Source organism: Sphingobium sp. V4, from assembly GCF_029590555.1.
Classification (GTDB): Bacteria; Pseudomonadota; Alphaproteobacteria; order Sphingomonadales; family Sphingomonadaceae; genus Sphingobium.
In genome coordinates, this window is the sequence record NZ_CP081001.1 from 772,517 (window position 1) to 993,823 (window position 221,307).

Consider the following 221,307-nt stretch of genomic DNA (forward strand, 5'->3'; position numbering starts at 1 on the left):
CGTGCCGTCCGCCGAAGGGTTGCGCTGCCGATCGCGCGCGTCCTGACGGTTTTTCGTGTCGCCATTCTGGTCTTCTGCCGGCGCCTGCTGGCCTTTGGCAAGCTGGCCCGTGATGACGCGCGCACCGGCTTTCAGGTCGCCGCCGGTGATGACTGTGCGCGATCCGTCGCTGGCGCCCACGATCACCTGTACCGCCTTGGGTTTGCCGTCCTCGCCCAAGACATAGACAGTCTGGCTGCTGCCCGCGCCGAAGCTGACCTGGCGGTTGGCGCCGCCCCGTCGCATCCGGCCGGGGCCGGGCAGCACGCTGGTGATGCCGCCGCCTTGTGCTTGGCTACTCGGCTTGAAGCGCAGCGCGCTGTTCGGGACGAGCAGCACGTCATTCAGTTCCTGCGTCACGATGTCGGCTGTCGCGGTCATGCCGGGGCGCAGCGTTTCGTCCTTGTTGTCGACCGACAGCACGGCCGTGTAGGCGACCACGGTGCCGCTGGTGCTGGTCGTGGTGGTGCTGGACGAGGAGGAGGAACTGCTGCTCGATGCATTCGACCCGACATTGACCCGTGTGACCTTCGCGGGGAAGGTGCGGCCGGGGAAGGCATCGACGGCGAAATTGGCGGTCTGGCCTTCCTTTACCTGTCCGACATCGGCTTCGTCCACCGACACCTCGACTTCCATCTGGGTGAGATCTTCTGCCAGTGTGAAGAGTACGGGTGCGTTGAGCGACGCCGCGACGGTCTGGCCCGGCTCGATGTCGCGGGATAGCACCACGCCGTTTACGGGCGACACGATCTGCGCGATCGACAGGTTGGTCTGTGCGGTCGACAGTTGCGCGCGCGACACGTTCACCTGCGCCTGCGCCGATCGCAGATTGGCGATCGCGCCCTGATAGTCGGCGCGGGCCGAATCCAGTTCGGTTTTCGCCGGCACGCGGCCGCCCGACAGCCTGAAGACATTTTCCTGCCGGTCGAGCGTCGCCTTCGCCAGAGCGACCTGCGCCTGCGCCTGCGCGACGCTCGCCTGGCTCGACGCGACCTGCGCCCGGTTCTGGTTCACCGTGTCGACCAGCCGGCGGGTGTCGAGTTCGGCCAGCCGCTGGCCGCGCGTGACCCGGTCGTTCACGTCGACGAACACCTGCGTGATCTTGCCCGACTGTTCGGAACCGACATCGACCTGGTTGATCGGCTTGAGGTTGCCGGTGGCGGAAACGGTGACGGTCAGGTCACCCTTGCGCACCTCGCGCGTCGCATAATCGGGCTGGTCGTCGCCGGAAAAGCGCCAGGCGAGCAGCAGGATGACGATCAACAACAGCGCGGCGACGCCGCCCCGGACTGCCCATTTGCGCCACGGCTTCTGCGGCTTGGCGCCCAGAAACTCGTCCAGATCCTGATCCTTGGTCACGTCATTGCTCATTGGGGCGGTTTTCCATGCTCTGCCAGCCGCCGCCCAGCGCGTTGTAGAGCTGGGCGATGGCGAGGATCTCATCGGATTGCGCGGAAGCAAGGCTGTTGCGCGCGTTCAAAAGGGTGGATTCGCTGGTCAACAGCGTCTGGAAGTCGGTCAGCCCGGCCTGATACTGGCTGCGCGCCAGGATTGCGGCATTGTTCGAAGCTTCGAGGGCGGTGGCAAAGGCGGTCTTGCGCGCGCGGGCGCTCGACAGGGAAGCCATGGCATTCTCGACATCCTCCAGCGCAGTGAGGACGCTTTGCTTGTAGGCGGCGAAGGCGGCGTCGGTCGCCGCCTTTTGCGAGCGGACCTGCGAAGCGAGGCGGCCGCCATCAAATATGGTCTGCGCCACGTTGGCGAAGACGCCGCCGGTAATCAGGCTGAACAGGTCGCTGAAAGCGTTGGACGTGGTGCCGATGTTGCCGCTGATGCCGAGCGACGGGTACAGCTGCGCCTGCGCCACGCCGATCTGCGCGGTCGCGGCGGCCAGCGCGCGCTCGGCCCCGCGCACGTCCGGCCGCTGGCGTAGCGTGTCGGCGGGTATGCCGGTCGCGATGTCGGTCGACGCGATGGGGATCGGGGCAGGGGCTTGCAGCGCGCGGGTCGCTTCGCCCGGCGCTTGGCCGGTCAGCACGGCGATGCGGTTGAGGCTGCTCGTCAGGCTCGCTTCCAGTTGCGGGATGCTGGCGCTGGTCTGGGCCAGTTGCGCCCTGGCCTGCTGCTCGTCCAGTGAGGAGACGAGGCCGGCTTGTAACCGCCAGTTGGCGATGCTGTAATTATTCTGCTGGATCGCCTGCGTCTCCCGCGCGACCTTCAACTGCTCCTGCGCGAGCCGCACCTGCACATAATTGGTGACGAGTTCGGATATGATCGTCATCCGCACGGCGGCCAGGTCGTAGCCCGACGCGCTGAGGTCGGCGCGCGCCGCCTCCGCCGTGCGAGACAGTTCGCCGAACAGATCGATCTGCCAGCTGGCATTGGCGCCGACCGAATAGCTGCTGGACCAGTTGCTGGAACCCAGGCTGATGACGTTGCCACTGCTGTCGGTACGCGTGCCGCCAGCCTGGCTGCGATAATTCTTGCCGCCGCTGGCTGATCCGCTGACCTGTGGCAGGAAGCTGGCATTGGCCTGGCGCAGGTTTTCGCGCGCTTGGCGGAGGCGCGCCTGCGCCTGCACTATATCCAGATTGCCGGTGATCGCGCGGTCGATCAGGCTGCTGAGCGTAGGATCATTCAGGCGCGTCCACCATCGGGCGAGATCTGCGTCGTTCAACGCCGCGCCATCGCCTTGGCTATAGGCGGCGGGCACCCCCAGCGCGGCCGTCTGCGGAGCGCGATAATCGGGTCCGGCGGCGCAGGCGGACAGCATCAGGGCCGTCCCGCTGATCCAGGTTATGCGATATCGCACCTTTTCCTTGCACTCCGTCATCGTTAAAGGGGCCGCCACGCGCCGCCCCCATACGGGACGGCGGACGTCCATGCCCTGCCTGCCGCAGGGATATGTACGTCTCAATGACATTTATGTCTCAAAGTGTAACGGTTTTGGATTTCAGCGCTTTTTGGCCGGGCGCTTTGGCTGGGAGTTGATGATGCGGGCATTTGTTTTTCCGGGGCAGGGCAGCCAGTCGGTGGGCATGGGCAGGGTGCTGGCCGACGCCAGCCCGGCGGCAAGGGAGCTGTTTCAGGAGGTCGATGACGCCCTGTCGCAAAATTTGTTCCGCCTCATGGTAGAAGGGCCGGAAAGCGACCTGACCCTGACTGAAAACGCTCAGCCGGCGATCATGGCCAATGCCATCGCGACCTTGCGGGTAATGCAGAAGGAAGCCGGCTTCTCGCTGGCCGACAAGGGCGATTATGTCGCCGGGCACAGTCTGGGCGAATATAGCGCACTCTGCGCTGTCGATGCGTTCGACATCGGCACCACCGCACGCCTTCTGAAACTGCGTGGCCAGGCGATGCAGGCCGCCGTGCCGGTGGGCGAGGGTGCGATGGCGGCGCTGCTCGGTGCCGACATCGAAAAGGCGCAGGCACTGGCCGACGCCGCAGCCGAAGGCGAAGTCTGCACCGTCGCGAATGACAACGATCCCTCGCAGGTCGTGATTTCCGGCCATCGCGGCGCGATTGAGCGCGCGGTAGCGCTGGTCAAGGACCATGGCATCAAGCGCGGCGTCCTGCTGCCGGTGTCCGCGCCCTTCCACTGTCCGCTGATGCAGCCCGCTGCCCAAGCGATGGAGGAGGCTCTGGCCAAGGCCGCCATCAGCGCGCCGCTGTTGCCGGTCTATGCCAACGTCCTCGCCGCGCCGATCGCCGATCCCGAAGAGATCAAGATGCGTCTGGTCGAGCAGGTGACGGGGCGCGTGCGTTGGCGTGAATCGGTCGCGGCGATGTGGGATGCGGGTGTCACCGAATTCGTCGAAGTCGGCGGCAAGGTGCTTGGCCCGATGATCAAGCGCATCGCGCCCGACGCCACCGTCCGCAGCATCGTGACGATGGACGATATCGAGGCCGCGCTGGCGGCGTTCTGACTGGATAAGGAATATAATATGTTCGACCTCACAGGAATGACCGCGCTGGTGACCGGCGCCTCGGGTGGCATCGGTTCGTCGATCGCCAAGGCACTTGCAGCGCGCGGCGCGAGGCTCGCCCTGTCGGGCAGCAATGAGGACAAGCTCAAGGCTTTCGCGGCCGATCTGGGCGGCGACCACAAGACGATCGTCTGCAACCTGTCCGACCCGGCCTCGGTCGATGCGCTGGTGCCGCAGGCGGTGGAAGCGCTGGGCGGCAAGATCGACATCCTCGTCAACAATGCCGGCATCACGCGAGACAACCTGATCCTTCGCATGAAGGATGAGGAATGGAGCCAGGTCATCCAGGTCAATCTGGAAGCCGCCTTCCGCCTCGTCCGCGCCGCCGCCAAGCCGATGATGAAGGCGCGTTTCGGCCGCATCATCTCCATCACGTCGGTGGTCGGCGTGACCGGCAATCCCGGCCAGGCCAATTATTGCGCGTCGAAGGCGGGCATCATCGGCATGTCCAAATCGCTGGGCCAGGAACTGGCGAGCCGCGGCATCACCGTCAACTGCGTCGCGCCCGGCTTCATCCGCTCGGCCATGACCGATGCGCTCAATGATGCGCAGAAGGGTGCGATCCTGGCGAAGATCCCGGCCGGCGACCTGGGCGACGGTGACGATATCGGCGCGGCGGTCGTCTATCTGGCGAGCCGCGAGGCCGGCTACGTCACCGGTCAGACGCTTCACGTCAATGGCGGCATGGCGATGATCTGATCCCTCGCTTCGAGCGGGTCCGGAGGGACTTACGGACTCGCTCGAAGCGCCTGGAAGGCGGGGCTATGCCTCCATTCCCTCCAGAGCGGTGAAGCGCTGCGACCAGAGCGCGCCGTAGACCGCCATCCATTGCACCACCGGCGCCAGCCCCTTGGACCGTGCGGAATAATAGGTTTCGCGGCCCGCCCGGCGGGCTGTCACGAGCTTCGCTCGCTTGAGCTTGCCCAGGTGGCGGGACACCATGGGTTGGGATACGCCCGCCACTGCCGTCAGGGCATGGACGCTTTGTTCGCCTTCACGCACGAGATATTCCAGCAGGGCGCGGCGCGTGCCGTCCGACAAGGCCTTGAACTGCGCGTCGATGCTGGATCCGCGCTCATCTTGCAATATTTCGGTCATGGTTACGTCATAACCAGATGGTTATGAGTGGGGCAAGCCTTGCTGCGCTGGAACGCCTTGCAGCATCGTTAACCAAAAAAAGTCAGCCACTCCAGAGGGCTGAGTCTTTTGAGTTACACCGCGTCATCTTGAGTCCGCGCGCACTCGCCTGACTCAACATCTTGTGGGTCCTCCTTTCGTTCTCGCTTTCGCGCCTTGCGACTCGCCTTGAATCCGCGAGTCCCCTACACTTGACGGCGGACTCCGGAGGACTCATCGGTGCGTCTCAAGATAGAAGGGGGTTCAGCATTTATGGGTGTCATGACACGCGTCGCATCGCCGCGGCGGAAGAAGGTGATCGAATCGGTCGAGATCGAGGCCGATCGCCTGCTGCGTGGCGACTGCATCGCGCAGATGGCCTCGTTGCCTGACAATTGCATCGACATGATCTTTGCGGACCCGCCCTATAATCTCCAACTAGGTGGCGACCTGTTCCGGCCCGAAGGCGGGCGCGTTGATGCAGTCGACAATGACTGGGACAAGTTCGACACGCTGGGCGCCTATGACCGCTTCACCAAGGCGTGGATGCGGGAGGCACGCCGCATCCTGAAGCCGAACGGCACGATCTGGGTTATTGGCAGCTATCACAATATCTTCCGCGTCGGCGCGGCGTTGCAGGATGAAGGCTTCTGGATCCTCAACGACATCATCTGGCGCAAGGCTAATCCGATGCCCAATTTCAAGGGCACGCGCTTCACCAACGCGCATGAGACGCTGATCTGGGCCAGTCAGGGCGAGGACGCCAAATATACGTTCAACTACAAGGCGATGAAGACGCTAAACGACGAGTTGCAGATGCGCTCCGACTGGGTGCTGCCGATCTGTAGCGGGCAGGAGCGGTTGAAGCGCAACGGCACCAAGGCGCATCCGACCCAGAAGCCGGAATCGCTGCTCTATCGCGTGATGCTGTCCTGCACCAAGCCGGGCGACGTGGTGCTCGATCCCTTCTTCGGCACCGGAACGACCGGCGCGGTCGCCAAGCGCCTCGGCCGCAAGTGGATCGGCATCGAGCGCGAGGAAAGCTATATCGAGGTCGCGCTGGAGCGCATTGCCGACGCGCTGCCGCTGGACGAATCCGCGCTCACCATCATGCAGAGCGCCAAGAGCCAGCCCAAGGTCGCCTTCGGCACCTTGGTCGAGACCGGCTATCTCAAGCCTGGCGCGATCCTGACCGACGCCAAGCGCCGCTGGCAGGCGCAGGTGCGCGCTGACGGATCGCTCGCCGTGGGAACGGACACCGGCTCCATCCACAAGATGGGCGCCACATTGCAGGGTGCGCCCAGCTGCAACGGCTGGACCTTCTGGCATTATGAAGCGGAATCAGGCCTCAAACCCATCGACGCACTGCGCCAGACTTATCTGCTCGCCAACGAACCCTGATTAAGAAGGCCTAACTCCGTTCGGGCTGAGCCTGTCGAAGCCCAGCACTTTCTTTTTGAAAGAAAAGCCGTTGGCTTCGCCGACCTTCGGTTCGACAGGCTCAGGGCGAACGGAACCGGAAAAATGACCCTTTCGACCATCCCCGCCGATGCGCGCCTCTATCTCAAGCCGACCTGGTATGTGCCGACCCCGATCGGCCTGAACGATGGCGCGGCGGCGCGGATGGGCAATGGGCTGATCTGGTTCCAGGCCTATGAACTGACTGCGCTCCGTGGCGCGCAGCGTATCGCGCGGGTTACGATTCCGGTCGCCGACTTTGCCGATGCGATCATCGCCTTGCCAGACAGGCTGGCCCAGCGCGCGCAGGCGCTCGCCGCCAATGTCTCCGCCCAGCGCCCGCCGCTCGCCCTTGGCGATCGCACGATCCGCTTCGACGCGCCGCAGGTGATGGCGATCCTCAACATCACGCCTGACAGCTTTTCCGACGGCGGCAAGCATATGGCCGATCCGCAAGGCGCCGCGGATGCCGGCTTCGCCATGGCGGCGGCCGGTGCGGCGCTGATCGACATCGGCGGCGAATCCACCCGGCCCAAGGCGCCTCTCCTCTGGGAAGGGGACGAGATTGCCCGCATCGTGCCGGTGGTGGAGCGGCTCGCTGCTTCCGGCGTCGCCATGTCGATCGACACGCGCAAGGCTGCGGTGATGGAGGCGGCTCTGGCCGCCGGCGCGCATGTCATCAACGATGTGAGCGCGCTGCTGCATGATCCCCGCGCCATGGAAGTGGCTGTCGCGGCGGGTTGCCCGGTGATCCTGATGCACGCTCCCTCGGCCGGTGACGACCCGCACGACAATCCTGCCGGCTATGGCGATGTCGTCGCCGACGTCTACGACTATCTGGAGGCGCGGATCGCCGCCTGCCTCGACGCAGGCATCCCGCGCGAAAAGATCATGGTCGATCCAGGCCTCGGCTTCGGCAAGAGCCTGACCGACAATCTGGCGCTGGTGAACGGGCTCGCGACCTTCCAGGCGCTGGGCGTGCCCTTGCTGTTCGCGGGTAGTCGCAAACGGCTCATCGGTGCGCTCTCCAACGAAGCGCCTGCGCCTGAACGGCTGGGTGGATCGGTGGCGCTCGCCTTCCGCGCGGCCCAGCTTGGAGCGCAGATGGTGCGCGTCCATGACGTTAAGGAGAGCGTGCAGGCGCTGCACCTCTGGCGCGGTCTGGCGGATGCGGGATTGAGTGTGATTTAGTCGCGGGTATTATTTTACCCGTCAGGAAAGCCGCCCATCTCTTGACTTCTGGCGCTTCCGCCGTCATTAGCGCCCCACTTCCGGGCGTCGGCAACGGCGTCCGGTTTCATTTTTTCTTTCTGGAGTATTGGCACCATGAAGGCGCTGATGAAGACCACCAAGCCGGCAACCCCGGCAACGGTCGAAAAGAAGTGGATCCTGATCGACGCCGAAGGCCTCGTCGTGGGTCGTCTCGCTTCGACCGTAGCGAATATCCTGCGCGGCAAGCACAAGACCAGCTTCACCCCCCACGTCGATTGCGGTGACAATGTCATCATCATCAACGCCGGCAAGGTGAAGTTCACGGGCCGCAAGCTGACCGACAAGGTCTATTACAAGCATACCGGCTATGCCGGCGGCATCAAGGAAACCACTCCCCAGAAGATCCTGGAAGGTCGTTTCCCCGAGCGCGTCCTGGAAAAGGCCGTCGAGCGCATGATCCCCCGTGGTCCGCTGGGCCGCCAGCAGATGCGCAACCTGCGCATCTTCGCCGGCGCCGAGCACGCCCATGAAGCCCAGAACCCCGAAGTGCTCGACTTCGCGTCGCGCAACCGCAAGAACAAGGTGGGTGCATAATGTCCGATAACCGCCAGTCTCTGTCCGACCTCGCGGCGATCGCCGCCAACGCTCCCGTCGCCGCTGCGCCGGTCGCCGTCGAAGGCGAAGCGCCCGCCGCTCCGGTTCAGCCCTCGGCGCCGCTGCGTCCGCAGGAAATCGACAGCCTCGGCCGCGCCTACGCCACCGGCCGCCGCAAGGACGCCGTCGCCCGCGTGTGGGTCAAGCCCGGCACCGGCAAGATCACGGTCAATGGCCGCGATCAGGAAGTCTATTTCGCCCGCCCGACTCTGCGTCTGGTCATCAACCAGCCCTTCGGCGTGACCGAGCGTGAAGGCCAGTATGACGTGATCGCCACCGTCAAGGGCGGCGGTCTGTCGGGCCAGGCCGGTGCGGTCAAGCACGGCATCGCCCAGGCTCTGTCGAAGTATGAGCCGGCGCTGCGCAGCGCGGTCAAGGCCGAAGGCTTCCTGACCCGCGACAGCCGCGTCGTCGAGCGTAAGAAGTACGGCAAGGCGAAGGCCCGCCGCAGCTTCCAGTTCTCGAAGCGCTAATACACTTCGCGATAGGCGTATTTGGAGAAGGGGCTGGTTTTCCGGCCCCTTTTTCGTTGCCTGGATCAGACCGGGGCAGGTTATCGCTTTGGGCTTTCCACGTGAATATGGGTGGGCCGGGCGGGGCCGGGACCATCGAGGCTATTCTATTGCGGTAATAGGAAATTGGTGGCGAAGCTCAGCAACCGATGCTCCCTGTCCCAGCGGAGCATGATGTCGAGCAACATGTAGCGCCGCTGGCAACATTGTTCGACAAAGGCCGTCCGCCCCGCCGCTCTGGCAAGGGGTGAACGCCCGTGCGGCTCGCGCGGCGAGGGATAACTCGTTGCGTCTGCGTTCCGGCGGCAACCTTTGCTCCTGATGGTTGGTTGATCCTCCAACTGCAACCACAGGAGATGTTTCATGGGTGAACTGACCGACAAGGTGAAGGCGGCGGGCAACAAGGCTGCGGGCAGCGTCAAGGAAGCCGTGGGCCGCAATAACAACGACCCGAATCTGGAAGCCGAAGGAAAGGCGCAGAAGGCCAAGGGCACGGCGCAGGACATTGCCGGTTCGGTCAAGGGCGCACTCGGCGACAAGATCTGATGTGAGTCCTCGGACGTGAAGAAGGCCTCGCCCCGAAAGGTGCGGGGCCTTTTTTGCATGGTTGGCCTTCAAATATGCACGGGCAGTGAAGGCGCGGGGTCAAGCCTCCTTCGACAGGTAATCGCGGACATCCCTCCGCAGTTCGCCCGCGCAGAGGTAAAGCGCGATGACATTGGGAATCGCCATCAGGAAGAAACTGCTATCGACGATGCCGACCACCCGGCCCAGGTCGATCGCAGCGGCCGGGGGCAGGGCGACGACATAGAGGATCTTGTAGGTCCACTGCGCCCTTGGCCCATTGCCGAACAGATAGCCCCAGGCCTGCAAGCCGTAAAAGCCCCAGGCGACCAAGGTTGAATAGGCGAAGAGGAACACCACCACCGCCAGTAGCCAGGGGAACCAAGGCGACACTTTCGCAAAAGCGGCCGAGGTAATGGCGATGCCTTCCAGTCCCGTATTCCACGTTCCCGCAACCACCAGCGCCAAGCCGCCGAACGCGCAGACGATCATCGTGCCGAGCAGCGGCTCCAGCAGCGCGACCAGGCCTTCCGACACCGGATGCTTCGCCCGCGCCAGGCTGTGCGCCATCACCGCCGATCCCACGCCCGCCTCGCTGGCGAACACCGCGCGTCGCATCCCGGCGACGAAAGCGCCGATCGCACCGCCCGTTGCCGCATCGCCGCTCCAAGCCCCATTCCAGATCAGCGTGAGTGCTGCCGGTATCTCGCCGGCGTTCAGGACCAGGATCGCCGCCACCCCCAGCAGATAGACCGCGACCTTGAGCGGGGTCAGTCGCTTGGCCACCTCGCCCAGCCATGCGGCCCCGCCCAGCGTCACCAGCGCGACGGCTCCGGCCAGGAAGACACCATAGGCCCAACCGTTGGTCAGGCCCGTCACGACCTTCACCTGAGCGAAGCTCTGGTTCACCTGGACCATCGGGATCGCTCCGAATAGGGCGAAGAAGGCATAAGCGCCGCCAAGCGCCAGCCCGATCTTCGGCCATCCCCGCGCCGCGCCGACGGCTTTCAGCACATACATCGGCCCGCCATGGACATGGCCCTGTGCGTCGAAGACGCGATATTTGAGGCCCAGCGTCACCTCCGCCATTTTCACCGTCATGGCGAACCAGCCGATGATGAACATCCACAATATCGCACCGGGACCGCCCATGGTCAGCGCAACCGCGACGCCGGCGATATTGCCAAGGCCGATCGTACCCGACAGGGCAGTGGAGAGCGCCGCCCATTGACTGACATCGCCCTTCGCTTCGCCCTCATGGGGCTGGGTCCGCAGGATTCGGATCGCCCGTCCGACCTGCGTTACATTGGGGAAACCCAGCCACAGGGTGAAGAACAACATCGGCAGCGCCAGGTAAAGCACGATCAGTTCAATCTGTGCGCCAAGGAGCGGCACCTTGAAAAAGATGGCGTTCGACAGGCCGTCGACAAAGGCGTTGAAATTTTCCATCACTCGCCGATGCCGCCCGACGGGTGGAATGTCGATCAAAGATTGCTATGGGCCTATGAGGATAGACTCTTCCGGCCCCAAGCGGCGAGGCACATGTGAGCAGGCAATATTTCGGCACCGACGGCATTCGCGGCCGCACCAACCAATGGCCGATGACGGCAGAACTGGCAATGAAGGTCGGCATGGCCGCCGGAACCCATTTCCAGCGCGGCAGCCACCGCCACCGCGTCGTGATCGGCAAGGATACACGGCTGTCAGGTTATATGGTGGAGAATGCGCTGGTCGCCGGCTTTACCGCCGTCGGCATGGATGTGGTGCAGTTCGGGCCGATCCCGACGCCCGCCGTAGCGCTCCTTGCCCATTCGATGCGCGCGGACTTGGGCGTCATGATATCGGCCAGCCACAATCCCTATTTCGACAATGGTATCAAGCTGTTCGGCCCGGATGGCTACAAGCTGTCGGACGAGGATGAGCTGAAGATCGAGGCGCTGCTGGGACAGGATATCGCGCTCGCTGCGTCCAAGGATATCGGTCGCGCCCGCCGCGTCGAGGACGCGCGTGGCCGCTATATCCATGCGGTAAAGTCCAGCTTCCCGGCGGACCTGCGCCTTGATGGCCTGAAGATCGTTGTGGATTGCGCGAATGGCGCGGCCTATCAGGTCGCACCCTCGGCCCTGTGGGAACTGGGCGCCACCGTCGTCGCGATCGGCGTCACGCCCAACGGCACCAACATCAATGACGGCTGCGGATCGACCGCGCCACTGCTGTTGCAGGAAACCGTCGTCTCATCGGGCGCGGATATCGGCATTGCGCTGGACGGCGACGCCGATCGGCTGATCGTGGTGGACGAACAGGGCAAGATCGTCGATGGCGACCAGATCATGGCGCTGATCGCCGCCAATTTCGCGCGCGATGGCACGCTGCGCGGCGGCGGCCTCGTGGCGACGATCATGTCGAATCTGGGCCTGGAGCGCTTCCTGTCGGACAAGGGTATCGCGCTGGAGCGCACCAAGGTGGGCGACCGCTATGTGCTGGAACGGATGCGCGACGGCGGTTTCAATGTCGGCGGCGAGCAGTCGGGCCACATGATCCTGTCGGACTATGCCACCACCGGGGACGGCACGGTCGCGGCCTTGCAGGTGCTGGCGGCACTGGTCCGCTCCGGTAAGCCGGCGAGCGAGACGCTGCACCAGTTCGACCCGGTGCCGCAATTGCTCAAGAATGTCCGCTTCTCCGGCGGCAAGCCGCTGGAGCATGAAGATGTGAAGCGCGTCATCGCCCAAGCTGAGGCCGAACTGGATGGCTCGGGGCGGCTGGTCATTCGCCCGTCCGGCACCGAACCGGTGATCCGCGTCATGGCCGAGGGCGACCGCGAGGAGCAAGTGCGCGACGTGGTCGAACGGATCTGCGCTGCGGTTGAGAAGGCGGCGGCCTGATGCTGGACATGCGCCCCGACTGCGAACGCTGCGGTGCGGACCTGCCCGCCGATGAGCCCGGCGCGTTCATCTGTTCCTTCGAATGCACCTTCTGCGCGCCCTGCGCCGAGGCGCTGGACGACCGCTGCCCCAATTGCGGCGGCGAGTTGATGGACCGCCCGACCCGCACCGGGGCAGCGCTTGCGAACAACCCCGCGTCCACGGAGCGTAAATTCCAGCCATGAGCCCGGCACGTATCCTTATCATCGCCGGCTCCGACAGCGGGGGCGGCGCGGGCGTCCAGGCTGACCTCAAGACCGTGACCCTGCTGGGTGGGTTCGGCATGACCGCCATCACCGCGATCACCGCGCAGAACACTCTGGGCGTGCAGGGCGTTCATCCGGTTCCCACCGATATGGTGCTGGCGCAGATGGAAAGCTGCATCGGCGACATCGGCGTCGACGCGGTCAAGATAGGCATGATCGGATCGGCGCAGACGGCCGCCGCCTTAGCCGAGCGCCTGGCCAAGCTGGACAATGTCCCGATCGTCTTCGATCCCGTCATGGTCGCGACCAGCGGGTCGCTGCTGGCGGACGATGCGACCGTCGCCGCCTTCGAACAACTGATGCGGATCGCCACCGTCATCACGCCCAATGTACCGGAATTGCAGGCATTGACCGGCACGACGATCAGCGATCTCGACGGGTTGGAGGCCGCTGCACAGATGCTGCGCGATCGAACCGGGGCGGTCATCCTCGCCAAGGGTGGACATCTGCAGCAGCAGGCACAGGATGATCGGCCGTTGATCCACGATCTGCTCGTTGATGAGGACATGGTCGCCGAATATTCGGTTGAACGGATCGACACGCGCAACAGCCATGGCACAGGTTGCACATTGGCTAGCGCCGTGGCGACCGGACTGGGCGGCGGCCTCTCGCTGGCGGATGCGGTCGACCGGGCAGAAGCGTTTGTTGCGGCCGCGCTGGCTGCCGCGCCCGGGCTGGGGCAGGGGCATGGCCCGATGGGACATGCATTGGGCATGACGCCTTTCTATCACCTGCTCGCCGCAAGGGATGGCAACGGGTGGGACGCCGCCGCATTCGCTGCGCGCTATTCCGACCATGCCTGACTTCGCGCACGAACGGCGGTATCACCCCGGCCTCGTAGCCGGCGTCGACGAGGCGGGTCGGGGACCGCTGGCGGGACCGGTGGTCGCTGCCGCCGTCATCCTGCGTGCGGAAGATTGTCCGGACGGTCTGAACGACAGCAAACAGTTGAGCGCGACGAAGCGCGCCGCGCTGGAAGCCGAAATCAAGGCGCGCGCCCTCTGCTGGGGCGTGGGGCTCGCCAGCGTCGCCGAAATCGACGAGATCAACATCCTCTGGGCGACGATGCTGGCCATGACCCGCGCGGTCGAGGCGCTGAGCCATGACTGCGCCCATGTGCTGGTGGACGGCAATCGTTGCCCGCAATGGCGCTGGGCCTCGACCGCGATCGTGGCGGGCGACGCCAAAAGCCTGTCGATTGCGGCCGCGTCTATCCTCGCCAAGGAAGAACGCGACCGGATGATGATTGCGGCGGCGGCCGAGCATCCGCACTATGGCTGGGAAACCAACAAGGGCTATGGCAGCGCCAGGCATCTGGCGGCGCTGCGCGAGCATGGCCCGACCCCGCTCCACCGCCGCAGCTTTGCGCCGGTGGCGCAGCTCACCCTGCTCTGATCCCTGTCCCAGGCCGGGACCGCCACGCCTGACCGTGCGGACAGGCTGGCTTTGGCGCGGATCATGGTTAAGAAAGGCTTATGCACAAGCCTTTGCTATCCGTCCTCGCATCCCTGTTCGCGCTGGCGCCGCCGGCTCAGGCGGCCGTGGAGACGGAGATTGCGCTGGCGCCGGGCGGTTATCGCTGGCTGGAGCAAGGGGGGGGGGACGGTCCGCTCTACATGGTCATCAGCATCGAGAAGCAGCGGGTCCATGTCTATAGCGGCGATCGACTGATCGGCGCGGCCAGCGTGTCGACGGGCATGAAGGGGCATCGCACCCCGACCGGCGACTATCCGATCCTGCAAAAGCGCCAATGGCACCGCTCCAACCTCTACAGCAATGCGCCCATGCCCTTCATGCAGCGGCTGACCTGGGACGGGATCGCGCTCCACGCGGGGCATAATCCTGGCTATCCCGCCAGCCATGGTTGCATCCGCCTGCCCTATGCCTTCGCGCGGCAATTGTTCGCGCTGACGAAGATCGGCACTTTGGTCGAGGTGACACAGGCGCGACTCAGCGCCGCGCTGAAGTTCGACCCGCTGGTGCTGGGCGATCCCGGCAGCACGGTGGTGAGTTTCGGTCCGGCAACCGGGCGACCTCCCGTCCTGCCACCGTCCGACGCCGAGGAGGATGGCGTGCCGATGCTGGACATCGACCCCGCCATCTTCAAGCCGCGCCTGCGGCGATAGGCATTTCAAAGCCGTTCAGCTCGACGGCATCTCCCGCCATTCGCCGGGCTGCAAACCCTCGATGCTCCAGTCGCCGATGCGCCAGCGCACCAGCCGCAACGTCGGATGCCCGACCGCTGCGGTCATCCGGCGCACCTGCCGGTTGCGGCCTTCACGGATAGTCAGGCTGATCCAGCAATCCGGCACCGTCTTGCGAAAGCGCACCGGCGGATCGCGCGGCCAGAGCGCCGGATCGTCGATCCGCTCCGCGCGGGCGGGCAAGGTCGGACCATCCTTCAGCGTCACGCCCTTGCGCAGCCGATCGAGCGTCTCTTCCTGCACATCCCCCTCCACCTGAACGAGATAGGTCTTGGGGGTCTTGAACCGGGGATCGGCGATCCGCGCCTGCAACCGACCATCGTCGGTCAGCAGCATCAGTCCCTCGCTGTCCAGGTCGAGCCGCCCGGCGGGGTAGACGCCGGGCACATCGATATAGTTGGACAGCGTCAGCCGATCCGCGCCCATGCTGCGGTCGGTGAACTGGCTTAGAGCGTTGAACGGCTTGTTGAACAGGATCAGCCTGGCCATGGCGTCAATCCTCCTCCTCCTCATCATCATCAACCATCAGGCTGCCCTGATTGACCAGCGCCGCCAGCAATTCCATCGCATCGGCCAGCGACGGGTCGAGGACGACATGATCCTGCGCGCATATCCGCTGCGCCAACGCCGCTGCGCCGCCGCTACACGGGAAGGTCGCGCCGTCCGCGAACAGAAGCAGGCCTTCCTCCTGACGCAGGAAAGCAAAGCGGCTCGCCGGATTGCGCAGCAGGATCGCGCCCTCGCTGGCCAGTGCCTGCAACTCGGCGACTGTTACAGGCTCCTCAGGCCGCCAGTCGGCGTCAGCATATTTGGGCGTGCTGCTATGCTGGCCGAACCAGTGGGCGAAGGCGTCCCGGTCCAGCAACCGTTCGACCGTCATCGCGTGCAGCCGGTCGATGGCAGATGGCGCGATCTCGCCCGGATTGACGGCGGCGCTGAGGTCGGGATCGGCATAACGGTCATCCTCCGCCATTCCATCGACCAGATGCTCGACCCATTCCATCAACAGGTCGGGGCGGGATGGGGCGCGAAAGCCGATCGAATAGGTCATGCAGTCGTCGCCCACGGCCACGCCGTCATGGGCGAAGCCGGGCGGGACATAAAGAATGTCGCCCGGTTCCAGTAGCCAATCGTCCGTCGCCGCGAAATCGGCGAGCAGGCGAAGATCATCATGCGGACGCAGCGGCGTGGTATCGTCGCACCGGCCGCCCACGCGCCAGCGGCGCTGGCCCAGTCCCTGGATCAGGAACACGTCATACTGGTCGAAATGTGGCCCGACGCCACCGCCGTCGCTGGCATAGCTGACCATCACATCGTCAATGCGCCAGTTGGGAATGAAGCGGAAAGGCGCGAGCAGGCCCGCGACATCGGGCGCATAATGGTCGACCGCCTGTACCAGCAACGTCCAGGGCGCCGCGCCAAGGCCGCCGAAACGATCCTCGGAAAAGGGACCATGTTCCAGCGCCCAACTCTCGCCCGACTGAACGATCAGACGCGATTCCACCCCGTCATCACACGCCAGGCCTGCCAGTTCGTCCGGTTCCAGCGGGTTGTGCCACGCCTTCCACGGATTGCGGATCAGCAACGGCTTTTTCTGCCAATAATCGCGCAGGAAGAGGTCGATGTCGAAATCTGAAAGCTGCATGGATACTCGCTGCACGGGGGAGAGGGTCTTGCGTCGCACGGCATTGCCGCCCGGTGGGGGGGCTGTCAAAGACGACACCATAGCACAGAAAAGCGGCCGACCCGTCACCGGATCGGCCGCCTCGCTGAATCCCCGCTCAGCGTTGGCGATCAGGCCGCCTGCGCCGCATCCTCGCTGGCTGGCAGGCGGATCAGGTAGTCGAAGGCGGAAAGCGCCGCCGTCGAACCGGCTCCCATGGCGATCACGATCTGCTTGTACGGCACGGTCGTGCAGTCGCCCGCAGCGAAGATGCCCGGCTGGCTCGTTTCGCCACGCGCGTCGATCTCGATCTCGCCACGGGTCGACAGGGCGATACTGTCCTTCAGCCATTCGGTGTTGGGCACCAGGCCGATCTGGACGAAAATGCCCTCCAGTTCGATGTCATGGTCGTTGCCATGATTGCGATCCTTGTAGGACAGGCCCGTCACCCGCTCCCCATTGCCTTCCACCTTGGTCGTCAGCGCCGACGTGATGATCTTGACGTTGGGCAGGCTGGCCAATTTCCGCTGCAACACGGCATCGGCGCGCAACTGGCTATCATATTCGATCAGCGTCACATGCGCGACGATGCCCGCCAGATCGATCGCTGCTTCGACGCCGCTGTTGCCGCCGCCGATCACCGCCACGCGCTTGCCCTTGAACAGCGGGCCATCGCAGTGCGGGCAGTAGGCGACGCCCTTGTTGCGATATTCTTCTTCGCCCGGCACGCCCATCTGCCTCCAGCGGGCGCCGGTGGACAGGATGATGGTGCGGCCCTTCAGCGACGCGCCATTTTCCAGCACGACCTCATGATAGCCGCCCTCGTTCTTGGCAGGGATCAGCTTCGCGGCCTTCTGGAGGTTCATGATCTCGACGTCATAATCCTTCACATGGGCTTCGAGAGCGGAGGCCAGCTTCGGACCTTCGGTGCGCGATACCGATATGAAATTCTCGATATCCATCGTGTCGAGCACCTGGCCGCCGAACCGCTCCGCCGCGACGCCCGTGCGGATGCCCTTGCGCGCCGAATAGATTGCCGCCGCCGCGCCGGCAGGGCCGCCGCCGATGACCAGCACTTCGAAGGGATCCTGCGCCTTGATCTTCTCCGCAGCGCGCGCTTCGGCGCCGCTGTCGATCTTGGCAACGATCTGCTCCAGTTCCATGCGGCCCTGACCGAAGGGTTCGCCATTGAGGAAGATGGTGGGAACCGCCATCACCTTGCGCGCGTCGACTTCGTCCTTGAATAGTCCGCCGTCTATCGCGACGTGGCTGATCCGGGGATTGAGGACGCTCATCAGATTGAGCGCCTGCACCACGTCGGGGCAATTCTGGCATGACAGCGAGAAATAGGTTTCGAAGGCGAAATCGCCGTCCAGATCCTTCACCTGCTGGATCAGATCCTGCGCCGCCTTGGAGGGGTGCCCGCCGACCTGGAGCAGCGCCAGCACAAGCGAAGTGAACTCATGGCCCATCGGAATGCCGGCGAAGGTCACGCCGATGTCGGTGCCCGCGCGGCGGATCATGAAGCTGGGCTTGCGCTTGTCGTGGCCGGCCAGGATCAACGATACCTTGTCCGACAGTTCGGCGATCTCGTTCAGCAGGCCTTCCAGTTCGCGCGACTTGGCGCCGTCATCCAGCGATGCCACCAACTCGATGGGCCGCGTGATGTTCGCCATATAGGCCTTGAGCTGGCCCTTGAGATTTGCGTCCAACATCTTGTGTATCTCCATGGGTTGGGCGCGCCGATCCGGGGCGCACGACCATCTCGTCGCCGGGACGGTGCGACCCGAAGGCCCGGCGTTCAAGATAGCGATGAATTTCGGGATAAAAACCCTGCCGGGCCAGGGAGCCTATGCTCGACCCGGTCCGGCAGGTGCCTTTGCAGGTCTTTAGATCTTGCCGACGAGGTCAAGCGAGGGAGCGAGGGTTTCCGCGCCTTCTTCCCACTTGGCCGGGCAGACTTCACCGGGGTGGCTGGCCCAATACTGCAGCGCCTTCACCTTGCGGAGCAGTTCGGCTGCGTTACGGCCCACGCCCTCTGGGGTGATTTCGACCAGCTGGATTACGCCTTCGGGGTCGAGCACGAAGGTGCCACGGTCGGCCAGGCCGACGCCCTCGCGCAGAACGTCGAACTGGGTCGACAGCGCATGGTTCTGGTCACCCAGCATATAATAGTTGATCTTGCCGATCGCCGGCGAGGTGTCGTGCCAGGCCTTGTGGCAGAAGTGCGTGTCGGTCGAGACCGAATAGACTTCCACGCCCATGCCCTGGAGGGTCGGGTAGATGTCGGCCAGGTCTTCCAGTTCGGTCGGGCAGACGAAGGTGAAGTCGGCCGGGTAGAAGAAGAAGACGGCCCACTTGCCCTTCACGTCGGCATCCGTGACGTCGACAAACTTGCCCTGCTTGTAGGCAGTGGCCTTGAAGGGCTTCAGGGGGGTGTTGATGAGAGCCATAGGCTGTCCTTTTCCTCACGGTGAATGTTGCGATTGCGAAGACCCATGTAGGGATGCCGTCGATTCGGGGGAAATTGCTTTTCTCGGATGCGTTAAGTGAGAAAAACGATCACCGCCTAGATGTTTGATCGACAGCCTGAGCCTATCGGTCGAGCAGGCGGGCCATTGCATCCTCCACCATGACCTGCGCCTCTTCCGGAGAAAAGGTGGACCGATCAAGGCAGAGTTCAAGCCATAGCCCGTCCACGAGCGCGGTCAGGCTGATCGCGGCGATTCGCGTCTCCGCGGGACTGAGGGCGGGGCACGCGGCCCGAAGCAGATCCTCTAACTGGTCGCGCGTTCCGCCATAGACTTCCGCATGGATGATCGCGATGTTGGGATCGGACTTGACCAGGCTCCAGAAGGCGATCCAGGTCGCAAGGAGGTCAGGATCGAGTATCGGATCGCGAAAATTGGCCTGAAGACAGGCCCGCAGCCGGTCGCGCGGGTCGTCCCCCGCCGCTTCGATCGCAGCGTCCAGTGCGGCCGATACCTTCGTGCCGACATCCACATAGGTGGCAAGAATGAGCGCGTCGACACCATCGAAATAATGGGTGAGCAGTCCCGACGAGACACCTGCACGGGCACAGATGGCGCGCACGGATGTTCCGCCCACGCCTTTTTCGGCAAGGCAACGCGCCGTCGCCTCGATCAGCGCCTGTCGCCGCACGTCCGGCGCCTCGCGCACGAAGCGCGCCCTCGGCCGAACCACCGTTTTGCCTTTCCCCCTGGTTGCGTTCATCGTCCTTCCCCTTGGGCTAGACCTTTGGCCGCAGACGGCGCGGCTGGCAAGCTGTCGTCTGGGAAAGAGGGATCGAACCCCCAGCTTATCGGTTCGATGCCGTGATCGACAAAGGAGATTATGGATGATGCGCTTTTCTTCGTCCGCACCCTATATGGTCGGTATGTCCATCTTGCTGCTGTTGGCGGGGTGCGCCAAGTCGACCGATGACGGCAATGCGTCGAACAATGCTGCAATGGTCGAGGCCATCGACGATGTCGATGCGCTTGGCGCCGTCGGCAGCGACGTGGCCAGGCTACCCACCGACGATTGGGTCGGTCGCTGGACGGGGCCGGAAGGGCTCTTCCTGGACATTCAGCCGTCACCTGACGGGAAACCGGGGCATTATGCGATCGCGAACCGGGACAATCTCGACCGACAGGATGACTATGATGGGGTGGCGGACGGATCGACGATCCGCTTTGTGCGCGACGGCAAGGATCTCGCAATCCGTCAGGGCAAGGGCGACGAGACGGGGCTGAAATATCTCGCCGGCAAGCAGGAGTGCCTTATCGTCGTGGCGGGACAGGAAGGCTACTGCCGTTAGGCACGCGCCATCCGGCGCGACGATGAAGCGGCAGGCGCATCTGGTCGAACAGCATGGCGCGCCGCGCGGTCAGCGCCAGAACGGCGATCGCGGCAATCAGGTTGACTGGAATATGCGTCCATTCCGAGACCGCCCTGCCATAAAGCGGCGCGATCCAGGCATAGGCAAGCCAGGAGGGTTCCCAGCGCAGCGTTGCGCGTTTGCCCATGTCCGCCACCAGGAAGGCGATGGCCACGCCCAGCAGCACATGGTCATAGTCCAGCACATAGGGCGTGCATAGCAGAGCGGCGCTCAGAGCCGCCGCGCCGCGCAGCTCCATCGATCCGCGTCGGGCGATCAGCGCGGCCGTGACGATCGCGATCGCGGTGACGACAGCTTGCACCGCGTAGGCGAAGGGAATGGAGCCGCCCCATTGGCGAATCGTTGCGAAAGGGCTCTGGATCTTCTCCCAGCCGGTCGCGCCTGCCTCGATGATGATATGGCGGGTCAGGGGAAGGGAATCGATGAAGGCCTGCCAGACCGGCCAACCCCAGATTGCCAGAGTCAGTAGGCAGAGCGCCGCGACTGTCAGTCCGGCTGATACGAAGGCGCGAATATTGCCGCGCGCCATCAGCAGCACTGGGATCAGTACCGCGAACTGCGGCTTGTAGACGAGGGCGCCCAGCAGCATTCCCGCGATCCAGGGGCGGCGGTCGAGCAGCATCATACCGCCGCCCAGCAATGTGGCGGTCAGAAACGCATTCTGTCCGTGGCCAAGGCACACGAGAACCACCGGCGCGCCCAGCGCGATCAGCAGCGCGTCGCGTTCCAGCGGGAGGATGCGCCGTACCAGCCACAGCGCCATCGCCAGCGTCGCCCCCTGCCAGACGAACAGCGCGGCGACATAGGGCAATTGGGCGAGCAAGGTCGCAAGGATCAGGAAGGGCGGCGGATAGTGCCACCCATAGAATGGAATGGACGGGTCCTTGTGGACCTGCTTCTGCACTTCGTGATGGGTCGGCCAATCCCACGCCAGAGGCGCCTGACCGTGATCGGCCATCCAGCCAGCCGTCCAGACGTTCGAGAAATCGGTGCCGAGCGGGCGACCCAGCGAATCCACCGTGCCATGGGCGGTTCCGACCAGATAAAGCAGCGCCCCCAGGGTCGCGACGACCACGCACATCGCAGCGATGCGCGCGCGCGCGCGGGTCACGATCCGGTCGGTGGCAGAGGGCACGATCATGCTGATGGCGTAGCGCTAGCGGCTGAAATTTCGGTAAATGGCCCGTTAGTCGCTATTGCGCGTCGCTTTTTGTTGCCGTCATCTTGCTATCACCCAACGAAGGGGCTTGGCGGCCTTCCCTCTTGCCTCTATCGGGGCTTGGCTCTAGGGCATTGCCTTAACGGTTATTCAGAACCACCAACGATACCCAGTAAGAAGGACCACTCATGAGTGAGACCGCGGATCGCGTAAAGAAAATCGTCGTCGAGCATCTGGGCGTCGAAGCCGAGAAGGTGACCGAGGATGCAAGCTTCATCGACGATCTGGGCGCAGACAGCCTGGACATCGTCGAGCTGGTGATGGCGTTCGAAGAAGAGTTCGGCGTCGAAATCCCTGACGATGCGGCCGAGAAGATCGCCACCGTCAAGGATGCGATCGACTATATCGACAGCAAGCAGTAAGGCATAACGCGGCCTGATCCCGTGGGGGAAGGGCCGCCCTTACGATCATGAGACGGCTCCTCCTGTCCGGTGATCCCGGAGCGTGGGGAGCCTTTTCGTATCTGGCGCGCCGTTCACAAGCGCGTTTCAAGTGGCTACATGGGCGGCATAAAGTCCATCGGTAATTTCGGAGCTAGGATATGCGTCGTGTCGTCGTAACCGGCCTTGGCATGGTGAGCCCGCTGGGCGGAAATGTCGAAACCAGCTGGAAGAATATCATCGCGTCCAAATCGGGTGCGGCCACGATCCAGCGGTTCGATGCCAGCGAATATAAGTGCCGCATCGCCTGCGAAGTGAAGCCGGCCGATCACGAATATGGCTATGATGCTTCGCTGGACGTGGACCACAAGATCCAGCGTCAGGTCGATCCCTTCATCGTCTACGGTATCTCGGCCGCCAGCGAAGCGCTGCGCGACGCTGGCCTCGACAATATGTCGGAAGAAGAACGGCTGCGCGCTGGTTGCTCGATCGGTTCGGGTATCGGCGGCCTGCCGGGCATCGAGAGCGAATCCCTGGTGCTGGCTAACAAAGGGCCGAGCCGCGTCTCGCCGCACTTCGTTCACGGCCGTCTCATCAACCTGATTTCCGGCCAGGTTTCGATCAAATATGGTCTGATGGGGCCTAACCATGCGGTCGTCACTGCCTGCTCGACCGGCGCCCATTCGATCGGCGACGCCGCGCGGATGATCGCGATGGACGATGCCGACGTCATGCTGGCGGGCGGCGCGGAAAGCGCGATCTGCCCGATCGGCATCGCGGGCTTCGCCCAGGCGCGCGCGCTCTCCACCGGCTTCAACGACACTCCCGAAAAGGCGTCGCGTCCCTATGACGTCAACCGCGACGGCTTCGTCATGGGCGAAGGCGCGGGCGTGGTCGTGCTGGAGGAATATGAGCACGCCAAGAAGCGCGGCGCGAAAATCTATGCCGAAGTGATCGGCTACGGCCTGTCGGGCGACGCCTATCACGTCACGGCCCCCCATCCGGAGGGCAGTGGCGGTTTCCGCTCGATGCAGATGGCGCTCAAGAAGTCGGGCCTCAGCCTTGAGGACATCGACTATGTGAACGCTCATGGTACGTCGACCCCGCTGGGCGACGAACTGGAACTGGGCGCGGTCAAGCGGCTGTTCGGCGACAACCTGTCCACCATGTCGATGTCGTCCACCAAATCGGCGATCGGCCATCTGCTGGGCGGCGCTGGCGCGGTGGAGAGCATCTTCTGCATTCTCGCCATGCGCGACCAGATCGTGCCGCCGACGCTCAACCTCGATGAACCGAGCGAAAGCTGCAAGGGCGTGGACCTGGTCCCGCATGTCGCCAAGGAGCGCAAGGTGCGCGCGGTGCTGAACAACTCGTTCGGTTTCGGCGGCACCAACGCCTCGCTCATCATGAAGGCCATCTGAGGATCGGCGAAAGCAGCCCTCGACGGGGATATCTTAACGAAAATCCTCCTCTGAAAGGGGAGGGGGACGGCCGCCGAAGGCGGTGGTGGAGGGGGATCGCCTTCTCGATAGGATGCCCCCTTCCGTCAGCACTTCGTGCTGCCACCTCCCTTACAGGGGGAAGATTTATGGGGCGGCCACCGAATGAACTTTTCTGTCTGTGTGGTAGGCTGACCTGACGATGGCTCGACGTTACAAAAACAATCCCACAGGCCGCCTCGCGGGCATCATCCTGCTGATCGGGCTTGCCGTCGCGGCTTTCGTCGCCTTTCGCTTCGTCCATGGCTGGACGGAGCAGGGGCCGGCTGAACAGGAGATCAGCATTACCGTGCCGGAGGGGGCGAGCCTGTCCGAGGCTGCGGTGCTGCTGAAACAGGCTGGCGCAGTCCGATCCGCCGATGCCTTTCTGACCCGAGCAAAAGTCTTCGGCGGCGGCGAATCGATCAAGGCGGGTGAATTCGTTATCCCTGCCGGCGCCAGCAACAGCGACATCCTCTCCATCCTTCAGGGTGGCAAGACGCTAACCCGCCTCATCACCATACCGGAGGGAATGCCCTCCATACTGGTCTATGAGCGGCTGATGGCGAACGATCAACTGACCGGCGACATCCAGGTGCCCGATGAAGGCAGCGTGATGCCCGACAGCTATGCCTTCGACAGGGGAGAGTCGCGTGCGGCTGTCCTCAAGCGGATGCAGGGCGCTATGGACAAGGCGCTCGCTCAGCTCTGGGCCGAACGCGCGCCCGACACGATCGCCCGATCTCCGCGCGAGGCGATCATCCTTGCCAGCATTGTGGAGAAGGAGACCGGTGTCCCGTCCGAACGGCCAATGGTTGCTGGGGTCTACAGCAATCGTCTGCGCAAGAATATGATGCTCCAGGCGGACCCGACGATCATCTATCCCATCACAAAGGGCAAGCCCCTCGGGCGCCGTATCCGCAAATCGGAAATCGCGGCCGTCAACGACTATAACACCTATGCCATGGTCGGCCTGCCAAAGGGGCCGATCGCCAATCCCGGCCGGCTTTCGATTCTCGCCGTGCTGCATCCGGCAAAGACCAACGCGCTCTATTTCGTGGCGGACGGAAAGGGTGGCCACATCTTCGCCGACACCTATCAGCAGCATAATGAAAATGTGCGCAAATGGTTCGAAATCCGCCGAGCGCGCGGCGAACTTTGACCTCTAGCGCAGCATGCCCTTGGCGACCAGCGACCGCGAATAGAAGAGCTGAAAGACGGCGATCAGGATGACAAGGGTCGGGAAGCCGGCCGCAGCCAGCAGTCCCTTCTCGGCGATCAGGTCGGTTGCGCCCAGCGTGTAGCCAAACTGCACCAGAACGGCGACCAGCGAAGCGAGAAAGAGGGTGGCCGCGAGAGCCTTTTTCATGAGCAGCGATATGGCGCCCAGCGTGCCCGCTCCTACGGCGAGAGCATAAACCGCCCACAGCCAGGCCGGCATGGCGGCGAAGGCGCGAGCGGCCGCGGGATCGGTCTTGGCGATTTCGGCCGGATCGAGCCCATATTGCATGAACAAGGCGGCAACGCCCATCAGGTTCCACAGCAATAGCAGGACGCCGACGATCGACCCGGTGCGCGATGCAGGCATGATGTTCCCTCCCCAGGAAAGGCACCCGGCGCTTGCCGGGCCGCCTTAGCGGCATCATACAGTTTTTAACGTCGTCAGGATAGCAGGATGGTGATTTTGGGTGGAGAGTATCGGGAGAAGGCGGCTGGACAGACTGCCCCCGCGCCGATCATCGTCACCGCCCTGATGGGCGCGACTGATTTTGCTTGGGCGGACGGTTTGCGCCGCACATATTTTCCCCCGGACCGCAATTGGCTGCCCGCCCATCTCACACTTTTTCATCATTTGCCCCCGACAATTCTCGCGGAATTGTCGGGGCGATTGAAGCAGCTTTGCGCCGGCGCTGCACCTCCAGCGTGGTTGACGGAGGTGATGCTGCTCGGGCGGGGCGTTGCCTATCGCGTGGAAAGTCCGGTGCTGCTTGCAATGCGGGAACAACTGGCGGACGCCTTTGCCGGGTTGTTGACGCCGCAGGATCAGGCCCGGCCACGCCTGCATATCACCGTCCAGAACAAGGTCACGCCGGCGGAGGCGAAGGCGCTGGCCGCCCGGCTTCGCGGGGATTTCCGCGTCCGCCCGCTTGCGATCGCCGGCCTCGCCGCCTGGCATTATCGCGGCGGGCCTTGGGAACTGGCGATGAAGGCGATGTTCAGGGGCAAGTCCTGAACGCGGACCGGTCAGGTCAGGCTAGTCCGACCTCCTTGAGCGGCACGCTGGCATCGGCCAGCTGCCCGACGTCGAGCGCAGCCCCGGACAGGACATGCGCGCGGCCCTGGACATAATCCTTGACCGCATTGACGCAGTCCAGCGCGATCACCTTGCCGCCTTTCAGATACACGACCGAGAAGCTGCGATTGGCGGGATCCCCGCGCAAAATGGTCTGGTCGAAGCCGGTCGACAGGCCGACGGTCTGGAGCTTCAGGTCATATTGGTTCGACCAGAACCAGGGTACGGCGTCATAGGCTTCTTCCTTGCCCAGGATATGCGCTACGGCCACCTTCGCCTGATCATTGGCGTTCTGCACCGATTCCAGTCGCATCTGGGCGCCGCCGGCGAAGCGGTTGGCGTGCGAGGCGCAATCGCCCACCGCATAGATATCGGGCAGGGACGTGCGGCAATATTCATCGACATCGACCCCGTTGCCGCCTGCCGCCCCGGCCGCGATCAGCGGTCCGGTCTCGGGTATGATGCCGATGCCGACGATTACCATGTCGGTCGCGATCCGCTCGCCGTCCTGCATCAGCACGGCCGTCGCCTTGCCGTCCGTCACCTCGATGCAGTCCATCTTCGCGCCGGTGCGCAGGTCGACGCCATGAGCGCGATGCTCCGCCTCGTAGAAGCGCGACAGTTCCTCGCCCGCGACGCGCGCCAGCACCCGGTCGAGCGCTTCGAGCAGCACGACGGTCTTGCCGAACTTGGAGAGGACGGCGGCAGCCTCCAATCCGATATAGCCGCCGCCGATGATGGTGACATGGTGGATCAAGTCGATCTTCGCCATCATCGCATCGACATCGGCGCGGCGGCGCACCGCATGGACATTGATCGCGTCCGCGCCATTGCAGGTCAGAGTCCGGGGGCTGCCGCCGGTGCACCAGATCAGCTTGCCATAACCGATCTCCTCGTCGCCTGCGGTCACGAACTTGCCTACGGGATCGACGCTCTTCACCCGCTTGCCCAGCAGCATGTCGATCTTGCGCTCGTCCCAGAAGGACGCTGGGCGGATCAGAATACGGTCGAAGCTCTTGTCGCCGGCGAAATATTCCTTGGACAGCGGCGGACGCTCATAGGGCGGATCCTTCTCGTCGCCGATCATGGCGACCGTGCCGTCGAAGCCTTGCTGTCGCAGCGAAATTGCCGCCTGCGCGCCCGCATGGCCGGCCCCCACGATCAGAATGTCATAATAGCTCATCCGCCCGATATCCTCTTCGCGATGCCCCGTTTGCGCCGCTGATTGGCGCGCTTTTCCGGGGGACGCAAGAAGGATGTTGAAGGATCGCGTGTTAATCATGGTAGCGGAGGAGGGACTTGAACCCCCGACACGCGGATTATGATTCCGCTGCTCTAACCAGCTGAGCTACTCCGCCCCATGGGCCTCGCCGGGCGCTTCGCCCTGCGGTGAGGCGGCGCTATACGCAGGCAATGCAGGGCGGTCAACGGGGCGCGTGAAAAATTTGGCGCCCCTGCCCTCGCGGCTGCTTGCCGCGTGCAGAAACGAAGGGGCGCGCGCTTTTCCGCCAACATGGCAAAGCTGCGGTAAAGCTTTTTCCATCCCGACATTTTTGGCTTGCAATCGCCACGGGGCGGCGCACTAATATTGCAATGCACAACCGGCCGCCCGGCCGAGGGAGGATCGACAACTTGCCCTTCCATGAAATGTTTGAACCCGATGGTTCGATACGCCCCTGTTACGACGAAGTGCAGAAGTGGGTGGAACGAACGGGCATCGCCGGGCTCAATCGCCGCATGGATGAGGCCGAGGCGATCTTCCGCCGCATCGGCATTACCTTCGCCGTCTATGGCGAGGGCGGCGATCCCGAACGGCTCATTCCCTTCGACCTCCTGCCCCGCATCTTCACCGCGCAGGAATGGCGCATCCTCGACAAGGGCATCCGGCAGCGGGCGCGGGCGCTCAACGCTTTCCTGCATGACGTCTATCATCGGGGCGAGATCGTGAAGGCCGGCATCATGCCGGCCGACATCATCTACAAGAACAGCGCCTATCTCGCCGAAATGGCGGACTTCTCGCCACCGGGGAAGGTGTACAGCCATATCGTGGGCATCGACATCGTCCGCACTGGCCCCGGCAGTTTCGAGGTTCTGGAGGATAATTGCCGCACGCCCTCCGGCGTCTCCTACATGCTGGAAAATCGCGAGATCATGACGCGCATGTTCCCCGAACTGTTCGCGCAGGGGGTGGTGGCGCCGGTTGACGACTATCCCGCCGAATTGCTGAAAAGCCTCAAGGAGGTCGCGCCGCCTGCGTGCAAGGGCGACCCGGTGGTCGTGGTCCTCACCCCCGGCTCGCTCAACAGCGCCTATTATGAGCATAGTTTCCTTGCCGACCTGATGGGGGTCGAACTGGTCGAGCCGGCCGACCTGTTCGTCGACGATGACCGGGTGTGGATGAAGACCACGCTTGGGCCCAAGGCGGTCGACGTCATCTATCGTCGCATCGACGATGAATATATCGATCCGCTCGTCTTTCGGCCCGACAGCCTGCTGGGCGTGCCCGGCATTTTCAACGTCTATCGCAATGGCGGTGTGACGCTCGCGTCGGCGCCCGGATCGGGCATCGCCGACGACAAGGCGGTCTATATCTATGTGCCCGAGATGATCCGCTTCTATCTGGGCGAAAAGCCGATCCTCGACAACATCCAGACCTGGCAGTGCGGCAAGCCAGACGAACTGGCCTATGTGCTGGAAAATCTCCACGAACTGGTGGCCAAGGAAGTCCATGGATCGGGCGGTTACGGGATGTTGATCGGCCCCAAATCGACCAAGGACGAAGTTGCCGCCTATGCCGCGCGGATCAAGGCCAATCCCGGCGAGTTCATCGCCCAGCCGACGTTGGACCTGTCGACCGTGCCGACGCTGGGGCCGGCGGCCGTGGTCGGTCGCCACGCCGATTTCCGTCCCTATTGCCTGGTGGGCAAGCAGATCCGCCTGGTTCCGGGCGGCCTGACCCGCGTTGCCCTGACCGAAGGGTCGCTGGTGGTCAATTCCAGCCAGGGTGGCGGAGTCAAGGATACCTGGGTGTTGCAGGATTGATGCGCGCGCTCTCTCACCCCTTTCATCGTCATTCCCGCGCTGGCGGGAACCCATCTCCCGCCATTGCGCCAGGCGGAAGGAGCGGGACATCTGTCCCTCCCGCCGCAGGGATGACGGAAATCGAGGCAATCCCATGCTGAGCCGGACCGCCGAAAATCTGTTCTGGATGGCGCGCTACATGGAGCGCGCCGAAGCCACAGCGCGGCTGCTGACCATGGGACAGCGCATGGCGATATTGCCGGGCGCGCATCATCGTGACGAATGGCGATCGGTGGTGCGCGCGACGGGATCGGGACATCAATTCCCGGAGGGCGCGATCGTGACGGAGAGCGACGCGGTATCGTTCCTGATGCTCGACGCAGACAACCCCAGCTCGATCCGCTCCTGCCTCCTGAAGGCGCGGGCCAACGCCAAGTCGGCGCGGACGATGCTGACCCAGGATATGTGGGAGGCATTGAATGAAGGCTGGCGAAAGCTGGACAGCTATGATGTCAGTGAAGCGCGGCAGCAGCTCCCGGCACTGATCGACTGGGTCAAGACCCGCGTCATGACCTTCCGCGGCGCCGCCCATTCCGGCCAGCTCCGCAACGAAGGGCATGATTTCCTGCGCACCGGTTCCGCGCTGGAGCGGGCGCAGATGACGCTGCGCCTGCTCGACGTCAAATATTATGTGTTGTTGCCCGAAACCGAAGTGATCGGCGGAAATCGCGACCATTATCAATGGACGTCGGTACTGTACGCCCTGTCTGGCGCGCGCGCCTATCACCATGTCTATGGCGGGACTTATACACCTTGGCAGATCACCGACTTCCTGATGCTAAACCGCCTGTTCCCGCGCAGCGTCGCCTATTGCTATGACCAGCTGGCCTATCGGCTCAATCGTCTCGCCGGCTGGCACGATGCGCGCGGGGCCTGCCATGACACGGTGCAGGAACTGGTCGCGGGTCTGGAAAGCCAGGACAGCGGAGAGATTTTCCGGCGCGGCCTGCACGAAACTGTGCAGAACGGCTTGATGATGACCAATCGACTGGGCGCCGAGATCGCCCAAACCTATCATTTCGGCTGAGGAGGGAAGGGGAAGTCGGGCCATGAAGCTGCTCGTCCGCCACCAGACGATCTATCGCTATGCTTCGTCGGCGGGGCGGGTGGCCATGCGGCTGAAGCTGATGCCGGTCGATACGCCGACGCAGAAAGTGCTGGAATGGCAGGTCAGCGTCAATGACCAGCCGCTGACCGGCTTCCGCCCCAACAGCTATGGCGAGAAGGAAGCGATCTGGATCCGCCATGATCGGCTCGACAATGCGGTGATCGTGGCGGAGGGGCTGGTGGAGACGCGCGAAAGCCATGGCGTCGTTGGGCATCTGCGCAGTCGCGTCGATTCGCGCTATTTCCTGCGCGATACGCGCCTAACTCGTGCGTCCGAGGGGATCGTGGCGATGGCGCGCGACGTGCCGAAGGAAGATGGGCCGCTTGCGACGCTCCATGCCTTGTCGGCCGCAGTCAGCGATGCGGTGCAGTATCGCGCTGGTGTCACCACGTCCGAGACGACTGCCGCCGAAGCCTTCGCGCTGGGTGCCGGCGTGTGTCAGGATCATGCCCAGATATTCATATCGGCGGCGCGTTCGATTGGCATCGCCGCCCGCTATGTCTCGGGCTACCTGCTTGCCGGGGATGGAGACTTGCTGCATGAGACCCATGGCTGGGCGGAAGCCTTTGTTCCAGCGCTCGGCTGGATCGGTTTCGATCCCTCGAACCGCGTCTGTGTAACCGAACATTATGTGCGCGTGGCAAGCGGCCTGGATGCGGACGAGGCCGCGCCAATCCGTGGCTCGGTCACGGTGGCGGGCGATATATGGATTGACGCCGATGTCCGGATCGCGCAGGCGGAGGACGGAGTCGAGGAACGGCAGTTGCAGAAGCAACAGCAGCAAAGCACCCCGCCACCCGACTCGACGGGTTGAAACAAGCGATCGCGAGTCGGATGCAATATTCATCGATCGCGACAGACAGATTGCAGGAGGCCGGGGGGCCGTGACTTATTGTGTGGCCGTGCGTGTGGACCAGGGACTGGTCATGCTGTCCGATACCCGCACCAATGCGGGTATGGACAATATCGCGCGCTTCCGAAAGAGCTTCACCTATCATGTCCCTGGTGAGCGCGCGATCACGCTGATGTGTTCGGGCAATCTGTCCATCACCCAGGGGGTGAAGGCGGTGCTGAGCAAGGCGATCAAGGAATCCCGTCTAGACCCGGATGTCGAAACCATCTGCAATTGCGACTCGATGCACCGCGTGGCCCAGATCGTGGGCGAGGCGATGCAGAAGATGCAGCAACGCTATCGGGAGAATATCGAGATGGGCGGCTCCGGCTCCAGCGCCTCGATCATGGTCGCTGGCCAGCGCAAGGGCGGAAAGCCACGCCTTTACCTGATCTATTCGGCCGGCAATTTCATCGAGGCGACCGAAGATACGCCCTTCTTCCAGATCGGTGAGCATAAATATGGCAAGCCGATCCTGGATCGCATCATCAAGCGGGAGACGACGCTGGAGGATGCGACCAAGGCGGTGCTGGTGTCGATGGATTCGACCTTGCGCTCCAACCTGTCTGTCGGGATGCCGCTCGACCTGACGGTGATCGAGCGCGACAAGTTCGACTTTCGCGTTCGCACGCGCATCGAAGCGGACAATGAGGAATTCGCGATGATTTCCCAGAGCTGGAGTGCGGCATTGCGCAAGGGATTTGAGGATCTGCCGAACGTTCTCGACTGAGTTGAGCCGCGAGTAGCCGCTTATCTCCTCTCAAAAGCAAAAAGCCCCGGAATGCTCCGGGGCTTTTTGCTTTTTCCTTTGCTCCGATCAGGCCGTGGCGAGTCGGGCCATCTTTTCCAGCCGACCGCCCGCAATGCGCATCATCGCCTTTTGCAGCTTCTCGAACGCGCGGACCTCGATCTGACGAACGCGCTCGCGGCTGACGCCATAAACCTGGGAGAGTTCCTCCAGCGTCTTGGGTTCCTCGGCGAGGCGGCGTTCGGCAAGGATGTGCTTCTCGCGATCATTGAGGTCGTCCATCGCCTCGACCAGCATATCATGGCGCATCACGCGCTCCTGCTCGTCGGCGACTCGTTCATCCTGCAACGGATCGGAGTCGGCCAGCCAGTCCTGCCACTGTCCCTCGCCATCCTCGCGCATGGGCACGTTCAGCGACGTGTCGCCGCCCATCGCCATGCGCCGGTTCATCGAGATCACGTCTTCCTCGGTAACGCCCAGGTCGGTCGCGATCTTGGTAACGTCCTCGGGGCGCAGGTCGCCATCCTCGAACGCCTCGATATTGTTCTTCATCCGGCGCAGGTTGAAGAAAAGCTTCTTCTGCGCAGCGGTGGTGCCCATCTTCACAAGGCTCCACGACCGCAGGATGAATTCCTGGATCGACGCACGAATCCACCACATGGCATAGGTCGCCAGGCGGAAGCCGCGATCGGCCTCGAACTTCTTTACGCCCTGCATCAGGCCGATATTGCCTTCGCTGATGAGTTCGCTGACCGGCAGGCCGTAGCCGCGATAGCCCATGGCGATCTTGGCGACCAGGCGCAGGTGCGACGTCACGAGCTGCGCCGCGGCCTCAGGATCCTGATGCTCTTCATAACGCTTCGCCAGCATATATTCCTGCTCAGGGGTGAGCAGCGGAAACTTGCGAATTTCCGACAGATAGCGGTTGAGGCTGGCTTCACCGCCCAGCGCCGGAACCGCGGGGACATTGCTCTTGGCCATGTCTTCACCTTTCCCTTTCATTGCGCGGCGGGACCCAGAAGAGGCGTCACAGGCGCCGTCGCAAAACTTGTCAAATCCTATACGTGAAGCTCGCTTAACAGTTCCTGCATGTCGGCTGGCAACACACTTTGAAACAGAAGGGGCTTGTCCGTTACCGGATGTATGAACCCCAGTGTTTTGGCGTGCAATGCCTGCCTTTTGAAACCCAGCGTTTCCAGTATTGATTTGAAACCTTTTCTTTCTCTACCGTAAACGGGGTCGCCGATCAAGGGGTGCCCAAGATGCGCCATGTGAACGCGAACCTGATGGGTGCGGCCGGTTTCCAGCCTGCATTCCACCATCGTCGCGCCCCTTAGACGCATTATAGTACGATAATGGGTGACGGCGTGTTTGCCGCGCCCTTCCCGATGAACCGCCATCTTCTTTCGATCGGCGTCGGATCGGCCGATCCAACTGTCGACCGTGCCACTGCCCGGCGTCGGAACACCGTAGACGATGGCGGCATAGAGCCTGTCGATACTGTGGTCCTTGAATTGGCGGGCCAATCCTTCATGCGCCCTGTCGGTCTTTGCAACGACCAGCAGGCCGGAAGTATCCTTGTCGATGCGATGAACTATGCCAGGGCGCGCCACGCCCCCGATGCCGGAGAGCCGGCCGGCGCAATGATGGAGCAGGGCGTTGACCAGCGTTCCGTCCAGATTGCCGGCGGCGGGATGGACGACGAGGCCGGCAGGCTTGTCCACCACGATCAGATCGGCATCCTCATGGACGATCACCAGCGGAATATCCTGCGCCACCGTATCGAGCGGCGTCGGCGGCGGCAGGGTAATGGTGAAGAACTGTCCGGCGACGACCTTGGTCGATGCGCTGATCTTCACGGCCTGGGGGCCGTGCACCTGTCCGTCGCCAATCAGAGTCTTGAGCCGTTCTCGCGAGAGATCGGGAAGCAGGTCCGCGAGCGCACGATCCAGGCGCAGCCCGTGCTGGGCGTCGCCGATAGCCGCTTCGATGATGGAATCCCCCGGAACCATGGGGTAGGGATGTAGGAATGATGGTTGCGATATCAAGGGGGCTGCTGGAACAAATCGTGGCCCTGGGCAGGTCGAGCCGGGATGAGGTGTGCGGCTTGCTGTTCGGTCGGGCGGGAACGATAGAGGGGTTCCAGCCGGCGGCCAATGTCGCGCCCGACCCGGCGCGGCATTTCGAACTTGACCCGGCTATATTGATCGCAGCGCATCGGTCGGCCCGGACAGGTGGTCCTGCCATCGTCGGCCATTATCATTCGCACCCTTCGGGTGTCGCCATTCCTTCGGTGACCGATGTCGCCTGCGCGTCGCCGGACGGCAGCCTCTGGCTGATCCTGGGCAGTGAAAAGGCCCGACTCTGGCGGGCTCGGCCGGGTACGATAGTTAATGTTCAATTTGTAGAGGTGATGCTCGACATAAGGTGATCGAAAGGCGGCGAGCCGGGCTTGCATCGGGGGGCGCGGGGGCGCATTAGCCGGATACAGCCTTCCTTTTCCCCCTTTAATTCGGCGATCCCATCCGCATGAACAATCCGACCGACAGCATCGAATTTGCCAGCCTGCTCTGTTCGCGCCTGTGCCATGACCTGCTGAGCCCAGTCGGCGCGCTCAATAATGGGCTTGAACTGATGGCGGACGAGAATGACCCGGAAATGCGCGAGCGTTGCCTGGAACTGCTGGGTGACAGTGCGCGGACGTCGGCGAACAAGCTGAAATTCTTCCGCCTGGCTTTCGGCTCGGCGGGCGGCTTCGGCGATGCGGTGCCGCCGCATGAAGCGCGCGTCGCTATCGAGGGCATGTTCGCAGGCGCGGGTCGGGTGAAGGTCGGCTGGATCGTCGAGGAACAGATGCTCGGCAAGCTGCCCGCCAAGATATTGCTGAACCTGGCGCTGATCGCGGGCGACGCGCTGGTGCGCGGCGGCCAGCTGGACATCGGCGTCGAATGTCGGCCGGGCGTGACCGAGATCGTCGTTCGGGCCGAAGGGCCGAAGGTCGTGCTAGACCCGGATCTGCGTGCCGCGCTGGCGGGCACCTTGCCGATCGAGGGGCTGGCGTCGCGCACGGCGGCCGCCTGGATGGTCCGGCAGCTGGTGGCGAGCGCGGGGGGCGACATCGTCCTGTCGCCGCCGGGTGAGCCGGTGCTGTTGTTCGGGGCGTCGATCCCGGGCTGATCCTGCCGGATGGTGCGTCTGTCGCGCGGTCGGAAGAGCCGAGCGCCGTCGTTGCCGCGACACCCGTCGTAAGACTGACCTGTCAATGACCGGCTGACGCCTGCTCCATCTCGACTCCGATCGTGGCGACCACCTGCGCTGCGGGAAGTGCACGAGCGAGTGATACCCCCTGTCCGGCCCAATGCGCGCCATAACCGCTTTCGCCATGCGTCCTCGCCAATTGGTTGAGCGCCTTTCCTGCATCATAGGCGATGGGATAATCGGGTGGAGGTCGTGCGGTGTCGGCACCCCAGCGGGTGAAGCGGTTGGCCAGGCAGCGGGCGGGGCGGCCGGAAATGGCGCGCGTCATGACCGTATGTGCGGTGGGGCTGAACAGTGCGGCCCGATAGGCGGCGTCGGCGCTGCTTTCCGGGCAGCCGATGAACGCCGTGCCGAGCTGCGCCGCAACTGCGCCGAGATCGAGCGCCGCACATACGCCTCGTCCGTCCATGATGCCGCCCGCTGCAATGACCGGTAATCCCGCCTGCTCGACCAGCAGCCGAGTGAGCGCCATGACGCCCAGCCGGTCGTCCGGCGCATCGGGATCGAAGGTGCCGCGGTGGCCGCCAGCTTCGAATCCCTGCGCGACCAGCATGTCCACCCCTGCGGCGCGCGCCGCAAGCGCTTCGGCCAGGCTGGTGACGCTGGCGAGCAGGATGCAGCCGGCGGCCTTGAGTGTCGCGATCCGCCACGGCTGAGGCAGGCCGAAATGGAAGCTGACGACGGCGGGGCGGGTTGCGGTTAGCATGGCGAGCATCGCGTCGTCCTCCGCGAAGCTGCGATATATTTCACGCAACGATGCCGGCGAGTTGCCGCCGAACTGGCCGAAGAGCGGTTCGAGCGCGACCAGCCACTGCGCTTCAATATCCGGTCGGGACCGTGCCGGAGAATGTACGAAAAGGTTGACGTTGAAAGGGCGGTCCGTGCGATCGCGGACTGCGGCGATCATCTCGCGTGCAGTCGCCGCATCGACCGCGCCTACGGCGATGGAACCGAGGCCGCCGGCGTTGCTGACTGCGGCGGCCATGGCGGGCGTCGAAACACCCGCCATCGGCGCCTGGATGATTGGCCAGGAAAGGCCGAGCGAGTCGAGCGGGTTCATGGCGTCAATGTGGAACGTGCCGCCTGCCGCCGCAATCGCCTCTCCATGGAAAAAGGCCCGGCCGCTTGCGCGACCGGGCCTCTTCCACAGCTCCCGAGAAAGGGTTCAGGCGCTGTAATACATGTCGAATTCGACCGGCGAAGGCGCCATTTCCCAGCGATACACTTCGGGCCACTTCAGTTCGATATAGGCATCGATCTGATCCTTGGTGAAGACGTCGCCCTTCAGCAGGAACTCATAGTCGGCTTCGAGGCTGTTCAGGGCTTCACGCAGCGAACCGCAGACGGTCGGCACCTGGCTCAGCTCTTCGGGCGGCAGGTCGTAGAGATTCTTGTCCATCGCGGCGCCCGGATGGATCTTGTTCTCGATGCCGTCGAGGCCCGCCATCAGCAGCGCGGCGTAGCAGAGATAGGGGTTGGCCATCGCGTCCGGGAAGCGGAACTCCACGCGCTTCGCCTTGGCGCCCGCGCCGTAGGGAATACGGCAGGAAGCCGAGCGGTTGCGCGCCGAATAGGCCAGCAGAACGGGGGCTTCGAAGCCCGGCACCAGGCGCTTGTAGCTGTTGGTGGTCGGGTTGGTGAAGGCGTTCAGGGCCTTGGCGTGCTTGATGACGCCGCCGATGAAGTAGAGGCAGGTGTCCGACAGACCGGCATAGCCATCACCGGCGAAGAGCGGCTTGCCGCCTTCCCAGATCGACATGTGGGTGTGCATGCCCGAACCATTGTCCTGCGCGATCGGCTTCGGCATGAAGGTCGCGGTCTTGCCATAGGCCTGGGCAACCATCTGCACGACATATTTGTAGATCTGCATACGGTCGGCGGTCTGGACCAGCGTGCCGAAGGTCAGGCCCAGTTCGTGCTGGGCAGCGGCGACTTCATGGTGATGCTTGTCGCAGGGCAGGCCCATTTCGAGCATGGTCGAAACCATTTCGGCGCGGATGTCGGTGCAGGGATCGACCGGAGCGACGGGGAAATAGCCGCCCTTGGCGCGCGGGCGGTGGCCCAGGTTGCCGCCTTCATATTCCTTGCCGGTGTTGGTCGGCAGTTCGATGTCGTCGATCTTGAAGTAGCTCTGCGAATAGTCATTCTCGAAGCGCACATCGTCGAACATGAAGAATTCGGCTTCCGGACCGACGTAGATGGTGTCGCCAAAACCGGCCGACTTGACGAAGGCCTCGGCGCGCTTCGCGCAGGAGCGCGGGTCGCGGCTGTAAAGTTCGCCGGTGTCGGGTTCGACAATGTCGCAGAAGATGATCAGCATCGGGGTGGCGCTGAACGGATCGACGTAAACGGCGTCGAGGTCGGGCTTGAGGATCATGTCCGATTCGTTGATCGCCTTCCAGCCTTCGATCGACGAACCGTCGAACATCAGGCCCTGGGTCAGCTCATCTTCGCCAAGCACGCTGGAAACCATGGTCAGGTGCTGCCACTTGCCCTTGGGATCGGTGAAGCGGACATCGACCCACTCGATCTCCTTTTCCTCGATCATCTTCAGGATGTCTTTTGGCGTGTTGGCCATGTGCTATTGCCCTTCTTTCAGAAATACCCCCCCGAAGGGGTTGTGGATGCCAAAATGCCTGCCGATCGACGGACGACAGGAGAAAACGGATCAGATGGCGTCGCTGTCGCGCTCTCCGGTCCGGATGCGTACCGCGCCCTCGACGTTCGAAATGAAGATCTTGCCATCGCCGATGCGGCCGGTCTGTGCCGCGGCGCAGATGGCTTCGACCACGCGGTCGGCGAGGCTGTCGTCCACGACGACCTCCAGCTTCACCTTGGGCAGGAAGTCGACGACATATTCGGCGCCGCGATACAGCTCGGTATGACCTTTCTGCCGACCGAAACCCTTGGCTTCGGTGACGGTGATGCCAGAAACGCCGACTTCGTGCAGCGCTTCCTTCACCTCATCCAGCTTGAACGGTTTGATGATCGCTTCGATCTTCTTCATCACTCTAGTCCCAACCCATGACGCACGCTGCCAAGCGGGCGATCGCCCGCGTAGTTCATCCTCAAGCGACGATCTCCATGCCCCCCGAAAGGCACGCGTCGTCTCTCTTGGCAATCAATTACCGTGCCAAATGGCGAATCGCTAGGACTGCTTTCGGCGATGCAGCAATCTTTGTCCATATTGCCCGGAATCCGGGCAATTTCATGTCCAATTGCCTGTTTTTTGGGCAGCGTTTTGAGGCTCAGGCGCCATAGGGTGGGCAGTCGAGGCCTGCCGGGCTTTTGGTGAAGATCTCACAGCCGGTTTCGGTGATTCCGATGCTATGTTCGAACTGGGCGGAAAGCGTGCGGTCGCGCGTCACCGCCGTCCAGCCATCGTCCAGCATCTTCACGCCGGGCTTGCCGATGTTGATCATCGGTTCGATGGTGAAGAACATGCCGGGCTTCAGCTCGGGGCCAGTCCCGGGGCGGCCGATATGGACGACCTCAGGGCTGTCGTGGAAGACGCGGCCCAGGCCATGACCGCAGAAATCGCGGACGACGCCATAGCGGTGCTTTTCCGCGTGGCGCTGTACGGCATGGCCGATGTCGCCCAGATGATTGCCGGGCTTCGCCTGCTCGATGCCCAGCATCAGGCATTCATAGGTGACTTCAACCAGCCGGCGCGCCTTGATCGAGGCTTCGCCGGCGATGTACATGCGGCTGGTGTCGCCGTGCCAGCCATCGACCTGCGGCGTCACGTCGATGTTGAGGATGTCACCATCCCTGAGTCTATAATCGCCCGGAATGCCGTGGCAGATGACATTGTTGAGGCTGATGCAGCAGCTGTGGGTATAGCCCCGATAGCCCAGCGTGGCGGGCACGCCGCCGCCCTCGAGCGTCATGCGGCGGACGATGTCGTCCAGTTCGCCGGTGGTCACGCCGGGCACCACATGGGGCGCCAGCGCATCGAGGATTTCGGCGGCGAGGCGCCCGGCCTTGCGCATCCCGGCGAAACCGGTTTCGTCATACAGCTTGATCGCGGTCGAGCGGGAGATCGGCGCATCCGCCGTCATCGTCATATATTCGGTCATGATGCGATTATAGGCGCTTGGCGGGCATAATGCGAGAGGGACGCTAGGCATGGGCGGCGCCACGGGCTATGGACCCTGCATGGCCGATCCGACCCGCACATGGACCGCAGCGCTGATCGTGATCGGCGACGAGATTCTCTCAGGCCGCACACAGGACAAGAATGTGTCGCAGATCGCGACCTGGCTGAATGTCCAGGGCATCCGGCTGCGCGAGGTGCGGGTCGTGGCCGATGACGAGGGGGCGATCGTCGAAGCGGTGAACGCGTTACGGGCACGGAACGACTATCTCTTCACCACCGGCGGCATCGGGCCGACTCATGACGACATCACCGTCGATGCGATCGCGGCGGCGCTGGGCGTGGAGGTGGAAGTCCATGAGGGCGCAAGGTCGGTCCTGTCGGCCTATTATGCGACGCGTGGCGGGCTGACCGAAGCGCGGTTGCGCATGGCGCGGGTGCCCGCGGGAGCCAGCCTGATCGAGAATCGAATGTCAGGGGCGCCGGGCATCCGCTACGGCAATATCTTCATCATGGCGGGCGTGCCCCATATCACTGCGGGGATGCTGGAGAGCCTGACCGGCACGCTGGAGGGCGGATTGCCCCTGCTGTCGGCGACGATCGGCTGCTGGGTTGCGGAAAGCGAGATCGCAGATCTGCTCGCCGCCACCGAGCGCGCGCATGAAGGCTGCCAGATCGGTAGCTACCCCTTTTTCCGAGAAGGGCGCACCGGAGCGAATTTCGTGGTGCGTTCGACCAGCCAGGTCACGCTCGACGCCTGCGTCGCGGCGCTTTCCGCAGCGCTGGAACAGGGCGGATGGACAGTCTATCCGGGCGGGATCTGAGGTCTGTCAGCGCGTTCGCGGCGTTGCGAGCGCTGACAGCACGCCACGCAGGGTACGCACCTCCAGATGGTTCCAGCCCGGCTTGGTCAGCAGGTTGCGCAACGTCCTTTTGGTCGCGGGCGCGCGGTCGGGCGGGAAGAAATAGCCGGCATTGTCCAGCAGCGTCTCGAACTGGACGATCATGCCCTCCAGTTCCACCTGCGGTGCCGGTTCGAGCAGGTCGGTGACGGTGGGCTGTTCCAACTGGGCCTGTTTCGACCATTCATAGGCGCACAGGATTACCGCCTGGGCGAGGTTGAGCGAACCGAACTCCGGATTGATCGGCACGGTCAGGATCTTGCGCGCGAGCGCGACATCGTCGGTTTCCAGGCCCGATCGTTCGGGTCCGAAGACGAAGGCGCTGCGGCCTTGCGCCGCATGAATCTCACGCGCGGCCTCTTCGGGTGTGACCACTGGCTTGGTGACGCCGCGCTTGCGCACGGTGGTGGCATAGACATGGGCGCAGTCCGCTACGGCGTCGGCCAGCGTCGCATGGACCTGGGCGCCGTCCAGCACCACATCGGCCCCCGCAGCGGCCGGGCCGGCGTCGGGATTGGGCCAGCCGTCGCGGGGGGAAACGAGCCGCATCTCGGTCAAACCGAAATTCAGCATCGCGCGCGCGGCCTTGCCGATATTCTCGCCCAGTTGCGGGCGGACTAGGACGATCACGGGGGGCTTGTTCATAGCGTTCACTCCCGCCCGACTTCCTTCACGGTTCCTGCAAATTCCTCGAAATCCCGCGCGTCGGTGAAGTCCTTGTAGACGCTGGCGAAGCGGATATAGGCTACGCTGTCGAGGCGCTTCAGCCCCTCCATCACCATTTCGCCGATGGCGCGGGCGGGGACCTCGCCATCGCCGCTGGTTTCCAGCTGGCGCTGGATGCCGGAGATCAGCTTTTCGATGCGGCTGGGATCAATCGGCCGCTTGCGGCAGGCGATGCCGATCGATCGGGCCAGCTTGTCGCGGTCGAAGGCTTCCTTGCGCCCCTCGCTCTTCACGACCCAGATGTCACGCAACTGGATACGCTCGAATGTGGTGAAGCGCGCCCCGCAGGCTTCGCACTGGCGGCGACGGCGGATGGCGGCACCATCCTCCGTCGGCCGGCTGTCCTTCACCTGACTGTCTTCATGGGCGCAGAAGGGGCAGCGCAAGCGGGCTTACCCTTCGTAGATGGGGAAGCGGGCGCAAAGCGCAGTGACGCGTTCGCGGACATTGGCTTCCACGGCGGCATCGCCATGTTCGCCCTTATCGCGCAAACCTTCCAGCACGTCGGCGATCATGTCGCCGATCGCCTCGAACTCCGCCACGCCGAAGCCGCGGGTGGTGCCGGCGGGCGATCCGACGCGGATGCCGCTGGTCTTGGTCGGGGGCAGCGGGTCGCCCGGCACGCCATTCTTGTTGCAGGTGATGAAGCTACGCTCCAGCGCCTCGTCGGCATCCTTGCCCGAAATGCCGTAGGGGCGCAGGTCGATCAGCGCCAGATGGGTGTCGGTGCCGCCCGAGATCACGGCCAGGCCGCGCTGCTCCAGCTTGCTGGCAAGCGCCTTGGCATTGTTGACGATCGCCTGTGCGTAGGTCTTGAACTCGGGCTGGAGCGCCTCGCCGAAGGCCACCGCCTTGGCGGCGATGACGTGCATCAGCGGGCCGCCCTGAAGGCCGGGGAAGATGGCCGAGTTGATCTTCTTCGCGATCGCCTCGTCATCCGTCATGATCATGCCGCCGCGCGGGCCGCGCAGGGTCTTGTGCGTGGTGGTGGTGACGACATGGGCGTGGCCGAAGGGCGAGGGGTGGGCACCGCCCGCCACCAGGCCCGCGAAATGCGCCATGTCGACCATCAACAGCGCGCCGACCTTGTCCGCGATCGCGCGGAAGCGGGCGAAGTCGATCTGGCGCGGGTAGGCGCTGCCGCCCGCAATGATGAGCTTGGGGCTACATTCGATCGCCTGCGCCTCGACCGCGTCATAGTCGATCAGGTGGGTGTCTTCGCGCACGCCATATTGCACGGCGTTGAACCATTTGCCGGACATGCTGGGCTTCGACCCATGGGTCAGGTGGCCGCCGGCATCCAGCGACAGGCCCATGATCGTCTCGCCGGGCTTGACCAGCGCCAGCATCACGCCGCCATTGGCCTGTGCGCCCGAGTGCGGCTGGACGTTGACGAAGTTGCAGCCGAACAGCTGCTTGGCGCGGTCGATGGCGAGCTGTTCGACGACGTCGGACGGAGCGCAGCCCTGATAATAGCGCTTGCCCGGATAGCCCTCGGCATATTTGTTGGTGAAGACGCTACCCTGCGCTTCCAGCACCGCCTTGGACACGATGTTTTCCGACGCGATCAGTTCGATCTGGTTCTGCTCGCGCTTCAGTTCCTGCTGGACGCCGCCGAACACGGCGGGATCCGCATCGGCCAGGCCGCGCGTGAAATAGCCTTCCGAACGGATGTCCGACAAAGCAGGCTGGGTCAGGGTGTCGGTGCTCATCTCAAGTCCTTTCAGAGCGCGGGCTGGGATAGTTTCTCGACACGGCCGGCATGGCGACCGCCGCCGAACTCGGTGTTGATAAAGGCGGAGACGCACGCCTTGGCCATGTCCTCACCTGTCAGACGAGCGCCGAGCGCCAAGACATTGGCGTCGTTATGCTCGCGCGACAGCGCAGCCGACAGCGGTTCGCTTACCAGTGCACAGCGGCACGCCGGATTGCGGTTGACCGCGATCGAGATGCCGATGCCCGACCCGCAGAGCGCGATGCCGCGCTCGGCCGCGCCCGATGCGACGGCCGCCGCGAGCTTGTAACCAAAATCGGGGTAATCGACTCGGTCGGCGTTGGCCGGTCCCAGGTCGTCGACTTCATGCCCTTCCTCGCGCAGCCATTGGGCGAGTTCCGCCTTCAGGTCGACGGCGGCATGATCGGATGCGATGGCGATTTTCATGTGAGAAGCGTCCCTTCACCGGCAAGGGTGATTCGTTTCTGCGCGCCTCATAGGGGCAAGGAACGCCAATTGCCACAGTCCAGCTTGGTCCCTATGGCATCCTGCATGGCTGGCACGATCTTATCCATCCTCATGCTCGCGGGCGCGCTGCTGACCGGCGGCGGCATTTACACGCTCCTGAAGAGGCGCGACCGGAAGCGCGGGGTGCTGATGATCCTTGCGGGGCTGGTGATGTTCGCCAATGTCGCCATTACCGCGATACCGGGGCCGGATCTGCCGGTGCTGGAACAGCGATAGGCCTCAGTGCCAGCGACGCGAGCAAGTCCGTCTGGGTGATAAGGCCCTGCAACCGATGGTCGGCATCGACCACGATGGCCGCGCGGCGGGTGCCGCTGCTCAGCGGGCCGATCAGGCGGGCTACCGGCGTGTCGGCATGGACCAGCAAGGGGCGGCGGGCGATGTCGCCGGCTTGCGCGCCCTCCTGGCCCAGATCGAGAGCGCCGATGATGCCCTGGACGCGCCCGGCATCGTCCAGCACGGGCAGCGAGAGAAGGCCGCGCTCCTGCATAAGGATGCGGACCTGTCCGATCGGCTCCTGCGCGGCGACATGGATCACGTCGCGCGACATGATTTCGGCGCAGGGCACCGTGCCGTGCAGCCGCTCGGCGGCGCGCAATTCGGCGTCGGCGAAAAGCTGGCGCAGGTCGGCCTCATCCACGTCCAGCGTGTCGCCGTAGTCCTGCATCGCATCGGCGAGATCCTGTCCCGACGGCCCAGCGCGCAGCATCGGTGCCGGGTCACTCGTGCCATGGGGCGCGGGCGTCCTGGGCGCGACATGGGGATAATTATGACCGGCCAGCCGGTGGAAGAGGATGGCGACGGTCAGCAGCAATAGTGTGTTCACGCCGACGGGCACCAGCGCGAACATATAGCTGCCCGCTGCGCCCTTCGCACCCAAGACGGCCGACAGGGCCACCGCGCCGCCGGGCGGGTGGAGGCAGCGCAGCAGCGACATGATTGCGATCGCCGCGCCAACCGCCAGCGCGGCGGCCAGCGTGGGGTCGGCGATGGCCTTGGCCACGGCGATGCCGACCAGGGCGGAAATGACATTGCCGCCAAGCACTGGCCACGGCTGGGCGAGGGGGCTGGCGGGCACGGCGAACAGCAACACGGCGGACGCGCCCATCGGCGCGACCAGCAGCGGGTGGGCAAGGCCATTGCCCAGCATCAGCCCGCAAAGCAGGCCGGTGATGGCGATGCCGCCGATCGCGCCGCTCGCGGCCTTCAGCCGATCGAGAAGGCCTGGGCCGGGCGGAGCAGGGACGAAGGCGCTGTAATAGCGGCTCCAGATCAGGCGGACGTCTTTTTCGGGGGCGTCGGACATGGGTGCTGCGCTAACTGCGCGAACCCGCCCGGCCAAGCGCGAAAATCCTCGTCCCGTTCAAGCCGACCTATCGCCCGGTCATCGCCCGCGCATTGGCCAGGAAAGTGCGACCGATGCGGATTTCGCCGCCGTCGGCCAGCGCGGCGAACCACACACCGCTGCCATCGTGGCGCAACCGGGCGATATGATCGCGGCGGACGATGTGCGAGCGATGCAGCCGGACGAACTGCTGCGGATCGAGCCGCTCCTCCAGCGAACTGATCGTCTGGTGCAGCAGATAGCTGTGCTGGCCGACATGCAGGCGCATATAGTCGCGCTCCGCCTCGATCCGGTCGATCTGGTCGGTGGCGATGCGGATCAGTTCCGAACGGTGCGGCACCCAGAATTCCTCGGCCCATTCGGGCTGCGGTTCGCTGGAGACGGCGGCGGTGTCGGGCAACTGGTTGCGCAACGCGACCTCCACCCGGTCGATCGCGCGGGTCAGCCGGTCGTGCGCGACGGGCTTGAGCATATAGTCGACCGCTGCCAGGTCGAATGCTTCGACCGCGAAGCCTTCGAAGGCGGTGACGAAGATCACAGCCGGGCGGATACCGAGCCGCCCCACGGCGCGCGCTACGCCGATGCCGTCGAGCAGCGGCATGGCGATGTCGAGCATGACCAGATCGGGCTTCAGTCCCTCGATCAGGCGCAACGCCGCCTCGCCATCGGTGGCGGTGCCGACCAGCGCGATGCGTGGTTCGCGGGCGCAGAGCATCTGGAGGCGCTCGATCGCGAGCGGCTCGTCATCGACGATCATGGTGCGGATGGACATGGGCGGTCAGCAACCCCGGCGGATGATGGGTAGGGTAAGGAGGACGGAAAAGCCGCCCGCCTCGCGCGGACCATAAACGATGCGGCCCCGATCGCCAAAGCGCGCAGTGAGCCGGTCCCGCACATTGGCGAGGCCGATGCCGCTGCCGCGATCCGCCGCGCTTGGCGGGTTGGGTCCGTTGTCGGTGACGTTGATGTGCATCAGGTCGCCGTCCTCGCGCGCGGTGATGCGGATCTCCACCGGACTGGACGTGCGGGAGACGCCATATTTGATCGCATTTTCCACCACCGGCTGAAGGATAAGGCCGGGGACGCAGGCGCTCAGCAAGGATGGCGGGATGTCGATGACGGTGGTGAGCCGTTCGGGAAAGCGCACCGCCTCGATATCCAGATAGAGTTTCTGGAGATGCACTTCCTCTTCCAGCGGGACATCGTCCAGCGGATCGCCGGTCAGGCTGGTGCGGTAGAAGTTGGATAGCGACATGATCATCTGCTCGGCCTCGTCCGGGCGGTTGCGCATGACGAGCGTCGACAGCGAATTGAGCGTGTTGAACAGGAAATGCGGGTTCACCTGATAGCGCAGCGATCGTAGCTCGGCCTGCTGCGCCGCCTGCTCCAGCCGGGCGGCGCGACGCTCGGTGCTCCGCGCTTGGGCGGCGTAGGACAGCGCGAGATAGAGGCCGGCCCAGGCCGAAAGAAAGAAGAAGCGGCTGATCGCATCCTCGACGATGCTGATAAGCGCGTAATTTTCCTCCGCCGCCTTTTTCTGCATGTCCGCGTCGGAAAAGAGGGTGACGGGATCATAGACATTGAACATGAAATAGTTGGCGCTCGCCATGGCGAGCGCGAAGGGGACGGCGAGCGAGAAGGCGGCGATCACCCGCACGCCGAGCGGTCGCTGGTCGAAGCGGCGCAGGACCAGGTAGAGAATCCAGGTGACGATGATGCCGATGATCGCCACGACCATGCGCCGCGCCGCCAGTTCCATCTGGGCGTCGAACCCGATGACGACGGCGCGCAGGCTGACGATGAGCGTGTAGAACAGCCAGAAACCCAGGATGGAATAGAGCGCGATCGCGGGGGAGACGCCGCGTTCACCATCTTCGGAAGTCACTATCATGATTCCTGTCTAACCGCCTGCGCGGCGCTTGTCGCCCCGTCTGCCGGTAGCTGGTCGAACCGCTCCGCATGTTGGTCGAACGGCCAGGGCGGAACCGGCCTGACGTCCGTCCGTTGATCGGGTGCGCCATTTCCATGGCGTGGCAGGAGAGACCGATGAACGACAAGACCGACATCCGCCCGCACAGCCGTGAGGAAGCCGGCGACGAACGGGAGACCGACCGGCAGGACCATGCCGTCAGCCGGGAGGAGAAGCTGGAAGAAGGTCTCAAGGATTCGATGGACGCATCCGACCCGCCATCGACGACCAAGCCGGGCGATCATGGCGATCCGGTGCCCTCGTCGGGCTACACGCCACGGGATTGATGGCTCCAGCGTGCAAATCATGCTAATTTGCCAAGGCGGAAGAGCGAAATGGCCGCCGCACGAGAGAGGAGCGACACATCCATGCCCACATCCTGCACCCCCGCCGTCGAACGCATCGCTCGCGTGCTTGCCGGGCGCCAGTTAAGCCTGAACGGCGAGGGCAGCGATCCCCATGCGGCCGGGGCCGTCGATGCGGCCTGGCGCAACCATGTGGACGACGCGTATGCCATCCTTCACACCTTGCGCGAACCTGATGCCCAGATGGCGCAGGCCGGTGATGTCGCCGTATGGCGCAGCATGATCGGTGCTGTGCTCGACCGGCGAACCGGGGCGTAAGGGTTTCTCTAACCATTTCAGGGCATCGGGATGCGGACCGGAGGTCCTCCCCATGCCTAATGCCTATTACAGCATCCACTTCGATCACGACTTCGGCCTGATGGATGTCGCCTGGCATCGCTATTTTTCGGCAAAGGATGTCGGTCCCTATGCCGAGGCCTGCAAGGCTCGATTCGGGGCCGAAGGTTTCCAGCCCGGCTATTTGCTGCGCATGGACATGAGCGACAGCGCGGTCCAGCCGCAAGACGCACTGGCCATGTTCCGCACGCATTTTGATGGATTTCCGCGCGCTCGCCGGATCGCCGTTGTCACGTCGAGCGCTATCGCCCGGTTGCAGGTCCGGCGCGAGATGACGCAGTCCTATCTCCGGATTTTCGACAGCACTGACGCCGCGTTGGCATGGCTGACGGAAGACAGGTGCGTCCCGGCCTGATTTCTGTCATCATCCTGTCGCACAAAGGATGATTTTCATGTTGCGCTGCACAAAGAAATCTGGTCCGTTGTGAACGACGGTGGAACAGGCGCTTAAGCCTTCAGTAACCATGATGAGCGCATGTTCTGTCGCACGACTTGAAGTCGGAGGGCAAGGATATGGGCACGAGTGCAAGACCGGCGGATGGGGCTGTCACCCTGGCGGAGTTGCGTGAATTCGCAAGCTTCCCGTCCGCTACCCAACGCTATATCCGCAGATCGCTGGACATCGGGCTGCATCGCCGCGACGCGATGAAGCTGTGGTCGCGCGACATGGTGGAGGAGGCCTCGATTCGGGCGCAGGCGCGGATTTACGGCCGGCTCGACGAGATCAAGGCGCGGGTGCCCGACGACAGCGGCCTGGAGCAGGTGGAGCCGTTCATGGCGCCGCTCGTGACCATTTCCGCCTTCGACCTGGGGCAGGACCGTCTTGGCAGTTTCTCCGCCTATCGCTTCCTCTATGAACGCTTGCTGGGCGCCGGTGCGCGGCCTTGGTTGCCGGGCGCCTTCTGCGCGGCGGCGAGCCTGCCGCATCTCCATCCCGACAAGCGTCGCGCGCTGCTCCAATCGATCAGCGAGGCAGCGGCGACGGCGGTCGGCTGGTCCAACCGCGAGCCGACCTTCTATCCTGAATGGGTCGAGAAGGTCGACATGAGCAAGGCGAACTGAACCGCAAGCCCATTCTCCGCGGGGGAGGATGGCCGGCAAAAAGGGGCGCGATGGCATCAGGCCGATCGCGCCCCTTTGCATGGGTGGGGCGGGCATGAAAAACGGGGCTGCCCGGTCGGGCGGCCCCTTCATGACCCGCTCGAACTCACATTTCAGCGGATGGGCGAGTCGGGCGACAGGCGCATGTCGAGATAATTGTCGACCGACTTCATCAGTTGATCGAGTTCATGCTCGAAGAAATGGTTTGCGCCCCGGATTTCGTCATGATGGATGGTGATGCCCTTCTGGGTGCGCAGCTTGTCGACCAGCTTCTGGACCGCGCTTGCCGTCACCACCTCGTCCGCCGTGCCCTGCACGATGATGCCCGACGAGGGGCAGGGGGCGAGGAAGGAGAAGTCATACATGTTGGCAGGCGGCGCGACCGAGATGAAGCCCCGGATTTCCGGGCGACGCATCAGCAACTGCATTCCGATCCATGCGCCAAAGGAGAAGCCGGCGATCCAGGTGGTCTGCGCTTCGGGATGGAAGCTCTGCACCCAATCGAGCGCGGCGGCGGCATCGCTGAGTTCGCCGATGCCATTGTCGAACGTGCCCTGGCTGCGACCTACGCCCCGGAAGTTGAAGCGCAGCACGGCAAAGCCCCGCTTCACGAAGGTCTTGTAGAGCGCCTGGGTGATGCGGTCGTTCATCGTGCCGCCGCCCTGCGGATGCGGGTGCAGGATCATGGCGACCGGCGCACGCGGGCGGGGCGGGGGGCTGAAACGGCCTTCGAGGCGGCCTTCGGGTCCGGGGAAAATGACGTCGGGCATGGCACCTGTTATGGTTCTGGGCCGCCCACTCCAGACGAGGAGGCAAGCGGCTAATGGGTCCGGATCGCGCGCGTCATGCGATGCCTGGGGCAAGGCGCTGGCGCCGCGCGGCAATCCGCCTATATAGAAGCCGCCGCCATTTCCGCAATCAATGAGTAATGCCCGCTTGGCCGCCGACCGTCTTTATCTGGATCATGCCGCGACCACCCCGATGCTGCCCGCTGCGCGCGCGGCGATGGCGACGGCGATGGAGGATTGGGCCAACCCGTCCAGCCCCCATGCCGACGGCCGCGCCGCGCGCGCGGCGCTGGAGGAGGCGCGCGCCCGGATCGCCGTGGCGCTGGGCTGGAGCGGGCATGTGATCTTCACGTCCGGCGCGACCGAGGCGATCGCCATCGCGCTGACGCGGGTGAGGGCGGCGCGGGTCGTCACGTCGCCGGTCGAGCATGACGCCGTACTGCGCGTGACGAAGGGCGCCGATCGGCTGCCGGTAACGTCTGATGGGTGTGTCTGCCTGACTTCCGATCGGGTATTGCGATCGGACGAACGAATCCTTCTCGCCGTCCAGCACGTCAATAACGAAACCGGCGTGATCCAGCCGCTCGACCGGATCGAGCGCGATGGGGCGATCCTGTTTGCCGATTGCGCCCAGAGCGCGGGCAAGCTGTCGCTGCCGGATGCCGACATGATCGCTGTCAGCGCCCACAAGTTCGGCGGCCCGCCCGGCATCGGCGCGCTGCTGATCCGCGACCTTGCCCTGATCGAGCCGAGCGGCGGTCAGGAGCAGGGCTATCGTCCGGGTACCGAAAATCTCCCCGCGATCCTTGCCATGGCCGCGGCGCTGGACTCGCGCGGCGACTGGCTGGCCAAGGCGGCGGAACTGCGCGCCCGGTTGGACGCGGGGATCGAGGCGGCGGGCGGCGTGATCGTCGCGCGGGACGCGCCGCGTATCCCCGCCATCGCCAGCTACCGGATGCCGGGCTTGTCCGCCCGCGCGCAACTGATCCAGTTCGATCTCAGGGGCATTTCGGTGTCGGCGGGCAGCGCCTGTTCGTCCGGATCGCTCAAGACCAGCCATGTGCTGGGCGCAATGGGCTGGGACGAGGCGGCGGCGTCCGAAGTGGTGCGCGTGAGCTTCGGCCCGCAAACGTCCGACAGCGACATGGACAGTTTCCTCGCCGTCTGGACAGCCATGGCGGAAAGAGCGGCTGGACAGTTAAAGATATGATATATCTTGATTATCAGGCTACGACGCCGCTCGCGCCGGAGGCGTTTGACGCGATGGTGCCGCTGCTGCGCGACCAGTTCGCCAATCCGCACAGCGCTCATCGCCCGGGTCGCGCCGCCGCCGCGCAGGTGGAGGTCGCGCGCGAGGAGATCGGCAAGCTGCTGCCCTCGGGGGGGCGAACCCTCTTCACCTCCGGCGCGACCGAGGCGCTCAACATCGCGATCCAGGGCGCGCCGGCGGGCGCCATCGTTACGATCGCGACCGAACATGCCGCCGTGCTCGACACGGCGGACGCCATGCGCCGGGCCGGCCGTGACGTGACCGTCCTGCCGGTCGGCCCGGACGGCATCGTCGATCCGGACGCTGCACGGGAAGCAATCGTTCCAGGTGTCGCACTCGTTGTCGCGATGCTGGTCAACAACGAGATCGGCGTGATCCAGCCGGTCGAGATGCTGGCGACCATGGCGCATGAGGCTGGCGCGTTGTTCCTGTGCGATGCGGTGCAGGGCTATGGCCGGGTTCCGATCCCGCAGGGCTGCGACATGGTCGCGATCAGTGCACACAAGATTCACGGCCCCAAAGGCGTAGGTGCGCTCTGGCTGCGCGACGGGGTGAAGCCCGCGCCGCTCATTCATGGTGGCGGGCAGGAAGGGGGGCTGCGGTCCGGCACGCTCTCCCCGGCGCTCTGCGCGGGCTTCGGGGTCGCCGCGCGGCTGATGCGAGAGCGGGCGGACATGGATCGCGTGCATGTCGAAAAGCTGGCGGCTGCGGCCCGCAGTCTGTTCGATGATTGGACGCTGAACGGTAGCATGGCGCAGCGCTACGCCGGCAATCTCAACCTGCGGCGCGAGGGCATTGATGGCGCGCGGCTGTTGTCCCATTGCCGCAATGTTGCTTTTTCGTTGGGAAGTGCTTGCGCAAGCGGGTCCGGGCGGCCTAGCCATGTGCTGCGCGCGCTGGGGCTGACGGATGGCCAGGCGCGCGGATCGGTTCGGATCGGCTTCGGCCGCTACACGACGCCGGCGGAACTGGAGAGGGCTGCAACAGTGTTGAATGAAGCGGCAGCCGCACAAGCGGCGCCGTGACAAGGGAGCGTCGCACCAATGACCAGGGTCACCTTTATCAGCGCTGACGGCGAGCGGCGGCAGGAGGTCGACGCGCCTGCCGGATCGCTGCTGCTGGACATTGCGCAGGCCGCCGGCCAGCCGCTGGAAGGAAGCTGCGAGGGACAGATGGCCTGCTCGACCTGCCATGTCATCGTCGATGCCGAGGATTTCGTCCGTCTGCCCCGCGCCAGCGAGGATGAGGAGGATATGCTCGACCTGGCCGCCGCCGCGACGCGCACCAGTCGCTTGTCCTGCCAGATAGTGCTGGACGCCGGAATGGAGCGACTGACCGTCCGCATCCCGAACGAATCCAATAATATGCAGGGCATGTGATCCGATCCATGAAGAGGCTGACCCTTCTGGCCGCCCTGGCGCTGATCGCCGTTCCCGGTCAGGCTGCCGACCGGAAGAAGGCGCCCGCCAGAGAGCCGGTTCCGACTGGGCGGCTCGATTCACTGATGCCGGTCGCGCCGCGTTATCTGGTGCCGCAATCGGCGCTGACATCCCTTCGCAATCCCGCCGAGATCGAGAAGGAAACCGGCGGACGGCTGGGGGTCGCGCTGGTCGACAGGAGCGGGGCGCTGCTGCTTGGCTTCAACCGCGACGAGCGTTTCGCCCTCTGTTCGACCTTCAAGGGGCCGCTGGCCGCTGCCGTGCTTCTGGGCGCGGAAGCCGGCAAGTTCGGGCTGGAGGGGGAGATATCCTTCGGCAAGGACGATATTCTCGATTACGCCCCGGTCGTGAAGAAGAACCGCAAGCGCGGCCGCATGAGCATGGGCGAACTGGCGCAGGCGGCGGTGGAGGTGAGCGACAACAGCGCGGCCAATCTGTTGCTGCCGATGCTGGGCGGCCCGCCGGGCCTCACCGCCTTCATGCGCGCCCATGGCGACCGCGTGACCCGGCTCGACCGCAACGAGCCCGCTCTCAACGAGAATGCCGAGGGGGACGAGCGCGACACGACGTCTCCCGCAGCGATGGCGGGGCTGATGGGGCGGCTTTTCTTCCGGGACATGAAGCCGGAGAGCGTCGACAGGCTGCGCGCCTGGTTCAACGCGAGTAGCACCGGCGACCATCGCATCAAGGCGGGCCTGCCCGAAGGGTGGATGTCGGGTAGCAAGACCGGCACATGTGGCACCGCCTATAATGACGTGGCGCTGGTCAAGTCTGCGGCGGGCGACGAATATATCCTGGCCATCTATCTGGACCGGCCCACGGTCGATGCGGGCAAGGCGGAGGCGGCCATCGCCGAAACCGCGCGCGCGGCGCTCGATTTCGTCAGCAAGGCACAGAAGAGCGGGCTGGAGTAAGCGGGCCGATCTCTCCCTGCCATGGTGGCGAGAAGGTGAACCCCTTGCCAAGCCCGCCTCACTTCGCCATATGCCGGCGCGGGAGTCGGGCGGGCGTGACCGTTGCGAACCTGGTCAGGTCCTGACGGAAGCAGCCACAGTGATTTCGTCACGGGTCGTTCCGGCTCCCACCCTCCAGTCATCATCCATCTTCGACAATGGCCGTCCGAGCGGCTAGGACAGAGGCATGTCCGATTCCCCGCAGCCCTATCGCGTCCTCGCGCGCAAATATCGACCGCGCAGCTTTCATGAGCTGATCGGCCAGGACGCGATGGTCCAGACGCTGGGCAATGCGATCAAGCGCGGGCGGCTGGCCCATGCCTTTCTGATGACGGGCGTGCGCGGGGTGGGCAAGACTTCCACCGCGCGACTGATTGCCAAGGCGCTCAATTGCATAGGGCCGGACGGGCAGGGCGGTCCGACCATCGACCCCTGCGGCCTGTGCGAACCCTGCCTGGCGATCGCCGAAGGCCGCCATATCGACGTGGTGGAGATGGACGCCGCCAGCCATACCGGCGTTGACGACGTGCGCGAGATCATCGAGGCGGTGCGCTATGCCGCCGTGTCGGCGCGCTACAAGATCTACATCATCGACGAAGTCCACATGCTCTCCAAAAACGCCTTCAACGCGTTGCTGAAGACGCTGGAGGAGCCGCCCGCCCATGTAAAATTCCTGTTCGCCACGACCGAGGTTAACAAGGTGCCGGTGACGGTGTTGTCGCGCTGCCAGCGCTTCGACCTGCGCAGAATCCCGGCCGAACTGCTGGCCGGCCATTTCGCCCATGTGGTGGAAGCGGAGAATGTGGCGGCCGAGCCCGATGCGCTGGCGCTGATCGCGCAGGCAGCGGAAGGTTCCGCCCGCGACGGCCTGTCCATATTGGACCAGGCGATTGCGCACGCCGAGATGGGGGAAGGGGCGCCGCTCGTCACCGCCGCCCAGGTGCGCGACATGCTGGGCCTGTCCGATCGCGGGTCCGTGCGCCGCCTCCTCGGCCTGCTGCTGGAAGATGATACGGGCGCTCTGCTGGGCGCTGTCCGCGACCAATATGCGCTGGGCGTCGAGCCGCTGGCCCAGATGCGCGGTCTGCTGGAGTTGGTTCATGCCGTGACCCTGGTGAAGGCCGGGCGCGACATTGGCAGCCCCGGCCAGTCGGCCGAAGAACGTGAAGCCTTGTCGGATTGGGCGTCGCAGCTCGGTTTCGCGCCGCTGCATCGGCTCTGGCAATTGCTGCTCAAGGGGCATGACGAGGTAGCGAGCGCGATCCTGCCGATCGAAAGCTGCGAAATGGCGCTGCTGCGCGTCATGCACGCGGCGACCATGCCCGATCCGAGCGAGATTGCGCGGATGCTGCGCGAGGGCGGCCCGGTGGCGGCTCCGGCCGCAGCCAATGGTGCATCCGCTGCGTCTTCGTCCGCGCCCGCGGCGCGCCTGCCAGCCACCTTTGTCGACCTGATCGAAGCCTTCTGGCAGCGGGGCAAGGGGCAACTGGCACAGGAACTTCATGATTGCGTGGGCGTCGTGCGCTATGCGCCGCCCCAGTTCGACTATCGCCCGACGTCGCAACTGCCCGCCGATTTCATGGCGCGCCTGCTGCCGGCGTTGCGCGAAGTCACCGGTACCCCTTGGCAGGTGGCGCAGAATGACGGGGCGGCCGAGCCGACCTTGCTGGAACAGGAGCAGCGCAAGGCGGCGGACGCCCGCGCCGAGATATTGGAAACCCCGGTGGTCAAGGCGGCGATGGCCGCCTTCCCCGATGCCGAGCTGGATGACAGGCTCGAACAATGGAGTGCTGAAGCATGAAGGACTTGAACGAAATCCTGGGCATGGCGAGCCGTGTTCAGGAAGAATTGCAACGGGCGCAGGACAATCTCGACAAGCTGGAGGTCGAGGGTGCGGCCGGCGGTGGCCTGGTCAAGGTGCGCGCTTCGGCCAAGGGCCGGATCATGGGCGTAACGATCGACGAGAGCCTGCTCGCACCTTCGGAAAAGCAGATGCTGGAGGATCTGGTCGCCGCCGCGTTCAACGACGCCCGGAAGAAGGCTGATGAGGTGTCCAGCGCTGAAATGGGCAAGATGACCGCGGGCCTCCCGCTGCCTCCCGGCTTCAAGCTGCCTTTTTGATCGGAAATGGCGGCTGTACGATCACTCGCGGTTCATTGTTGCTATGATATGACCAGTGCTGATTGATTGACGCGACGGGCATCCCCATAAAGGCGATGAACGCATGGATGGGCTACAGGCTGGCCCCGGAGAGTGAATGACTACGCAATATCCCCTTCTGCCGCTGCGCGACATCGTCGTCTTCCCGCAGATGATCGTCCCGCTCTTCGTGGGCCGCGACAAGAGCGTTGCGGCGCTCGAAGCAGCGATGGAAGGCAATAAGGAAATCTTCCTCGTCTCGCAGCTCGACCCTGCCGAGGATGATCCGGGCCGCGACTCGCTCTATGACACGGGCGTCGTCGCCGTCGTGCTCCAGCTGCTCAAGCTGCCCGACGGCACCGTCCGCGTGCTGGTGGAAGGCAAGCACCGCGGCCAGCTGCAACAGATGGATGCGCGCGAGACCTATCTCGTCGCCGATGTCGCGACGGTCGAGGAGATCGTAGCCGAAGGGCCGGAGGCGGCTGCGCTGATGCGCTCGGTCGCCGAGCAGTTCGAGAATTACGCGAAGCTCAACAAGAAGCTGCCGGCCGAGACGCCGGTCCAGCTGCGCGAGATTGAGGATGCCGGGCGCCTGGCAGATGCCGTCGCTGCCAACATCAACGTGAAGGTCTCCGACAAGCAGTCGCTGCTGGTCGAGGCCGATCCGGTCAAGCGGCTGGAGATGGTCTTCGCCTTCATGGAGGGCGAACTGGGCGTACTCCAGGTCGAGAAGAAGATTCGCGGCCGCGTGAAGCGGCAGATGGAGAAGACCCAGCGCGAATATTATCTGAACGAGCAGCTGAAGGCGATCCAGCGCGAACTGGGCAATGGCGAGGGTGAGGAAGGCGATGAGCTTGCTGAACTGACCGAAAAGATCGCCAAGACCAAGCTGAGCAAGGAAGCACGGGCGAAAGCGACTGCGGAGCTGAAGAAGCTCAAGGGTATGCAGCCCATGTCGGCTGAAGCAACGGTCGTGCGCAACTATCTCGATGTGCTGCTCGGTTTGCCCTGGGGCAAGAAGGGCAAGGTCAAGACCGATCTCAAGAAGGCGCAGGCGATCCTCGACGAGGATCATTTCGCGCTGGAGAAGGTCAAGGATCGGATCATCGAATATCTGGCCGTACAGGCGCGCACCAACAAGCTGAAGGGGCCGATCCTGTGCCTCGTCGGCCCTCCGGGCGTCGGCAAGACGTCATTGGGCCGCTCGATCGCCAAGGCGACCGGACGCGAGTTCGTGCGGCAGTCGCTGGGTGGCGTGCGGGACGAGGCCGAGATCCGCGGCCACCGCCGGACCTATATCGGCTCGCTGCCGGGCAAGATCGTGTCGAACCTGAAAAAGGCGGGGACGATGAACCCGCTCTTCCTGCTCGACGAGATCGACAAGCTGGGCCAGGATTTCCGGGGCGACCCCGCATCCGCGCTGCTCGAAGTGCTGGACCCCGAACAGAATAGCAAGTTCCAGGATCATTATCTGGAAATCGATGTCGATCTCTCGGACATCATGTTCGTAACGACGGCCAACTCCCTGAATTTGCCGCAGCCCTTGCTGGACCGCATGGAGATCATCCGGCTCGAAGGCTATACCGAGGACGAGAAGGTCGAGATCGCCGAGCGGCATCTTCTGCCCAAGCAGATCGACGCCCACGGCCTCAAGGACGGTGAAGTGACCGTGACCGAACCGGCGATCCGCGACCTAATCCGCTATTATACGCGGGAGGCTGGCGTTCGCACGCTGGAGCGCGAGATGGCGCGTCTCGCCCGCAAGGCGCTGCGCAAGATTCTGGAAGGCGAATATGACAAGGTCGTCATCACGCCCGAAAACCTGGCCGACTATGCCGGCGTGCGGAAGTTCCGCCATGGCGTAGGCGAGGAGGAGCACCAGATTGGCGCGGTGACGGGCCTTGCCTGGACCGAGGTCGGCGGCGAACTGCTGACTATCGAGGCGGTCACGGTGCCCGGCAAGGGCGCGATCAAGACCACCGGCAAGCTCGGCGAAGTGATGACCGAATCGGTGCAGGCCGCTTTCTCCTATGTGCGGGCGCGATCGCCCGGCTATGGCATCAAGCCCAGCCTCTTCAACCGCAAGGACATCCATATCCATCTGCCCGAAGGCGCGGTGCCCAAGGACGGTCCTTCGGCCGGCATCGGCATGGTGACGACGATCGTGTCGACCCTGACCGGCATCCCCGTCCACAAGGATGTGGCGATGACCGGCGAGGTGACCCTGCGCGGTCGCGTGCTGCCGATCGGCGGTCTCAAGGAAAAGCTGCTGGCGGCCCTGCGCGGCGGCATCAAGACAGTGCTGATCCCGCAAGAAAACGAGAAAGACCTAGCGGAAATTCCGGCCAACATCCGCGAGGGTCTGGAGATCGTTCCGGTGTCCCATGTGGATGAGGTGCTGGCCCGCGCGCTCGTCTCGAAACCGGAGGCGATCGCCTGGACCGAGGAGGATGACCTCGCCGCGCAGCCTTCGGCGCCTGCCGGCCGTGATAGCGATCCCACGCTTCGGCACTGATCTGGTATAAATGGCGGAACTCCTTGGCTTTGGGCTGATATGCGCGACACAGTGCAAAATTGGTTCAGAGCAGGGAGGTTCGTCGCTTTCCCTTTGACAGGCGCTTGAATCCGCGCCTTATTGCCGCGCCTACGCCGCGATTCCTAAACTAACCAACAGCACAAGGGGGTTCCCAAGGCATGAACAAGCAGGATCTGATCAGCGCGGTTGCTGAAAGCAGCGGCCTCAGCAAGAATGACGCGACCAAGGCGGTCGAGGGCGTGTTCGACGCCATTACCGGCGCTCTGAAGAAGGGCGACGAAGTGCGCCTGGTCGGTTTCGGTACTTTCTCGGTTTCGCAGCGCAAGGCTTCCACCGGTCGCAATCCGCGTACCGGCGAAACGATGACCATCAAGGCTTCGGCCCAGCCGAAGTTCAAGGCTGGCAAGGGTCTGAAGGACTCGGTCAACTAAGGGTTTCGCGTCTGCCTCGCGCAGACGCTCGCTCTGACCAAATTACCGGCGTCGCGGTCGGAAGTTTTCAGGAGAGTGACGCGGCCTTGAGGGGATCACCCGACGGGCGCGGAGTGCCGAAAGGAAGGGGTGAAGGCGTCAGCGCGCCTTCGCCCCTTTTTTCATGGCGCGCAGCCTCGACGCGCGGGCTAGGGGGCGATAGGGAAAGCGATATGCGCTTCTTGACCAGAATGGCATGGGCAGTCCCGGCTCTGGCGCTTGCGGCCTGTGCCGGGGGCGATTTCCGCCCCGTCAGCGACAGCCCCGTGCGGATCGGGCCGCCCTATACGGTGCGGGGCGTCACCTATGTGCCGACCGCCGATCCTGGCTATGACATGCTCGGCTACGCCAGCTGGTATGGTTCGGAATCGGGCAATCGCACCGCCAATGGCGAAAGGTTCCGGGCCAGGTGGATCACCGCCGCGCATGTCAGCCTGCCTTTGCCGAGCTATGTCGAGGTGACGTCGCTGGAAACCGGGCGGACCATCCTGGTCCGGATCAATGATCGCGGCCCTTTTGCCGGGCGCGGACGGATCATCGACCTGTCGCGCGGGGCGGCGGAGCAACTGGGGATACGCGCGCTGGGCCATGCGGCGGTGCGGGTGCGGGTGGTCGATCCGGCGGAAAAGGATCGCGCCCGCTTGCGCAAGGGCAAGCCGGCGCGGGAGCGCCCCGGCCTTCCGGCGGGTGCGCTTGCCAATCTGCGCGCGCAGCTTCGGGATGCGGGGCGCTGACAGAAATTGCACGTCGGTGATTTTGTTCGCTTGACGGGTGGGGATGGGCCGCATATGTGGCCCTTCTCGCGGGGCCGATGGCCCCCATGGCGATCGTAGCTCAGTTGGTTAGAGCGCTGGTTTGTGGTACCAGAGGTCGCGGGTTCGGATCCCGTCGATCGCCCCATTTTCTCCCTTGTATCGAGAAGATGACGCGCATGTGAGCGAAGGCTTGCAGGCGCGTTTCCCGTTCGTCGCGCCAACGAAAAAGGGCGCCCCTTGCGGGACGCCCTCCGTCATTGCGCCATGGCGCAAGCGATCAGAAGCCGGCTTTGATCATGCCGCCGATGACACGCGGCTCGTTGATCATGCCGGTCAGATTGTTGAAATCGATCGCGCTGACCGCCCGGATCTGGTTGGTGATGTTGCGGGCGAAGGCCGCGACCTCATAGCCATGGTCAGACTTGTAGCCGATCTTGAGGCCGCCCTCGATCAGGGAGCGTCCCCGGAACTCGGCCGCCGAATAGAGGAAATAGTTCACGCTGCTGCGATAGGCCCAGTCAGTATAGGCGAACACTTCGCCCGTGCCCACGGGGATGCCGTAGCGCAGCGTTGCATTGGCGATATAGCGCGGCGCCTGGGGCAGGTCGTTGCCGTCCAGATAGCTGTAGGTCGTGCCGCCGTCGACGAAGGTGCGGCCCGTCGGCGTGCACATGCCCGACCCGCAGATCGCCACGAAAGCGGCATCGTCGCGAATTTCGGTGAAGTTGTAGCTGCCGCCCACGGTCAACGTCAGATTGGGGATCGGCTGAGCCTCGACATTCGCCTCGACGCCGTAGCCCACCGCCTTGTTGACGTTGATGAGGCGCGCCGAATTCCCGGCGCCGCCCACGGCCGTCAGTTGCAGGTCGTCCGTGTTCCAGTAATAGGCCGACAGGTCGAAGCGCAGGCTGTTGCCGATCGCGCCCTTGACGCCGCCCTCATAGGAGAGGGTCGTCTGCTTCCTGGCGACCGACGGCACGCTGAAGAAGGTAACGCGATCCTGGATCGCCGGACCCTGATAGCCGGTCGCGACGCGGGCATAAAGGTTGACGTCCGGACTGACCGCATAGGTGGCGCTGACGTCCCAGGACAGGTTCTTGCCGCGCGCGGTATTGCTGAGCGGCAGGTCGACGGCGATCAGTTGGCTGGCGATGCTGCTTGCGGCCAGCGCCGGGTCGAGCGTGATCGTGTCGCGCTTGTTGTCGCGAGAATAGCGCAGACCGCCGCGGAGCGTCAGCGCGGGCGTCACACGCGCCTCGCCGGACGCGAACAGGCCGATATTCTCGTTGGTGTTGTTGTGCAGGATATTGCTGACCCGCGCGCCTGCCAGATCATAGGCATATTCGCTGTACTTCAGGCGCTGATGGAAGAAATACGTGCCCGCCTGCAAACGGATGCCGTTCATGTCATCGGTTGCGAAGCGGAATTCCTGGCTGAATTCCTCCGGCCGGGTAATGCCGCCGGTGTTGGAATCGAAGGTTCCGACGCCAAGGTTGCCGAAAGTGCAGCCGGTATAGGGATAGCAGCCGCCGCCATCGATATCCCCGGTGCTCTCGACCCGCGCCTTTTCAAAGCCTGTCGTGGAGAAGAAGGTGCCGACGCCGTCCAGATGGACCTGCATACGCAGATTGCCGCCGCCCTGCTTCATCGACTGGCTGGTATAGCCGTCCAGGTTCACATGATCCTTGTCGAAGCCGTCGACGAAATGATTGCTGCCCGGCTGGAAGATATTGGCGCGGAACACCCGGGGGCTGCCGTCGAGGTCACGATAATGGCCGCTCAGCACCGCCTTGAAGTCGCCCGATTCATAAGCGATCTGGAGGCGTCCGGCGATGTCGCGATAACCTTCCAGTTCCGCGTTGGCATTGCCGCCCTGATTGTCGTTCTTCACCCAGTCGTCGCGGCGCTGGAGCAGGCCGGACAGTCGGAAGCTGAGACCATCGGCGATCGGGCCGCTGATCGCGCCCTCCGCATTGACGGTATTGTAAGTTGCCCAGGACGCGCTCGCATAGCCGGTATAATGGTCGGTCGGCGCGGCCGAGGTCAGTTTGACCACGCCCGCCGGGGTATTGCGGCCGAACAGCGTGCCCTGTGGTCCGCGCAGCACTTCGACGCTGGCCAGGTCGAACACCGGAAAGCTTTTCAGCATCGGATTTTCCAGCGCGACATCGTCATAGACGACCGATACCGGCTGGGCCGCGTTCGGATCGAAATCGGTGTTGCCCAGACCGCGGATGTAGAAGCGCGGGAAGGTGCGGCCGAACGAGCTTTCGATCTGAAGGCTGGGCGTGCGCGCCGACAGGAAGCGGATGTCGAGGCCGCTGCTGTTGAGCGCGTCCAGCTTTTCGCCGCCGATCGCGGTGACGGCGACGGGCACGTCCTTGGCATTTTCCTCGCGGCGCGAAGCGGTTACGACGATTTCGCCGAGCCCCTGTTCGGCGGCCGCCGCAGGATCGGTCTGGGCATGAGCGGCGCCGATGGGCGCCAGGGCAGCGGCAAGCGAAATCGCAAGCGCGCCGCGCGATATGGTGGTGAAGATCGGCAATGATGACATGGTGAGGCCCCTTTTAACCCTGGCCTTGCATCCCGCTCCCTGCGGAGTCCCGTGTTCGGGTTGTGCGCGCGACGCTATGCGCGCTTGCTGCGGGGGGCAAGGAAGCACGACGCTAATCTGTCGCAAATATGCAACGATCCTGACAGAAAGTGACATGTCGGCACCCGGTCCCCGGCCGGGAGGCCCGCCGTAAAAAGGCTTCGCAGCGCGCGTTCCGCCCTCTATATCCCCGCCATGGACGATGCGCGCGACAGGGGACTGACCCTCAATCCGAAATATGACCGCGACGGGCTGATCACGGCCGTCGTGACCGATGACGCCAGCGGCGACGTGTTGATGGTCGCGCATATGAATGCAAAGGCCCTGGCGCTGACGGTCGAGACGGGCCTCGCTCATTTCTGGTCGCGCAGCCGGCAGGCGTTGTGGAAGAAGGGCGAGACGTCCGGGCATATGCTCCAGGTGCGCGACCTTCGCATAGATTGCGATCAGGATGCGGTGTGGGTGAAGGCGGTGCCGGCCGGACCGACCTGCCACACCGGCGCGCGGTCCTGCTTCTTTCGCCGGGTCGGGCCGGAGGGTCTCAGCAGCGTCGATGCGGCGGACTAGCCTGGCGCTCCTCATCCTGTTGGCGGCCTGCCAGCGACCTCCGGAGCGCGGTGATGCCGGCCCGGATGGCGGGCGCGCGTCCGTCTCCGGCCTGGAGCGGGCGGCGATCGAGGCCGGCGCCATCGCCGACGCCAGCAGGATTTCGCCGGTGGGCCTGTTCCAGCGCGCCCATGAGGCCGGACGCGACTCGCTCTGCGTCATTCCCGGTCAGGACGGGCAGTTCCGCTTCGGGCTGGAAGCGGTGTTCGGCGAGGAGCCCAGTTGTCGTGGCCATGGCACCGCGCGCCGGACCGGTGACAAGCTGATCTTGAGCTTCAGGGGCGGGGACCGCTGCATCATCGTCGCCCAATATGATGGCGATCAGGTTGCCTTGCCCGGTGTGGTCGACATGGCCTGCGCGGACCTGTGCGAAGGGCGCGGCTCGCTGGAAGGCGTCAGCTTCCCGCGCGTCGCCAATGACGCCGCCAGCGCCCTGCGAGCGCGCGATCGCGGCAACACGCCGCTCTGCGATAGCTAATAGCCGATATAGCGGCCCGGGCGATGATTCACGACCAGTACGGCATTCATCGCGGCGGCTGACAGGATCGAAAGGCCGAACCGGTCGGGGCTGAGCAGCGGGAGCGATAGCAGCAGGATGACCATGTCGCAGAGCATCTGCGTGCGCCCGGCATTCCAGCCGCGAGACTTTTGCAGGATCAACGCGACCACGCCGACGCCGCCAACGCCTGCGCCATGGCGGGCGATGGCAAGAATGCCGAACCCGATGATCGATCCGCCGAACAGGGCGGCGAAGAGCGGGCTGACGCTGGCGATCTGCATCGCCCAAGGCATGGCCAGCCCCAGTGCCATGATCGCGATGTTGGTGGCCAGCGTCTTGACGCCGAAGGCTGGTCCCATGGTCCTGCCCGCTACCAGGAAGAAGGGGATGTTGATGAGGATGAACAGCGCGGCGGGCGACCAGGCAATGATATAGGACAGGAGCAGCGCGATGCCGGCGATCCCGCCCGTCACCAGGCTTGCTTCCTTCAACAGCATGATGCCCATGGCGATGAAGGCGCAGCCGATCGCGATGGCATAGCCATCCTCGGCCAGGCTGTGGGGACGGGCAGAGGGTGTCTGTGAAGGCACGACAGGAGGCATTGGCGGAGTCCGTGAAGCGGGAACGCCCCGGCCATCCTCTTGTTATTTTGTTACGTGCGCTAATAACAACATTACGAGCTTCTGGAAAGAGGCTCAGCCCCCGGTATCGACCTGCGCCGGCCCGAAGGCGTCGATCGCCTGGAACAACCGGGTCAGCGCCTCGCGCTCCTCCGCGTCGATCTCCGGCCGCCACACTTCGAACAGCAGTACGACGCGCGTTTCGCCGCTGCGGTTCCAGGCTTCATGCTCGATGCTGTCGTCGAACAGCAGCATCTTGCCCTTGCGCCACGCCCTTGTTTCGGCGCCGACCCGCAGTGCGCAATCGTCCGGCGCCAGCAACGGCAGGTGGCAGATGAGGCGGGTATTGAGCAGCCCATGATGCGGCTGGATATGGGTGCCGGGCCTGAGCAACGACCAGAGCGCCATGGGAGAACGGCCGCCGATCACCGGTATCGGCGCATGGGCTAGCGCCGCCATCACCGATGGGCAGCGTCGGGCATTTTCCTCTACCGGCGCGCCGCCCTGCCAGAAATAGAGCGCCCCCCAGCTAGGATCGTCGCGCAGCGGATTATTGGGCGCGGGACGGCCGGCGGATGTCTGGACATAGGGGGCGAACTCGGCGTCCTGCGCGCGCACCGCCTCCAGTTCCCGGACGATGGCGTCGGTCATCGCTTCCATCGGGGCGACCCAGCCGAACTCTTCCCGCTCGTAGAAGGCGCGCTGGGGCAGGCCGGGGAAATAGAACATGCTCGGTTGCTGGAGGTAGAGGTCGCGCTTGCCCAGCAGTAGATCGGTGGCGTGGGCGATCCGCGGCAGGGGCGGCAGGTCGCGGATCGCTGTGGTCAGGTGATCCTCGAACCGCCGGCTCGACTGGGCCAGGCTGGCCTGAGCCTGTCGCAGCAGGGGCTGAATCGGGGGCGGCGCGCCAGTCGCGGCGGCCTGCGCCAGGGCGGCGCGGAACCAGCTGATCGATCCCCGTTCGTCGCCACGGCGCAGCATGTTCTGGCCCATCGCGAGCAGCGCGGGGAGGTTGCGCATGTCGCCGTCGAGGATGCGCCGCAACGCGTCCGCTTCGCCGTCCAGATCGCCGCTGCGGTTGCACGCCTGTGCCAGCAGCATCGCCGGCGGGTCCGCCATCTCGCGCAAAGTCGCCAGCGCCACCGGCGCATCGCCGCGGCGCAGGGCAGCCACTGCCGCGTCGGCCAGCATCGTCTCTCTTGCCTGATCGTTCATGCCCCTGCCTTATCCGGCGCCGCGGCGGCGCGAAAGCGGCTTATTCGGCGGCAGCGGGTATCATGGCGCCGTTCCGCCGCTCCAGCGCAATGGCGAGGAGGAAGACGGCCAGCCCGCCCAGCGCCAGCGCGCTGCCGATCCAGCCGGTCGACACCAGCCCGTAGCCGGCAGCGATCGACAGGCCGCCCAACCATGGTCCGATCGCATTGGCGACATTGAAGGCGCTGTGATGGAGCGCGGCGGCGAGCGTCTGCGCGTCCCCGGCGACATCCATCAGTCGGGCCTGCAAGGGCGTGCCCAGGCCGCCGCCGATGCCGATCAGGAAGACGATCAGGCTGAGCGTCCAGATATTGCCGGCCATCAGCGGAAACAGGGCCAGCGACGCCGCGCTCCACAACAGCACGCCGATGACGGTGCGGCTCTGCGCGCGATCGGCCAGCCAGGCTGCGGCCAGATTGCCCAGCGTCATGCCGATGCCGAAGATGATGAGGATCAGCGGCACGTAGCTTTCGGGAACACGCGTCACTTCGATCATGGTCGAGGCGACATAGGTGTAGACGGCGAACATGCCGCCGAAGCCGATCGCGCCGGTCAGCAAGGTCAGCCAGACCTGCGACTTGCCCAGCGCGGTCAATTCGCGCATCGGGCTGGCCTTGGGATCGCCCGCATCGCGCGGCGCATAGAGTCCGACCAAAGTCACCGTCGCTACCGCCAGAGCGGCGACCACGAAAAAGCCCGATCGCCAGCCCAGCACCTGCCCCATCCAGTTAGCCACCGGCACGCCCAGCACGGTGGCGACGGTCAGGCCGGACATGACCTTGGCCATCGCCAGCGTCCTCTTTTCGATCGGCACCAGGCTGGCGGCAACCAGCGCCGCGACGCCAAAATAGGCGCCATGCGGAACGCCGGACAGAAAACGGAACAACAGCATCCAGGAATAGCTGGGCGACAGTGCCGAAAGCGCATTGGCGACGGCGAACATCGCCATCAGGCCGATCAGCAGTGTCCGGCGCGGCAACCGCGCGGCGAAGGCGGCAATCACCGGCGCGCCCGCAACCACTCCCAGCGCATAGGCGCTGATCGCATGACCGGCGGTCGGCACGTCGATGCCCAGGTCACGCGCGAAGAAAGGCAGCAGGCTCATCGCCGCGAATTCGGTCGTGCCGATCGCGAAGGCGCCGACCGAGAGGGCGAACAGGACAAGCGCGGGATGCGCGTTCCGGGGCTGGACACCCATGGCAAGCTCCATGCTGCAATGCAAAATATGCGGAAGTTCCGCAGATGGGCCGCATGACAACGTTGGTCAACCCTGCATTCGTATGAGATTCCTGCAAGTGCGTTCGCGCGCTATGCAACCGGAAGGGTTTCGCACTCGCGGGCGGATCGGCTATAGCGCTCCGATTATGACAGGGGACGATGGCAACCGGGCGCGCGCCGCCGCGCTGGCGGGAACCGGAGCGGTGCTGCTCTCGCTCTTTTCGATGAGTCTGGGCGCTGCTTTTGCCAAGACATTGTTCCCGCTGGTCGGCGCCCATGGTGCCGCGGGGCTGCGCATCGGACTTGCCGCGATTCTGCTCTTGCTCTTTCGCCGTCCCTGGGGTCGGCCCATTCCCCGCGAAGCGCGCTGGCCGCTGATCGCTTATGGCGCCACTCTGGGTCTGATGAACCTTCTGATCTATCAGGCTTTCGCGCGCATTCCACTGGGTATCGCCATCGCGATCGAAGTGACCGGCCCGCTGGCGATCGTCCTGTTCGGATCGCGCCGGCCTCGCGATTTTCTCTGGCTTGGCGCGGCAGTGACCGGGCTTCTGCTGTTGCTGCCCTTGCGAACAGATGCGCCGCTCGATCCGCTGGGTGTCGGCTTCGCCTGCGGCGCGGCGGTCTGCTGGGCTCTGTATATCCTGACCGGCAAGCGCGTCTCTGGGGCGCTGGGCGGCGACGCGGTCGCCTGGGGGATGCTGGTTGCCGCGATCCTCGTCATGCCGGTCGGCCTGGTCCATGCAGGCGCGGGGTTGCTTTCCCCCTGGGTGCTGATGGTCGCCCTCGCCGTCGCCCTGCTGTCGAGCGCCTTGCCCTATTCGCTGGAGATGGAGGCGATGCGCCGTTTGTCTGCGCCGGTATTCGGCCTGCTGTTGAGTTCGGCGCCGGCCGTGGGCGCGCTTGCGGGCTTCATCGTCCTGGGCGAGCGGCTGACGCCCTTGCAGTGGGCCGCTATCGTCTGCGTAATGGCTGCTTCGGCGGGCAGCGCTCTGACCGCCGGGCACAAGCCGGTGATCGAGGATGCGCCGCAATAGAGGTGCGGGCGGTTCGAGGCGGCTGGGCGACCGATCATGCTTGTATCGATAAGGATCTGATAGCCAAATCCGGCCATGAAGCCACCTGCTCCGATGCCGGTGCGTCCGGTCTGTCAGTTTGCGGCGGGTAAGATATCCATTGCTTCTCAGGGCATGAATGTCAGTCATATCGGCGCGATTTGGCGCATCTTCGATGTCGATGATTTGATGGCGACCCTCGAGGCCGCAACGACAAGGGCCACCTCAAAGACCGGCAAGCGGCGCGGCCAGCGCAGCGATGTAGGGTTCGTTATCGACGACAAGGGACGGCGCATCATCGACATTGACGATGGCAATTGCGGAAGTTCGGAACAAGCTACAGGAACGTAAGTCTGGCCGTGGTCATACCCCACATCTGCGGACATGGTTCGCGCAAAAGTGGAGGCGGGAACCATCGAGCTTGACGCGCATCATCAACCCTATTTCCAAGGCGAGACATTGGTGGCTTTCAACCGTAGAAATTGAGCGCAGGCTACACATAGCCGCACATGCCGGCCATTTTCTGGCTCACACGGGAGTAGCTAAGTAATTGGAAAATGGCGCACCCAAGAGGATTCGAACCTCTGGCCTTTGCCTTCGGAGGGCAACGCTCTATCCAGCTGAGCTATGGGTGCGTGACGCGGGTCAGAAGGGGCGGTTAGCAAAGTCCATCGGACTGCGCCAGCACCAAAATCATCTGACGATGATCTTATTTCGCAGCCTTTTCCATCGGCTGGAATTTGCCCAGCCCGCAACTGGCTCCGGGCTGCAAACCAGGGCCGGCGTTCCACAGGACCGTGATGATATCGACCGAACAGAGCTGGGACAGGCTGGTTCGGTAGGAAAAGCGCTTTTCGAAGCCCAGACTGGGGCAGCTGCTCGGCAGCGTGTTGCGATAGATTTTGCGGCTGTTCATGACGAAGTCGATCGTCCGGTCGTCGCGCACATTGGTGGACCGGATCGAGCGGATCGGGATGCAGTTGGTGGCTTCGCCCTTGGCTACATAGGGATCGGGCGCGTCCTTGGCGACGGCCGGCGCGACACTGAGGGTCAAGGCAACGCCCAAGGCCAGGCGGGCCGGGGTGCGGACAGACATGATTTCTCTCCTCATGATATGCCGACTCGACGACATGGAGCGCCAAATTCCGTATCGTCCCTAACATGGTGCGGCTGAACCGGGCGATAACGGAGGGGCTTCAGGCCGTCTTGGGAGCGGGAGTCTTGGTCTTGTAGCGGCACAGGTCCGCAACGATACAGCGCCAGCATTCGGGGCGGCGCGCCTTGCACACATAGCGGCCGTGCAGGATGAGCCAGTGATGGGCGTCGCGGCGGAACGGTCCCGGTACGCGCTTGTCCAGCTTCTGCTCGACGGTCAGCACCGTCTTGCCCGGCGCCAGACCGGTTCGGTTGCCGACGCGGAAGATATGGGTATCGACCGCGAACGCCTCCTGTCCGAAGGCGGTGTTGACCACGACATTGGCGGTCTTGCGCCCGACGCCGGGCAGGGTGGTCAGCGTGTCGCGATCCTGTGGTACCTCGCCGGCGAAATCCCGCACCAGTATCTCGGACAAGGCGATGACATTTTTCGCCTTTGCGTTGAACAGGCCGATCGTCTTGATGTGCTGCTTGAGGCCTTCTTCGCCCAGATCGACCATCTGCTGCGGCGTTTCGACTTCCCGGAACAGCGCGCGCGTCGCCTTGTTGACGCCGACATCGGTGGCTTGCGCGGACAGCACGACCGCGACGAGCAACTGATAGTCGTTGCCATATTCGAGCTCGGTGCGCGGGGCGGGGTTGGCCTCCGCCAGGCGGCTGAAAAAATCGAATATCTGGGCCTTGTTCATGCGCGTCAGAGGCCCAGCACGCCCTTCATATCGTATCTGCCCGCGTCCTGAGCCGCCAGCCATTGTGCACCCTTGATCGCGCCACGGGCAAAAATAGTCCGGTTTTCCGCGCGATGGCCGAGTTCGATCCGTTCGCCTTCGGTCGCGAAGATCAACTGATGGTCGCCTGCGACGGATCCGCCGCGCAGCGCCGCAAAGCCGATCGCGCCCTTCGCGCGCGCGCCGGTGATGCCGTCGCGACCTCGCTCGCTCTTTTCGGAAAGGTTGATACCACGGCCGCGTGCTGCGGCTTCGCCCAGCAGCAGGGCCGTGCCTGACGGCGCGTCCACCTTGTGCCGGTGGTGCATTTCGACAATCTCGATGTCCCAGTCGTCGCCAAGGCCGGCTGCCGCCTTCTCCACGAGCGCCGCCAGCAAATTGACACCCAGCGATGTATTGCCGGTCTGGAGCACCGGAATGATCCTGGCCGCCTCGTCAATCAGCGCATGGTGAACCGGCTCCAGCCCCGTCGTGCCGACCAGGATAGGCTTCCGCGCCGCGATGCAGGCGTCGAGATGGGCGGAGAGCGCGCCCGGAACAGAGAAGTCGATGAGCACGTCGCTTGCTTGGGCGAGCGCCAGGGGATCGGCGGAGATGGCGACACCCGGCGCGATTTCGCCGCTTCCGTCACGACCCGTGCCGCCCGCTATACCCATGCCGGCGTCTGCCGCGACGCTTGCGATGGCTCGGCCCATGCGGCCGGCGGCTCCGAATATCCCGATGTTGGTCATGATGCTGGCTATCCCAATATGATGGCGGGCGCGATGCCAGAGCAGCACGGCTTTGTCATCCCCGCAGGGGCGCAACCGTCAGCGTTCGGTGAGGCGCGGCATCAATTCGACGAAATTGCAGGGCCGGAAACGGCTGTCGAGCTGGGAAACGAGAATGCCGTCCCAAGCGTCCTTTACCGCGCCGGTCGAACCGGGCAGGGCGAAGATATAAGTGCCGCGCGCGACGCAGGCGGTGGCGCGGGACTGGATCGTCGACGTGCCGATGTTCTGATAGCTGAGCCAGCGGAACAGCTCGCCGAAACCGGGGATCTCCTTGTCCTGCACCTGGGCCAGCGCTTCGGGAGTCACGTCGCGGCCGGTCACGCCGGTGCCGCCGGTGGTCAGAATGACGTCGATCTGCGGATCGTCGATCCAGGCGTGCAGCTGGGCGACGATGGCGGGCTTGTCGTCTCTTTCGATATGGCGCGCGGCGAGAATATGACCCGCGCCTTCGAGCCGCTCGACCAGTGCATCACCGGAACGATCCTCGGCCAGGCCGCGCGTATCGGAAACGGTGAGGAGCGCGATCCGGACGGGAAGAAAGGTCCGGCTTTCATCGATGGGCATCAGTCGGAGCCGCCACCCATGGAGGCGCGGCCGTCGGCCTTGCTCAGGCGCACCAGCTTCACGCCCTTTGCATTGGGAAAGGTCGGCCACAAGCCCTGTGCCATGCCGGTCAGGCAGTCCGCGCTGCCCTTTGCCTGGATCTGGTACATCCAGTAATTGCGCATGACGATGTTCACATAAGCGCGGGTTTCATAATAGGGCAGCGACTCCATGAAGAGCAGCGGGTCGCCCTTGTCCTTGACCTGGCTATTCCAGCGTTCGACAGGCAGTGGCCCGGCATTATAGGCCGCCATTACCTTGGGCAGCAGGCCGCCAGTGGCGCTCATGTCGCGCAAGGCCTCCAGATAGCGCTGGCCAAATTCCATGTTGGTCGACGGTACGAACAATTGCGCCGCCGACGCCAGGCCCATGTCGCTGCCGGTACCGGGGCGAACCTGCATCAGGCCGCGAGCACCCGCACTGCTGACGACATCGGTGCGGAAGCCCGATTCCTGAAGCGTATGGGCAAAGATCAGTGAAGGATCGACGCGCCAGCCGCCATCGGGCCGCCAGTCGGGCGCGGGGAAGCGGGCGAAACGGCCCGGCTGGGTTCCGGCCGGCCCGTTATGGGCGAGATAGAGTTGGGTCGCGGGCAGGTTGAGCGCGCTGGCGAGCCGCAGCAATGCGTCATATTGCTCGCTTCCACCGATCTTCGCCTGATAACGCAGAAGTTCGTCGGCCTTGCCATTTTCACCGATCGCCGAGAGGGCGATGGCGGCGCGAGCATTGGGACTGTCCTTCAGCTTCTGCCATTCCAGCGCGCCGAAGCGGCTCGCCACGGGCGCGCCACCCAGCGGCAGCCCCAATGATTCCTTGGCGAGCAGGCCGTAGAAAGTCTCATCGGAACGCGCGGCAAGCTTCAGGTAATTCGAGACTTTGTCCGCTTCGCCGCAAACCATATAGGCCCGCGACGCCCAATAGGCGCCCGCCGAGCGCATGTCGGCATCCGTGGCCAACGCGGCGACATTGGCAAAGGCCGGCGCAGCCGCGCGGCAATCATTCTGGCGCCAGGATGCAAGTCCCGTCGTCCAATGCGCCTGGACCGTCCAGTCGCCTCCGGCTCGGGCGTCCAGCGCCCGGGCCGCCATTCGGCGGGCATTGGCGTCGTCATTTTCGATATAATAGGCCCAGGCGACGCGCTGGCGCACTTCGGTCAGGCCTTCGGGCGTCAGGCCCGCTTCGCCGGCGGCAAGCAGTCCTTCGGCACCGATCGGATCGTCATTCTTGACATAGGTCTGTATCTGCCCGGCCAGCGTCTGGGCGAGCACATCCGTCCTGGTGGCCGCGACATATTGGCGACGCGGGGCCGAGCCTAGCCAGACCATCTTCTGGATCTGCGGCAGGCTGGGCAGCATCGTCGCGCCACGTTTCTGCGCGAGGCGGGACAACTGGTCGGCCTTGGGCAGCCAGGGCGCCCTGTTGACTAGGTCCAGCAGGTCGAACAGTTCGACCCTGGGCGAATTGCGGGCCAGATAGAGTTCGGCGAGCGCGACGGAACGCATGGCATCCTGCGTGTCGAGCGTCTGGATCATCGCCCTGGCATCGGCCCATTTTTCCGCGCGCAGTGCAGCGAAGACGGCATTGTAGCGCGCCTTGTCGCCGTCGCTCAGGTCGAGCGGAGAGGCGTCTGACTTGAGGCTGGGCAGGGCCGGCAATGTTTCGGCGGTCTCGGCGGCGGCCTGGGTGACGGCAGCGGTTCCCATGGCCAGCATGGCCAGCATGGACAAGCGGGTCGCGGCACGAATCACGGACGGTCTTCCTCGATCAGGCTTTGCAGGGCGCGCCAGCATTCAGCCTTCGCCGCGGGCTGGTTGAGCAGCAGGCGCGGATGGAATGTGGCGACGGCGGGAAGGATGCCGCCATCATGATTAAAATTACGTAAACTATTCGTCGATGCCTGACCGTCTGTAGGCAATAATGCGCGTATCGTCCTGTCCCCCAGGAGCAGAAGCCGGCGAGGGCGGGCAAGATGGACATGGGTACGCATCCGCGCTGCGGCATTGGCCAGATCGGCCGCTTCCACCATGCCGCCGGGAGGGCGAGCAAAAAACAGAGAGGCGATATAGGTCCGCGAACGGTCCAGGCCGATCGCGCCGAGCATGGCGTCGAACAGTGCGCCGGCCCGGTCCACCAGCAAGGTGCCCGCATCAAGATCAGCGGGATCGGGCATGTCGGTAATGACCATCAACGGCGTGTCGGCGGCGCCGGCGGGATAGATGGGTCGCGACGGCCAGCGACGTTCGGGATGCCCCGATTCGGATTCCAGCCACAGATGAAAGGCTTGGAGGTCGCGGGCCTTGGCCTGCGGCGCGATGTCGGTCATCGGGGAAGGCTGGAACGTCGAAACGGCCGGAGGGGCAGGGCGCAGCCAATGATGCGGCACCTCCGCTACGGCGCTCTCCACGCCGGCCAACTGCCACCACGCCATATAGGCGTCGGCGGCCAGTGCCGCATTGTCCTGCACTAATCCCCGCATCGCAAACAACTAGGGCCAGAGGTTGACGATCGGGTCAAGCTGCTTCATCGCCTTCGATGGCAAAGTGTTGGAGTAATGCGGCGGTTGGAAACACAGGGTGCAGCCTGCTGATCGCCAGGAGGAGGGATGAATGAGCGAACGGGAATCGATGCCTTATGACATCGTTATTGTGGGTGGGGGACCGGCTGGGCTGTCGGCGGCGATCCGGCTGAAGCAGCTGGCCAACGAAGCCGGTCAGGAACTCGCGGTGTGTGTGTTGGAGAAGGGGTCGGAGATAGGCGCCCACATCCTGTCCGGCGCGGTGATCGATCCCAAGGCGCTGGATGAATTGCTGCCCGACTGGCGCGACATGGGCTGCTCGCTGGCAGACGTGCCCGTTACCGACAACCAGCATTGGTGGCTGACCAAGGGCGGCAAGATGTCCATGCCGCACATCGTGACGCCAGGCTGGATGCACAACAAGGGCACCTACACCGGGTCGCTGGGCAATCTGTGCCGCTGGCTGGCAGAGCAGGCCGAAGGGCTGGGCGTCGAAATCTTCCCCGGCTTTGCCGCTGCGGAAATCCTCTATAATGAGGACGGCAGCGTGAAGGGCGTGGCCACAGGCGACATGGGTATTGGTCGCGATGGCGAGCGAAAGCCGGATTATCAGCCGGGTCTCGAACTCCATGCCAAATACACGTTTTTCGCCGAAGGCGCGCGCGGCCACCTGACCAAGATATTGAAGCGCCAGTTCGCGCTCGACGCGGATTGCGAGCCGCAGGTCTATGGCATCGGCATGAAGGAATTGTGGGACGTCGATCCTGCCAAGCACCAGCCAGGTCTGGTGATCCACAGTCAGGGCTGGCCGCTGACCGACGCCTATGGCGGCGGCTTTCTCTATCACCAGGCCAACGGGCAGGTTGCGCTCGGCTTCGTCGTCGGGCTGGGCTATCGCAACCCGCATCTTTATCCGTTCGAGGAATTTCAGCGCTGGAAGCAGCATCCGGAAATCCGCCGGTTCCTGGAAGGGGGGCGTCGCGTCTCCTACGGCGCGCGCGTCATCAACGAGGGCGGCTGGCAGTCCATCCCCAAGCTCGTATTCCCCGGTGGCGCCCTGATCGGTTGTTCGGCGGGCTTCGTGAACGTGCCGCGCATCAAGGGCACGCACACGGCGATGAAGTCGGGCATGTTGGCCGCCGAGGCGGCGTTCGAGGCGATTTTGGACGAACGCTCGCGCGACGTGCTGCATGATTATGAAGATCGGGTGCGTTCCAGTTGGATCGCGACCGAACTGCAACTGGTGAAGAATGCCGAGCCGCTGCTGGCGAAGTTCGGCAACACGATCGGCACCCTTCTGGCCGGCATCGACATGTGGATGCGGACGCTCAAGATCGGACTGCCCTTCACGATGAAGCACAAGCCCGATAACGAGAAGATCTGGCGCCAGGAACAGTGCGAGAAGATCGTCTATCCCAAGCCCGATGGCATAATCAGCTTCGATCGGTTGTCGTCGGTGTTCCTGTCGAACACCAATCATGAGGAGGACCAGCCGGTCCATCTTCAGTTGAAGGACCCATCGATTCCGATCGGCTACAATCTTCCCCTTTATGACGAGCCGGCACAGCGTTACTGTCCTGCGGGCGTCTACGAAGTGGTGGGTCAGGATGAGGGCGAGCCCCGCTTCCAGATCAACGCGCAGAATTGCGTCCACTGCAAGACGTGCGACATCAAGGATCCGACCCAGAATATCAACTGGGTCGTTCCGGAAGGCGGCGGAGGACCAAATTATCCCAATATGTAAGCGCCTGATCCCGATCCTGATGCTGACGATCCCGGCTGCGGCCGGGGCGTCGGTCGATCCCGGCAGCGCGCTGCACGCCTATGCGCGCGCGCGACTGGCCGACGGGAATGGCGCGCTTGGAAGCGCCGTGGCCAATTATCGCGCCGCACTCGCTCTCGATCCCGGCAGCGCGGAGATTGCGCGGCGCTCCTACGCCCAGGCGCTGGAGAGCGGGGATCAGGCGCTGGCGATGCGTTCGGCGGTCCTGCTCGACGCGCAGGGCATGTTGCCGCGCGACGGCGCCCTGTTGCGGATCAGTGATGCGCTGGTTCGGAAGGACTGGGTGGGCGCCCGGCTCTTGCTCGACCGGATCGTGGAAGAGGGCAATTTCGCCTTTCTCGCGCCGATCGTCCGTAGCTGGATCTCGCTGGGCGAGGGACATTATGCCGCGCCCGTCATTGAGGGCAAGGAGCAGTTCGCGACGCTCGCCCAGCGTTATCTGGATGAGCATATGGCGCTCCAGGCGATCGGGCGTGATGACCTCGCGGCAGCCTTGCCAGCGATCCGCCGGGCGATCGGTCTGCGCGTCAGCGACGGGGCGATGCTGCGCCTGGGTTTTGCACGCCAATTGGCGGCGCGGGGCGCAAAGGCGGAGGCACTGGCCCTGTTGCCCGCCGATGACGCGAATTTCGCATTGGCGCGGGCCGATATCGCGCGAGGCAAAGGCAGCAAGGGGCGAAAGGCGCTGTTGACCCCGGCTCAGGGCTTTGCGCGGCTTCTTACGCGGCTGGCTGCGGATATCGCTTCGGATGATGCCGGCCTCGTGCTGGCCGTGCGTCTCGCGCGCATTGCGACATTTGCGGACCCGCACGACCCTGAAGCCCATATCGTTGCGGCCAGGCTGCTGACGGCCGCAGGCTATCCCGCCTTTGCGGCTCCCGAAGCCGCCAATGTTTCGGCCAGGGGCTGGTATGCCGGGCTGGCGCAGGCCGAACTGGTCGGTGCGATGGCGGGCACAGGGGACCGCGATGGCGCGATCACGCTCGCAAGGACGCTGGTCGCCGAGCCAGGGGCAGACCCAGAACGCCATGTCCGCCTCGGTCGCCTGCTGGCTGACGCGAGGGATTTCGCCGGGGCGGCAGCGGCGTTCAAGGCGGCGCAGGCCGGTTATCCGCAGGATTCCGTGCCGTGGACATTGCTCCTTTTCGAAGGCAGCGCGCTGGAGCAGGGCAAGCGTTGGGACGAGGCGCGGGTCGTGCTGGAACGCGCGGCCAGGATCGCTCCGCACGAGCCGGTTATCCTCAACTATCTGGGTTATGCGCAGATCGAGCGGCGGCAGAATGTCGAGCAGGCGCTCTTGCTGCTCAAGCGGGCGAGCGCGCTCAAGCCGCAGGACGCATCGATCACGGATTCGCTTGGCTGGGCGCAATTTGTGACCGGGGATGTGCGGGCGGCCGTGCCGGTGCTGGAGCGTGCGGCGGCGGGCGCGCCCGACGATCCGACGATCAACGAGCATCTGGGTGATGCGCTATGGACCGCCGGGCGACGTTATGAGGCGCGCTACGCCTGGAACGCTGCGGCCGTCTATGCCGAAGGGGATGTCGCGGCGCGGCTGGCGGCGAAAAGCGAGGAAGGATTGAAGCCCGAATATGCCGCACCCTGACGTTGAGGCGGACGCCGAAACGCTTGCCGAGACCGCCCATGCCAAAGTGAATGTCGCGCTGCATGTGCGCGCGCGGCGCGACGATGGCTATCATGCGTTGGAAAGCCTGTTCGTCTTCGCCGAGCATGGCGACCGGGTGGAGGGACAGGCCAGGGACGATGGCGCCATCGATTTTCAGGTCGACGGGCCGTTCGGCGCCGGACTGGACGCGGGGCCGGGCAATCTCGTGATACGCGCTGCACGGGCGCTGCAATCCTATCTGGGCGAGCAGCGCGGGGCGACGATCCGGCTGACCAAGATTCTGCCGGTGGCGTCGGGGATCGGTGGCGGATCGGCCGATGCGGCGGCGACGCTGCGCTTGCTGGCGCGGCTGTGGGACGTGCGGATCGAAATTGAGGAACTGTCCGGACTGGCGCTCGACCTTGGGTCGGACGTGCCCGCTTGCCTCGCGAGCGTGACGCAACTGGTGACGGGACGTGGCGAGCATGTGGCGCGGCATCACGTCGATGGGCTGGAGGGCCTGTCGATGCTGCTGGTCAATCCGGGAATCGGCGTTTCGACCACCAGCATCTTTGCCGGGTGGGATCGGGTGGACCGGGGCGCGCTGGACGCCGGCAGTCTTGATGCGTTGATAAAGGCAGGCCGCAATGATCTGGAACGGCCGGCCATTGCGGTCGCGCCAGCGATCGCGGAGGTGTTGGCAGTGCTTGGCCGTGCGCCTGGCGTGCTACTGACACGCATGTCGGGATCGGGCGCGACCTGCTTCGCGCTGTTCGACGATGAGGCGGCCAGGACGGAGGCGGCGGATGCCATCCGCTCGCAATATCCCCGATGGTGGGTGATGGAAACGAGGATCAAGGGGGCATGAGCGAAGCCTTCACCCGGATCGACGGCGGGGATCTGGACCTGCTGATCGTCGCCGATCATGCCTCAGCGCATGTGCCGGGCGACATCCACCTAGGCATCGGCCCGGCGCTGCTCGAGGCGCATATTGCCATCGACATCGGCGTGGCGGAGGTCAGCGGACTGCTGGCGGCGCAACTGGGTTGCACGGCCATATTGGGCGCTGTGTCTCGGCTGGTGATCGACCTCAATCGCGAAGAGGACGCGCCGGGCCTGCTGCCGGTCATGAGTGACGGCCATGCCATTCCCGGCAATCGCGACGCCGACCTGCCGGAGCGCATGTTGCGTTTCCATCATCCTTATCATCATCAGCTCGGGCGGATATTGGATGAGATGACGTCGCCGTTCATCCTCTCCGTCCACAGCTTCACGCCGCGGCTGGCGAGCGATCCGGAGCAGGAGCGCCCCTGGGACATCGGGATACTCTATAATCAGGACGATCGCGCGGCCCGGATCGCCATTCCGCTGCTGGAGGCGGCGGGGCTGAAGGTGGGCGACCAACTGCCCTATTCGGGACAGCTGCTCAACGCGACGATGAACCGTCATGCCGAGGCCAATGGCATTCCCTATCTGGGTATCGAGATGCGGCAGGATCTGGTGAGCGACGCTGCCGGACAGAGGCGCTTTGCAGAGATAATCGGGCCGATCGCGCTGGACTGTCGGAGCAGGCTGGCGTGACGCGGGGCGTGATCGCGGCGGCCGCATTGCTGGCGCTGACCGGGTGCAACGGGGATGCGGCCAAGACGGGGAGTAATGGCTCTGCCGCACAGGCCGAAGCGCTGCCGGTCGATGACGGCAAGGCGGATTGCATCACCGGCGATGCGGAACAATGGGCGCGGGACTGCCTGATCGAGCGAAACGGCCATATCTTGACGATCCGCCATCCCGATGGCGGCTTCCGTCGTTTCCGGTTGCTCGCTGACGGACGCGGGCTGGAAGCGGCCGATGGGGCGGAGCGGGCCAGTGTGCAGATCAGCGGACGGCGCCAGATCGAGGTGGCGACGGGCGGCGAGCGCTATCGCCTGCCCGCGCAGATTGCCGGGCAATGACCGGCTGGGCGATCCTGACGGCGGCGCAGATGCGTGCAGCGGAACAGGCCGCCTTTGACGCCGGGGTCGACGAATATAGCCTGATGGAAACGGCGGGCGCGGCGGCGGCAGAAATCATCTGGCGAGCGGGGCACAGGCGCGACGCGCTGGTTCTGTGCGGGCCGGGCAATAATGGCGGCGATGGCTTCGTCATAGCGCGGTTGTTGCGGGCACGCGGCGTGGCTGTGCGGGTCGCGGCATTGGGCGAAAGCTGGACGGTATCGAGCCAGCGGGCGCGCGCAGCCTGGGGTGGGCCGGTCGAGGATATGATGAGCGCCGCGCCGGCGACGCAACTGATCGACGCGCTTTTCGGTACGGGGCTGACGCGTGGCCTGGACGCGACGGTTGCATCCCGTCTCTGCGCGCTGGCGGAGGCAGCCGTTCTGACCCATGCCGTAGACCTGCCAAGCGGGGTGGAGACGGACAGCGGCGCGCTATTGTCGGCAGTGCCGATTTTCGGCATCTGTATAGCGCTGGGTGCATATAAGTCCGCGCATCTGCTGCATCCGGCGGCAGGGCGGATACAGCGCCTGATCCTGGCAGACATAGGCATTGCGGTGCCCGGCGTCATGCAGCGGCTTGCGCCACCGCTGCTGGAGGCGCCGGTCGCGCAGGCGCATAAATATAATCGAGGGCTGGTGGCCGTGGTCGGTGGCGGGATGGCCGGCGCGAGCCTGCTCGCCAGCATCGCCGCCGCGCATTCAGGGGCCGGAACGGTGCGGCGTTTCGCCGCGGATCGGCCGGTGGCGGGACCGCACGCGATCGTCAGCCGGCAGACTGAACGGCCCGAGGCCATTGCCGATGCGCTGGCGGATGAGCGGATCAACGTCGTGCTGGTCGGGCCTGGCCTCGGCCTGGAGGCGGACGGACGAGCGCGGCTGGATGCCGCGCTGGATGCCGGTCATCCCATGGTGCTGGACGCCGACGCGCTGACCCTGTTGGGCGAGCAAGGCGCGCGCGCCATTCCGGCTGGTGCGATCCTGACCCCGCATGAAGGCGAGTTTCAGCGCTTGTTCGGCGACCTGCCCGGCAGCAAGATCGACCGTGCGCTCGCGGCAGCGCAGGCGTCGGGGGCGATCGTCGTCTACAAGGGCGCGGACAGCGTGATCGCTGCGCCCGACGGGAGGGTGGCCGTGGCCAGCGGGGCATCGCCCTGGCTTTCGACCGCCGGAACCGGCGACGTGCTTGCGGGGCTGGCCGCCGGAAGGCTCGCCGTTACGGGTGATTCCTTTCGCGCGGCGTGCGAGGCGGTGTGGCTGCATGGCGATGCGGCGCGGCGGGCCGGGCCGGCCTTCGTCGCGGATGATTTGCTTGGAACGCTGCCAGCGGCTATCGCCGCGCGATTGTGACCGACACCGAAACAGACATCATCATCCGCGTCGCCGCCAAGGGCGACGGCGTCACCGCCGATGGCCGGCACTTCCCTCTGACCGCGCCGGGCGATCGGGTCGCTCCCGATGGAAGTGTCGTCTTCGGTGTCCATCATGCGGTGCCGCCCTGCGACCATTTCCCGGCCTGCGGCGGTTGTCAGCTCCAGCATCTGGACGAGGCGAGCTATGCCGAATTCGTCACGGCGCGGGTGACAGGCGCGCTGGACGGGCAGGGCGTGACGCCGGGCGCGGTGCTGCCGGCCCATATTTCGCCGCCGATGACGCGGCGGCGCGCATCGCTGCGCGCGGCGCGGGCGGGCAGGCGGATCACCATCGGCTTTGCGGAGGAGGGCAGCCACAAGCTGATAGACTTGCAGATGTGCGCGGTCCTCGATCCCAGGCTGTTCGGGCTGCTGCCGCCCTTGCGGGAACTGCTCGGGCTGATCGTGCCGGACAAGCGGGCGGCGCATGTCCGCATGTCGCTGACTGATCAGGGTGTCGACCTGTTGCTGGAGGGCGTGAAAGTCGCGGGGCTGGCGGCGGATGAGGCGCTGGGCGATTTTGCGCGCGAGCATGGCCTGGCCAGGTTGGCCATCGACGAAGGCGACGGGCCGCAGACACGCTGGGAGCCGGAGGCGGTGACGGTCAGCTTCGGCGGGGTGCCGGTCAGCTTTCCGCCTTTCTCCTTCCTTCAGGCCACGCCGGATGGCGAGGCGGCGCTGGTCGGCGCAGTGCGCGATGCGCTACCGGAGACGGGTGCGGTCGCCGATCTCTTCTGCGGGCTTGGTACATTCGCTCTGGCATTGGGCGAGACGCGGCCGGTCTATGCGGCCGAGGGTGCGCGGGACGTCCTGTTGTCGCTCAAGCTCGGCGCGGCGCGGGCGCGGCGGCGGCTGGTGGCCGACCATCGCGACCTGTTCCGTCGACCGCTGACGCCGGAGGAATTGAACCGCTTTGCCGCCGTCGTGCTCGATCCACCGCGCGCGGGCGCGCGCGAACAAGTGCTGCAACTGGCGCAGTCGGCTGTGCCGCTGATCGCTTATGTGTCCTGCAATCCTGCCAGTTTTGCGCGGGATGCGGCGCATCTGGTGGCGGCGGGCTACGTCCTTGAGAGCGTCAAGCCGGTTGGCCAGTTCCGCTGGACCACTCATGTCGAACTGGTCGGCATCTTCCGGCGATAAAAAATCCCTCGCCGCAAAGGAGGCGGCGAGGGATGGAAATCATTTTGCGGGGCGGGTCAGCCCAGCTTGATGACGGTTGCGCGACGGCGCGGCTGGACGGTCTCGGCATAGAGGCTGGCCATCGGCTCATCCCCCACCTCGATCGTCGATTCCGACGTGAAGCCGTTGAAACCGGTACGCATTGCCGCGCCATAGGCGCCGAGCATTCCGATTTCGATATAGTCGCCCGCCTTCACGTCCGCAGGAAGCATGAAGGGGCCGACCATATGGTCCATGTCGTCGCAGGTCGGGCCGTAGAAGGAGAAGCCTTCCAGCTCTTCTTCGCTGTCATCCTCGCGCAGCAGGGCCACGGGGAAGCGCCAGCCGATATGCGCGGCATCGAACAACGCGCCATAGGCGCCGTCGTTGATGTAGAGTTCGGTGCCGCGACGGCGCTCCACCCGCACGATGATCGAGCTATATTCGGCCGACAGCGCGCGGCCGGGTTCACACCACAGTTCCGACGAATAGCTGACCGGCAGGCTTTCGAAGCCGCGATGGATCGCCTCGAAATAATTTTCGAGCGCCACCGGCTCCATGCCCGGATAGATGGAAGGGAAGCCGCCGCCGACATCGATGATGTCGACCGTGACCGCCGCATCGACGATCGCGGCGCGCACGCGCTCGATCGCATCACTATAGGCCTGCGGCGACATGGCCTGGCTTCCGACGTGGAAACAGATGCCCAGCGCATCGGCGGCCTGGCGGGTCGCCATCAGCAGTTCGCGGGTTTCGCCCAGTTCGACGCCGAACTTCGACGCGAGGCTGAGTTCCGAATGTTCGGATGACACGCGCAGGCGGACGCACAGTTCCAGATCGGTCGCATCGCCGGTCGCGCGCATGATCTTTTCCAGCTCGTCGATCGTGTCGAGCGAGAAGGTTCGCACGCCATGGACGTGGTAGGCTTCAGCGATCGCTTCCTCGGCCTTGACCGGGTGCATGAAGCAGAGCTTCGCCTTGTCGCCTGCGACATCGGCCAGCGTTTCGGCCACCAAGCGCACTTCAGCGATCGAGGCCACATCGAAATGCGTGATGCCCGATGCAAAGAGCGTGCGGATCAGGTCGGGAGACGGATTCGCCTTGACCGCATAGAGCGATCGGCCCGGAAACTTCTCAACGAAGAAACGGGCGGCCCGAGCCGCGGCTTCGGGACGAATCAGCGTTACCGGTGCTGCCGGTGTGAGGGCGGTCGCTACCCCCAGCGCGCTATGATGCTTGTGCAACTCAAGGGACCTCCAGTGTAGTTCAGGGCGAAAAGCTGCCTTGCGGTGGAAGTCCCATGGGGCAGCGGACGGCCGATATATGCGGAGGGGTCCCCCCTGTAAAGCGCATATGAAAATTTTGTTGCGCGGCCCGCTACGAAATGTGCGTTACGAGAGACGGGTCTTGAAATCGGTATAGGAAAAGGCCCGGATTTCCTTGAGTTCGTCGGTTTCCGAGTTCCATAACCAGATGGCGGGCAGGGGTACCCCATTGAATGTATTGGTCTTCACCATGGAATAGTGCGCCTGGTCGAGGAAGGCGATACGCGCGCCCGGTTCCGCGCCGCCGGGGACTCGATAGTCGCCGATGATGTCGCCCGCCAAGCAGGAGGGGCCACCGAGTCGAGTGACCGGTCCCTCTTCCGGCTCATGGAGCATGGCGGGGCGATAGGGCGCCTCGATCACGTCGGGCATGTGGCAGGTGGCGCTGATGTCGGTGATGGCGACGGGCATCCCGTTTTCGATCACGTCGAGGATTTCGCCCACCAAGATGCCAGCGTCGAGCGCCATTGCCTCGCCGGGTTCGATATAGAGGGCAAGACCGGTCTGCGCCTTGATCCTTGTCAGGAAGGCGATGAGATCGTCGATCTGGTAGTCGGCGCGGGTGACATGGTGGCCGCCGCCGAAGTTGAGCCATTTGAGGCCCGCGACATGAGGCATGATATGGCCCTCAATCGCCGCCCAGGTGCGTTCCAGCGGCAGGAAATCCTGCTCGCACAGATTATGGACATGCAGGCCGTCGACGCCCTCCAGATGTTCGGGGCGCAATTGGTCGACCGGGAAGCCCAAGCGGCTGTGCGGTTGCGACGGGTCATATTTAGGCACTTCCCCCTCCGGGTGGAGCGGGTTGAGGCGCAGGCCGATGTCGAAGTTCACACCGTCGCTGCGCGCTGCGTCGATGACGGGTTTGAGTCGCGCGATCTGGCCGGGGCTGTTGAAGATGACATGGTCTGATATTTTGAGGATTTCGGCCAGGTCGTCGGGCTTGTAGGCGGCGCAATAGGTCGCGACTTCGCCCTGATATTCCTCGCGCCCCAGGCGTGCTTCATAGATGCCCGACGCGCAGACGCCGTCGAGATATTCCCCCAGCACGCCCCCAAGCGACCACATGGAAAAGGCCTTGAGCGCACCGAGCACCTTAACCCCTGCTCGGTCGCCGATGTCGCGCAGGACCGCAAGGTTCCGCCGCACCGCCGCCTCGTCCACCACGAAGGCGGGCGAGGGAACGCGGTAGAGGTCGAATCGGGCGAAGGCGGCAGGATCGCCGGCGCGGGTTTCCATAACAACATACTCCGTCACCCCGGCAAAGGCCGGGGTCTCAGGCGAGAGGGCACGGCGTCGCCGCATGAGATCCCAGCCTTCGCTGGGGTGACGATCCCGCGCGGGATCGTCAGAGCGCGAGCGGCGCTTAAAAATCCAGCGGCGCGTCGAGTTCCTTCACCTGCCAGGGCAGGCCATGCTTGTTGAGCATGTCCATGAAGGGATCGGGATCGAACTGTTCGATATTGAACACGCCGCCTTCTCCATTTGCGCCCTTCCAGGCGCCCGTCAGCATCAGCGCGGCGCCGATCATCGCGGGCACGCCGGTGGTGTAGCTGACCGCCTGGTTGCCGGTTTCTGCATAGGCTTCCTCATGGTCGCAGACCTGGTAGACATAGACGGTCTTCTGCTGGCCGTCCTTTTCGCCGGTGGCGATGTCGCCGATATTGGTCTTGCCCTTGGTGGTCGAACCCAGGCTCGACGGTTCGGGCAGGACCGCTTTCAGGAACTGGAGCGGGATGATCTCCTGCCCGTTATAGATGACCGGGTCGATCCGGGTCATGCCGACATTCTGGAGCACTTCCAGATGTTTGAGATAGGCGTCGCCGAAGGTCATCCAGAAGCGGATGCGCTTGATCTCGGGATAGAATTTGGCAAGCGACTCCAGTTCCTCATGATACATGAGGTACATGTTCTTCGGTCCGACCTGATCGAAGTCGAATTCCTGCTTGTGGCTGAGCGCCGGGCCTTCGACCCATTGTCCATCGGCCCAGTGGCGCGACGGCGCGGTCACTTCGCGGATGTTGATTTCCGGGTTGAAGTTGGTGGCGAAATGCTGGCCATGGTCGCCGCCATTGCAATCGAGAATGTCGAGCGTGTCGATCCGGTCGAGCAGGTGCTTCTTGATGTAGCTGGCGAAAACGCTGGTGACGCCGGGGTCGAAGCCTGATCCGAGCAGCGCCATGATGCCGGCTTCCTTGAAGCGCTCCTGATAGGCCCATTGCCAGCTATATTCGAACTTCGCGGTGTCGCGCGGCTCGTAATTGGCGGTGTCGAGATAGTCGGTCCGGGTCGCGAGGCAGGCGTCCATGATCGCCAGATCCTGATAGGGCAGGGCCAGGTTCACGACGAGCTTGGGCTGGATCTTCTCGATCAGCGCGATCGTCTCTGCGACATTGTCGGCATCGACCTGCGCCACGTCGATGGTGACACCGGTGCGCGCCTTCACCGATTCGGCGACCTTCTCACAACTGACGATCCGGCGACTGGCGAGCGTGATATGGCTGAAAATATCCGGATTCATCGCCATCTTGTGGACCGCGACAGACCCGACGCCGCCTGCGCCGATGACCAGAACCTTGCTCAATTGCGTCTCCATAAATCGACCGCGCGACCCCGCGCGAAAGCGCCCATATAGGGGCTGCCCGTGACAGCGCAAAGTCAGATGCGCGCGCAGCGCCTTGGCCCCTGTCTTTTGGGGCAGCCATGCATCCACGCGGCCGCCCGCGCGTAGTGGCGGTGTCCCCGGATCAGGGGATAGAGAATATCGGGAAGGAAGCCTCCATGAAGAAGTCCCATCTGTCGTTGGCGCTGGCGAGCGCGCTGTTGACCGTCAGTGGCACGGCCTATGCCAATCATCATGAAAAGAACCCGATGGTGGGCGGCGCGGCGATGTACCCGACCAAGGATATCGTCGACAACGCCGTCAATTCGAAAGACCACACGACGCTGGTTGCTGCGGTCAAGGCGGCAGGTCTGGTCGATACGCTGAAGGGCGCCGGTCCGTTCACCGTCTTCGCGCCGACAAATGCCGCCTTCGCTAAGCTTCCGGCCGGAACGGTGGACACGCTGCTGAAGCCAGAGAACAAGGCGACCCTGACCGGCATCCTTACCTATCATGTGGTGCCCGGCAAGCTGAGCGCCGCCGACCTCATCGCACAGGCCAAGGCCGGCGGAGGCAAGGCGACGCTGACCACGGTGCAGGGAGAACCGCTGACCGCCTGGGTCGAAGGATCGTCGGTCTATCTGCAGGATGCCAAGGGCGGAAAGTCAAAGGTCACGATCGCCGACGTCAACCAGTCGAACGGCGTGATCCATGTCATCGACACTGTGCTGATGCCCTGACCGTCGCTCGCTGACATGGAAGAAACGGCCGGTCGGGTAAGCGGGCCGGCCGTTTCGCATGTCAGAAGCTGGCCCCATCGACCTTCGTGATCGTGAGCGCGTCGATGTCGACCGAGGGCACACAGCGGAGGTTGATGGCGCGCATCGGACCGTCGGGCGACTTGCCGAGGGCGAAAGCTTCCGTCCCGCAGGTCCTGCAGAACTGATGCGTGATATTGTGCCGGTAGAAAAGATAGTCGGTGAGATGATCCGCGCCGCTGTCCAGCGTAAACTGGTCGGCGGGGACGAAGGTCAGGACAAAGCCCTTGCGGCTGCAATGGGAGCAGTTGCAGGTCATGCCCTCGTCGGGAGCATTGGCCGCGACGCTGAACGTGACGGCGCCGCAATGGCAGCTTCCTGTATAGACCATGTCCGTTCTCCTTTTGATCTTTATGCGTCAGCTCACCAGCTGCTTCAACCCCTCGACCGTATCGGCCTCATGCGCGGGCTTGTCCTTGCGGATGCGGGCGATGCGGGGGAAGCGCATGGCGAGGCCTGATTTGTGGCGCTTGCTGTCGTGGATGCTGTCGAACGCAACTTCCAGCACGAGCGACTTTTCGACCTCCCGCACCGGGCCGAAGCGGTTGAGGGTGTTCTGGCGGACGAAGCGGTCGAGCCATTTGAGTTCCTCGTCGGTGAAGCCGCTATAGGCCTTGCCCACCGGCTGCAATTCGCCATCTTCGGTCCAGCAGCCGAACGTATAGTCCGAATAGAAGGAGGAGCGTTTGCCGTGGCCGCGCTGGGCGTACATCATGACGCAGTCGGCGGTCAGGGGGTCGCGTTTCCATTTATACCAGAGCGCCGCCTTGCGCCCGGCGACATAGGGGCTGTCACGGCGCTTGAGCATGACCCCCTCGATCGCGGCGTCGCGGGCGCCGGCGCGGATGTCGGCCAGAGCATCGAAATCCGGCGCGTCGATGATGGCGGAGAGATCGAAACGATCCGGCGGAAGCTGGGGCATATAGGCTTCGAGCCGGGCGCGCCGTTGGTGCCAGGGGAGGGCGCGCAGGTCGGTGTCGCGTTCGATCAGCAGATCATAGAGGCGGACGAAGGCGGGATAGTCGTCCATCATCTTCGCGCTGACCGCCTTGCGGCCGAGCCTTTGTTGCAGGGCGTTGAAGCTGGCGGCTTCCCCGCCCTGAAACGCGCCCTTCACCAGCAGTTCGCCGTCCAGCACGGCATGGCCGGTGAAGGCCGCCGCGATCTCCGGGAAGCTGCCTGAAATATCGTCGCCCGCGCGGCTGTAGAGGCGGGTTTCGCCACCCGTACCGACGATCTGGATGCGGATGCCGTCCCATTTCCATTCGGCGGCATAGTCAGCGAGATCGACGCTCTCGGCCTCCAGCGGGTGGGCGAGCATGAAGGGACGGAAATAGGGCGTGCCTTCCGGATCCGGCCGGCCGCTGCGCCCTTCGGCCCAGTCGAACAGCGCGGCATAGGGCGGGGCGAGGGCATGCCAGACCTGTTCGACATCATCGACGTCAAGGCCGAAGCCCTGGGCGAAGCCGGTCTTGGCGAGGCGGGCGGAAATGCCCACCCGAAGCCCGCCGGTGGCGAGTTTCAGCAGCGCGAAGCGGCCCGAGGCGTCGAGATGGTCCATCATCTGCGCCAGCGCATCGGGTGCGGCGGCGCGGCTGACGCCGTGCAGGCGCTCGATCACGGCCGAGAGGCTGAGCGACCCGTCATCCAGTTCGGCGGGTTGGTCCTCTCTCTTCGGCCAGAGCAGGGCGACGGTTTCGGCAAGGTCGCCGACATAGTCGCGGCTCATTTCATAAAGGACCGGATCGGTGCGGGCGCGGATCATCTCGCCGATGGCGGAGGATTTGACGGCTTTGAGGTCGAGATTGCCGGTCAGCGCCGCCAGCGCCCAGCCCCGGTCGGGATCGGGCGCGTCGCGCATATAGGCGGCGATCAGGTCCAGCTTGCCGTTGCGCGAACGAGTGTAGACCAGGCCGTCGAGGAGTTGAGAGAAGGCGCGCATCACCTACCTCCGTTCGTTTCGAGCGCAGTCGAGAAACGCTGTAACCGCCCTATCCGCTTCTCGACTGCGCTCGAAACGAACGGATGCTGTGCGTTTGTCCATCAGCCTTCATCCTCGTCTTCGCGCCCCACCAGCGCCAGCGCGCGGGCGCGGATCTGGTGGGTCATGCACCAGTGGAGCAGCGCCTCCTCGCGCCCATGGGTGATCCAGGTTTCGGCCGGCGCGACTTCGCGTATCGTGTCGGTCAATTCGTCCCAGTCGGCATGGTCGGAAATGACGAGGGGCAGTTCTACATTCTTCTGCCGCGCGCGCTGGCGCACCCGCATCCAGCCGGACGCCATCGCGGTGATGGGATCGGGCAGGCGGCGGCTCCAGCGATCGTTGAGCGCGGAGGGTGGGGAGACGACGATGTGGCCGCGCATCTCCTTTGCGGGCACGCCCGTCGCGGGACGCAGGTCGCCCAGTTCGACACCGAAGTCCGCATAGAGGGCGCACATCCGCTCCAGTGCGCCATGGATATAGATGGCATCATGATGACCGCGCGCCCTGAGTTCGCAGATCACCCGCTGCGCCTTGCCCAGCGCGTAGGCGCCGACCAGCACGCAGCGATCGGGGTGGGCATGGAGCGCGGCGAGCAGCCGGTCCATTTCGCTGCCGGTGTCGGGATGGCGGAAGACGGGGAGGCCGAAGGTCGCCTCCGTCACGAAGATGTCGCAGGGCACCGGCTCGAAGGGCAGGCAGGTGGGATCGGGCCGGCGTTTGTAATCGCCGGTCACGACCACCCGCTCGCCCGCATGTTCGAGCCATATCTGAGCAGACCCCAGCACATGGCCGGCGGGGACGTAGCGGATCGTTACCCCGCCCATCCGGATATCCTCGCCATAGCCCACCGCCGTGCCGCTGGCGGTGCCGTAGCGCAGTGCCATGATCGACAGCGTCTCGCGGGTCGCCCAGACATGGCCGTGGCCGCCGCGCGCATGATCGGCATGGCCGTGCGTCACCAGCGCCCGTTCCCGCGGCAGCGACGGATCGATCCACGCATCGGCGGGGCGGACATAGATGCCGGTCGGGTGGGGTTCGATCCAGTGGGCCATCGGCCATACAAGATGGGAGAGGGCGTCCCGGTTCCGCAAGGGCGTTTCCCAAAAGACAGTCATCGCCCCGTAACCGGCAAGTCATGCGGACGACATGCCATTGCCCTATCGGCCCCGGACCGACCCGGCAGCGAGGAGTGCAGCCATGGCAGCCACAGCCGACCAGAATGGCCATCAGAAAATCACCGACGCGGTGCATCGCCATCGCCACCTGTCGAAGCAGGGCTTGCTGGAGCGCGCCTTCACCTTCGCCTTTCGCGGCCTGGTCTATGCGCAAATCTGGGAAGACCCGGCGGTGGACATGGAGGCGCTGGCGATCACGCCCGACAGCCATGTGGTGACGATCGCATCGGGCGGCTGCAACGTCCTGTCCTACCCGACCGCCGATCCGGCGAAGATCACGGCGGTTGACCTCAACACCGCGCATATCGCGCTCAACAAGCTCAAGCTGGCGGCGGCGCGGACCTTGCCCGACCATGGCGCCTTCCACCGTTTCTTCGCGCAGGCGGACAGCAAGGAAAATGTCGCCGCCTATCGCGAGATCGTCGCGCCGCATCTGGACGAAGCGACGCGGCGCTACTGGGAAGGGCGCGACCTGATCGGGCGACGGCGCATCGGTGGTTTCGCACGCGGCATCTACAAGCATGGTCTGCTCGGCCGCTTCATCGGCGCGGCGCATCTGCTGGCGCGGGTGCATGGGGTGAACCCCAGGCGGATGCTGGATGCCCGGAGCATCGAGGAGCAGCGCATGATCTTCGAGCGCGAACTGGCGCCGATCTTCGACAAGGGCTTCGTGCGCTGGCTGACCAGCCAGCCAGCCTCGCTGTTCGGCCTGGGCATCCCGCCGGCCCAGTTCGAGGCGCTGGCCGGGGACGAGCGGATGGACAATGTGCTCAAGGCCCGGCTGAAGAAGCTGGCCTGCGACTTCGACCTCAAGGACAATTATTTCGCGGTGCAGGCCTTTGGGCGGGGTTATGCCGCCAAAAACGGGCAAGCCGAGGGGCCGTTACCGCCCTATCTCCAGGCGGCGAACCATGATGCGGTGCGGATGCGGGCAAGCCGTGTCGACGTGCGGCACATCAATTTCACCGATTTCCTCGCCGGCCAGCCGGCCGCCTCCTGCGACCGCTACATCCTGCTCGACGCGCAGGACTGGATGGACGACGAGCAGCTGAATGCGCTCTGGGCGCAGATCACGCGGACGGCCAGGCCGGGCGCGCGGGTGCTGTTCCGCACCGCCGGGGAGCCGAGCATATTGCCGGGCCGGGTGATCGACGAGGTGCTCAGCCGCTGGGATTACAGGGCCGAGGCGTCGCGCGATTATACTGCGCGCGACCGGTCCGCCATCTATGGCGGGGTCCATCTCTATGTGCTGAAGGGCGAGCGATGAGCCACGGCCAGTTGATGGACGGGGTCTATCGCTACCAGCGTCATATCTATGACCTGACCCGCAAATATTATCTGCTGGGGCGCGACGGACTGATCGCCGATCTCGATCCGCCGGCGGGCGGGGCTGTGCTGGAGATTGGCTGCGGCACCGGGCGCAACCTGATCGCGGTGGGCAAGGCTTGGCCCAACGCGCGGCTCTATGGCGTCGATATCAGCGAGACGATGCTGGAGACGGCGCGGGCTTCGGTGACGAAGGCGGGCATGGGCGAACGGGTCGTACTGGCGCGGGGCGATGCCTGCGGTTTCGACGCGGCGGCGCTGTTTGGCCGGGCGCGGTTCGAGCGGGTCTTCATCAGCTATGCGCTGTCGATGATCCCGGAATGGGAGATGGCACTGGCGCAGGCTGCGCGTTGCGTCGCGCCGGGCGGTCGGCTGGAGATCGTCGATTTCGGCCAACAGGACCGGTTGCCGGCACTGTGGCGCCGGGCGCTGTTCGGTTGGCTGGAACGTTTCCATGTGTCGCCGAGGCGCGACCTAAAGCCGGCAATCGAGCGGATCGCCCAGGACATGGGCGGCTTTCCGCACAGCCGGACGCTCTATCGCGGCTATGCGGTGAGGGGCGGCGTGATCCGCGTTTGAGCCGCCCCTAGGCCGCCTGACGTTCCGCCTTTTCCAGGTCCAGCCGGTCCCAGATTTCGACCAGCGCGGATACCAGGTCGCGCATCATCGCTTCGGTGTGGGCCGGTCCCGGCGTGAAGCGCAGGCGTTCGGTGCCGCGGGGAACGGTGGGGTAGTTGATAGGTTGCACATAGGCGCCATATTCGGCGAGCAATATGTCGCTGATCCGCTTGGCCTTGACCGGGTCGCCTACCATCAGCGGCACGATATGCGTGACGGAGTTCATGACCGGCAGGCCCGCTTCGGCCATCAGACGCTTCAGGAGCGCGGCAGAGGCCTGCTGGCCTTCGCGTTCCTCACTCGACCCCTTGAGGTGGCGCACGCTCGCCAGCACGCCCGCGACCAGCACGGGGGAGAGCGAGGTGGTAAAGATGAAGCCGGGCGCATAACTGCGGATTACGTCGATGATCATCTGGTCGGCGGCGATATAGCCACCCATGACGCCGAACGCCTTGCCCAGCGTGCCTTCGATGATGGTCAGGCGGCCGGCCACCTCGTCCCGTTCGGAGATGCCGCCGCCGCGCGCGCCATACATGCCCACGGCATGGACTTCGTCGAGATAGGTCAGTGCGTTATATTCATCGGCAAGGTCGCAGATTTCGGCGATCGGCGCGACGTCGCCGTCCATCGAATAGACGCTTTCGAAGGCGATCAGCTTGGGGGCCTCGGGGTCTTCGGCGGCGAGCAGTTCGCGCAGATGGTCGACGTCATTGTGGCGGAAGACGCGCTTCTCGCAACCCGAATTGCGTATGCCCGCGATCATCGAGGCATGGTTCAACTCGTCGGAAAAGATGATGCAGCCCGGCAGCAGCTTGGCGAGGGTGGAAAGGGTCGCCTCATTCGAGACATAGCCCGACGTGAAAAGCAGCGCCCCTTCCTTGCCGTGCAGGTCGGCGAGTTCTGCCTCCAGGTCGACATGATAATGGGTGTTGCCGCCGATATTGCGGGTGCCGCCCGAACCGGCGCCGACATCGTGCAGCGCTTCCTCCATGGCGGCGACGACCTTGGGATGCTGGCCCATGGCAAGATAGTCGTTGGAGCACCATACGGTGATCGGCTTGGGACCGTTATGGCCGTGAAAGCAGCGGGCGTTGGGATAGGAGCCGCGATTACGCAGGATATCGATGAACACCCGATAGCGGCCTTCCTCATGGAGGCGGTCGATCGCTTGCGAAAAGATATGTTTGTAGTTCACTACGCCTGTCTTCCCGTTTCCTCGCGCGCTGTCTTTCGTCGCGGCGCCATCCTCTGCCTCTAGCGCCGCATTTACCTGCGCGGCCCTTCCATTACCAGCGATAACCGCTCGCAACGTTAGGGAGAAATACCTATCACTGTGATAGACGCGCTTGGCCATTGGACAAATGGCCCATGCCTTTCAAAGCGGGTCGTTCAAAGCGCGTCGATGCGGTCGAGGCCATAGGCTGCGAGCGCCGGGCGAAGCGCGTCCACCCTCTGGTCCACGCGGGTGAAGACCGCGATGCCGGGCGCCGGAGTGTCGGGCCAGGGCTGGCCCTGCGTCAGAAAGCGGATGCGGCGGGCGATGCCATCGCCACCATGGACGAACCCCATGGGATGGGGCGCGGCGGCGGCCAGTTCCTGCTCCACCAGCGGAAAATGGGTGCAGGCGAGGACGACCATGTCCATCCGGTCGCCGCCCGGCTGCTCGATCAGGCCGGCGAGCGCGTCGCGGGCGACCTGCGGGTCGAGCGGCTCGCCGCGCAGCTTGGATTCGGCCAGTTGCACCAGCGCGGCGGAGCCGTGGCGCAGTACGGTGCAGTCCGCGCCATGTTCGGCGGCGAGGCGATCCACATAGGGCTGGCGCACGGTGGCGTCGGTGCCGAGCACGCCGAAGACGCGGCTTCTGGAGAGCAGGGCGGCGGGCTTGATCGCCGGGACGGTGCCGACCACGGGAATGTCGAGCGCGGCGCGGACATGCTGGAGCGCGATGGTCGAGGCGGTGTTGCAGGCGATGACGGCGAGGCGGGGCCGGTAGCGCTCGACCAGCCGTCCGAGCAGGGCGGGGACGCGCGCTGCGATCTCCGCCTCGCTCTTGGTGCCATAGGGAAAGCCGGCGCTGTCGGCGGCATAGACGATCGGCGCTGTCGGCAGCGCGGCCCTGGCGGGAGCGAGGATGGAAAGCCCGCCGACGCCGGAATCGAAGAAGAGGATGGGAGCGTCTGGTGCGACCGTCATGGCCGCTGTCTTGTCGGGCCGGGCGGCGCTGTCAAGGCGCTCGGCCCCGCCCGGGCTCCAGCCGACAGCGAGACAGGGCGAAGTCGACAACGAAATGGACAGTTGTGAGCGTTTGTCACATTGATGATTCCAAGGACATAATTGTGCCAAGAAGTGCATAAGAATCATTTATCGCCGGATGCTGCGGACGGGGTCGTTCATTCCGGCATTGCCCATGGCGTCCGCCACGCTATGGTCGCGCGCAACTTCTATCGGCTGACATCATGACACCTCCCTGGCTTCTTCCCGCTTTCGTCCTGGTGCTGGGCTATCTGCTCGGTTCCGTCCCCTTCGGCCTGATCCTGACCCGCGTTACCGGCGCGGGCGACCTGCGGCAGATCGGATCGGGCAATATCGGCGCGACCAATGTGCTGCGTACCGGACGCAAGGGGCTTGCCGCCGCGACCTTGCTGCTCGACCTGCTGAAGGGTGCGGCGGCGGTGCTGATCGGCGCGGCACTGGTCGATGGCGGCGGGCCGATGGCGGGGGCGATGGCGTTTATCGGCCATTGCTATCCGGTGTGGCTGCGCTTTGCCGGGGGCAAGGGCGTTGCGACGATGATGGGGGTGGTGACGGCGCTGCACTGGCCCGCCGGCTGCATCTTCGCCGCCGTGTGGCTGGGCGCGCTGTTCGGGACGAAATGGTCGTCGGTCGGGGGCATGGCGGCGGCGGTCAGCGCGCCGATCGCGATGTGGGCCTTCGGGAGGCTCGACCTGGTACCGGTGGCGCTGGCGCTCGCCCTGATCGTGCTGTGGCGGCACCGCGCCAATATCGCCCGGCTGATGAAGGGTGAGGAACCCAAGGTCGGCAAGTCCAAGTCGCCATCTTCCGCCGAATGAGCGAGCGGGAGCGGTTCGATCGGCTGCGGCTCATCCGCTCCCCCCGGATCGGTCCGGTCAGCTATCGGCAATTGCTCGCCCGGTTCGGGACGGCGGGGGAGGCGTTGCGCGCCATCCCTCATCTGGCCGAGCGCGGCGGTGGCCGGGCGAGCGTCGCCGATGCGGGTGCGGTGGAGCGGGAGATCGGCGCGACGCGGGCGCTGGGCGCGCGCTACCTGCTGATGGGCGATGCCGACTATCCCGCGTTGCTGGACCAGATGGAGGGCGCGCCGCCCGCGCTGATCGTGCGGGGCGATGTCGCTCTGGCCGGGCGGCCGTGCGTGGCGATGGTCGGCGCGCGCAATGCTTCGGCGGCGGCTTGCCGGTTCGCACGCGCCTTGGCGCAGGATCTGGGACAGCGCGGCGCGGTGGTGGTGTCGGGGCTGGCGCGCGGCATCGATACGGAGGCGCATCGCGGGTCGATCGACAGCGGGACGATCGGCGTCATCGCCAGCGGCATCGACATCGTCTTTCCGCCGGAGAACCGGGATTTGCAGGGGCAGGTGGCCGAAAGCGGCCTGCTCGTCACCGAACATCCGCCCGGCGTCCAGCCGCTGGCGCGGCATTTCCCGGCGCGCAACCGCATCATCGCTGGCCTGGCGCTGGGGACGGTGGTGGTCGAGGCCGCGCCCAAGTCCGGATCGCTCATCACCGCGCGACTGGCCGGTGAGGCAGGGCGCGAGGTGATGGCGGTGCCGGGATCGCCAATCGATCCGCGTGCGCAAGGGTGCAACAGCCTGATCCGCGAGGGCGCGACGCTGGTGCAGAATGGGGCCGACGTGATGGAGGCGATCGGCGGTTTCGATCCGCGCATGGTGCGACAGGGCAGTTTCGACTTTATCGGCGAGCCGGTGTCGAGCGACGTGGCGGAACAGGATCGGGCGGCGGTCGTCGGGCTGCTGGGGCCGGCGCCGGTGCCGGTGGACGAGATCATCCGCCTGTCGGGCCTGTCGCCGGCCGTGGTGCAGACGGTATTGCTGGAACTGGAGCTTGCCGACCGGCTGGCGCGCCATGCCGGCGGGAGGGTGGCCCAGTCGTGATCGCCGGGCAAAAGCCATGATCCGGTTCGATCGTCACATGCGCTCCCTCGCCATCACCCTTGCCTTCCTGGCAGGCTATGTCGATGCGCTCGGCTTTCTCACGACCTCGGGCTTCTTCGTTTCGTTCATGAGCGGCAATTCGACGCGGCTGGCCGTCGGCATCGCGGGTGCGCGGAGCGATGCGATGGCGGCGGGCATCCTCATTCTCTGCTTCGTCGCCGGGGTCTGCGCCGGCGCGATCGTGGGCGCCGCTGCGGGCCGACGCCAAAGCGCGGCCATATTGCTGCTGGTGGCGGCGATGCTTGCCGCGGCCGCGCTGCTGATCCGGCATCCGCCGCTCTGGACGGCCGGGTTGCTGGCCCTGGCCATGGGCGCGGAAAACACCATATTCGAGAGGGAAGGCCAGGCACCGCTGGGGCTGACCTATATGACGGGCAGTCTGGTGCGGATCGGCCTGGGGCTGGCGGGCGTCGTGACCGGCAGGCGGCATCCCGGCTGGGGCGGCTATGCGCTTTTGTGGCTCGGCCTGGTCGCGGGGGCGGTGACGGGCGCGTCGCTGTTTCCGTTACTGCGTCAGGACGCAATGTGGATGGGGAGCGGCGCTGCGCTGCTGTTGGCGTTCCTGACGGAGTTGGCGCGTCGCGCGCAGCAGAACGCTTGACGCCCTCCTCCACCCCCCTACACACTCGCGCGTATACGTGAGAGATTTCCAAATCGGGGCCTGAATGCAGCTTGTCATCGTCGAATCGCCGGCCAAGGCGAAGACCATCGAGAAATATCTGGGTGGGGATTTTCACGTCCTCGCCAGCTATGGCCATATTCGCGACCTGCCGCCCAAGGACGGGTCGGTGGACCCCGATAACGGCTTTGCCATGTCGTGGGAAAATTATGGCGACAAGGGCAAGCAGTTGAAAGCCATCGCCGACGAGGCGAAGAAGGCGACGCGATTGATCCTGGCGACTGACCCTGATCGCGAAGGGGAGGCGATCAGCTGGCATGTGCAGGAGGTGCTGCGCGCCAAGAAGGCGCTGCCCCAGACGGTCGACCGGGTGACGTTCAACGCGATCACCAAGGCGGCGGTGCTGGACGCGATGGCCAAGCCGCGCGCGCTGGACGAGGATCTGATCGACGCCTATCGGGCGCGCCGGGCGCTCGACTATCTGGTGGGCTTCACTTTGTCGCCGGTGCTGTGGCGCAAACTGCCCGGCGCCAAGTCGGCTGGGCGCGTGCAGTCGGTCGCGCTGCGCCTGGTGGTGGAGCGCGAGCGCGAGATCGAAAGCTTCGTGCCGCAGGAATATTGGTCGGTCGCGGCCGAGATGGAGCAGGGCGGGCAGGGTTTCACCGCGCGGCTCGTCCGCTGGAAGGGCGAGAAGATCGACCGCCTGACCATCGGCAAGGAAGGCGACGCCATGGCCGCGAAGGCGGACGTCGAGGCCGGGCGCTTCACCGTCGACAAGGTCGAGACCAAGCCGGTCAGCCGCAATCCGCCCGCGCCGTTTACCACCTCGACGCTGCAACAGGAGGCCGCGCGCAAGCTGGGCTTTTCCGCCAGCCACACGATGCGGATCGCGCAGCAGCTGTATGAAGACGGCGCGATCACCTATATGCGTACCGACGGTGTGCAGATGGACGGCAGTGCCATTTCCGCCGCGCGCAAGGCGATCGCGGAGCGCTATGACGGCGGCTATCTGCCCGAAAAGCCGCGCCAGTATCAGACCAAGGCCAAGAATGCGCAGGAAGCGCACGAAGCGATCCGGCCGACCGAGTTCAGCCGCGACAAGGTGGGGTCGGGCGATCATGCGCGCCTCTACGACCTGATCTTCAAGCGGGCGCTGGCGAGCCAGATGGCGTCGGCACGGCTGGAGCGGACGGTGATCGATCTGGTCGACGGATCGGGCAGCCATATGCTGCGCGCGACCGGACAGGTGGTGATCTTCCCCGGCTTTCTCGCCCTGTACGAGGAAGGTCGCGACGACAGCGACGATGATGATTCCAAGCTGCTGCCGCGCATGAGCGATGGCGATGCGCCGGCCAAGAAGAATGTCACGGCCGAACAGCATTTCACCCAGCCGCCGCCGCGCTTTTCGGAAGCGTCGCTGGTGAAGCGGCTGGAGGAACTGGGGATCGGGCGTCCGTCCACATACGCCTCGACGCTTCAGGTGCTCAAGGACCGCGACTATGTGCGGATCGAGAAGAACCGCTTTTTCGCGGAGGAAAGCGGACGGCTGGTGACGGCCTTCCTCGAACGCTTCTTCGAGCGCTATGTGTCCTACGACTTCACGGCGGGACTTGAGGACGAACTGGACGAGATTTCCGGCGGCCGCGCCCAGTGGCAGGAAGTGCTGGAAGCCTTCTGGAAGGACTTCAAGCCCAAGACCGCAGAGGTGATGGAGCAAAAGCCGAGCGACATCACCGCAGCGCTCGACAAATTCCTGGAGCCGATGCTGTTCCCGCCCAAGGCCGACGGGAGCAATCCGCGCGCCTGTCCGTTGTGCGGCGACGGGCAGCTTTCCCTGCGCGGCGGGCGGTTCGGGGCGTTCATCGCCTGCTCCAACTATCCCGAATGCAAATATACCCGCAAGTTCGGCCAGCCGGGCGGCAAGGATGGCGAGGATACGGGTCCGGAGATATTGGGCCAGCATCCCGAGACGGGGCAGGACATCGTCAAGAAGTCCGGCCGCTTTGGCCCCTATATCGAGATGGGCGAGGGCAAGGAAGCCAAGCGCGGATCGATCCCGCGCGACCTGCCCGATGGGGAGATGACCCTGGACTGGGCGGTGAAGCTGCTCAGCCTGCCGCGCGAGGTGGGGCTGCACCCGGAGACGGGGAAACCCATCGTCGCCAATATCGGGCGGTTCGGGCCTTATCTGCTGCATGACGGCAAATATGGGCGACTGTCGAGCACGGCCGAGATTTTCGAGGTCGGGATGAACAGCGCGGTGGTGAAGCTGGCCGAGGCGGCGACGCGGGGCGGCCGTTCGTCGGGCGGGCGCGAGCCGCTCAAGGTGCTGGGCGCGCATCCGCGCACCGAGGCCGAGATCAAGCTGATGGAGGGCCGCTATGGCGCCTATGTCACCGACGGCACGACCAATGCGACGCTGCCCAAGACGGTCGACAAGGACCAGTTGACGCTGGAGGAAGCCGCCCAACTGATCGACGCCCGCGCGGCGGCGGCCCCGGCGAAGAAGGGCGCGAAGAAAAAGGCCGCGCCCAAGAAGGCGGCGGCCAAGAAGGATGGGGTGGCGAAGAAGCCCGCCGCGAAGAAGGCGCCCGCGAAGAAGAAGGCGGCGGCGGAGTAGCCGGCCGTCCGTTCGTCCTGAGCTTGTCGAAGGACTCCCCTTTTCTTCAAAGAGAAGAACGGGGATTCGACAGGCTCAGCCGAGCGGGACGTTTGGTTCCGACCAGTTAGGGGGTTTCCCTACTCCACCCAGTCCAGGCCGATGTCGCGGTAGATGAAGCGGTCGTCTTCCCAGTCTTCCTTCACCTTGACGTGGAGGTAGAGGTGGACCTTGACGCCGAGAAGCTGGGCAAGCTCCGCCCGTGCTTTCGACCCGATTTCCTTGAGGCGCTGGCCGCCCTTGCCCAGAACGATGGCGCGCTGGGTCGGGCGGGCGACCAGGATCTGCTGGTGGATTTCGACCGATCCGTCGTCGCGTTCCTTATATTGTTCGGTATCGACCGCGGCGGCGTAGGGTAGTTCGGCGTGCAGCTGGTGATACAGCTGCTCGCGGGTGATTTCGGCCGCCAGCATCCGGTCGGTGGCGTCGGACACCTGGTCCTCGGGGAAGTGCCATGGTCCTTGCGGCATGGCGCTGGCGAAGGCGGTCTTCAGTTCGGCAAGGCCATCGCCGGTCTGGGCGGAGATGAAGAAGGTCTCCTCGAAGCCGATCCGCTCGTAGAGCTTCTGGGTGTGGACCAGCAGCTTTTCCTTGATGGCGATGTCGACCTTGTTGAGGATCAGCCATTTGCGTTCGGGGCGATGGACCAGCGCCTCGACGATCGGCTCCATCTTGGGGCCGAGGCCCGCCTTGCCGTCGACGATGAGGGCGATGAGGTCGGCGCCCTGCGCGCCGCCCCAGGCGGCCTGCACCATGGCACGGTCTAGCCTGCGCTTGGGCGCGAAGATGCCGGGGGTGTCGACCAGCACCAGCTGTGCGTCGCCTTCGATCGCGACGCCCATGACGCGGGTGCGGGTGGTCTGCGCCTTGGGACTGGTGATCGCCACCTTCTGCCCCACCAGCGCGTTCACCAGCGTCGATTTGCCCGCATTGGGGGCGCCCACGATGGCGACGACGCCGCAGCGCTGGGTTTCGAGATGTTCTGTCAAATATAACTCCGTTCGCGCTGAGCCTGCCGAAGCGCCTTACTTTTCTTTGGTCGATCGCGCCAAGCTGGAGATCAACGTCCAATCCTCACGGATCAGAGCCAGCTTTTTGGCCCGGCTCCAGCCCTTCATCCGCCGTTCGGCCTCAAGCACCTCCATACGCGTGCCGAACGATTGCGACCAGACCAGTTTTACCGGCCGGCGCGTTTGGGTGTAGCCAGGGATTTCGCCGCTCTCATGCTGGGCGATGCGGGTTTCGAGATGGTCGGTATGCCCGACGTAGAAACTGCGGTCCGCGCAATGGAGCATGTAGGTCCGGAAGGGCATGTCCGCAGTTCAAACTTTCAATGGAACCGTTCGGACTGAGCTTGTCGAAGCCTTCCTCTATTTTCAAGAAGTAGAGCCCTTCGACAGGCTCAGGGCGAACGGGTTGAGAGGGTTTCCCGTCAACCCGCCAGCTTTTCCAGCAGCGCTTTCGCCGCCGCCGTTTCGGCTTCCTGTTTGGACGCGCCGGTCGCGCTGGCCTCGCCTGCGCCCTTGATCGAGACGGTCACGGTGAAGCGCAGGGCGTGTTGCGGGCCGGAACGGTCGGTCAGGACATATTCGGGGGGCTTGCGCTTGTTGGCGGCGGCCCATTCCTGGAGATAGGATTTGGGGTGGCGGGGCGCGCTGGTCTGGGTGTCGACGCGGTCGCCCCAGAGGCGGCGGACGAGCGCGCGGGCTTCCTCCAGGCCGCCTTCCAGATAGAGCGCGCCGATCAGCGCCTCCATCACGTCGCCCAGCACATTGTCGCTGTCCGCCGCGCCATCGTCGCGCGCCTGCTTGCCCAGGATCAGATGTTTGGGCACGCCGGCGGCGCGGGCGATCTCCGCGCAGGTTTCGCCGGACACCAGGGCATTGTAGCGCCGGGAGAGCTTGCCTTCCGGCTCGGCGGTGAAACGTTCATACACCCATTCGCCGATCAGCAGGCCAAGGATGCGGTCGCCCAGGAATTCCAGCCGCTCATAGTTGAGCGCCTTGGCGCTGCCATGGGTCAGCGCCTGTTCGAACGCGGCCCGATTCTTCGGGGCGCGGCCGATCAGTTCCTTGAGCCAGCCGTCAGTGTCCGGCTTGCTCAAAAGCCTTCTCCGATCCGGCTCCAGCGTGCGGCGGTGAACCAAGTCCAGGGGAGCAGCCAGCTGGCGCTGCCGTCGGTCGAGAAGACCGAGATCATGGCCTTGCCAACGAGATTCTGTTCGGGGACGAGGCCGATACCGCCACCCTCGACCGCGGGGAAGCGGCTGTCGGCGCTGCGATCGCGATTGTCGCCCATCATGAAGAGATGGCCCTGCGGCACCAGCACAGTGTCGCGATCGTCGGCCGCGCCGTCGGGCACCAGGTCGAGGACGTTATAGCTCTTGCCGCCGGGCAGGGTCTCGCGGAACTGCGGATAGCGGCACTGGTTGCCGCCGCCGGGCGCCGCTTCCTCGAAATCGGGGCGGTAGCAGGGGGAGGCGGCGCCTTCCTTGGCCGCGGCGTCCTCCATATTGGGCGTGACCGGGATGACGAGGTCGGCGACCTTCTGCTTCGGGATCGCCTGGCCGTTCAGATAGACGGTGCCGCCGCGCACCGCGACCATGTCGCCGGGCAGGCCGATGACGCGCTTGATATAGTCGTTCTTCTGGTTCGGCGGCGCCTTGAAGACTACCACGTCGCCGCGTTCGGGCGTGGAGGCGAGGATGCGGCCGGGGATCAGCGGGATCGAGAAGGGCAGCGAATAGCGCGAATAGCCATAGGGCCATTTGGCGACCAGCAGATAATCGCCGATCAGCAGGCGCGGCTGCATCGATTCCGACGGGATGTTGAAGGGCGAGACGATGAAGCTGCGCAGGATGAAGACGAACAGCCCCAGCTTGGCGAGAAACCAGAGGAAATCCCGCGTTTCGGATTTGGCAGTCATGGATGCTCGTCTTTTCCTTCGCTCTGCCCCGAAAAAGGGCCGTGGCGGCTTTTGCGGTGTCGGAATGGCCGCGTCAAGCACGCCGGGTGGTGCATTGCACGCCGGACCCGTTTAAGCAGAGACAGAATCGACCGGTGCAGCGTCGATCTCGACCAACGTCATAAGAGGATCATTAGCATGACCAGCCCTGCACTGGCGGCCATCGCCGCGCTTCCGCAAGCCGAACTCAAGTCCATCTTCGCCACCGACCCCGATCGCCTGTCGAAGCTGGTGCTGTCCCAGGGGCCGATCCGGTTCGACTGGTCCAAGACCCATCTGACCGACGATCTGCTGGCGGGCTTCCTGAAGCTGGCCGAGGAGCAGGGCTTCGCCGCGCAGCGCGACGCGCTGTTCGCCGGCGAGGCGGTGAACAACACCGAGGGCCGCGCCGCCGAACATCCCGCCGAGCGGGGCGAGGGCAATGCGCAGAGCGTCGCGCAGGCCAAGGCGCTGCACAGCCGGATGCGCGCGCTGATCGACGCGATCGAGGCCGGGGCGCTGGGCGAGATCCGCCATATCCTGCATATCGGCATCGGCGGGTCGGCGCTTGGCCCCGACCTCATCATCGATGCGCTGGACGGCGACGGCATCCGCTATGACGTGGCGATCGTGTCCAACGTGGATGGCACCGCGCTGGAACGGGCGATGGACAGTTTCGACCCGGAATATACGCTGATCGCGATCGCATCCAAGACCTTCACCACCAGCGAGACGATGCTGAACGCGGCGAGCGCGATCAACTGGATGGTCGAGGGCGGGGTCGACGATCCCTATGGCCGGGTGATCGCGCTGACCGCATCGCCCGAAAAGGCGATGGAATGGGGCGTCGACGAAACGCGCATCCTGCCCTTTGCGGAGTCGGTGGGCGGGCGCTATTCGCTCTGGTCCTCTATCGGTTTCCCCGCCGCGCTGTCGCTGGGCTGGGACGCGTTCGAGAGCCTGCTGGAAGGCGCGGCGGCGATGGATCGCCATTTCCGGCTGTCGCCCCCGACCGAGAATGCGCCGCTGATCGCGGCTTTCGTCGATCAATATTATGCACGGGTGCTGGGGTGCCAGACGCGGGCGCTGTTCGCCTATGACGAGCGGCTGAAGCTGCTGCCATCCTATCTTCAGCAACTGGAGATGGAGAGCAACGGCAAGAGCGTGAAGCGCGACGGCACGCCGGTCGACGGCCCGACCGCGCCGATCACCTGGGGCGGGGTGGGCACCGACGCGCAGCACGCGGTGTTCCAGTTGCTGCACCAGGGGACGATCCTGACGCCGGTCGAATTCATCGCTTCGATCGAGCCGGGGCACAGCCTGGACCCGGCGCATCATCGCGCGCTGCTGGTCAACTGCTTCGCGCAGGGCGCGGCGCTGATGCGGGGCAAGGACAATGACGCCGATCCCGCGCGCGCCTATCCAGGCAACCGGCCATCGACGACGATCCTGATCGACGATGTGACGCCCGAGGCGCTGGGCGCGCTGATCGCTTTCTACGAGCATCGCACCTTTGCCAATGCGGTGCTGATGGGGATCAATCCGTTCGACCAGTTCGGCGTGGAGCTGGGCAAGGAGATCGCCAAGTCGATCGAGGCCAACGGGCCGACCGGCTTCGACCCGTCGACCATGGCGCTGATCGACCTGGCCCTGGGCGGGGAGTGACCTGAAATCGGGGTGGGGAAGGAGCGCGTTGCGCTTCCTGTGATCGAGAGGTTGCAGGAAGCGCCGCGCATTCGCGCCCACGCCCTGCCCCCTACCCGAGAGCGACGGGGGTGGAAAAAATCCCATTTGTAACTGACCGTTCCAGCCGCCATATCCCGCGTCACCCAATCGGAGGCGAGGCATGAGCGAATTTGACTACGACCTTTTCGTCATCGGCGCAGGGTCCGGCGGCGTGCGCGCGTCGCGGATCGCGGCGGCGCACGGCGCGAAGGTCGCGGTGGCGGAGGAATATCGGGTCGGGGGCACCTGTGTCATCCGCGGCTGCGTGCCCAAGAAACTGCTCATCTATGGCGCCCATTTCGCCGAGGATCTGAAGGACGCGCGCCGGTTCGGGTGGAACGTGCCCGACTGCGGCTTTGAATGGACGACGCTGCGCGACAATGTGCTGGCCGAGGTCGACCGGCTGGAAGGGCTCTACAAGAACACGCTCGACAGCCACAAGGTGGAGCTGATCCCCGAACGCGCGACCATCACGGGGCCGCATGGCGTCAAGCTGGCCAGCGGACGGGAAGTGACGGCAAAGACCATTCTGGTCGCGACCGGCGCCTGGCCGCTGATCCCGGAGGTGGAGGGCGCGGAGCATGGCATCAGCTCCAACGAAGTGTTCCATCTGGACGAATGTCCGAAGCGGATCGTGATCGTCGGCGGCGGCTATATCGCCAATGAATTCGCCGGCATCTTCCACCAGCTGGGCAGCCATGTGACGATGGTCAACCGGGGCAGCGACCTGCTGCGCGGCTATGACGCGCAGATCCGCGACCGGCTGCTCCAGATCTCCATGACCAAGGGGATCAATTTCCGTTTCAACGCGAAGATGGAGCGGATCGAGAAGAATGACGACGGCACGCTCTGCGTCCGATTCAAGGACGGCGATCCGGTCGCGGCCGATGTCGTGCTGTTCGCTACCGGGCGCAAGCCGCTGACCGAGGGGCTGGGGCTGGAGACGGCCGGGGTCGAGCTGGACGAGAAGGGCGCGATCAGGGTCGACGACTATAGCCAGACCAGTTGCGCGAGCATTTATGCGGTGGGCGACGTCACCGACCGGCTGCAACTCACCCCCGTCGCCATTCGCGAGGGCCATGCCTTTGCCGATACCGTCTTCGGGAACAACCGGCGCAAGGTCGATTATGGCTGCGTGCCGTCCGCCGTGTTCAGTCACCCGCCGCTCGCGGGCGTCGGCATGACCGAGGCGGAGGCGCGCAACAAGCTGGGCACGGTCAAGATCTACACGTCGGATTTCCGGCCGATGAAGAATGTGCTGGCGGGGCGCGACGAGCGGGCGCTCTACAAGATGGTCGTGGACGCGACGACGGACAAGGTAGTCGGGTTGCACATGATCGGGCCGGACGCGCCGGAGATATTGCAGGCGGCTGCCATCGCGGTGAAGGCGGGCCTGACCAAGCAGGATTTCGACGACACCGTCGCGCTGCATCCCAGCATGGCGGAGGAACTGGTGCTGTTGAAATAGGGCCGTGTCTCGAGTCCGGTTCGGCCCTTCGAGTCCCTTGTTTCCAGAAGAAGGAAAGCCCTTCGACAGGCTCAGGGCGAACGGGGTGGCGAGGTCATCCCTTTGAAGCGAACGTCACCACCAGCGCGTCGCGCCAGGCGGGTTGCGCGGGGTCGAGCGGGTGGATTTCGGTGACGCCGTGGAGGATGCGGTGGTCGTCGATCAGCATCGTGTCGGCAGGATCGGTCAGGGTGAATTCGCCGAGCGGCGCGCCGTCGGGCGCGCCGATGCGGGTGACGCCTTCGCGGACGTTGCGGCGCTCGACCAGCATCACCATCACCCGGTCGACCCCGTCGCGGTGCATCCCTTCGGGCGTGGGGCGGCCCGTTTCGCCGGGGCGGGCCTCGATGCGGAACTGGTGGAGTTCGACGAGCCAGTCGCCCTTTGCGGCAGGATCGAAGCTGTCGGCGCACCAGCCCAGAATCGCCTGGCAGGCGGGCATGGCGACGGTGGCCTGATCGACCGGATCGAACCAGCGCTGCACGTCGCCGTTCAGGGGATTATAGTCGCGGCTCTGATAATGGGGCTGATGCGGCTGGCGGACATAATGGCCGGCCCGGAGCGCGAAGGTGGCGTGGCGGCGGCGGCGGTAGCGGCCGCCATCGGCCATATAGAGATCGGGGCCAAGATCGTCCCAGGTCCGGGCGAAGCCGCGCCAGTCCGCTTCGCCGATGCCGAGCCGCGCCAGCATCTGCGCGCCGGGGAGCCGGGCATAGCCGTCCCGCGCCAGGGCTTCGTCCATGCGGGAAAGGCTGTCCGTGTCGCTCATCTCACCATCCTAGTCGGTGGAGGAGACGAGCGACAGGGCCAGTTTCCGCAGGGCGGATCGGATGGTCGTGCCGAAGCCTCTTACGCGATCGTCGGGATCATGCCGCCTTCGACCCGGAGCGCCGCGCCGTTGGTGGCGGCGGCGAGCGGGCTGGCAAGATAGGCGACCATGGCGCCCACCTCGTCCGCCTCGATCAGCCGCTTGATGAGCGAGAGTGGACGGAGGCGGGTGAAGAATTCGGCCTCGCGGTCCGCTTCGGGCGCGTCCTTGTCATCCACCACCGAGCGGATGAAGTCGACGATCCCCTCCGACCGGGTCGGGCCGGGCAGCACTGAATTGACGGTGACGCCGGTGCCGCGCGTATGTTCGGCAAGCCCCCGCGAGATGGCGAGCTGGGCCGACTTGGTCATGCCGTAGTGGATCATCTCGGCGGGCGGGAGCAGCCCGCTTTCGCTGGCGATGAAGAGGATGCGGCCCCAGTTACGCTCCAGCATCCGTGGGAAATAATGGCGCGAGAGGCGGGCGCCGCTGACGACATTGACTTCGAACAGATGATGCCAGTCTTCGTCGTTGATGTCGGCGAAGTCCTTGGCTTCGTAGATGCCCAGATTGTTGACGAGGATGTCGGTGTCCGGAACGGCGGCGATCAGCGTGGCGGCACCCTGCGCCGTGGCAGGATCGGCGAGCACGGGATTGACGCTGCCGCCGATCTCCTGCGCGGCGGCCTCCAGCTTGGCCTGGTTGCGGCCGGTGATGGTGACGGCGACGCCCTCCTGCGCGAGGCGGCGGGCGATGGCGAGGCCGATGCCGGCGGTCGATCCGGTGACGATGGCGCTCTTGCCGGCGAGTTTCAGGTCCATGGGCTTCCTCCAAAAAAACGGACAGCGAACTGGACACCAGATAGATATTCGACGATTGATGATTAGACCGCATCGCATCACTTCAGAAGTGAATCAAAATCATGGATAACCGGTTCGGCGACATCGAGACGTTCCTGATGGTGGCGGGAGAGGGCAGCTTTGCCGCCGCGGCCAAGGCGCTGCGGTTGACGCCATCGGCGGTCAGCCGGTCGATCGCGCGGCTGGAGCAGCGGCTGGGCGTCGCGCTGGTGCGGCGCACGACGCGGGCGCTGGCGCTGACGCGCGAGGGGCAGGCCTATCATGACCGGATGACGGTGCTGATCTGCGACATGATGGATGTGGAGGCGGGGCTGGGCGAGGACCGGAACCAGCCGCGCGGGCTGTTGCGGATCAACGCCTCGCCCTCCTTCGGCGTCGAATGCCTGATCCCGCTGCTGCCGCGCTTCGCCGCTCTGCATCCGGCCGTGACGGTGGACCTGAGCCTGTCGGACACCATCGTCGACCTGGTCGAGGCCCGCGCGGACATCGCCATCCGCATCGGCCCGCTGCGCGACACGAGGCTGCGGGCGAAGAAGCTGGGGCACAGCCGCATGGCGCTGGTCGCCAGCCCCGACTATCTGGCGCGGCGCGGGACGCCGCAGACGCCGGACGAACTGGAGGGGCATGACTGCCTGCGCTTCAGTTTCCGCCGCTCGGTCGATGGCTGGCCGTTCCGCATCGGCAAGCGGGTGGTGCAGCGGCCGGTACAGGGGCGCTATTTCGGCAATTCGGGCGAGGTGGTGCGGCAGATGGCGGTGGCCGGCTGCGGCATTGCCCGGCATGGCTATTTTCATGTCGCCAGCGATCTGAAGGCCGGGCGGCTGGTGGAAGTGCTGGCCGACTATAATCCGGGCGACGGAGAGGATATTCATGCCCTTTATGCAGCGGAAGATCGGTCGGCGGCGCGGGTGCGCGCATTCCTGGACTTTCTGGACGAGGCGGTGGTGATCGGCCAGTGACGGGCAGGCGTGACGGGCAGGCGTGACGCGCGGGAGTGACGCACCGGGGGAGTGAGGGCGCGCTGCGGATTTTCGCTTGCACATCGTTGAACCTGCGGCGGACAGATTGTCCGTCCGCCCGTTTCAGAGGTGCCCGATGCTCGATCGCCGTTCCTTCCTTGGCAGCGCGGCTGCCGCTTCGCTGGCGCAGCCGGTCGGCGCGCAGGCGCTGGCGACGGTGCCGCTGCCGCCCGCCGATCTCCATGACCGGGACGAGGCGGGCTATTGGAAGGCGCTGCGGGCGCAATTCCTGATCCCCGCCGATGTCGTGAACCTGAATGTCGGCACCGTCGGCTCCTCCCCGCGCCCCGTGCTCAAGGCGATATTCGACGGCTTCGCGCAGACCGAGCAGATGACGCAGGAAGGATCGGAGGATTATCCGATCTGGGGCTATGGGGCGTGGGAAGAGTATCGCCGGCCCTTCGCCGCCTTCATGGGCGCGCGGGTCGAGCAGATGGCGATCCTGCGCAACTGCACCGAGGCGAACAGTTATGTCGCCAATGGTTTCGACATGAAGCCGGGTGACGAGGTGTTGATGAGCGACGAGGAACATGGGTCAGGCGAAATGCCGTGGATGCTGCGCCAGCGCCGCTATGGCGTGGTGGTCAGGAAATTCGCCATGCCCAGGCCGCCCAGGGATGCGGCCGAGATACTGAACCGCATCAACGACGCGATCACGCCCAGGACGCGGATCATCTTCGTCAGCCATATCAGCACCGCGACCGGCGTGGTGCTGCCCGCGAAGGAGATTGCAGCGCTCGCCCGGTCGAAGGGGATCCTGTCGGCCTTCGACGGCGCCCATGCGCCGGGGATGATCCAGGTCGACCTCAACGACATGGGATGCGACATCTACACCGGGTCGATGCACAAATGGCTGTTCGCGACCAAGGGCACGGGTTTCCTCTATCTGCGCGACAGGGGCGTGATGGACCGGGTGTGGAACACGGTCGCGACGGGCGGATATGACGATCCCGCGCGCATGGCCGACCGCTACATGCAGATCGGGTCGTCCTGCATTCCCACATTGATGGGGCTGAACGCGGCCGTCGCTTTCGCCGAGGGCATCGGCATGGATCGGATCGAGGCGCGCAACCGGATGCTGGCCGACTATATCCATGGCGAGATGATGAAGCGGGGCGCGGAAAGCTGGACCTCGCCCGACCCGGCGTTGCGCGGAGCGATAGCGACGGTCAATGTGCCGCCGATCCAGCGGATGGAATTGCAGGACTGGCTATGGACCAACCACAAGGTCCGCATCCGCGGCGGCGCGCCCAGCAAGCTGCGGCTGGCGACGCCCTGGTTCCTGAGCAAGGCGGACATCGACAGGTTCCTGGGGCTGTTCGACGAATTTCGGAAGGCGAAGGGGGCTTAGCCTCTTCAGGTCCGCTCCCCGAGAGGGGGAACGCGGTCGCATCGCCCCCGCCGCAATTGCACCGCCGCTCACTTTGTTCTATGGGCCGCGCTGACAGCCCCGGCACCCGTGATCCTTTCCGATTCGCGTTTGCCGGGGCGCATTGTTTTTGAGAAAAAGACAGGAACGCGCATGGCCCGTCGCCGCCAGATCTACGAAGGCAAGGCAAAGATCCTTTACGAAGGCCCGGAACCGGGTACGATCATCCAGTATTTCAAGGATGACGCGACCGCCTTCAACGCGCAGAAGAAGGGCACGATTTCCGGCAAGGGCGTGCTCAACAACCGCATTTCCGAGCATATCTTCACCCTGCTCGGCCAGATCGGCGTGCCGACCCACTTCATCCGCCGCCTCAACATGCGCGAGCAGCTGGTCCGCCAGGTCGAGATCGTGCCGATCGAGGTGGTGGTGCGCAACGTGGCCGCCGGATCGCTCAGCAAGAAGCTGGGTATCGAGGAAGGCACGCAGCTGCCCCGCACTCTGATCGAATATTGCTACAAGGACGATGCGCTGGGCGACCCGCTGGTGTCCGAGGAGCATATCGCCTGCTTCGGCTGGGCGACGCAGGACGAGATGCACGACATCGCCGACATGGCGATCCGCATCAACGATTTCATGTGCGGCCTTTTCGCCGGCATCGGCATCCGCCTGGTCGATTTCAAGCTGGAGTTCGGCCGCCTCTATGACGGCGATTACAGCCGCGTCATCCTGGCCGACGAGATCAGCCCCGACGGGTGCCGCCTGTGGGACATGGCGACCAACGAGAAGCTGGACAAGGATCGGTTCCGCCGCGACCTGGGCGGCGAAGTGGAAGCCTATCAGGAAGTGGCGCGCCGCCTGGGCCTGCTGCCCGAGGGGCTGGACACCACCGTCCTCGACCTCGACACCCATCGCAAGAAGCGCGAGAAGGACTGAGATGAAAGGGCCGGCTGCATAAGCCGGCCTTTTTTCATGCCATCAGCGCATCCGCGACCAGCTTCAGGCCGAGCAGGATCATCAGCGCATAAATGAGGGTGTAGAAACGCGCCGGATCGACCCGGCGGACCAGCGCCACCCCCGCGAAGGTCGCAGCCATCGCCACCGGGACGAGCATCGCCGTCGCCGTCAGATTGGCGGTGGTGAACTGGCCGAGCGCGGCATAGGCGGGCAGCTTCATCCAGTTCATCACGGCGAAGGCCAGCGCAGTGGTGCCGACCAGCATGTCGCGGGGGAGCTTTTTGGGCAGCACCCACATCTGGAAGGGGGGCGAACCGGCATGGGCGATCTGGCTGGTGAAGCCGCTGCCGATGCCGAACAGGAAGCCGACCCAGCCGGGCGAGTCGGACGGCAGCACCACCGCCTGGCCCCGCTCGACCCAGAGGCGTTGCAGGCCGAACAGCACGGAAATCGCACCGAGCACGCCCAGAACCGCGATTTCGGAAACCTGGCTGGCGAACAGCCAGCCAAGGCCGATGCCAACCGCGGCGCCGGGCAGCATGACCTTGAGGATCTGGCCGTCCCAGCTGTGGCGATAGGCCCAGACGCTGACCGCATCCTGGAGGATCAGGATCGGCAGCAGGATCGCGGCCCCGCGCACCGGATCGACGCCCAGCGCCATGACCGGCATGGCGAGCGCGCCGACCCCCGCAAAGCCGCCCTTGGCGAGGCCGGAGATGATGACGGCGATGATGGCGCAGGCGAGGTAGAGATAGTCCGGGTGCATGGGGACCGCTTAGGGGAAGTGCGGGTGCATGGGAATGGCTGGCTTGGGGGGAAAGCGGGCGCTCGGATTTTGAGCGGGAGTGCCGGCAAACAGGCGGAAATCATCTGTCATGCCGGGCATCTCAGGGCGAGGCACGCAGCATTTGGTCGGCGGCGCTTGTCTGAACCTCTCTCGCCATCGCCTGAGACCCCAGCCTTCGCTGGGGTGACGATAATATGGGATGGCGGCTTTCGAGTGGCGTCGCCCGCACTTAACTGTCGGCATCTGCTCGCTTCCAGCCATGCGGCGCGGTCAGCGGTTGGCGCGGTAGCCGACCATCAGGCCGAAGCTGAAGGTGGCGAGGAGGGCGAGCTGGACCTTGCCCTGGGGATCGTCATAGCCGACGATGTCCTGGCCCCAGGCGAACAGCCCCACAAACATAGCGAGCGCGAGACCCGACATGGCACCCCGACCTTCCCCCGATCCGACCCCGTAACAATAGCGCCATGGTCGCTAATAAAAGGATAATGGCTTGCCTCCGCGCGCAGCCGCGCCTAGGGGGTGCGGCATCGCCGTTTCCCCGCGCATGAAGCGCGGCATTTGTCGATTCCAGGGAGTCCGCACGCCATGAAAGCCCGCATCTTCGTCACCCTCAAGGGCGGTGTCCTCGATCCCCAGGGCAAGGCGATCCATCATGCCCTGGAAGGGCTGGGCTTTGGCGGGGTCAACGACGTGCGCGCGGGCAAGCTGATCGAGCTGGACCTGGCCGACGGCACCAGCGACGAGGATATCGACGCCATGTGCCGCAAGCTGCTGGCCAATACGGTGATCGAGAATTATCGCATCGAGAAGGTCGCCTAAGCCATGAAAAGCGCCGTCATCGTCTTTCCGGGCAGCAATTGCGACCGCGACCTGGCGGTGGCGTTCGAGGCTGCGACCGGTAGCAAGCCCGCCATGATCTGGCACCGCGACACCGACCTGCCGGGTGACATCGACCTGATCGGCGTGCCGGGCGGATTTTCCTATGGCGACTATCTGCGGTCCGGCGCGATGGCCGCCCGTTCGCCGGTGATGCAGGCGGTGGCGAGGGCGGCCGAGCGTGGCGCCTATGTGCTGGGGATCTGCAACGGATTCCAGGTGCTGACCGAAAGCGGCCTGCTGCCCGGCGCGCTGCTGCGCAATGCCGGCGGCCATTTCGTCTGCCGCGACGTCGCGCTGACGGTTGAGAATGCGCAGAGCGCGTTCACCAGCCGCTATGCGGCGGGCGAGGCGATCCGTTTCCCGGTCGCGCATCATGACGGCAATTATTTCGCCGACGACGCCACGCTCGACCGGCTGGAGGGCGAAGGCCGGGTCGCGCTGCGCTATGCCGAAAGCGTCAACGGATCGGCCCGCAACATTGCCGGCATCCTGAACGACGCCGGCAATGTGCTGGGCATGATGCCCCACCCCGAGCGCGTGATCGAGCCGGCGCATGGCTCGACCGACGGCCAGCGGCTGTTCACCGGCCTGGTCGAGGGGCTGCTCGCGCGGGCCTGATCGCCGGCCGCGTCAGTGGCGGAAGAAGAGAGTCACCGACGCGACATGGTTGACGCGGGTGTTGCCGGCCCGCTGGTTGATGAGCTGGTTGAGATAGCCGACCTCCAGCGTTGACGCGCCGGGCAGGCCGATTTCCGCGCCGGCGAAGCTGCGCAGCTGATCGAAGCCGCTGCGCGCGCCCCAGTCCGTGTCGTTCAATGCGGCGAAACCTTCCGCATAGACGAGCGCGTTCACCGCGTCGCTGCCGGCCTTGAGCGGCTTTTCGTAGCGGATCATTTCACGCAGCCGCCAGCCCATGTCGTCGCCGTCCGAGCGCCAGCGCTGTTCGAGCCGCGTGCGCGAGGAGAGTTCGCCGCCCCAGGGCTTGCCGAGCGTCCAGCTGACCTGCTGGAAACTGCGTTCCTCATTCACGTCCTTGCCGCCTTCGGTCGGCACGACGATATGGGCGAAACCCTGGTAGAGGGTGAGCGACGGCGAGAATTTCCAGCCGAGCGCGCCGCGGAACAGCGCCTGGTCGACGCGCGAGACGCCGTCGCCGATGCGCGGCTGGACTTCGGCGAAATAGACCAGCTCGTCCTTCACCGATCCCATGGCGGTAAGATTGAGCCAGAATTGCTCATCCTCGCTGGTCGCGGCCACGGCCGGGGCGGACAGCAGGGCGAGGCAGGCGGACGGGAGGATGGCGGACAGGCTCGAAAACAGGCGGCGCATGGGGTTCCTTGACAGGGCAGTGGAGGGACAGCCGACATGGGACTGTCCCTCCATCATAGAGGCCATGCTGTTTCCGCCCTGTTTCCCGATCGTTTTTTCTGTCGGGCCGGCCTGTGTCAGGTGATGACGCTGGGCCGGTCCATGCCGGTGAAACCGCGGATGTCCGCCACTTCCTGCGCCGCCGCGATCAGGGGCGCGAGGGCATCGGCGGTGTCCATGCCGAGATCGCCGTCCGGGCCGACATAGCGTTCGATATAGACGCGCAACGTCGCGCCCTCGGTGCCGGTCCCCGACAGGCGAAAGACCACGCGCGATCCGTCCTCGAACAGGATGCGGACGCCCTGGTTGCGGCTGACGGACTGGTCGGTGGGGTCGGTATAGGCGAAATCATCGGCGCTCTTCACGATGCCGCCGCTGTTGGCGGTGCCGGGCAGGCGGTCGAGCTTGTCGCGCAGCGTGGCCATCAAGGCGTCGGCGCGGTCCTTGGCGATGGCCTCATAATCATGGCGGGCATAGTAATTGCGGCCATAGGTCGCCCAATGTTCGGCCATGATCTGCGCGACGCCCTGCCGGCGGACGGCGAGGATGTTGAGCCAGAGCAGCACGGCCCAGATGCCGTCCTTTTCGCGCACATGGTCGGAACCGGTACCCGCGCTTTCCTCGCCGCAGATGGTGGCCATGCCGGCATCGAGCAGGTTGCCGAAGAATTTCCAGCCGGTGGGCGTTTCATAGAGGGGAATGCCGAGCCGTTCGGCCACCCGGTCGGCCGCGCCGCTGGTCGGCATGGAGCGGGCGATGCCCTTCAGGCCCCGCGCATAGCCGGGCGCGAGATGGGCGTTGGCCGCCAGCACCGCCAGCGAGTCCGAGGGTGTCACATAGCAATGGCGGCCGATGATGAGGTTGCGGTCGCCATCGCCGTCCGACGCTGCACCGAAATCGGGCGCGTCGGGGGCCATCAGCCGATCATGGAGCGCCTTTGCGTGGACGAGATTGGGATCGGGATGATGATGGCCGAAATCGGGGAGCGGCGTGCCGTTCATCACCGTGCCGGCGGGCGCGCCGAGGCGCTGCTCGAAAATCTCTACCGCATAGGGACCGGTGACGGCGCTCATGCTGTCGAAGGCGAGGGTAAAGCCGTCCGCGATCAGCGCGCGGATGGCAGCGAAGTCGAACAGGCTTTCCATGAGGTCGGCATAGAGAGCGACCGGATCGACCACTTCGACGGTCATGTCGCCGAGCCGGCTGGAGCCGATGCTGTCGATATCGACATCGGCGGCGTCGAGAATCTGGTAGCTGTCGATCGTCAGCGTGCGGGCGTTGATCGCGTCCGTCACCTTTTCGGGCGCCGGGCCGCCATTGCCGATATTATATTTGATGCCGAAATCCTCGTCCGGGCCGCCGGGATTGTGGCTGGCCGAGAGCACGAGGCCGCCGAACGCGCCCGACGCGCGAATGAGGTGCGAGGCGGCGGGGGTGGAGAGAATGCCGCCCCGGCCCACCAGCACCCGGCCGAAGCCGTTGGCGGCTGCCATCTTCAGCACCGTCTGGATGACTTCGCGGTTGAGATAACGGCCGTCGCCGCCCACCACCAGTGTCTGGCCCGCGAACCCCTCCAGGCTGTCGAACACCGACTGGACGAAATTTTCCGCATAATGGGGCTGGGCGAAGACCCGCACCTTCTTGCGCAGGCCGGAGGTGCCAGGCTTCTGGTCGGTGAAGGGGGTGGTGGTTACGGTCTGGATCACTCCGGCATCCTTTTGAGAAAACGTGTCGGTTGAAATCTCACAGCACCCGGACGGGCGCTATATCGCAGTGCAGCATGTTCAGCGCTTTTGTGCAAACCAGATGACATGGCGCGGCCCCTTGCCATTGTCGCGGGCACGCACGGCGACCTCCTCCACGAGGAAGCCGGCGCTGCGCAGGCGGCGGGTGAAGGCATCGTCGGAGCCGGCGGACCAGACGGCAAGGATGCCGCCGGGCTTCAATGCCGTGCGCGCGGCCTCCAGTCCCTTGCCATTGTAGAGCCGGTCATTGGCGGCGGCGGTGAGGCCGTCGGGGCCATTGTCGACGTCGAGCAGGATCGCGTCATAGCTGCCATGGCCTGCGGCGATCACGTTGACGACATCGTCGAGGACAAGGCGCACGCGCGGGTCGTCGAGGCAGCCGGCGGCAAGGTCCGTCATCGGACCGCGCGCCCATTCGATGATTTCGGGCACCAGTTCGGCGACCGTGATCTGCGCGGATGCGTCGAGCGCGCCCAGCGCCGCGCGCAGGGTGAATCCCATGCCATAGCCGCCGATCAGCAGATGCGGCGCGGTGCGCCCCTTCAGCCGCTCGATCGTCATGAGCGCGAGCTGCTTTTCCGAGCCGCTCATCCGGCTGCTCATCAATTCATTGCGGTCGAGGACGATCATATAGTCGCCGCCACGCCGGTAGAGTTTCAGTTCCTGCCCACCCGGCACGGCGGCGGACCCCAGATATTCGCGCGGCGTCATACGGCCCCTTCTTACATAAACGATCGGCCTGTGGCGCATGGCAGCTTGGCTTCCGTCGCGCAAATGCTACAGGCGGTCGCGCGCGTCGGTCGCCACATGGCCGATCCGTCCGGCGGATGCTATCGGCCCGCCGACCGCGACCCGAATCTGGACAGGCAGCCTTCTTCCCCATGCGCTATTTTCTCGACACCGAATTCAACGGCTTTGGCGGGACGCTGATCAGCGTGGCGCTGGTGCCCGAGGACGGGGACCAGGAACTCTATTTTTCGCTGCCCCTGCCGGACCAGATCGAGACATGGGTGTCGGCCAACGTCATCCCCTATCTGCGCCATGTGCCGCCGGGGATCGACCATGAACTGGGGCGCGAGGAAGGCGCCGACATGGTCGCCGCCTATCTGGCGGGCGATTCCGATCCCGTCATCATCGCCGACTGGCCCGAGGATCTGGCTCATTTCTGCGCTCTGCTGGTGAAGGGGCCGGGGCAGATGGCCGGGGTCGATTTCGGCTTGCGGCTGGAACTGATCAACGCGGCGGGATTCAGCGCGGCGGCGAACAGCCGGGTGCCGCACAACGCCCTGCACGACGCGCGGGCGCTGCGCGATTTCTACATGGCCTATCGGGCGGACTGACGGCGGCCGATCCGGCTGCGTTCCAGCCACCAGAGCAGGGCGCTGGCGGCGAGCCATGCCAGCAGCCAAGGCCAGGCGGGGCCGTGGCGGGGTTCGTCCGAACCCGGTGCCGGGGCGTTGCCGCGCAGCATGAGCGTGGCGGCGCGGTCGCGGGTAGCGCGCATCGCTGGCAGGGCCTGGGCGGGTTGGACGTGGAAGGGGACGGCGCCGTCCTTGCCGCGCAGGACGTGCCAGCCGGCGCTTTCCGGCCAGAAGGCGGCGCAGCCGTTCACCGGGATCAGCCGCGCGTGGCTGCCATCGGGGCGGTCGACCTGCGCGTTTCCGGCAAGGCCGCATAGCGCCATGCGCTCGCCTGCCCAATGGATGCCGTCGATCATTGCGGGCGCGGGCGCGGGGCGGGCGACCGCGCCGAGCAGGCTGCGCCACCATAGATCATGGAGCGGCTGGTGCCCGGTGAGGATGAGCGCATAGCTGTCGATGCCGGTAAAAAGCGCGATCCGCCCCGTCCCGAGCGCGCGCCATGCGGCGAGCGGGGCGCCGCCGGCGTCCCGAAGCAGCGGAACGGCGTCGCGGCCAGTGGGCGCAGCGGCGAGGCGGGTGACTTCGGGGAGCAATTCGTCGGGGAACGCCATGTCTTCGGGGCGGTCGGCATAGGCTATGCCCTGCCGGGTGCGGGCTATGGTGGCGGCGGGCGGCTTGGGCAAGGCGAGCGGGGCGAGGTCGTTACCGCCCTGGAGCGCGAAGCCCAGCGCTTGCCACTGGCTGCGGGTCGCACCGTCGAGCGGGCCGCCGGCGCGCAGGATGAGGCCGAGGCCGTCGCGCACCGCGCCGAGCAGGGCGTTGCGCGCGCCGCCCATTGCGGCCCAGCTGCGATCGTCGATCAGCACGGCGTCGAAGCCGCGCAGACTGGCGCCGTCGATCGAGACGGGGACGTCGCCGAGCTGGACGCCGCCGCCCGCGCTCATTTGGCTGGTGACGGCGAAGCCCGCGTCGGTCGCCCAGCGGCGCAGATATTTGACTTCCGGTCCGGGCGCGCCGGCGAGGATCAGCAGGCGCGGCCGGGCGCTGTCCTGCGTGAGGACGGGGACGCTGGCCTGTTCGACCATCCAGCCGTCGTCGCGCACGCGCAGGGTGAAGTCGGCGGCGCCGGCGCTGCGGGCGGTGCCGGTGAGAGTGACATGGCCGTCGCGGTCGGGCGTGGCGCTGTCGGTCACGCGGCCGGCTGGGTCGAGCAATTGGACGGTGGCCTCGGGCAGGCCGGCGAGCGTCGCGCCGGTGGTGAAGGTCGCGCCCGGTGCGGTCGACGCAGGTGGGGAGAGGTGGATGATGCCCCTGGGCGGCGGGGGCGGATCGAAGCGGAGGGCGACCGTGCGTGCGGCTTCGATGTCGCGGGGCGTCAATCCCCGACCGACGATCTCGATCGTGCCAGCGGCGGGGTGGCGGCGCAGCGCGGTGGCGAGGTCGGGCGCGGCTTCGCCGAGGATAGCGCCTGCCTCGGGCAGGACGATGAGGGGCGCGCCGGCGGCGGCGAGGCGCGGCGTTCCGGCGGTGGCGATGCGCAGGGCGCCGCTGCCGCCGCTGGTGGCGGGTGGGAAAAGCGCGAAAAAGAGCAGCCCGGCGCAGACCGGCTGGAGCAGCAGGAGCAGCGCCAGGCGGAGGGGCGATCCCTGCTCGACCGCCGCCCGGTGCCAGAGGGTCAGGCGGATCGCGGCCAGCAGGACGGCGAGGGCAAGGATGGCGGCGACGATCGCCGGCATGGGCATGGGCGTGGTCATGATCCGCCTCCCCCGATCGCGCGGAGATAGCGGGTGCCGGGGCCGTCGGCCGGGCGGCGGCGGGCAGGCTGGCCGAGCGGGCGTTCCATCGCGGTCCAGAGCTGAGCGCGGAGCTTCGCGCGGCAGGAGGCGCAGGCGGGGTCGCGGCGCACGGCGTCGATCACGCCGCTGAGCGCCAGCGCATCGGGCAGGCGGGCGGTGTTGGCGCGGACCCAGGCGTCCAGCGGTCCGAGATTGATCGGTCCCCAAATCGCGTCCGGTCCGGCGCCCAGCGCGCGCCAGGCAGCGGCGGCGGGGCCATCCTGCCGTTCGACGGGGGTAAGTTCCAGCTGGCGGCTGGCCAGCCCCTCACGCTTGCCGGTCATGCGGCGGCCCGCGTCGATCGGCGGCAGTTCTGGCCCGACGCGCGAGAGGAAGATGCGGGTCGCCTGCTGCACCTCCTTGATGAAGCGCAGCGCCCGGTAGGCAAAGGGCAGCGCGGCGTCGGGATGGCCGGTCTTGAGCTCCCGTTCGGACTGCCACATTTCGTCCACCGCCTGCTTCAGGATGGCGCGGGTTTCGGGATCGAGGCTGGAGGCGGGGCTTTCGTCGTGCGGATGGCCGAATTCGGCGAGCACATCCTCCTTCTCGCCGAAGACATTGGGCGACGATGGCGGCGGGCCATGGTCGTGCCCGTCATTGTCGCTGTGCGCCTCCGCATCCGAGGTGGGGAGTTCGGGCTGGCCTTCGCTTTCGCCGCCGAGAAACTGGCTGTAGCGGCCGCGCAATATCTGCTGGTCGCCGCCGATCGCGGCGGAGCGGGCGAGGTAGCGGTCGGGCGCGAGGGCGCGCCGTTGCTTGAGCAGCTTTTCGATGTCGATGATGATCTGGCGCTGGCTGCGGAAATAGGCGGGCAGGGTGGTGTTGACCATGCCGGTGAGGCCGCTGCTTTCGGGTTGTTTCGGGGACGGCCAGCGCAGGATGAGGCTGGGGCCGCGCGCTTCCTGCGGCGACGGGCTGCGATTGTCGCGGATGATGAGTTGCACGACCATGTCGCCGCCCGCGGCAAAGCCGAAGCTGGCGAAGTCGAGGCGCGGGGCGAAGCGGCGGTCGCGGGCCGGGCCTGTGCCGCCGACGGGGATTTCGCGTTCGGAAAAGCTGACATTTTCGCCCTCCCCGATCGCCAGCGTCACGCGCAGCCGGGCGGTGGTGGCGACGCCATAATCGTCGGTGGCGGCAAAGGCCGGGGACCAGCCGTGCTGGCCGGGCCTGACCAGGGTGAGGCTGTCGGTCAGGGCCTTCACCTGCGGCGGGGCGTCGGCGACGGCGTCGATCCGGTGCAGCGGCGGGGTGGGGCCGCGCCCGGCGGCGGGATCGACGCGGTAGAGGAAGGCGGCGTCGGCGGTGCGGCTGGCGATCCAGTTGGCGCCGTCACGGCGCAGCGCGAGGGGCTGGCCGCCGAGCATGAGCAGCCGGGGCGCGGTCGCCTGCGGATCGAAGCGGAGCGTCCATTCGAGGCGCGATCCCTGCGGCACGCGGGCGTCGAGCGTGGCGGAGTCGCGGACCGGCAGGCCGGTATAGGCGGTGGGGAGAATGCGCAGATTCTGGGCGACGAGGCGGGGGATGCCGGGGCGGGCGGGCAGGCCTTCGCTGCTGGGGGCGAGAGCGGGCGGGCCTTCACCGGCGCGGGGCCAGAGCAGGGCGGCGGCGATCAGCGCGGCGGCGGTGAGGCCGAGGATCAGGAGCGTGCGCGTCGACCAGGGGGGAACGAGGTCTTGGGGGCCGCCCTGGTCGAGCCGGGCGGCGATGCGGCGGCGCTGGAGCGACTGGAGCCGGGAGAGGGGCGCGTCGCCGCCGAAGAGGAGGGCGCTGCTGTCCTCAAGGTCCGGGCGCGCGGCGTCGAGACTGCGGACCAGCCAGGGCAGGTCGTGGAGCGCGGCGCGCTGCCGGGCGATGAGGAGGGCGATGCCGATGCCGAGCAGCGCGGCAGCGGTGGCCGCGATCGGGCCGAAGAAGCGCCAGCCGATCGCCGTGGCGGCGAGCAGCGGCGGCAACGCCAGCGCCAGCGTGTCGGCGACGCGGCGACGGCGAGCGGGCGCGATCCACTGGACGAACAGGTCGCTCATGGCGCGATGCTCCGGCTGCGGCGGGTGGCGAGCCAGCGTTCGGCGAGGAGCAGCAGGGCGACCAGGACGGCGAGCATGGGACGGAGCGGCCGGGGCGGCTGGTCGGGGGCGCGGCCGCCCGTGAGCGGGGCATAGTCGGCGGCGGCGACGCGGGAGGGAGTCGGCTGCGCGGTGATGAGCGCGCGGAGACGGGTCGGGAAATCGGCCTCCAGCAGGAGCGGGATCTGCGATGCGACGAGGGGACGGGTCAGGCGGATCAGACGGCCCTTGCCCATGGGCCGGGCGTGGGCCAGCACCTGGCCCTGATCGTCGCGCCAGATGGGGACGGTTTCGCCCGGCGGCATCCGCATGTCGGCGGCGAGGATCGCCTGTCCGCCGCCGTCGACCCATCGGGTGACGGCGTCGGGCAGGGTGCCGCTGCTCATCCAGAAGAGCGGCTGGTCGATGGGCGGCATTGGGGCGGTGAGCGGGCCGCTGTCGAGGGCGGCTGGCTTGCCGGGCGGTTGCCATGACTGGGCGGCGGCCAGGAGATAGAGCAGGCCGCCGGCATGGGCGGTGTCGGCCCTGATGGCGATGCGCGGCGCCGGAATCGGTGCTGTCCGGGGCGCGGGCATGGCGCCGGGCTGAACTTGCCATGTCACCCTGCGCGAGAGGCGGAGGCGGTCGGCGTCGGCACCTTCGATGATCGTGGGCGTGACGATAGTCAGCGGCGTGTTGGCCGGGAGTTCGGCGTCGAGCTGGCGGACGAGGCTGGCGATGGCCAGCGGGCCTGTCGGTGGGGCTTGGTCGATGTTCGGGAAGCCGGGCGCCAGCCAGTGGGCGCGGGCATCGCCGATGCGGGCGGGATCGACCCGCGCGCCGGGGATCACCGCGACATAGGGGCCCTCGTCACCAGCGCCCAGCAGGACGGGCTGGGCCAGCCACAGCGCGACGAGCGCCAGCAGCGCGAGGCGGAGCAGCAGCAGCGGCCATTCGTCGAAGCGCAGGCGCGAGCGCGGCTTCGGCCGCGCGCGCAGCCAGCGCAGGGCGGCGAAGTCGGTCGGCTGCTGCTCGCTTTTCCGCGCGATATGGATGATGAGCGGCACCAGCAGGGCCGCGAGCGCGGCCAGCGCGGCGGGGAACAACAGGCCCATGCTCATTGATATTCCGCTGCGCCATGGGCCGCGAACAGGCGGCGGAGGGGCAGGTCGACGGGCTCGTCCAGAATATGCGACGCATGGCGGATGCCGATCGCGTCGAGCCGGGCGTGGAGCGTGTCGCGCGCCTGCGCGAAGCGGGCGAGGAATTCGGCGCGCAGGGCTGCGCCATCGGCCAGCAGTTCCTCGCCGGTTTCGGGATCGCGGAAGCGATAGCCGCCGTCGAAGGGGAAATCCCGTTCCGCGACGGTCAGCATCTCGACCACCAATGTCTCGCGCCCGGCGGCGGCCAGCTTTTCCGCCAGCGCGACCGCGCCTTCGTCGAAACAGTCGCTGAGCAGGATGACGAGGTCGTGCGCGCCGATCCGTTCCCAGACCGGGCCTAGCTGGCTTTCCGGGGCGAAGCCGCGTGCCGCGTGGACGTTCAGCAGTTCCAGCAGCAGCCGGTCGCGCTGGCGCAGGCCGGTGGCAGGGGGCAGCAAAGCAAGGCCTGCGTCGCCCAGCGCCATGAAACCGAAGCGGTCGCCCTGCTTCATCGCCAGTTCGGCGATGGCGGCGGCGATCGCTTTTGCCGCGTCGAGGCGGCTGTAATCGGGGCGGGTGGGGTCGCACTGGCCCATGGAGGCGCTGGCGTCGATCAATATCCAGACAGCGACGGGACTTTCGCGCTCGGCCTCCCGCACGAAGAATTTGTCGGAGCGGGCGTAGAGCTTCCAGTCGATCTGGCGCAGTTCGTCGCCGGGTTCATAGGCGCGATATTGCGCGAATTCGAGGCCCGCGCCCCGGCTGTGGCTCTGGTGCAGGCCAATGCCATGCGACCCCACCGCCCGGCGCGTGACGAGGCGCAGGCCGCGAAGGCGGCTGCGCACGTCGGGGGGGAGGAGGTCGGCCATGGCGGAAGGATCAGGCGAGCGGGACGGCGCGGACCAGGGCGGCGACCACGTCATCGGCGCTGCGGCCTTCCGCCTCGGCAGCGAAGGAGAGGAGCAGGCGGTGGCGCATGACCGGGACGGCGAGCGCGGCGATATCCTCGCGCGTGGCGGCGAGGCGGCCGTGGAGCAGGGCGCGCGCCTTGGACGCCAGGATCAGCGACTGGCCGGCGCGGGGACCGGCGCCCCATTTCACATATTTGCGGATGTCGTCCGGCGCGCCCTCGCCGGGGCGGCTGGCGCGGACGATGCGCGTCACCCAGTCGAGCAGGTCGTCGCTGAAATGCACGTCGCGCACGAGGGTCTGGAGCGCCAGCACTTCCTCCCCCTGCATCACGGCCGGGACGGCGGCGGGCTTGGAGCCGGTGGTCTGGGCGAGGATGGCGCGCTCCTCCGCCTCGGTCGGGTAATCGACGCGGATGTGGAGGAGGAAGCGGTCGAGCTGGGCTTCGGGCAGGGGGTAGGTGCCGGCCTGCTCCAGCGGATTCTGCGTCGCCAGCACGAAGAAGGGTTTGGGAAGGACATGGGTGACGCCCGCATAGCTGACGGTCTTTTCCTGCATCGCCTCCAGCAGCGCCGCCTGCGTCTTGGGCGGGGTGCGGTTGAGTTCGTCGGCCAGCAGCAGGTTGGTGAAGACCGGCCCTTGCTGGAACCGGAAGCTGCGATGGCCGGTGCCATGATCCTCCTCCAGCAGTTCGGTGCCGAGAATGTCGCTGGGCATCAGGTCGGGCGTGAACTGGACGCGGCGGAAGTCGAGCTTGAGCGCTTCGCCCAGCGAGCGGACGAGGAGCGTCTTGCCGAGGCCGGGCACACCTTCGAGCAGGCAATGGCCGCCGGCGAGGAGGCCGATCAGCAGTTGCTCCACGACTTCGCCCTGCCCGACGATCGCCTGGCCGATCGCGGCGCGCAATTGGGTCAGCGCGCCAAGGCGGGTCTGGATGTCGGCTTCGGTGAGGTCGGTCATGTCATGTCCCTTGCTGGACGAAAGGCGGAAAAAGGCGAGCGGGGGGCATCACACCGACAGCGCGTACATCACGATATTGACCGCGAACCTGGTATTATCCTCGGCCAGGAAGCGCTTGTTGCGCCAGTCATAGTCCCACTCGCAGCCATAATCCTTGTTGCTGTAGAGAATGCCCAGCCGCCCGTTCACCTCTATCCCCTTGAGATAGTCATGGACGAGATCGTCGCCCCAGCCGTTGAGTTCGAGGCCCGTGTTGGGCGGGCCGTCGAACTTGAAGAAGCTGCGGTAGAGGCCGTGGCTTTTCGGCAGTTCCTTCAACGCCTTCGGCCCGAAAATCCTGGCCATCTGCGCCTCGAACGAGCGGGCGAAGAGGCCGTCTATGTCATGGTTGCAATCGTCCACCATGACGAAGCCACCATTGCGGACATAGCGTTCGAAATTGCGGCGCTCTGCGGGCGAAAATTCCACCAGCTTGTGCCCGGCCAGATAGCAGAAGGGCGCGGTGAGCATCCTGGGGTCCGCCAGCGGGACGACATGCTCCTTCGGGTCGACGCGCAGGGTCGTGTAGTCGATCAGCGCGGTGATGACGTTGGACGGCGTGCGCTGGTCCACGTCCCAGTCGCCACTGTCGTAGCGCAGGCGCGTGAACCAGAAGTCGTAGCCCCCGGCAGCAGCAAGCGGGCGGGCCAGCAAGGTGCTGGCCAGGCCGCCTGCCATCAACCGGAGGAACTCGCTGCGGGTCATGGGAGACGAGATGGAGCAGCCACGACCACGACACACCCACCGTCATTCCCATAAGGGCGGGAAGCCATCTCCTGACCTTTCGCAAGGGAATAGCGCGGGAGATGGATCCCCGCTTTCGCGGGGATGACGGAAGAGAATAGTGGCCGGGGCAGGATCACACCGCGTCGGAGAGCGAGGTGAAGGTGAAGTCGCGCAGCTTCATCGGCGGGACGACGATGTTCATCGACACTTCGTCCGGCGGCACGCGGACCGGACGGCCCAGTTCCTCGACATTGTTGAGCATAATGACCGGGCTTTCGTTGAACCGGAAGTTCTTGATGGGATATTTGATCTGCCCGTTTTCGACATAGAAAGTGCCATCGCGGGTCAGGCCCGTCAGCAGCACCGTCTGCGGGTCGACCATGCGGATATACCAGGTGCGGGTGACGAGCACGCCGCGCTCGGTGGAGCGGACGAGGTCGGCGGTCGACTTGGTGCCGCCCGTCATCAGGATATTGCCCATCTGGCCGGCGGCGGGCTTGCCCTGCTTTTGCGCCCAGTAGCGGCTATAGTTGAGGTTCACGACCTTGCCGTCCTTCACCATGTCCATGCGCTGGCGGGCAAGGCCGTCCTCGTCCCACGGCTCGCACGGCGCGACCGGGTCCCAGGGGTCGGTGTAGAAATTGACCTGCGGGCCGAACACCTGTTCGCCCAGCTTGTTGCCGCCGCCCTTCTTGGACAGGAAGCTGCGGCCTTCGTCGGCTTCGCGCGCGCCGAAGAAGTAGAACATGAAGCCGATCAGGCCGGCGGCCGCCATGGGTTCCAGGATCACCGTATATTTGCCCGGCTCCAGCGCCTTGGCTTCGGACGAGGCCGACGCCTTGCGCATCGCGATCTGGATGTCGCTGTCGACCTTGAAGCGAGTGGCGTCCTGCGTGTCGGTGCCGACCCAGCCGGACCCGCGCCCGTCCTCGGTCCGGACGGTGCAGGTATAGTCGAGCACGGTCGAGCGCTGATAGCCGAAATTGCCCTTGCTGTTGGCGATGGCCTTGAAGCTCTGGCCATCTTCCAGATAGCCGGCCGCGATCAGCTTCTGCGCCTTGCAGGCATTGATCGAGGTGGCGGCGACCTGCGCGCGATAGGCGGGCGTGATGTCGGCGGTGGCCTGCGCGAAGGTCGGGCTGGGCTTGTAGGCCTGCTTTTCGACCGCCGGCATGAATTCCGGATTGTCCGGCGCCAGTTGCGCCAGCGTTTCGGCCCGGCGGACGACACGTTCCAGTGCGGCGTCGTCGAACTGGTTGATGGTCGCGGTGCCGACCTTCTTGCCATAGGCGACCTGCACGGCCAGCTCGATGTCGTCGGTCTGGCCGGCGGTGGACACATTGTTGCGGGCGAAGCGGATATTGCCCTGGATCTTGCCGGTCAGTGTGGCGGTGCATTCGTCGGCCTTGGACAGGGCGACGACCCTGGTCAGGATGGCCTTGGCCTGCGCTTCGGTAAGGATGCTCATTTATTCTCTCCCGTGAGCGTCAGCCGAGCGAACGCGCGGTGTTGATGACGTTGATGCCGTTGAAACGCGCGGTCGAGGAACCGTGCGATACGGCGGAGACCTGCGCGGGCTGGCCCTTGCCGTCGAAGAAGGAGCCGCCGAGGCGATAGTCGCTGGCGTCGCAGACGCCGACGCAGGCGTTCCAGAATTCCGGCGTGCGGATCTGGTAGGCGACGTCCTCGATCTGCTGGGTGATCTTGCCGTTCTTGATCTCGTAGAAGAGCTGGCCGCCGAACTGGGCGTTGTAGCGCTGCTGGTCGATCGAGAAGCTGCCGTCGCCGATGATGTAGATGCCGTCCTCGACACCCGCGATCATGTCCGCGACGCTCTTCTTCGCCTTGCCCGGTTCAAGGGAGACGTTGGCCATGCGCTGGAACTGGACGTTGGACCAGCTGTCGGCATAGGCGCAGCCGTCCGATTCCTTCTTGCCCTCGATATGGGCCTGGTCCCGGATCGCCTGATAGCCGACGAGCTTGCCGTCGCGGATCAGATCCCACTTCTTGGTCTTGATGCCTTCATCGTCATAGGCGACCGCGCCAAGGCTGCCCGGCTGGGTCTTGTCGGCGACGATGTTTACTTGCTGGCTACCATATTGGAACCGGCTTTCCAGCTTGTCCATGGTGGCGAAGCTGGTGCCGGCATAATTGGCTTCGTAGCCCAGCACGCGATCCAGTTCGAGCGGATGGCCGACCGATTCGTGGATGGTGAGCCAGGTGTGCGACGGGTCGAGCACGAGGTCGTACTTGCCCGGCTTGACCGAGGGGGCCTTGATCTTCGCCTGCGCCTGCCTGGCGGCGGCGATCGCGTCCTCCTTCATGTCGTAGCTGTTGCCATAGACGGTGACGCCGTTGGGCAGGACGGTCTTGCCCGATGCGGCGCCGTCCAGATATTCGAAGCCAAGACCCATCGGGGCGGACAGGCCCTCGCGCGTGCGGAACTTGCCGCTGGCCTTGTCGACGGCGGTGACTTCCATCGGCGCCCAGATGCGGTGAACATCCTGGTCGATATAGCTGCCGTCGGTGCTGGCAAAATATTTCTGCTCATTCACCAGGAACAGGATCGAGCGGATGAAGCTGGCGCCGGCATCCATGGCGGCGGCGTTGACGCTGGTCAGCAGTTCGACCTTGTCCTTGATCGGCACGGCCATGCTGTTCTTGACGATCGGCGTCTTCCAGCTGATTTCGCCCACGCCCTTCGTCGGGGCGAGCTGGACCGGTGCGGTCTGGGCCGGGGCGTTCGCCCTGGCGATGGCGACGGCCTGTTGCGCGGCCTTCGCCACGGCGTCGGTGGTCATCTCGTTGGTGGCGGCGAAGCCCCAGGCGCCGTTGGCCAGCACGCGGATGCCGACGCCGGACGATTCGGTGTTGACGATATTTTCGACATTGCGTTCGCGGGTGATGACGAACTGGCGCAGGTAACGGCCGACGCGCACGTCGCAATAGCTGGCGCCGGCGCTTTTGGCGGCGTTCATCGCGGCGTCGGCCAGCGCCTTCTTCACCGCCACGTCGATGGCGCTGGTCAGCTCCTCGGCGGCAATGGCCTTGCCGAACATGGCGGGCAGGACGAGGCCGCCCACGCCCATGGCCCCGAAGGCCAGAAAATCGCGTCTATGCAAGATGTGTCTCCCACCTGCCAAAGCCCGCATGATGCGGGTCGGATTGAGCCTGATATGCGATCGGTGGCACTATCGGCTTGATATGGCGGATCATTGCCGCCGGGGCGGGCGGGGTCAAACATCTTTTACGAATGTGCAGCATGTCGTTCCCAGGCTTTCGACAGATGACATCTGTCGAAAAACATTGGCCATGCGCGTCGTGCGGACATGTGAAATCGGCGGGCCTGGCATTGTGCCAACCCGCTGATAAATCGCTTTATTTCATGTGAAGAATGTGGTCGGGGAAAGAGGATTCGAACCTCCGGCCCCTGCCTCCCGAAGGCAACGCCTAGCGCCGTATGGCGCGGAAATCCTCACTTGGGCCGCGATAACCGCGCGGATCAGAGCAAGAACGAATCGGGCGACAGGCCGATTCTCACCGGAGCCACACCGGAACAGAAAAGCGCGCAAACGCTGGGCTTCTGCACTTGCGCCCAGCCGCGCGTCGGCGGTGCGGCATGAGCGATCTCACGAACCTTATCAGCGCGGCCGTGACCGCCAAGATGACGCCCGACTTCATCGAAAAGGAGGTGAACAGTCGCGTTGAAAAGCTGATTGTCGAGAGCGTCGACCGCGCACTGCGCTCGTACAGCGACACCGGCAAGATGATCGAGAAGGCCGTCGAGGACGCGCTGCGCGTCGATCGTCTGGACTTGCCGACATATGGCAGCGTCGTCACCGGCATGCTGAAAAAACAGATCGATGCGCGCGTGTCTGACCTGGTAGCGGGGCGGCTGTCTCAGGACATGGACGAACTGCTCAGCTTGGCACCGAAGGAGATCAAGCTGTCAGAAATCGCCGATGGCATGCGCGAGCGCTATAAGGGCCGACACGATTATGCATACGGCCCGATCATCAGCGTTGTAATCGATGAATCTGAGACGATCAGCGGCTATTATCGTATCGGGCTTGATGAAGATGAGGCGGAGAGGCGCACCGTCCAAGCATGCTCGTATGAGATCGCGATCGACAAGGACGGCAAGATCTATTCAGCAACGCTGGAAGGTCGAAACCTAAAAGACACTTCCCGCCTCGGTCGCAACTGGGGCATGGATCAGCTGATCCGGGGCTGGTACGCCTGCGGCACCAAGATCATCGTCGATGAAGACGCGGTTGTCACTTCTGAGGGTGACTACTGATGAAGGCGCTCACCCTCTGGCAACCGTGGGCCTCTCTGATCGTCGTCGGCGCGAAGCCGTTCGAGTTTCGCGGCTGGAAGGCTCCGCGCTCCCTGATCGGCCAGCGCATCGTCATCCATGCGGCGGCAAGGCCAATGCGCGCGAGCGAGATCCGTGACATCGTCGACCATCTGAAATTCGGTGGCGCGAACGCGGCGGCGACCTGCCTGCATGTGGACGCGGCGCTCAAGCTGCTGATGCCGCTCTATCACTTCAAGAAGCCGGTCGGCCTTCCGCTGTCGGCTGGCCTTGGCACCGCCATCCTTGGCGAGCCGCGCAACGGCATCGAGATCGCGGTGCAGGAGTTCGGCTTTCCCCAGGAGGCGGAGGACGAGCTGCCCGGCCTGCCCGGCTTTGACAGCGATCGGAGCGAGCACGCCAACTGGGGCTGGCCGATGCTGGACATCGAGAAGTGGGACCAGCCCCAGCCGATGCGCGGCGCGCAGGGCCTGTGGAATTGGCCGGACGCTGCTAAATTTGCGGAGAAACTATGATGGCCCTGCTGAATAAGCCGTCGCTGATGCAGCGCGAGTGCGACGAATGGAACAAGCGCTATCCGATCGGGCAGGCCGTCGTCGTCCGTCTCGACAGCGGCGAGGATCTCCATACGAAGACGAGCACCGAGGCGCAGCTGCTGTCCGGACACTCCGCCGTCATTTGGCTGGACGGGATCAGTGGTTGCTACCTGCTTGGCCGGGTGAAGCCTGTAACGGAGGAGCCGGCATGACCGACAGTGTCCTGAAATTCGCGACCACGATGCCGCTGTCCCGCATCAGGCAGGACGACAACCCCCGCCGCTACTTCAATCAGGAGAAGCACGCCGAACTGGTGGCATCGATCCGCCTTCGCGGCATCATCCAGCCGCTGCTGATCCGGCCGGTTCCCGACGTAGAAGGCGAATACAGCATCGTCGCAGGTGGCCGTCGCTACAAGGCCGCCGCGGAGGCCCTCGGTTCGGACGCTGACGTGCCGGTCCTCATCCGTGAGATGACCGACGAAGAGGCGCTCGAAGCGGCGATCGACGAGAACGACAACCGTGAGGATGCTTCAGAGACGGAGCAGGCGGACGCCGCTGTCCGCGTCCTTGCTGCCTGTCAGGGCGATCGTGCCGAGGCGGCGCGGCGGCTGGCGTGGTCGCCGGCGAAGCTTGACCGTCGTCTGGCACTTGCCAACCTCGCCGACCCGGTGAAAGTAGCTCTCGACGAACGCCGGATCAAGGTCGGCCATGCCGAGCTGCTGGCGGCGGTACCAGCCGACAAGCAGGAGAAGGCGCTCGACACGATCCTGATCAACGACCTGGGCGTCGCCAAGACGCGTGAGCTGCTGATGCGCGTGACACAGTCCCTTGCCGGCGCGCAGTTCGACAAGGCTGAGTGCACGACCTGTCCGTTCAACTCCGCTTCCCAGCGCGCCCTATTCGCCACGCACGTCGACGACGGCTATTGCACGAACCCCGGTTGCTTCCAGCTGAAGACGGAAGCGGAGGCCGCGGCGGTGGCCAAGGCCGAGGGCAAGCCCGAGAAGGTCGCCAAGGACACCGACACCCCGTCCGGCAGTGAGGTCGCAGCCCCCGCGGCAGCGCCTTCGGCAGCGCCAACTGCTGCCGTGACGAAACCGGCCAAGGTTGCGCCCCCCGCCAAACCGGCGCCGAAGGCGACCGTCACTACCGACAGCATCGCGCGCCGCGTTTCGACACAGCGAGAGGCCGCGTGGAAGGCTGCGCTCATCAAGGCAGTCGAAGGCGATCCCGATATCGCAGCGGCTTTCGATGCAACCTTGCGAGATGTGTGGAAGGTTGATCGATTTTTCCTGGCGTGCCTCAACAAGGATGAGCTCAAGTTCATCGCGCAGGAATGCGGGCTCGTCGATCACATGGGCGCGAAGGCGTTCGCCAAGCTCCTCGACGCGCCGCTCAACAAGATCGTCGACGGCATGCTGAACGCCACCGGCTTCAGCTGGGCCGGCCGCTTGCCCAGCGCGATCACGCTCAACGGCAAATACAGCCCGCCTCCCGCCGCCCCCGCATTTTCCGAGAAGGACTGATCCCGATGCTGATTACCAGCCTGTTGCCGCTGCTGTCCCGCTATTCGCTCGGCCTCGACCTCGTTGCCAGTCCGGACGGTGCCGTCACCATGACCATCATGCCCCGGAAGGCGGAAGGCTCCAGTCACAAGCCCGAGGGAGGAGAGGTCCGGCCGATCTCGATCACGGCCACAGCCGCCGAAATCGACGCCGAGCTTGCGAAGGGGGAGGCCGGCGCCTTGGGTCAGCTCATTGCGGCGCGCAAGGCGCTGGGCGACCAGCTCGCGGAACAGCGCGAGGCGGCCGAAACCGCGAAAAAGGCCGTGCCTAAGCCCAAGCCGGCACCGGCCAAGGCCGCGCCGCCGGCGGCTCCGAGGGCCGAGGCGCCCGCCGCGCCGCCAGCAGAGCCTGCGCCGGGTGAACCGGCCAGCCTATGGGACTGACCCACACCAGTTTTCAACGACCATCTGCCGGGAGGCACCAATGCAAATCAACCATCTGACCCGCGTCTATCGCTATGACGGGATCGATCTTCCGATCCCGCCGCACCTCGCCAGCGATCCCCAAGGCCTGCGGGCCTACCACGCGTCGCTCTATCCCGCGATCCTCAACGCCGAGGCCGTCGATGCCGGCGTGTCGGGCACCAACCATGTCACCGAGTACCGGCGGGCCGTCGGCACCAAGGGCTGACATGCCACCGAAGAGCGCGGCCATCCCGGCCGCCCCCCGGAAAACCCTTCTCGAATGGATCGAGCATGATGGCGACCAAACCGATTTTACCAAACCCCTCTGTAGCGACCAGGACAAAGCCCTCTATGCGCGCATCCTCGTCCCGAACGAGGGCAGGGCGCACGAGCCGCTCCAGCCGCCCCATGGGCTTGCTCTCGCGCCCCTCGGCTGACCTGGCAGGCCGTGCGGTCGGCATATCGCCCGATGTGCCGGCGATGTTCGACGTGTCCCTCGCCGCGCATCACAAGCTGATCGGCCGCTGGGTTGAGACTATTGCCCCGTGCGATCGCCCCTGCACCCGGCATGAGGCGCGGGCGCGGATCGAGCGCACATTCAATGATGCCGTGCTCGACATCCTCAAGCCGTTCGACATGGCCGAACTGCGCGCTGTCGTCCTGCAGGGCGACGACACGCTGCCGCCCGCGCTCGTGCTGATCTGCGACAGCCTAGGCCAATTAGATCTTGGATGGATCGAAAAGAGTAATGTCCTGCGGCAAACGCTCTTCGCTAACGTCGCGCCGCTCGGCTGGCGTGCTGCCGCCTACAAGGAATTGGTCGGTACGCTGAACATCGCGCTACCGGTCTTCCACTTCGACGATTTGCTGACCGAGCTTTCGATGTACCATTGGGAAGGCGAGGAGACCGACGAAGGCGCGCGGCACGCGCTGGTCGAGTTGTTCGGGCAGGATCCCAAAGAGATCGACGAGGATATGTTGCCATCGGCGATCAGAGCCCGCCGGCCGGATTGGATGCTGGCCGAGAATGCCGCGCCCTTGAAGAACATGCCCCTCGCGCTCGCCGACAAAATACGCGCGTTGCGCAAGGCCTATGCGGCCGTGGAGGCACTGGGCGACGATCGCGGTGCGTGGCGCTTCGATATCGAGATGATCCGAGAATATGTGGACGACTACGAGGATCGGTCTGGCCTGCCCCCGGTTACGCTCGTCCCATTTGATCAGTTCCAGCGCGAGCTCGACGATGTTGGCCGTCTCGGCATGGAGACGGGGTTCATGGACATCTGCGGCATCTGCCAGCTCGACGACGCCGAAAAGGTCGGCGCCTGGTTCGCTTCCTTGAGGATCGGCGTGGCGTTCCTGCTCGCCGCCCAGGATCTCATCGATTTCGACCCAGCCGGTCTTTGAGGCATCGCCATGACCAAGCACATTTCTAAATTCCAGGCGGCCGAGGGCGGGCTCGCTCTCACCAACGCCATTCTCCTCTATTCCAGCGGAGAGCAGCTCGGGCGGCCGCGCGAGGCCTTCGCCAGCATTCACGAGGTCGAGCACCTCGACGGCCAGCCGGTCATTGCCGCCGGCACGCCGCTGACCCGCGAGCATCTGCGACGGTGGACCGAGGCGCTGGGGAAGGCGCTGGCGCCGGAAATCCTCCCCGACAATGTTCTCGTGTCGCATCCCGACATGCTGGCATGGTGGGTGCCCGAGCAGGTCCGCACGTCCTATTTCGCGCTATCGCGCCCAGCCGCGACGCTGAAGGCGCTTGCGCAGCGCACGACCTTGCCGCTTCCCTATCCGGCGCACCTGTTCGTCGCCACCCGGAGCGGTTTGGGCGTCTATGCCCTGCCGGCGAACAAGCGCCCTTGTCCGGACACGCAATTGCTGTTCTCGCCGGTGCTCAACGTCTACATCAACGGCTCGCTTTGCTGGGGCAATATCCGCAAGCCCAAGGCACTCAACATCGCGGCTATCCCCGAATATGAGCGCGCCGTGTTCGACTCTTGGTCGACGCATCCCAACGCGGGGCAGGAGATGACCGTCACGGGCAAGGGCGGCCTTGTCGCCCTATGGGACGATCTCGCCGCGCGCAAAGCCCAGCGCTTCCCCGTTCGTCGCCTCAAGCCGTTCAACGCGGGCAAGCCGAAAGGCGCGCCCATCACGTTCGGCCAGTTGATCGCGGGGGCCGGGGCATGAGCCACCTCACGGATGACCCGACCGCCGCGGCGATTCTGGGCGCGGTGCCGTGCTATCCAGTCCCGCCGATCGGCAACTCGCCCGCCATCGATGCGCTGCGCGCTGCGAAGGCGGGTCATGGCTTCATCATCGGGCAGGATGGCGTGATGCTGATCCTGCGGCGCTCCTGGCTGGAGCTGGACGTGTCCGTGTCGTCGCCGATCGCCGCGCACCTTCCCTATGGCAGCGTCGGGCCTGAGAAGGCGAACCTCCGGTGTGGGCTGATCCCCGGCGGATTGCTGCGGCGGGTGCTGGAGCATTTCGAGGAGGCGCTGCCCAACGAGGCGGCGGCATTCGTGATCTGGGACGAGGCGACCGGCGCGTTCGAGCTGGACTTCCCGACCATCGACGAAGCGACGCCATCGCGGCTGGTCTACCGCACGCCGGCGCTGGCGGCCGGATCGCACGTAATCTGCGACATCCATAGCCACGGTCGCAGCGGCGCGTTCTTCAGCCCGACCGACAACGCGGACGACGCCCACGCGACGAAGATATCGATGGTTTTTGGTCGCATCGACGATCCGGGCGGCGCCGTGAGGGCCTCCCGCCTGTGTGCCGGGGGCATGTTCCTGCCGATGCCGCGCAGCCCTTTCTCTGGAGATCAATATGCAGAGTGAAGCACACCGGCACTATCTGCGTGCCTCCTACGACAACAAGGTGATCAAGATCCTGCTGGTCGGGTGCGGCGGCAACGGTGCGCAGATGCTGATGGGGCTGGCGTCTCTCGACACCGCGCTTCGGGCGATATCGTCGCGATCCCTGCATGTCACCGTTGTCGACGATGACACGGTGAGCGAGGCGAACCTCGGGCGCCAGCCGTTCTACCGCTGCGACCTCGGCAATTCCAAGGCTCGGACGCTGACGGAGCGGATCAACTTGGCGCACGGCCTCACGTGGAAGGCGGTCCACGGTCGCGCGCCGGGCGATGTCGAGGTTGCGGCGATGGATATCGTTATTTCCTGTGTCGATACGGCCTCCGCGCGCCGGGCGATCGGCGCCGCCATCGACGCTTGCGAGCGGGAATTCGACAACCTCAAGCCGCCGGCATATTGGCTCGACCTCGGCAACCGCGCGACCGACGGGCAGTTCATCCTCGGGTGTCCGAAGGGGGCGGGCGACCAGCCGGGGCACCTGCCGACCGTGCTGGAATATTTCCCGGAGCTGGCGGACGATTCCGTTGCAGATGACGATGCGCCCAGCTGCTCGGTCGCCGAGGCGCTCGATCGACAATCACTATTCGTGAACCGCGTCGTCGCCAGTCACGCGCTGGCGCTGCTGTTCGATCTGCTCGGCCGCGGCTCGATCGGCCACGCCGGCGCCTTCATAAATCTGGCGAGCGGGCAGGCGTTGCCGATCCCGTTGCCAGCCGTGCCGGCCGAGGTGGCAGCATGAAGCGACGCCGCCGGCCGGCGCGTCCACCAACCGCCCCATGGACGCCCGAGGAAGACGCGAAGCTGCGCGAGGTCAACGATATCGGCCTGCGCGTGGAATATTGGCAACTGGCACTGCCCGAGCGGCGGGAGAGCGAGATGCTCAACCGCCGCTACGAGCTGGGCCTAAAACCCCCGAGGTTCCTATGACAGCCGCTGAGCTTGTCCATCATCTGCGCCGGCAGCGATATCGCGTCGGGCAAGAAATCTGGCTCCAGGACGATATCGAGGCTTCTTTGCGCTTTCTGCAAATGGCCTTCGAGCGCGAGGCCCGCATGACGGCCCGCGATCGGATCGACTTCCTCGTCGCCGGCGGGATCGGAATCGAGGCGAAGACGCGCTGTCCGCCGCGCCAGATATTCCGCCAGCTGGAGCGCTACGCCGAGCAGGACGCGATCACCTCGCTCATTCTCATCACCGGCACGGCCATGGGCCTGCCTGACGCGGTCAACGGCAAGCCGCTGTTTCTCGTTTCCACCGGGAGGGCATCACTGTGAAATCCTATGGCCAGCTGGAGCTGGACCGGGTCGCGCGCCGCTGGCGTATCACCCAGCTCGCGCCGCACGTCGCGATCGCGTTCAAGCGCATGTTCCCCCGAGTGCCCGTCACATCGACCGAGATCGGCATGAGCGACACCGACGAGGTGCGCGCGGATCTGCACTGGTTCATGTCGCGGTACCCGCTTGACCATGACGAATGGGACGAGCTCGACGCCGCGGTCGATCGGCTGGCGTATCGCGCGGCCGAGCGAGAGCGCATCCTGTTGCCGACATGGAAGCCGGGCGAGCTGCTGGGCTTCAAGGAAGGGAAGGCCGCCTATCTCTATCAGACGCAGGCCGCGAAGATCGCGGTCGCCAATGGCGGCATGCTGCTGGGTGACGACGTCGGCCTCGGCAAGACGATCAGCGCGATCGCGGCGCTGCTGTTCGGTGCGCCTATGCCGGCGGCGATCGTCGTCCAGCCGCACCTGGCGGGGCAGTGGAAGAAGCGGATCGAGGAATTCTCCTCGCTGCGCGTCCACATCATCAAGGGCCGCACGCCTTACGACCTGCCCGAGGCGGACGTCTATATTTTCAAATATAGCAACGTCGCCGGCTGGGTGGACATCATCAAGGAGGGGCTGTTCCGCTCCGTCGTCTATGATGAGGTCCAGGAGCTGCGCCACGGCCACGGCACATCGAAGGGCGCTGCCGCCGGCGTGCTGAGCAACCGTGCCGAGTTCCGCATGGGGCTGACTGCGACGCCGGTTTATAACTATGGCGACGAGATGCACGCCGTCATGGAGTTCGTGAAACCTGACTTGCTGGGGGACTGGAGCGAGTTCATCCGCGAGTGGTGCAGTTCCGGCCGCATCGTCTCCAATCCCGACGGCCTTGGCTCCTATCTGCGCGACACCGGTTATTTCCTGCGCCGCACGGAAGATGACCCGACCGTCGACGCCTCGATGCCACCGCCGAACATCCTGGAATGGGAGATCGACCACGACCTGGCCGCGGTCGAGGGCGAACAGGAGATCGCCCGCCAGCTCGCCCAGACGGTGTTACGCGGCAGCTTTGCCGAGGCCGGCCGCGCCGCGCGCGAGCTCGACATGAAGATGCGCCAGCTGACAGGCATAGCGAAGGCGAGGGCGGTTGCCGCCTATGTGTCCCTACTGCTGAAGGACAGCCCGCGCGTGCTGCTCGCTGGCTGGCATCGCGAGGTCTATGACATCTGGCGCGAGGCGCTCACCCCGTACAACCCGGTGCTCTATACCGGGTCCGAGAGTGCCGCCGGCAAGCAGCGCAGCGTGGATGCATTCTGCGGCGGCGATTCCCGCGTCATGATGATGTCGCTTCGATCAGGGGCCGGTCTCGACGGGCTGCAATATCATTGCAATGACGCCGTCGTCGGCGAGCTCGATTGGTCGCCGCAGGTCCATTACCAATTTTTCGGCCGCCTGCGCCGACCCGGGCAGGAAAAGCAGGTCAACGCTCACTATCTCCACACCAACTGGGGCAGCGACCCGGTGCTGCTGGAAATGCTCGGCATTAAGGCGGACCAGTCGCGAGGGATCAACGATCCGGGGGTCGCGCCCAAACCGCGCATGACGGACGAGAGCAGGTTGAAGATCCTGGCTCAACATGTGCTGGCGGCAACCTAGCCGCTACCTGCCATCAGGGGCTTTCGTCAGGGCGTTGTAGCTGGCTTCACAGGCGCGCCCGGCGATGCTGGCTTCATCAGCGTATCGAGCAATTCCTTCCGCACTTTCGTCAAGCCGCTGCTGCACGTAGGCGAGCAGATCGGCGGACGCTGCGGCTGCTTCGCCGCTTGCGGGAGTTCGGGCACCACTGGCGGCGAGGGACAGGGTAAGGTTGCGGACCTGTTGACGCAGCCGTTCACCGCTAAGGGCAGCAGCATCAGCAGCGTCGCGCGCCGCATCACGTTCCTGGACGGCATTTTCGGCGATCTCCTTTTGTGTGATCAGGCGGCGCGCGCTTTCGTCGTCATTCGCCTTCTGCTGGGCCGCGCGGGCCGCAGCTTCCTTGCCCTGCTCCTTTTCCCAGCGGCCGCGCTCGGTGGACACGCCGTGCGAATAGGCCGCCCATATCGCGACGGCGGCGATCGCCAACGCGGCCGCCCACAGATAGGGCCGGATCGGATCGAGGAGCCGGCTCATGACGCGATCCAGTGAATGGCACCGACAATCAGCGCCAGCCACAGCGCGGCCGAAACCGGAATGCCGACCAGGAGGCCCTTCATGATTGCACCCCCTGCGCCGGGGGATCAGCCGGCGGGGCGTTGGCCAGGCTCTGCCCCATCCGGTCGACGCTGCGCTGTGTCCAGCGACCCTGCACGGCCTCGATGATGCGCTGAAGCACCAGCAGGAAGGCCGCGACATCGAACCCTGTGCCGACCAGGTCGCGTTCGATCGCGCGCCAGAGCAGCAGCACGACGCCCACGGCGATGGCCGCCAGCAACGCGATCTCGCTGCCATGGTCGGTCAGGCGGATGGTGGGCAGCTTCATGCCGCGATCCTCGCCAGCCAGCCGAACAGGAACGCCTCGTTCGCGCTGCGCCCTTCGCACAGCGATAGATAGCGCTCGCCTTGGAGGGCATTGAGCAGGGCGAGCAGCCGGCGCTCGCCTTCTGCGCCGCGCTTCTTCAGGAAGGCGGTCAGCGCGTCGCGTGTCTTCTGTCCGGCCGCGCCGTCGACCAGCAGGTCGGCATAGTCCTTGCCCTGATTGTTGAGGCCATTGAGCGCGCGCTGCAAGAACTGCGCCGCCACCTTCGGCCCCATGTTGACGCCGGTGTCGACCAGCTCCGCGCCGATCGCGGGCGAGATGGCAGCGATCTTGTCGAAGCCGGGTGCCACGACATATTGCTTGTTATAGACCCCGAATGCGAAATCGCGGGTCATGGCCTTCATCGGGCCGGTATAGCCATTGGCGCGCGCCGTCGCGATCGTCAGGCCGAAATTGGTTTCGCCGCCACGGTCGCGCGGATCGTTCACATGGCCGCCCTCTTTTGCCAGCACCTCTTCGATGATTCCGTTGATGGTCGCCATCATTCACCTCCCGTAGCGGCAATCTCGGCCGCATGAATCGCCGCGGCCTCGGCCGCCTCCGCCTGCAACTGCGCCTCCCGCATCGTGCGGACCTTGCCCACGACCTCGACCGTCTTCTCCGGCGCGGTTTCGAGGATCATCAGCACCGCGTCGAGGCACTGGTTGAGGTTGCGGATCTTGTGCCGATCAAGCGACCGCTCGGCCGCATGCAGCTTGTCCTTCTGTTCCAGCGAGCGTTCGAGCTTCTCGACCCGCGCCATCAGCCCCTCGCGCAACTTCTCTTCCGCATCGCTGGTTTGCTTCTTCCATGGGCCGACTTGCCTGATGATGACCCCCAGCAATGCGAGGAACGACGCCCACGCGCCGGCCGCCGTCCAGCCGAAGCCGTGCGCCGTGACTGCTATGGGCGCCGGGTCGGTCATTCGCTGGCGCCGACGCCCGGATCCCGGAACTTGGCTGGCGCCGTATCGACCGGGGTTGCCGCCGTCAGGATGTGTACGCGATAGTCGCGCACGACATCGCGGAGCATGCTCTCAATCAGAAAATCGCCGGCTTCGTGAGCTTCATCGGCAAGGGTTTCGACTTTCTCGATCATGATCTACCTTTCGATGTTGGCTTCAAGGCGCACGCCCAGGGACGCACCCGGCGCCGTGTCGCACGCCACGGTGACGTTCACCGCGTCCGCCGCCGTCACATAGATCTGACCCGGAGACGTCGGCGGCTTGTTGATGAGGTGCACATTGAAGTCGCGGGTATCGGGGGTGTAGGATAGCCCGTGACCACCCGACACAGTGAGCGCGGCAGCGCCGATCGTAAGGTCGAGCTTCTTGCGCAATACCATTCCTGCATGCTGCCGGCCGTAGCGCAGGCCCGACATGACGGACGAGGGGAGCGGAGAATTGGTGAAGTCGCAAAAATCTACGCGTCCCGACACTCCGGTTCCTTCGGAGATCGACGTGCCGGTCGCGGTAAACCTTTCGTGCGCGATGGCGGCTTCGACATAGTTGAGATCGTATCCGACATAGCAACGATCATCGATCAGCCAGATGTTGCCACCAGCCTTCAAGCCGGTGAAAACGCCTGGAGCCGTACCATTCGCGTAAATCCCGGCTTGCTGGAAACCGACGATCGTATTGCGATGGATATGCAGATCTTTGATCGCGCCGACAGCATAGATCCCGCGGAGCGCACCGGCCTGCAGATATTGGCGACCGATCCAGTTGCCCTCGATTATCACATCCTTGACGCCGCTCATGACGCCGTCGACCACGATACCATTGCCGGTAATCACCTGGTCGAGGACATTGTCGCGGATCTTGATGTCGAGGCCACCCTTGATCTGGATCGCATAGGTGCCACCCGTCGCCGGGAACAGCTTGTTCCGATCGATGACGACGCCCTCCGGCTGATGAGTGGTGCCGTTTTCCAGTGAGACACCGTTGCCGCCCTGAGTGAAGACGCGGCTGATGACGGAATTTCGGAAGTCGTTGATCGAGCGGATCGCGACGCCATTGTTGATGAACAGGCCGCCAATGATGTCGATGGCGTTGCCGTTCTCATTCAGGATCGCGGTGGCAAAACCCGCCATATATGTGGGTGAGACGAGGGTTCGGACGGTGTCTTCCGTCTTGTTGATCACGATGCCGGCGGCCGCTAGATTGCCGGAGTTTACCCATTGCCCGCCAATGACGCCGGACAGGCCGCCCAGCAGCTTGAAGAGGGAAGGGGTTGCCGATTTTGGCTGAAGAACCGCGTCACCAGCATTGATGACGACGGTCCGCGGCACTTCCCGCTGGGTCAGTTCAAAAACAGCGTTGGGCGGAATGTTGACGACCCCGCCGCCGGCCTGCCCGACCGCCTTGCTTATCGCCCGGTCGACAGCGATGTTGTCGCTGTTCGTGTTCAGCGCCGGCGCACGCTGTGCCCAGATCATCTGCTGCAGGTTAGCCGCGCCGCTGCCAGCGGCTGCGGGGGCATACTGATCATAAGCGGTCAGTGCGAGGCCGAGATCGGGATCGGCAAGATCGCTGCGCAAGGCCGGGTCGTTGCCGGTGCCGGCTGAAAAACCCCAAGAGCCGTCCGGTTGGACAACAGGGAAACGATTTTCGGCGCCGCCACCAAGCGGGGTCTGCGGCGATCGCTCGACACGATCCTTAAGAAAAATATTCTGCGCAGCCAGCCGCTCGAACGACGGATTAAGCGTGCGCGGATTGAAGGCAGTTACTGATCCCAGGTCGATGCCCACACCGAAATTTGGCGCGGACGCGATCAGAAACTCGGGGAGCGCCACGGCTGTGGGGGCGCTGTCGAAGACAATGGATCCCCCGTCAGCGCCGACGGCAGGCAGGATTGAAAAGCTGAAACCAGTGATCTGAGCGCCCTGTCGGTCGACGATGATCACTTCGCTGGTCGACATCGTGCGAAAGGTGAATGGGAACGAGGTGGTAACCCCGTTCGGATAGAACGGGCCGTCGTAAGCATTGGTATTGGTGACACCCATTCAATCGGTCCCGCGTTGAGGCGGGTACCCAACTAGCCCATGCGCGCGCGGGCTTGCATAGATGATGGGCGCTTTCTACCAGTGTGGCAAGGGAGTTTCACCGATGACAGATAGTGCGCCTGTAAATCGCTCGATGCCCAAGGATCTCGGCATTTTGTTCCTGACAGCATGGATTGCCGGCGTGGCAGCGATGCTCGGCCGCGGCTTGATCGCCCCCGTGCAGGGGCTAGGCTTTGGATTGCCGCTATTTGCACTGGGCGCCGTCATCATCTTCGCAAAGCGGAGATCGGACGAACGGCTCAAAAGCGCCCTGTTGACCGTAATAATTCTTGGTTTGCTCGCTGGTTACGGCATGTATTACGGCGCTACTCGGACTTAGCTTTCCCCTTCGTCAGCCCCCGATACCATTCGGCCGCCGTCTCCGGATCCTGCTCGCCATTGGCGACGTCGACGAGGAACTGGGTGGACGTGGCGATCTGCCCTGGCACCAGCCCAGTCCAATAGCCCGCCACCTCCAGCGCGTTGCGCACCGGCCTCTTGGCGTCCTCGCCCTCGATCATCTTGTGAACGTCGCGCGCCGATTCCACGAGCGACTGGAACGAGCGCTGGATCGGCGTGAACTGGTAATCGAAGGGTTTGCCGCCGGTCAGCCCCTCGACGAGCGGCGAGGCCACATCGCGCACGCCGGGAATCGGACCGAGCGACTGGAACAGCATCTGCTTGAAAGCCCAGAAGCCCCAGTCCTCATCATCGCCGGGGCCGTTGCCGCCCAGGATCTGCGCCATAAGCGGCGGCACGACGATCAGCCACCAGGCGCGCGCCAGCACCGCCGGCACATCACCGACCTTGCGGATGCCAGCTATATCGCGGCCAAGCGTCCGCTGCCGCTGATAGAAGGCGCTCATATAGCTGTAGAACATCGTCATGAGCTTGAGCGCCTGGCCCCATTGGCCGGTGCCGCGCGCGATCGCCGCCAGATCCTTCGGTGAACCCGACCCCTGCGACATGCGCACCGCCTTGTCGGCGGCATAGACCGACGCCTCTTCGTCCATCCCGGCCGCCTGCGCCTTGTTATAGGCGCCGATCCATGTGGGGACCACGACCATGCGGTCCATGTAGCCGATGCCGTGGAAGGCGAATCGTTTGGCCGCGTCGAGCTTCTGCCCGCGGCCCTGCATCTGCTGCAGCGTCAGACGGATGTCGCGATCGAGCGTGTCCATGCGCGAGCGCACCTCGCCCGATTTCGCCATGACGGTGTTGAAGGTGTCGATGGGATGCGCCGTGGCTTGCGCGATGCCAGCCGTCACCCACTTCGCGCCGACATATTCGAAGCTGTTGGAATAGCCGGCCAGCTGCGTCACCATCGTGGTGAAGCGGAAGCCCATGCCCACCACCGTCGCATTCGACCGGAGCTTCTGCATGAAGGCGCCCACACCTTCATTGCCCGCGCGCTCCATCGCCCAGCTGTTGGCGACATATTTGAGCCAGGGGCGGAACTGCCTGCGAATCTCGGGACCGAGCGTGTCGTCTATCGCGCGCATGACGCGCTCAGCGCGCAGGAACTTGTCGGCCTGGATGATCGCCTCGCGGTGGGTGATATCGTGGATCACCTCGCCCAGGTGGCGATTGATGACACCCAGCTGCAGCAGGATCGGCCGTTTGACCTTCTCGCTGCGATCCTTGGTCGACGAGGCGCGGGTGCTTGCGCGCGTGTATCCCGCTTCGAGCAGGTCCGACCCTTTGCCGGCATGTTCCTCGGCCGCATAGCTTTTCGCGCTGTCATAGATTGCCGGATAATAGCCGCCGCGGAATGTGCCGTGCGGGGTCACCACCTCCAGCGCCTCGACTTTATCGGGCTCCACGCCATTGACACGCCGCTCCATCGCCGCGGTTTGCGGCCACAGGGTTTCGACTATGTCCCAGATATTCTGGACGAATTGCCAGTCCTGCTCGGTCAGCTCGCGGTTGAGCACCTCGCGCACCGACGTCTCGCGCCAGCCGTAGCCGTCGACCAGGCGCTGGATATTGCCCTCATTGCCCATGTTGAGCGCCATGGCGATCAGTTGCTCGCGCTTCATCTGGTAGGGCTGGCCGGTGTCGCGGTTGAACAGCGCCGGATCCGAGAAGCGCTCCGACCAGCGACGCAGCTGCTTGCGGTCGATCTTCGCGAACTCGGCGCGGACGCGGGCATGATAGTCCGCCACCATGGCATTCTCACGGTCCTGCGCGTCGGCGAGCGGGCGGAACACGATTCGGTTGAACACGCCGTTGCTATTGCCGCCGTCGAGCCAGTCGAAAACCTGCTCCATCTTCAGCAAGGAGGCATCGAACGCCGCGATCTTGCCCTTGATGTTGTCCCACTGGCTGGGCTCCATCAGGTCGGACGGCGGCCGCTGCTTCATCGCGGACAGCCCGGTCACTGCCTCCGACACGACCAGTTCGAAATCGGCATGCTCCCGGCCGTCCAGCAGCGTCTGCTTGAGCTTGCCAAGGTGAATGATCTGCTTCACCGCCTCATCGAGCCCGATCAGCTTCTCGACCGTCAGGCGCGACCAGTGCGTCTTGCCGAGCGATTCCGCGAAGGACGGCGGTACCACGACGTCATAGCCCTCTGCCTCGCGCTGTGCGGCCCACGCCTCGAAACTTTCCTGCCGGTTGAGCGAGCGCTGGGTACGCTCTTTCATCTCGACCTGCTCCAGCAGCAGCTGCGCGCGCTCCAGATAATCCTGATCGACCGACTTGACCGTGCGCCGCTTGGCCCATTTCTCCAGCCGACCGACCGCCTCATCGACCATGTCGGCGCCGCGGCGCGCGGCCGCGACCAGCGCATTGTTGAGCATCTGGCTCTGCTTCTGGCGGAACGCTTCGTCGTGGTCGCCCGCGATCACGGCTTCCATCGCCGCCTTGCCGGCCTTCGCCGCCGCGCGCTCATAGCGGATGATGGCCGAGCGGCTGGCCACTTCGCGGACCTTGCCTTCCATCACCTGGCGCTCTGCCCAGCTTTTCGCAACGCTATAGGGGGTGACGCGCTGCCCGGTCATCCGGCCGAGCACGCGCAGTTCCGCGCCCATCACCTCACCCATGCGATCCGACTGGACGGCCGCCAGCGCCTCTTCCTGGATGCTCCCGTCGGTGAACGGGTCGCCATAGCGCTCCAGCATGATCTGGCTGACTTCCTGATCGATCATCGCCTTGCGCACCGACCGCTTGTCACCATTCTCGCGCATCTCGCGCCGGCGGACCTCGATACCCATGAGGGTGCGGACCATGTCGTCGGCCGACGAAAAACCCGCCATCTCCGCAACATCGTCGGGGCTGGCGCCGTTTTCGCGGTGGACGGGTGGAACCTGGCGCGGCAGCATGCCGGTCGCGTCCTCGCCATAATTGTCGCGCACCCACTCGCTGTCCATGGGACTGACCTTGAGCAGCTGCAGAGCGCGAAACTCGGGGAGGGCGTCGATGCGGGCGGTGACGGTGTCGCGCACATCCTCCTCGCGCTCGCGCCATTCCTTCGTGACGCGGCGCTTCACCGCGTTCATCGTCTTGGCCAGCATGCGGTCCTGCGCCTCTTCGCGCGCGGTCGCGGTCAGGCCCTGATAGGCGGCATATTCGGCCGCTGTCATCGATGCCGGCTTGTCGGGGAACAGGGCTTCCAGATTCTGCGCGGCGATCGCGTCGGCCAGCTCCTCGTCGGATGCGACCAGCCGATCCATCACCCCGCGCACGTCGTCGCTGATTTCGGAGCGCAGGCGCGACACGCTATTGTAGAGCGAGATCATCCAGGCCTTGAAGGTCTGGAACATGCGCTGCATGCCGGGAGAGGGGGCCTTGCCCTCCATCAGGTACCGCTCGACACCGCGCGCCCAAAGCTCATGCGCATCGACCGGGATCTTGCCGTCCTCGATCGGATGGCCCGCGGCGGCGAACCAGTCCTGCACGATCTGCCAGTCGTCGCGCACCTGCTGCGGTGCTTCCGGGTCGGCCGCGTCCTCGCGCAACTCCTCCAGCCAAAGGTGCCCGGCCTCATGCAGGAACGTGGACTGATCCTGCGTCTGGAACAGCTCGATGATGGCGCCGGCGCTCTGCCCACCGGGGAACAGGATGCGGCCGCGCGGGCTATCCTCCCCCTGCATGAGCGCGTCACCCTGCGCCTGTTCGGCGGCATAGGCTTCCACCGCGGCGCGGATATCGCGGCGGCTGGCCGCATCCGGGTCGATCCCGCGATTTTCCAGCAGCGCGCGCAGCTCATTGGCAGCGTCACGCACCGAGCGCTCGCGTGCAACCAAGTGGCGATCACGGCCGGCAACGCCTTCAGCCACCGCGTCGAGCAGGTCGTTTGCGCTCGGGCGCTCCGCCATCTCGGGAAAATAGCCCGCTTCCCACGCGCGGGCCGCCCAGGCGTCAGCGCTGTATTCATTCTCCCCAAGGCCGCCTTCGTCGATGAGCTCGCCCTGATCCTTGACCAGCTTGCGCCGGCCGGGCTTGCTGCGGTGCCAGGCGTCGGCCCCCATGGCGCGCAGGTCGCCGCCGGTGTCGACGATGCCACCGCCGCGCGCGATGAAGTCCATGAGCGATGGGCCGAGATTCTGCGACGCATCCTTCTGGCGCTTCATGACATCGATGGCGACGTCGAGCTGGTCGGCCTTCTGGATCGCGGCAATATTCTCGGGCAGCACCTGGCGCACCTGCAGCGCGTCATATTCGGTGCCGGTCAGCTCGCGCCCCATGCGGTTGGCGCGCGTCACGGCGCGCTGGGTCAGAAACTCGGCGTTCTGCTGCGCCATCGATGGCGACATGCCGGCGGTGGACAGTTTCTCCACGATCGTCTGGAGCAGCTTTTCGCGTGGCGCGCCCAGCGCGCGGGCGGCGCGTTCCTCGTCGGCCATGCGATCGGTCAGGTCCGCCATGACATCGGCCATGGCCTCATCGAAGGTCTGCGCCTCGCGCCGGGACATGCCGCCAGCCGACAGGCGCATATCTTCCTTCAGCGCATCCCATGCCGGGGTGCCAGCCAGCTCCGACACGGCCGTCTCGACCGGAAGCACCCAGTCGCCGCCAGTGATGACGGCATCATCGATCTCCGATCGCCAGCGATCGAAGTCGCCACCATAGGCATCGCTCTGCATATAGGCCTGCACGGCCTCGGCCGGGATGTAGACATTGTCCGCATCGGCATCGTCCGCCATCTCGCGCACCAGGTCGGCGAAGGCTACGGAATCGCGCGCTTTGAGCTTCGAGCCAGCAACAGCGTCGCCCATCTGATCGAGCGCAGCCGCCTCGCTCTGGGCCCGACGCGCGGCGATGACGCGGTCAGCCATCTTGCCAGCAGCGCGGGCGGTGCGCTCGGTCGCGAGCGTGATGCCGGCAGTCGCACCAACGCCGCCCACGGTGGCGACGAGCGTCGCGGCCGCCGCTTCCGGGCGCTCTTTGAGATATTCAGCGAAGGGCTTGTCGGGATTAAGTGCTGCCCATTCATTGAGATCCTGAAGGATGGTCGCGATCTGCTCGCCCGGGATCTCGGACTTGATCTGGTTCCAGAAGGTGCGAAGGATCGGCGATTTGCCCGCCACGTCAGAGACCAGATGCCCGATCGGCAGACGCTCTGTCGCCACTTCGATTAAGCCCTGAGACAGTGCGTAGACGCCGGCGCCCATGGTCGACAATCCACTGGCTCGCGCCTTTACATATTCACCACCGCCGGTGCTGAGACCCGCCACACTCGCGCCTGCGGTCGGCCCAGCGAGAACGCCAACGCCAACCGATGCCAGCGAGGTCGGAACACTCTCGATGCCCTGGAGCAGGTTGCGCGCCGTCCAGTTCTCGACCTCCGGGCGAGCACCAGCGGCCATTTGCTGGCCTTCGCGCGCGCGGCCGAGCGCGAAATCCGAGACAATCTGCGGAATGGAGCGAACCCCGGCGCGGCGTTCGCCCTCAGAGTTAGGCGTGAGCAAACTGAGCGTGTCAGCCGCGCCGCCGATCGCCCCCCAAATGCCACTGGTCGCTTGGAATAGGCCAGCCTCCAAGGATTTTCCGACATTGCGGATGCCATAAAAGGCTTTACCTAACAGGCTCAGACTGGCGAAATCGTCTGCACCCGCCGCCATCCCGCGCGGATTCTGTTCTGCCCACCGCGCGATCGCGCCATTGTCCCGCTGCAGAGTCGCAGCCCGGTTTATTTGCGCCGTCCGATCGAGCGCCTGCAGGTTCGCATCAGCCTGGCTGGGCGTCACGCCGAAGGCGCGGGCGAGGCCGTTCGCCTTTGCGGTGGCGTCGGGGTCGGGCAACTGGCGCAGCGCGGACGTGCGAATTTGATGGAAATAGTCGTCGAGCGGATCGGCGGCCGCACCGCCGGCCGCGGGCGTCAGATAGTCGGGCAGTTCATCCATTTACCAGAATCCCGGGCGGCCAAGGTTGGTGACATAGGTTTGCGTGATCTGGGTTTCGTTCGGCTCGCGCCCGCCATGATTTTTGGCCCACGACTCTACAATGCGGCTGCGCACGTTCGTGGGAATGGTCGGCACGCTGTACACCTCACCGGGCTTCACCTCGAAACGCCGCTTGTCGTTGGTGCCGTACCAGCTGCCGGGCACCGCGACGGGCAGGGTGGCGCGTTGATAGGCAATGCGCAGCTCGTCGTCGGTCGGCTGGCGCTTCCCTCCCGTCTGGGAGGTGATATAGGCCTCCATATCGTCGTAGACCTTCACGAAATTCTGCGGGTCATCCTTGGGATCGAGCGACAGCCGGTCCGTCTTGGACCAGAAGGCGATCGTGCTGCTGATCTTGGAGCGGATGCTCACCTCTTCGCGCGACGCATATTTCGCCTGACGGCCGATCAGCGTCTTATATTCTCCCGGCGTCATCTGGTTCTGGAATGGGCGAAGGTCAGTGCGCGCGAAGGTGTCCGGGGCTACAGTGGAGAGGATACCAAGCTCGATAGCCTTTGCCCCACCCTCATGCGGGCGCTGCGCCGCTACGCGCGCGCGCAGGTTCGCCTCCGCCATGTTCTTCACCGACATCTGCTGCTGCGGCGACATCGAGGCGAACGACGTGCCCAGTTGGGCGACGTCAGTGAAATCATCACCAAGTTGAACCGCGCGCGAGATCCCGGCCTCATAGGCATCGTTCTCGCGCGCGCTTTGGAGCCCTTTGGCGCGCTGCACACGCCGATCGATCTCCGCTTGCACGGACCGCTTCTGTTCCGGGGTCCAGCCGGCGTCGGTCGCAACGGCGTCAAGGCGGCCATAGACCTCACCCTCGTCGACGCCGTCGGCGGTACCGGATACGTTCACGCGGGCCGAGAAGTTGGAAATATATTTCTTCGTTTCGGCCGGCAGATGATCCTGCCATGCGCCGCCCCTGGCTGCGGCCTTTGCGATGGCGCCGCGCACGCCGGTCCCCTTGCTCGCGCTACCCGGACCAGCATTATAGGCGGCGGCCGCCTTGACGGGGTCGCCGAACAGCCGGAGCATCTCCGCATAATAGGCCTTTCCAAGCGCGGTATTATATTCCGGGTCAGTCCGATATTTCTGCTCATCCCACTTGAGCCCGGCCAATCGCGCGGCTTCAGGCGCCGTGCCTGGCATGACTTGCGCAGGGCCGACCGCACCCTTCGGGCTGGTCAGAAACTCACCATGCTTGCCGGTGCCGCCCTCGATCGGGATGATGCCGTTTTGGAAAAGGCTGGCGGCTGAATAGGTGACGCCTTCGCCGGCCGACACATTCGGCGCCGACTGGCCGCCCATCACCATGTCTGCGCCAGCGATCGAGAAGCGCAGCTCCATCGGCTCCTTCAGGCTGCGAGAGACGGCAAGCGTGTCTTCAGCATTGAAGTCGCCGCGGTGGACGGCCGCATAACCGATCGCATCGTCCTGGCGGTTGGAGGCGAGCAACTGATTGAGCACGGCCAACCGCGTAGCGGACGTGTAATTGCGCTTTGCCACAGTCAGGCTGACGCCGGTGACGCCGTGGACCTTGGCCTCCGCCTCCACGGCAGCGAGGCCCGCATCGAGATTGGCCCGGAACATGGCGTCGTCGGACCAGTTGAGGACGGCGGTATCCATGAACTGAGCCTGTTCGCCCTTGGCGATCGTCACCTGCTGCGATTTCAGCGCCCCGATGCTGTGCGACCCGATCTTGTCCACAAATCCGGATTCGATACCGGCTGCCGCCTGATCGAAATATCGACGCATCCGGTCATTGGTCGCCTTGCCGGAAAAGTCCTGGCGAAGCTTCGTCAGCTGCTCACGCGTCGACGTCGAGCCGTTGAGTGCATCAATGCCCTCGCTGGCAAGATAGGTCGTGACCATGGGGTTGGCCTCCGACTGATAGTCGAGCAGCAATTGCCGGGCCTGCGTCCGGTCGAACTCATCGTTCAGCGCATCCTGCTGACGTGCATAGCCGACCGCCTGACCGCCAAGTTCGCGCAGTCCGTCGCCGATCGCCTCACCTACAGGGTTGCGCACCGGCTGGACGGCGCCGACAGGACGTGCAGCGCGCTCGACGGTGTTGCCGCGATAAACGGGAACGGTGACCATCAGCTACCCATCCCTGCGCGGATCTTGCCATATTCCTTTGCACCGCCGATCAGCGTGGAACCCATGCTGAAGGCGCCACTGATGAGCGCGGCCGTGCTGGCATTGCGCTGCGACTTGGCTTCGGCGCGGTAATTGGCACCCTGGATCAGATAGCCGCGCACGTCCCGATTCGTGTTTTCCGCGATCGTGCTCGCATCCTCCTCACCGTACATTGCGGTATCGCCAACGAAATCAGCCGCCGAGCCGAAACTGATATCGAGACCGTTCGCGGCCATCGCCGCGCGTTGGGCGCCCATCTTGGCGGAGACCTCGCGATAGTGCTTCACCTGGTCCTGCTTGCCGCGCTCAAGTGCATCAGCGGCCGAAGCGCTCGCCTCCCGGCTGTTGGCCTCTGCCTGGCGTGCCGCGCCGCGCGCCTGCGCGCTGGCAGCAAGCGCGGAATAGCCTGTGCCGGCCGCTGCGACGCTGGCACCGATAATCGCAAGGGTGGCGGGCTCACACATGGTCAGACATCCTGAAGGGCAGAAAGGCAACGCCGCCATGCATCTCGCGCGCGTCGCCGATCGAAAAGCCCCAGCGCTTGAGCGTGCGGATCGCGCGGCTGTTGTCCGCCGACACGAGGTTGATTAGCGTGGGCGTCGACTGGCGCATTAGGGCGATCACGGCAGAGCCTTCGACAAGAAAGGAACGGCCCTGCTTGTAAGCCGCATCGGTGGCCAGGAACCATGGGAGGCCCACACCTTCTACCAGGTTCATGGCGACCAGCCCGAGCATGGCGATCGGCGCGCCGTCGGCCAGCACGGTCAAAGACCATAACGATCGGCGGCGCGCGCTTCGCAGCGCTGCTTTGGGTTCGTGCCCCATTGCAAGGCACTCGATCCGATCGATGTCCCGCATGTCGCGGGCGAGACGGCCTATATGGCTGGGAAGAGATGGAACCAGCTCAACGGACACCCTTCGCCTCCAGATAGGCGGCGGTGACGCGCATGGGCAGGGGGTTCTCCTGACGGATCACGACTGTGGTCTCGAAGTCTGCCACCTGCTCCATCTGCACACGCACGACGCCGCTATAGAGGTTCGCCTGCATCCCGACCGGCTCGGTGTCGCGGGTGACGACAGCTTCCTGCAGGTCGATGCGACGGCCAGCCGTTACGCCCAGCGTGTCGACAATGCGCAGGTGCGCACGGCCGGTGGTCTGCTTGGTGCCGGTCGATGCGCCGCCCGCCGCCTCGAAATTAAGTGGCAGCGTTTCGACGGTCGCGACCATGGGCAGGCCGATCGTTACCTGCATCGCCTGATCCGGTATCGTGACCCGTCCATTCTCCACCGTCAGCCCCTTGGCGACGAAACCATCCGCCAGCGCCCAGACCTCCTTACCCTCCAGATGGTCTAGGCGGTCAAATAGGGTGCGCGCCTCGTCGAGCGACCAGGACACGGCGCAGTCGAGATAGCAGGCGGCGCGGAAGTCGGCCCATTTGGCGGAGGCGAGTTGCTCCAGATAATAGACATCCTCGCCGTCAATGAAGCGCTTCACGATCAGATAGACCCGATCCTCGCCGTCCTCCGGGACCGAGCAGACCGAAGTGACCTCGCCATCGATCTCCATTTCGGTCCAGCCCCAGACCTGCTGTTCGCGCTGCCATGTGAAGGCCAGGAGCTTGCCGTCGTCGCGCACCGCCCAGATCACGGAGAGCGGTTCTTCGGCATAACACCAGTCGATGATGCGATGCCCGGTGAAGAAGTCAGGCGAGAACACGGACACGTCGTTCGACTGGAATCCGTCGATATCAAAGCTGTAGCCCAGCGTCCGGATCTCGGCGCCGATCGCCGGCTGGAAGAAAGTCACATTGTCGATCAGCAGCGCCTTGAGGGTGGACGCGCCGCGGCCATTCTGCCGCACGACCTTGGGTGGCGGAGAGGGCGAGAGATAGTCATCGTTCGCGCCCTTCACCTGGAAGATGCTGTCCGATGTGAGCGCCAGCAAGCTCTGCGCGGGGATCAGCTGGTTGATCGCATTGACCTTGCCCGAAGAACAGGCGATCGAGAGGCTGTCATCGGCCTTGAGCGGCCGCGCCTTGTCCATGTTCTCGAAGTCGGAAGATCGAGAACCATAGATGGCATTAGGGGCGTTCTTGGTTTTCCCAACCCATAGTCGCTGCTCGAAGAAGGTCACCGACCCGGGATAGTTGCCGACGCCATCAAACGGATTCCAGCCGACGACGGGCGCATCGGACAGGTCCGCATTGATATTGTCATCGCGGAAGGTGAGCGCCGACGTTTCGCCGACGAACCCGAATGAGGCGCCATTATCGCTTTTGTAAATGCGATAAAACGTCGCGCCAGTAACGCCGCCCCACACGATCTGGTTATAGTTGCGCTTGAGCCCAAGATCATTGGTGACTGTAACCGCCGCCGATGCGCGGCTCTCTTGTCCGGTCAGATCGTTGACGGCGCTGACCTTATAGGACGCAGCCTGCGGGAAATAAGCCGCCCCACTATTGGGAGCGTCCGTGTTCGGCGTGATGGCGGTAGCGTCGATCGTCGCTGGCGCCGCAAGGGTGGGCCCGAACGAGACGGGGTTGAACGCCCAGCTATAATGGCTGGCACGGGTCAGCTTCGTGATCGGGTGATCCTGATGCACGATGTACATGGTGTCGAACGATTGGGCATAGTCGACGTCGGGCAGCTCGACCGCATTGTAAGGCGTGCCTGCGCGATAGAGACGATAGCCACCCATTACGGAATGTTCGGCTTGATGTTGTGGCTAAGCAGGCCGTTGGAAATATATGTGCGCGCGCGCTCGACAGTCAGCAGGACGACGCGAGCACGACCATCCTCGACGCCGAAAGCGGAAAGCACGCGCCAGGCACCTTGCCACCAGACACGGTGATATGCCGTCCCGCGAAGCTTCCGACCGCCAAAATCGGCGAGCCAGACATCGGCCTCGACCGTCTCGAACGCCGCCACGCGAAACGACCCCAGCACCATCGTTTCTTCATGGCGGGTGCGCACCATATCGCCGACTGCGATATCGCCGGCAGGCTTCTGCGAGCCGTCAGCCATGAGGATGGGCGTATCGACGGTGACGCAATAGCTCCCGCCGCCGCCGGTCGTTGGGGGCGGAGGAGGCGTAACGGGGGGCGGCACAGGCGGATCAGGGGGAGGCGCTGCGGGATCTTCAGTCCGAAGTGTACCGCCGCCTGACCCAGTGAAAACGCCATAACTGGTCGTGTCCAGATCGATGGTGAAGTTGTGCTCATCCACCACCGACAGAATCGACACGACCCGCTCATTGATCTGCACCATGCCTTCGACATCACGCGCGATGAATTGGTCGCCAACATTGTAGGCGTGAAAGGGGATCGTCACCTGCGCCGGATTGGCGTTGGTGATGGCGGTGATTTGCAGATGCTCCTCCAGCACCATGCCGCCAAAAGCGGCCGGCCGCATCGCGCCCTGGGTGAAGGCTAGCGCATAGGGCTGGTCGAGCGAGAAGGTGAAAGGGAACAGGCGGCCAGGCCCGGGCAGCTTGTAGACGAACCGCGTACCCTGCCTGTTCTGAAATCCGCCGCGCTTGACCAGGACGATGTTGACGCCCTGCTTCAGCCCCGCGCTGTAGGACGCGATATCGACGCGGGCATGCAGATCCTTGGACAGGACGCCCTTGGAGAAGTTGACCTGGCCGAGATTGACGCCGGCACCCATTAACGGCCGTACCCATGCGTATCGAACGTGCCGAGCGTGCCCATTCCGACTCCACGAGCCCGTGCGCGTTCGCTCACGAAATCATCGTCATAGTCAGGCGTGCGGTTCGCCTCGTCCGCGATCGCGCGCTGGCGCTGAATCTCCGCCATCTGCATCAGCGACCGCTGCCGGGTGGCGTCGTTGAGGATCGGCATCACCAGACGTGAGGCCAACTCCAGCACGACCAGCCGCGCAAATGAGGAGGTGAAGGACGAGACCTGCACCTCGTCCGGCAGATATTCGAGGATGGCGTCAGGCAGGTTTGTGTAGAGCACCTGGCCGGCAATCTGATATTCGACCATTGCGGCCAGCTGATTGGCGACGCCGACGGTACCGGCGAACCCGATCAGGTTGGCAGCAGGGGACGCGGTACCGGCCGGCAGGATGCGCATCGGCGTGCCGATCCCAGCGGGCAGGGCATAGGCAAATGCCCATTCGCCCGGCCGGGTGTTGCCGATGACGGCCATGGCGACGCGAACCTTACCGAAGCCCCAGTCATAGGCTTCGAGCAGATCGGAAATGACGCCGCGATAGAGCCGCTTGCAATGGCGGGCGCTTTGCTTCGTCTCGTCGTTGAGATCGGAGATAGTCTCCGCCGGCAGTTCGCCGAGCGCTTCATTGCAGATGTCGAGGATCGATCGCGCCATGCCAGTGGCATACGACCGGATGCGAGGGGGCTGAATGCGCTGGTGGTAGAAGTCTCCCGTCGACAAAAAGGGCGGCCCGCTTTTGACGGACCGCCCTTTCCCCCGGCAAACGCTCGAACGTTACTTCGCCTTGGTTGCCGGCTTGGCTGCTGCCGAAGCCGCCGCGACCGCGTCGGCCAGCTGATCCTTCAGATCGTCACGCTCCTTCGTGAGATCCTCGATCGCCTGCATCGCCGCATCACGCTCGGTCGCGGCGCCGCTCCGTTCGGTCTCCAAACGGGCGACCTCCGCCAGCGCTTCATCGCGCTCCTTGTTGGCGTCGGCGATCAGCTGGGCCGCGTCGGTGTCGCTGCTGTTGCGTGCGTCCAGCTTCGACTTGAGATCCGCGATGTCGAGGCCTGCCACATCGAGGCGATCGACGATGGCCGCGGCGCCCTTGGGCCCGTGGCCATTGCGGAAGAAGTCGATCAGCTCATCGACGGTCATATCTGCGGTCAGTTCGTCCGTAGGCGCCACCTGCGCCGGCACCGACTGTTTGGGCGGTACCGGCGAGCCAGCCTTGTAGAAGACGCCACCGATGAAGCTGTCATGATCGAGCAGCTTGGTCATCATCCGTTCTCCTTAACGGCCCGTCCAGGCGGGCAGATTGTTGGCATAGTCGGTGCCCGCAACCAGGTGCGCCGACACCGCGCCAGCCGTGTGGGTGCCGACATTGACGTACTGGACGCCAATGTAGCGCTTGGTCGTGTCCGGCATGGCCATGTCCCAGACCGGCTGGCCGGCGACTAGCGCGGCTTCTGCGCGAGTGGGTCCGGTTGCCAGCACCGTGGGCGACGACAGGTCGGCGTTGTCGCTCTCGATGATCTGGGGCTGCACGCTGGTACCGCCGGCGAAGGTCACATCGACGTTGATGTACATGCGCAGGCCGAGATTACGGCCCAGATTGCGCTTGGACACCAGGAGGTCGATACTGTTGGTGGAGACCTGCGTCCCCGTGGTGAGCGCCTGCGCGTTGGACAGGCGGAGCTGTGCGTCCTTATACATGGTCGTTCTTTCCTTTCCTGTCCGGCGCTTAGACGACGCGCGATTCATTGACCTTCAGCGCGTCGGTGCGGCGCACCGGCACTTCGCCGAAGTTCATGACCTTCTTGCCACCGGCTTCATCCCACGACAGGAACGTGCCCTTCGTGTTGTTCATCTGGCGGCGAAGCATGGCGGAGAGCTCGCGAGGTACGTAAAACGCCGCGCGGACGCCCTCCAGGCTTTCGATCATCTCGACCATCTGGGTCATGATGTCCTCGATGTCGGCGCCGGTGGCCTTGTTCTTGACCAGCGTGTCGATATCGATGTTCGCGGCGCGCACGACATAGCGCCAGTCCTTGACCATGAGACCCGTGCGCCAGATCCAGTGGTCCATGTAACCCTGATACGGGTTACCAGCCGCGTCGCGCAGCACCATCGTATCGGTGCCGGCGCCGGGCGTGGTCACGTCCTCATGCTGCAGGCCGCCAATGGTGCCCTTGGGATAGATCCCGGTGACCGTGTCGTGGCTCCAGCCGATCAGATAGATCGAGCGAAGCTTCGTGCCCGTCCCCGCGCAGTCTAGAATCTGCCCGGCCTTCTGGTCGTTTGCGGCGTTCAGCGTGCTGAAGCGGTTGGCAAAGCCCGTAAAGCCATCGCCGGCGGCGGTGTTGCCGTACATCAGGGTGCGGGCCATCTTGTTGCCGTTGCCCTGAATGTGCGCGCGGCCTTCCTTGAGCCGGTAACCGTCGACATTGCCCGACAGCTTGGCGATTTCAGCGTCGACCTGGCTATAGTCTTCGAGCACTGCGCAGGTCTCTTCGATCGGCGTGGTGCCGCTCTTCGTGATCGGCACACCGGCATTCAGCGAGCGCCAGCTACCTTCGGGCAGCGAGGTGCGCACGCTGTCCTTGTGGCCCGTGACCAGATTGCCTTCCATCCAGGTCATGTCTTCCAGGATGGGGTTCGTCTGCTTGAGAACTTCGGCGATCTCCAGCTGCGACCCATCGGGGGCAAGCTGGTTGACGACGTCGATCAGCGTCGGAACGTTCGATGCGAGAACAGCCATATATTATCCTTTCCGGCCGTAGAATTTCTCTTCGGTGGTCAAGGCACGGCCGCCCCCATTCCCCGGATCTGCTTTGGCTTCGCCCAGCTCACGCCCGATGCGCGACAGCATGCGCATCATCTGGGGGTGATTGCCGAGGCCGGATTCGTTGAGGAAGGTGCGGAACTGCTGACCTTCCTTGTCATTGGGCAGGAAGCGGCCGATCGTGCGGGCCGCGAGCGCCTTGCTCTCGTTGAGCCGCGCGCCGCCGACTTCCGCGTCCGCCAGCGTCTCCTTCGCCCAGTCGGCGATAAGCTGCTGGCCGGCTTCGGCGGCCTGCGCTTCAGCGCGCTGCTGCAGCACCGGCATGACCTTTTCAGCATAGCCGCCGATAATCTTGTTGGCCGCGTCCTGGCTCAGATCCATATCGCGCAGCACCGGCTCGATGGCGTCGAATGCTTCCTGGTCAAAGGTCATGCCCTCGCCGAGGTCGAACTCGTACTTTTCAGGGGCACCGAGAAGGGAGGCGGCAGGATCTTCGCCCTTATCGCCTCCCTCTTCGGGAGACTTGGGATCACCTCCTTCCGGATCGGCAGCGGGATCAGGGTCTGCCTTGGGTTCGGGATCTGCGCCGAGCAGCGTCACGCCGTCACCGGCCAGCGCGGGATCGGACTGGCCAGCCGGGCCTGCGGCAGGATCGGCTGCGGGGGGATCACCTGCCGCGCCGCCGCCTGTACCAGCATCATGATCAGGCGCACGCAAGAAGCGGCCGACGCGCCGTTCCATGGGCGTCATCGCCGTGCGGGCGAGGAGGTTAATCCTCCGACTGATCTTCATATCGATTCCGACGTTCACTGCGCTTCTCCTTGGGGGCAAGAGCCTCGGATATGGCGAGGTTGAGCGCGGCAAGCGGCTGTGCGCTCCCCGTCGCATGCGGCAATGCCGCTTCGACCCATCCGAGAATTTCCAACCCCAAGGCGCGCCGACCTTCCAATCGAAGGGATGTGTCGTCCTTGGTGGCTGGGATGGCGATACCGGCGCTCTCGACGATCCTGAAAAGAAATCGACGAAAAGCCCGAACTTCTACCAGGTCGCGCAATTCCTGCTCTTCGATCACCTTGCTCATTGCTGGCCGATCTCATTGAGCAGGGCAGCGGCCTCGACGCCGGCCTTTGCCGGCTGGGCCATCGCTGCCATGCGTTCCTGCTGTTGCTGTTGCTGCCGATTGGCGCGGATCTGGTCGACCACCGACTGGTCACGCATGCCCACGGCAGGCGCCGCACTGCGCTCCCAGTGATCGCGGACCAACGCGTCACCGTCGACCAGGTCGATCGCGTCGGGCTGGAACTGGGAAACAGCCCCCACAAAGGCCAGGCTGCGCTCCGTCTGGCCGGCTCCCATCATCTTCTGCGCCTGCGCCAGGACCGAGATAAACTCGATATCGAGCTCTTCATCTTCCAGCTCTTCAGGTGGCGGGGGGAACAGGCCGCCGCGCACCGCGATTCCGAAGGCGCGCTCGACCGCGACCTTGAGCATGTCGACATTGATGCTCTCGATCACCGGTCCGAGCTGCGTCATCTTCTCGTCGTTGCGCAGCTGGGTTTCGAGGTCATTGAGCGGCTGGACACCGTCGCGCTCCGTGATGGCCATGAACAGGTCGGCATAGGTCGCCTCGCTGATCGCCCGGCGGCATTCCTGCACATCCTGCCCAACGAGGTTGATCGCCTGATAGGGCGCTTCATAAACGACCTCGACCTTTCCGGCGTCGACGCTCGCAAGCGCCGTGTGCTGCCCCGGCCGCATCCTGAAGTCGCGCGGGCCCTGCGTTGGGGGCTTCACGACCATGTCGGTCACTTCGCCCTTGCGCTTGGACTGGGCCTGCAACTCGCGCATGTCGGGCAGGGCGTCGCGACCGGGGCCAGTCGCCCACACGTCGGTGCCATCGACAGCCCAGCGCGCGACCCAGAAGGGTTGCTCGATATAACCCCGGTTCTCCAGGAGGCGGCGCTTGTCGGTGTCGCACTCCATCCACTTGACCGAGCGCCACTTCATGCCGGCGGCGGCCCAGGCGCCTTCGCGATATTCGCTGTTGGGCTCGATCAGCTGATAGACGGTGAAGGTGGAGGTATAGCTGGAGCTGTTCCACGCCGATTGCACCGACGGATGGACGAGCGACCAGTCCATCGAGCCATCGAGCTGGCGGACATAGCCGTCGACCAGCTGCCGCGTCGTCATCTGCACCCAGCGGAGCAGCGTGTCGACCTTGCCCTTGCGGTTCACGTCGCAGGCAAATTCGCCGATCTTAAGGCCGATGCAGTTGATTCCGAACTCATCGTCATCGTCCATGATCGCCGCGGCATTGCCGAAGCGGCCGAGCTGTCCATAGTTGGAGCGGACGACGCGATAGAAATTCGACCCGGCGAAGATCATCGAGAGGATCGACACGCAAGTGCCGAACCAGACCTTTGTTGCCTGTGTCGCCGTGGACTGCCCGCCGCGATCGCGCTTCAGGGCAAAGTTGAACCAGGGGCGGTTGGGCGAACTGTTGCCGCTGTAGAGGCCGCTCTCGACATAGCGAAAGACGCGGATGGAATGGCCATCATAGAGCGGGCGCGACTTGGGGCGTCGGCGGCCTGCTTGATTGGAGATCAGCCCGTCGGTGATCGGATAGCCGGAGTAGAGGGCGATCTCATGCCATTCGGCCTTCTCGCAATCGACCAGCGCCAGCATCGTGGCGGCGCGGGCCTTCACGTGATCCTTGAGCGTGAGCTCCTTTTGAGGGTTCAAGCTCAGCGTGGCCATTACGCGCCGAGGACGGTCGTGGTGGTCGACGGCGCGGCGGCGGTGGATGCGCTATTACCGGTCAGGATCAGGGACGAGAAGCCGCGCCGTCGGCGGGCGTCATCGTTGGAGCGGCTGGCCGCGTCGGTTTCCGGCATCTGCGCAGCCTGGCGCTCCGGGACGGTCGTGGCTTTCGGGGCTTTGGGCATGCACATGGCCAATCAGATACGCTGCTGCCCGTGCCGCTAGAATGTGCTGGTGGTAGAAGTCAGGCGTATCGATCGTCAGCAAATCCATCATCGCCGGCGTAGCGATCACCGTTCTGTGCAAACCCATAATTGGCGGGATTAAGCGAAGCAGGCAGGGCGCGCGGCGCGACCGGCTCGGCGAAGGTGCACGCGAGGGCGTCGCCATTGTCAGGCGATGCGACCCCGCGCGCCTTCATATGCTCCTTCTTTTCAAGCGCGATGCGCTGGTCGGCGTCATAGCCATATTCCGGCCCGATGAGATCGTCCTCGATCGCCTGGTCATCAGGGATCGCGCCATGCTCAAGCCAGGCGCGCATGGACGTCCAGATCTCGGATCGCTTGTTGGCGGTGCGAACGCGCACATTGGCCGACCATGTCGCGTCGCGGCCCTTGCCGCCGAAGGCGACCTCGACGACGAGCGTGTCCGGCAGCAGCTGACGCAGCCGATCGACCACGCCGGCACCCATGGCACCGATGTCGACCATAATCGCGTCGGGATGCCATTTCATCGCCTCGATCGCGATGTCGCCGGCCAGCGTCATCGTGTCCACCTTGTTCCAGCGCTTCCACGGCCGCGAGCGAGCGTCACGGCCCTGGCGGATGGCAAGCACGCTGCTGTCATCGCCGAAGCGAGCGCAGTCGACGCCGAAGATGACGGGATCTGTGCGCAGGACGACGGGCGAGCGCGCGCGCGCCGCCTCAACGAGGTCAGCGCCTATGAACTGCATGGAGGATGCCGACGGGAACATGCCACGAACGCGGACCTTTACGATGTCGCTGTCCACGCCATAGGTGTCGACCAGTTCCTGAAGATAGGCCTTGTTGGTGCCTTCTACCGTCCTGCTGTCGATCTGCTTCGTCTTCCACCGGTTGCGCAGCTTGCCGAAGCATTGGCGGAACCAGCCGGTATTTTTGGTGGGATTGCCGAATGCGATCCAGATAATCTCGGTGTCAGCGTCGGTCAGCGCGCCGAGCGTCACCTCCCACACCTTGTCATCGATGCCGGACGCTTCGTCATAGATAATGACGATGCGCTTGCCCTCGTTATGGAGGCCGGCGAACGCTTCAGTATTCTCTTTCGACCAGGTGACCGCATCGAGCCGCCAGCTCTTCTCGTGCCCCGGCACGGTCGAGGCGAGGGCGGACGCGGTTATCTTGAACCAGGTGGCAGTGATCGCCATGCGCGCCCACTTCGCGACCTCCGGGATCGTCTTGGTGCGCAGCTGGGGTTCAGTGTTGGCGGTGATGACAACCTTGCAGTCGTCGCAGGTGTCGAGCGCCCACTTTGCGATCATGGAGATCAGCGCGGACTTGCCGATGCCATGTCCCGACGCGCGGGCGATCATAAGCGGCGTGAATCGGGTTTCAGGGTTCGATAGGTGCTCACCTATCTCTTCGAGCACTTCGCGCTGCCAGATGCGCGGGCCGGGATGCTTTTCGAGAGCTGTGCCCTTTTCTCCCCACGGATAGGAGAAAAGGGCATGCCCTAGCGGATCGTGCGTGAAATCGCCGATCGCCTCCGCCAACAGCGCATCGTCACTGGTGCACGGGGCATTTTTCATCGATGTCCGTCAGTCGGCCTTTGCCAGGCGGTTGGGCGACTTGGCTTCCTGCGTCTGAACAGGCGAGCCAGTGCCCGTCCCTGCCCACGGCCGCCCCAGATCAGGCGAGATATTGTCGTCGATGAAGGATGGCGCCTCAGCGTCGCCGACATAGCCAAACACAGCTGCGTTATCGTCGCGGGCATAGACGGTGAACGGGCTGGTTCCCATCGACCAGGCGATCGCGTTGGCGGCCCCTTTAATCGATAGGTCATTGATGCGCCAATCGGTGCCCACGACAGTACCGTTGGCGTCCACGACAATGTAGGATCGACCAATCACGCTCATTGCTCATTTCCTTTCATGAACTTCGCTCGACGCGCGGCGATCAGCGCAGCGATGTTCTCGCCGGCATCGACCTCGATCTTCTCTTTGAACATGCCCAGATGCTTAGCGACATTCTCCAGGGCCTTGTCCTGATCCTTCATCCTGATCTTGAGCCCTTCGCGCGTGATCTCGACGCCCGCATAAAGGATCCGCGCACGGCCGCGCAGATACCTGGTGTCATGAGCGAACACGTCTTCGCGGCCCTCGCCCCAACATTGCGGACAATCACTGTGTGGCGTCAGCGTCTTGTTGAAGCCATAGCCGCCATCATCGGTCGGAAAGGTGCGCGGGTCCGCATTTTCCACCATGGCGGCCGCCTTGAGCGCCGCGTTGAACTCGTCCGCGTCGATCCACTGATAGGCAAAGTCGATGCCGTAGCAGTGCCGGCAACAGATGCGACGCAGCTGGATCAGGTCGTTCGGCTCAGCCATGGCGATATCCCACCAGCGCTGCAGCACCATGTCGGCGGTGATCTCGGTGCGCGCGGAACGTTCGGACTGGGCGGCGGCGATCGCGGCGGCAACCTTAGGATGTCTGAGCAATTTGGACGCGCTGGCTTCGGCCGAGTTGCCGCGTGCCTTGTAGCCGGCGCGCCGGTAGGCGGCGGCCGCGTTGAGATCGACGATATATTCCTCGACGAACCTTGCCTGTTTGCCTGCGAGTTTCATGCAGCCTCGACGGACAGCGCGTCGCAGCGGGCGCGGAAGTCGGCATCATCGACATAGAGTCGGCGCGAAATGCGGTGGCCGTGCATGACTGTGGGATGGGCGCGGTTCATGGCACGGGCGATCTTGTGATAGGAATATTCCAGGCGCTTCGCCTCGTGAATGATGGCCATGCGAATGTCGCACAACCCGCGCGCGGTAGATGATCCCCGGATTGCCGCCACCTTATCGCTGCTGCCATCGGCCGCGCGGAAGATCAGCCGGCAGATAACCAGCTCAGCATTCGCCACGACGGCCAGCAGCTCGGGCGAGGTGTACCGGGCAGACGTGACCGGCCAGTCCTGCTTGACCTTGCAGAAGCGCGACGCGCAGCGGCTGGCTTCGGTCAGGGTGACGCGCGCCTCGCACTGGCGGCAATATTGCTTACGTTCGACCATGTCGTCCCCCTGTCATGCTGCCGGTGTTTCATTGGCGAAGCGCAGTTCGGCGTCGGGGCCAAGCACCGCGTGCATCGCCTGCGCCAAGTCGTTGGCGAAATTGTCGCGCAAATAGTTGCTGGCGAAGCTGCTGACCGCCACGGCCGTCATCGTGCCGGCATCGATGTCCAGGCGGGACGGCGCGACCCAGCGGTCATATTGCTGGTCGCCGAGCTTCGCCTTGACCAGCGTGCGGATCTTCGCCGCCGCGCCGTTCTCGCGGCTGGTGTCGTGGGCCTTGGCTGGCAGGGCAGGGCGGGGTGTGGACGAGGGTGCGCTGTGCTGGACGCCGGAGCGGGCATCGCGCAGGATCTGCCCCGTCGATCGATTGATCCAGGTACACCAGGCTTTGTCCCAGTCGAGCTTGCTGGCGCGGCCGCTCGCCTCCGCAAGCCAGAAGTTCTGGAACGCCTCCGCCTCGGCCTCGTAGGCGCCGGTAGGCCATTGGCGGGCCTTGGCCTTGGCGGCTGGCGGGAGGTCGCTGAGCGCTGGCGGTTTCCAATCAGCTGGAATCCGACTTCCCCGATTTCGCTTCTCGGCAGGGTCTTTGGCCCCCTGGGGGGCTATAGGGGGTTTATTATTATCCTTATCAGATCCTTCCCATGACACAGCTGTGTCACCCTCCCCATGACAATCTGTCGCGGGGGAGGGCGTCAATCTGTCATGGGGGGGTGTCAATTTGTCACCCTCCCCCCCTGTCAAATTGTCATGGGGGGTATCGGCCTTTGCAGGCGGTTCCACATGGCTGACGCGGGGCGGCTTGTAGCCGGGGAATCTGAAGCTGTTCCAGCCCTGTCCGCCATCGCTGCGCACCGCGTCGGACTTCACGATGAAGCCCAGTTCCGCGAGCCGCTGGACATGGCGTTGCGCCGTGCGGACCGAGATTTCGACCTCGTCCGCCAGCCGGCGCATCGACACCTGGCACTCGTCGCCCTTGGGGTTCATCCAGTTAGCGATGCCCACCAGCACCGCCTTGGTGACGGGGTCACCGGTGCGCTGTTGGCGCGCCCAGTTCTCGGCCTCCCAGCTCATCCCGCGACAACCTCGATCACGACCTTGCCATATTGGCAGCGGTCGCCGAACAGCACGACAGGCTGGCCGAAGTGGCGATCGTCGATGCCAAGCGCCCAGGCAATACCGTCCTGATAGGCCTTGATGCTGCCGCCGGCGTTGTCCTTGTCGGGCAGTGGGCCAGACGGCTTGCAATGGAAGGTGACGACGAGGTGCAGGGACTGGCCTTCGGGCGCGCTGGCGCGCTCGGCCAGCGCGGCAGCGCGGGCCCAGCCCTTGTGCGTCTTGGCCGCCTTATGCTTGCGCATATGATGCCCGCGACCGTTGGGCCACAGGATCTTGGCAGGGAAGGGCAGTTCGATTTTCATAAGGCACCCGCTGATCTCAGCCTCGCCCCGGCGCATGGCCGGGGTCCGGTCAGATCAGCCCTCCAAACCGTCGATGAGGCGCTGCTGCAGCTGCTCGCGCAAGGCGAAGCCCATCAGCGGCCAGATCTGGCGAACCGCGTCCTCGTAAGCGAGCTTCTGGCCCAGCGCTTCGTCAAAGTTTGCGGCGCTGGCCGGCGCCGACTTGCCGATGATCGTGAAGCCGTTATCGAGCACAACCAGGCAGATCGTCAGAACATCGAGCGATGCGTGTTCCGGATGGCTGAACTTGCGGGCGAGATCGCCGGCATTGAAATAATATTCGCTCGCGATCTTCGCCTTGATGTCGGTCAGCGAGACGCGCGGGGCGGTCCGACCTTCAGCGCATTCCGCTTCGGTGGTTTCCAGAGACTTCGATTCCATGATGATCTCCTCAAAAATGTGCGTCGGTGACCACGATTTGCGGCAGTAGCCTTGCCCCCAGATCGAACCGCTTGGCCCCTGCCGGCTAGGAGTACGAACCAGCCGGCGGGACATCGTGGCCTTGTTTTCACCCGGGCCGACGCGGCGTCCGGGCTGCATGCCGAAAGGGGGTAACTGGAATCAGGGTGGCGCGTGGACGCGCTGCTCATGGGCCAGCCGCAGCCGTTCGACGGCGGTGGCGAAATGCTTGGGGTTGTGCTCGATCCCGATGAACGTCCGGCCGGCCTTCACCGCCGCGACGCCGGTGGAGCCGGTGCCCATGAACGGATCGCAGATGACCTTGCCGGCGACGTTGGTGATGATCTTGTCCATCACCGTGTCGGGCTTCACCGTGGCATGACCGTATTTCCCGCCGCGCCCGACCTGGCTGCGCACATGGCGCTTCTTCTCTGCAAGCGATCCCTGCGGATGATGGTCGCGGTTCCAGGCGTGGAAATAGATCTCGGCGTCGGCGACATAATGCTTGTTCGCCATCGGCATGGGGTTCGCCTTGATCCACATGCACAGCACCGACCTGCTGAAGCTGCCCTGTAGATAGGCCGACAGCGCAGGCACCTGATCATTGTGGCAGAACACGACGACGGAACCGCAGAGCAGGGAATTGATGATCGAATGGTCAAAGCCCTGATCCAGTCCCTCTTCGGCGATCTGGTCGGTATGGCCACGCTGTTCCCGGAAGCTGCCGCCGCCCGAGGTGTTGAACTCATAGGGCGGATCGGTGACGATCGCGTCCACCCAGCCGAGGCGGGGCAACAGCGCATAGGCATCGGCGAGATAGAGCGTGGCATGCTCCATCGTCACGACCGTGGGTGTGGTGACGTCGAGCATCAGCCGGCCACCTCTCCGCAACCACGACCGATCTGGCCAGTATCGCGGTCATCCACGAACTCCCGCCAATGAACCCAGCCGTTCGGGCAAGCAAAGCCCCACTCGCGAACGACAGGGCCGGTCATGAACAGAGAAATCGCCCGTTCGCCGGGGATCACCTCTAGGCGGTGCAGCGATTCTGCGGAACGTTGAACGACATCGCCAGCGCGACGGACGAATGCTCCCTCCGGCGTGTGTTCGATGTAGCTGCCAGCGATCACCAGACTGGTGTTGGCCCAGGGATGATCGTGCATCGCCCGGTCATCGTCGGAGTGCAGAATTTCGTGCAGATAGACATTGCAGGACTTGTTGCGCGGGATCACCCACCAGCGGCGCATGTAATTGTCACCGATGATGAAATCCGGCTCGCGCGCCATGATGAGGCTAGCCCACATGTGCATAGCTGCCATGTCTGCGTAGGGAAGTGCACTCATGCCGTCGCGATCGCGATCGCGGGCTGCCCGCCGGCCGAAATCAGCACGTCGCGCTTGCCGATATGGTTGGGCGGGCCCACCACGCCCTTGCGCTCCAGTTCCTCGATCAGCCGCTGCGCGCTGTTATAGCCGATGCGCATCTGACGCTGCAGCCAGGACGTGGACGCGTTCTGATGATCCACGACCAGGCTGAGCGCGGCGGTGAAGCGTTCCGCGTCGTCTGCCGTCGGGGCAGGGGCGGGCCTGCTCGGCTCTGGCCGGCCGTCATGGCCTTCATACATGTCCGGCTGGCGGCCGGGGCCGTCTTCCATGCCGAGCGCGGAGAGATAAGTCTCCAGCACCGCCTGCATTTCCTGGCGGTCGTGGGCCGGCATTTTGCGCAGTCGGATGATCTGGCGCATGATCTTGGCGTCGTAACCGGTCGCCTTGGCTTCCAGATAGACGTCCTTGATGTCGTCGCTGATCCCCTTCTTCTCTTCCTCCAGCCGCTCGATCCGCTCGATCAGAAGACGAAGCTGGTCCGCTGCGATGCTGCCCTCAGACATGTGGTCCCCGCTGTACAAAAATGGAACGATGGGTGAACAAAGAGTGATTATTCTCTGGACAGGGCCATGTATTGCACTGCAATATGCGCCCACGAATTATCAGGACGGACCTCCCGCCTCTTCGGTGCTGGCCAACTGTTCGCCATCTGAGGCGGGCGCGGTCGAAGCTTGAAGCGCTTGCATTGCAAGGATGGTGCGGCGGTCCGGGATGATTTCGCCCGTTTCGAAACGTGACACGCTCGACTGGGTCACTCCCAGTTTGACGGCAAGCTGGGCCTGGGTAAGGCCAAGGCTGTCACGGATGGCTTTAATCTCGCTCATAGTTAATCACTATGCGCATGCGGATATGACGTCAAATGCAATTATGCGTGAGCGGATTGGTGAATCATACCTCCTCCAATTATTTGGCGGGGATGACCGTGCTGTCTGAGAACATTAAAGCCCTGCGGCGCAAATTCGCGAACCAGACCGAGTTCGGCGAAAAGGTCGGCGTTGGGCAATCGACAGTCGTGCGCTGGGAAAAGGGGTCTGACCCGAAGCCGGAGAACCTTTTGGCGCTGGCCTCGATTGCCGACGTCACGATCGAGCAGCTGATCACCACGCCACTAGACGCGCTGGTGGCGATGGGTGACAAGGAGGGGCTTCCTAATGAAGCCGACTTCCAGCAGATGATCGCCGACGCATTGCAGGAAGTCCCGCCTGGAACGCCGCTCTCGGGCTATCCGCCAATTGTTGCTTCAAGCCTTCGTGACAGGCTAGCGCTCCTTCTAAAGCACGGCGGACCGTCAGACAGTTCGGCTGCAGCGACCGCTCCTGGCATAGGCGCTCTATCTCTCGCTCCCACCAAAGGAGGCGCGAAGGCAGGACCGCGCAACCCATAACGCATGGCGCGCACCCTTCAACGCATGCCGGCTGTGCAAGAATCATAACGGGATCCGACTCCATCGTTCTCTGTTCGTTCTCATCACATGATGCTGAACGTGTAGGAAACCAATTTCTTCCACCCATAATAACGGACCGTTTACGGCGACCTGAGACTGAGAAAATAAAAATGCGCATCCGCATATTTTGCGTTTGACGTTATCCGCATGCGCATATAGATATGGTTCCGTAATCAACGGGAGGCCATATGCTCGCTCTCATCACTGCCGCGACGCTTCGCGCCGGCTCCTTCCCCAAAGGCATCGAGGCTGACATTGCCTCCGTCGAGCTGGACTGGCTCACGCAATATCTGTGCGACGTCCACAGCGCGCATGCTGTGCAGGACTTCGAGGACGCCTGGCTGCGCCTTGAGCGGCTGGCTCATGCGCTGGGCATGCCGGACGGGCAGGAAGAGGGCGTCGTTGCCTGGGCGGAGGATTATCTGCGCCAGTTCGGCCGCCCGGTGCCGCGCGCTGCAGCCTTCACCGTCGGCACGCCCGAATATCGCAAGCGCCATATCTCCCAGATCTGGACCGCGAACCTCTGGCATGAGGTGGTCATGATCGCCGGCGGCGTCGTTGCCTTCGGCGTCCTGTTCTATGCCATCGCCCGGAATGTCGCGTCGTGGATGTAATCGGCTTCCCCGTCCAGCGTGTGCTGGGCACCGACGCGCCGGTGTCGCCCGGCCCGATCGCGGGCGATGTCCCGACCTTGCTGGCCCGCGCGCTCAATCGGCTGCTGACCGCCACTGTCGACGCCGACCTGGCTGACGGCATTGCCCCGTCGATCGGCGCGGCTGGCGCACGGGAACAGGCGCTTGAGGCGCTGGCAGCGTGGGAGGCGAGCCGTGGCTAAGCCCGTTCCCGTCCCGCTCCAGCCGCTCCCGCGTCAGGGCGCCGAGCATTGGGGTCGCGTCCATGTCGAGGGTGACCGGCGCAAGCCGCTGCCCCCGCCGACCACGCCCCGCAGGAATTAACGAACCCCCAAGGCCTCGGACGTCCGCCCCCAATGACGTCGCCTAACCCCCAGCGGCCGGCCTTCGAGGCGGGCCGGCCGCCAACAGGATCACAGGTCCGATGATCGATTTTGCGAATATCGCGCTGACACGGCTGATCCGCTTGCGCCGCCTGATGGCCGAGCCGGTGGTCGACGTGACGCCCGAGGTTGAGCAAGCGCCACCGTTCTTCATGGTGTGGCGGCCGAGCGGCAAGCCGCCGATGAAATGCCACACCGCGCGCGATGTCGCCGAGGGCGAAGCGGAGCGCGTGGCGCGCCTAAACCCCGGGCACGACGTGTTCGTCTTGGCACCCGCCACCCGCGTTCGCGCGCAAATGGTGGAGCGGGAGGATTTCGGCCAGGCGCATCCGCTCGGCTGTCTGTGCCCGACCTGCGATCAGATCCCGTTCTGATGCGCTCGCCTATCATCCTTATCCCGCGCATCAGCGTCGGGCCTTGGGGCGGCGGTTCGCTTAGCGATCCCGAGGCCGTCTATAATGAAGTGGTCGGCACATCGATCGCCTTCGAATGGCTTGGCCTCTTTTTGGAGATCTGCATTGGTCGAGTGAAGGGGCGCGGTCGATGAAGGGCGCGGACCAGTGCCCTCGCTGCGCGTCGCGTCGGACTGTCGATATCGATGCGCCGAGCCCGGGCGGGTTCTACGCGCGTGTCATTCGCGGTTGTCACAACTGCCAGACGATCTGGGAGCCGTTCGACCCGGCCGACACCATCGATCCCAAAGAGCGCTACGCCTCGTTTATCGAGCCCTGCAATAACTGCGCTTTCCGCCCGGGATCTCCGGAGCAGGGCGATACCGAGGAATGGAAGAAGACGATGGCCTCGCTGAAGGCTGGTGGTCAGTTCTTCTGCCACAAAGGCGTGCCGATCGATCCCCAGAACGACAACGGCTTTGCCTATCCCGCCGACGGCAAGGACACGGCGAGAATGCGCCTCTGTCGGGGCTTCATCAACATGTGGGCGCAGAACATGCTCAAGCAGAAAGAAGCGGAGACGGCCAATGGCTGACCTCATCGACCAGGCGCTGACCTTCGTACGGTCGCCCTCCTACATCGACCTGACCGCGCGCCAGCTCGCCATCATCGGCGTCGCCATGGACGCGCGCCAGCCGCTGCGCGTCAAGGAAATGGCGGCCGCGATCATGGTCGAGAAGCCCGTCATTACCCGTGCGCTCAATCGCATGGAGCGGGAAGGGCTGCTGGAGCGGCGCACGGGTGCGGATCGGCGCGACCGCTTCATCCACGTGACGGACGCCGGCCGGGCGTTCCGGGCTTCGATCGGAGGTGCGGCGTGATGAGCAAGCCATCCCTGCACGATATAGCCGCCATGCCTTTCCCTCAGAGCGAACAGGCGCTTGAGAAGCATTACGGCGTTAAGCCGAAGCGTATCTGGAACGAGGGTGAACTCCAGACTTTCACGGTTCGCATCGCCTATTCCTGGCGGTCGGCCGATACCGTCTATTACGACGTCGAGGCCGCGACGGAAGAGGAGGCGCTGAAGATCGCGGAGAACCGCTTCGACGAGGATGGTTCGATTGACGCCGATGATCCGGATATCGATGACGTCAGTGTCGAGGGAGCAGTCCAATGACCGACATCGCCCAGACCATCGCCGCCATCATCGACGGGCCCGCATGGGGCAACCGCGACGAGATGCACCTGACTGGCCGCAACGTGCTCCGCAACTCCGGCCGGATGCGCAAGCAGGACAAGAACCGGCGCGCCGCGTCGATGAAGAAGGCCGTGAAGATCCTGGAAGCGATGGCGAACCATTGCATCGAGGTGGCGCAGCTGGCCCTGCCGATCGAGGAGCCGACCGATGTGCAATGATGTCCGCGTCCGCCGCGACTGGATCGATGTCTGCCACGAATATCTGCAGGCCGACGGCAAATGGATGACGTCGAAGTGCGGGGAGCCCGGCTGGTGCCGCGACTGTAACCGCGATAGAGAGCGCCAGCCGCTGCCGTTCCTGGCCGACGCGTTCCAGCCGGGCGTCGATCCGGTCCACGCCGCGCGCATCGTGATCGCCGCGCATCTCTTCATCCCGGTCAAGCTGGCCGACGATGACGGGCTGATCCGCGCCACCGAGTTTCGCCGTCTGTGGATCGCCTTCCATCTCCAGATCCTGCGCGGCCTACCGATCGAGGATGCCGACGTCCTGGCGGCCGAGACGATCGGCGACCTGATTGCCCTTGTGTTGATGGAGGAGGCGGCATGACTGACATCATCCAGGAGTTGCGATCTCTGATCGCGAAGGCGACGCCGGGGCCGTGGGAGGTCGTAAAATATGGCGATGGCGATAGTCTCGTCATCCATGATGCACGGGGAGACTGGCGCGTTTGCTTCATGGCAACGCCCGGTAGCAACGGCGACATGTCCAGCATCAAGGCAAACGCTGATTTTATCGCCATGTCGCGCACCCATATCGAAGCCCTGCTGGATCGGTTGGAGGCGGCTGAGAGGGGAGTCGATTATCTCGACATGCGGAGACCGATCAAGGGCATCGAATGCCGATCGAACGAGGAAGTCTTTGCCATCATGGCGGATCGGATAAGGCTTGCAGAAGCAGGTCATTATCGGTTGCCCGCCATCCGGGAGGTGAAGCCGTGAGCGATCGCGACAGCATCGCCGACTTCATTGAGGCGCGCGCAAAGAAGCTGCGCGAGCAGGCTGACAGTGGCGTCGCGGGCTGGGCGCTCGCCAAGCACGATGCCGTGCTGTTCGACGCCCTGGCCAGCGATATCCGCAACGAGATGGATGTGAGGGAGGATCAGGCATGAGCGCCGCTCTCCCCGAGATCGCCGAGCGCATGCAGCGCGCCATCCTCAATGGACGAGGCATCCGCCTCGAAGCGAACGACCTCGATCTGCTTGTCGCGATCGGCGTCAACGACCTCGTCCAGACCGAAAACGCCAAATTGCTGAGAGAACAATGCCTGACCCGCACCATGAAGAGCCGCTCTATACCAGGGGGACAACCAACCTCGGGCGACCAAAATACTGGCTCGGATGGGACCGTCGGTCGGACGGCTCGCTCCGCTCCCCCCATCTCTACATCTTCTGGTACGACGTCGAGCGCCGACGCGTCCGGTCGCGATCGACGGGCACAGCGGATGTCGGGCAGGCCGAGGAAAAGCTCGACGCCCTCTACGTAGAGCGGGAACGCGGGCAACTCATCTGCGCGGCATGCGGCCAGCTCGTGGTCGGCGCGCCGCCGCATCCGCTGGTCGACGCCATGTCCAACTATCTGATCTCGGTGCGCAAGAAGCCGTCGCTCACCTCGATCAAGGCGCGGCTGGCGCATGTGTCCAATTATCTGATCGAGACCGAGCGGCTGGATACGACCTGCGACCAGGTCAACGAGGAGTGGATCGACGATTTCCGCGACTGGGCTTTCGAGGTGCCGGTCGTATCGACGGCGGGCAAGGTGCTGGGCGATCGCACCGCCGGCACTGTGGAAGGGTCGGTCCGCGCGCTGAGTGCCGCGATCAACCATGCCAACGGCCGCGGCGATACGCCCTATGCCGCCGCGTTCCAGGCGAAGAAGCCGGACGAGGTGAGCGAGACGCCGGCATATCGCGCCGACATTACCAAGCTCGCCGAGATGTTCAACTATTGCCTCCGGCCTCCGCGCGCCGCCGGCATGAGCGACAAGGCCTATGACCGCCAGCTTGCCTACCGGGAGGCACTGCTGCGCTTCCTGCGCGTGAGCGTCGCGACCTGGTGCCGGCCGGACGCCGCCTATGATGTGTCGACCGATCCCGAGCGCCGGCAGTGGTATCCCGATATCCGCGCCCTTGCGCTCAACCCGCGTGGCCGGCCGCAGACGAAGAAGTATCGCCCGGTCGTGCCGGTGGCTCACCAGCTGGTCGAGCACCTCAAGGCTGCGCCCATCGGCTTCTATGTCGGGCCGCTATCGATTCGCACGGCGTTCGAGGGGATGCAGGAGGAACTGCGCCTGCCGCGCGACGGCGAGACCGGGCAGAAGCTGATTCGCCGGTCGATCGCGAAGCTTGCGCGCAGTCGCCTGGGTGAGGCGCTTTGGGTGGAAGGGCAGATGATGCTGGGCCACCGGGTCCACTCGAAAACGTCCGACATCTATGCGGCGTTCGAGGCGGGTTACCTGACCAATGCCCTGGCTGTGACAGAGCAGATTATCGACGAGATTGAGGTGAAGGCTCCCGGCGCCTTTCGCCGGAGCATCACCGGACTTAAAATCATCCATGGAGGACGAAATGCTTAATAAATGTGGTCGGGGAAAGAGGATTCGAACCTCCGGCCCCTGCCTCCCGAAGACAGTGCTCTACCAGGCTGAGCTATTCCCCGACCGATGCCGAGACCGCTTTGTGGGCGGCCCCGTAAGGCAGGAGTGCGCCTATAGAGAGGGCTTTCCGGGCTGGCAAGCGGCAATGACGCTTTTTTTGCACAGGTCAGAGCAGGCCCGCGCCGCGGAAGCTGAAACGGGTGGGGCCGGCGCGGATGACATGGTCGGCGAGACGCAGGTCGAGCGGCCGGAGACTGCGGGCGAGCGCGCGGGTCAGGCGGATGTCGGTCGCGCGCGGCAGCGGCGTGTCATGCGGTGGACGCTGCTGGAGCACGGCGAGCCATTTGCCATCTTCGGCGAGGACATGCCGGACGAGCAAGCTCCAGTCCGCGCGCAATGGGAGGAGGCGGCGCGGCCGCCAGTCCTGATCGAGAATCGCGAGCATCAATCCGGCGTCGGCACCCATGGGCCGATCCTGCGCGACCCTCCGGCCGCCGGGGAGGGGCAAGCCCGTCCGTTCCGGTGCGAAGTGCGAGCTGATCGCTCCATTATGACGACGAGATTGGCGTCCCCCCACTGGCTGGGTTACAGCCGGGGCGACCAGACTCATTTCCGCAGGACTTTGCCTTGACCGACATGCCTTCCGTCGCCGCGCCCCATTATGAGCAGCAATATCTGGATCTGATGCGGCATGTCTGGCGCCATGGCGACGAGCGGGTGGACCGGACCGGTGTGGGTACCCGGTCCGTGCTGGGGGCGACGATGCGATTCTCGCTGGCGGACGATGCGGTGCCGCTGCTGACGACCAAGCGGGTCTACTGGAAGGTCGCGGCGCGCGAGATGCTGTGGTTCCTGAGCGGCGACACCAATATTCGCGACCTGGTGCGGCAGGGGGTGCATATCTGGACCGACTGGCCGCTCGACGCCTATCGCCGGGCGACGGGCGAGGCGATCGATCGCGATGCGTTCGAGGCGCGAATCATCGCGGACGAGGATTTTGCGCGGCAGTGGGGCGACCTTGGCCCGGTCTATGGCGCGCAATGGGTGAACTGGCCGCGCTACGAGCCGGCGGGCGATGGGCTCTATCGCCGGGCGGAGAAGGGGCACAACCAGATCGCCGACCTGGTCGAGGCGATTCGCACGACGCCGGGGTCGCGCCGCCTGCTCTTCACCGGATGGAATGTGGCCGAGGTGGCGCGGATGGCGTTGCCGCCCTGTCACATGACCTATCAGTTCCAGGTATCGAACGGGAAGCTCAACGGCCTGCTGTTCCAGCGCAGCTGCGACCTTGGATTGGGCTTTGCCTTCAATATCTTCGGCCTGTCGATGATCACCCGGATGCTGGCGCAGCAATGCGATCTGGAGCCGGGCGAGGTCGTCTGGCAGGGCGGCGACGTGCATCTCTACCTGAACCATGCCGGTCTGGTGGAGGAACAGATGGACCGGGTTCCGTCGGGCGCGCCGAAATTGCGGATCAATCGGCGGCCTTCGGGTATTTTCGATTATCGAATCGAGGATTTCGACGTGCTCGATTATGCGCCGCAGGCCCATATTTCAGCGCCGGTCGCCGTCTGATCCCGACAGCGACCCGGACAGCTGAAAAGGAAAATTGGGACAGGAAGGCTTGCCTTTTGCGGCGTTGAAATATAATATCTGCATCAAGCAATATTATTGCAATGCACCATAGGAGGCAGGATGAGCGATCCCGATGGAATCGCGGGCACTGAAGGGCAGGCGGGGCGCAACCTGCCGCGTCTGCGCCTGCATGTGCCCGAGCCGCCCGCGCGGCCCGGCGAGAGCGCGGACTTCACCCATTTCGAGATTCCGGCGGCCGGCGCGCAGCCGCGCCCGGACGAGGCGGCCCAGCCCGCCGACATGCGGGACATGGCCTATGGCCTGATCCGCGTGCTGGACGAGCAGGGGCAGGCGGTCGGCCCGTGGAACCCCAAGCTGCCACCCGAAACCCTGCTGAGGATGTTGCGCGCCATGGCGCTGACCCGCGCGTTCGATGCGCGGATGTTCCGGGCGCAGCGGCAGGGCAAGACCAGTTTCTACATGAAGTCGACCGGCGAGGAGGCGGTGTCGATCGGCGCGGCGCTGGCGCTGTCGCGCGACGACATGTGCTTTCCCAGCTATCGCCAGCAAGGCATATTGATCGCGCGCGACTGGCCCATCGTCGACATGATGAACCAGATTTATTCCAACAAGGGCGACAGGCTGAAGGGCCGCCAGCTGCCGATCATGTATTCGGCGCGGGAGGCGGGCTTCTTCTCCATCTCCGGCAACCTCACCACCCAATATCCGCAGGCGGTCGGCTGGGCGATGGCGAGCGCGGCGATGGGCGACACGCGCATCGCCGCGACCTGGTGCGGCGAGGGATCGACGGCGGAGGGCGACTTTCATTCGGCCTGCACCTTCGCCAGCGTCTATCGCGCGCCTGTTATCATGAATGTCGTTAATAATCAGTGGGCTATCAGTAGTTTTTCAGGTTTTGCTGGAGCCGAATCCACGACCTTCGCGGCGCGGGCGATCGGCTATGGCATTGCCGGCCTGCGGGTCGACGGCAATGACGTGCTGGCTGTCCATGCCGCGACGCGCTGGGCGGCCGACCGGGCGCGCTCCAACGCCGGGCCGACGCTGATCGAGCATTTCACCTATCGTGTCGAAGGGCACAGCACCTCCGACGATCCGACCGCCTATCGCTCGGCCGAGGAGAGCAGCCTCTGGCCGCTGGGCGATCCGATCGCGCGGCTGAAGCAGCATGTCATCGGCCTTGGCATCTGGGACGAGGAGCGCCACGCGGCGATGGACCGGGAACTGGCCGAAATGGTCCGCGACGCCGCGCGGGAGGCGGAGAAGAACGGCATATTGGGCCACGGCCTGCACCATCCGATGGAGAGCATGTTCGAGGATGTGTTCGAGGAGATGCCCTGGCACCTCAAGGAACAGCAGCAGCAGATGCTGGATGAATGGAAGGCGGCCGGGCTGTGAGGGGGTGGGACCATATCCTCTCCCCGACGGGGAGAGGATACCGGAGCTTGGCGGCGTGCCGCCCAGCGCTGGTTGGAGAGGGGGCGTCCAAGGCGCGCCGTTTCGCCAATCCCCCTCTCCAACTTCGCCTAGCCAGCAAGCTGGCAAGGCTCCGTATCCTCTCCCCCGCAGGGGCGCGGAAAGGATGGCGTCATGACTGATATGCAACAGATGACCATGATCCAGGCGATCAACAGCGCGCTGGACGTGATGATGGAGCGCGATCCCGACGTGGTCGTGATGGGCGAGGATGTGGGCTATTTCGGAGGCGTGTTCCGCGCGACCGCGGGCCTCCAGCAGAAATATGGCAAGAACCGGGTGTTCGACACGCCGATCACCGAATGCGGGATCATCGGCGTGGCGGTGGGCATGGGCGCCTACGGGCTGCGGCCGGTGCCGGAAATCCAGTTCGCCGACTATATCTATCCCGCGCTCGACCAGCTGGTGAGCGAGGCGGCGCGGCTGCGCTATCGGTCGGCGGGCGAGTTCATCGCGCCGATGACGGTGCGGTCCCCCTTCGGCGGCGGCATCTTCGGCGGGCAGACCCACAGCCAGTCGCCCGAGGGCATCTTCACCCATGTGTCGGGGGTCAAGACGGTGATCCCGTCCACGCCCTATGACGCCAAGGGGCTGTTGATCGCGGCTATCGAGGATAATGACCCAACCATCTTCTTCGAGCCGAAGCGCATCTATAACGGCCCGTTCGACGGCCATTATGACACGCCGGCCAAGAGCTGGGCCGGGCATCCGGACGCGCAGGTGCCGGCCGGCTATTATCGGGTGCCGCTGGGCCAGGCGCGGATCGCGCGGGCGGGCGAGGCGCTGACCATCCTCTGCTATGGCACGATGGTCCATGTAGTCGAGAATAGCGTAACCTCGCTGGGCGTGGACGCGGAGATCATCGACCTGCGCACGCTGGTGCCGCTCGACATCGGCGCGATCGAGGCGTCGGTGAAGAAGACCGGCCGCTGCCTGATCGTGCATGAAGCGACGCGGACCAGCGGTTTCGGCGCGGAACTGCTGTCGCTGGTGCAGGAGCGCTGCTTCTACCATCTGGAGGCGCCGATCGAGCGCGTCACCGGCTTCGACACGCCCTATCCGCACAGCCTGGAATGGGCCTATTTCCCCGGACCCGTTCGCATCCGCGAAGCCATCAACAAGATTTTGAGGGACTAACCGTCATGGCGCTGTTCACGTTCAAGCTGCCGGACATCGGCGAAGGCATTTCGGAAGCCGAGATCGTCGGCTGGCACGTCAAGGTCGGCGACCGGGTCGAGGAGGACCAGCCGATCGCCGACATGATGACCGACAAGGCGACGGTGGAGATGGAAAGCCCGGTGGCCGGCACGGTGGTGCGCCTGGCCGGCGAGGCAGGCGACCAGGTGCCGATCGGGTCGATGCTGGTGGAGATCGAGGTCGAGGATGCGGGCGATGGTACGCCTGATGTCGTTCCGCCGAGCGAAGCGGTCGTCGAGGCTGCAATGGCGAGAGATGGGGCGGTCGATACGCCGCCGGCAAAGCCCGTTCGCCCTGAGCTGGTCGAACGCCCGACCTTTTCTTCCGGGCAAGGCGCAAGAGAGGAAGGGACGAGCTTCGACAGGCTCAGCCCGAACGGGGTTGGGGAGGAGAGCGTGGACAAGGCCGAACCCATCCTCGCCTCCCCCGCCGTGCGTATGCGGGCGAAGGAACTGGGCGTCGACCTGGCGCAGGTGAGGCCGACTGGGGATCGCATCCGTCACGCGGACCTGGACGCGTATCTGCTCTATGGGTCCGGCCAGGGCTATCGTCCTGCCGGGCGCAGCGCGAAACGCGCGGACGAGGTGGTCAAGGTCATCGGGATGCGCCGGCGCATCGCGGAGAATATGGCGGCGTCCAAGCGGCATATTCCGCATTTCACCTATGTCGAGGAGATCGACGTCACCGCGCTGGAAGCGCTGCGCGAGCAGTTGAATGACGGGCGGGGGGACCGGCCCAAGCTGACCATGCTGCCGCTGCTGATCGTCGCCCTCTGCAAGGCGCTGCCCGACTTTCCCATGCTCAACGCCCGCTATGATGACGAGGCGGGCGTGGTGACGCGCCATGGTTCGGTGCATCTGGGGCTGGCGACGCAGACCGATGCGGGGCTGATGGTGCCGGTGATACGCGACGCGCAGGACCGCAATGTCTGGCAGCTTGCGAACGAGATCCGTCGCCTGGCGGACGCGGCGCGCAGCGGCAAGGCGAAGTCGGAGGAACTGAGCGGCTCCACCCTGACGCTGACGTCGCTTGGGCCTCTGGGCGGAATCGCCACGACGCCGGTCATCAACCGGCCGGAAGTGGCGATCATCGGTCCCAACCGGGTGATCGAGCGCCCGGTATTCAAGGGGAAGGAGATCGTCGCGGCGAAGCTGATGAACCTGTCGATCAGTTGCGACCATCGCGTGGTCGACGGCTGGGATGCGGCCAGCTTCGTCCAGGCGGTCAGGAAGCTGCTGGAAGCGCCCGCCTTCCTGTTCGTGGACTGACGCCGTCCTGCTTGAGGTCGTCCCGGACCAGCCTGGCTGCCGGTCAGCGGATGGTCGCGCGATAGCTCAGCCGTCCCGCATGGCCCGCCGGGGCGGGGGGGAGGGTCCAGCGGACATGGGTGATGTCCGCCGCGACGGCGCGGCGCGTGCCGCCGAGCGGCGTGGGTAGCCAGAGCTGGTCCAGCCGCCCCCAATGCACGCCGCCATCGACCGACAGTTGCATGGCCGGGTCGCTGAGGTCGAGTTCCACTCCTCGCGGCAGGGCGCGGGTGACGGCGGCGGCGCGCAGCGGCGCGCTGCCTTCGTTGCGCCAGTAGAGGAGGACGATCAGCTGGTCGCCCGGCGTCAGGCGGTTCGCGCTGGCGAGGATGCGGCGCGGGCGGCCGTTGAGATCGGTCGTGACGCGCTCGACGAACATCTGGGTGTCGAGCCGCAACGGCGGCTGCGCCATCGCCGGCATCGCCGCGCCGAGCAAGGCCAGCGCCCCCAGCCAAGCCTTCGGTCCCGCCAATGTCCCTGCCTTCATGGTCCGCCCCGTCGTCCGTTCCGCCCGCCCGCTTAACCCGCCAAGCCCCAAAATTTGGTTAAGCCGCTGTTTTCCTTCCGCGCGGGCGGATGGTTTGGAAATTGACGCGGGGCAGCGCGCGGCGCACATCCAATGTCGGCGAAGGGCGAGAGAATCAGGTGACACCGGCGGACCAGCAGGAAATGAATCGGCGGCGCGACCGCCTGCTCGCGTCGATCGCGCTGACATCGGGAATCGGCCTGATCCTGGCGTTGCCCTTTGCCCTGCGCGCGGGCGCGGAATTTTTCCTGCCGCTGGCCGCCGCGCTGGTGATCGCGATCGCGCTGGTGCCGCTGCTCGAATGGATGGAGCGGCGCGGCCTGCCTTCGGGGCTGGCGGCGCTGATCGCGATGGTCGGTTTCCTGCTGGTCGCCAATACCGCGCTGGTGCTGATCGTCGTGCCGGCGACCGACTGGTTCCGCATCCTGCCGGAGCGCCTGCCCAAGATACAGGCGAACCTTGCCCCGCTGATCGACTTTTACGCCAATCTCCAGCGCTTCGTCGACGAAACCGTGCAGATGCTGGCCACCGGCCCGGTCGCGGCGGCGCAGACGGCGGCAGTGGAGGCGCCCCGGTCGCTGCTGCAATTCGCCGCCACATCGGCCCCATCGGCGATCATCCAGATGGTGTTCGCGCTGCTCATTATCTATTTCTTCCTTGCCGGCTGGACCAAGCTGCGGCGACGGACCATCAACAGCCGGGGCAGTTTCGACGGCGCGATGGCGGTGGCGCGTGTGATCCAGAATGTGGTCGACGCGACATCGGCCTATGTCATCACCATCGCCACCATCAACCTGTGCCTGGGGCTGGCGGTCGCGGTGGCGCTGTGGGTGATCGGAATGCCGTCGCCCCTGATGTGGGGCGGCATCGTCGCCTTGCTGAACTTCGTCCCCTATTTCGGGCCGATGCTGGCGGCGGTGCTGCTGGCGCTGGGCGGGCTGATGGTGTTCGACGATGTGTGGATGGCGCTGCTGCCCGCGGCGTTGCAGGTGGGTTTCCACCTGGTGGAGGCCAATGTCGTCACGCCGCTGCTGCTGGGCCGGCGGCTGACGATGAATCCGCTGCTGATTCTCGTGTCGCTGACCTTCTGGGGCTGGGTGTGGGGGACGCCCGGCGCGTTGCTGGCGGTGCCGCTGCTCATCATCCTCCAGACGGTGGTATCGGCGGCGGGAACGCCCGACATTGCGGGATTCCTGTTCGAACAGGGAACGTTGACGGTTCCACGCCGGAAAGAAAATGACGAGAAAGAGGAAACTGACGTTGCGGACGGTTGACAGCATCGGCGGACGCTCATAGACGGCGCTTCCACACCAAACGCGGGTGTAGCTCAGTTGGTTAGAGTGCCGGCCTGTCACGCCGGAGGTCGCGGGTTCGAGCCCCGTCACTCGCGCCACTTTCCCTGACCGGAAGGTGGAAATGGTGTAGAAGATCCGCATCGTCTGGCGGCCGAAAGGTTGCGAATGGATGCCACCCTGCGCGGGTGTAGCTCAGTTGGTTAGAGTGCCGGCCTGTCACGCCGGAGGTCGCGGGTTCGAGCCCCGTCACTCGCGCCACCTTCCTTCCAGGGGAGGTGATTTTCCCAGATTTGCAGACTCTGGCGGCCGTCCGGCCGGTAAGCGATGCACGCCCTGCGCGGGTGTAGCTCAGTTGGTCAGAGCGCCGGCCTGTCACGCCGGAGGTCGCGGGTTCGAGCCCCGTCACTCGCGCCATTCCCCCATGCAAGGATAGATGGCAGGGCCAGCGCCACGCATGGCGCCAGCCCGCCCGGCATGTGCCCTAGAGATCGCCGCCCGTTACTGCCGGGGGCAGTGGTTCGGTCGCGAGCCAGCGATAGACGCCGCCCGCTGCGAGCGCGCCCAGGGCAGGTGCGAGCCAGAACAGCCAGAGCTGGTGAAGCGCCAGTCCGCCGACCAGCAGGGCGGGGCCGGTGCTGCGCGCCGGATTGACCGAGGTGTTGGTGACGGGGATGCTGATGAGGTGGATGAGCGTCAGCGCCAGGCCGATGGCGATCGGCGCAAAGCCCGCCGGCGCACGGCTGTCGGTCGCGCCCAGGATCACCGACAGGAAGCCGAAGGTCAGCACCAGTTCGATCGCGAGACCCGAAGCGAGGCTGTAGCCGCCGGGCGACAGTGCGCCAAAGCCGTTTACCGCCAACCCATTGTCCGCAAGCGCGAAATCGGGCTGGCCGCTGGCGATGAACAGCAGCAGCGCGGCCGCGAGCACGGCGCCGACCAGTTGTGCCACGATATAGGGGGCGATGTCGCGCACCGGGAAGCGGCCGCCCGCCCACAGGCCGATCGTGACCGCCGGATTGAGGTGGCAACCCGAAATATGGCCGATCGAATAGGCCATGGTCAGGACTGTCAGCCCGAACGCCAGGCTGACGCCCAGCAGGCCGATGCCGACATCCGGGAAGGCGGCGGCCAGCACCGCGCTGCCGCAGCCGCCGAACACCAGCCAGAATGTTCCCAATGTCTCAGCGAAAAGCCTCTTGCTCAATGCAACCATCACCGTCTCCTGTGCCAGCGGGTCCATGCCACCAACGGCGTCGACGTCCGGGGCGGGGTGGCGCCGCCCGGCAGGAATGGGGAATGGCGAAAGCGGGCTGGCAGCGGCTCAACCGGCAGGGACAGGGATGGCCTGATCGACATGGCGACGCACTCCGTCCGGCAGCGACGGCGCGCCCGGACAGATGCGGGCTTCCGTTACGCTAGCTCAACATTGTTGATAATGATTCGCAACGCGCTTGTCACGGCCTAACTGCGCATGAACTATCCGCGTCGCCAGCGTCCCGTTTCCATCCAGGCGAGCAGACGCCGGAGCGGCAATATCCAGATCCAGACGATGCCGAGGACCACGTAGAGGGGTGTCTGCATCCAGACCGGGAGCGCGCCGATCGGGCCGGACAGGCTGGCGACGAGGACGGCCCACAGCGCGATCAGTCCGAGGATCGCGAGCATCCCGACGGGCTTGCGCCAGCTGGGCTGATGATAATGGCGCGGGTCGATGCTCACAGGTCCGGTCCTTCGATCAGTTCGACCTCGGTCAGGATGGCGTGCAGCGGGAGATCCCACGGATCGGCGGGTACTGCGTCCATTTCCTGCGCGGACCAGGCCATGCCCACGCGCAGCGCATCGGCGAAGCGGGCGAAGGCGCGGTCATAATAGCCGCCGCCCTGGCCAAGGCGGTTCATCGCGCGGTCGAAGCCGACCAGCGGCGCGATGATGACATCGGGCGTCACCGGGCCATCGCCCGGATCGGGGTGGCTGGTGCGGAACAGACCGGGAAGCAGCGGATCTTCGGGACGCCAGGGGAGAAAGTCCATGCTGCCCAGCCGATCGAGGACGCGCGGAAGGGCCACGATCTTGCCCATGACCTGGAGTTGCGCGGCCAGCCTCTGCGCGGGGGCTTCGTCGTCCAGCCCCATGTAGAGCGCCACCACCCGCGCGTCCGCCATGCGGCGGGCGAGGGGGGAGGGGAGAACCTTGAACGCGAGGCGGTGCGCCAGCGGATCGAGCGTGGCGACGAAGGCGCGCCGCCGGTCCCGGGCGATCCCCCGCAATGTCGATTTGTCGGCGGGAGGCGTCTCGTCGCTCATCATGGCCCTTGTGAAGTGGCGGGAAGGCGGAAGGGTGACGGGACCGCCTCGGTCGTTTGCTGGAAGATCCTCTGACGCCTCAACGTCAGGTGGGGACCATGTAGATCGGGCCGGAGCCCGCCCAGGGACAGCCCCCTAGGATGTGATTATCGCCTCAGGGATGTTCGCTAAAGCTCGTGCCGCGCAGTGCCCGTCACCGTCAATCTAGGCGCTTGGGGCGGGTGCGGCAAGCCCGTCGCGCAGCTTTTCTATCCTGAGCGCCAGCGCCTCGACCGCGCGGGCGGCCGCATCGTCATCCGCCTCCAGCGCCAGCCGTTCCTGTCGCCCGGCCAGTTCGCGCCGCAGGTCGTTGAGTTCGTCGGCCAGGAAGAGCGCGGCAAAGAGCAGGGTGCGGATTTCGGTAAGGCCCGGCGTCGATTGCTGGGCAAGGCGCGCCTTTTCCTCGATCATCCGCGCCAGATAGGCCATGTGCGGCTCGTCCCCGTCGCGGCAACCTATGTCATATTGGCGGCTGGCGATGTGCAGCGTGGTTTCAGCCATCGGTGCGCCCCTTCAGATCCGCGATCAGATCATCGAGCGACCGCAGCGCCGCATGGGCGGCGGGCACGTCGACATCGGGGGAGGAAGGGGACCGTGCAGCCGCCGCGATCCGGGCCACATCCTGTTCGAGCCGGCCGACCGCACGCTCCAGCGTGCCGATCGCCTGCATCATGCGCTCGCTTGCCATGACTCATCCATAGCGAAAGCCGGGCGCGCGTGAAAGCCGGGAAAGGGCGGTTCGGCGCGCCCTTGCCCCCTGCGATGGTTGACGCATGGGGCTTGACGCGACAAAGGAGGCCGCAACTCGACTCGCCCGCAGGTGCGCGGGCCGTCCCTATGCCTGTTCAGGAAAGACGCCCGCCCGCCATGACCGTTTCCGAAAAGTCGCTCGCCAACGCCATCCGGGCGCTGTCCATGGACGCCGTGCAGGCCGCCAACAGCGGCCATCCGGGTATGCCGATGGGCATGGCCGACGTTGCCACGGTGCTGTTCGGCGAGTATCTGAAATTCGATCCGACCCAGCCGAAATGGGCGGACCGGGACCGTTTCGTCCTGTCGGCTGGTCATGGCTCCATGCTGATCTACTCGCTGCTGCACCTGACCGGCTATGCGCGGCCGACGATCCAGGACATCGCCAATTTCCGCCAGTTGCACAGCCCCTGCGCCGGCCACCCGGAGAATTTCGAGCTGGCGGGCGTGGAAGCGACCACCGGCCCGCTGGGATCGGGCCTGGCCACCGCCGTCGGCATGGCGATCGCGGAACGACACCTGAACGCGCAGTTCGGCGACGATCTGGTCGACCATCGCACCTGGGTGATCGCCGGCGACGGCTGCCTGATGGAAGGCATCAACCATGAGGCGATCGGCCTCGCGGGGCACCTGAACCTGGGTCGCCTGATCGTGCTGTGGGACGACAACAAGATCACCATCGACGGTGCGGTCGACCTGTCGAGCAGCGAGGACGTGCTGGCCCGCTATGCCGCCACCGGCTGGCATGTCGTGTCGTGCGACGGCCATGACGTCGCCGACGTGCGCCGCGCGCTGGCGGAAGCGGTCGCCGATGCGCGCCCCTCGATCGTCGCCTGCGCCACCAAGATCGGCTATGGCGCGCCGAACAAGGCCGGCACGTCGGGTGTCCACGGCTCCGCGCTGGGCGAGGCCGAAGTCGCCGCAGCCCGCGAGTTTCTGGGCTGGACCGCTGAACCCTTCGTCATCCCTGACGACATCGCCACGGCCTGGAAGGCGATCGGCGCAAAGGGGGCAGATGCTCGTTCCGCATGGGAGGATCGCCTTGCAAGCAACGAGAAGGGCGCGGAATTTTCTCGTCGCATGGCCGGCGAGCTGCCCGCCGACTTCTCGCTGACCGCCTATATCGACAGCCTGATCGCCAACCCGCAGAAGGTCGCGACCCGCAAGGCGAGCGAGCTGGCGCTGGGCGCGATCAACGACCTGCTGCCCGAAACGCTTGGCGGTTCGGCCGACCTTACCGGATCGAACAACACCAAGACCAAGTCGACCGGGCCGCTGACGAAGAACGATTATTCGGGCCGCTATGTCTATTATGGCATCCGCGAATTCGGCATGGCCTGCGCCATGAACGGCATGGCGCTGCATGGCGGCGTCATCCCCTATGGCGGCACCTTCCTGGTCTTTTCCGACTATATGCGTGCCGGCATCCGGCTTGCCGCGCTCCAGCAGCAGCGCGTGATCCATGTCCTGACCCATGACAGCATCGGCCTGGGTGAGGACGGCCCGACCCACCAGCCGATCGAGCATGTCATGTCGATGCGGATGATCCCGAATCTGGACGTCTATCGCCCGGCAGATATCGTCGAGACGGCGGAGTGCTGGGAACTGGCGCTGAAGGATGCGACCGGCCCGTCGGTGCTGGCGCTGACCCGCCAGAACCTGCCGCAGCTGCGCACCGAAAAGAGCGAGAACCTGTCGGCGAAGGGCGCCTATCGCCTGGTCGCGGCCACCGCCGAGCGGCATGTGGTGCTGATCGCCACCGGATCTGAAGTCGAGATCGCGGTCGCCACCGCCAAGGCGCTGGAAGAACAGGGCATCGGCACCGATGTCGTGTCGATGCCGAGCTGGGCGCATTTCGAGGCGCAGCCCCAGTCATACAAGGACGAGCTGCTGCCCCATCATGTGCTGCGCGTGTCGATCGAGGCGGGCACGACCTTTGGCTGGGAACGCTATACCGGGATCGCCGGCCTGCGCTTCGGCATCGACAGCTTCGGCGCGTCGGCCCCGGCGGAAGCGCTGTACGACCATTTCGGCCTGACCGCGGCCAAGATCGCGCCGCAGATCGCGGCCGCGCTGAAGGCCTGAACCAAAATCACACGCAAACCGGGAGACAAGTGCAGTGGCAACGAAGGTAGCAATCAACGGTTTCGGACGCATCGGGCGCCTGGTGGCGCGCGCCATCCTCTCGCGCACCGATCATGATCTGGAACTGGTCAGCATCAACGACCTGGGCGACGCCAAGGCGAACGCCCTGCTGTTCAAGCGCGACTCGGTGCATGGCAACTGGGCGGGCGACGTGAGCGTCGATGGCGATTTCCTGGTCATCGACGGCAAGCGCATCGCCGTGACCGCCGAGCGTGACCCGGCCAAGCTGCCCCACGCGGCGCAGGGCGTGGAGATCGCCCTGGAATGCACCGGCATCTTCGCCGACAAGGCGAAGGCCAGCGCCCACCTGACCGCCGGCGCCAAGCGCGTGGTCATCTCCGCGCCCGCCACCGGCGTGGACAAGACCATCGTGTTCGGCGTCAACCACGACATGCTGACCGCCGACGACGTGGTGATCTCCAACGCGAGCTGCACCACCAATTGCCTCGCGCCGCTGGCGAAGGTGCTGCATGACGCGATCGGCATCGAACGCGGTTTCATGACCACCATCCACAGCTATACCAACGACCAGAACACGCTGGACCAGATCCACAAGGACATGCGCCGCGCCCGCGCCGCAGCCCTGTCGATGATCCCGACCACCACGGGCGCCGCCCGCGCCGTGGGTGAGGTTCTGCCCGCGCTGAAGGGCAAGCTGGACGGGTCTTCGGTCCGCGTGCCGACCCCCAACGTCTCGGTCGTCGACCTGAAGTTCGACGCCAAGCGCGCGACGAGCGTGCAGGAAGTCAACGAACTGCTGAAGGCCGCTTCGGAATCCGGGCCGCTCAAGGGCGTGCTGGGCTATTCGGACGAGCCTTTGGTGTCGATCGACTATAACAGCGATCCGCGCAGCTCGACCGTCGACAGCCTGGAAACGGCCGTGATCGACGGCACTCTGGTCCGCGTGCTGAGCTGGTACGACAATGAATGGGGCTTCTCCAACCGCATGATCGACACCACGGGTGTCGTGGCGAAGTTCCTCTAAGCCTTTCGAGACCCCGCCGGATCAAACCGGCGGGGTTTTTCTTCTACCGACCTTTATCTGCCAAGACAGGAGCGATCATGGCCAAGCCGTTCAAGACACTCGACGACATGGGCGACATCACCGGCAAGGTGGTGCTGGTGCGCGAGGATCTGAACGTGCCGATGCAGGATGGCTCGGTCAGCGACGACACGCGCCTGCGCGCGGCGATGCCGACCGTGCTGGAACTGGCCGATCGCGGTGCCAAGGTGCTGATCCTCGCCCATTTCGGCCGTCCCAAGGGGCAGAAGAACCCGGAATATTCGCTGTCGAAGATCACCCGACCGCTCTCTGCCGTGCTGGGTCGCGAAGTGCAGTTCATTCCCGATTGCCAGGGTGAGGCGGCGACGGACGGCATCGCGGTGATGCGCCCCGGCGACATCGCCATCCTGGAAAATACCCGTTTCCACCCTGGCGAGGAAAAGAACGACCCGGCGCTGGTCGAGGCAATGGCGGCGATCGGCGATCTCTATGTCAACGACGCCTTCTCCGCGGCGCACCGCGCCCATGCCTCGACCGAGGGGCTGGCGCGCAAGCTGCCCGCCTTTGCCGGGCGCTCCATGGAGAAGGAACTGGATGCGTTGCAGGCGGCCCTGGGCGAGCCGGTGACGCCGGTCGCGGCGGTCGTCGGCGGGGCCAAGGTCTCGACCAAGCTCGACGTGCTCAACAACCTGGTCGCCAAGGTCGATCACCTGATCATCGGCGGCGGCATGGCCAACACCTTCCTCTACGCGCGCGGCGTCGATGTCGGCAAGTCGCTGTGCGAAAAGGATCTGAGCGCGACGGCCGAGGCGATCTTCGACAAGGCCGAAGAGGCCGGCTGCATCATCCACCTGCCCTATGACGTGGTCGTGGCAAAGGAATTTGCCGCCAATCCGCCGTCGGTCCGCACCTGCAACGTGCATGAAGTGGCCGAGGACGAGATGATCCTGGACGTCGGACCGGCCGCCGTCGAGGCGCTGGGCGATGCGCTCAAAAATTGCCGCACCCTGGTGTGGAACGGTCCGCTTGGCGCGTTCGAAATCGCGCCGTTCGACACGGCGACGGTGGCGCTGGCGAAGACCGCGGCGGCGCTGACCAAGGAAGGCCAGCTGACATCGGTCGCCGGTGGCGGCGACACGGTGGCGGCGCTCAACCATGCCGGCGTGGCCGCCGATTTCAGTTTCGTGTCGACCGCCGGGGGCGCCTTCCTGGAATGGATGGAAGGCAAGGACCTGCCCGGCGTCAAGGCGCTGATGGGCTGAGCGGAAGGTACGTCCGGGCGTCAGCGTGCGAGGCTGGCGCCCCGGTCGAATAGCAGGAATGCCAGCGTGGCGACCCCGCCGATGGCCGCGCCCGCAAGCGCGCTCGCGGACCAGCCGCCAGCTTCATAGGTCGCCGATCCGATCACCGACCCGAGGGCGCCCACCAGGAACATCACGGTCACATAGGCCGCATTGATCCGCCCGCGCGCATGGGGATCCAGGGAGAAAATCAGCTTCTGGCCGGTCACCTGGCTCATCTGCACGGCGCCGTCGATCAGCACGGCCATGATGGTGAAACCGATCAGGCTGCCCGCTGCCACGCTCCAGTCCGCCAGCAGGAATCCCAGGCAGAGGCCAATCATCCCGATCAGCGACGCCGGCCGCGTCAGTCGGCGGTCGGCCATCCATCCGGCCACCGGCGCGACCAGCGCACCGCCCGCACCCGCCAGCGCGAATGCCCCGATACCGCCACGACCCAGATCGAATTCGTGGATCAGAGCGAGTGGCGCGGCGGTCCAGAACAGGTTGAAGGCAGCGAACATTGCCGCCTGGTAGAAGGCGCGCATCCGAACGACGCGATGCCTGACGAGTTGGGCGAAGGTCGACGCCAGCACCTGGCCATAGGCCATGCCGCCCCTGGGCTTGCGCTGAGGACAGGCGACGCGAAGCGCGACGCCCATCATGGCCATCACCACCGCGGACAGGATGAAGGTCGCGCGCCAGCCGACCGATCCGGCCAGGAAATTGGCGATGGGACGCGACAGCATGATGCCGAACAGCAGCCCACTCATCACGGTCCCGACGACCCGCCCCTGCTTTTCGGGTGCGGCAAGATGGGAGGCGAGGGGCACCAGCACTTGCGCGCCGGTCGCGCCGACGCCGGTGAGGATCGACGCGACGAGGAAGCTGGCCGGTCCATCGGAGAGGGCGATGGCGATGCAGCCGATGATGGTGGCGGTGATCGACGTCAGCACGATCCGCCGGTTTTCGAACAGATCCGCGAGCGGCACCACCAGGAACAGGCCTGCGCCATAGCCCAGTTGGGTTAGAGTGGTGACAAGCCCCGCCACGCCCGGCGAAAGGCCGATTTCCGGTCCGATCACGTCGATCAGCGTCTGGGCATAATAGAGGTTGGCGACGATCGCACCGCAGGCGACGGCCATCAGCAGCAGGGTAAAACGCGAAAGAGTTGCGGGTTTGGGGATGGCAATGCTGTTCATGGCGGCTCTATGGGTCGCGATGGGCCGACGTTCAACCCATGGCGGCCGGTTTCGTCGAATTGCGGCGCATTTGGCCGGCAGGCGGGTTTTTCGCGCAATCGACGCGCGAGCGGCACGTCGTGCCGATCCGCCCGCCCGCGCGCGCTTTGCGCCGACATGCCGGCGATGGCGGTCCAGTTGCGCCGATTTGCGGGTGATGTTCCCTTGCGGTGCGCCATGGGACTGGCTACCAGCCCCAAGAGCGGGGGTGATCGATCGAACATCGCGCCCGGCCGGCAGATGATGGAGCGTCTGCCGAAAATCCATTTTCGCACGCCCCCGCGAGGGCGTGCCCCAAGAGAAGGTATGTGCAGATGCTGGATCAGACCATGAAGCAGAAGATCGCCGACGGAAACGGCTTCATCGCCGCGCTCGACCAGAGCGGCGGATCGACGCCCAAGGCGCTCAAGGGCTATGGGATCGAAGAAGGCGCCTGGTCCAATGACGAGGAAATGTTCGGCCTGATCCATGCGATGCGCAGCCGTGTCATCACCGCCCCGCCCTTCACCGGCGACAAGGTGCTGGGCGCGATCCTGTTCGAGCGCACCATGGACGGAACGGTCGACGGCAAGCCGACGCCCGCCGCCCTGATCGAGCGCGGCGTCGTGCCCTTCATCAAGATCGACAAGGGGCTGGAGGACGAGGAAAATGGCGTCCAGCTGATGAAGCCCAATCCCGGCCTCGACGCGCTGCTGGCGCGCGCCAAGGGGCTGGGCGTTTTCGGGACCAAGGAGCGCTCGGTCGTCAACCTTGCCAACCGCGAAGGCATCGCGGCCGTCGTCGCGCAGCAGTTCGAGGTCGGCAGGCAGGTGCTGGCAGGCGGCCTGATGCCGATCATCGAGCCGGAGGTGAACATCAAGTCGCCCGAACGCGCCGAAGCCGACGCGATCCTGCTGGAGGAAATCCTCAAGAATCTGGATGCGCTGCCCGAAGGCGAACAGGTGATGCTCAAGCTGTCGCTGCCCGCCAAGGCCGGCCTGTTCGATCCGTTGGTCGACCATCCCAAGGTGCTGCGCGTCGTCGCCCTGTCGGGCGGCTTCAGCCGCACCGAGGCCTGCGTCGAACTGGCGAAGAATCGCGGGATCATCGCGAGCTTCAGCCGGGCGCTGCTGAACGATCTGCGCCACCAGATGAGCGACGAGGAATTCAACGCGTCGCTGGGCGAAGCGATCGACGAAATCCACGCCGCATCGGTTGCCAAGCAGCCGGTCGCGGCCTGAACCGACCGAGCCATGCCGGGCGGGTGGATGCTCGCCCGGCATTGTCACTTCGCTGACATATCGGCGCTCGGGTCGAGCGGGATGAGGGCCATGCGCTCCGTTCCGATCATGCCGCTCTTGGCGGATCGCCTTGAATGGCTATAAAGCGGGCATGACCGATTTTACCGATGAAGAACTGGCGCTCGACCCGCATTTCGCCGACCAGTTCGAGCAGGGCTTTCGCCCTGCCTGCCAGCTCTACCTGATTTCCCCGCCGACGATCGACGAGGGCTTCGTCGACCAGCTTGCCGCTGCTTTCGACGGGGGTAGGGTCGCTGCATTCCAGTTGCGGCTCAAGGGGCTGGACGAGGACGCGATCGCCCGCGCTGCCGAACCGTTGCAGCGGCTTTGCGCGGAACGGGAGGTCGCCTTCATCATCAACGACAGTGCGCAGCTAGCGCATCGGTTGGGCGCGGACGGCGTCCATCTGGGGCAGGGCGACGGCGATCCCAAGGCGGCGCGCAAGCTGCTTGGCCCCAGGGTGCAGATCGGCGTCACCTGCCATGACAGCCGCCATCTGGCGATGGAAGCGGGCGAGGCGGGCGCTGATTATGTGGCGTTCGGCGCCTTCTACCCCACCACCACCAAGGATACGGCGCATCGCCCCGACCCGTCGATCCTGGGCTGGTGGACGACCCTGTTCGAACTGCCCTGCGTCGCGATCGGCGGCATCACCGCCAACAATGCCGCGCCGCTGGTGGCCGCGGGCGCCGATTTCCTGGCGGTGAGCGGGGCGGTTTGGAACCATCCCGAAGGTCCCAAGGCGGGTGTGGCGGCCTTCGCCGCGTTGCTGGGTCGCGGCTGACGGGTCGGCAGGGGCACTGGGGAGGCGGGAATGGCGGACCAATGTTGCTCTTCCAAGGCCGGTGAACTGGAGCGGCTGGCGCGGCGGGCGGATCAGCGCCGGGTGCTGGTGACGGTGCTGGCGATCAACGCCATCATGTTCGTCCTGGAATTTGCGGCCGGCATCTGGGCGGGATCGACGGCGCTGATGGCCGATGCGACCGACATGCTGGGCGATGCGCTGGTCTACGCGCTCAGCCTTTATGCGCTGGACCGGTCCGATCGCTGGAAGGCCGGGGCGGCGCTGGCGAAAGGCGGTTTTATCCTGCTGCTGGGCGTCGGCATCATCGCCAATGTCATCGACAGGCTGCAAAGCGGCGTGCCGCCGGCATCGACGCTGATGCTGGCCTTCGGAGCGCTCGCGCTCGTCGCAAACCTGGTCTGCCTGCGCCTGCTGTGGCGGTTTCGCGGGCTGGACGTGAACATGGCGAGCACGTTCGCTTGCTCGCGCAACGACGTCATCTCCAATATCGGCGTTCTGATCGCGGCCGGGGCGGTCGCACTGCTGGGTTCGCCCTGGCCGGATATTCTGATCGGCTCTGCCATGGCGCTGCTGTTCCTGCGGTCGGCCGCGCGGGTCGTGGCCGAGGCGTGGCCGATCTGGCGCGCCGCCTGACAGGCCAGCCCGGAGGGGCGCAGCCTTCCGCCCGCTCGTGCGTTCTTTCCGTGTCTGACAGGAGAGAATAGCCTTGCGAAATCCTCTGCTTCTTGCCGTGCTTTTGTGCGGCGCCTGCAATGTGTCCGTCACCGACGCCAATGAAAGCGCGCCCGCGAACAAGGCGGTGCCGCCGGGCAAGGCGGTCGCTGAACCGGCGGACCGGAACGGCGACTATGCGTTCGAGATCGTGCCGGAACAGAAGGCGTGGCAGGCGAACCCCGTTCTCCAGGCGCAGGTGGCGCTCGATCGGCGCGGCTTTTCGCCCGGCGTGATCGACGGCAAGGACGGCATGAGCTTCAAGTCGGCGTTGCGCGGCTTCCAGGTGGCGCAGGGATTGCCGGTGACGGGCGCCTATGACGAAAAGACCGGGATCGCGTTGATGGAGGGGGAGAAGCGGCCGACAAGCTGGCTCGTGAAGATCCCGCCGGGCTTCGCGCGCGGTCCCTTCTTTGGCATTCCCAAGGGGCTGAACGAACAGGCGAGCCTGCCCGCGCTGACCTATCGCAACCTGCTCGAAAAACTGGCCGAGCGGTTCCATACCACGCCGGAGGCGCTGACGGCGCTGAACCCGCCGGGCACCAGGGTCGGTCCCGGCCTCACCATCCGGGTGCCCGCGGTCGACAACCAGCCCGTCGCGCGCATTGAGGGGGACGAGCGTGGATGGGGTGAAACGCTCGCCAGCCTGGGTGTCGCAAAGGATCAGCCGCAGGCCGACCGGATCGTCGTCGACAAGTCCGAAGGACTGCTGAAGGTTTATGGTGCGGACAAGCGCCTGATCGCGCAGTTTCCGGTGACGACGGGATCGCAGCATGATCCTCTGCCGCTGGGCGAATGGACCGTCAGGGGGGTCAGCCGCAATCCGGATTTTCATTATAATCCCACCCTCTTCTGGGACGCTTCGGCGAAGGATGAGAAGGCGGTGCTCAAGCCCGGCCCCAATGGCCCGGTCGGCGTGGTGTGGATCGATCTGTCCAAGGATCATTACGGCATCCACGGCACCCCCGAGCCGCAGACGATCGGCCGCACCGAAAGTCATGGCTGCATCCGCCTGACCAACTGGGACGCGGCCCGGCTGGCGCAGATGGTGAAGAGCGGGGTTAAGGCGACGTTCCAGGCATGAGGGCGAGGTCGTGGGCCGGCATGGCGGTGGCGGCGCTGCTATGCGTCGGCTTTGCCCGCTATTGCGTGCGGATCGTGCCGGCGGATGCGCCAACGGCGTCCGGCGGTGAGGGGCCGGTCGATAATGGCGCTCTGCTGATCCCGGTGGAAGGCGTGCCCCCGTCGGCGCTGGCCGACACATTCACGCAAGCCCGCGCCGGCGGCGCCCGGCCGCATGACGCGATCGACATCATGGCGGCGCGGGGCAGGGCGGTGCTGGCGGTCGCCGACGGCAGGGTCGAAAAAATCTTCTGGAGCGACCAGGGCGGGCGCACCCTTTACCAGCGATCGGGCGACGGTCGGCGCCTCTATTATTACGCGCATCTCGACCGCTATGCGCCGGGCCTGCGCGAGGGGCAGGCAGTCCGGCGGGGACAGTCGATCGCGACGGTGGGCAGCACCGGCAATGCCGACCCTGGGGCGCCGCATCTGCACTTCGCGGTCCATGCCGTGCGACCGGGCGAGCCATGGTATGGCGGGAGGCCCATCAATCCCTATCCGTTGCTGGCGACACGCTGACCTTCGCCCCCTTGCCCTTCGTCCCGTCCCGCTGTAAAGGCGCGCGCAGCCTCGCAGAGGCCGGCTCTTTTCCACATTCAGACATATAGGCAGGCTCTTCCCATGAAGATCAGCGGCGTCGAGATTCGTCCCGGCAACAATATCGAGTATGACGGCAGCCTGTGGCGCGCCGTGAAGATCCAGCACACGCAGCCCGGCAAGGGCGGCGCCTATATGCAGGTGGAACTCAAGAACCTGATCGACGGCCGCAAGAACAATGTCCGTTTCCGGTCGGCCGAAACCGTCGAGCGCATTCGGCTCGACACCAAGGATTTCCAGTATCTCTACGCCGAAGGCGACATGCTGGTGTTCATGGATACCGAAACCTATGAGCAGATCAACCTGGCCCAGGACCTGATCGGCGACGCGTCCGCCTTCCTTCAGGACGGCATGATGGTCGTGCTTGAAATGTATGAGGAGCGCCCGATCAGCGTCCAGCTTCCCGAAACCATCGAGGCGACGGTCGTGGAGGCCGACGCGGTGGTGAAGGGCCAGACCGCATCGGCCAGCTACAAGCCCGCCATCCTCGACAATGGCGTGCGCGTCATGGTGCCGCCGCACATCGTCACCGGCACGCGCATCGTCGTCGACGTGTATGAGCGCGAATATGTGAAGCGCGCGGACTGATGCCGATGGGGCGCAGCGTGACACTGGCCGCCGCCATCGCGACGGCGCTGGCGATCGGCGTCATGCCGGCTGCGCTCCACGCCCAGTCGACCGCGCCGACGAAAGCGCAGATCGACAACGCGGCCCATGTGCTGCGCGTGGTCATGACGGCGCTCCAGTCGAGCGAGGTCGAGCAGCCGGTCAAGAACGCGCTGTTCGACTGCCTCTATTCCAATTCGATCGGCAAGATCAGCGAGGCGACGGACAAGGTGATCGCCGCCAATGCAGGCAAGGTCGATCGCAAGGACGCGTCGCAGATGCTGGCGGTGATCGCCGGCACTTGCGGCTATCGTCCCGCCGCCGGCCCGGCCGCCAGGCCCGCCCCCAAGAAATAATCCAGCAGGCCGCTCCATTCCGGGCGGCGGAGAAAATATATGGTATCGCACTCCGGCCTTCTAACCGTCATGGAACGCGCCGCGCGCAAGGCGGGCAGCAAGCTGCGCCGCGACTTCGGCGAGGTCGAGCATCTCCAGGTCAGCCGCAAGGGGCCGGCGGACTTCGTGTCCAAGGCCGACCAGCAGGCCGAAAGGACGCTGGTCGAGGAATTGCAGAAGGCACGCCCCGACTGGGGTTTCCTGCTGGAGGAGGGCGGCGAGATCGCCGGCGATCCCAACAAGCCGCGCTGGATCATCGATCCGCTCGACGGCACGACCAACTTCCTGCACGGCATCCCGCATTTCGCCATCTCGATCGCGGTCGAGGAGCCGTTGTTCGGTGGATCGAAGCGCGAAGTGACGACCGGCCTCATCTACCAGCCCGTCACGGACGAGAGCTATTGGGCGGAAAAGAGCCGGGGCGCCTGGCGCCATGACCAGCGGTTGCGCGTGTCGGCACGCCGCGACCTGGCCGACTGCGTGATCGCAACCGGCATTCCGTTCATGGGCCATGGCAACATGGCGGAATGGACGCGCATCTTCGGCGCGGTCGCGCCCTCGGTCGCGGGCATCCGCCGTTTCGGCGCCGCCTCGCTCGACCTCGCCCATGTCGCGTCGGGCCGGTACGACGGCTATTGGGAAAGCGGCCTCCAGCCCTGGGACGTCGCGGCGGGCCTGTTGCTGGTTCGCGAGGCGGGGGGGTTCGCCAGCGATTTCCGCGGCGGCGACCAGCCGATCGAGCGCAAGGAAGTGATCGCCGGGAACGACGCCATCCATTCCAAATTGCATAAGTTGGTTGCTGGAGCGTTGCGCTGACGCATCTTGCGCCAAGCGGCTCAGTCACTTGGTCTTTTTGCGATTCATTCTCACGCCCCTGGCCCCTTGCTTCGCATATGCAGCGGGCCTAAAGCGCCCTCACATTTCATTCGCCCAGGGGATTCCGTTGGTCGATCTAGCCCAATATCTGCCGATCCTGATCTTTCTCGGGATCGCTATGCTGCTTTCCACCGCATTCGTCTTTCTGCCGATGCTGGTGGGCCGCCTGACCGGTGCGCACAAGCCGGACCCTGCCAAGCTCTCCGAATATGAGTGCGGTTTCCCCGCCTTCGAGGAGCCGCGCAGCCAGTTCGACGTGCGCTTCTATCTGGTCGCGATCCTCTTCATCATCTTCGATCTTGAAGCGGCGTTCCTCTTTCCCTGGGCGGTAAGCCTCGACCAGATCGGCTGGGCCGGCTGGGCGACGATGATGATCTTCATAGCGGAGCTGGTGCTCGGCCTCGTCTATGCGTGGAAGAAGGGAGCACTCGATTGGGAGTAGAACTGACCAGCCCCATGCCCGGCACCATGCCGCCCGTGGGGACGCAGCCCGACCAGGACTTCTTCAACGCGCTGAACAATGAGGTCAGCGACAAGGGTTTTCTGGTCACCTCGACCGAGGAACTGTTCCAGTGGGCGCGCACCGGCTCGCTCTGGTGGATGACCTTCGGCCTCGCCTGCTGCGCGGTGGAGATGATCCACGTCAACATGCCGCGCTATGACATGGAGCGCTTCGGCGCCGCGCCGCGCGCGTCTCCGCGCCAGTCGGACGTGATGATCGTCGCGGGCACGCTGTGCAACAAGATGGCTCCGGCGCTGCGCAAGGTCTATGACCAGATGTCCAACCCGAAATATGTGATTTCGATGGGCAGCTGCGCCAATGGCGGCGGCTATTATCACTACAGCTATTCGGTGGTCCGTGGCTGCGACCGCATCGTGCCGGTCGACATCTATGTGCCGGGTTGCCCGCCGACCGCCGAGGCGCTGCTCTACGGTATCATGCAGTTGCAGCGGAAGATCCGCCGGATCGGGACGATTGAGCGTTAATATGGGCCATTCTGCACCCAAGATCGTGAACCCCGAAGGCATCGCCGAGGAAATCGGCGCGCTGCTGGGGTCGATGCTGGTCGAAACCGTCGACCATGCCGACGAGCTGAGCTTCACCGTCGTGCGCGAGGAGTTGGCCAACGCCATGACCCTGCTGCGAGACATGGGCCATTATCAGCAGCTGATGGAAATCGCCGGCGTCGACTATCCGGATCGTCCGGAGCGGTTCGAGGTCTGCTATCATCTGCTGAGCGTCACGCGGAACCATCGCATCCGCGTGAAAGTGTCCACGGACGAGGACACGCCGGTACCCACCGTCACGCACCTGTGGCCGGTCGCGGGCTGGCTGGAGCGCGAGGTGTTCGACATGTATGGCGTCGTGTTCGACGGCAATACCGACCTGCGCCGCATCCTGACCGACTATGGTTTCAAGGGGCATCCGCAGCGCAAGGACTTCCCGCTGACGGGCTATGTCGAGCTGCGCTATTCCGAGGAGGACAAGCGCGTCGTCTACGAACCGGTCAAGCTGGCCCAGGACTTCCGCAGCTTCGATTTCATGAGCCCATGGGAAGGCGCGCAATATGTGCTGCCGGGCGATGAGAAGGCGGCTGCGGTTCCGGCTGCGCCTGCCGCTCCGACGCCCAAGGTGACGGAGAAGAAGGCCGATACCGGCGCGGGTGAGGCCGCCAACAAGCAGGCTGAGGAAAAATCCGCTGACGCGCCGGTCAAGCCGGCCGCCCATACCGATGAAGGCAAGGGGGCTGCCAAGCCCGAAGGTAAGGCCTGATGTCCGACTATCTGGAAAAGCTGGACCATGTCACCGATGCGGCCGATCCGACATATGGTGACACGGAAATCCAGAACTACACGATCAACTTCGGTCCACAGCACCCCGCTGCGCACGGCGTGTTGCGTCTGGTCATGGAACTGGACGGCGAAATCGTCGAGCGCTGCGACCCGCATGTCGGCCTGCTGCATCGCGGCACCGAGAAGCTGATCGAGTACAAGACCTATATGCAGGCGCTGCCCTATTTCGACCGGCTGGACTATTGTTCGCCGCTCGGCATGGAGCATAGCTATGTGCTGGCGGTCGAAAAGCTGCTGAACCTGGAAGTGCCGCTGCGCGCGCAATATCTGCGTGTGTTCTTCGCGGAGCTGACCCGGATCTGCAATCACATGCTGAACCTGGGGTCGCACGTCATGGACGTCGGCGCGATGACGCCGAACCTGTGGCTGTTCGAAATCCGCGAGGATTGCCTCAACTTCTTCGAGCGCGCGTCGGGCGCCCGTATGCACTCGGCCTATTTCCGGCCGGGCGGCGTGCATCAGGACGTGCCCCTGAAGCTGCTGACCGACATTGCCGAGTGGCTCGATACCCGCCTGCCGCGCCTGTTCGAGGATGCGATGAGCCTGGTGGTCGACAACCGCATCTTCAAGCAGCGCAATGTCGATATTTCGGTCGTGAGCAAGGAAGACGCGCTGAAATGGGGCTTTTCCGGTCCCATGCTGCGCGGTTCGGGCATCGCCTGGGACATCCGCAAGGCGCAGCCCTATGACGTGTATGACCGGATGGAATTCGATGTCCCGGTCGGCACGCAATATGACTGCTATGACCGGTTCATGGTCCGCGTCGAGGAAGTGCGCCAGTCCGCGCGCATCATGAAACAGTGCCTCAACGAAATGCCGGAAGGGCCGATCGCGAGCTTCGACCGCAAGGTTGTGCCGCCCAAGCGCGGCGAGATGAAGCGCTCGATGGAAGCGCTGATCCATCACTTCAAGCTCTACACCGAGGGCTTCCATGTCCCGGCAGGCGAAGTCTATGTGGCGACCGAGAGCCCTAAGGGCGAATTCGGCGTCTATCTGGTCAGCGACGGCAGCAACAAGCCTTATCGCTGCAAGATCCGCCCGACCGCCTTTTCGCACTTGCAGGCGATGGACTTCATGATGAAGGGCCACATGCTGGCCGATACGACCGCTGTCCTGGGCGCCATGGACATCGTGTTTGGAGAATGTGACCGCTAATGGCTGACGCAGTGCATATCCCGGACGAGGCCGAAACCCGTGCGCGCTGGGGCGCGTTCGAGTGGACCGCCGAAAATGCCGAACAGGCCAAGAAAGTGATCGCCCGCTATCCCGCCGGTCGCCAGCAGTCGGCGGTGATGCCGCTGCTTGACCTGGCCCAGCGTCAGGTCGGTGCGGAGACGCAGACCCAGGGCTGGCTGCCCGTGCCGGTGATGGAATATATCGGGCGTCAGCTCGATATGCCCTACATGCGCGTCTATGAGGTCGCGACCTTCTACACCATGTACAATCTGGCGCCGGTTGGCCGTTACCATGTGCAGGTGTGCGGCACGACGCCGTGCATGTTGCGCGGGTCGGATGACGTGTTCGCCGCGTGCAAGAATAAGGGGCTGGTGAAGGGCGGCACGACCCCGGACGGCCTGTTCACGCTGACCGAAGTCGAATGCCTGGGTGCCTGCGCCAACGCGCCGATGGTGCAGATCAACGACGATAATTACGAAGATCTGACCTATGACAGCATGAGCGCTGTCCTTGAGACGCTGGCCGCTGGCGGCCAGCCCAAGATCGGCCCGCAGATCGACCGTCAGACGAGCGCGCCCGAAGGCGGCCCGACCACTCTGAAGGAGATGGTCACGGAAAATCACGACTATCGGGGGGATTGGGCATGACCGACGCACCCGCTCCGGCTCCTTTCGTCGGCCCGCTGGCCGATAAGGACCGCATCTTCACCAACGTCCACGGCTTCCAGGATTGGGGCATCGACGCCGCCATGAAGCGCGGCGATTGGGACAATACGAAGAAGCTGATGGAAATCGGCCAGGACGCGATCATAGACACCATCAAGGCGTCGAACCTGCGCGGCCGTGGCGGCGCCGGCTTCCCGACCGGCATGAAGTGGAGCTTCATGCCCAAGGAAAGCAAGGATGGCCGTCCCAGCTTCCTGGTCATCAACGCCGACGAATCCGAACCGGGTTCGTGCAAGGACCGCGAAATCATCCGCCACGATCCGCACAAGCTGATCGAAGGCGCGCTGATCGCCGGTTTCGCGATGCGCGCGCGCGCCGCCTACATCTATATCCGCGGCGAGTTCATCTACGAGGCGAAGGTACTCTTCGCCGCTGTCGAGCAGGCCTATGAAAAGGGCTTCATCGGCAAGAATGCCTGCGGTTCGGGCTATGATTTCGACGTCTTCGTCCATCGCGGCGCTGGCGCCTATATCTGCGGCGAGGAAACCGCGCAGATCGAAAGCATCGAGGGCAAGAAGGGGCAGCCGCGCCTGAAGCCGCCTTTCCCGGCAGGGGCGGGCCTCTATGGTTGCCCGACCACCGTGAACAATGTGGAATCGATCGCGGTTTCGCCAACGATCCTGCGCCGTGGCGCGGCCTGGTTCAACGGCTTCGGCCGCGAGAATAATCGCGGCACCAAGCTGTTCCAGATCAGCGGTCATGTGAACAAGCCCTGCGTCGTCGAGGAATCGATGTCGATCCCGTTCCGCGAACTGATCGACCGCCATTGCGGCGGCATTCGCGGTGGCTGGGACAATCTGCTGGCGGTCATTCCGGGCGGGTCGTCGGTGCCTCTGGTCCCCGCCAAGGAGATCATGGACGCGCCGATGGATTTTGACGGCCTGCGCGCGCTCGGCTCCGGCCTTGGCACTGCCGCCGTCATCGTCATGGACAAGTCGACCGACATCGTCCGCGCCATTTCGCGACTCTCCTACTTCTACAAGCATGAGAGCTGCGGCCAGTGCACGCCATGCCGCGAAGGCACCGGCTGGATGTGGCGGGTGATGGAGCGTCTGCGCACCGGCGATGCCGACCAGAGCGAAATCGACATGCTGTTCCAGGTCACGAAGCAGGTCGAAGGCCACACCATCTGCGCGCTCGGCGACGCGGCGGCCTGGCCGATCCAGGGGCTGATCAAGCATTTCCGCCCGGAAATCGAGCGTCGGATCAACGAGAACAAGGGTAGCGCCCCCGTCATGGAGGCAGCGGAGTAACCATGCCGAAGGTCAAAGTAGACGGCGTAGAACTGGAAGTCCCGGCCGGGGCGACGGTTCTCCAGGCTTGCGAGCAGGCGGGGAAGGAAATCCCCCGCTTCTGCTATCATGAGCGCCTTTCCATCGCCGGCAATTGCCGCATGTGCCTGGTCGAGGTGAAGCCCGGACCGCCCAAACCGCAGGCGTCCTGCGCGCTTCCGGCCACCGAAGGCCAGGAAATCCGCACCGACAGCGAAATGGTCAAGAAGGCCCGCGAGGGGGTGATGGAGTTCCTGCTCATCAACCACCCGCTGGACTGCCCGATCTGCGACCAGGGCGGCGAGTGCGATTTGCAGGACCAGTCCATGGCCTATGGCCGGGGCGGCAGCCGCTTCGAGGAGAATAAGCGCGCCGTCACCGAGAAATATATGGGTCCGATCGTCAAGACGGTCATGACCCGCTGCATCCAGTGCACGCGTTGCGTGCGCTTTGCCGAGGAAGTTGCGGGCGTGCCGGAAATCGGCGCCATCTATCGCGGCGAGAATATGCAGATCACCACCTATCTCGAACATGCCGCCAAGAGCGAGCTGTCGGGCAATGTGGTCGACCTGTGCCCGGTCGGCGCGCTGACGTCGAAGCCCTACGCCTTCGAAGCGCGTCCGTGGGAACTCAAGAAGACCCATGCGATCGACGTGATGGACGCCGTCGGCACCAACATCCGCCTCGACAGCCGTGGCCGTCAGGTGCTGCGCGCCGTGCCGCGCATCAATGATGACGTGAACGAGGAGTGGGCGTCAGACAAGACCCGGCACAATGTCGACGGTCTGGTCCGCAAGCGCCTGGACAAGCCCTATGTCCGCAAGGATGGCAAGCTGGTCCCGGCGACCTGGGCGGAAGCCTTCGCCGCCGTTGCGGCGGTCCAGCATGGCGGCAGCGTCGCGGCCATCGCGGGCGACCTGCTCGATTGCGAAACCATGTTTGCCGGCAAGGCGCTGGTCGAAAAGCTGGGCGGCAAGATGCTGGAAGGGCGCCAGACCGGCCTGTCCTATGACGTGTCGAGCCTGTCTTCGGTGGTGTTCAACACCCCGCTGGCCGATCTGGAAACCGCCGATGTGATTCTGCTGGTGGGCACCAACCTGCGCTGGGAAGCGCCGCTGGTGAACACCCGCATCCGGAAGGCGATCAAGAAGGGCGCGAAGGTCTTTGGCATCGGTCCCGAATTCGACCTCACCTACAAGGTCGAATGGCTGGGCAATGACGCCGCGCTGCTGGCCAAGCTGCCTCAAGCGGTGGTCGAGGCGTTCGGCAAGGCCGCGCGGCCCGCGATGATCGTGGGCGGTGGCGTGCTGGCCAAGGATGGCGCGCATGGCGACACGCTGGCGCTGGTCGAGACGTTGGGCCTGATCAAGGATGGCTGGAACGGCTATAACGTCCTCCACTTCGCGGCCGCGCGTATGGGCGGGCTGATGCTGGGCTATGCGACGCAGGGCGGCATCAGGGCGGTGGCGGCTGCCAAGCCCAGGCTGCTTTTCTCGCTGGGCGCCGACGAAGTGGATTATTCGGCGTTCGAGGACAGCTTCAAGGTCTATGTCGGCCATCATGGCGACAAGGGCGCGCACGCGGCGGACGTGATCCTGCCGGGGGCAAGCTATGCCGAAAAGGCGGGCACCTACGTCAATCTGGAAGGCCGGGTGCAGCGCGGCGAAAAGGCGGTGTTCGCGCCGGGCGACGCCCGCGAGGACTGGTCGATCCTGCGCGCGCTTTCGGAAGCGCTGGGCGCCAAGCTGCCGTTCGACAACTTCGAGCAACTGCGGGCCGAAATGGGCAAGGCGGTTCCGGCGCTCGCGCAGGAGGGGCTGGCCGATTATGGCTGGTCCTTGCCGTCGCTGCCGACCGGCGCCACCGGCGAACTGGGTTCGCCGATCAAGGATTTCTACCTCACCAACGCGATCTGCCGCGCCAGCCCGACGATGCAGCAATGCTCGGCCGAGCTGATCCATGGTGAAAGCTTCGCGGAGGCCGCAGAGTGACCGCTTTCTTCCAAGGCCTGGGCCTGCCGTTCGAAGGCGCCTGGCTGCTTTCCACTGTCGTGGGCATTCTGCTGATCGCGCTGCCGGTCATGCTGGCCGTCGCCATGATCATCTACGCCGACCGCAAGATCTGGGCGGCGATGGCGCTGCGTCGTGGCCCCAACGTCGTCGGCCCCTTCGGCCTGCTCCAGTCCTTCGCGGACGGGCTCAAGGTCTTCCTCCAGGAAACCATCGTCCCGTCGGCCGCGAACCGGGCGCTGTTCCTGATCGCGCCGATCATCACCTTCACGGTGGCGCTGATGGCCTGGGCGGTGATCCCGTTCCAGGTGGGCGTGGTGCTGGCCAACATCAACGTCGGCCTGCTTTACATCCTGGCCATCTCGTCGCTCGGCGTTTATGGCGTCGTGCTGTCGGGATGGGCGTCCAACTCCAAATATCCCTTCTACTCGGCGATCCGCGCGTCGGCGCAGATGATCTCTTATGAAGTCTCGATCGGCTTCATCCTGATCTGCGTCGTGCTGTGGGCGGGCAGCTTCAACCTGACCGCGATCGTGGAAAGCCAGAAGGGCTATTATGGCCTGCTGAACGGCAACGGCTTCAACCCGCTGCTCTTCCCGATGGCGATCATGTTCCTGATATCCGCGATGGCGGAAACGGCGCGCGCGCCGTTCGACCTGACCGAAGCGGAGTCGGAACTGGTCGCTGGCTACCAGACCGAATATTCGTCCATGGCCTTCGCGCTCTTCTGGCTGGGCGAATATGCCAACGTCATCCTGATGTGCGCGCTGAACGCGATCCTGTTCTGGGGTGGCTATCTGCCGCCGCTGGACTGGGCGCCGCTCTATTATGTGCCGGGCATCATCTGGCTGTTCGCCAAGATCCTGTTTTTCTTCTTCGTCTTCTCATGGGTGAAGGCGACGGTGCCCCGCTACCGTTATGACCAGCTGATGCGGTTGGGCTGGAAGATCTTCCTGCCGACCTCGCTCTTCTTCGTCTTCCTGGTTTCGGGCTTCCTCATGCTGACGCGCTATGGAGGCGCACAATGAGCCTCGGTTACTACGTCAAATCCTTCACCCTGTGGGAGTTCGTGAAGGCGCACTGGCTGACCTTGAAATATTTTTTCAAGCCCAAGGCGACCATCAATTATCCCTATGAGAAGAACCCGATCTCGCCGCGGTTCCGGGGCGAACATGCATTGCGTCGCTACCCGAACGGGGAAGAGCGCTGCATTGCGTGCAAGCTGTGCGAGGCCATCTGTCCGGCGCAGGCGATCACCATCGAGGCGCAGCCGCGCGACGATGGCAGCCGCCGCACGACGCGCTACGACATCGACATGACCAAGTGCATCTATTGCGGCTTCTGCCAGGAAGCCTGCCCGGTCGATGCCATCGTCGAGGGACCGAATTTCGAATTCGCGACCGAAAGCCGCGAGGAGCTGATCTACGACAAGGTCAAGCTCCTGGAAAATGGTGACAAGTGGGAGCGTGCGATCGCTGCCAACCTTGCCGCCGATGCACCCTATCGTTAAGCCGCCGGCATCAAGGGGAATATGATCCTGTGATCCACGTTATCGCCTTCTACCTGTTCGCCATTCTGGTGGTGAGCAGCGGCGCGCTCACGATATTGTCGCGCAACCCGGTCCATTCGGTTCTCTGGCTGATCCTGGCCTTCTTCAACGCGGCCGGCCTGATGGTCCTGCTCGGCGCCGAATTCATCGCGATGCTGCTCGTCATCGTCTATGTCGGCGCGGTCGCCGTGCTGTTCCTGTTCGTGGTCATGATGCTCGACATCGACTTCGCCGAACTGCGCGCGGGCTTCGTCAGCTACCTGCCCTTCGGCCTGCTGATCGCGGCGGTGCTGCTGGCGGAAATCGTGCTGGGCATCGGCCTGTGGAGCGCGGGTCCGATCGAGCTGGCGCAGCGCGCCGCGCCGGCAAACCCCGAACTCAGCAACATTCAGGCGATCGGCGGCATTCTTTATACCCGCTACATCTTCCTGTTCGAAGCGGCGGGCATCGTCCTGCTGGTCGCGATGATCGGCGCCATCGTGCTGACCCACCGCGCCCGTGGCGGCGTCCGTGGCCAGAATGTCGCGAAACAGAACCGCCGTCGTCCGCAGGACGCCGTGCGCAACATCAATCAGCCCGTGGGGCAGGGGGTGGAGCTGTGATCGGCCTTCAACATTATATGGTGGTCAGCGCCATCCTCTTCGTGATGGGGGTGCTGGGCATCTTCATCAACCGCAAGAATGTCATCATCATCCTGATGGCGATCGAACTGATCCTGCTCAGCGTGAACATCAACCTCGTCGCCTTCAGCGCCTTCCTGGGCGATCTGGTGGGGCAGGTCTTCTCGATGTTCGTGCTGACCGTCGCGGCGGGTGAGGCGGCCATCGGTCTTGCCATCCTCGTCATATACTTCCGTGGTCGCGGCACCATCGCCGTCGACGATGTCAACCGGATGAAGGGCTGAGCCGCTACCCATGATCCAGCTTATCGTCCTTCTCCCGCTGCTGGCTGCTGCCATCGCCGGCCTTGGCAACAAGGCCCTTGGCAAGCTGCCGGCCAAGATCGTCACCACCGGCGCGCTCTTTGCCTCCTGCGCAATGAGCTGGCCGATCTTCATCAGCTTCCTGACCGGGCACGCCGAACCCTATGTCGCGCCTGTCTTCACCTGGATCCAGTCGGGCAGCTTTGATGCCCAGTGGGCGTTGCGCGTCGACACGATGACGGCCGTCATGCTGGTGGTCATCACCAGCGTGTCGAGCCTCGTCCACCTGTATAGCTGGGGCTATATGGACGAGGAGCCGGATCAGCCGCGCTTCTTCGCCTATCTGTCGCTCTTCACCTTCGCGATGCTGATGCTCGTGACGGCCAACAACCTGCTCCAGATGTTCTTCGGCTGGGAAGGCGTGGGCCTGGCGTCCTACCTGCTCATCGGCTTCTGGTTCCGCAAGCCCAGCGCAAACGCGGCCGCGATCAAGGCGTTCGTCGTCAATCGCGTCGGCGACCTCGGCTTCATGCTGGGCATTTTCGGCACCTATCTGGTGTTCAACACCATCTCGATTCCGGAAATCCTGGCCGCCGCGCCGTCGATGGCCGGTTCGACCATCGGCTTCCTGGGCCACCGCTTCGACACGATGACCGTGCTCTGCCTGCTGCTGTTCATCGGTGCGATGGGCAAGTCGGCGCAGCTTGGCCTCCACACCTGGCTGCCGGATGCGATGGAAGGCCCGACCCCGGTGTCGGCACTGATCCATGCAGCCACAATGGTGACCGCGGGCGTGTTCATGGTCTGCCGCCTGTCGCCCATGTTCGAAACGTCGGAAACGGCGCTGACCGTCGTCACCTATGTCGGCGCCGCGACCTGCCTGTTCGCCGCGACCGTCGGCACGGTGCAGAACGACATCAAGCGCGTCATTGCCTATTCGACCTGCTCGCAGCTGGGCTACATGTTCTTTGCCGCCGGCGTCGGCGCCTATGGCGCGGCGATGTTCCACCTCTTCACCCACGCCTTTTTCAAGGCGCTGCTGTTCCTGGGCGCCGGTTCGGTCATCCATGCGATGCACCATGAGCAGGACATGCGTTACTATGGCGCGCTGCGGAAGGAGATCCCGATCACCTTCTGGACGATGACCCTGGGCACGCTGGCCATCACCGGCGTGGGCCTGCCGCTCGTCGGCGTCGGCTTCGCCGGCTTCTACTCGAAGGACGGCATCCTGGAAGCGGCCTATGCGTCGGGCGGTGCGGGCATCGGCGCATACTTCGTCGGTGTGTTCGCCGCGCTGCTGACCAGCTTCTACAGCTGGCGCCTGGTCTTCCTGACCTTCTTCGGCAAGCCGCGCTGGGCCGCTTCGGAGCATATCCAGCACGCCGTCCACGGCCATCATGAAGGGGCGGACGAGGAAGGCGACGGCCATGGCCATGACGTCCATGCTGACGCGCATGACGATCATGGTCATCACAGCCAGGAACTGACCGGCACGGCGGGCTATCATCCGCACGAAAGCCCCTGGGTCATGCTCACCCCGCTGGTGGTGCTGAGCCTGGGTGCCGTCTTCGCCGGTTTCCTCTTCCACGACCAGTTCATCGGTTCGGAAGGGGGCATCGAATTCTGGAAGAACGCCCTGGCGTTCGACAGCCACCTGATGCACGCCGCGCATGAAGTGCCGACCTGGGTCAAGTTCGGTCCGTTCACGGTGATGCTGACCGGCCTGGTCATTGCCTGGCTGAGCTACATCAAGTTCACCGACTGGCCGCAGCGCTTCGTCGCCACCTTCGGCGCGCTGTACCAGTTCCTGCTGAACAAGTGGTATTTCGACGAGCTGTATCACTTCCTGTTCGTCAAGCCCGCCTTCGCCATCGGCCGCTTCTTCTGGAAGTTCGGTGACGTCGGCTTCATCGACCGCTTCGGGCCGAATGGCCTGGCTGCTCTGGTCGTGCAGGGCAACAAAGTTACCCGTCGGCTTCAGTCCGGCTACCTCTACACCTATGCGCTGGTGATGCTCATCGGGCTCGCCGCGGCTGCAACCTGGGCGATGACACGATAATGGACGGCTTCCCCATCCTTTCCCTGATGATGGCAGTGCCGATGGCCGGCGCCATCGCCTGCCTGTTCGCGAGCGCCAACAGCGCGCGCTGGATCGCGCTGACCGCGACGCTGGTCGATCTGGTCCTGGGCATCGCCCTGTGGGTCAATTTCGATCAGTCGGGCGGCGCGGCCCAGTGGCAGTTCCAGGAATATGCGCCGATCTTCGGCCGTTTCGCCTGGGCGCTGGGCATCGACGGCATCGCCCTGATGCTGATCGCGCTCACCGTCTTCCTGATGCCGATCTGCATCGGCGCCAGCTGGCAGGCGATCGAGAAGCGCGTCGGCGAATATATGGCCGCCTTCCTGTTCATGGAGGTGCTGATGATCGGCGTCTTCACGGCGCAGGATCTCTACCTCTTCTACATTATGTTCGAAGCCGGCCTGATCCCGATGTACCTGATCATCGGCATCTGGGGTGGCGCGGACCGCATCTACGCTTCTTACAAATTCTTCCTCTACACGCTGCTCGGCTCGGTCCTGATGCTGATCGCGATGATGTGGATGGTGCATGAAGCGGGCACGACCGAAATTCCGGCGCTGATGGCCTATAATTTCGATCCGCATGTCCAGACCTGGCTGTGGCTGGCCTTCTTCGCCAGCTTCGCGGTGAAGATGCCGATGTGGCCGGTCCACACCTGGCTGCCCGACGCGCACGTTCAGGCACCGACGGCGGGTTCCGTGATCCTGGCGGGCGTGCTGCTGAAGATGGGCGGCTATGGCTTCATCCGCTTCTCGCTGCCGATGTTCCCCGAAGCCTCGGCGCAGCTCGCGCCGCTGGTCTGGGGTCTGTCGATGGTCGCGGTGGTCTATACCAGCCTCGTTGCCCTCGTTCAGTCGGACATGAAGAAGCTGATCGCCTATTCGTCGGTCGCGCACATGGCGATCGTCACCGTCGGCCTGTTCGCTTTCAACCAGGCGGGCATCGAGGGCGCGATGATGGTCATGCTGGGCCACGGCCTTGTCTCGGGCGCGCTCTTCCTGTGCGTGGGCGTGATCTATGATCGCCTCCACACGCGCGAAATCGCCCGCTATGGCGGCCTGAGCATCAACATGCCCAAATATGCGGTGCTGTTCATGCTGTTCACCATGGCATCGGTCGGTCTGCCCGGCACCTCCAACTTCGTCGGCGAATTCCTGGCGCTGATGGGCATCTACCAGGCGTCGAGCTGGGTGGCGCTGGTCTGTACGACGGGCATCATCCTGGGCGCGGCCTATATGCTCTACCTCTACCGCCGCATCTGCTATGGCACGCAGGTCAACGCCGATGCCGCCGCGATGCCTGACCTGTCGGTTCGCGAAATCTGGCTGCTCGCGCCGATCGCCGCCGCAGTCCTGTGGATGGGCGTCTATCCGGAGAGCTTCCTGGCGCCCATGCGATCCGACATCCGTGCGCTCGAAGCGCGCCTCGCTCCCGCGGCCCCTGCGGGAGATTCGAAGATCACCATGGGTGCGCCCAAGCCGCAAGGCGAGGCCCACCATGAAGAAGCACCTGCAATGTCTCATGAAAAAGCGTCGGGGGAGGCGCACTGATGATTGATTCCGCTTCCCTTCTGGCAGTCCTGCCGGAACTCATCCTGACGGCGGGCGGGCTCATCCTGATGCTCGTCGCGGCCTATGCCGGCGACGGCTCGGCCCGTGTCGTCAACTGGCTGTCGGTGCTGACGCTGATCGCGGCAGGGGCGGGCCTCTCCTGTTCGCTGGCGCATGGCCCGGATGCCTTTGACGGGCTGGTCCGCGCCGACGCTTTTTCCGTGTTCGCCAAGGCTCTGATCTATGGCGCAGCGGCCGCAGCCATCCTGCTCGCGCCGCGCTTCTTCTCGGTCGGGGGGCATCCGCGCCCCGAATATCCGGTGCTGATCCTCTTCGCGGCTATCGGCATGGGCATGATGGTGTCGGCGGGCGACCTGCTGACCCTCTATGTCGGCTTGGAGATGAACAGCCTCGCCTCCTATGTGCTGGCCAGCTTCATGCGGCAGGACGAGCGTTCTTCGGAAGCCGGCCTCAAATATTTCGTGCTGGGTTCGCTCGCGAGCGGCATTCTTCTCTACGGTTCGGCGCTGCTCTACGGCTTCACCGGTACGACATCGTTTGACGGCATTGCGGTCGCGATGGGTGACGGCCTGTCGAATGGCGAGCTGTTCGGCATGGTCTTCCTGCTCTGCGGCCTGGCGTTCAAGATCAGCGCGGTGCCGTTCCATATGTGGACGCCCGACGTCTATGAAGGCGCACCGACCCCGGTCACGGCCTTCTTCGGCAGTGCGCCGAAGGTGGCCGCCATTGCGCTGACCGTTCGCGTCGCGATCGAGGCGCTGGGTCCGGCGGGGCTGGACTGGCAGCAGATCGTGATCTTCGTGGCGCTCGCTTCGATCCTGTTCGGTGCCGTCGCGGCCATCGGCCAGACCAATATCAAGCGGCTGATGGCCTATTCGTCGATCAACAATGTCGGCTTCGCGCTGATCGGCCTGGCCGCCGGGACGCCGGCCGGCGTCGCTGCGACCATGAGCTATATGGCGATCTACGTCCTGATGACGGTGGGCGCTTTCGCCTGCATCCTTCAGATGCGCGATGCCGAAGGACGCCCGGTCGAAACGATCGCCAGCCTCGCGGGGCTGTCGCGCTCGCGCAAGGGCCTCGCCGCCGCTTTCGCGATCTTCATGTTCTCGATGGCCGGTATCCCGCCGCTGTTCGGCTTCTGGGCGAAGTTCCTGGTGTTCGATGCCGCAGTTGCAGCGAACCTGACGCTGCTGGCGGCGTTCGGTATCGCCATGTCGGTGATCGGCGCCTTCTATTATCTGAAGATCATCAAGACGATCTATTTCGATGAGCCGGCGGCGCCGTATGAAGCCAAGGGCGGCCCGGTCGAGAACGTCATCCTGACGGCCTGCGCCGTCGTGATCGTGCTGGGTTATCTGCTCAACCCCCTATTGGATCAGGCGAGCGCCGCCGCTGCGGCGTCGCTCTTCTGACCTTCCTCCGCTTCGTCGAGGAAACCGGCTCCACCAACGCCGACATGCTGGCGTTGGCGGAGCAGGGAATGCCCGAAGGCGGCTGGCTGCGCGCCGGCCGCCAGACCGGGGGCAGGGGGCGCATGGGCCGCGCCTGGGAAAGCCCGACCGGCAATCTCTATTGCTCCACCTTCGTGCGGACGGTGGCGAGCGATCCGATGGCGCACACATTGGCGCTGGTCGCCGCCAATGCCGTCCATGCGCTGGTCGCGCCGCTGTGCGCGGGCCAGGCCCGGATCAAATGGCCTAACGACATATTGGTCGACGGCGCCAAGATCGCCGGCATCCTGCTGGAGAGGGTCGGCGACGCCATCGTCATTGGCATCGGCATCAACGTCACCCATTATCCGACCGGGCTTGACCGTCCCGTGACCAGCCTGGTCGATCAGGGCGCGGTCGATGCGGAGGCCGGCCCGCTGCTCGAACGGCTGGCGCAGCTTTTTGCCCACTGGCTGTCCATCTGGCGGGCGCAGGGGCTTGAACCCGTCCGGACCCATTGGCTGCTCAATGCCCATCCAGGCGGCACGCCGATGCGCGTGATCCAGCCCGACGGGGAGGTCGTGGAGGGGGCGTTCGACACGCTTGATCGACAGGGGATGCTGATCCTTCGCTTGGCGAATGGGCAGAGCCGTGCCATTCACGCCGGCGACATCATTCTGACCTGAAGGGGCGGAGCCAATGCTTCTCGCGATCGACGCGGGCAATACCAATGTCGTTTTCGCCTTGCTGGAAGGGCGGGACATTCGTGCGCGATGGCGCATCGCGACGGATCCCCGCCGCACCGCCGACGAATATGCCGTCTGGCTGCATCAACTGCTTCAGCTGGAAGGCTATGCGATGACGGATGTCGATGCCGTCATCATCGCGACCGTGGTGCCGCGCGCGCTGCATAATCTCCAAGTCCTGGCCGACAAATATTTCAAGACCGAGGCGTTGGTGGCCGGACAGGCGCCGGTGGAGTGGGGCATCGAGCTGGACGTGGCCGAGCCGGCGTCGGTCGGGGCGGACCGGGTTGTAAATGCCATCGCGGCCCACCATCTCTACCAGGATGACCTGATCGTCATCGATTTCGGCACCGCGACGACATTCGACGTGGTCGATTATAGCGGCGCCTACAAGGGCGGTATCATCGCGCCTGGCATCAACCTGTCGCTGGACGCCCTGGTCGCCGCTGCGGCGAAGCTGCCCAAGATCGCGATCGAGCCGCCCGAAAGCCGGTCGGTGATCGGGCGCAGTACCGTCGATGCGATGCAAATCGGCGTCTTCTGGGGCTATGTGGCGATGATGGAAGGTCTGGTCGCGCGCATCCGCGCGGAGATCGGCCGTCCTGCCAAGGTGATTTCGACGGGGGGCCTCGCGGTCCTCTTCAATGACAATAGCGATATTTTCGATGCGATCGCGCCGGACCTGACCATTCAGGGGTTGGCGCTGTTGTACGAACGGAGTTTGAAAACAGAATGATACCCAAGGATGAGCTGCTCTTCCTGGCCCTTGGTGGGTCGGGCGAGATCGGCATGAACGTGAATCTCTACGGTTGCCAGGGCAAATGGGTGATGGTCGACCTTGGCCTGACCTTTGCCGACCCGGCCTATCCGGGCGTGGAATTGATCCTGCCGGATCTCAGCTTCATCGAGGAGCGGCGCGACGACCTGCTCGGAATCGTGCTGACGCACGGGCATGAAGACCATATCGGCGCCATTCCCTATCTGGCCGCCGACCTTGGCGTGCCGCTTTACGCGACGCCCTTCACTGCAGGGCTGATCCGGCTGAAGCTGGAAGAGGAAGGCCTGACCAAGGACGTCCAGCTCAACGTCATCGAGAATGAGGGCAGCTTCCATCTCGGACCGTTCGGTTTCCGTTACGTGCCGCTGGCGCACTCGATCCCGGAGGGCAATGCCGTCCTGATCGACACGCCCTATGGCCGCATCTTCCATACCGGAGACTGGAAGCTGGATGAGCGGCCCTTGCTGGGGCAGCCGTCGACGCCGGAGGAACTGACCGAGATCGGCGACGCTGGCGTGCTGGCGCTGGTATGCGACAGCACCAATGTCTTCAATGACAAGGCCAGCGGTTCCGAAGGCGATGTGCGCGAGGGGCTGATGCAGACGATCACCGGGGCCAAGGGCCGTGTGCTGGTGACGACCTTTGCGTCGAACGCCGCGCGCGTGCAGACGCTGGGCGAGGTCGCGGCGGCGACCGGGCGCAAGCTGTGCGTCGCCGGGCGCTCGCTCGACCGCATCATCAGCACGGCGAAGGCCGCGGGCTATCTCAAGGATTTCCCGCCGACGATCGACTGGGACGATGCGATGGCGCTGCCCCGCAACGAGGTGATGATCATCGCTACGGGCGGGCAGGGCGAGGCGCGCGCGGCCTTGGCCCGCATCGCGTTCGACAGCCATCCGATCAAGCTGGCGGAGGGCGACCTGGTGGTGTTCTCCTCCAAGCAGATCCCCGGCAACGAAATCGCGATCGGCCGCATCCAGAATGCGCTGGCGACGGCCGGCGTGCTGATGGTGACGGATCGCCAGGCGGAGGTGCATGTGTCGGGCCATCCGGGTCGACCGGAACTGGAAGCCATGTATCGCTGGATTCGCCCCGAAATCCTGTTGCCCGTCCATGGCGAGCGTCGCCATATGGCCGAACAGGCGCGGCTGGGGCTTTCGAGCGGAATCCGCCACGCGCCGGTACAGTCCAACGGCGACCTGCTGCGTCTTGCACCCGGCGCGCCGGAGATTATCGGACGCGAGGATACCGGGCGGCTGGTGCTGGACGGTGACGTCATCCTGCCCGCTGACGGATCGACCATGAACGAGCGGCGCAAGCTGGGCCTCCATGGCCAGATCAGCGTCGCTGTGGCGCTCGACCGCAAGGGCAAGCTGATCGGCGATCCCGCGCTGCGGACGCAAGGCGTTCCGGTGGAGGAGGACAAGGCGGCATTCCTGGCCGAGGCGGCGGAGGAAGCTGCGGCGGTCGTCCCGAAGGGCTCGCAGGAGGAGGAGGCGCTGCGTGAGCGGGTGCGCCTGGCCGTGCGTCGCACCGCGACCCGCTGGACGGGCAAGAAACCGGTAGTGGACGTTCTGCTGATCCGCGCTTAATCTGATGGCATGAACTGGTACGCGATCTTTGCCATCTATTTCCTGATGTGGGTCGTCAGCGCCTTCATCATGCTGCCTTTCGGCATTCGGACGCCCGATGAAACGGGGGAGGTGCTGCTGAAGGGGCAGGCGGACAGCGCGCCCAGCAATTTCCGGCCGGGCAGGGTCGCCCTTCGCGCGACCCTGCTGTCATTGCTGCTTTTCGGGCTTTATTATGCCAATTATGTCCAGGGTTGGCTGACCGTCGACATGCTACCCGGCTATCGCGCATCCTGATGAGCGACGCCACGGTCCGCATTGTTCCTGCAGGTCCGTCCCATGTCGAGCGCTGGGCGTTGATGCGCGCCGAACTTTGGCCTGACGCATCACTTTCCGAGCATCGCGACGATATTCTCGCCCAGTTGAAGGGCAAGGACGCGCAGGCCGCGTTCCTGGCACTGGACCAGCAAGGGGACGTCATCGGTTTTGCCGAAGCAGCGCTGCGGCATGATTATGTCAACGGATGCGAAAGCAGTCCGGTCCTTTTCCTGGAGGGGATCTTCGTCGAACCGTCGATGCGTCGAGGCGGGATCGGCCGTGCGCTGGCCGATGCCGCCAAGGCGTGGGGACAGACGCATGGCTGCACGGAAATGGCGTCCGACGCCGACATCGCGCATGAATCCAGCCACGCCTTCCATGCTGCACTTGGCTTCGCTGAAACCGAACGTGTCGTCTTTTTCCGCAAGGCTATCGGCTGAGCGACGGGCGCGTTACTGCCGCAGTCGCTCGATCGCCTGGGCCAGCGCGACATAGAGCTTGCCCATGTCGGACGAGAGGATGGCAACGCCCAGCGCATTGCCATCCCGCGCCGACAGGATGATCCGCAACATCGCCTCGAAATCATGGATATAGCGGTTCACATGATCGCGAAATTCGGCGTCATTGTCATAATGAAGCGCGATTTCCCGTGATTCGCCGGCATCGAGCAGCTTGACGGCGCGGCGGGTGAACACGCCCCGGTCGCCCTTGAGATAAGCGGACCATGCCGAGTCGGTGACGTCGTTGGACAGGATCTTGGCGACGTCGATGGCGGTGCTGTTGAGCGATTCGATCAGCAGGGCGGAGCGGCGGGCGAAATGGTCCCGATCGCGATCCTCCGATGCCTGTTGCGCCTGCTCGATCCGCTGCTCCAGGCTCGCGCTGGTATCGGCAATGGTCAGCAACTGGCGCGTCAGCCGTTCGGAAGCCTGATGGGCGGCCTTGACCGCCTCCTCGGCCACGCGGGCGACCTGCTCGATCTGGGCCGTCGTCGTCTCGCCGATCGCCGCCTGCATCGCCTGTTCGCTGGCGTCGGCCAGTTGCCGGGCAGCGTCGGGAATGGCGCGGCCCAGTGCCTGGCGCGCCCGCTCAGCAGCCTGTTCGGCGGTGTCCTTGACGCGCAGCAGAGCTGTCACCAGCAGCGGGCCGGCGCCCTCCGTGATGCGGCTCGCGTCCTGATGTGCGGCGTCGAGCGCTGCGCGCAGCCGGTCGACCAGTTCGCGATTGGCCTCCAGCCCGCCCTGCGTGCTTTCGAGCCATTCGGTCAGGCGGCTTCCCTGGCCGCGCAGCATGGATTCCGCTTCCTCGGCGCGGCCGACCAGGGCCTGCGAAATCGCTTCGAGATGCTCCATTTCGGGCGTGGCGCTGCCGAGTAAGGCCCGGCTCTGCTCCAGACGGCCGTCGAAGCGATCGAGCGCGGCGGGATAGGTCTCGTCCAGTTCGCGAACGCTCGAATCCAGGGCGACCAGCAATGTTTCCGCGCTGCCGATCAGCTTTTCCGCCGTCATGCCGCCGGCGGCCAAGGCATTGTCGATGCGCTGCGTTTCGGCCGCCAGTCGCGACAGCGCCTGGGTCAGGTGCTCGCTGCGCGCCAAGGCGCTGTCTTCCAGTGCGGCGAAGCGATCCTCGGTCGCCGACACCGTGTCGAGCAGGCCGCCGTGCAGGCCGGATATCAAGGCGCGCTGGCCCTCCATCAGATCATTGATCTGGTGCAGGCGGCTTTCTACGTCGGCGATCGTGTCGGACAGGCCGGCCACCGTATCGGTCCCGATCGAGTCCAGATGCGCGCGCGAGCGGGCGATAATCTGTTCGAGCGCTTCGGACTGGCTGCCGAGGCGTCCGTCGGTCAGGGCAAGAGCTTCTTCCGCCTGGTTCAGCGCCGCATCGAGACGGCGGCGCAAATCGGCTTCGATTGCGTCCATGTCCTGCGCGAGCCGGCTGGTCAGTTCATCGCTGGTCCGGCCGATCCCGGCCTGCGCCGCCGCGACCAGCGCCTGGAGCGTATCGGCACGGCGCGACAGGCCGTCGTCGGTGCTGGCCATCGTTTCCCGCACCGTCCCCAGCAACCGGTCCAGGCGCGCGTCCATCTGACCCTGCGCGGCATCCAGATCGCGGAGCAGCGCCGCGCGGACCGTGTCGCTGGTGCTGGTCACGCCGGCCTGGGCCGCCTCGATCAATGCGGCGAGCGCGGAGGAATGGGCTTCCAGATCCTGACGGCTGCGATCCATAGCCTGCCGTGCGCCGAGCGCGGTGGCTTCTATCCGACCGGCGGCGATGTCCGCCATGCCAGTGACTTCGTCGGACGCAGCGCGGGTCGCCTCCTGCAAGTGGCCCAACTGGCTGGCAAGGCTCTTGGTTGCCGCCAGCGTGCGCGCGCGCGCCTCGTCCGATACTTCGGTAAGCGCGTGCAGCCGCGCTTCCAGCGTGTCGATGCGTTCGGCCAGGGCATGGCCATTGTCCATGATCTGCGCAGCCATGCGGCCGGTGCGGTCTTCCAGTTCGGGAATGGCGGCGATCAGCGCGTCCATGCGCGAAACCAGTGCGACACCTGCCCGCTCGGCGGCTTCGGCGCGATCCGCAGTCGTCTGCGCGCGGCCGGCGATCAGTTCCGCCGACGCTTCCATATTACTGCTGGCGGCCGCGCCATAACTGTCCAGCAACTCGGCCTGGTCCTGCATCGTCTGGCGCGCCGCCTCCAACTGCGCGGTGATGCGGCTGAGGCGCATTTCCAGCAGGTCGGCTTCAATCCTGAGCGCCCTGGCGGTATCCAGATAGCGGCGCGATTCCGACCGGCTGCTGCGCATCAGCAGCAGGTAAAGGGTGCCGAGCAGAATCAGGGGAACGGCCAGGGTTGCGACCGCGCCGGGCCAGGCGGCCGGGCCGTCACGCAGGTCGCCCGAAACGATCAAGGCCCAGAGGGTGAACGCCATCCATGCAAGGGCGACCAGACCCAGGACCATGCGTATGCGCTTCACCCAGTTTTCCGTGATGCCGGCGCTCGAATCATCCTCGTCGAGGTCGAGAACGGGTTGTTTCAAATGCAAGATATCGTCCGCCTGCGCTGGATTGTTCGTCGCGATGCGTTCGTCGCGCCAGAACTCGACGATTGTGCTGCCCCCTGTCATGCGGCCATCCTAGCATCTTTTCCGCGAAGGCAAATGCCTCGTTACCAAAACTTAACGCAAGCCCGATAGCGTTGGTCGCCATGTCCTATGATCCTGGCGCCCTTGACGCCGCCCTGGCCGCCGCCGTCGGCGACGATCACATATTGATTGCCGACCTGCGTGTCGCCTTCATGGAAAGCGCCGCACGCCAGATCGACCTGCTCGGTCGGGCGCGCTGTGATGCGAACTGGCATCTTGCCGCCTGGCGGCTCAAGGGACTGGCGGCCAGCTTTGGCCTGACATCGCTGATGGCGCTGGCCGATGAAGCCGCCGATGCCGCGCCGGGCGATCCAAGGGTGTTGCGGCGGCTGAGCGCGGCGCTGGCTGCGCTGGAACAGGACTAGCAGCACCAGGGCGCACGGGCTGCTTGCGTCCTGCCGTCCACCTTGCGAAAAGGTCGGCCACATCATGAACGGGTCGATCGCGTAACAATATGAGCTTTGCGGCTATTCTGAGCGCCAGCAGGATGACGGTCGATTTGCCGGCCGGTCTCCGCGCGAGCCTGCATTTCGCGGGCCAGACGCTGGTCGAATATCAGGCGCGACAGGCGATCCGGGCGGGCGCCGACCGCATTTTGATCATGGTCAGCGTCATCACGCCCGCCTTGTCGCAGGCGGTCGACCGGCTGAGCGCCGACGGCATCGCCGTTTCCCTGATTCGCGACATGGTGACGATGGTCCGCGACGCCCCCCGTGATTCGGACGTGTTGCTGATGGCCGACGGGGCGATCATCGCGCAGGCCCATGTCGACAGTCTTGGCGCGGCCGATGGCAACATGCTGCTCGTCACGGACGACAGCCGGGCCAGCGCGCCGTTCGAGCGAATCGACGCGGGGCAGCGCTGGGCCGGCATCGCCCGCCTAAGCCCGTCCTTGCTGTTCGGCACGCTCGACATGATCGGCGACTGGGATCTGGCGCTGACGCTGGTGCGTGCCGCCGTGCAGGATGGCGCCCGTCGCGTCACCGTGCCGCAGGATGATCTGCTGGAAGGGCGGGTCGCGCTGGTCGAAAGCCAGGAGCAGGCCGATCTGGTCGCGCAGGCCGTGACATCGGCGGGTGCGGCAAGGGGTGTGGCGCGTGGTGGCATCGAGCATTTCCTGCTGGCGCCGCTCGCACGGATGGTCGGCCCGGCGCTGATGCGGATGCAGGTGCCCGCTACGCAGGTGCGGATCGGCGCCATGACGCTGGGCGCGATCGCGCTGGTGCCGGTAGAACTGGGCTGGACCCTGACGAGCTTCGCGTTGCTGCTGGTCGCGCTGTTGCTGGCGGAAACCGCCGATCGGCTCGATGAACTCGCGCTGCGGGCGCCGCCACGGAAATGGCTGGCCTTCGTCACGCCCCTGATGGCCCTGGCGGCGTTGATCGTGGCCGGCAGCAGCACGGAAGCGATGGACCTGGCCCTGCTGCTGGGCATCATCATGGTCGCGGATCGGTGGCGCCTGACGGGCCATGCCAGGCCGTGGATGATCCTGACCCCCGGTACTGCCCTGCTGCTGCTGATCCTGACCGGCGCCGTCGGCCTGCTGGACGATGGTTTCCGGGTCGCCACGCTGGGCGCGATCCTGTCCATGGGTGCGATGATCCTGCTGCGTCGATCGTCCGAATTCGATCCCAAGGTTTAGTGCATTTTAACGACGTGGGATTATGCTGCACCGCATGAGCGCCCATTTGTCCCTTGCCGGATCGACCGTGGCGGACAGCTGGCCTATGGCGCGAGTCATGGCGGGCATGTCCGCCATGCCGGTTGCGCACGCCATCGACCTTGCATTCCTCTTTCCCGCCGCGCAGCCGCATCATGATGCGTTGATCGCCGAGACAAGGCGGCATCTGGGCGGATGCCTGACCGCGATCGAAACCGCGCTGCGTGTCGCGCTCGATCAGTTTCCCGAGATTGCCGGGATATTGGCGCTTTCACCCGATCCGCTTTGCTGGCGGATGATCTGCGACCAGCCGGCGCTGCTCAGCCCTGCGCTGCTGGCGCATATGCGGCTACGCGGCGCGGTCAGCCTGATGCTGCGGCAGTTGGGACAGAGAGACGCGGACATCGGCGAGCCGGTCGAGGCGGATGGTCAGGCGGTAGACCCGGCGCCCGGCGACGCCCTGGCTGCTCTGGCCTTGGCGGAAAGCCGTTGGATGACGCGGGGTGGCGAAGACTGGCCGATGCGCCCGGACGTGCCCAGGGAATTTTTCACGGAAATGGTGTGGACCAGTTCCGCCTGCCTGGCGGAGGTGGTGCGCCGCGCCGCGCCCGATCGCGCCGACGTGATGTTGGCGGCGTTCGAGCGCGCCGGATGGGCGGTGCTGGCCGATCATGATGAAAGCGTCAGCCCGCTGATGGAGGCGGAGCGCCTGGTCCGGCGGATGGAGGAGCGGGCCGATGCGCCGGACTTGCTGGGCACGGCGCTGGGCGGACGGCGTTTTCTGCTGTTTGCGGCGCTGGCCGCCCGACGCCTGCGCCTGACCATGATCCAGGTGGTGGACATATTGGTGATGGCGCCCTTGCCGCAACTCGCGGCGTTGTGCCGCTCCTTGGGTGGGTCGGACGGAGACTATCGCCATCTGCTGCTGACGCTGCGGCCGGTGCGTCCCTGGCTGACCGACACGATGGTGATCGTGGAAGCCGAACGCTATCAGAAATTGGACGAAGCGCAGGCCGACGCAATGGTCGCCGCCCTGCGCACGCCCGCATCCTTCCGGGCGAAGCTCGACCATCTTCTCAGCGTCAGGGCCGCGTGAACAGTCCCGCCCATCCCGGCGTGCTTCGGGCTGCGCTGGCCCCCGACGGTTGCCTGTTGAGCGCGGACGGACCTCTGCTCGCGTTGCAGCGCGAAGCGGGCGGTGATCTCGGCACGCCGATCGCGCTGCCCCAGATCGCGGCGGTGGCGCGCCTGTCGCGGCGGCTGGGCGTGACCGTGTCCCGGCCTGTGGTCGCAGCGGCGGAGCGGGGCGACATCGACATGTGGGTGCGCGCGCGGCCGGAGGGCGAGGCCGTGCATCTGGCCATCATCGACTGGCATGAGCGTCCGGCCGCGACGCTGTCGCCCGATCTGGCGGCGCGCGATTCCGACATTGCCGCTCTTGCCGACGGCTGGATCTGGCAAATCGACACGCAACTGCGTTTTCAGATGACGCTGGCCGGCGATGACCGGCAAGGCGCGCTGCCGCCCGATGCGCCGGTGCCCGGCACGCGCTTTTCCGGCTATTTCGACCTTAAGCCCGACGAGGAAGGCGATATGGCGATGCTGCGCGGCCTGACGCAGCGGCGCGCCTTTAGCGGCCAGATCGCCGCGCTGGTCGGCAATGGCGACCGATTGTTCCGCCTTTCGGGGTTTCCGCTGTTCGACATGGCGGGGCAACTGATCGGCTATCGGGGCGCTGCCTTGCCGATGGAGCATATTGTGGTCGCGCCGTTCCGGGCCGACCCCGCCATCAGCCTCTATCCCGCCGATTTCAGCAAGCGGCTCGACCGGTCGCTGCGTCAGCCGCTGGGCAGGATCATCGCCAATGCCGACACGATCGGCGCCCAGATGGAAGGGCCGCTGCGCCCGGATTATGCGGATTATGCGCAGGACATCGCTTCGGCTGGGCGTCACCTGATGGCGCTGGTCGACGATCTGGCCGACCTTCAGGCGATCGATCGTCCCGATTTCAGCGTCGTCGCCGAAGAGGTCGACCTGGCCGATCTGGGCCGTCGCGCCGCCGGGTTGCTGGGGGTCAAGGCGCTCGACCGCGGGATCGCCATAGTCGCGCCGGAGACCGACTGCGCCGTCAACGCGATCGGCGAATTTCGGCGCGTACTTCAGATACTGGTCAATCTGGTCGGCAACGCCCTGCGCTATGCGCCGGAGGGCAGTCTGGTGCGGATCGTGACCGAACAGCAGCATGGCGAAGCGTGCATCATGGTGATCGACCAGGGGCCGGGCATCGCCATGGCCGATCGCGAACGCATTTTCGACAAGTTCGAGCGGCTCGGCCGCGATGATGCGGGCGGTAGCGGGCTTGGCCTCTATATTTCGCGGCGGCTTGCGCGCGCGATGGGCGGCGACATCCACATCGACGGCGAGCCGGGCGAAGGCGCGCGCTTCATCCTGTCGTTGCCGGCGATGGAATAGCAGCCTTCCTTCGGCTCGCCGGTCACGCCCCGCTTAACGGAGCGGAAACGGAAAACGGCGCCCCTTGGGAGGGCGCCGCTCTTCTTTCCAATGCTGGTCTCGTAGATCAGCGCTTGTCGACCGAAACATAGTCGCGCTGCGTCGGGCCGGTGTAGAGCTGACGCGGACGGCCAATCTTCTGCGCCGGATCCGAAATCATCTCGTTCCACTGCGCGACCCAGCCCACGGTGCGGGCCAGGGCGAAAAGCACGGTGAACATTTCGGTCGGGAAGCCGATGGCCGAGAGGATCACGCCCGAATAGAAGTCGACATTCGGGTAGAGCTTCTTTTCGACGAAATAGGGATCGTTGAGCGCGATCTGTTCCAGTTCCTTCGCCACATCGAAGATCGGATCGTTGACGCCGAGCTTTTCCAGAACGTCCTTCGCGGTCTTCTGCATGACGGTCGCGCGCGGGTCGTAATTCTTGTAGACGCGGTGCCCGAAGCCCATCAGGCGGAACGGGTCGTCCTTGTTCTTGGCGCGGGCGATATATTCCGGGATGCGATCGACGGTGCCGATTTCGCGCAGCATGTTGAGCGCGGCTTCGTTCGCGCCGCCATGGGCCGGACCCCAGAGGCAAGCGATGCCGGCCGCGATGCAGGCGAACGGATTGGCGCCCGACGAACCGGCAAGGCGGACGGTCGAGGTCGAGGCGTTCTGCTCATGGTCCGCGTGGAGGATGAAGATCTTGTCCATCGCGTCCACGATCACCGGATCGGGCTCATATTCCTCGGCGGGGACCGAGAAAGTCATGCGCAGGAAATTGGCGGTGTAGCTGAGGTCGTTGCGCGGATAGACGAAGGGCTGACCCACCGAATATTTATACGCCATCGCCGCAATGGTCGGCATCTTGGCGATCAGGCGGTGGCTGGCGATCTTGCGCTGCAACGGATCGTTGATGTCGGTGGAATCGTGATAGAAGGCCGACAGCGCGCCGACGACGCCGCACATGATCGCCATCGGATGCGCGTCGCGACGGAAGCCGCGATAGAAGGTGGTCAGCTGTTCATGCACCATCGTGTGGCGCGTGATCGTGCGGGTGAAGTCGTCCAGTTCCTGCTTGGAGGGCAGTTCGCCGTTCAGCAGCAGGTAGCTGACTTCCATGAAGCTGGACTGTTCGGCGAGCTGGCCGATCGGATAGCCGCGATGCAGCAGGACGCCTTCGTCGCCGTCGATATAGGTCAGGCCGGATTCGCAGCTGGCGGTCGAGGTGAAGCCCGGGTCATAGGTGAACATGCCGGTCTGGGCGTAGAGCTTGCGAACGTCGATGACCTGCGGCCCAACGGTGCCATCCATGATGGCATAGTCGTTGCTCGCTCCCCCAATGGTCAAATTGGCTTTATTATCCGACATGTTTTTCTCCTTGAGTGCCATCAACCAGCCGTTGCGTGCCCTGCACCGGCCAGCCGTTCCAAGCTCTCCTCTTTCCCCAGAAGGAAGAGGACATCGAAAATACCCGGCGAGACCGTGCGGCCGGTGAGCGCCGCACGCAGCGGTTGCGCCACCTTGCCGAGGCCCAGGCCAGCATCCTCCGCCACGCGGCGTATCGCTTCTTCGATCGCTTCAACCGTCCAGGACTGGACGGGCTGGAGAGCGTCGGCTGTCTTGGTCAGCAGCGCGCGCGCGGAGTCGTCTAGCAGAGCAATTGCCTTTTCGTCAAAATCGAGCGGGCAATTTTTGAACAGAAATTCTGCTCCCTCCGCAATTTCATTAAGGGTTTTGGCCCGCGGCTTCAGCGAAGGCATCGCCTGGGTCAAAATGCCCAACTGGTTTTCGCTCAAAACCTTTCCGAGCCGCGCCTCGACCCGCGGCGCGACCAGCCCGGCCAGCCGCGAATCATCCGCTTCGCGCAGATAATGGCCGTTGAGATTTTCCAGCTTCTTGATGTCAAAGCGCGACGGCGATCGGCCGACGCCGCCGATGTCGAACAGGTCGATCGCGCGGGCGATCGAGATGATCTCCTCGTCGCCATGTCCCCAGCCCAAGCGCAGCAGATAGTTCAGCACCGCTTCGGGCAGCATCCCCATTTCGTCGCGATAGGCATCGACACCCAGCGCGCCGTGGCGCTTGGACAGTTTCGCACCGTCCGATCCGTGGATCAGGGGGATATGGGCGTAGACCGGCTCGTCCCAGCCCATGGCCTTGATGATCGTCAACTGGCGGAAGGCGTTGTTGAGATGGTCGTCGCCCCGGATGACGTGCGTCACGCCCATGTCATGATCGTCGACCACGACGGCGAGCATATAGGTGGGGGTGCCATCCGACCGCAGCAGGATCATGTCGTCCAGTTCCGCATTCTGGACGACGACGCGGCCCTGCACCGCATCCTCGATCACCGTTTCGCCGTCGCGCGGCGCCTTGATGCGGATGACGAAGGGCGCGCCTTCGGGCGCTTCGGCCGGATCGCGATCGCGCCAGCGACCGTCATAGCGCATCGGCTGCCTGGCCGCGCGCTGCTGTTCGCGCAAGGATGCCAGCTCCTCGGGCGTCGCGTAGCATTTATAGGCATGGCCGGCATCGAGCAGCTGGCTGGCGACCTCGGCATGGCGGGGGGTGCGTTCGAACTGGAACACGGCCGGCTCGTCACCGGCCAGGCCCAACCATTCGAGGCCGTCGAAGATCGCGGCCACGGCCGCCTCGGTCGAACGCGCACGATCGGTATCCTCGACGCGCAGCAGGAACTTGCCGCCATGGTGACGCGCGAACAGCCAGTTGAACAGCGCGGTGCGGGCGCCGCCAATATGCAGGTATCCCGTGGGCGACGGGGCGAAACGGGTCACCACCTGCTTGTTCATTCCCGTTGCACTTGCCGTCATATTCTTTGACATTCGCCTTAGCTGACCCATGAATGCGCCGCCCCCTAGCACGGCTTTTGAGCCACGACAAACCTCCCTTGGTGCGGGGCCGTGGGCGTGGGCGCGGGCGGCGCTGGAAGCCGTCGAAAGCCGGCTGGAGTGCGAGCGCGAGCAGATCGGATTATGGGCGCCGGTGGGGGCGGGCTGCGGCATTGCGGCCTGGTTCCTGCTGCCGCACGCGATGGGCTGGCTCGCCTTCTGCTGCGCGGCGCTGGCGATGGCCTGTACGGGGACCATGTTGCCGGCGGGAGGGCGGTTGCGGCGGATGATCGTGGCGGGCGCGATCCTGGCGTGCATGGGCTGTCTGCTGGTCTGGGGGAAGGCGAGCCTGCTGGGGCAGCCGCCGCTCGGCCGGGCGACATTCGTCGAACTGACCGGGGACGTGCTGTCCGAGCGCCGCGTGCCGTCGCAGGCTATCGTGCGCGTCATGCTCCGGCCGGTCGCTGCGCCCGGCCTGCCCGCGAGGGTCAGGGTCAACATCGCGGATGCGGACGTGCCTGCCGGCCTGGGCGCTGGCGCGCGCATCCGGTTTCGCGTGCGGTTGATGCCGCCGGCGCCGCCATCCGTGCCGGGCGGCTATGATTTTGCCGCACGCGCCTATTTTCAGGGGATTGGCGCAACCGGAAGGGCGCTCAAGCCTGTGGAAGTCTTGCGTCCGTCGACTGCATCGCCGTCGCTGAGGGCGCGATTGTTCGGCCATATCGTGGAGCGCGTGGACGGGCCGGTCGAGGGGATCGCCGCTGCGCTGGCGACCGGGGATCAGGGCGCCATCAGTGAGGCCGATGCGGAGGCG

At 64.9% G+C, this 221,307-nt stretch carries 236 protein-coding genes, 8 tRNA genes, 1 other RNA gene and 2 pseudogenes (2 of these 247 only partly in view); 136 read left to right on the plus strand and 111 right to left on the minus strand.

All coding sequences use genetic code 11. The features are described from left to right. Positions 1-1,410: the 5' portion of an efflux RND transporter periplasmic adaptor subunit gene (locus tag K3M67_RS04000; protein ID WP_285832346.1), read on the minus strand. The gene continues 120 nt to the left of window position 1, outside the view; the window shows 1,410 of its 1,530 coding nt (coding positions 1-1,410); its start codon is at positions 1,408-1,410; its stop codon lies off the left edge, out of view. Then, on the minus strand, positions 1,400-2,872 hold the full coding sequence (locus K3M67_RS04005) for an efflux transporter outer membrane subunit (protein WP_198162815.1): 1,473 nt from the start codon (positions 2,870-2,872) through the stop codon (positions 1,400-1,402). Before K3M67_RS04005 ends, K3M67_RS04000 begins: the two co-directional genes overlap by 11 nt. Positions 2,873-3,032: 160 nt before the next feature. On the opposite strand from K3M67_RS04005, the gene fabD reads away from it, so the two are divergent. Continuing rightward, positions 3,033-3,968, plus strand: a complete 936-nt coding sequence (fabD, locus tag K3M67_RS04010; protein WP_066856291.1) for an ACP S-malonyltransferase — start codon at positions 3,033-3,035, stop codon at positions 3,966-3,968. An 18-nt stretch (positions 3,969-3,986) separates the two neighbouring features. Continuing rightward, positions 3,987-4,727 (plus strand): 3-oxoacyl-[acyl-carrier-protein] reductase, encoded by a 741-nt coding sequence (gene fabG / locus K3M67_RS04015; RefSeq protein WP_066856032.1) that lies wholly within the window; start codon positions 3,987-3,989, stop codon positions 4,725-4,727. 63 nt (positions 4,728-4,790) lie between these two features. Here the strand turns inward: fabG and K3M67_RS04020 are convergent, their stop codons facing one another. After that, positions 4,791-5,126, minus strand: coding sequence for an ArsR/SmtB family transcription factor (locus tag K3M67_RS04020; RefSeq protein ID WP_066856029.1), 336 nt, complete (start codon positions 5,124-5,126; stop codon positions 4,791-4,793). A 291-nt stretch (positions 5,127-5,417) separates the two neighbouring features. Here K3M67_RS04020 and K3M67_RS04025 point away from each other — a divergent pair, with 291 nt between their 5' ends. The 5 genes from K3M67_RS04025 (at position 5,418) to K3M67_RS04045 (ending at position 9,526) form a co-directional block, all read left to right on the plus strand. Then, the gene (locus K3M67_RS04025) at positions 5,418-6,545 is read left to right on the plus strand and encodes a site-specific DNA-methyltransferase (protein ID WP_066856026.1); all 1,128 of its coding nucleotides are present in this window, start codon (positions 5,418-5,420) and stop codon (positions 6,543-6,545) included. Positions 6,546-6,668: 123 nt separating this feature from the next. Further along, a complete protein-coding gene (gene folP, locus K3M67_RS04030) occupies positions 6,669-7,793 on the plus strand; it encodes a dihydropteroate synthase (RefSeq protein WP_285832347.1) in 1,125 nt (374 codons plus the stop codon). A 135-nt stretch (positions 7,794-7,928) separates the two neighbouring features. Next, on the plus strand, positions 7,929-8,408 hold the full coding sequence (gene rplM / locus K3M67_RS04035; protein ID WP_084438944.1) for a 50S ribosomal protein L13: 480 nt from the start codon (positions 7,929-7,931) through the stop codon (positions 8,406-8,408). Continuing rightward, the gene (gene rpsI / locus K3M67_RS04040; protein WP_285832348.1) at positions 8,408-8,941 is read left to right on the plus strand and encodes a 30S ribosomal protein S9; all 534 of its coding nucleotides are present in this window, start codon (positions 8,408-8,410) and stop codon (positions 8,939-8,941) included. The genes rplM and rpsI overlap by 1 nt, the downstream gene beginning before the upstream one ends. A gap of 402 nt (positions 8,942-9,343) precedes the next feature. Beyond that, positions 9,344-9,526 carry a CsbD family protein gene (locus K3M67_RS04045; protein WP_066856020.1) on the plus strand — a complete coding sequence of 61 codons (183 nt, stop codon included), beginning with the start codon at positions 9,344-9,346 and terminating at the stop codon, positions 9,524-9,526. A gap of 99 nt (positions 9,527-9,625) precedes the next feature. On the opposite strand, the gene K3M67_RS04050 is transcribed toward K3M67_RS04045, so the two are convergent. Continuing rightward, a complete protein-coding gene (locus K3M67_RS04050; RefSeq protein ID WP_285832349.1) occupies positions 9,626-10,993 on the minus strand; it encodes an alanine/glycine:cation symporter family protein in 1,368 nt (455 codons plus the stop codon). 95 nt (positions 10,994-11,088) lie between these two features. Between K3M67_RS04050 and glmM the strand changes: the two genes are divergently transcribed. The 5 genes from glmM to K3M67_RS04075 all read left to right on the plus strand — a co-directional run bounded on the left by glmM (position 11,089) and on the right by K3M67_RS04075 (position 14,860). Beyond that, on the plus strand, positions 11,089-12,429 hold the full coding sequence (gene glmM / locus K3M67_RS04055; RefSeq protein ID WP_066856014.1) for a phosphoglucosamine mutase: 1,341 nt from the start codon (positions 11,089-11,091) through the stop codon (positions 12,427-12,429). Further along, the gene (locus K3M67_RS04060) at positions 12,429-12,653 is read left to right on the plus strand and encodes a DUF1272 domain-containing protein (RefSeq protein WP_066856010.1); all 225 of its coding nucleotides are present in this window, start codon (positions 12,429-12,431) and stop codon (positions 12,651-12,653) included. Before glmM ends, K3M67_RS04060 begins: the two co-directional genes overlap by 1 nt. Continuing rightward, the gene (gene thiD / locus K3M67_RS04065; RefSeq protein ID WP_066856007.1) at positions 12,650-13,537 is read left to right on the plus strand and encodes a bifunctional hydroxymethylpyrimidine kinase/phosphomethylpyrimidine kinase; all 888 of its coding nucleotides are present in this window, start codon (positions 12,650-12,652) and stop codon (positions 13,535-13,537) included. Before K3M67_RS04060 ends, thiD begins: the two co-directional genes overlap by 4 nt. Further along, the gene (rnhB, locus tag K3M67_RS04070; RefSeq protein WP_066856004.1) at positions 13,530-14,129 is read left to right on the plus strand and encodes a ribonuclease HII; all 600 of its coding nucleotides are present in this window, start codon (positions 13,530-13,532) and stop codon (positions 14,127-14,129) included. The genes thiD and rnhB overlap by 8 nt, the downstream gene beginning before the upstream one ends. 80 nt (positions 14,130-14,209) lie before the next feature. Next, positions 14,210-14,860 carry a L,D-transpeptidase family protein gene (locus K3M67_RS04075; RefSeq protein ID WP_285832350.1) on the plus strand — a complete coding sequence of 217 codons (651 nt, stop codon included), beginning with the start codon at positions 14,210-14,212 and terminating at the stop codon, positions 14,858-14,860. 15 nt (positions 14,861-14,875) lie between these two features. Here the strand turns inward: K3M67_RS04075 and K3M67_RS04080 are convergent, their stop codons facing one another. The 5 genes from K3M67_RS04080 to betI form a co-directional block, all read right to left on the minus strand. Continuing rightward, on the minus strand, positions 14,876-15,427 hold the full coding sequence (locus tag K3M67_RS04080; protein WP_066855998.1) for a pseudouridine synthase: 552 nt from the start codon (positions 15,425-15,427) through the stop codon (positions 14,876-14,878). A gap of 4 nt (positions 15,428-15,431) precedes the next feature. Next, positions 15,432-16,583: a ribosomal protein uL16 3-hydroxylase gene (locus K3M67_RS04085; protein WP_285832351.1), complete on the minus strand. Its 1,152-nt coding sequence runs from the start codon at positions 16,581-16,583 to the stop codon at positions 15,432-15,434. A gap of 149 nt (positions 16,584-16,732) precedes the next feature. Beyond that, entirely contained in the window at positions 16,733-18,316 is a 1,584-nt protein-coding gene (gene ahpF / locus K3M67_RS04090) for an alkyl hydroperoxide reductase subunit F (RefSeq protein WP_285832352.1), read from the minus strand. Positions 18,317-18,490: 174 nt separating this feature from the next. Continuing rightward, positions 18,491-19,054, minus strand: a complete 564-nt coding sequence (ahpC, locus tag K3M67_RS04095) for an alkyl hydroperoxide reductase subunit C (protein ID WP_066855993.1) — start codon at positions 19,052-19,054, stop codon at positions 18,491-18,493. 142 nt (positions 19,055-19,196) lie between these two features. Continuing rightward, positions 19,197-19,835 (minus strand): transcriptional regulator BetI, encoded by a 639-nt coding sequence (gene betI, locus K3M67_RS04100; protein ID WP_066855990.1) that lies wholly within the window; start codon positions 19,833-19,835, stop codon positions 19,197-19,199. A 127-nt stretch (positions 19,836-19,962) separates the two neighbouring features. On the opposite strand from betI, the gene K3M67_RS04105 reads away from it, so the two are divergent. Beyond that, positions 19,963-20,421: a hypothetical protein gene (locus K3M67_RS04105; protein WP_443019574.1), complete on the plus strand. Its 459-nt coding sequence runs from the start codon at positions 19,963-19,965 to the stop codon at positions 20,419-20,421. On the opposite strand, the gene K3M67_RS04110 is transcribed toward K3M67_RS04105, so the two are convergent. Further along, positions 20,384-21,643, minus strand: coding sequence for a glycosyltransferase family 87 protein (locus K3M67_RS04110; RefSeq protein WP_285832354.1), 1,260 nt, complete (start codon positions 21,641-21,643; stop codon positions 20,384-20,386). The genes K3M67_RS04105 and K3M67_RS04110 overlap by 38 nt on opposite strands. Before the next feature lie 206 nt (positions 21,644-21,849). Between K3M67_RS04110 and K3M67_RS04115 the strand changes: the two genes are divergently transcribed. The 3 genes from K3M67_RS04115 to mltG all read left to right on the plus strand — a co-directional run bounded on the left by K3M67_RS04115 (position 21,850) and on the right by mltG (position 24,741). Further along, complete coding sequence (locus tag K3M67_RS04115) at positions 21,850-22,083, plus strand: acyl carrier protein (protein ID WP_007689016.1); 234 nt, start codon at positions 21,850-21,852, stop codon at positions 22,081-22,083. A 179-nt stretch (positions 22,084-22,262) separates the two neighbouring features. After that, positions 22,263-23,522, plus strand: a complete 1,260-nt coding sequence (fabF, locus tag K3M67_RS04120) for a beta-ketoacyl-ACP synthase II (protein WP_066855980.1) — start codon at positions 22,263-22,265, stop codon at positions 23,520-23,522. Positions 23,523-23,742: 220 nt separating this feature from the next. Beyond that, complete coding sequence (gene mltG / locus K3M67_RS04125) at positions 23,743-24,741, plus strand: endolytic transglycosylase MltG (protein WP_285832355.1); 999 nt, start codon at positions 23,743-23,745, stop codon at positions 24,739-24,741. Between the two features lie 3 nt (positions 24,742-24,744). Here the strand turns inward: mltG and K3M67_RS04130 are convergent, their stop codons facing one another. Beyond that, entirely contained in the window at positions 24,745-25,167 is a 423-nt protein-coding gene (locus K3M67_RS04130) for a sugar transporter (RefSeq protein ID WP_066855974.1), read from the minus strand. A 165-nt stretch (positions 25,168-25,332) separates the two neighbouring features. Between K3M67_RS04130 and K3M67_RS04135 the strand changes: the two genes are divergently transcribed. Beyond that, on the plus strand, positions 25,333-25,812 hold the full coding sequence (locus tag K3M67_RS04135; RefSeq protein WP_066856282.1) for a 2'-5' RNA ligase family protein: 480 nt from the start codon (positions 25,333-25,335) through the stop codon (positions 25,810-25,812). 16 nt (positions 25,813-25,828) lie between these two features. Here K3M67_RS04135 and K3M67_RS04140 read toward each other — a convergent pair whose 3' ends face one another. Then, positions 25,829-27,055, minus strand: coding sequence for an NAD(P)/FAD-dependent oxidoreductase (locus K3M67_RS04140; RefSeq protein ID WP_066855971.1), 1,227 nt, complete (start codon positions 27,053-27,055; stop codon positions 25,829-25,831). 98 nt (positions 27,056-27,153) lie between these two features. Continuing rightward, positions 27,154-27,230 (minus strand) — tRNA-Met (locus K3M67_RS04145). 274 nt (positions 27,231-27,504) lie between these two features. Here K3M67_RS04145 and K3M67_RS04150 point away from each other — a divergent pair. From K3M67_RS04150 to K3M67_RS04165, 4 genes are all read left to right on the plus strand, one after another. Continuing rightward, positions 27,505-28,914 carry a circularly permuted type 2 ATP-grasp protein gene (locus K3M67_RS04150; protein ID WP_066855968.1) on the plus strand — a complete coding sequence of 470 codons (1,410 nt, stop codon included), beginning with the start codon at positions 27,505-27,507 and terminating at the stop codon, positions 28,912-28,914. 133 nt (positions 28,915-29,047) lie between these two features. Next, positions 29,048-29,980, plus strand: coding sequence for an alpha-E domain-containing protein (locus tag K3M67_RS04155; protein WP_066855965.1), 933 nt, complete (start codon positions 29,048-29,050; stop codon positions 29,978-29,980). Between the two features lie 22 nt (positions 29,981-30,002). Beyond that, a complete protein-coding gene (locus K3M67_RS04160; RefSeq protein WP_285832356.1) occupies positions 30,003-30,875 on the plus strand; it encodes a transglutaminase family protein in 873 nt (290 codons plus the stop codon). Positions 30,876-30,945: 70 nt separating this feature from the next. Continuing rightward, complete coding sequence (locus K3M67_RS04165) at positions 30,946-31,683, plus strand: proteasome-type protease (RefSeq protein WP_066855960.1); 738 nt, start codon at positions 30,946-30,948, stop codon at positions 31,681-31,683. 87 nt (positions 31,684-31,770) lie between these two features. On the opposite strand, the gene rpoH is transcribed toward K3M67_RS04165, so the two are convergent. Together rpoH and K3M67_RS04175 are read right to left on the minus strand one after the other, a co-directional pair. After that, a complete protein-coding gene (gene rpoH, locus K3M67_RS04170) occupies positions 31,771-32,682 on the minus strand; it encodes an RNA polymerase sigma factor RpoH (protein WP_066855957.1) in 912 nt (303 codons plus the stop codon). Positions 32,683-32,759: 77 nt separating this feature from the next. After that, on the minus strand, positions 32,760-33,713 hold the full coding sequence (locus tag K3M67_RS04175; protein WP_285832357.1) for an RluA family pseudouridine synthase: 954 nt from the start codon (positions 33,711-33,713) through the stop codon (positions 32,760-32,762). A gap of 17 nt (positions 33,714-33,730) precedes the next feature. On the opposite strand from K3M67_RS04175, the gene K3M67_RS04180 reads away from it, so the two are divergent. Both K3M67_RS04180 and K3M67_RS04185 read left to right on the plus strand, forming a co-directional pair. Continuing rightward, positions 33,731-34,132, plus strand: a complete 402-nt coding sequence (locus K3M67_RS04180; protein ID WP_285832358.1) for a M67 family metallopeptidase — start codon at positions 33,731-33,733, stop codon at positions 34,130-34,132. Positions 34,133-34,230: 98 nt separating this feature from the next. Further along, positions 34,231-34,878 carry a histidine phosphotransferase family protein gene (locus tag K3M67_RS04185; RefSeq protein WP_066855948.1) on the plus strand — a complete coding sequence of 216 codons (648 nt, stop codon included), beginning with the start codon at positions 34,231-34,233 and terminating at the stop codon, positions 34,876-34,878. A gap of 82 nt (positions 34,879-34,960) precedes the next feature. Here K3M67_RS04185 and K3M67_RS04190 read toward each other — a convergent pair whose 3' ends face one another. The 4 genes from K3M67_RS04190 to map form a co-directional block, all read right to left on the minus strand. Then, entirely contained in the window at positions 34,961-36,019 is a 1,059-nt protein-coding gene (locus tag K3M67_RS04190; protein ID WP_285832359.1) for an NAD(P)H-dependent flavin oxidoreductase, read from the minus strand. A 105-nt stretch (positions 36,020-36,124) separates the two neighbouring features. Beyond that, on the minus strand, positions 36,125-37,537 hold the full coding sequence (gene glnA / locus K3M67_RS04195; protein ID WP_066855942.1) for a type I glutamate--ammonia ligase: 1,413 nt from the start codon (positions 37,535-37,537) through the stop codon (positions 36,125-36,127). 90 nt (positions 37,538-37,627) lie between these two features. Continuing rightward, positions 37,628-37,966, minus strand: coding sequence for a P-II family nitrogen regulator (locus K3M67_RS04200; RefSeq protein ID WP_006953025.1), 339 nt, complete (start codon positions 37,964-37,966; stop codon positions 37,628-37,630). Positions 37,967-38,207: 241 nt separating this feature from the next. After that, complete coding sequence (gene map / locus K3M67_RS04205; protein WP_285832360.1) at positions 38,208-39,038, minus strand: type I methionyl aminopeptidase; 831 nt, start codon at positions 39,036-39,038, stop codon at positions 38,208-38,210. A gap of 79 nt (positions 39,039-39,117) precedes the next feature. Here map and K3M67_RS04210 point away from each other — a divergent pair, with 79 nt between their 5' ends. Then, positions 39,118-39,879 carry a competence/damage-inducible protein A gene (locus K3M67_RS04210; RefSeq protein ID WP_066856279.1) on the plus strand — a complete coding sequence of 254 codons (762 nt, stop codon included), beginning with the start codon at positions 39,118-39,120 and terminating at the stop codon, positions 39,877-39,879. 6 nt (positions 39,880-39,885) lie between these two features. On the opposite strand, the pseudogene K3M67_RS04215 reads toward K3M67_RS04210, so the two are convergent. From K3M67_RS04215 to rpiB, 4 genes and pseudogenes are all read right to left on the minus strand, one after another. Continuing rightward, positions 39,886-40,593 (minus strand): annotated as a pseudogene (locus K3M67_RS04215) (RNA methyltransferase); the annotation flags it as partial. A 14-nt stretch (positions 40,594-40,607) separates the two neighbouring features. Further along, the gene (gene nrdR / locus K3M67_RS04220) at positions 40,608-41,069 is read right to left on the minus strand and encodes a transcriptional regulator NrdR (RefSeq protein ID WP_066855933.1); all 462 of its coding nucleotides are present in this window, start codon (positions 41,067-41,069) and stop codon (positions 40,608-40,610) included. A 6-nt stretch (positions 41,070-41,075) separates the two neighbouring features. Further along, positions 41,076-42,395, minus strand: a complete 1,320-nt coding sequence (gene glyA / locus K3M67_RS04225; RefSeq protein WP_285832361.1) for a serine hydroxymethyltransferase — start codon at positions 42,393-42,395, stop codon at positions 41,076-41,078. A gap of 11 nt (positions 42,396-42,406) precedes the next feature. Further along, positions 42,407-42,844: a ribose 5-phosphate isomerase B gene (gene rpiB, locus K3M67_RS04230; protein WP_285832362.1), complete on the minus strand. Its 438-nt coding sequence runs from the start codon at positions 42,842-42,844 to the stop codon at positions 42,407-42,409. 105 nt (positions 42,845-42,949) lie between these two features. Here rpiB and K3M67_RS04235 point away from each other — a divergent pair, with 105 nt between their 5' ends. Further along, on the plus strand, positions 42,950-43,141 hold the full coding sequence (locus K3M67_RS04235) for a hypothetical protein (RefSeq protein ID WP_066856272.1): 192 nt from the start codon (positions 42,950-42,952) through the stop codon (positions 43,139-43,141). Here the strand turns inward: K3M67_RS04235 and K3M67_RS04240 are convergent. The 3 genes from K3M67_RS04240 to K3M67_RS04250 all read right to left on the minus strand — a co-directional run bounded on the left by K3M67_RS04240 (position 43,095) and on the right by K3M67_RS04250 (position 46,158). Beyond that, positions 43,095-44,228: an HPP family protein gene (locus K3M67_RS04240; RefSeq protein WP_285832363.1), complete on the minus strand. Its 1,134-nt coding sequence runs from the start codon at positions 44,226-44,228 to the stop codon at positions 43,095-43,097. The genes K3M67_RS04235 and K3M67_RS04240 overlap by 47 nt on opposite strands. A gap of 67 nt (positions 44,229-44,295) precedes the next feature. Then, the gene (locus K3M67_RS04245) at positions 44,296-45,039 is read right to left on the minus strand and encodes a LytR/AlgR family response regulator transcription factor (RefSeq protein ID WP_066855921.1); all 744 of its coding nucleotides are present in this window, start codon (positions 45,037-45,039) and stop codon (positions 44,296-44,298) included. Positions 45,040-45,045: 6 nt separating this feature from the next. Continuing rightward, positions 45,046-46,158 carry a sensor histidine kinase gene (locus K3M67_RS04250; RefSeq protein WP_285832364.1) on the minus strand — a complete coding sequence of 371 codons (1,113 nt, stop codon included), beginning with the start codon at positions 46,156-46,158 and terminating at the stop codon, positions 45,046-45,048. Between the two features lie 155 nt (positions 46,159-46,313). On the opposite strand from K3M67_RS04250, the gene K3M67_RS04255 reads away from it, so the two are divergent. From K3M67_RS04255 to K3M67_RS04270, 4 genes are all read left to right on the plus strand, one after another. After that, a complete protein-coding gene (locus K3M67_RS04255) occupies positions 46,314-46,523 on the plus strand; it encodes a hypothetical protein (RefSeq protein ID WP_198162807.1) in 210 nt (69 codons plus the stop codon). A gap of 81 nt (positions 46,524-46,604) precedes the next feature. Further along, positions 46,605-46,859 carry a hypothetical protein gene (locus K3M67_RS04260; protein ID WP_066855912.1) on the plus strand — a complete coding sequence of 85 codons (255 nt, stop codon included), beginning with the start codon at positions 46,605-46,607 and terminating at the stop codon, positions 46,857-46,859. Next, positions 46,828-47,292 (plus strand): SpoIIAA family protein, encoded by a 465-nt coding sequence (locus K3M67_RS04265; protein WP_353051165.1) that lies wholly within the window; start codon positions 46,828-46,830, stop codon positions 47,290-47,292. The genes K3M67_RS04260 and K3M67_RS04265 overlap by 32 nt, the downstream gene beginning before the upstream one ends. A gap of 158 nt (positions 47,293-47,450) precedes the next feature. Then, on the plus strand, positions 47,451-47,999 hold the full coding sequence (locus tag K3M67_RS04270; protein WP_066856269.1) for a hypothetical protein: 549 nt from the start codon (positions 47,451-47,453) through the stop codon (positions 47,997-47,999). 152 nt (positions 48,000-48,151) lie between these two features. Here the strand turns inward: K3M67_RS04270 and K3M67_RS04275 are convergent, their stop codons facing one another. Further along, on the minus strand, positions 48,152-48,808 hold the full coding sequence (locus K3M67_RS04275; protein WP_021319762.1) for an alpha/beta hydrolase: 657 nt from the start codon (positions 48,806-48,808) through the stop codon (positions 48,152-48,154). A gap of 166 nt (positions 48,809-48,974) precedes the next feature. Between K3M67_RS04275 and K3M67_RS04280 the strand changes: the two genes are divergently transcribed. The 11 genes from K3M67_RS04280 (at position 48,975) to K3M67_RS04330 (ending at position 58,533) form a co-directional block, all read left to right on the plus strand. Then, on the plus strand, positions 48,975-50,036 hold the full coding sequence (locus K3M67_RS04280; protein WP_066856266.1) for a cysteine desulfurase family protein: 1,062 nt from the start codon (positions 48,975-48,977) through the stop codon (positions 50,034-50,036). After that, positions 50,033-51,121: a cysteine desulfurase family protein gene (locus K3M67_RS04285; RefSeq protein ID WP_066855907.1), complete on the plus strand. Its 1,089-nt coding sequence runs from the start codon at positions 50,033-50,035 to the stop codon at positions 51,119-51,121. Before K3M67_RS04280 ends, K3M67_RS04285 begins: the two co-directional genes overlap by 4 nt. 18 nt (positions 51,122-51,139) lie before the next feature. Further along, positions 51,140-51,475: a 2Fe-2S iron-sulfur cluster-binding protein gene (locus tag K3M67_RS04290; RefSeq protein WP_066855905.1), complete on the plus strand. Its 336-nt coding sequence runs from the start codon at positions 51,140-51,142 to the stop codon at positions 51,473-51,475. 8 nt (positions 51,476-51,483) lie between these two features. Further along, entirely contained in the window at positions 51,484-52,449 is a 966-nt protein-coding gene (blaSGM, locus tag K3M67_RS04295; protein WP_285832365.1) for an SGM family class A beta-lactamase, read from the plus strand. A 77-nt stretch (positions 52,450-52,526) separates the two neighbouring features. Continuing rightward, an RNA gene (gene ffs / locus K3M67_RS04300) (signal recognition particle sRNA small type) lies at positions 52,527-52,624 on the plus strand. Between the two features lie 51 nt (positions 52,625-52,675). Continuing rightward, the gene (locus tag K3M67_RS04305; RefSeq protein WP_285832366.1) at positions 52,676-54,289 is read left to right on the plus strand and encodes a DNA polymerase III subunit gamma/tau; all 1,614 of its coding nucleotides are present in this window, start codon (positions 52,676-52,678) and stop codon (positions 54,287-54,289) included. Further along, the gene (locus K3M67_RS04310) at positions 54,286-54,609 is read left to right on the plus strand and encodes a YbaB/EbfC family nucleoid-associated protein (protein WP_066855896.1); all 324 of its coding nucleotides are present in this window, start codon (positions 54,286-54,288) and stop codon (positions 54,607-54,609) included. Before K3M67_RS04305 ends, K3M67_RS04310 begins: the two co-directional genes overlap by 4 nt. Positions 54,610-54,745: 136 nt before the next feature. Beyond that, positions 54,746-57,142, plus strand: a complete 2,397-nt coding sequence (gene lon, locus K3M67_RS04315) for an endopeptidase La (protein ID WP_285832367.1) — start codon at positions 54,746-54,748, stop codon at positions 57,140-57,142. 179 nt (positions 57,143-57,321) lie between these two features. After that, a complete protein-coding gene (gene hbs, locus K3M67_RS04320) occupies positions 57,322-57,594 on the plus strand; it encodes a non-specific DNA-binding protein Hbs (RefSeq protein WP_024019962.1) in 273 nt (90 codons plus the stop codon). A gap of 212 nt (positions 57,595-57,806) precedes the next feature. Continuing rightward, positions 57,807-58,367 (plus strand): septal ring lytic transglycosylase RlpA family protein, encoded by a 561-nt coding sequence (locus K3M67_RS04325; RefSeq protein WP_285832368.1) that lies wholly within the window; start codon positions 57,807-57,809, stop codon positions 58,365-58,367. Between the two features lie 89 nt (positions 58,368-58,456). Continuing rightward, positions 58,457-58,533 (plus strand) — tRNA-His (locus tag K3M67_RS04330). Between the two features lie 132 nt (positions 58,534-58,665). Here K3M67_RS04330 and K3M67_RS04335 read toward each other — a convergent pair. Further along, on the minus strand, positions 58,666-60,942 hold the full coding sequence (locus K3M67_RS04335) for a TonB-dependent receptor (protein ID WP_066855886.1): 2,277 nt from the start codon (positions 60,940-60,942) through the stop codon (positions 58,666-58,668). A gap of 234 nt (positions 60,943-61,176) precedes the next feature. Between K3M67_RS04335 and hisI the strand changes: the two genes are divergently transcribed. Together hisI and K3M67_RS04345 are read left to right on the plus strand one after the other, a co-directional pair. After that, complete coding sequence (gene hisI / locus K3M67_RS04340; protein ID WP_066855883.1) at positions 61,177-61,548, plus strand: phosphoribosyl-AMP cyclohydrolase; 372 nt, start codon at positions 61,177-61,179, stop codon at positions 61,546-61,548. Next, on the plus strand, positions 61,535-62,065 hold the full coding sequence (locus tag K3M67_RS04345; RefSeq protein ID WP_285832369.1) for a hypothetical protein: 531 nt from the start codon (positions 61,535-61,537) through the stop codon (positions 62,063-62,065). Before hisI ends, K3M67_RS04345 begins: the two co-directional genes overlap by 14 nt. On the opposite strand, the gene K3M67_RS04350 is transcribed toward K3M67_RS04345, so the two are convergent. From K3M67_RS04350 to K3M67_RS04360, 3 genes are all read right to left on the minus strand, one after another. After that, positions 62,062-62,688, minus strand: a complete 627-nt coding sequence (locus K3M67_RS04350; protein WP_066855877.1) for a YitT family protein — start codon at positions 62,686-62,688, stop codon at positions 62,062-62,064. The two genes, K3M67_RS04345 and K3M67_RS04350, sit on opposite strands and share 4 nt — an antisense overlap. 93 nt (positions 62,689-62,781) lie before the next feature. Beyond that, complete coding sequence (locus K3M67_RS04355) at positions 62,782-63,921, minus strand: aspartyl/asparaginyl beta-hydroxylase domain-containing protein (RefSeq protein ID WP_066855874.1); 1,140 nt, start codon at positions 63,919-63,921, stop codon at positions 62,782-62,784. Between the two features lie 40 nt (positions 63,922-63,961). Next, positions 63,962-65,158: an MFS transporter gene (locus tag K3M67_RS04360; protein ID WP_084438941.1), complete on the minus strand. Its 1,197-nt coding sequence runs from the start codon at positions 65,156-65,158 to the stop codon at positions 63,962-63,964. Between the two features lie 166 nt (positions 65,159-65,324). Between K3M67_RS04360 and K3M67_RS04365 the strand changes: the two genes are divergently transcribed. Together K3M67_RS04365 and K3M67_RS04370 are read left to right on the plus strand one after the other, a co-directional pair. Next, the gene (locus K3M67_RS04365; protein WP_285832370.1) at positions 65,325-66,215 is read left to right on the plus strand and encodes an EamA family transporter; all 891 of its coding nucleotides are present in this window, start codon (positions 65,325-65,327) and stop codon (positions 66,213-66,215) included. A 75-nt stretch (positions 66,216-66,290) separates the two neighbouring features. After that, positions 66,291-66,584 (plus strand): hypothetical protein, encoded by a 294-nt coding sequence (locus K3M67_RS04370; RefSeq protein WP_157102422.1) that lies wholly within the window; start codon positions 66,291-66,293, stop codon positions 66,582-66,584. A 207-nt stretch (positions 66,585-66,791) separates the two neighbouring features. On the opposite strand, the gene K3M67_RS04375 is transcribed toward K3M67_RS04370, so the two are convergent. From K3M67_RS04375 to K3M67_RS04405, 7 genes are all read right to left on the minus strand, one after another. Further along, positions 66,792-66,868: transfer RNA gene (locus K3M67_RS04375), tRNA-Arg, on the minus strand. Positions 66,869-66,942: 74 nt separating this feature from the next. Further along, the gene (locus K3M67_RS04380; RefSeq protein ID WP_066855865.1) at positions 66,943-67,329 is read right to left on the minus strand and encodes a hypothetical protein; all 387 of its coding nucleotides are present in this window, start codon (positions 67,327-67,329) and stop codon (positions 66,943-66,945) included. A 100-nt stretch (positions 67,330-67,429) separates the two neighbouring features. Next, complete coding sequence (gene nth / locus K3M67_RS04385; RefSeq protein ID WP_285832371.1) at positions 67,430-68,077, minus strand: endonuclease III; 648 nt, start codon at positions 68,075-68,077, stop codon at positions 67,430-67,432. A gap of 5 nt (positions 68,078-68,082) precedes the next feature. After that, positions 68,083-68,847, minus strand: a complete 765-nt coding sequence (dapB, locus tag K3M67_RS04390; RefSeq protein WP_066856263.1) for a 4-hydroxy-tetrahydrodipicolinate reductase — start codon at positions 68,845-68,847, stop codon at positions 68,083-68,085. 78 nt (positions 68,848-68,925) lie between these two features. Then, positions 68,926-69,453, minus strand: a complete 528-nt coding sequence (moaB, locus tag K3M67_RS04395; protein ID WP_285832372.1) for a molybdenum cofactor biosynthesis protein B — start codon at positions 69,451-69,453, stop codon at positions 68,926-68,928. Continuing rightward, complete coding sequence (locus tag K3M67_RS04400) at positions 69,453-71,240, minus strand: lytic transglycosylase domain-containing protein (protein WP_066855856.1); 1,788 nt, start codon at positions 71,238-71,240, stop codon at positions 69,453-69,455. The genes moaB and K3M67_RS04400 overlap by 1 nt, the downstream gene beginning before the upstream one ends. Further along, the gene (locus tag K3M67_RS04405) at positions 71,237-71,968 is read right to left on the minus strand and encodes a uracil-DNA glycosylase family protein (protein ID WP_285832373.1); all 732 of its coding nucleotides are present in this window, start codon (positions 71,966-71,968) and stop codon (positions 71,237-71,239) included. The genes K3M67_RS04400 and K3M67_RS04405 overlap by 4 nt, the downstream gene beginning before the upstream one ends. Positions 71,969-72,098: 130 nt before the next feature. Here K3M67_RS04405 and K3M67_RS04410 point away from each other — a divergent pair, with 130 nt between their 5' ends. The 7 genes from K3M67_RS04410 to K3M67_RS04440 are packed head-to-tail and all read left to right on the plus strand — an operon-like array spanning position 72,099 to position 79,935. Next, the gene (locus K3M67_RS04410) at positions 72,099-73,751 is read left to right on the plus strand and encodes an electron transfer flavoprotein-ubiquinone oxidoreductase (protein ID WP_285832374.1); all 1,653 of its coding nucleotides are present in this window, start codon (positions 72,099-72,101) and stop codon (positions 73,749-73,751) included. Positions 73,752-73,770: 19 nt separating this feature from the next. Further along, the gene (locus K3M67_RS04415; RefSeq protein ID WP_285832375.1) at positions 73,771-75,393 is read left to right on the plus strand and encodes a tetratricopeptide repeat protein; all 1,623 of its coding nucleotides are present in this window, start codon (positions 73,771-73,773) and stop codon (positions 75,391-75,393) included. Then, a complete protein-coding gene (locus tag K3M67_RS04420; RefSeq protein WP_285832376.1) occupies positions 75,380-76,261 on the plus strand; it encodes a 4-(cytidine 5'-diphospho)-2-C-methyl-D-erythritol kinase in 882 nt (293 codons plus the stop codon). Before K3M67_RS04415 ends, K3M67_RS04420 begins: the two co-directional genes overlap by 14 nt. Next, on the plus strand, positions 76,258-76,974 hold the full coding sequence (locus tag K3M67_RS04425; protein ID WP_285832377.1) for an N-formylglutamate amidohydrolase: 717 nt from the start codon (positions 76,258-76,260) through the stop codon (positions 76,972-76,974). The genes K3M67_RS04420 and K3M67_RS04425 overlap by 4 nt, the downstream gene beginning before the upstream one ends. Beyond that, positions 76,971-77,345, plus strand: a complete 375-nt coding sequence (locus tag K3M67_RS04430; RefSeq protein ID WP_285832378.1) for a hypothetical protein — start codon at positions 76,971-76,973, stop codon at positions 77,343-77,345. Before K3M67_RS04425 ends, K3M67_RS04430 begins: the two co-directional genes overlap by 4 nt. Continuing rightward, positions 77,342-78,733: an NAD(P)H-hydrate dehydratase gene (locus tag K3M67_RS04435; RefSeq protein WP_285832379.1), complete on the plus strand. Its 1,392-nt coding sequence runs from the start codon at positions 77,342-77,344 to the stop codon at positions 78,731-78,733. The genes K3M67_RS04430 and K3M67_RS04435 overlap by 4 nt, the downstream gene beginning before the upstream one ends. Then, the gene (locus K3M67_RS04440) at positions 78,730-79,935 is read left to right on the plus strand and encodes a class I SAM-dependent RNA methyltransferase (protein WP_285832380.1); all 1,206 of its coding nucleotides are present in this window, start codon (positions 78,730-78,732) and stop codon (positions 79,933-79,935) included. Before K3M67_RS04435 ends, K3M67_RS04440 begins: the two co-directional genes overlap by 4 nt. 56 nt (positions 79,936-79,991) lie before the next feature. On the opposite strand, the gene K3M67_RS04445 is transcribed toward K3M67_RS04440, so the two are convergent. The 3 genes from K3M67_RS04445 to K3M67_RS04455 all read right to left on the minus strand — a co-directional run bounded on the left by K3M67_RS04445 (position 79,992) and on the right by K3M67_RS04455 (position 83,862). After that, positions 79,992-81,197, minus strand: coding sequence for a type III PLP-dependent enzyme (locus tag K3M67_RS04445; RefSeq protein ID WP_285832381.1), 1,206 nt, complete (start codon positions 81,195-81,197; stop codon positions 79,992-79,994). A gap of 147 nt (positions 81,198-81,344) precedes the next feature. Further along, positions 81,345-82,517 carry a carboxynorspermidine decarboxylase gene (locus K3M67_RS04450; protein ID WP_285832382.1) on the minus strand — a complete coding sequence of 391 codons (1,173 nt, stop codon included), beginning with the start codon at positions 82,515-82,517 and terminating at the stop codon, positions 81,345-81,347. 127 nt (positions 82,518-82,644) lie between these two features. Beyond that, a complete protein-coding gene (locus K3M67_RS04455) occupies positions 82,645-83,862 on the minus strand; it encodes a saccharopine dehydrogenase family protein (protein WP_285832383.1) in 1,218 nt (405 codons plus the stop codon). A gap of 197 nt (positions 83,863-84,059) precedes the next feature. Here K3M67_RS04455 and K3M67_RS04460 point away from each other — a divergent pair, with 197 nt between their 5' ends. Then, the gene (locus K3M67_RS04460; protein WP_285832384.1) at positions 84,060-84,620 is read left to right on the plus strand and encodes a fasciclin domain-containing protein; all 561 of its coding nucleotides are present in this window, start codon (positions 84,060-84,062) and stop codon (positions 84,618-84,620) included. Positions 84,621-84,681: 61 nt separating this feature from the next. On the opposite strand, the gene K3M67_RS04465 is transcribed toward K3M67_RS04460, so the two are convergent. From K3M67_RS04465 to K3M67_RS04475, 3 genes are all read right to left on the minus strand, one after another. Beyond that, the gene (locus K3M67_RS04465) at positions 84,682-85,029 is read right to left on the minus strand and encodes a GFA family protein (protein WP_285832385.1); all 348 of its coding nucleotides are present in this window, start codon (positions 85,027-85,029) and stop codon (positions 84,682-84,684) included. 27 nt (positions 85,030-85,056) lie between these two features. Next, the gene (locus K3M67_RS04470; protein ID WP_285832386.1) at positions 85,057-86,640 is read right to left on the minus strand and encodes a cisplatin damage response ATP-dependent DNA ligase; all 1,584 of its coding nucleotides are present in this window, start codon (positions 86,638-86,640) and stop codon (positions 85,057-85,059) included. Between the two features lie 101 nt (positions 86,641-86,741). Next, positions 86,742-87,734 (minus strand): ligase-associated DNA damage response exonuclease, encoded by a 993-nt coding sequence (locus K3M67_RS04475; protein ID WP_285832889.1) that lies wholly within the window; start codon positions 87,732-87,734, stop codon positions 86,742-86,744. A gap of 145 nt (positions 87,735-87,879) precedes the next feature. Between K3M67_RS04475 and K3M67_RS04480 the strand changes: the two genes are divergently transcribed. Together K3M67_RS04480 and K3M67_RS04485 are read left to right on the plus strand one after the other, a co-directional pair. Next, positions 87,880-89,124: a BtaA family protein gene (locus K3M67_RS04480; RefSeq protein WP_285832387.1), complete on the plus strand. Its 1,245-nt coding sequence runs from the start codon at positions 87,880-87,882 to the stop codon at positions 89,122-89,124. After that, entirely contained in the window at positions 89,121-89,762 is a 642-nt protein-coding gene (locus K3M67_RS04485) for a class I SAM-dependent methyltransferase (RefSeq protein ID WP_285832388.1), read from the plus strand. The genes K3M67_RS04480 and K3M67_RS04485 overlap by 4 nt, the downstream gene beginning before the upstream one ends. A gap of 7 nt (positions 89,763-89,769) precedes the next feature. Here the strand turns inward: K3M67_RS04485 and hemA are convergent, their stop codons facing one another. Both hemA and murI read right to left on the minus strand, forming a co-directional pair. Continuing rightward, positions 89,770-90,996, minus strand: coding sequence for a 5-aminolevulinate synthase (gene hemA / locus K3M67_RS04490; protein WP_285832389.1), 1,227 nt, complete (start codon positions 90,994-90,996; stop codon positions 89,770-89,772). Positions 90,997-91,190: 194 nt separating this feature from the next. Then, positions 91,191-91,994, minus strand: a complete 804-nt coding sequence (murI, locus tag K3M67_RS04495) for a glutamate racemase (RefSeq protein WP_285832390.1) — start codon at positions 91,992-91,994, stop codon at positions 91,191-91,193. A 263-nt stretch (positions 91,995-92,257) separates the two neighbouring features. Here murI and plsY point away from each other — a divergent pair, with 263 nt between their 5' ends. The 4 genes from plsY to topA all read left to right on the plus strand — a co-directional run bounded on the left by plsY (position 92,258) and on the right by topA (position 97,250). Then, positions 92,258-92,872 carry a glycerol-3-phosphate 1-O-acyltransferase PlsY gene (gene plsY / locus K3M67_RS04500; RefSeq protein ID WP_285832391.1) on the plus strand — a complete coding sequence of 205 codons (615 nt, stop codon included), beginning with the start codon at positions 92,258-92,260 and terminating at the stop codon, positions 92,870-92,872. Further along, the gene (gene dprA / locus K3M67_RS04505) at positions 92,869-93,951 is read left to right on the plus strand and encodes a DNA-processing protein DprA (protein ID WP_066855797.1); all 1,083 of its coding nucleotides are present in this window, start codon (positions 92,869-92,871) and stop codon (positions 93,949-93,951) included. Before plsY ends, dprA begins: the two co-directional genes overlap by 4 nt. Positions 93,952-93,967: 16 nt before the next feature. Further along, a complete protein-coding gene (locus K3M67_RS04510; protein WP_285832392.1) occupies positions 93,968-94,612 on the plus strand; it encodes a YoaK family protein in 645 nt (214 codons plus the stop codon). Positions 94,613-94,676: 64 nt separating this feature from the next. After that, positions 94,677-97,250: a type I DNA topoisomerase gene (topA, locus tag K3M67_RS04515; RefSeq protein ID WP_066855791.1), complete on the plus strand. Its 2,574-nt coding sequence runs from the start codon at positions 94,677-94,679 to the stop codon at positions 97,248-97,250. Positions 97,251-97,369: 119 nt separating this feature from the next. On the opposite strand, the gene era is transcribed toward topA, so the two are convergent. The 4 genes from era to lepB all read right to left on the minus strand — a co-directional run bounded on the left by era (position 97,370) and on the right by lepB (position 100,214). Then, a complete protein-coding gene (era, locus tag K3M67_RS04520; protein ID WP_066855788.1) occupies positions 97,370-98,278 on the minus strand; it encodes a GTPase Era in 909 nt (302 codons plus the stop codon). 36 nt (positions 98,279-98,314) lie between these two features. Further along, the gene (locus K3M67_RS04525; RefSeq protein ID WP_066855785.1) at positions 98,315-98,602 is read right to left on the minus strand and encodes a GIY-YIG nuclease family protein; all 288 of its coding nucleotides are present in this window, start codon (positions 98,600-98,602) and stop codon (positions 98,315-98,317) included. 119 nt (positions 98,603-98,721) lie between these two features. Continuing rightward, the gene (gene rnc, locus K3M67_RS04530; protein ID WP_285832393.1) at positions 98,722-99,393 is read right to left on the minus strand and encodes a ribonuclease III; all 672 of its coding nucleotides are present in this window, start codon (positions 99,391-99,393) and stop codon (positions 98,722-98,724) included. Continuing rightward, positions 99,390-100,214 carry a signal peptidase I gene (gene lepB, locus K3M67_RS04535; RefSeq protein ID WP_285832394.1) on the minus strand — a complete coding sequence of 275 codons (825 nt, stop codon included), beginning with the start codon at positions 100,212-100,214 and terminating at the stop codon, positions 99,390-99,392. Before lepB ends, rnc begins: the two co-directional genes overlap by 4 nt. A gap of 177 nt (positions 100,215-100,391) precedes the next feature. Here lepB and pgi point away from each other — a divergent pair, with 177 nt between their 5' ends. Next, positions 100,392-101,897 (plus strand): glucose-6-phosphate isomerase, encoded by a 1,506-nt coding sequence (pgi, locus tag K3M67_RS04540; protein ID WP_285832395.1) that lies wholly within the window; start codon positions 100,392-100,394, stop codon positions 101,895-101,897. Positions 101,898-102,078: 181 nt separating this feature from the next. Next, positions 102,079-103,425: a glutathione-disulfide reductase gene (gene gor, locus K3M67_RS04545; protein ID WP_066855773.1), complete on the plus strand. Its 1,347-nt coding sequence runs from the start codon at positions 102,079-102,081 to the stop codon at positions 103,423-103,425. 94 nt (positions 103,426-103,519) lie between these two features. Here the strand turns inward: gor and K3M67_RS04550 are convergent, their stop codons facing one another. Both K3M67_RS04550 and K3M67_RS04555 read right to left on the minus strand, forming a co-directional pair. Next, positions 103,520-104,233 (minus strand): 2OG-Fe dioxygenase family protein, encoded by a 714-nt coding sequence (locus K3M67_RS04550; RefSeq protein WP_066855771.1) that lies wholly within the window; start codon positions 104,231-104,233, stop codon positions 103,520-103,522. 80 nt (positions 104,234-104,313) lie between these two features. Next, positions 104,314-105,093: an SDR family NAD(P)-dependent oxidoreductase gene (locus K3M67_RS04555; RefSeq protein WP_066855768.1), complete on the minus strand. Its 780-nt coding sequence runs from the start codon at positions 105,091-105,093 to the stop codon at positions 104,314-104,316. A gap of 101 nt (positions 105,094-105,194) precedes the next feature. Here K3M67_RS04555 and K3M67_RS04560 point away from each other — a divergent pair, with 101 nt between their 5' ends. The 3 genes from K3M67_RS04560 (at position 105,195) to purC (ending at position 108,456) form a co-directional block, all read left to right on the plus strand. Further along, positions 105,195-106,091 (plus strand): LysR family transcriptional regulator, encoded by an 897-nt coding sequence (locus tag K3M67_RS04560; protein ID WP_066855765.1) that lies wholly within the window; start codon positions 105,195-105,197, stop codon positions 106,089-106,091. A 136-nt stretch (positions 106,092-106,227) separates the two neighbouring features. Then, positions 106,228-107,502 carry an aminotransferase class V-fold PLP-dependent enzyme gene (locus K3M67_RS04565; RefSeq protein ID WP_066855762.1) on the plus strand — a complete coding sequence of 425 codons (1,275 nt, stop codon included), beginning with the start codon at positions 106,228-106,230 and terminating at the stop codon, positions 107,500-107,502. A 171-nt stretch (positions 107,503-107,673) separates the two neighbouring features. Further along, a complete protein-coding gene (purC, locus tag K3M67_RS04570; RefSeq protein ID WP_066855759.1) occupies positions 107,674-108,456 on the plus strand; it encodes a phosphoribosylaminoimidazolesuccinocarboxamide synthase in 783 nt (260 codons plus the stop codon). Between the two features lie 34 nt (positions 108,457-108,490). On the opposite strand, the gene K3M67_RS04575 is transcribed toward purC, so the two are convergent. Both K3M67_RS04575 and K3M67_RS04580 read right to left on the minus strand, forming a co-directional pair. Next, positions 108,491-109,243, minus strand: a complete 753-nt coding sequence (locus K3M67_RS04575) for a sulfite exporter TauE/SafE family protein (protein ID WP_066855756.1) — start codon at positions 109,241-109,243, stop codon at positions 108,491-108,493. 291 nt (positions 109,244-109,534) lie between these two features. Continuing rightward, a complete protein-coding gene (locus tag K3M67_RS04580) occupies positions 109,535-109,684 on the minus strand; it encodes a hypothetical protein (protein WP_285832396.1) in 150 nt (49 codons plus the stop codon). Between the two features lie 165 nt (positions 109,685-109,849). Here K3M67_RS04580 and purS point away from each other — a divergent pair, with 165 nt between their 5' ends. Together purS and purQ are read left to right on the plus strand one after the other, a co-directional pair. Beyond that, positions 109,850-110,083, plus strand: a complete 234-nt coding sequence (gene purS / locus K3M67_RS04585) for a phosphoribosylformylglycinamidine synthase subunit PurS (protein WP_021224554.1) — start codon at positions 109,850-109,852, stop codon at positions 110,081-110,083. A 3-nt stretch (positions 110,084-110,086) separates the two neighbouring features. Continuing rightward, entirely contained in the window at positions 110,087-110,761 is a 675-nt protein-coding gene (gene purQ / locus K3M67_RS04590) for a phosphoribosylformylglycinamidine synthase subunit PurQ (RefSeq protein WP_285832397.1), read from the plus strand. A 12-nt stretch (positions 110,762-110,773) separates the two neighbouring features. On the opposite strand, the gene K3M67_RS04595 is transcribed toward purQ, so the two are convergent. The 3 genes from K3M67_RS04595 to K3M67_RS04605 form a co-directional block, all read right to left on the minus strand. Next, positions 110,774-111,472 (minus strand): DUF2490 domain-containing protein, encoded by a 699-nt coding sequence (locus K3M67_RS04595; RefSeq protein WP_285832398.1) that lies wholly within the window; start codon positions 111,470-111,472, stop codon positions 110,774-110,776. A 116-nt stretch (positions 111,473-111,588) separates the two neighbouring features. Next, complete coding sequence (locus K3M67_RS04600; RefSeq protein WP_285832399.1) at positions 111,589-113,217, minus strand: alpha-D-glucose phosphate-specific phosphoglucomutase; 1,629 nt, start codon at positions 113,215-113,217, stop codon at positions 111,589-111,591. A 78-nt stretch (positions 113,218-113,295) separates the two neighbouring features. Beyond that, a complete protein-coding gene (locus K3M67_RS04605; RefSeq protein WP_066855743.1) occupies positions 113,296-113,967 on the minus strand; it encodes a spermidine synthase in 672 nt (223 codons plus the stop codon). A gap of 170 nt (positions 113,968-114,137) precedes the next feature. On the opposite strand from K3M67_RS04605, the gene K3M67_RS04610 reads away from it, so the two are divergent. Next, the gene (locus K3M67_RS04610) at positions 114,138-114,596 is read left to right on the plus strand and encodes a hypothetical protein (protein WP_066855740.1); all 459 of its coding nucleotides are present in this window, start codon (positions 114,138-114,140) and stop codon (positions 114,594-114,596) included. Here the strand turns inward: K3M67_RS04610 and K3M67_RS04615 are convergent. From K3M67_RS04615 to K3M67_RS04655, 9 genes are all read right to left on the minus strand, one after another. Continuing rightward, positions 114,581-116,371 (minus strand): carboxypeptidase regulatory-like domain-containing protein, encoded by a 1,791-nt coding sequence (locus K3M67_RS04615; RefSeq protein ID WP_285832400.1) that lies wholly within the window; start codon positions 116,369-116,371, stop codon positions 114,581-114,583. The two genes, K3M67_RS04610 and K3M67_RS04615, sit on opposite strands and share 16 nt — an antisense overlap. Next, on the minus strand, positions 116,368-118,476 hold the full coding sequence (locus K3M67_RS04620) for a DUF4175 domain-containing protein (protein WP_285832401.1): 2,109 nt from the start codon (positions 118,474-118,476) through the stop codon (positions 116,368-116,370). Before K3M67_RS04620 ends, K3M67_RS04615 begins: the two co-directional genes overlap by 4 nt. Then, positions 118,473-119,615, minus strand: coding sequence for a BatA domain-containing protein (locus K3M67_RS04625; protein ID WP_285832402.1), 1,143 nt, complete (start codon positions 119,613-119,615; stop codon positions 118,473-118,475). Before K3M67_RS04625 ends, K3M67_RS04620 begins: the two co-directional genes overlap by 4 nt. Then, positions 119,612-120,505, minus strand: coding sequence for a DUF58 domain-containing protein (locus K3M67_RS04630; protein ID WP_285832403.1), 894 nt, complete (start codon positions 120,503-120,505; stop codon positions 119,612-119,614). The genes K3M67_RS04625 and K3M67_RS04630 overlap by 4 nt, the downstream gene beginning before the upstream one ends. 10 nt (positions 120,506-120,515) lie before the next feature. Then, the gene (locus K3M67_RS04635) at positions 120,516-121,505 is read right to left on the minus strand and encodes an AAA family ATPase (protein ID WP_285832404.1); all 990 of its coding nucleotides are present in this window, start codon (positions 121,503-121,505) and stop codon (positions 120,516-120,518) included. 48 nt (positions 121,506-121,553) lie between these two features. Continuing rightward, positions 121,554-122,222 carry a DUF4159 domain-containing protein gene (locus tag K3M67_RS04640; protein WP_232313640.1) on the minus strand — a complete coding sequence of 223 codons (669 nt, stop codon included), beginning with the start codon at positions 122,220-122,222 and terminating at the stop codon, positions 121,554-121,556. A gap of 181 nt (positions 122,223-122,403) precedes the next feature. Further along, positions 122,404-123,738 (minus strand): TldD/PmbA family protein, encoded by a 1,335-nt coding sequence (locus K3M67_RS04645; RefSeq protein WP_066855722.1) that lies wholly within the window; start codon positions 123,736-123,738, stop codon positions 122,404-122,406. Between the two features lie 19 nt (positions 123,739-123,757). Beyond that, positions 123,758-125,392, minus strand: a complete 1,635-nt coding sequence (locus K3M67_RS04650; RefSeq protein WP_066855719.1) for a TldD/PmbA family protein — start codon at positions 125,390-125,392, stop codon at positions 123,758-123,760. Between the two features lie 279 nt (positions 125,393-125,671). Then, positions 125,672-125,747, minus strand: a tRNA-Pro gene (locus K3M67_RS04655). A 142-nt stretch (positions 125,748-125,889) separates the two neighbouring features. Here K3M67_RS04655 and K3M67_RS04660 point away from each other — a divergent pair. The 13 genes from K3M67_RS04660 to K3M67_RS04720 all read left to right on the plus strand — a co-directional run bounded on the left by K3M67_RS04660 (position 125,890) and on the right by K3M67_RS04720 (position 134,897). Next, positions 125,890-126,570 (plus strand): hypothetical protein, encoded by a 681-nt coding sequence (locus K3M67_RS04660; RefSeq protein WP_285832405.1) that lies wholly within the window; start codon positions 125,890-125,892, stop codon positions 126,568-126,570. After that, positions 126,570-127,103, plus strand: a complete 534-nt coding sequence (locus tag K3M67_RS04665; RefSeq protein WP_285832406.1) for an ASCH domain-containing protein — start codon at positions 126,570-126,572, stop codon at positions 127,101-127,103. Before K3M67_RS04660 ends, K3M67_RS04665 begins: the two co-directional genes overlap by 1 nt. Continuing rightward, on the plus strand, positions 127,100-127,336 hold the full coding sequence (locus tag K3M67_RS04670; protein ID WP_285832407.1) for a hypothetical protein: 237 nt from the start codon (positions 127,100-127,102) through the stop codon (positions 127,334-127,336). The genes K3M67_RS04665 and K3M67_RS04670 overlap by 4 nt, the downstream gene beginning before the upstream one ends. Continuing rightward, positions 127,333-128,652, plus strand: coding sequence for a PRTRC system ParB family protein (locus K3M67_RS04675; protein WP_285832408.1), 1,320 nt, complete (start codon positions 127,333-127,335; stop codon positions 128,650-128,652). Before K3M67_RS04670 ends, K3M67_RS04675 begins: the two co-directional genes overlap by 4 nt. 5 nt (positions 128,653-128,657) lie before the next feature. After that, positions 128,658-129,074 carry a PRTRC system protein E gene (locus tag K3M67_RS04680; protein ID WP_285832409.1) on the plus strand — a complete coding sequence of 139 codons (417 nt, stop codon included), beginning with the start codon at positions 128,658-128,660 and terminating at the stop codon, positions 129,072-129,074. 40 nt (positions 129,075-129,114) lie between these two features. Beyond that, positions 129,115-129,321: a PRTRC system protein C gene (locus tag K3M67_RS04685; protein WP_285832410.1), complete on the plus strand. Its 207-nt coding sequence runs from the start codon at positions 129,115-129,117 to the stop codon at positions 129,319-129,321. Positions 129,322-129,575: 254 nt separating this feature from the next. Next, positions 129,576-130,502 carry a hypothetical protein gene (locus tag K3M67_RS04690; protein WP_285832411.1) on the plus strand — a complete coding sequence of 309 codons (927 nt, stop codon included), beginning with the start codon at positions 129,576-129,578 and terminating at the stop codon, positions 130,500-130,502. A 9-nt stretch (positions 130,503-130,511) separates the two neighbouring features. After that, positions 130,512-131,288 carry a PRTRC system protein B gene (locus K3M67_RS04695; RefSeq protein WP_285832412.1) on the plus strand — a complete coding sequence of 259 codons (777 nt, stop codon included), beginning with the start codon at positions 130,512-130,514 and terminating at the stop codon, positions 131,286-131,288. Next, positions 131,285-131,944: a PRTRC system protein A gene (locus K3M67_RS04700; RefSeq protein WP_285832413.1), complete on the plus strand. Its 660-nt coding sequence runs from the start codon at positions 131,285-131,287 to the stop codon at positions 131,942-131,944. The genes K3M67_RS04695 and K3M67_RS04700 overlap by 4 nt, the downstream gene beginning before the upstream one ends. After that, complete coding sequence (locus tag K3M67_RS04705; RefSeq protein ID WP_285832414.1) at positions 131,934-132,719, plus strand: PRTRC system ThiF family protein; 786 nt, start codon at positions 131,934-131,936, stop codon at positions 132,717-132,719. The genes K3M67_RS04700 and K3M67_RS04705 overlap by 11 nt, the downstream gene beginning before the upstream one ends. Continuing rightward, entirely contained in the window at positions 132,716-132,907 is a 192-nt protein-coding gene (locus K3M67_RS04710) for a hypothetical protein (RefSeq protein WP_285832415.1), read from the plus strand. Before K3M67_RS04705 ends, K3M67_RS04710 begins: the two co-directional genes overlap by 4 nt. A gap of 125 nt (positions 132,908-133,032) precedes the next feature. After that, complete coding sequence (locus K3M67_RS04715; RefSeq protein ID WP_285832416.1) at positions 133,033-133,254, plus strand: hypothetical protein; 222 nt, start codon at positions 133,033-133,035, stop codon at positions 133,252-133,254. Next, on the plus strand, positions 133,251-134,897 hold the full coding sequence (locus K3M67_RS04720; RefSeq protein WP_285832417.1) for an SNF2-related protein: 1,647 nt from the start codon (positions 133,251-133,253) through the stop codon (positions 134,895-134,897). The genes K3M67_RS04715 and K3M67_RS04720 overlap by 4 nt, the downstream gene beginning before the upstream one ends. 3 nt (positions 134,898-134,900) lie before the next feature. Here K3M67_RS04720 and K3M67_RS04725 read toward each other — a convergent pair whose 3' ends face one another. The 6 genes from K3M67_RS04725 to K3M67_RS04750 form a co-directional block, all read right to left on the minus strand. After that, positions 134,901-135,413, minus strand: a complete 513-nt coding sequence (locus tag K3M67_RS04725; RefSeq protein WP_285832418.1) for a DUF2514 family protein — start codon at positions 135,411-135,413, stop codon at positions 134,901-134,903. A 79-nt stretch (positions 135,414-135,492) separates the two neighbouring features. Then, the gene (locus K3M67_RS04730; protein ID WP_285832419.1) at positions 135,493-135,762 is read right to left on the minus strand and encodes a hypothetical protein; all 270 of its coding nucleotides are present in this window, start codon (positions 135,760-135,762) and stop codon (positions 135,493-135,495) included. Further along, positions 135,759-136,301 (minus strand): glycoside hydrolase family 108 protein, encoded by a 543-nt coding sequence (locus K3M67_RS04735; protein WP_285832420.1) that lies wholly within the window; start codon positions 136,299-136,301, stop codon positions 135,759-135,761. The genes K3M67_RS04730 and K3M67_RS04735 overlap by 4 nt, the downstream gene beginning before the upstream one ends. After that, positions 136,301-136,723, minus strand: coding sequence for a hypothetical protein (locus K3M67_RS04740; protein ID WP_285832421.1), 423 nt, complete (start codon positions 136,721-136,723; stop codon positions 136,301-136,303). Before K3M67_RS04740 ends, K3M67_RS04735 begins: the two co-directional genes overlap by 1 nt. Continuing rightward, on the minus strand, positions 136,720-136,896 hold the full coding sequence (locus K3M67_RS04745) for a hypothetical protein (RefSeq protein ID WP_285832422.1): 177 nt from the start codon (positions 136,894-136,896) through the stop codon (positions 136,720-136,722). Before K3M67_RS04745 ends, K3M67_RS04740 begins: the two co-directional genes overlap by 4 nt. 3 nt (positions 136,897-136,899) lie before the next feature. Beyond that, the gene (locus K3M67_RS04750) at positions 136,900-138,801 is read right to left on the minus strand and encodes a hypothetical protein (protein WP_285832423.1); all 1,902 of its coding nucleotides are present in this window, start codon (positions 138,799-138,801) and stop codon (positions 136,900-136,902) included. A 103-nt stretch (positions 138,802-138,904) separates the two neighbouring features. Here K3M67_RS04750 and K3M67_RS04755 point away from each other — a divergent pair, with 103 nt between their 5' ends. Continuing rightward, a complete protein-coding gene (locus tag K3M67_RS04755; RefSeq protein ID WP_285832424.1) occupies positions 138,905-139,180 on the plus strand; it encodes a hypothetical protein in 276 nt (91 codons plus the stop codon). Here K3M67_RS04755 and K3M67_RS04760 read toward each other — a convergent pair. From K3M67_RS04760 to K3M67_RS04885, 26 genes and pseudogenes are all read right to left on the minus strand, one after another. Further along, complete coding sequence (locus K3M67_RS04760; protein ID WP_285832425.1) at positions 139,167-145,187, minus strand: LPD22 domain-containing protein; 6,021 nt, start codon at positions 145,185-145,187, stop codon at positions 139,167-139,169. The genes K3M67_RS04755 and K3M67_RS04760 overlap by 14 nt on opposite strands. Then, on the minus strand, positions 145,188-147,335 hold the full coding sequence (locus K3M67_RS04765; protein WP_285832426.1) for a transglycosylase SLT domain-containing protein: 2,148 nt from the start codon (positions 147,333-147,335) through the stop codon (positions 145,188-145,190). Beyond that, the gene (locus K3M67_RS04770) at positions 147,335-147,877 is read right to left on the minus strand and encodes a virion core protein, T7 gp14 family (protein ID WP_285832427.1); all 543 of its coding nucleotides are present in this window, start codon (positions 147,875-147,877) and stop codon (positions 147,335-147,337) included. The genes K3M67_RS04765 and K3M67_RS04770 overlap by 1 nt, the downstream gene beginning before the upstream one ends. Then, entirely contained in the window at positions 147,831-148,289 is a 459-nt protein-coding gene (locus K3M67_RS04775) for a hypothetical protein (RefSeq protein ID WP_285832428.1), read from the minus strand. Before K3M67_RS04775 ends, K3M67_RS04770 begins: the two co-directional genes overlap by 47 nt. Then, complete coding sequence (locus K3M67_RS04780; RefSeq protein ID WP_285832429.1) at positions 148,279-150,072, minus strand: phage tail protein; 1,794 nt, start codon at positions 150,070-150,072, stop codon at positions 148,279-148,281. The genes K3M67_RS04775 and K3M67_RS04780 overlap by 11 nt, the downstream gene beginning before the upstream one ends. Then, positions 150,072-151,040: a Hint domain-containing protein gene (locus tag K3M67_RS04785; protein ID WP_285832430.1), complete on the minus strand. Its 969-nt coding sequence runs from the start codon at positions 151,038-151,040 to the stop codon at positions 150,072-150,074. Before K3M67_RS04785 ends, K3M67_RS04780 begins: the two co-directional genes overlap by 1 nt. Beyond that, a complete protein-coding gene (locus K3M67_RS04790; protein ID WP_285832431.1) occupies positions 151,040-151,726 on the minus strand; it encodes a phage connector family protein in 687 nt (228 codons plus the stop codon). Before K3M67_RS04790 ends, K3M67_RS04785 begins: the two co-directional genes overlap by 1 nt. Positions 151,727-151,846: 120 nt before the next feature. Continuing rightward, positions 151,847-152,338, minus strand: a complete 492-nt coding sequence (locus K3M67_RS04795) for a hypothetical protein (protein WP_285832432.1) — start codon at positions 152,336-152,338, stop codon at positions 151,847-151,849. Positions 152,339-152,347: 9 nt separating this feature from the next. Continuing rightward, positions 152,348-152,770 carry a Bbp16 family capsid cement protein gene (locus tag K3M67_RS04800; RefSeq protein WP_285832433.1) on the minus strand — a complete coding sequence of 141 codons (423 nt, stop codon included), beginning with the start codon at positions 152,768-152,770 and terminating at the stop codon, positions 152,348-152,350. A 28-nt stretch (positions 152,771-152,798) separates the two neighbouring features. Further along, positions 152,799-153,815, minus strand: coding sequence for a major capsid protein (locus K3M67_RS04805; protein WP_285832434.1), 1,017 nt, complete (start codon positions 153,813-153,815; stop codon positions 152,799-152,801). Between the two features lie 3 nt (positions 153,816-153,818). After that, the gene (locus K3M67_RS04810) at positions 153,819-154,439 is read right to left on the minus strand and encodes a hypothetical protein (RefSeq protein ID WP_285832435.1); all 621 of its coding nucleotides are present in this window, start codon (positions 154,437-154,439) and stop codon (positions 153,819-153,821) included. A gap of 169 nt (positions 154,440-154,608) precedes the next feature. Then, positions 154,609-154,920, minus strand: a complete 312-nt coding sequence (locus K3M67_RS04815) for a hypothetical protein (RefSeq protein ID WP_285832436.1) — start codon at positions 154,918-154,920, stop codon at positions 154,609-154,611. Beyond that, positions 154,917-156,545, minus strand: coding sequence for a portal protein (locus K3M67_RS04820; protein WP_285832437.1), 1,629 nt, complete (start codon positions 156,543-156,545; stop codon positions 154,917-154,919). Before K3M67_RS04820 ends, K3M67_RS04815 begins: the two co-directional genes overlap by 4 nt. A gap of 50 nt (positions 156,546-156,595) precedes the next feature. Beyond that, positions 156,596-156,784 carry a hypothetical protein gene (locus K3M67_RS04825; RefSeq protein ID WP_285832438.1) on the minus strand — a complete coding sequence of 63 codons (189 nt, stop codon included), beginning with the start codon at positions 156,782-156,784 and terminating at the stop codon, positions 156,596-156,598. Between the two features lie 59 nt (positions 156,785-156,843). Next, entirely contained in the window at positions 156,844-158,385 is a 1,542-nt protein-coding gene (locus K3M67_RS04830; RefSeq protein WP_285832439.1) for a terminase, read from the minus strand. 9 nt (positions 158,386-158,394) lie between these two features. Beyond that, positions 158,395-158,712 (minus strand): hypothetical protein, encoded by a 318-nt coding sequence (locus K3M67_RS04835; protein ID WP_285832440.1) that lies wholly within the window; start codon positions 158,710-158,712, stop codon positions 158,395-158,397. Beyond that, positions 158,709-159,419 (minus strand): terminase small subunit, encoded by a 711-nt coding sequence (locus K3M67_RS04840; protein ID WP_285832441.1) that lies wholly within the window; start codon positions 159,417-159,419, stop codon positions 158,709-158,711. The genes K3M67_RS04835 and K3M67_RS04840 overlap by 4 nt, the downstream gene beginning before the upstream one ends. Beyond that, positions 159,416-159,853: a hypothetical protein gene (locus K3M67_RS04845; RefSeq protein ID WP_285832442.1), complete on the minus strand. Its 438-nt coding sequence runs from the start codon at positions 159,851-159,853 to the stop codon at positions 159,416-159,418. The genes K3M67_RS04840 and K3M67_RS04845 overlap by 4 nt, the downstream gene beginning before the upstream one ends. Before the next feature lie 12 nt (positions 159,854-159,865). Then, the gene (locus K3M67_RS04850) at positions 159,866-160,924 is read right to left on the minus strand and encodes a DnaA N-terminal domain-containing protein (protein ID WP_285832443.1); all 1,059 of its coding nucleotides are present in this window, start codon (positions 160,922-160,924) and stop codon (positions 159,866-159,868) included. After that, positions 160,921-161,271, minus strand: coding sequence for a hypothetical protein (locus K3M67_RS04855; RefSeq protein WP_285832444.1), 351 nt, complete (start codon positions 161,269-161,271; stop codon positions 160,921-160,923). The genes K3M67_RS04850 and K3M67_RS04855 overlap by 4 nt, the downstream gene beginning before the upstream one ends. Positions 161,272-161,325: 54 nt before the next feature. Beyond that, positions 161,326-161,805, minus strand: a complete 480-nt coding sequence (locus tag K3M67_RS04860) for a Gp49 family protein (protein ID WP_285832445.1) — start codon at positions 161,803-161,805, stop codon at positions 161,326-161,328. A gap of 66 nt (positions 161,806-161,871) precedes the next feature. Further along, positions 161,872-162,579 carry a DNA-methyltransferase gene (locus tag K3M67_RS04865; protein WP_285832446.1) on the minus strand — a complete coding sequence of 236 codons (708 nt, stop codon included), beginning with the start codon at positions 162,577-162,579 and terminating at the stop codon, positions 161,872-161,874. Next, positions 162,579-162,995, minus strand: coding sequence for a cupin domain-containing protein (locus K3M67_RS04870; protein ID WP_285832447.1), 417 nt, complete (start codon positions 162,993-162,995; stop codon positions 162,579-162,581). The genes K3M67_RS04865 and K3M67_RS04870 overlap by 1 nt, the downstream gene beginning before the upstream one ends. Before the next feature lie 53 nt (positions 162,996-163,048). After that, on the minus strand, positions 163,049-163,363 hold the full coding sequence (locus K3M67_RS04875; protein WP_353051173.1) for a DNA translocase FtsK: 315 nt from the start codon (positions 163,361-163,363) through the stop codon (positions 163,049-163,051). Next, positions 163,358-163,597: pseudogene (locus tag K3M67_RS04880) on the minus strand (DUF2312 domain-containing protein); the annotation flags it as partial. The gene K3M67_RS04875 and the pseudogene K3M67_RS04880, both read right to left, overlap by 6 nt. A 99-nt stretch (positions 163,598-163,696) precedes the next feature. Next, positions 163,697-163,918 (minus strand): helix-turn-helix domain-containing protein, encoded by a 222-nt coding sequence (locus K3M67_RS04885; RefSeq protein WP_285832448.1) that lies wholly within the window; start codon positions 163,916-163,918, stop codon positions 163,697-163,699. Between the two features lie 47 nt (positions 163,919-163,965). On the opposite strand from K3M67_RS04885, the gene K3M67_RS04890 reads away from it, so the two are divergent. The 13 genes from K3M67_RS04890 to K3M67_RS04950 all read left to right on the plus strand — a co-directional run bounded on the left by K3M67_RS04890 (position 163,966) and on the right by K3M67_RS04950 (position 169,773). Beyond that, positions 163,966-164,478, plus strand: coding sequence for a helix-turn-helix transcriptional regulator (locus tag K3M67_RS04890; protein ID WP_285832449.1), 513 nt, complete (start codon positions 163,966-163,968; stop codon positions 164,476-164,478). A gap of 248 nt (positions 164,479-164,726) precedes the next feature. After that, positions 164,727-165,152, plus strand: coding sequence for a hypothetical protein (locus tag K3M67_RS04895; protein ID WP_285832450.1), 426 nt, complete (start codon positions 164,727-164,729; stop codon positions 165,150-165,152). Next, a complete protein-coding gene (locus K3M67_RS04900; protein WP_285832451.1) occupies positions 165,143-165,373 on the plus strand; it encodes a hypothetical protein in 231 nt (76 codons plus the stop codon). The genes K3M67_RS04895 and K3M67_RS04900 overlap by 10 nt, the downstream gene beginning before the upstream one ends. Then, positions 165,366-165,494: a hypothetical protein gene (locus K3M67_RS04905; protein WP_285832452.1), complete on the plus strand. Its 129-nt coding sequence runs from the start codon at positions 165,366-165,368 to the stop codon at positions 165,492-165,494. Before K3M67_RS04900 ends, K3M67_RS04905 begins: the two co-directional genes overlap by 8 nt. Positions 165,495-165,594: 100 nt before the next feature. Continuing rightward, the gene (locus K3M67_RS04910) at positions 165,595-165,927 is read left to right on the plus strand and encodes a hypothetical protein (RefSeq protein WP_285832453.1); all 333 of its coding nucleotides are present in this window, start codon (positions 165,595-165,597) and stop codon (positions 165,925-165,927) included. Between the two features lie 169 nt (positions 165,928-166,096). Beyond that, the gene (locus K3M67_RS04915; RefSeq protein ID WP_285832454.1) at positions 166,097-166,540 is read left to right on the plus strand and encodes a hypothetical protein; all 444 of its coding nucleotides are present in this window, start codon (positions 166,097-166,099) and stop codon (positions 166,538-166,540) included. Beyond that, the gene (locus K3M67_RS04920; protein ID WP_285832455.1) at positions 166,533-166,826 is read left to right on the plus strand and encodes a MarR family transcriptional regulator; all 294 of its coding nucleotides are present in this window, start codon (positions 166,533-166,535) and stop codon (positions 166,824-166,826) included. Before K3M67_RS04915 ends, K3M67_RS04920 begins: the two co-directional genes overlap by 8 nt. Beyond that, positions 166,826-167,122 (plus strand): hypothetical protein, encoded by a 297-nt coding sequence (locus K3M67_RS04925; RefSeq protein WP_285832456.1) that lies wholly within the window; start codon positions 166,826-166,828, stop codon positions 167,120-167,122. The genes K3M67_RS04920 and K3M67_RS04925 overlap by 1 nt, the downstream gene beginning before the upstream one ends. Next, positions 167,119-167,361 (plus strand): hypothetical protein, encoded by a 243-nt coding sequence (locus tag K3M67_RS04930; RefSeq protein ID WP_285832457.1) that lies wholly within the window; start codon positions 167,119-167,121, stop codon positions 167,359-167,361. Before K3M67_RS04925 ends, K3M67_RS04930 begins: the two co-directional genes overlap by 4 nt. Beyond that, positions 167,351-167,749, plus strand: coding sequence for a hypothetical protein (locus K3M67_RS04935; RefSeq protein ID WP_285832458.1), 399 nt, complete (start codon positions 167,351-167,353; stop codon positions 167,747-167,749). The genes K3M67_RS04930 and K3M67_RS04935 overlap by 11 nt, the downstream gene beginning before the upstream one ends. After that, positions 167,746-168,141, plus strand: coding sequence for a hypothetical protein (locus tag K3M67_RS04940; protein WP_285832459.1), 396 nt, complete (start codon positions 167,746-167,748; stop codon positions 168,139-168,141). The genes K3M67_RS04935 and K3M67_RS04940 overlap by 4 nt, the downstream gene beginning before the upstream one ends. Next, on the plus strand, positions 168,138-168,311 hold the full coding sequence (locus K3M67_RS04945) for a hypothetical protein (RefSeq protein ID WP_285832460.1): 174 nt from the start codon (positions 168,138-168,140) through the stop codon (positions 168,309-168,311). Before K3M67_RS04940 ends, K3M67_RS04945 begins: the two co-directional genes overlap by 4 nt. 151 nt (positions 168,312-168,462) lie before the next feature. Continuing rightward, positions 168,463-169,773, plus strand: coding sequence for a hypothetical protein (locus tag K3M67_RS04950; RefSeq protein WP_285832461.1), 1,311 nt, complete (start codon positions 168,463-168,465; stop codon positions 169,771-169,773). Between the two features lie 6 nt (positions 169,774-169,779). On the opposite strand, the gene K3M67_RS04955 is transcribed toward K3M67_RS04950, so the two are convergent. Both K3M67_RS04955 and K3M67_RS04960 read right to left on the minus strand, forming a co-directional pair. Further along, a tRNA-Pro gene (locus tag K3M67_RS04955) sits at positions 169,780-169,856 on the minus strand. A gap of 104 nt (positions 169,857-169,960) precedes the next feature. Beyond that, a complete protein-coding gene (locus K3M67_RS04960; RefSeq protein WP_066855716.1) occupies positions 169,961-170,260 on the minus strand; it encodes a JAB domain-containing protein in 300 nt (99 codons plus the stop codon). A 170-nt stretch (positions 170,261-170,430) separates the two neighbouring features. Here K3M67_RS04960 and thyA point away from each other — a divergent pair, with 170 nt between their 5' ends. The 4 genes from thyA (at position 170,431) to K3M67_RS04980 (ending at position 175,328) form a co-directional block, all read left to right on the plus strand. After that, positions 170,431-171,369, plus strand: coding sequence for a thymidylate synthase (gene thyA, locus K3M67_RS04965; RefSeq protein WP_285832891.1), 939 nt, complete (start codon positions 170,431-170,433; stop codon positions 171,367-171,369). 120 nt (positions 171,370-171,489) lie between these two features. Further along, a complete protein-coding gene (locus K3M67_RS04970; protein WP_285832462.1) occupies positions 171,490-172,785 on the plus strand; it encodes a 3-methyl-2-oxobutanoate dehydrogenase (2-methylpropanoyl-transferring) subunit alpha in 1,296 nt (431 codons plus the stop codon). Positions 172,786-172,995: 210 nt separating this feature from the next. Further along, positions 172,996-174,000, plus strand: a complete 1,005-nt coding sequence (locus K3M67_RS04975; protein ID WP_285832892.1) for an alpha-ketoacid dehydrogenase subunit beta — start codon at positions 172,996-172,998, stop codon at positions 173,998-174,000. Positions 174,001-174,005: 5 nt separating this feature from the next. Then, positions 174,006-175,328 (plus strand): dihydrolipoamide acetyltransferase family protein, encoded by a 1,323-nt coding sequence (locus tag K3M67_RS04980; protein ID WP_285832463.1) that lies wholly within the window; start codon positions 174,006-174,008, stop codon positions 175,326-175,328. Positions 175,329-175,371: 43 nt separating this feature from the next. Here K3M67_RS04980 and K3M67_RS04985 read toward each other — a convergent pair whose 3' ends face one another. Next, entirely contained in the window at positions 175,372-175,854 is a 483-nt protein-coding gene (locus K3M67_RS04985; RefSeq protein WP_285832464.1) for a hypothetical protein, read from the minus strand. A 182-nt stretch (positions 175,855-176,036) separates the two neighbouring features. On the opposite strand from K3M67_RS04985, the gene K3M67_RS04990 reads away from it, so the two are divergent. The 4 genes from K3M67_RS04990 to K3M67_RS05005 all read left to right on the plus strand — a co-directional run bounded on the left by K3M67_RS04990 (position 176,037) and on the right by K3M67_RS05005 (position 177,602). Further along, positions 176,037-177,167 (plus strand): AI-2E family transporter, encoded by a 1,131-nt coding sequence (locus tag K3M67_RS04990; protein ID WP_443018149.1) that lies wholly within the window; start codon positions 176,037-176,039, stop codon positions 177,165-177,167. Between the two features lie 42 nt (positions 177,168-177,209). Next, a tRNA-Asp gene (locus K3M67_RS04995) sits at positions 177,210-177,286 on the plus strand. Positions 177,287-177,369: 83 nt separating this feature from the next. Next, positions 177,370-177,446: transfer RNA gene (locus K3M67_RS05000), tRNA-Asp, on the plus strand. A gap of 79 nt (positions 177,447-177,525) precedes the next feature. Next, positions 177,526-177,602, plus strand: a tRNA-Asp gene (locus tag K3M67_RS05005). A 67-nt stretch (positions 177,603-177,669) separates the two neighbouring features. On the opposite strand, the gene aqpZ is transcribed toward K3M67_RS05005, so the two are convergent. The 5 genes from aqpZ to K3M67_RS05030 form a co-directional block, all read right to left on the minus strand. Further along, on the minus strand, positions 177,670-178,401 hold the full coding sequence (gene aqpZ, locus K3M67_RS05010; protein ID WP_066855704.1) for an aquaporin Z: 732 nt from the start codon (positions 178,399-178,401) through the stop codon (positions 177,670-177,672). 263 nt (positions 178,402-178,664) lie between these two features. Then, entirely contained in the window at positions 178,665-178,907 is a 243-nt protein-coding gene (locus tag K3M67_RS05015; protein WP_066855701.1) for a DUF2842 domain-containing protein, read from the minus strand. After that, a complete protein-coding gene (locus tag K3M67_RS05020; protein WP_066855697.1) occupies positions 178,904-179,491 on the minus strand; it encodes a 5-formyltetrahydrofolate cyclo-ligase in 588 nt (195 codons plus the stop codon). Before K3M67_RS05020 ends, K3M67_RS05015 begins: the two co-directional genes overlap by 4 nt. Positions 179,492-179,695: 204 nt before the next feature. Further along, positions 179,696-180,031, minus strand: coding sequence for a cell division protein ZapA (locus K3M67_RS05025; protein WP_066855694.1), 336 nt, complete (start codon positions 180,029-180,031; stop codon positions 179,696-179,698). Next, positions 180,024-180,218, minus strand: a complete 195-nt coding sequence (locus K3M67_RS05030) for a hypothetical protein (protein ID WP_232313639.1) — start codon at positions 180,216-180,218, stop codon at positions 180,024-180,026. The genes K3M67_RS05025 and K3M67_RS05030 overlap by 8 nt, the downstream gene beginning before the upstream one ends. A 179-nt stretch (positions 180,219-180,397) precedes the next feature. On the opposite strand from K3M67_RS05030, the gene tkt reads away from it, so the two are divergent. The 3 genes from tkt (at position 180,398) to K3M67_RS05045 (ending at position 184,690) form a co-directional block, all read left to right on the plus strand. Then, complete coding sequence (tkt, locus tag K3M67_RS05035) at positions 180,398-182,365, plus strand: transketolase (protein ID WP_285832465.1); 1,968 nt, start codon at positions 180,398-180,400, stop codon at positions 182,363-182,365. A 34-nt stretch (positions 182,366-182,399) separates the two neighbouring features. Further along, positions 182,400-183,410, plus strand: coding sequence for a type I glyceraldehyde-3-phosphate dehydrogenase (gene gap, locus K3M67_RS05040; protein ID WP_066855687.1), 1,011 nt, complete (start codon positions 182,400-182,402; stop codon positions 183,408-183,410). Positions 183,411-183,487: 77 nt separating this feature from the next. Then, positions 183,488-184,690: a phosphoglycerate kinase gene (locus tag K3M67_RS05045; protein WP_066855684.1), complete on the plus strand. Its 1,203-nt coding sequence runs from the start codon at positions 183,488-183,490 to the stop codon at positions 184,688-184,690. 20 nt (positions 184,691-184,710) lie between these two features. Here K3M67_RS05045 and K3M67_RS05050 read toward each other — a convergent pair whose 3' ends face one another. Both K3M67_RS05050 and K3M67_RS05055 read right to left on the minus strand, forming a co-directional pair. Continuing rightward, the gene (locus tag K3M67_RS05050) at positions 184,711-185,910 is read right to left on the minus strand and encodes an MFS transporter (protein ID WP_066855681.1); all 1,200 of its coding nucleotides are present in this window, start codon (positions 185,908-185,910) and stop codon (positions 184,711-184,713) included. Beyond that, positions 185,907-186,128, minus strand: a complete 222-nt coding sequence (locus tag K3M67_RS05055) for a hypothetical protein (protein ID WP_285832466.1) — start codon at positions 186,126-186,128, stop codon at positions 185,907-185,909. Before K3M67_RS05055 ends, K3M67_RS05050 begins: the two co-directional genes overlap by 4 nt. 135 nt (positions 186,129-186,263) lie before the next feature. On the opposite strand from K3M67_RS05055, the gene K3M67_RS05060 reads away from it, so the two are divergent. The 27 genes from K3M67_RS05060 to aac(6') all read left to right on the plus strand — a co-directional run bounded on the left by K3M67_RS05060 (position 186,264) and on the right by aac(6') (position 210,784). Further along, positions 186,264-187,169 (plus strand): fructose bisphosphate aldolase, encoded by a 906-nt coding sequence (locus tag K3M67_RS05060; protein ID WP_285832467.1) that lies wholly within the window; start codon positions 186,264-186,266, stop codon positions 187,167-187,169. A gap of 151 nt (positions 187,170-187,320) precedes the next feature. Next, a complete protein-coding gene (gene thiE / locus K3M67_RS05065; protein ID WP_066856245.1) occupies positions 187,321-188,013 on the plus strand; it encodes a thiamine phosphate synthase in 693 nt (230 codons plus the stop codon). 30 nt (positions 188,014-188,043) lie between these two features. Beyond that, positions 188,044-188,667 carry a cation efflux transmembrane domain-containing protein gene (locus tag K3M67_RS05070; RefSeq protein WP_066855675.1) on the plus strand — a complete coding sequence of 208 codons (624 nt, stop codon included), beginning with the start codon at positions 188,044-188,046 and terminating at the stop codon, positions 188,665-188,667. A gap of 73 nt (positions 188,668-188,740) precedes the next feature. Beyond that, positions 188,741-189,829 (plus strand): L,D-transpeptidase family protein, encoded by a 1,089-nt coding sequence (locus tag K3M67_RS05075; protein ID WP_285832468.1) that lies wholly within the window; start codon positions 188,741-188,743, stop codon positions 189,827-189,829. Next, complete coding sequence (locus tag K3M67_RS05080) at positions 189,826-190,386, plus strand: M23 family metallopeptidase (protein WP_285832469.1); 561 nt, start codon at positions 189,826-189,828, stop codon at positions 190,384-190,386. The genes K3M67_RS05075 and K3M67_RS05080 overlap by 4 nt, the downstream gene beginning before the upstream one ends. Positions 190,387-190,488: 102 nt before the next feature. After that, a complete protein-coding gene (efp, locus tag K3M67_RS05085; protein ID WP_066855666.1) occupies positions 190,489-191,052 on the plus strand; it encodes an elongation factor P in 564 nt (187 codons plus the stop codon). Next, positions 191,052-191,426 carry a hypothetical protein gene (locus K3M67_RS05090; protein ID WP_066855663.1) on the plus strand — a complete coding sequence of 125 codons (375 nt, stop codon included), beginning with the start codon at positions 191,052-191,054 and terminating at the stop codon, positions 191,424-191,426. The genes efp and K3M67_RS05090 overlap by 1 nt, the downstream gene beginning before the upstream one ends. Before the next feature lie 39 nt (positions 191,427-191,465). Next, on the plus strand, positions 191,466-192,281 hold the full coding sequence (locus K3M67_RS05095) for an inositol monophosphatase family protein (protein WP_066855660.1): 816 nt from the start codon (positions 191,466-191,468) through the stop codon (positions 192,279-192,281). A gap of 127 nt (positions 192,282-192,408) precedes the next feature. Then, a complete protein-coding gene (locus tag K3M67_RS05100) occupies positions 192,409-192,783 on the plus strand; it encodes an NADH-quinone oxidoreductase subunit A (RefSeq protein WP_066855657.1) in 375 nt (124 codons plus the stop codon). Further along, positions 192,774-193,328 carry a NuoB/complex I 20 kDa subunit family protein gene (locus K3M67_RS05105; RefSeq protein WP_084438940.1) on the plus strand — a complete coding sequence of 185 codons (555 nt, stop codon included), beginning with the start codon at positions 192,774-192,776 and terminating at the stop codon, positions 193,326-193,328. Before K3M67_RS05100 ends, K3M67_RS05105 begins: the two co-directional genes overlap by 10 nt. 1 nt (position 193,329) lies before the next feature. Next, complete coding sequence (locus K3M67_RS05110) at positions 193,330-194,115, plus strand: NADH-quinone oxidoreductase subunit C (RefSeq protein ID WP_285832470.1); 786 nt, start codon at positions 193,330-193,332, stop codon at positions 194,113-194,115. Beyond that, positions 194,115-195,350 carry an NADH-quinone oxidoreductase subunit D gene (locus tag K3M67_RS05115; RefSeq protein WP_066855651.1) on the plus strand — a complete coding sequence of 412 codons (1,236 nt, stop codon included), beginning with the start codon at positions 194,115-194,117 and terminating at the stop codon, positions 195,348-195,350. The genes K3M67_RS05110 and K3M67_RS05115 overlap by 1 nt, the downstream gene beginning before the upstream one ends. Further along, positions 195,350-196,018 (plus strand): complex I 24 kDa subunit family protein, encoded by a 669-nt coding sequence (locus K3M67_RS05120; RefSeq protein ID WP_066855648.1) that lies wholly within the window; start codon positions 195,350-195,352, stop codon positions 196,016-196,018. The genes K3M67_RS05115 and K3M67_RS05120 overlap by 1 nt, the downstream gene beginning before the upstream one ends. Beyond that, positions 196,015-197,349 (plus strand): NADH-quinone oxidoreductase subunit NuoF, encoded by a 1,335-nt coding sequence (gene nuoF / locus K3M67_RS05125; RefSeq protein ID WP_066855645.1) that lies wholly within the window; start codon positions 196,015-196,017, stop codon positions 197,347-197,349. Before K3M67_RS05120 ends, nuoF begins: the two co-directional genes overlap by 4 nt. A 2-nt stretch (positions 197,350-197,351) precedes the next feature. Then, positions 197,352-199,358, plus strand: coding sequence for an NADH-quinone oxidoreductase subunit NuoG (gene nuoG, locus K3M67_RS05130; RefSeq protein WP_285832471.1), 2,007 nt, complete (start codon positions 197,352-197,354; stop codon positions 199,356-199,358). Then, positions 199,355-200,404, plus strand: coding sequence for an NADH-quinone oxidoreductase subunit NuoH (gene nuoH, locus K3M67_RS05135; protein ID WP_066855639.1), 1,050 nt, complete (start codon positions 199,355-199,357; stop codon positions 200,402-200,404). The genes nuoG and nuoH overlap by 4 nt, the downstream gene beginning before the upstream one ends. Then, entirely contained in the window at positions 200,401-200,886 is a 486-nt protein-coding gene (gene nuoI, locus K3M67_RS05140) for an NADH-quinone oxidoreductase subunit NuoI (RefSeq protein WP_066855636.1), read from the plus strand. The genes nuoH and nuoI overlap by 4 nt, the downstream gene beginning before the upstream one ends. Positions 200,887-200,915: 29 nt before the next feature. After that, entirely contained in the window at positions 200,916-201,527 is a 612-nt protein-coding gene (locus K3M67_RS05145; protein ID WP_066855633.1) for an NADH-quinone oxidoreductase subunit J, read from the plus strand. Next, complete coding sequence (nuoK, locus tag K3M67_RS05150) at positions 201,524-201,829, plus strand: NADH-quinone oxidoreductase subunit NuoK (protein WP_004211745.1); 306 nt, start codon at positions 201,524-201,526, stop codon at positions 201,827-201,829. The genes K3M67_RS05145 and nuoK overlap by 4 nt, the downstream gene beginning before the upstream one ends. A 10-nt stretch (positions 201,830-201,839) precedes the next feature. After that, positions 201,840-203,906, plus strand: a complete 2,067-nt coding sequence (nuoL, locus tag K3M67_RS05155) for an NADH-quinone oxidoreductase subunit L (protein ID WP_066855630.1) — start codon at positions 201,840-201,842, stop codon at positions 203,904-203,906. Further along, positions 203,906-205,477, plus strand: coding sequence for an NADH-quinone oxidoreductase subunit M (locus tag K3M67_RS05160; RefSeq protein ID WP_066855627.1), 1,572 nt, complete (start codon positions 203,906-203,908; stop codon positions 205,475-205,477). Before nuoL ends, K3M67_RS05160 begins: the two co-directional genes overlap by 1 nt. Then, positions 205,477-206,913 carry an NADH-quinone oxidoreductase subunit NuoN gene (nuoN, locus tag K3M67_RS05165; RefSeq protein WP_066855624.1) on the plus strand — a complete coding sequence of 479 codons (1,437 nt, stop codon included), beginning with the start codon at positions 205,477-205,479 and terminating at the stop codon, positions 206,911-206,913. The genes K3M67_RS05160 and nuoN overlap by 1 nt, the downstream gene beginning before the upstream one ends. Beyond that, positions 206,910-207,617, plus strand: coding sequence for a biotin--[acetyl-CoA-carboxylase] ligase (locus K3M67_RS05170; RefSeq protein ID WP_269747220.1), 708 nt, complete (start codon positions 206,910-206,912; stop codon positions 207,615-207,617). The genes nuoN and K3M67_RS05170 overlap by 4 nt, the downstream gene beginning before the upstream one ends. A 13-nt stretch (positions 207,618-207,630) precedes the next feature. Beyond that, on the plus strand, positions 207,631-208,413 hold the full coding sequence (locus K3M67_RS05175) for a type III pantothenate kinase (protein WP_066855618.1): 783 nt from the start codon (positions 207,631-207,633) through the stop codon (positions 208,411-208,413). Then, a complete protein-coding gene (locus K3M67_RS05180) occupies positions 208,410-210,047 on the plus strand; it encodes a ribonuclease J (protein ID WP_066855615.1) in 1,638 nt (545 codons plus the stop codon). The genes K3M67_RS05175 and K3M67_RS05180 overlap by 4 nt, the downstream gene beginning before the upstream one ends. Before the next feature lie 9 nt (positions 210,048-210,056). After that, complete coding sequence (locus K3M67_RS05185; RefSeq protein ID WP_066855611.1) at positions 210,057-210,323, plus strand: DUF1467 family protein; 267 nt, start codon at positions 210,057-210,059, stop codon at positions 210,321-210,323. Then, entirely contained in the window at positions 210,323-210,784 is a 462-nt protein-coding gene (gene aac(6') / locus K3M67_RS05190; protein WP_285832472.1) for an aminoglycoside 6'-N-acetyltransferase, read from the plus strand. Before K3M67_RS05185 ends, aac(6') begins: the two co-directional genes overlap by 1 nt. Positions 210,785-210,796: 12 nt before the next feature. Here aac(6') and K3M67_RS05195 read toward each other — a convergent pair whose 3' ends face one another. Then, on the minus strand, positions 210,797-213,469 hold the full coding sequence (locus K3M67_RS05195; protein ID WP_285832473.1) for a coiled-coil domain-containing protein: 2,673 nt from the start codon (positions 213,467-213,469) through the stop codon (positions 210,797-210,799). 80 nt (positions 213,470-213,549) lie between these two features. On the opposite strand from K3M67_RS05195, the gene K3M67_RS05200 reads away from it, so the two are divergent. The 4 genes from K3M67_RS05200 (at position 213,550) to K3M67_RS05215 (ending at position 217,619) form a co-directional block, all read left to right on the plus strand. Then, positions 213,550-213,852, plus strand: a complete 303-nt coding sequence (locus K3M67_RS05200; protein ID WP_066856240.1) for a hypothetical protein — start codon at positions 213,550-213,552, stop codon at positions 213,850-213,852. Between the two features lie 89 nt (positions 213,853-213,941). After that, a complete protein-coding gene (locus tag K3M67_RS05205; protein ID WP_066855603.1) occupies positions 213,942-215,129 on the plus strand; it encodes a hypothetical protein in 1,188 nt (395 codons plus the stop codon). Positions 215,130-215,163: 34 nt separating this feature from the next. Further along, positions 215,164-216,243 carry a DUF2336 domain-containing protein gene (locus K3M67_RS05210; RefSeq protein ID WP_285832474.1) on the plus strand — a complete coding sequence of 360 codons (1,080 nt, stop codon included), beginning with the start codon at positions 215,164-215,166 and terminating at the stop codon, positions 216,241-216,243. Then, a complete protein-coding gene (locus K3M67_RS05215; protein ID WP_285832475.1) occupies positions 216,240-217,619 on the plus strand; it encodes a sensor histidine kinase in 1,380 nt (459 codons plus the stop codon). The genes K3M67_RS05210 and K3M67_RS05215 overlap by 4 nt, the downstream gene beginning before the upstream one ends. A 106-nt stretch (positions 217,620-217,725) precedes the next feature. On the opposite strand, the gene K3M67_RS05220 is transcribed toward K3M67_RS05215, so the two are convergent. Together K3M67_RS05220 and gltX are read right to left on the minus strand one after the other, a co-directional pair. Next, on the minus strand, positions 217,726-219,012 hold the full coding sequence (locus K3M67_RS05220) for a citrate synthase (RefSeq protein ID WP_066856234.1): 1,287 nt from the start codon (positions 219,010-219,012) through the stop codon (positions 217,726-217,728). A 20-nt stretch (positions 219,013-219,032) separates the two neighbouring features. Further along, positions 219,033-220,475, minus strand: a complete 1,443-nt coding sequence (gene gltX / locus K3M67_RS05225) for a glutamate--tRNA ligase (RefSeq protein WP_232313638.1) — start codon at positions 220,473-220,475, stop codon at positions 219,033-219,035. Between the two features lie 28 nt (positions 220,476-220,503). Here gltX and K3M67_RS05230 point away from each other — a divergent pair, with 28 nt between their 5' ends. Continuing rightward, positions 220,504-221,307: the 5' portion of a ComEC/Rec2 family competence protein gene (locus tag K3M67_RS05230; protein WP_285832476.1), read on the plus strand. The gene runs 1,347 nt beyond the window's last position; the window shows 804 of its 2,151 coding nt (coding positions 1-804); it begins with the start codon at positions 220,504-220,506; the stop codon falls past the right edge of the window.

Bases quoted from the DNA above. Each gene is read 5' to 3' on its own strand.
- K3M67_RS04200 (WP_006953025.1), bottom strand. From the start codon at position 37,966: ATGAAGAAGATCGAAGCGATCATCAAACCGTTCAAGCTGGATGAGGTG.
- K3M67_RS04485 (WP_285832388.1), top strand. From the start codon at position 89,121: ATGAGCCACGGCCAGTTGATGGACGGGGTCTATCGCTACCAGCGTCAT.
- K3M67_RS05175 (WP_066855618.1), top strand. From the start codon at position 207,631: ATGCTTCTCGCGATCGACGCGGGCAATACCAATGTCGTTTTCGCCTTG.
- K3M67_RS04800 (WP_285832433.1), bottom strand. From the start codon at position 152,770: ATGTATAAGGACGCACAGCTCCGCCTGTCCAACGCGCAGGCGCTCACC.
- K3M67_RS04950 (WP_285832461.1), top strand. From the start codon at position 168,463: ATGCCTGACCCGCACCATGAAGAGCCGCTCTATACCAGGGGGACAACC.
- nuoF (WP_066855645.1), top strand. From the start codon at position 196,015: ATGACCGACGCACCCGCTCCGGCTCCTTTCGTCGGCCCGCTGGCCGAT.
- K3M67_RS04410 (WP_285832374.1), top strand. From the start codon at position 72,099: ATGAGCGAACGGGAATCGATGCCTTATGACATCGTTATTGTGGGTGGG.
- K3M67_RS04760 (WP_285832425.1), bottom strand. From the start codon at position 145,187: ATGGATGAACTGCCCGACTATCTGACGCCCGCGGCCGGCGGTGCGGCC.
- K3M67_RS04365 (WP_285832370.1), top strand. From the start codon at position 65,325: ATGACAGGGGACGATGGCAACCGGGCGCGCGCCGCCGCGCTGGCGGGA.
- K3M67_RS04475 (WP_285832889.1), bottom strand. From the start codon at position 87,734: ATGGCCCACTGGATCGAACCCCACCCGACCGGCATCTATGTCCGCCCC.
- dapB (WP_066856263.1), bottom strand. From the start codon at position 68,847: ATGACCAACATCGGGATATTCGGAGCCGCCGGCCGCATGGGCCGAGCC.
- K3M67_RS04245 (WP_066855921.1), bottom strand. From the start codon at position 45,039: ATGTCCATCCGCACCATGATCGTCGATGACGAGCCGCTCGCGATCGAG.
- K3M67_RS04235 (WP_066856272.1), top strand. From the start codon at position 42,950: ATGGCTGGCACGATCTTATCCATCCTCATGCTCGCGGGCGCGCTGCTG.
- K3M67_RS05160 (WP_066855627.1), top strand. From the start codon at position 203,906: ATGGACGGCTTCCCCATCCTTTCCCTGATGATGGCAGTGCCGATGGCC.
- K3M67_RS05120 (WP_066855648.1), top strand. From the start codon at position 195,350: ATGGCTGACGCAGTGCATATCCCGGACGAGGCCGAAACCCGTGCGCGC.
- K3M67_RS04835 (WP_285832440.1), bottom strand. From the start codon at position 158,712: ATGAGCGTGATTGGTCGATCCTACATTGTCGTGGACGCCAACGGTACT.
- purS (WP_021224554.1), top strand. From the start codon at position 109,850: ATGAAAGCCCGCATCTTCGTCACCCTCAAGGGCGGTGTCCTCGATCCC.
- K3M67_RS04645 (WP_066855722.1), bottom strand. From the start codon at position 123,738: ATGAGCATCCTTACCGAAGCGCAGGCCAAGGCCATCCTGACCAGGGTC.
- purC (WP_066855759.1), top strand. From the start codon at position 107,674: ATGGCCCGTCGCCGCCAGATCTACGAAGGCAAGGCAAAGATCCTTTAC.
- K3M67_RS04680 (WP_285832409.1), top strand. From the start codon at position 128,658: ATGCTGATTACCAGCCTGTTGCCGCTGCTGTCCCGCTATTCGCTCGGC.
- K3M67_RS04620 (WP_285832401.1), bottom strand. From the start codon at position 118,476: ATGAGCGACCTGTTCGTCCAGTGGATCGCGCCCGCTCGCCGTCGCCGC.
- K3M67_RS04425 (WP_285832377.1), top strand. From the start codon at position 76,258: ATGAGCGAAGCCTTCACCCGGATCGACGGCGGGGATCTGGACCTGCTG.
- mltG (WP_285832355.1), top strand. From the start codon at position 23,743: ATGGCTCGACGTTACAAAAACAATCCCACAGGCCGCCTCGCGGGCATC.
- thiE (WP_066856245.1), top strand. From the start codon at position 187,321: ATGACCGATTTTACCGATGAAGAACTGGCGCTCGACCCGCATTTCGCC.
- K3M67_RS04420 (WP_285832376.1), top strand. From the start codon at position 75,380: ATGCCGCACCCTGACGTTGAGGCGGACGCCGAAACGCTTGCCGAGACC.
- K3M67_RS04580 (WP_285832396.1), bottom strand. From the start codon at position 109,684: ATGTCGGGTCTCGCGCTCGCTATGTTTGTGGGGCTGTTCGCCTGGGGC.
- K3M67_RS04615 (WP_285832400.1), bottom strand. From the start codon at position 116,371: ATGACCACGCCCATGCCCATGCCGGCGATCGTCGCCGCCATCCTTGCC.
- K3M67_RS04140 (WP_066855971.1), bottom strand. From the start codon at position 27,055: ATGAGCTATTATGACATTCTGATCGTGGGGGCCGGCCATGCGGGCGCG.
- fabG (WP_066856032.1), top strand. From the start codon at position 3,987: ATGTTCGACCTCACAGGAATGACCGCGCTGGTGACCGGCGCCTCGGGT.
- K3M67_RS04960 (WP_066855716.1), bottom strand. From the start codon at position 170,260: ATGGGTGCCGACGCCGGATTGATGCTCGCGATTCTCGATCAGGACTGG.
- K3M67_RS04045 (WP_066856020.1), top strand. From the start codon at position 9,344: ATGGGTGAACTGACCGACAAGGTGAAGGCGGCGGGCAACAAGGCTGCG.
- K3M67_RS04380 (WP_066855865.1), bottom strand. From the start codon at position 67,329: ATGTCTGTCCGCACCCCGGCCCGCCTGGCCTTGGGCGTTGCCTTGACC.
- K3M67_RS04935 (WP_285832458.1), top strand. From the start codon at position 167,351: ATGTGCAATGATGTCCGCGTCCGCCGCGACTGGATCGATGTCTGCCAC.
- K3M67_RS04735 (WP_285832420.1), bottom strand. From the start codon at position 136,301: ATGGCGACCATCAACGGAATCATCGAAGAGGTGCTGGCAAAAGAGGGC.
- K3M67_RS04780 (WP_285832429.1), bottom strand. From the start codon at position 150,072: ATGGGTGGCTATCGTCTCTATCGCGCAGGCACGCCTTACAATGCGGTC.
- K3M67_RS04980 (WP_285832463.1), top strand. From the start codon at position 174,006: ATGGCGCTGTTCACGTTCAAGCTGCCGGACATCGGCGAAGGCATTTCG.
- K3M67_RS05045 (WP_066855684.1), top strand. From the start codon at position 183,488: ATGGCCAAGCCGTTCAAGACACTCGACGACATGGGCGACATCACCGGC.
- K3M67_RS04925 (WP_285832456.1), top strand. From the start codon at position 166,826: ATGAGCAAGCCATCCCTGCACGATATAGCCGCCATGCCTTTCCCTCAG.
- K3M67_RS04920 (WP_285832455.1), top strand. From the start codon at position 166,533: ATGGCTGACCTCATCGACCAGGCGCTGACCTTCGTACGGTCGCCCTCC.
- rplM (WP_084438944.1), top strand. From the start codon at position 7,929: ATGAAGGCGCTGATGAAGACCACCAAGCCGGCAACCCCGGCAACGGTC.
- K3M67_RS04815 (WP_285832436.1), bottom strand. From the start codon at position 154,920: ATGAGCAAGGTGATCGAAGAGCAGGAATTGCGCGACCTGGTAGAAGTT.
- K3M67_RS04185 (WP_066855948.1), top strand. From the start codon at position 34,231: ATGAACAATCCGACCGACAGCATCGAATTTGCCAGCCTGCTCTGTTCG.
- K3M67_RS04785 (WP_285832430.1), bottom strand. From the start codon at position 151,040: ATGGGTGCCGGCGTCAATCTCGGCCAGGTCAACTTCTCCAAGGGCGTC.
- lon (WP_285832367.1), top strand. From the start codon at position 54,746: ATGACTACGCAATATCCCCTTCTGCCGCTGCGCGACATCGTCGTCTTC.
- hbs (WP_024019962.1), top strand. From the start codon at position 57,322: ATGAACAAGCAGGATCTGATCAGCGCGGTTGCTGAAAGCAGCGGCCTC.
- gor (WP_066855773.1), top strand. From the start codon at position 102,079: ATGAGCGAATTTGACTACGACCTTTTCGTCATCGGCGCAGGGTCCGGC.
- K3M67_RS04750 (WP_285832423.1), bottom strand. From the start codon at position 138,801: ATGGGTGTCACCAATACCAATGCTTACGACGGCCCGTTCTATCCGAAC.
- nuoL (WP_066855630.1), top strand. From the start codon at position 201,840: ATGATCCAGCTTATCGTCCTTCTCCCGCTGCTGGCTGCTGCCATCGCC.
- K3M67_RS05110 (WP_285832470.1), top strand. From the start codon at position 193,330: ATGGGCCATTCTGCACCCAAGATCGTGAACCCCGAAGGCATCGCCGAG.
- K3M67_RS05220 (WP_066856234.1), bottom strand. From the start codon at position 219,012: ATGTCGGATAATAAAGCCAATTTGACCATTGGGGGAGCGAGCAACGAC.
- K3M67_RS04405 (WP_285832373.1), bottom strand. From the start codon at position 71,968: ATGCGGGGATTAGTGCAGGACAATGCGGCACTGGCCGCCGACGCCTAT.
- gltX (WP_232313638.1), bottom strand. From the start codon at position 220,475: ATGACGGCAAGTGCAACGGGAATGAACAAGCAGGTGGTGACCCGTTTC.
- murI (WP_285832390.1), bottom strand. From the start codon at position 91,994: ATGACGGTCGCACCAGACGCTCCCATCCTCTTCTTCGATTCCGGCGTC.
- glnA (WP_066855942.1), bottom strand. From the start codon at position 37,537: ATGGCCAACACGCCAAAAGACATCCTGAAGATGATCGAGGAAAAGGAG.
- K3M67_RS04795 (WP_285832432.1), bottom strand. From the start codon at position 152,338: ATGATGACCAAGCTGCTCGATCATGACAGCTTCATCGGTGGCGTCTTC.
- K3M67_RS04080 (WP_066855998.1), bottom strand. From the start codon at position 15,427: ATGGCCAGGCTGATCCTGTTCAACAAGCCGTTCAACGCTCTAAGCCAG.
- map (WP_285832360.1), bottom strand. From the start codon at position 39,038: ATGACCGAATATATGACGATGACGGCGGATGCGCCGATCTCCCGCTCG.
- K3M67_RS04575 (WP_066855756.1), bottom strand. From the start codon at position 109,243: ATGCACCCGGACTATCTCTACCTCGCCTGCGCCATCATCGCCGTCATC.
- K3M67_RS05205 (WP_066855603.1), top strand. From the start codon at position 213,942: ATGAGCTTTGCGGCTATTCTGAGCGCCAGCAGGATGACGGTCGATTTG.
- K3M67_RS04525 (WP_066855785.1), bottom strand. From the start codon at position 98,602: ATGCCCTTCCGGACCTACATGCTCCATTGCGCGGACCGCAGTTTCTAC.
- K3M67_RS04115 (WP_007689016.1), top strand. From the start codon at position 21,850: ATGAGTGAGACCGCGGATCGCGTAAAGAAAATCGTCGTCGAGCATCTG.
- K3M67_RS04850 (WP_285832443.1), bottom strand. From the start codon at position 160,924: ATGAGCTGGGAGGCCGAGAACTGGGCGCGCCAACAGCGCACCGGTGAC.
- folP (WP_285832347.1), top strand. From the start codon at position 6,669: ATGACCCTTTCGACCATCCCCGCCGATGCGCGCCTCTATCTCAAGCCG.
- K3M67_RS04470 (WP_285832386.1), bottom strand. From the start codon at position 86,640: ATGCGCGCCTTCTCTCAACTCCTCGACGGCCTGGTCTACACTCGTTCG.
- K3M67_RS05185 (WP_066855611.1), top strand. From the start codon at position 210,057: ATGAACTGGTACGCGATCTTTGCCATCTATTTCCTGATGTGGGTCGTC.
- K3M67_RS04480 (WP_285832387.1), top strand. From the start codon at position 87,880: ATGGCAGCCACAGCCGACCAGAATGGCCATCAGAAAATCACCGACGCG.
- K3M67_RS04610 (WP_066855740.1), top strand. From the start codon at position 114,138: ATGCGCTATTTTCTCGACACCGAATTCAACGGCTTTGGCGGGACGCTG.
- K3M67_RS04930 (WP_285832457.1), top strand. From the start codon at position 167,119: ATGACCGACATCGCCCAGACCATCGCCGCCATCATCGACGGGCCCGCA.
- K3M67_RS04350 (WP_066855877.1), bottom strand. From the start codon at position 62,688: ATGCCTCCTGTCGTGCCTTCACAGACACCCTCTGCCCGTCCCCACAGC.
- K3M67_RS04105 (WP_443019574.1), top strand. From the start codon at position 19,963: ATGCGCTTTTCTTCGTCCGCACCCTATATGGTCGGTATGTCCATCTTG.
- K3M67_RS04160 (WP_285832356.1), top strand. From the start codon at position 30,003: ATGAAGCTGCTCGTCCGCCACCAGACGATCTATCGCTATGCTTCGTCG.
- K3M67_RS04860 (WP_285832445.1), bottom strand. From the start codon at position 161,805: ATGTCCCGCCGGCTGGTTCGTACTCCTAGCCGGCAGGGGCCAAGCGGT.
- K3M67_RS04190 (WP_285832359.1), bottom strand. From the start codon at position 36,019: ATGAACCCGCTCGACTCGCTCGGCCTTTCCTGGCCAATCATCCAGGCG.
- plsY (WP_285832391.1), top strand. From the start codon at position 92,258: ATGACACCTCCCTGGCTTCTTCCCGCTTTCGTCCTGGTGCTGGGCTAT.
- rnhB (WP_066856004.1), top strand. From the start codon at position 13,530: ATGCCTGACTTCGCGCACGAACGGCGGTATCACCCCGGCCTCGTAGCC.
- K3M67_RS04060 (WP_066856010.1), top strand. From the start codon at position 12,429: ATGCTGGACATGCGCCCCGACTGCGAACGCTGCGGTGCGGACCTGCCC.
- dprA (WP_066855797.1), top strand. From the start codon at position 92,869: ATGAGCGAGCGGGAGCGGTTCGATCGGCTGCGGCTCATCCGCTCCCCC.
- K3M67_RS04360 (WP_084438941.1), bottom strand. From the start codon at position 65,158: ATGGGTGTCCAGCCCCGGAACGCGCATCCCGCGCTTGTCCTGTTCGCC.
- K3M67_RS04940 (WP_285832459.1), top strand. From the start codon at position 167,746: ATGACTGACATCATCCAGGAGTTGCGATCTCTGATCGCGAAGGCGACG.
- K3M67_RS04325 (WP_285832368.1), top strand. From the start codon at position 57,807: ATGCGCTTCTTGACCAGAATGGCATGGGCAGTCCCGGCTCTGGCGCTT.
- K3M67_RS04805 (WP_285832434.1), bottom strand. From the start codon at position 153,815: ATGGCTGTTCTCGCATCGAACGTTCCGACGCTGATCGACGTCGTCAAC.
- glyA (WP_285832361.1), bottom strand. From the start codon at position 42,395: ATGAGCACCGACACCCTGACCCAGCCTGCTTTGTCGGACATCCGTTCG.
- K3M67_RS04260 (WP_066855912.1), top strand. From the start codon at position 46,605: ATGCCCACATCCTGCACCCCCGCCGTCGAACGCATCGCTCGCGTGCTT.
- K3M67_RS04670 (WP_285832407.1), top strand. From the start codon at position 127,100: ATGATGGCCCTGCTGAATAAGCCGTCGCTGATGCAGCGCGAGTGCGAC.
- K3M67_RS04305 (WP_285832366.1), top strand. From the start codon at position 52,676: ATGTCCGATTCCCCGCAGCCCTATCGCGTCCTCGCGCGCAAATATCGA.
- rpsI (WP_285832348.1), top strand. From the start codon at position 8,408: ATGTCCGATAACCGCCAGTCTCTGTCCGACCTCGCGGCGATCGCCGCC.
- K3M67_RS04285 (WP_066855907.1), top strand. From the start codon at position 50,033: ATGATATATCTTGATTATCAGGCTACGACGCCGCTCGCGCCGGAGGCG.
- betI (WP_066855990.1), bottom strand. From the start codon at position 19,835: ATGAACGCAACCAGGGGGAAAGGCAAAACGGTGGTTCGGCCGAGGGCG.
- K3M67_RS04695 (WP_285832412.1), top strand. From the start codon at position 130,512: ATGACCAAGCACATTTCTAAATTCCAGGCGGCCGAGGGCGGGCTCGCT.
- K3M67_RS04690 (WP_285832411.1), top strand. From the start codon at position 129,576: ATGTTCGACGTGTCCCTCGCCGCGCATCACAAGCTGATCGGCCGCTGG.
- K3M67_RS04550 (WP_066855771.1), bottom strand. From the start codon at position 104,233: ATGAGCGACACGGACAGCCTTTCCCGCATGGACGAAGCCCTGGCGCGG.
- K3M67_RS05200 (WP_066856240.1), top strand. From the start codon at position 213,550: ATGTCCTATGATCCTGGCGCCCTTGACGCCGCCCTGGCCGCCGCCGTC.
- fabF (WP_066855980.1), top strand. From the start codon at position 22,263: ATGCGTCGTGTCGTCGTAACCGGCCTTGGCATGGTGAGCCCGCTGGGC.
- K3M67_RS04020 (WP_066856029.1), bottom strand. From the start codon at position 5,126: ATGACCGAAATATTGCAAGATGAGCGCGGATCCAGCATCGACGCGCAG.
- K3M67_RS04630 (WP_285832403.1), bottom strand. From the start codon at position 120,505: ATGGCCGACCTCCTCCCCCCCGACGTGCGCAGCCGCCTTCGCGGCCTG.
- K3M67_RS04665 (WP_285832406.1), top strand. From the start codon at position 126,570: ATGAAGGCGCTCACCCTCTGGCAACCGTGGGCCTCTCTGATCGTCGTC.
- K3M67_RS04085 (WP_285832351.1), bottom strand. From the start codon at position 16,583: ATGCAGCTTTCAGATTTCGACATCGACCTCTTCCTGCGCGATTATTGG.
- fabD (WP_066856291.1), top strand. From the start codon at position 3,033: ATGCGGGCATTTGTTTTTCCGGGGCAGGGCAGCCAGTCGGTGGGCATG.
- K3M67_RS04335 (WP_066855886.1), bottom strand. From the start codon at position 60,942: ATGTCATCATTGCCGATCTTCACCACCATATCGCGCGGCGCGCTTGCG.
- efp (WP_066855666.1), top strand. From the start codon at position 190,489: ATGAAGATCAGCGGCGTCGAGATTCGTCCCGGCAACAATATCGAGTAT.
- K3M67_RS04715 (WP_285832416.1), top strand. From the start codon at position 133,033: ATGACGGCCCGCGATCGGATCGACTTCCTCGTCGCCGGCGGGATCGGA.
- K3M67_RS04985 (WP_285832464.1), bottom strand. From the start codon at position 175,854: ATGAAGGCAGGGACATTGGCGGGACCGAAGGCTTGGCTGGGGGCGCTG.
- K3M67_RS04865 (WP_285832446.1), bottom strand. From the start codon at position 162,579: ATGCTCGACGTCACCACACCCACGGTCGTGACGATGGAGCATGCCACG.
- tkt (WP_285832465.1), top strand. From the start codon at position 180,398: ATGACCGTTTCCGAAAAGTCGCTCGCCAACGCCATCCGGGCGCTGTCC.
- K3M67_RS04435 (WP_285832379.1), top strand. From the start codon at position 77,342: ATGACCGGCTGGGCGATCCTGACGGCGGCGCAGATGCGTGCAGCGGAA.
- K3M67_RS04450 (WP_285832382.1), bottom strand. From the start codon at position 82,517: ATGGAAACCCGCGCCGGCGATCCTGCCGCCTTCGCCCGATTCGACCTC.
- K3M67_RS05080 (WP_285832469.1), top strand. From the start codon at position 189,826: ATGAGGGCGAGGTCGTGGGCCGGCATGGCGGTGGCGGCGCTGCTATGC.
- pgi (WP_285832395.1), top strand. From the start codon at position 100,392: ATGACCAGCCCTGCACTGGCGGCCATCGCCGCGCTTCCGCAAGCCGAA.
- topA (WP_066855791.1), top strand. From the start codon at position 94,677: ATGCAGCTTGTCATCGTCGAATCGCCGGCCAAGGCGAAGACCATCGAG.
- K3M67_RS04460 (WP_285832384.1), top strand. From the start codon at position 84,060: ATGAAGAAGTCCCATCTGTCGTTGGCGCTGGCGAGCGCGCTGTTGACC.
- K3M67_RS04970 (WP_285832462.1), top strand. From the start codon at position 171,490: ATGAGCGATCCCGATGGAATCGCGGGCACTGAAGGGCAGGCGGGGCGC.
- K3M67_RS04875 (WP_353051173.1), bottom strand. From the start codon at position 163,363: ATGGAAGACGGCCCCGGCCGCCAGCCGGACATGTATGAAGGCCATGAC.
- K3M67_RS05115 (WP_066855651.1), top strand. From the start codon at position 194,115: ATGTCCGACTATCTGGAAAAGCTGGACCATGTCACCGATGCGGCCGAT.
- nth (WP_285832371.1), bottom strand. From the start codon at position 68,077: ATGAACAAGGCCCAGATATTCGATTTTTTCAGCCGCCTGGCGGAGGCC.
- K3M67_RS04640 (WP_232313640.1), bottom strand. From the start codon at position 122,222: ATGGCAGGCGGCCTGGCCAGCACCTTGCTGGCCCGCCCGCTTGCTGCT.
- K3M67_RS04625 (WP_285832402.1), bottom strand. From the start codon at position 119,615: ATGAGCATGGGCCTGTTGTTCCCCGCCGCGCTGGCCGCGCTCGCGGCC.
- K3M67_RS04370 (WP_157102422.1), top strand. From the start codon at position 66,291: ATGAAGCCACCTGCTCCGATGCCGGTGCGTCCGGTCTGTCAGTTTGCG.
- K3M67_RS04635 (WP_285832404.1), bottom strand. From the start codon at position 121,505: ATGACCGACCTCACCGAAGCCGACATCCAGACCCGCCTTGGCGCGCTG.
- aqpZ (WP_066855704.1), bottom strand. From the start codon at position 178,401: ATGGTTGCATTGAGCAAGAGGCTTTTCGCTGAGACATTGGGAACATTC.
- K3M67_RS05030 (WP_232313639.1), bottom strand. From the start codon at position 180,218: ATGGCAAGCGAGCGCATGATGCAGGCGATCGGCACGCTGGAGCGTGCG.
- K3M67_RS04675 (WP_285832408.1), top strand. From the start codon at position 127,333: ATGACCGACAGTGTCCTGAAATTCGCGACCACGATGCCGCTGTCCCGC.
- K3M67_RS04415 (WP_285832375.1), top strand. From the start codon at position 73,771: ATGCTGACGATCCCGGCTGCGGCCGGGGCGTCGGTCGATCCCGGCAGC.
- thyA (WP_285832891.1), top strand. From the start codon at position 170,431: ATGCCTTCCGTCGCCGCGCCCCATTATGAGCAGCAATATCTGGATCTG.
- thiD (WP_066856007.1), top strand. From the start codon at position 12,650: ATGAGCCCGGCACGTATCCTTATCATCGCCGGCTCCGACAGCGGGGGC.
- K3M67_RS04710 (WP_285832415.1), top strand. From the start codon at position 132,716: ATGAAGCGACGCCGCCGGCCGGCGCGTCCACCAACCGCCCCATGGACG.
- K3M67_RS04560 (WP_066855765.1), top strand. From the start codon at position 105,195: ATGGATAACCGGTTCGGCGACATCGAGACGTTCCTGATGGTGGCGGGA.
- blaSGM (WP_285832365.1), top strand. From the start codon at position 51,484: ATGAAGAGGCTGACCCTTCTGGCCGCCCTGGCGCTGATCGCCGTTCCC.
- K3M67_RS05195 (WP_285832473.1), bottom strand. From the start codon at position 213,469: ATGACAGGGGGCAGCACAATCGTCGAGTTCTGGCGCGACGAACGCATC.
- K3M67_RS04790 (WP_285832431.1), bottom strand. From the start codon at position 151,726: ATGGCGCGATCGATCCTCGACATCTGCAATGAAGCGCTCGGCGAACTG.
- K3M67_RS04885 (WP_285832448.1), bottom strand. From the start codon at position 163,918: ATGAGCGAGATTAAAGCCATCCGTGACAGCCTTGGCCTTACCCAGGCC.
- K3M67_RS04990 (WP_443018149.1), top strand. From the start codon at position 176,037: ATGAATCGGCGGCGCGACCGCCTGCTCGCGTCGATCGCGCTGACATCG.
- K3M67_RS04895 (WP_285832450.1), top strand. From the start codon at position 164,727: ATGCTCGCTCTCATCACTGCCGCGACGCTTCGCGCCGGCTCCTTCCCC.
- K3M67_RS04605 (WP_066855743.1), bottom strand. From the start codon at position 113,967: ATGACGCCGCGCGAATATCTGGGGTCCGCCGCCGTGCCGGGTGGGCAG.
- K3M67_RS04210 (WP_066856279.1), top strand. From the start codon at position 39,118: ATGGCCGATCCGACCCGCACATGGACCGCAGCGCTGATCGTGATCGGC.
- K3M67_RS05025 (WP_066855694.1), bottom strand. From the start codon at position 180,031: ATGGCTGAAACCACGCTGCACATCGCCAGCCGCCAATATGACATAGGT.
- K3M67_RS04770 (WP_285832427.1), bottom strand. From the start codon at position 147,877: ATGGCGGCGTTGCCTTTCTGCCCTTCAGGATGTCTGACCATGTGTGAG.
- K3M67_RS04830 (WP_285832439.1), bottom strand. From the start codon at position 158,385: ATGAAAAATGCCCCGTGCACCAGTGACGATGCGCTGTTGGCGGAGGCG.
- rpoH (WP_066855957.1), bottom strand. From the start codon at position 32,682: ATGGCCAAGAGCAATGTCCCCGCGGTTCCGGCGCTGGGCGGTGAAGCC.
- K3M67_RS04180 (WP_285832358.1), top strand. From the start codon at position 33,731: ATGATGGTTGCGATATCAAGGGGGCTGCTGGAACAAATCGTGGCCCTG.
- K3M67_RS05070 (WP_066855675.1), top strand. From the start codon at position 188,044: ATGGCGGACCAATGTTGCTCTTCCAAGGCCGGTGAACTGGAGCGGCTG.
- K3M67_RS04355 (WP_066855874.1), bottom strand. From the start codon at position 63,921: ATGAACGATCAGGCAAGAGAGACGATGCTGGCCGACGCGGCAGTGGCT.
- K3M67_RS04110 (WP_285832354.1), bottom strand. From the start codon at position 21,643: ATGATCGTGCCCTCTGCCACCGACCGGATCGTGACCCGCGCGCGCGCG.
- K3M67_RS05020 (WP_066855697.1), bottom strand. From the start codon at position 179,491: ATGAGCGACGAGACGCCTCCCGCCGACAAATCGACATTGCGGGGGATC.
- K3M67_RS04700 (WP_285832413.1), top strand. From the start codon at position 131,285: ATGAGCCACCTCACGGATGACCCGACCGCCGCGGCGATTCTGGGCGCG.
- K3M67_RS04685 (WP_285832410.1), top strand. From the start codon at position 129,115: ATGCAAATCAACCATCTGACCCGCGTCTATCGCTATGACGGGATCGAT.
- K3M67_RS04005 (WP_198162815.1), bottom strand. From the start codon at position 2,872: ATGACGGAGTGCAAGGAAAAGGTGCGATATCGCATAACCTGGATCAGC.
- K3M67_RS04240 (WP_285832363.1), bottom strand. From the start codon at position 44,228: ATGTCCGACGCCCCCGAAAAAGACGTCCGCCTGATCTGGAGCCGCTAT.
- K3M67_RS04840 (WP_285832441.1), bottom strand. From the start codon at position 159,419: ATGAAACTCGCAGGCAAACAGGCAAGGTTCGTCGAGGAATATATCGTC.
- K3M67_RS04825 (WP_285832438.1), bottom strand. From the start codon at position 156,784: ATGCCCAAAGCCCCGAAAGCCACGACCGTCCCGGAGCGCCAGGCTGCG.
- ahpC (WP_066855993.1), bottom strand. From the start codon at position 19,054: ATGGCTCTCATCAACACCCCCCTGAAGCCCTTCAAGGCCACTGCCTAC.
- K3M67_RS04135 (WP_066856282.1), top strand. From the start codon at position 25,333: ATGGGCGCGACTGATTTTGCTTGGGCGGACGGTTTGCGCCGCACATAT.
- K3M67_RS04595 (WP_285832398.1), bottom strand. From the start codon at position 111,472: ATGCGCCGCCTGTTTTCGAGCCTGTCCGCCATCCTCCCGTCCGCCTGC.
- K3M67_RS05180 (WP_066855615.1), top strand. From the start codon at position 208,410: ATGATACCCAAGGATGAGCTGCTCTTCCTGGCCCTTGGTGGGTCGGGC.
- K3M67_RS04155 (WP_066855965.1), top strand. From the start codon at position 29,048: ATGCTGAGCCGGACCGCCGAAAATCTGTTCTGGATGGCGCGCTACATG.
- K3M67_RS04740 (WP_285832421.1), bottom strand. From the start codon at position 136,723: ATGACCGACCCGGCGCCCATAGCAGTCACGGCGCACGGCTTCGGCTGG.
- K3M67_RS04730 (WP_285832419.1), bottom strand. From the start codon at position 135,762: ATGAAGCTGCCCACCATCCGCCTGACCGACCATGGCAGCGAGATCGCG.
- K3M67_RS05090 (WP_066855663.1), top strand. From the start codon at position 191,052: ATGCCGATGGGGCGCAGCGTGACACTGGCCGCCGCCATCGCGACGGCG.
- K3M67_RS04855 (WP_285832444.1), bottom strand. From the start codon at position 161,271: ATGAAAATCGAACTGCCCTTCCCTGCCAAGATCCTGTGGCCCAACGGT.
- K3M67_RS04250 (WP_285832364.1), bottom strand. From the start codon at position 46,158: ATGATAGTGACTTCCGAAGATGGTGAACGCGGCGTCTCCCCCGCGATC.
- K3M67_RS05050 (WP_066855681.1), bottom strand. From the start codon at position 185,910: ATGAACAGCATTGCCATCCCCAAACCCGCAACTCTTTCGCGTTTTACC.
- K3M67_RS04270 (WP_066856269.1), top strand. From the start codon at position 47,451: ATGGGCACGAGTGCAAGACCGGCGGATGGGGCTGTCACCCTGGCGGAG.
- K3M67_RS04755 (WP_285832424.1), top strand. From the start codon at position 138,905: ATGACAGATAGTGCGCCTGTAAATCGCTCGATGCCCAAGGATCTCGGC.
- hisI (WP_066855883.1), top strand. From the start codon at position 61,177: ATGGACGATGCGCGCGACAGGGGACTGACCCTCAATCCGAAATATGAC.
- rpiB (WP_285832362.1), bottom strand. From the start codon at position 42,844: ATGAAAATCGCCATCGCATCCGATCATGCCGCCGTCGACCTGAAGGCG.
- moaB (WP_285832372.1), bottom strand. From the start codon at position 69,453: ATGCCCATCGATGAAAGCCGGACCTTTCTTCCCGTCCGGATCGCGCTC.
- lepB (WP_285832394.1), bottom strand. From the start codon at position 100,214: ATGACTGCCAAATCCGAAACGCGGGATTTCCTCTGGTTTCTCGCCAAG.
- ahpF (WP_285832352.1), bottom strand. From the start codon at position 18,316: ATGTTGGACGCAAATCTCAAGGGCCAGCTCAAGGCCTATATGGCGAAC.
- K3M67_RS04660 (WP_285832405.1), top strand. From the start codon at position 125,890: ATGAGCGATCTCACGAACCTTATCAGCGCGGCCGTGACCGCCAAGATG.
- K3M67_RS04275 (WP_021319762.1), bottom strand. From the start codon at position 48,808: ATGCCCGACGTCATTTTCCCCGGACCCGAAGGCCGCCTCGAAGGCCGT.
- K3M67_RS05060 (WP_285832467.1), top strand. From the start codon at position 186,264: ATGCTGGATCAGACCATGAAGCAGAAGATCGCCGACGGAAACGGCTTC.
- K3M67_RS04725 (WP_285832418.1), bottom strand. From the start codon at position 135,413: ATGAGCCGGCTCCTCGATCCGATCCGGCCCTATCTGTGGGCGGCCGCG.
- K3M67_RS04290 (WP_066855905.1), top strand. From the start codon at position 51,140: ATGACCAGGGTCACCTTTATCAGCGCTGACGGCGAGCGGCGGCAGGAG.
- K3M67_RS04975 (WP_285832892.1), top strand. From the start codon at position 172,996: ATGACCATGATCCAGGCGATCAACAGCGCGCTGGACGTGATGATGGAG.
- K3M67_RS04465 (WP_285832385.1), bottom strand. From the start codon at position 85,029: ATGGTCTATACAGGAAGCTGCCATTGCGGCGCCGTCACGTTCAGCGTC.
- nuoG (WP_285832471.1), top strand. From the start codon at position 197,352: ATGCCGAAGGTCAAAGTAGACGGCGTAGAACTGGAAGTCCCGGCCGGG.
- K3M67_RS04075 (WP_285832350.1), top strand. From the start codon at position 14,210: ATGCACAAGCCTTTGCTATCCGTCCTCGCATCCCTGTTCGCGCTGGCG.
- K3M67_RS04915 (WP_285832454.1), top strand. From the start codon at position 166,097: ATGAAGGGCGCGGACCAGTGCCCTCGCTGCGCGTCGCGTCGGACTGTC.
- purQ (WP_285832397.1), top strand. From the start codon at position 110,087: ATGAAAAGCGCCGTCATCGTCTTTCCGGGCAGCAATTGCGACCGCGAC.
- K3M67_RS04745 (WP_285832422.1), bottom strand. From the start codon at position 136,896: ATGATCGAGAAAGTCGAAACCCTTGCCGATGAAGCTCACGAAGCCGGC.
- K3M67_RS04565 (WP_066855762.1), top strand. From the start codon at position 106,228: ATGCTCGATCGCCGTTCCTTCCTTGGCAGCGCGGCTGCCGCTTCGCTG.
- K3M67_RS04910 (WP_285832453.1), top strand. From the start codon at position 165,595: ATGATCGATTTTGCGAATATCGCGCTGACACGGCTGATCCGCTTGCGC.
- K3M67_RS04130 (WP_066855974.1), bottom strand. From the start codon at position 25,167: ATGCCTGCATCGCGCACCGGGTCGATCGTCGGCGTCCTGCTATTGCTG.
- K3M67_RS04175 (WP_285832357.1), bottom strand. From the start codon at position 33,713: ATGGTTCCGGGGGATTCCATCATCGAAGCGGCTATCGGCGACGCCCAG.
- K3M67_RS04345 (WP_285832369.1), top strand. From the start codon at position 61,535: ATGCGGCGGACTAGCCTGGCGCTCCTCATCCTGTTGGCGGCCTGCCAG.
- K3M67_RS05210 (WP_285832474.1), top strand. From the start codon at position 215,164: ATGAGCGCCCATTTGTCCCTTGCCGGATCGACCGTGGCGGACAGCTGG.
- K3M67_RS04765 (WP_285832426.1), bottom strand. From the start codon at position 147,335: ATGGTCACCGTTCCCGTTTATCGCGGCAACACCGTCGAGCGCGCTGCA.
- nuoN (WP_066855624.1), top strand. From the start codon at position 205,477: ATGATTGATTCCGCTTCCCTTCTGGCAGTCCTGCCGGAACTCATCCTG.
- K3M67_RS04845 (WP_285832442.1), bottom strand. From the start codon at position 159,853: ATGGTCGAACGTAAGCAATATTGCCGCCAGTGCGAGGCGCGCGTCACC.
- K3M67_RS04705 (WP_285832414.1), top strand. From the start codon at position 131,934: ATGCAGAGTGAAGCACACCGGCACTATCTGCGTGCCTCCTACGACAAC.
- K3M67_RS04510 (WP_285832392.1), top strand. From the start codon at position 93,968: ATGATCCGGTTCGATCGTCACATGCGCTCCCTCGCCATCACCCTTGCC.
- K3M67_RS05055 (WP_285832466.1), bottom strand. From the start codon at position 186,128: ATGGCGCACCGCAAGGGAACATCACCCGCAAATCGGCGCAACTGGACC.
- K3M67_RS05095 (WP_066855660.1), top strand. From the start codon at position 191,466: ATGGTATCGCACTCCGGCCTTCTAACCGTCATGGAACGCGCCGCGCGC.
- K3M67_RS04555 (WP_066855768.1), bottom strand. From the start codon at position 105,093: ATGGACCTGAAACTCGCCGGCAAGAGCGCCATCGTCACCGGATCGACC.
- nuoI (WP_066855636.1), top strand. From the start codon at position 200,401: ATGAGCCTCGGTTACTACGTCAAATCCTTCACCCTGTGGGAGTTCGTG.
- K3M67_RS04025 (WP_066856026.1), top strand. From the start codon at position 5,418: ATGGGTGTCATGACACGCGTCGCATCGCCGCGGCGGAAGAAGGTGATC.
- K3M67_RS04050 (WP_285832349.1), bottom strand. From the start codon at position 10,993: ATGGAAAATTTCAACGCCTTTGTCGACGGCCTGTCGAACGCCATCTTT.
- K3M67_RS04255 (WP_198162807.1), top strand. From the start codon at position 46,314: ATGAACGACAAGACCGACATCCGCCCGCACAGCCGTGAGGAAGCCGGC.
- K3M67_RS04870 (WP_285832447.1), bottom strand. From the start codon at position 162,995: ATGGCGCGCGAGCCGGATTTCATCATCGGTGACAATTACATGCGCCGC.
- K3M67_RS04310 (WP_066855896.1), top strand. From the start codon at position 54,286: ATGAAGGACTTGAACGAAATCCTGGGCATGGCGAGCCGTGTTCAGGAA.